This window comes from Geodermatophilus sp. URMC 62, from assembly GCF_052931475.1.
This window is the reverse complement of record NZ_JBRFHY010000001.1, coordinates 1,885,728-2,116,413: the sequence shown is the minus strand read 5'-3', so window position 1 is coordinate 2,116,413 and position 230,686 is coordinate 1,885,728. Positions and strand designations below refer to the sequence as shown.

General features: G+C 74.5%; 207 protein-coding genes, 1 tRNA gene, 3 rRNA genes and 7 pseudogenes. 116 read left to right on the top strand and 102 right to left on the bottom strand.

Annotated elements, in window-relative coordinates:
- The first annotated feature begins 209 nt into the window (after window positions 1–209).
- The 6 genes from ACU616_RS10145 to ACU616_RS10120 all read left to right on the top strand — a co-directional run bounded on the left by ACU616_RS10145 (window position 210) and on the right by ACU616_RS10120 (window position 7,786).
- Window positions 210–959 (top strand): SDR family oxidoreductase, encoded by a 750-nt coding sequence (locus tag ACU616_RS10145; protein ID WP_446758337.1) that lies wholly within the window; start codon window positions 210–212, stop codon window positions 957–959.
- Between the two features lie 1,445 nt (window positions 960–2,404).
- Window positions 2,405–3,355 carry a glycosyltransferase family 2 protein gene (locus ACU616_RS10140; RefSeq protein WP_446758336.1) on the top strand — a complete coding sequence of 317 codons (951 nt, stop codon included), beginning with the start codon at window positions 2,405–2,407 and terminating at the stop codon, window positions 3,353–3,355.
- 206 nt (window positions 3,356–3,561) lie between these two features.
- The gene (locus ACU616_RS10135) at window positions 3,562–4,779 is read left to right on the top strand and encodes a hypothetical protein (protein ID WP_446758335.1); all 1,218 of its coding nucleotides are present in this window, start codon (window positions 3,562–3,564) and stop codon (window positions 4,777–4,779) included.
- Window positions 4,780–5,260: 481 nt separating this feature from the next.
- A complete protein-coding gene (locus ACU616_RS10130) occupies window positions 5,261–6,067 on the top strand; it encodes a sugar phosphate nucleotidyltransferase (protein ID WP_446758334.1) in 807 nt (268 codons plus the stop codon).
- A gap of 1 nt (window position 6,068) precedes the next feature.
- A complete protein-coding gene (locus ACU616_RS10125; protein ID WP_446758333.1) occupies window positions 6,069–6,776 on the top strand; it encodes a PIG-L deacetylase family protein in 708 nt (235 codons plus the stop codon).
- A complete protein-coding gene (locus ACU616_RS10120) occupies window positions 6,764–7,786 on the top strand; it encodes an NAD-dependent epimerase/dehydratase family protein (protein ID WP_446758332.1) in 1,023 nt (340 codons plus the stop codon). The genes ACU616_RS10125 and ACU616_RS10120 overlap by 13 nt, the downstream gene beginning before the upstream one ends.
- An 11-nt stretch (window positions 7,787–7,797) precedes the next feature.
- Here the strand turns inward: ACU616_RS10120 and ACU616_RS10115 are convergent, their stop codons facing one another.
- Window positions 7,798–8,361 carry a dTDP-4-dehydrorhamnose 3,5-epimerase family protein gene (locus ACU616_RS10115; RefSeq protein ID WP_446758331.1) on the bottom strand — a complete coding sequence of 188 codons (564 nt, stop codon included), beginning with the start codon at window positions 8,359–8,361 and terminating at the stop codon, window positions 7,798–7,800.
- A 38-nt stretch (window positions 8,362–8,399) separates the two neighbouring features.
- Between ACU616_RS10115 and ACU616_RS10110 the strand changes: the two are divergent.
- Both ACU616_RS10110 and ACU616_RS10105 read left to right on the top strand, forming a co-directional pair.
- Window positions 8,400–8,552, top strand: a pseudogene (locus tag ACU616_RS10110) (hypothetical protein); the annotation flags it as partial.
- A gap of 42 nt (window positions 8,553–8,594) precedes the next feature.
- Window positions 8,595–9,497 (top strand): hypothetical protein, encoded by a 903-nt coding sequence (locus tag ACU616_RS10105; protein ID WP_446761470.1) that lies wholly within the window; start codon window positions 8,595–8,597, stop codon window positions 9,495–9,497.
- A 41-nt stretch (window positions 9,498–9,538) separates the two neighbouring features.
- Here ACU616_RS10105 and ACU616_RS10100 read toward each other — a convergent pair whose 3' ends face one another.
- A complete protein-coding gene (locus ACU616_RS10100; RefSeq protein ID WP_446758330.1) occupies window positions 9,539–10,588 on the bottom strand; it encodes a hypothetical protein in 1,050 nt (349 codons plus the stop codon).
- A 17-nt stretch (window positions 10,589–10,605) separates the two neighbouring features.
- Window positions 10,606–11,895, bottom strand: a complete 1,290-nt coding sequence (locus tag ACU616_RS10095) for a methyltransferase domain-containing protein (protein WP_446758329.1) — start codon at window positions 11,893–11,895, stop codon at window positions 10,606–10,608.
- Between the two features lie 885 nt (window positions 11,896–12,780).
- Between ACU616_RS10095 and ACU616_RS10090 the strand changes: the two genes are divergently transcribed.
- Window positions 12,781–13,323: a hypothetical protein gene (locus ACU616_RS10090; protein WP_446758328.1), complete on the top strand. Its 543-nt coding sequence runs from the start codon at window positions 12,781–12,783 to the stop codon at window positions 13,321–13,323.
- Here the strand turns inward: ACU616_RS10090 and ACU616_RS10085 are convergent.
- From ACU616_RS10085 to ACU616_RS10065, 5 genes are all read right to left on the bottom strand, one after another.
- On the bottom strand, window positions 13,262–14,233 hold the full coding sequence (locus ACU616_RS10085) for a hypothetical protein (protein WP_446758327.1): 972 nt from the start codon (window positions 14,231–14,233) through the stop codon (window positions 13,262–13,264). The two genes, ACU616_RS10090 and ACU616_RS10085, sit on opposite strands and share 62 nt — an antisense overlap.
- A gap of 365 nt (window positions 14,234–14,598) precedes the next feature.
- Window positions 14,599–15,858, bottom strand: coding sequence for an aminoglycoside phosphotransferase family protein (locus ACU616_RS10080; RefSeq protein ID WP_446758326.1), 1,260 nt, complete (start codon window positions 15,856–15,858; stop codon window positions 14,599–14,601).
- Between the two features lie 672 nt (window positions 15,859–16,530).
- A complete protein-coding gene (locus ACU616_RS10075) occupies window positions 16,531–18,012 on the bottom strand; it encodes a lipopolysaccharide biosynthesis protein (RefSeq protein ID WP_446758325.1) in 1,482 nt (493 codons plus the stop codon).
- Between the two features lie 234 nt (window positions 18,013–18,246).
- Window positions 18,247–19,749: a polysaccharide biosynthesis tyrosine autokinase gene (locus tag ACU616_RS10070; protein ID WP_446758324.1), complete on the bottom strand. Its 1,503-nt coding sequence runs from the start codon at window positions 19,747–19,749 to the stop codon at window positions 18,247–18,249.
- Between the two features lie 342 nt (window positions 19,750–20,091).
- A complete protein-coding gene (locus ACU616_RS10065) occupies window positions 20,092–21,588 on the bottom strand; it encodes a hypothetical protein (RefSeq protein ID WP_446758323.1) in 1,497 nt (498 codons plus the stop codon).
- Between the two features lie 149 nt (window positions 21,589–21,737).
- On the opposite strand from ACU616_RS10065, the gene ACU616_RS10060 reads away from it, so the two are divergent.
- A complete protein-coding gene (locus ACU616_RS10060) occupies window positions 21,738–23,258 on the top strand; it encodes a hypothetical protein (protein WP_446758322.1) in 1,521 nt (506 codons plus the stop codon).
- Window positions 23,259–23,332: 74 nt separating this feature from the next.
- On the opposite strand, the gene ACU616_RS10055 is transcribed toward ACU616_RS10060, so the two are convergent.
- The 5 genes from ACU616_RS10055 to ACU616_RS10035 all read right to left on the bottom strand — a co-directional run bounded on the left by ACU616_RS10055 (window position 23,333) and on the right by ACU616_RS10035 (window position 30,189).
- Entirely contained in the window at window positions 23,333–24,079 is a 747-nt protein-coding gene (locus ACU616_RS10055) for a WecB/TagA/CpsF family glycosyltransferase (RefSeq protein ID WP_446758321.1), read from the bottom strand.
- A gap of 22 nt (window positions 24,080–24,101) precedes the next feature.
- Window positions 24,102–25,112 (bottom strand): glycosyltransferase family 4 protein, encoded by a 1,011-nt coding sequence (locus ACU616_RS10050; protein WP_446758320.1) that lies wholly within the window; start codon window positions 25,110–25,112, stop codon window positions 24,102–24,104.
- Window positions 25,109–26,050, bottom strand: coding sequence for a glycosyltransferase family 2 protein (locus tag ACU616_RS10045; protein ID WP_446758319.1), 942 nt, complete (start codon window positions 26,048–26,050; stop codon window positions 25,109–25,111). The genes ACU616_RS10050 and ACU616_RS10045 overlap by 4 nt, the downstream gene beginning before the upstream one ends.
- A gap of 1,031 nt (window positions 26,051–27,081) precedes the next feature.
- Window positions 27,082–28,305 carry a glycosyltransferase gene (locus ACU616_RS10040; protein WP_446758318.1) on the bottom strand — a complete coding sequence of 408 codons (1,224 nt, stop codon included), beginning with the start codon at window positions 28,303–28,305 and terminating at the stop codon, window positions 27,082–27,084.
- A 1,041-nt stretch (window positions 28,306–29,346) separates the two neighbouring features.
- The gene (locus ACU616_RS10035) at window positions 29,347–30,189 is read right to left on the bottom strand and encodes an ABC transporter permease (RefSeq protein WP_446758317.1); all 843 of its coding nucleotides are present in this window, start codon (window positions 30,187–30,189) and stop codon (window positions 29,347–29,349) included.
- 305 nt (window positions 30,190–30,494) lie between these two features.
- On the opposite strand from ACU616_RS10035, the gene ACU616_RS10030 reads away from it, so the two are divergent.
- Window positions 30,495–31,688: an ABC transporter ATP-binding protein gene (locus ACU616_RS10030; protein WP_446758316.1), complete on the top strand. Its 1,194-nt coding sequence runs from the start codon at window positions 30,495–30,497 to the stop codon at window positions 31,686–31,688.
- Between the two features lie 2 nt (window positions 31,689–31,690).
- Window positions 31,691–32,602, top strand: coding sequence for a glycosyltransferase family 2 protein (locus ACU616_RS10025; protein WP_446758315.1), 912 nt, complete (start codon window positions 31,691–31,693; stop codon window positions 32,600–32,602).
- On the opposite strand, the gene ACU616_RS10020 is transcribed toward ACU616_RS10025, so the two are convergent.
- The 10 genes and pseudogenes from ACU616_RS10020 to ACU616_RS09975 form a co-directional block, all read right to left on the bottom strand.
- A complete protein-coding gene (locus tag ACU616_RS10020; protein ID WP_446758314.1) occupies window positions 32,561–34,396 on the bottom strand; it encodes a glycosyltransferase in 1,836 nt (611 codons plus the stop codon). The two genes, ACU616_RS10025 and ACU616_RS10020, sit on opposite strands and share 42 nt — an antisense overlap.
- Window positions 34,393–35,085: a class I SAM-dependent methyltransferase gene (locus ACU616_RS10015; RefSeq protein ID WP_446758313.1), complete on the bottom strand. Its 693-nt coding sequence runs from the start codon at window positions 35,083–35,085 to the stop codon at window positions 34,393–34,395. The genes ACU616_RS10020 and ACU616_RS10015 overlap by 4 nt, the downstream gene beginning before the upstream one ends.
- A 51-nt stretch (window positions 35,086–35,136) precedes the next feature.
- Window positions 35,137–35,925 (bottom strand): class I SAM-dependent methyltransferase, encoded by a 789-nt coding sequence (locus ACU616_RS10010; protein ID WP_446758312.1) that lies wholly within the window; start codon window positions 35,923–35,925, stop codon window positions 35,137–35,139.
- Window positions 35,922–36,608, bottom strand: a complete 687-nt coding sequence (locus ACU616_RS10005; RefSeq protein ID WP_446758311.1) for a polysaccharide deacetylase family protein — start codon at window positions 36,606–36,608, stop codon at window positions 35,922–35,924. The genes ACU616_RS10010 and ACU616_RS10005 overlap by 4 nt, the downstream gene beginning before the upstream one ends.
- A gap of 112 nt (window positions 36,609–36,720) precedes the next feature.
- Window positions 36,721–38,391: a glycosyltransferase gene (locus ACU616_RS10000; protein WP_446761469.1), complete on the bottom strand. Its 1,671-nt coding sequence runs from the start codon at window positions 38,389–38,391 to the stop codon at window positions 36,721–36,723.
- Between the two features lie 36 nt (window positions 38,392–38,427).
- Window positions 38,428–38,934: pseudogene (locus tag ACU616_RS09995) on the bottom strand (glycosyltransferase family 4 protein); the annotation flags it as partial.
- Window positions 38,935–39,519: 585 nt separating this feature from the next.
- A complete protein-coding gene (locus tag ACU616_RS09990) occupies window positions 39,520–40,332 on the bottom strand; it encodes an SDR family oxidoreductase (RefSeq protein ID WP_446758310.1) in 813 nt (270 codons plus the stop codon).
- A gap of 327 nt (window positions 40,333–40,659) precedes the next feature.
- Window positions 40,660–41,049 (bottom strand): hypothetical protein, encoded by a 390-nt coding sequence (locus ACU616_RS09985; protein ID WP_446758309.1) that lies wholly within the window; start codon window positions 41,047–41,049, stop codon window positions 40,660–40,662.
- A 63-nt stretch (window positions 41,050–41,112) separates the two neighbouring features.
- A complete protein-coding gene (locus tag ACU616_RS09980) occupies window positions 41,113–41,976 on the bottom strand; it encodes a hypothetical protein (RefSeq protein ID WP_446758308.1) in 864 nt (287 codons plus the stop codon).
- Window positions 41,977–42,074: 98 nt separating this feature from the next.
- Window positions 42,075–42,725: a TVP38/TMEM64 family protein gene (locus ACU616_RS09975; protein WP_446758307.1), complete on the bottom strand. Its 651-nt coding sequence runs from the start codon at window positions 42,723–42,725 to the stop codon at window positions 42,075–42,077.
- Window positions 42,726–43,299: 574 nt separating this feature from the next.
- Here ACU616_RS09975 and ACU616_RS09970 point away from each other — a divergent pair.
- Window positions 43,300–44,019: a glycoside hydrolase family 3 N-terminal domain-containing protein gene (locus ACU616_RS09970; RefSeq protein ID WP_446758306.1), complete on the top strand. Its 720-nt coding sequence runs from the start codon at window positions 43,300–43,302 to the stop codon at window positions 44,017–44,019.
- Here ACU616_RS09970 and ACU616_RS09965 read toward each other — a convergent pair.
- Window positions 43,985–44,230: a hypothetical protein gene (locus tag ACU616_RS09965; protein ID WP_446758305.1), complete on the bottom strand. Its 246-nt coding sequence runs from the start codon at window positions 44,228–44,230 to the stop codon at window positions 43,985–43,987. The genes ACU616_RS09970 and ACU616_RS09965 overlap by 35 nt on opposite strands.
- A 194-nt stretch (window positions 44,231–44,424) precedes the next feature.
- On the opposite strand from ACU616_RS09965, the gene ACU616_RS09960 reads away from it, so the two are divergent.
- The 3 genes from ACU616_RS09960 to ACU616_RS09950 all read left to right on the top strand — a co-directional run bounded on the left by ACU616_RS09960 (window position 44,425) and on the right by ACU616_RS09950 (window position 47,786).
- Window positions 44,425–46,362, top strand: a complete 1,938-nt coding sequence (locus ACU616_RS09960; RefSeq protein ID WP_446758304.1) for a glycosyltransferase — start codon at window positions 44,425–44,427, stop codon at window positions 46,360–46,362.
- Window positions 46,359–47,516, top strand: coding sequence for a glycoside hydrolase family 26 protein (locus tag ACU616_RS09955; RefSeq protein WP_446758303.1), 1,158 nt, complete (start codon window positions 46,359–46,361; stop codon window positions 47,514–47,516). Before ACU616_RS09960 ends, ACU616_RS09955 begins: the two co-directional genes overlap by 4 nt.
- A 69-nt stretch (window positions 47,517–47,585) precedes the next feature.
- A complete protein-coding gene (locus tag ACU616_RS09950; protein WP_446758302.1) occupies window positions 47,586–47,786 on the top strand; it encodes a hypothetical protein in 201 nt (66 codons plus the stop codon).
- On the opposite strand, the gene ACU616_RS09945 is transcribed toward ACU616_RS09950, so the two are convergent.
- Window positions 47,768–47,998, bottom strand: a complete 231-nt coding sequence (locus ACU616_RS09945) for a hypothetical protein (RefSeq protein ID WP_446758301.1) — start codon at window positions 47,996–47,998, stop codon at window positions 47,768–47,770. The genes ACU616_RS09950 and ACU616_RS09945 overlap by 19 nt on opposite strands.
- Window positions 47,999–48,834: 836 nt before the next feature.
- Between ACU616_RS09945 and ACU616_RS09940 the strand changes: the two genes are divergently transcribed.
- Window positions 48,835–49,032 carry a hypothetical protein gene (locus tag ACU616_RS09940; protein WP_446758300.1) on the top strand — a complete coding sequence of 66 codons (198 nt, stop codon included), beginning with the start codon at window positions 48,835–48,837 and terminating at the stop codon, window positions 49,030–49,032.
- A 12-nt stretch (window positions 49,033–49,044) separates the two neighbouring features.
- Here the strand turns inward: ACU616_RS09940 and nrfD are convergent, their stop codons facing one another.
- The 4 genes and pseudogenes from nrfD to ACU616_RS09920 all read right to left on the bottom strand — a co-directional run bounded on the left by nrfD (window position 49,045) and on the right by ACU616_RS09920 (window position 54,930).
- Window positions 49,045–50,085 (bottom strand): NrfD/PsrC family molybdoenzyme membrane anchor subunit, encoded by a 1,041-nt coding sequence (nrfD, locus tag ACU616_RS09935; RefSeq protein ID WP_446758299.1) that lies wholly within the window; start codon window positions 50,083–50,085, stop codon window positions 49,045–49,047.
- Window positions 50,082–51,149 carry a 4Fe-4S dicluster domain-containing protein gene (locus tag ACU616_RS09930; protein WP_446758298.1) on the bottom strand — a complete coding sequence of 356 codons (1,068 nt, stop codon included), beginning with the start codon at window positions 51,147–51,149 and terminating at the stop codon, window positions 50,082–50,084. The genes nrfD and ACU616_RS09930 overlap by 4 nt, the downstream gene beginning before the upstream one ends.
- A gap of 22 nt (window positions 51,150–51,171) precedes the next feature.
- Window positions 51,172–54,462 (bottom strand): annotated as a pseudogene (gene fdh / locus ACU616_RS09925) (formate dehydrogenase).
- Between the two features lie 213 nt (window positions 54,463–54,675).
- Complete coding sequence (locus ACU616_RS09920) at window positions 54,676–54,930, bottom strand: hypothetical protein (protein ID WP_446758297.1); 255 nt, start codon at window positions 54,928–54,930, stop codon at window positions 54,676–54,678.
- 108 nt (window positions 54,931–55,038) lie between these two features.
- Here ACU616_RS09920 and ACU616_RS09915 point away from each other — a divergent pair, with 108 nt between their 5' ends.
- The 6 genes from ACU616_RS09915 (at window position 55,039) to ACU616_RS09890 (ending at window position 62,111) form a co-directional block, all read left to right on the top strand.
- Window positions 55,039–55,863: an MBL fold metallo-hydrolase gene (locus tag ACU616_RS09915; protein ID WP_446758296.1), complete on the top strand. Its 825-nt coding sequence runs from the start codon at window positions 55,039–55,041 to the stop codon at window positions 55,861–55,863.
- Window positions 55,860–56,498, top strand: coding sequence for a DedA family protein (locus ACU616_RS09910; protein WP_446758295.1), 639 nt, complete (start codon window positions 55,860–55,862; stop codon window positions 56,496–56,498). The genes ACU616_RS09915 and ACU616_RS09910 overlap by 4 nt, the downstream gene beginning before the upstream one ends.
- Window positions 56,495–58,657: a phage holin family protein gene (locus ACU616_RS09905; RefSeq protein WP_446758294.1), complete on the top strand. Its 2,163-nt coding sequence runs from the start codon at window positions 56,495–56,497 to the stop codon at window positions 58,655–58,657. Before ACU616_RS09910 ends, ACU616_RS09905 begins: the two co-directional genes overlap by 4 nt.
- Before the next feature lie 88 nt (window positions 58,658–58,745).
- Window positions 58,746–59,720 carry a glucosyl-3-phosphoglycerate synthase gene (locus tag ACU616_RS09900; RefSeq protein WP_446758293.1) on the top strand — a complete coding sequence of 325 codons (975 nt, stop codon included), beginning with the start codon at window positions 58,746–58,748 and terminating at the stop codon, window positions 59,718–59,720.
- 202 nt (window positions 59,721–59,922) lie between these two features.
- A complete protein-coding gene (locus ACU616_RS09895; RefSeq protein ID WP_446758292.1) occupies window positions 59,923–60,885 on the top strand; it encodes a glucosyl-3-phosphoglycerate synthase in 963 nt (320 codons plus the stop codon).
- Window positions 60,882–62,111, top strand: a complete 1,230-nt coding sequence (locus tag ACU616_RS09890) for a glycosyltransferase (protein WP_446758291.1) — start codon at window positions 60,882–60,884, stop codon at window positions 62,109–62,111. The genes ACU616_RS09895 and ACU616_RS09890 overlap by 4 nt, the downstream gene beginning before the upstream one ends.
- On the opposite strand, the gene ACU616_RS09885 is transcribed toward ACU616_RS09890, so the two are convergent.
- Both ACU616_RS09885 and ACU616_RS09880 read right to left on the bottom strand, forming a co-directional pair.
- Entirely contained in the window at window positions 62,030–62,980 is a 951-nt protein-coding gene (locus tag ACU616_RS09885) for a Gfo/Idh/MocA family protein (RefSeq protein WP_446758290.1), read from the bottom strand. The genes ACU616_RS09890 and ACU616_RS09885 overlap by 82 nt on opposite strands.
- Window positions 62,977–63,642, bottom strand: a complete 666-nt coding sequence (locus ACU616_RS09880) for an HAD family hydrolase (RefSeq protein WP_446758289.1) — start codon at window positions 63,640–63,642, stop codon at window positions 62,977–62,979. Before ACU616_RS09880 ends, ACU616_RS09885 begins: the two co-directional genes overlap by 4 nt.
- Window positions 63,643–63,769: 127 nt before the next feature.
- Here ACU616_RS09880 and ACU616_RS09875 point away from each other — a divergent pair, with 127 nt between their 5' ends.
- Window positions 63,770–64,465 (top strand): TetR/AcrR family transcriptional regulator, encoded by a 696-nt coding sequence (locus ACU616_RS09875; protein WP_446758288.1) that lies wholly within the window; start codon window positions 63,770–63,772, stop codon window positions 64,463–64,465.
- 79 nt (window positions 64,466–64,544) lie between these two features.
- On the opposite strand, the gene ACU616_RS09870 is transcribed toward ACU616_RS09875, so the two are convergent.
- The 3 genes from ACU616_RS09870 to ACU616_RS09860 form a co-directional block, all read right to left on the bottom strand.
- Window positions 64,545–65,141 (bottom strand): TetR-like C-terminal domain-containing protein, encoded by a 597-nt coding sequence (locus ACU616_RS09870; protein ID WP_446758287.1) that lies wholly within the window; start codon window positions 65,139–65,141, stop codon window positions 64,545–64,547.
- Between the two features lie 117 nt (window positions 65,142–65,258).
- Entirely contained in the window at window positions 65,259–65,603 is a 345-nt protein-coding gene (locus ACU616_RS09865; protein WP_446758286.1) for a hypothetical protein, read from the bottom strand.
- A gap of 95 nt (window positions 65,604–65,698) precedes the next feature.
- A complete protein-coding gene (locus ACU616_RS09860; protein ID WP_446758285.1) occupies window positions 65,699–66,589 on the bottom strand; it encodes a 1,4-dihydroxy-2-naphthoyl-CoA synthase in 891 nt (296 codons plus the stop codon).
- 247 nt (window positions 66,590–66,836) lie between these two features.
- Here ACU616_RS09860 and ACU616_RS09855 point away from each other — a divergent pair, with 247 nt between their 5' ends.
- Window positions 66,837–67,658 (top strand): endonuclease/exonuclease/phosphatase family protein, encoded by an 822-nt coding sequence (locus tag ACU616_RS09855; protein ID WP_446758284.1) that lies wholly within the window; start codon window positions 66,837–66,839, stop codon window positions 67,656–67,658.
- Here ACU616_RS09855 and ACU616_RS09850 read toward each other — a convergent pair.
- Complete coding sequence (locus ACU616_RS09850; protein WP_446758283.1) at window positions 67,636–68,127, bottom strand: NUDIX domain-containing protein; 492 nt, start codon at window positions 68,125–68,127, stop codon at window positions 67,636–67,638. The genes ACU616_RS09855 and ACU616_RS09850 overlap by 23 nt on opposite strands.
- Window positions 68,128–68,234: 107 nt before the next feature.
- On the opposite strand from ACU616_RS09850, the pseudogene ACU616_RS09845 reads away from it, so the two are divergent.
- The 4 genes and pseudogenes from ACU616_RS09845 to ACU616_RS09830 form a co-directional block, all read left to right on the top strand.
- Window positions 68,235–68,318, top strand: a pseudogene (locus ACU616_RS09845) (dehydratase); the annotation flags it as partial.
- Window positions 68,319–68,341: 23 nt separating this feature from the next.
- On the top strand, window positions 68,342–68,674 hold the full coding sequence (locus tag ACU616_RS09840; protein ID WP_446758282.1) for a MaoC/PaaZ C-terminal domain-containing protein: 333 nt from the start codon (window positions 68,342–68,344) through the stop codon (window positions 68,672–68,674).
- A 53-nt stretch (window positions 68,675–68,727) separates the two neighbouring features.
- Entirely contained in the window at window positions 68,728–69,306 is a 579-nt protein-coding gene (locus ACU616_RS09835) for an LOG family protein (protein WP_446758281.1), read from the top strand.
- A 227-nt stretch (window positions 69,307–69,533) separates the two neighbouring features.
- Window positions 69,534–70,643, top strand: coding sequence for an NAD(P)/FAD-dependent oxidoreductase (locus ACU616_RS09830; protein WP_446758280.1), 1,110 nt, complete (start codon window positions 69,534–69,536; stop codon window positions 70,641–70,643).
- Window positions 70,644–70,696: 53 nt separating this feature from the next.
- Here ACU616_RS09830 and ACU616_RS09825 read toward each other — a convergent pair whose 3' ends face one another.
- Window positions 70,697–72,382, bottom strand: coding sequence for a purine-cytosine permease family protein (locus ACU616_RS09825; protein ID WP_446758279.1), 1,686 nt, complete (start codon window positions 72,380–72,382; stop codon window positions 70,697–70,699).
- Window positions 72,383–72,594: 212 nt separating this feature from the next.
- On the opposite strand from ACU616_RS09825, the gene ACU616_RS09820 reads away from it, so the two are divergent.
- Window positions 72,595–74,550, top strand: a complete 1,956-nt coding sequence (locus tag ACU616_RS09820; protein ID WP_446758278.1) for a methyl-accepting chemotaxis protein — start codon at window positions 72,595–72,597, stop codon at window positions 74,548–74,550.
- A 37-nt stretch (window positions 74,551–74,587) separates the two neighbouring features.
- Here the strand turns inward: ACU616_RS09820 and ACU616_RS09815 are convergent.
- From ACU616_RS09815 to ACU616_RS09795, 5 genes are all read right to left on the bottom strand, one after another.
- Window positions 74,588–74,674, bottom strand: a tRNA-Ser gene (locus tag ACU616_RS09815).
- Window positions 74,675–74,910: 236 nt separating this feature from the next.
- Window positions 74,911–75,324 (bottom strand): DUF6640 family protein, encoded by a 414-nt coding sequence (locus ACU616_RS09810; protein ID WP_446758277.1) that lies wholly within the window; start codon window positions 75,322–75,324, stop codon window positions 74,911–74,913.
- A gap of 474 nt (window positions 75,325–75,798) precedes the next feature.
- Window positions 75,799–76,398, bottom strand: coding sequence for a SixA phosphatase family protein (locus tag ACU616_RS09805; RefSeq protein ID WP_446761468.1), 600 nt, complete (start codon window positions 76,396–76,398; stop codon window positions 75,799–75,801).
- Window positions 76,399–76,553: 155 nt separating this feature from the next.
- A complete protein-coding gene (locus ACU616_RS09800) occupies window positions 76,554–77,429 on the bottom strand; it encodes a transposase (protein WP_446757353.1) in 876 nt (291 codons plus the stop codon).
- Window positions 77,430–77,629: 200 nt separating this feature from the next.
- A protein-coding gene (locus ACU616_RS09795) for an IS3 family transposase (protein ID WP_446761467.1) occupies window positions 77,630–78,789 on the bottom strand; the annotation gives its coding sequence in 2 pieces (ribosomal slippage) (window positions 77,630–78,516 and window positions 78,516–78,789; 1,161 coding nt in all).
- Between the two features lie 37 nt (window positions 78,790–78,826).
- On the opposite strand from ACU616_RS09795, the gene ACU616_RS09790 reads away from it, so the two are divergent.
- Together ACU616_RS09790 and ACU616_RS09785 are read left to right on the top strand one after the other, a co-directional pair.
- Entirely contained in the window at window positions 78,827–79,525 is a 699-nt protein-coding gene (locus tag ACU616_RS09790) for a hypothetical protein (RefSeq protein ID WP_446758276.1), read from the top strand.
- Window positions 79,522–80,043, top strand: a complete 522-nt coding sequence (locus ACU616_RS09785) for a pyridoxamine 5'-phosphate oxidase family protein (protein WP_446758275.1) — start codon at window positions 79,522–79,524, stop codon at window positions 80,041–80,043. Before ACU616_RS09790 ends, ACU616_RS09785 begins: the two co-directional genes overlap by 4 nt.
- A gap of 9 nt (window positions 80,044–80,052) precedes the next feature.
- Here the strand turns inward: ACU616_RS09785 and ACU616_RS09780 are convergent, their stop codons facing one another.
- The 4 genes from ACU616_RS09780 to ACU616_RS09765 all read right to left on the bottom strand — a co-directional run bounded on the left by ACU616_RS09780 (window position 80,053) and on the right by ACU616_RS09765 (window position 83,520).
- The gene (locus tag ACU616_RS09780) at window positions 80,053–80,646 is read right to left on the bottom strand and encodes an IS630 family transposase (protein WP_446761457.1); all 594 of its coding nucleotides are present in this window, start codon (window positions 80,644–80,646) and stop codon (window positions 80,053–80,055) included.
- Window positions 80,643–81,035 carry a hypothetical protein gene (locus tag ACU616_RS09775; protein ID WP_446761466.1) on the bottom strand — a complete coding sequence of 131 codons (393 nt, stop codon included), beginning with the start codon at window positions 81,033–81,035 and terminating at the stop codon, window positions 80,643–80,645. The genes ACU616_RS09780 and ACU616_RS09775 overlap by 4 nt, the downstream gene beginning before the upstream one ends.
- Window positions 81,036–81,452: 417 nt before the next feature.
- Complete coding sequence (locus ACU616_RS09770; protein WP_446758274.1) at window positions 81,453–82,145, bottom strand: potassium channel family protein; 693 nt, start codon at window positions 82,143–82,145, stop codon at window positions 81,453–81,455.
- Window positions 82,146–82,170: 25 nt separating this feature from the next.
- Window positions 82,171–83,520: a TrkH family potassium uptake protein gene (locus tag ACU616_RS09765; protein ID WP_446758273.1), complete on the bottom strand. Its 1,350-nt coding sequence runs from the start codon at window positions 83,518–83,520 to the stop codon at window positions 82,171–82,173.
- 427 nt (window positions 83,521–83,947) lie between these two features.
- Between ACU616_RS09765 and ACU616_RS09760 the strand changes: the two genes are divergently transcribed.
- The 9 genes and pseudogenes from ACU616_RS09760 to ACU616_RS09720 all read left to right on the top strand — a co-directional run bounded on the left by ACU616_RS09760 (window position 83,948) and on the right by ACU616_RS09720 (window position 93,473).
- A complete protein-coding gene (locus ACU616_RS09760; protein ID WP_446758272.1) occupies window positions 83,948–84,274 on the top strand; it encodes a plasmid mobilization protein in 327 nt (108 codons plus the stop codon).
- 153 nt (window positions 84,275–84,427) lie between these two features.
- On the top strand, window positions 84,428–85,033 hold the full coding sequence (locus ACU616_RS09755) for a dihydrofolate reductase family protein (RefSeq protein ID WP_446758271.1): 606 nt from the start codon (window positions 84,428–84,430) through the stop codon (window positions 85,031–85,033).
- A gap of 718 nt (window positions 85,034–85,751) precedes the next feature.
- Window positions 85,752–86,672 (top strand): ornithine cyclodeaminase family protein, encoded by a 921-nt coding sequence (locus tag ACU616_RS09750; RefSeq protein WP_446758270.1) that lies wholly within the window; start codon window positions 85,752–85,754, stop codon window positions 86,670–86,672.
- 389 nt (window positions 86,673–87,061) lie between these two features.
- Window positions 87,062–87,700, top strand: a complete 639-nt coding sequence (locus ACU616_RS09745; protein WP_446758269.1) for a GntR family transcriptional regulator — start codon at window positions 87,062–87,064, stop codon at window positions 87,698–87,700.
- Window positions 87,701–88,857: 1,157 nt separating this feature from the next.
- On the top strand, window positions 88,858–90,732 hold the full coding sequence (locus ACU616_RS09740; RefSeq protein ID WP_446758268.1) for an APC family permease: 1,875 nt from the start codon (window positions 88,858–88,860) through the stop codon (window positions 90,730–90,732).
- A gap of 203 nt (window positions 90,733–90,935) precedes the next feature.
- Window positions 90,936–91,121: pseudogene (locus tag ACU616_RS09735) on the top strand (hypothetical protein); the annotation flags it as partial.
- Window positions 91,094–91,261 (top strand): annotated as a pseudogene (locus ACU616_RS09730) (hypothetical protein); the annotation flags it as partial. The pseudogenes ACU616_RS09735 and ACU616_RS09730, both read left to right, overlap by 28 nt.
- A 25-nt stretch (window positions 91,262–91,286) precedes the next feature.
- Window positions 91,287–92,045 (top strand): NAD-glutamate dehydrogenase domain-containing protein, encoded by a 759-nt coding sequence (locus tag ACU616_RS09725; RefSeq protein WP_446758267.1) that lies wholly within the window; start codon window positions 91,287–91,289, stop codon window positions 92,043–92,045.
- A gap of 108 nt (window positions 92,046–92,153) precedes the next feature.
- Entirely contained in the window at window positions 92,154–93,473 is a 1,320-nt protein-coding gene (locus ACU616_RS09720; RefSeq protein WP_446758266.1) for an NAD(P)/FAD-dependent oxidoreductase, read from the top strand.
- 492 nt (window positions 93,474–93,965) lie between these two features.
- On the opposite strand, the gene ACU616_RS09715 is transcribed toward ACU616_RS09720, so the two are convergent.
- Together ACU616_RS09715 and ACU616_RS09710 are read right to left on the bottom strand one after the other, a co-directional pair.
- Window positions 93,966–94,505: a putative immunity protein gene (locus ACU616_RS09715; RefSeq protein ID WP_446758265.1), complete on the bottom strand. Its 540-nt coding sequence runs from the start codon at window positions 94,503–94,505 to the stop codon at window positions 93,966–93,968.
- A 56-nt stretch (window positions 94,506–94,561) separates the two neighbouring features.
- Window positions 94,562–95,113: a helix-turn-helix domain-containing protein gene (locus tag ACU616_RS09710; protein WP_446758264.1), complete on the bottom strand. Its 552-nt coding sequence runs from the start codon at window positions 95,111–95,113 to the stop codon at window positions 94,562–94,564.
- 30 nt (window positions 95,114–95,143) lie between these two features.
- On the opposite strand from ACU616_RS09710, the gene ACU616_RS09705 reads away from it, so the two are divergent.
- Window positions 95,144–96,115 carry a DMT family transporter gene (locus tag ACU616_RS09705; RefSeq protein WP_446758263.1) on the top strand — a complete coding sequence of 324 codons (972 nt, stop codon included), beginning with the start codon at window positions 95,144–95,146 and terminating at the stop codon, window positions 96,113–96,115.
- On the opposite strand, the gene ACU616_RS09700 is transcribed toward ACU616_RS09705, so the two are convergent.
- Window positions 96,015–96,734, bottom strand: coding sequence for a hypothetical protein (locus ACU616_RS09700; RefSeq protein WP_446758262.1), 720 nt, complete (start codon window positions 96,732–96,734; stop codon window positions 96,015–96,017). The genes ACU616_RS09705 and ACU616_RS09700 overlap by 101 nt on opposite strands.
- Window positions 96,735–97,162: 428 nt before the next feature.
- Between ACU616_RS09700 and ACU616_RS09695 the strand changes: the two genes are divergently transcribed.
- Window positions 97,163–99,064, top strand: coding sequence for a helicase-related protein (locus ACU616_RS09695; protein WP_446758261.1), 1,902 nt, complete (start codon window positions 97,163–97,165; stop codon window positions 99,062–99,064).
- A 31-nt stretch (window positions 99,065–99,095) separates the two neighbouring features.
- Here the strand turns inward: ACU616_RS09695 and ACU616_RS09690 are convergent, their stop codons facing one another.
- The 7 genes from ACU616_RS09690 to ACU616_RS09660 form a co-directional block, all read right to left on the bottom strand.
- Window positions 99,096–99,848, bottom strand: coding sequence for an MIP/aquaporin family protein (locus ACU616_RS09690; protein WP_446758260.1), 753 nt, complete (start codon window positions 99,846–99,848; stop codon window positions 99,096–99,098).
- Window positions 99,849–99,962: 114 nt separating this feature from the next.
- Window positions 99,963–101,057, bottom strand: a complete 1,095-nt coding sequence (locus ACU616_RS09685) for an ABC transporter ATP-binding protein (protein ID WP_446758259.1) — start codon at window positions 101,055–101,057, stop codon at window positions 99,963–99,965.
- On the bottom strand, window positions 101,054–102,052 hold the full coding sequence (locus tag ACU616_RS09680; RefSeq protein WP_446758258.1) for an ABC transporter ATP-binding protein: 999 nt from the start codon (window positions 102,050–102,052) through the stop codon (window positions 101,054–101,056). Before ACU616_RS09680 ends, ACU616_RS09685 begins: the two co-directional genes overlap by 4 nt.
- Entirely contained in the window at window positions 102,049–103,011 is a 963-nt protein-coding gene (locus ACU616_RS09675; protein WP_446758257.1) for an ABC transporter permease, read from the bottom strand. The genes ACU616_RS09680 and ACU616_RS09675 overlap by 4 nt, the downstream gene beginning before the upstream one ends.
- Window positions 103,008–103,940 carry an ABC transporter permease gene (locus tag ACU616_RS09670; protein ID WP_446761465.1) on the bottom strand — a complete coding sequence of 311 codons (933 nt, stop codon included), beginning with the start codon at window positions 103,938–103,940 and terminating at the stop codon, window positions 103,008–103,010. The genes ACU616_RS09675 and ACU616_RS09670 overlap by 4 nt, the downstream gene beginning before the upstream one ends.
- Before the next feature lie 8 nt (window positions 103,941–103,948).
- Entirely contained in the window at window positions 103,949–105,475 is a 1,527-nt protein-coding gene (locus ACU616_RS09665) for an ABC transporter substrate-binding protein (RefSeq protein WP_446758256.1), read from the bottom strand.
- A 102-nt stretch (window positions 105,476–105,577) separates the two neighbouring features.
- Window positions 105,578–107,335, bottom strand: coding sequence for a glycoside hydrolase family 2 protein (locus ACU616_RS09660; RefSeq protein WP_446758255.1), 1,758 nt, complete (start codon window positions 107,333–107,335; stop codon window positions 105,578–105,580).
- Between the two features lie 648 nt (window positions 107,336–107,983).
- Here ACU616_RS09660 and ACU616_RS09655 point away from each other — a divergent pair.
- Both ACU616_RS09655 and ACU616_RS09650 read left to right on the top strand, forming a co-directional pair.
- On the top strand, window positions 107,984–108,724 hold the full coding sequence (locus ACU616_RS09655) for a trimeric intracellular cation channel family protein (RefSeq protein ID WP_446758254.1): 741 nt from the start codon (window positions 107,984–107,986) through the stop codon (window positions 108,722–108,724).
- A gap of 91 nt (window positions 108,725–108,815) precedes the next feature.
- Window positions 108,816–110,045 carry a saccharopine dehydrogenase family protein gene (locus ACU616_RS09650; protein ID WP_446758253.1) on the top strand — a complete coding sequence of 410 codons (1,230 nt, stop codon included), beginning with the start codon at window positions 108,816–108,818 and terminating at the stop codon, window positions 110,043–110,045.
- A 174-nt stretch (window positions 110,046–110,219) separates the two neighbouring features.
- Here ACU616_RS09650 and ACU616_RS09645 read toward each other — a convergent pair whose 3' ends face one another.
- Entirely contained in the window at window positions 110,220–112,958 is a 2,739-nt protein-coding gene (locus ACU616_RS09645; RefSeq protein WP_446758252.1) for a SpoIIE family protein phosphatase, read from the bottom strand.
- A 163-nt stretch (window positions 112,959–113,121) separates the two neighbouring features.
- Here ACU616_RS09645 and ACU616_RS09640 point away from each other — a divergent pair, with 163 nt between their 5' ends.
- Together ACU616_RS09640 and ACU616_RS09635 are read left to right on the top strand one after the other, a co-directional pair.
- Window positions 113,122–113,508 carry an EAL domain-containing protein gene (locus tag ACU616_RS09640; RefSeq protein ID WP_446758251.1) on the top strand — a complete coding sequence of 129 codons (387 nt, stop codon included), beginning with the start codon at window positions 113,122–113,124 and terminating at the stop codon, window positions 113,506–113,508.
- Window positions 113,496–114,215: an EAL domain-containing protein gene (locus ACU616_RS09635; protein ID WP_446758250.1), complete on the top strand. Its 720-nt coding sequence runs from the start codon at window positions 113,496–113,498 to the stop codon at window positions 114,213–114,215. The genes ACU616_RS09640 and ACU616_RS09635 overlap by 13 nt, the downstream gene beginning before the upstream one ends.
- A gap of 65 nt (window positions 114,216–114,280) precedes the next feature.
- Here ACU616_RS09635 and ACU616_RS09630 read toward each other — a convergent pair whose 3' ends face one another.
- Entirely contained in the window at window positions 114,281–115,204 is a 924-nt protein-coding gene (locus ACU616_RS09630) for an aldo/keto reductase (RefSeq protein WP_446758249.1), read from the bottom strand.
- A gap of 275 nt (window positions 115,205–115,479) precedes the next feature.
- Here ACU616_RS09630 and ACU616_RS09625 point away from each other — a divergent pair, with 275 nt between their 5' ends.
- Both ACU616_RS09625 and ACU616_RS09620 read left to right on the top strand, forming a co-directional pair.
- A complete protein-coding gene (locus ACU616_RS09625; protein ID WP_446758248.1) occupies window positions 115,480–115,764 on the top strand; it encodes an HU family DNA-binding protein in 285 nt (94 codons plus the stop codon).
- A 155-nt stretch (window positions 115,765–115,919) separates the two neighbouring features.
- Window positions 115,920–117,176, top strand: coding sequence for a serine hydrolase domain-containing protein (locus ACU616_RS09620; RefSeq protein WP_446758247.1), 1,257 nt, complete (start codon window positions 115,920–115,922; stop codon window positions 117,174–117,176).
- Between the two features lie 61 nt (window positions 117,177–117,237).
- On the opposite strand, the gene ACU616_RS09615 is transcribed toward ACU616_RS09620, so the two are convergent.
- Window positions 117,238–117,699: a MaoC family dehydratase gene (locus ACU616_RS09615; RefSeq protein WP_446758246.1), complete on the bottom strand. Its 462-nt coding sequence runs from the start codon at window positions 117,697–117,699 to the stop codon at window positions 117,238–117,240.
- Between the two features lie 85 nt (window positions 117,700–117,784).
- Here ACU616_RS09615 and folP point away from each other — a divergent pair, with 85 nt between their 5' ends.
- The 5 genes from folP (at window position 117,785) to ACU616_RS09590 (ending at window position 122,708) form a co-directional block, all read left to right on the top strand.
- A complete protein-coding gene (folP, locus tag ACU616_RS09610; RefSeq protein ID WP_446758245.1) occupies window positions 117,785–118,645 on the top strand; it encodes a dihydropteroate synthase in 861 nt (286 codons plus the stop codon).
- 128 nt (window positions 118,646–118,773) lie between these two features.
- The gene (locus ACU616_RS09605; RefSeq protein WP_446758244.1) at window positions 118,774–119,352 is read left to right on the top strand and encodes a universal stress protein; all 579 of its coding nucleotides are present in this window, start codon (window positions 118,774–118,776) and stop codon (window positions 119,350–119,352) included.
- Window positions 119,353–119,544: 192 nt separating this feature from the next.
- On the top strand, window positions 119,545–119,967 hold the full coding sequence (locus ACU616_RS09600; RefSeq protein ID WP_446758243.1) for a PaaI family thioesterase: 423 nt from the start codon (window positions 119,545–119,547) through the stop codon (window positions 119,965–119,967).
- A gap of 83 nt (window positions 119,968–120,050) precedes the next feature.
- Window positions 120,051–121,646, top strand: a complete 1,596-nt coding sequence (locus ACU616_RS09595; RefSeq protein WP_446758242.1) for an AMP-binding protein — start codon at window positions 120,051–120,053, stop codon at window positions 121,644–121,646.
- A 69-nt stretch (window positions 121,647–121,715) separates the two neighbouring features.
- Complete coding sequence (locus ACU616_RS09590) at window positions 121,716–122,708, top strand: NAD(P)H-quinone oxidoreductase (protein ID WP_446758241.1); 993 nt, start codon at window positions 121,716–121,718, stop codon at window positions 122,706–122,708.
- Here ACU616_RS09590 and ACU616_RS09585 read toward each other — a convergent pair whose 3' ends face one another.
- Window positions 122,709–123,935, bottom strand: coding sequence for a cysteine desulfurase-like protein (locus tag ACU616_RS09585; protein ID WP_446758240.1), 1,227 nt, complete (start codon window positions 123,933–123,935; stop codon window positions 122,709–122,711).
- A 98-nt stretch (window positions 123,936–124,033) separates the two neighbouring features.
- Here ACU616_RS09585 and ACU616_RS09580 point away from each other — a divergent pair, with 98 nt between their 5' ends.
- Entirely contained in the window at window positions 124,034–124,573 is a 540-nt protein-coding gene (locus tag ACU616_RS09580; RefSeq protein ID WP_446758239.1) for a bacterial proteasome activator family protein, read from the top strand.
- A 153-nt stretch (window positions 124,574–124,726) separates the two neighbouring features.
- On the top strand, window positions 124,727–125,728 hold the full coding sequence (locus tag ACU616_RS09575) for a type IV toxin-antitoxin system AbiEi family antitoxin domain-containing protein (RefSeq protein WP_446758238.1): 1,002 nt from the start codon (window positions 124,727–124,729) through the stop codon (window positions 125,726–125,728).
- A gap of 99 nt (window positions 125,729–125,827) precedes the next feature.
- Here the strand turns inward: ACU616_RS09575 and ACU616_RS09570 are convergent, their stop codons facing one another.
- Genes ACU616_RS09570 through serS form a run of 3 tightly spaced genes read right to left on the bottom strand, consistent with a single transcriptional unit; the run spans window position 125,828 to window position 128,839 of the window.
- The gene (locus ACU616_RS09570) at window positions 125,828–126,631 is read right to left on the bottom strand and encodes an HAD family hydrolase (RefSeq protein ID WP_446758237.1); all 804 of its coding nucleotides are present in this window, start codon (window positions 126,629–126,631) and stop codon (window positions 125,828–125,830) included.
- Window positions 126,624–127,550, bottom strand: a complete 927-nt coding sequence (locus ACU616_RS09565) for an HAD family hydrolase (RefSeq protein ID WP_446758236.1) — start codon at window positions 127,548–127,550, stop codon at window positions 126,624–126,626. Before ACU616_RS09565 ends, ACU616_RS09570 begins: the two co-directional genes overlap by 8 nt.
- Window positions 127,547–128,839: a serine--tRNA ligase gene (gene serS, locus ACU616_RS09560; RefSeq protein ID WP_446758235.1), complete on the bottom strand. Its 1,293-nt coding sequence runs from the start codon at window positions 128,837–128,839 to the stop codon at window positions 127,547–127,549. Before serS ends, ACU616_RS09565 begins: the two co-directional genes overlap by 4 nt.
- A 112-nt stretch (window positions 128,840–128,951) precedes the next feature.
- Here serS and ACU616_RS09555 point away from each other — a divergent pair, with 112 nt between their 5' ends.
- The 3 genes from ACU616_RS09555 (at window position 128,952) to ACU616_RS09545 (ending at window position 131,170) form a co-directional block, all read left to right on the top strand.
- Window positions 128,952–130,388, top strand: coding sequence for a GuaB1 family IMP dehydrogenase-related protein (locus ACU616_RS09555; protein WP_446758234.1), 1,437 nt, complete (start codon window positions 128,952–128,954; stop codon window positions 130,386–130,388).
- Entirely contained in the window at window positions 130,385–130,732 is a 348-nt protein-coding gene (locus ACU616_RS09550; RefSeq protein WP_446758233.1) for a metallopeptidase family protein, read from the top strand. Before ACU616_RS09555 ends, ACU616_RS09550 begins: the two co-directional genes overlap by 4 nt.
- Window positions 130,733–130,834: 102 nt before the next feature.
- Window positions 130,835–131,170 carry a GroES family chaperonin gene (locus ACU616_RS09545; protein ID WP_446758232.1) on the top strand — a complete coding sequence of 112 codons (336 nt, stop codon included), beginning with the start codon at window positions 130,835–130,837 and terminating at the stop codon, window positions 131,168–131,170.
- A gap of 18 nt (window positions 131,171–131,188) precedes the next feature.
- Here ACU616_RS09545 and ACU616_RS09540 read toward each other — a convergent pair whose 3' ends face one another.
- Complete coding sequence (locus ACU616_RS09540; RefSeq protein WP_446758231.1) at window positions 131,189–131,650, bottom strand: MarR family winged helix-turn-helix transcriptional regulator; 462 nt, start codon at window positions 131,648–131,650, stop codon at window positions 131,189–131,191.
- A 57-nt stretch (window positions 131,651–131,707) separates the two neighbouring features.
- On the opposite strand from ACU616_RS09540, the gene ACU616_RS09535 reads away from it, so the two are divergent.
- Window positions 131,708–133,804, top strand: a complete 2,097-nt coding sequence (locus ACU616_RS09535) for an MMPL family transporter (protein ID WP_446758230.1) — start codon at window positions 131,708–131,710, stop codon at window positions 133,802–133,804.
- Between the two features lie 109 nt (window positions 133,805–133,913).
- Here ACU616_RS09535 and pheA read toward each other — a convergent pair whose 3' ends face one another.
- On the bottom strand, window positions 133,914–134,849 hold the full coding sequence (pheA, locus tag ACU616_RS09530; protein ID WP_446758229.1) for a prephenate dehydratase: 936 nt from the start codon (window positions 134,847–134,849) through the stop codon (window positions 133,914–133,916).
- A gap of 122 nt (window positions 134,850–134,971) precedes the next feature.
- On the opposite strand from pheA, the gene ACU616_RS09525 reads away from it, so the two are divergent.
- The gene (locus ACU616_RS09525) at window positions 134,972–136,690 is read left to right on the top strand and encodes a diguanylate cyclase (RefSeq protein WP_446758228.1); all 1,719 of its coding nucleotides are present in this window, start codon (window positions 134,972–134,974) and stop codon (window positions 136,688–136,690) included.
- On the top strand, window positions 136,687–139,452 hold the full coding sequence (locus ACU616_RS09520; protein WP_446758227.1) for a diguanylate cyclase domain-containing protein: 2,766 nt from the start codon (window positions 136,687–136,689) through the stop codon (window positions 139,450–139,452). Before ACU616_RS09525 ends, ACU616_RS09520 begins: the two co-directional genes overlap by 4 nt.
- Window positions 139,453–139,574: 122 nt before the next feature.
- On the opposite strand, the gene ACU616_RS09515 is transcribed toward ACU616_RS09520, so the two are convergent.
- On the bottom strand, window positions 139,575–140,672 hold the full coding sequence (locus ACU616_RS09515; protein ID WP_446761464.1) for an MFS transporter: 1,098 nt from the start codon (window positions 140,670–140,672) through the stop codon (window positions 139,575–139,577).
- Window positions 140,673–141,009: 337 nt separating this feature from the next.
- Between ACU616_RS09515 and ACU616_RS09510 the strand changes: the two genes are divergently transcribed.
- Both ACU616_RS09510 and ACU616_RS09505 read left to right on the top strand, forming a co-directional pair.
- Window positions 141,010–141,609: a TMEM165/GDT1 family protein gene (locus ACU616_RS09510; RefSeq protein WP_446758226.1), complete on the top strand. Its 600-nt coding sequence runs from the start codon at window positions 141,010–141,012 to the stop codon at window positions 141,607–141,609.
- 50 nt (window positions 141,610–141,659) lie between these two features.
- Window positions 141,660–141,977: a hypothetical protein gene (locus tag ACU616_RS09505; protein WP_446758225.1), complete on the top strand. Its 318-nt coding sequence runs from the start codon at window positions 141,660–141,662 to the stop codon at window positions 141,975–141,977.
- Here ACU616_RS09505 and ACU616_RS09500 read toward each other — a convergent pair.
- On the bottom strand, window positions 141,958–142,527 hold the full coding sequence (locus ACU616_RS09500; protein ID WP_446758224.1) for a TetR/AcrR family transcriptional regulator: 570 nt from the start codon (window positions 142,525–142,527) through the stop codon (window positions 141,958–141,960). The two genes, ACU616_RS09505 and ACU616_RS09500, sit on opposite strands and share 20 nt — an antisense overlap.
- A gap of 77 nt (window positions 142,528–142,604) precedes the next feature.
- Between ACU616_RS09500 and ACU616_RS09495 the strand changes: the two genes are divergently transcribed.
- Genes ACU616_RS09495 through ACU616_RS09485 form a run of 3 tightly spaced genes read left to right on the top strand, consistent with a single transcriptional unit; the run spans window position 142,605 to window position 144,831 of the window.
- Window positions 142,605–142,997: an antibiotic biosynthesis monooxygenase family protein gene (locus ACU616_RS09495; RefSeq protein WP_446758223.1), complete on the top strand. Its 393-nt coding sequence runs from the start codon at window positions 142,605–142,607 to the stop codon at window positions 142,995–142,997.
- Window positions 142,998–143,038: 41 nt separating this feature from the next.
- Window positions 143,039–144,007, top strand: coding sequence for an ABC transporter ATP-binding protein (locus tag ACU616_RS09490; RefSeq protein ID WP_446758222.1), 969 nt, complete (start codon window positions 143,039–143,041; stop codon window positions 144,005–144,007).
- Window positions 144,004–144,831, top strand: coding sequence for an ABC transporter permease (locus tag ACU616_RS09485; RefSeq protein ID WP_446758221.1), 828 nt, complete (start codon window positions 144,004–144,006; stop codon window positions 144,829–144,831). Before ACU616_RS09490 ends, ACU616_RS09485 begins: the two co-directional genes overlap by 4 nt.
- Window positions 144,832–144,835: 4 nt before the next feature.
- Here the strand turns inward: ACU616_RS09485 and ACU616_RS09480 are convergent, their stop codons facing one another.
- Window positions 144,836–145,312 carry a VOC family protein gene (locus ACU616_RS09480; RefSeq protein WP_446758220.1) on the bottom strand — a complete coding sequence of 159 codons (477 nt, stop codon included), beginning with the start codon at window positions 145,310–145,312 and terminating at the stop codon, window positions 144,836–144,838.
- A gap of 27 nt (window positions 145,313–145,339) precedes the next feature.
- Here ACU616_RS09480 and ACU616_RS09475 point away from each other — a divergent pair, with 27 nt between their 5' ends.
- Window positions 145,340–146,182, top strand: a complete 843-nt coding sequence (locus tag ACU616_RS09475) for a helix-turn-helix domain-containing protein (RefSeq protein ID WP_446758219.1) — start codon at window positions 145,340–145,342, stop codon at window positions 146,180–146,182.
- Between the two features lie 4 nt (window positions 146,183–146,186).
- Here the strand turns inward: ACU616_RS09475 and ACU616_RS09470 are convergent, their stop codons facing one another.
- Window positions 146,187–147,098, bottom strand: coding sequence for a haloalkane dehalogenase (locus tag ACU616_RS09470; RefSeq protein WP_446758218.1), 912 nt, complete (start codon window positions 147,096–147,098; stop codon window positions 146,187–146,189).
- Window positions 147,099–147,205: 107 nt separating this feature from the next.
- On the opposite strand from ACU616_RS09470, the gene ACU616_RS09465 reads away from it, so the two are divergent.
- Both ACU616_RS09465 and ACU616_RS09460 read left to right on the top strand, forming a co-directional pair.
- A complete protein-coding gene (locus tag ACU616_RS09465; protein ID WP_446758217.1) occupies window positions 147,206–147,961 on the top strand; it encodes a MerR family transcriptional regulator in 756 nt (251 codons plus the stop codon).
- A 122-nt stretch (window positions 147,962–148,083) separates the two neighbouring features.
- Window positions 148,084–149,175, top strand: coding sequence for an FUSC family protein (locus ACU616_RS09460; protein ID WP_446758216.1), 1,092 nt, complete (start codon window positions 148,084–148,086; stop codon window positions 149,173–149,175).
- A 31-nt stretch (window positions 149,176–149,206) separates the two neighbouring features.
- Here the strand turns inward: ACU616_RS09460 and ACU616_RS09455 are convergent, their stop codons facing one another.
- Window positions 149,207–150,001 carry a methyltransferase domain-containing protein gene (locus ACU616_RS09455; RefSeq protein WP_446758215.1) on the bottom strand — a complete coding sequence of 265 codons (795 nt, stop codon included), beginning with the start codon at window positions 149,999–150,001 and terminating at the stop codon, window positions 149,207–149,209.
- Window positions 150,002–150,115: 114 nt separating this feature from the next.
- Window positions 150,116–150,799 carry a maleylpyruvate isomerase family mycothiol-dependent enzyme gene (locus ACU616_RS09450; RefSeq protein WP_446758214.1) on the bottom strand — a complete coding sequence of 228 codons (684 nt, stop codon included), beginning with the start codon at window positions 150,797–150,799 and terminating at the stop codon, window positions 150,116–150,118.
- A gap of 130 nt (window positions 150,800–150,929) precedes the next feature.
- Here ACU616_RS09450 and ACU616_RS09445 point away from each other — a divergent pair, with 130 nt between their 5' ends.
- From ACU616_RS09445 to ACU616_RS09430, 4 genes and pseudogenes are all read left to right on the top strand, one after another.
- Window positions 150,930–152,102 carry a DUF222 domain-containing protein gene (locus ACU616_RS09445; RefSeq protein WP_446758213.1) on the top strand — a complete coding sequence of 391 codons (1,173 nt, stop codon included), beginning with the start codon at window positions 150,930–150,932 and terminating at the stop codon, window positions 152,100–152,102.
- 36 nt (window positions 152,103–152,138) lie between these two features.
- A pseudogene (locus tag ACU616_RS09440) lies at window positions 152,139–152,897 on the top strand (FAD-binding oxidoreductase); the annotation flags it as partial.
- On the top strand, window positions 152,837–153,298 hold the full coding sequence (locus tag ACU616_RS09435; RefSeq protein WP_446761463.1) for an FAD-binding oxidoreductase: 462 nt from the start codon (window positions 152,837–152,839) through the stop codon (window positions 153,296–153,298). The pseudogene ACU616_RS09440 and the gene ACU616_RS09435, both read left to right, overlap by 61 nt.
- A gap of 171 nt (window positions 153,299–153,469) precedes the next feature.
- Window positions 153,470–156,829, top strand: coding sequence for a BTAD domain-containing putative transcriptional regulator (locus ACU616_RS09430; protein ID WP_446758212.1), 3,360 nt, complete (start codon window positions 153,470–153,472; stop codon window positions 156,827–156,829).
- Between the two features lie 19 nt (window positions 156,830–156,848).
- On the opposite strand, the gene ACU616_RS09425 is transcribed toward ACU616_RS09430, so the two are convergent.
- Window positions 156,849–157,616, bottom strand: coding sequence for an SDR family oxidoreductase (locus ACU616_RS09425; protein ID WP_446758211.1), 768 nt, complete (start codon window positions 157,614–157,616; stop codon window positions 156,849–156,851).
- Between the two features lie 127 nt (window positions 157,617–157,743).
- On the opposite strand from ACU616_RS09425, the gene ACU616_RS09420 reads away from it, so the two are divergent.
- A complete protein-coding gene (locus tag ACU616_RS09420) occupies window positions 157,744–158,964 on the top strand; it encodes an arginine deiminase (protein WP_446758210.1) in 1,221 nt (406 codons plus the stop codon).
- A gap of 6 nt (window positions 158,965–158,970) precedes the next feature.
- On the opposite strand, the gene ACU616_RS09415 is transcribed toward ACU616_RS09420, so the two are convergent.
- Window positions 158,971–159,618: a hypothetical protein gene (locus tag ACU616_RS09415; protein ID WP_446758209.1), complete on the bottom strand. Its 648-nt coding sequence runs from the start codon at window positions 159,616–159,618 to the stop codon at window positions 158,971–158,973.
- 198 nt (window positions 159,619–159,816) lie between these two features.
- Window positions 159,817–160,749: a DUF5926 family protein gene (locus ACU616_RS09410; protein ID WP_446758208.1), complete on the bottom strand. Its 933-nt coding sequence runs from the start codon at window positions 160,747–160,749 to the stop codon at window positions 159,817–159,819.
- Window positions 160,750–160,883: 134 nt separating this feature from the next.
- Between ACU616_RS09410 and ACU616_RS09405 the strand changes: the two genes are divergently transcribed.
- The 3 genes from ACU616_RS09405 (at window position 160,884) to ACU616_RS09395 (ending at window position 165,080) form a co-directional block, all read left to right on the top strand.
- Window positions 160,884–162,080: a cytochrome P450 gene (locus ACU616_RS09405; RefSeq protein ID WP_446758207.1), complete on the top strand. Its 1,197-nt coding sequence runs from the start codon at window positions 160,884–160,886 to the stop codon at window positions 162,078–162,080.
- Between the two features lie 94 nt (window positions 162,081–162,174).
- A complete protein-coding gene (locus ACU616_RS09400; RefSeq protein ID WP_446758206.1) occupies window positions 162,175–163,791 on the top strand; it encodes a long-chain fatty acid--CoA ligase in 1,617 nt (538 codons plus the stop codon).
- Between the two features lie 233 nt (window positions 163,792–164,024).
- Window positions 164,025–165,080: a glycoside hydrolase family 6 protein gene (locus ACU616_RS09395; protein WP_446758205.1), complete on the top strand. Its 1,056-nt coding sequence runs from the start codon at window positions 164,025–164,027 to the stop codon at window positions 165,078–165,080.
- Window positions 165,081–165,102: 22 nt separating this feature from the next.
- On the opposite strand, the gene ACU616_RS09390 is transcribed toward ACU616_RS09395, so the two are convergent.
- Window positions 165,103–165,432, bottom strand: coding sequence for a rhodanese-like domain-containing protein (locus ACU616_RS09390; RefSeq protein WP_446761462.1), 330 nt, complete (start codon window positions 165,430–165,432; stop codon window positions 165,103–165,105).
- A 69-nt stretch (window positions 165,433–165,501) separates the two neighbouring features.
- On the opposite strand from ACU616_RS09390, the gene ACU616_RS09385 reads away from it, so the two are divergent.
- A complete protein-coding gene (locus ACU616_RS09385; protein ID WP_446758204.1) occupies window positions 165,502–166,017 on the top strand; it encodes a PH domain-containing protein in 516 nt (171 codons plus the stop codon).
- Window positions 166,014–167,549, top strand: a complete 1,536-nt coding sequence (locus ACU616_RS09380; protein ID WP_446758203.1) for a PH domain-containing protein — start codon at window positions 166,014–166,016, stop codon at window positions 167,547–167,549. The genes ACU616_RS09385 and ACU616_RS09380 overlap by 4 nt, the downstream gene beginning before the upstream one ends.
- A gap of 103 nt (window positions 167,550–167,652) precedes the next feature.
- On the opposite strand, the gene ACU616_RS09375 is transcribed toward ACU616_RS09380, so the two are convergent.
- Window positions 167,653–168,306, bottom strand: a complete 654-nt coding sequence (locus tag ACU616_RS09375; RefSeq protein WP_446758202.1) for a response regulator — start codon at window positions 168,304–168,306, stop codon at window positions 167,653–167,655.
- Between the two features lie 117 nt (window positions 168,307–168,423).
- Between ACU616_RS09375 and ACU616_RS09370 the strand changes: the two genes are divergently transcribed.
- From ACU616_RS09370 to ACU616_RS09360, 3 genes are all read left to right on the top strand, one after another.
- Entirely contained in the window at window positions 168,424–169,176 is a 753-nt protein-coding gene (locus tag ACU616_RS09370; RefSeq protein ID WP_446758201.1) for a sensor histidine kinase, read from the top strand.
- A gap of 110 nt (window positions 169,177–169,286) precedes the next feature.
- The gene (locus ACU616_RS09365; protein ID WP_446758200.1) at window positions 169,287–170,147 is read left to right on the top strand and encodes a manganese catalase family protein; all 861 of its coding nucleotides are present in this window, start codon (window positions 169,287–169,289) and stop codon (window positions 170,145–170,147) included.
- Window positions 170,148–170,245: 98 nt separating this feature from the next.
- Window positions 170,246–170,512: a hypothetical protein gene (locus ACU616_RS09360; RefSeq protein WP_446758199.1), complete on the top strand. Its 267-nt coding sequence runs from the start codon at window positions 170,246–170,248 to the stop codon at window positions 170,510–170,512.
- Window positions 170,513–170,744: 232 nt separating this feature from the next.
- Here the strand turns inward: ACU616_RS09360 and ACU616_RS09355 are convergent, their stop codons facing one another.
- The 3 genes from ACU616_RS09355 to ACU616_RS09345 all read right to left on the bottom strand — a co-directional run bounded on the left by ACU616_RS09355 (window position 170,745) and on the right by ACU616_RS09345 (window position 173,758).
- Window positions 170,745–172,400: a solute symporter family protein gene (locus tag ACU616_RS09355; RefSeq protein ID WP_446758198.1), complete on the bottom strand. Its 1,656-nt coding sequence runs from the start codon at window positions 172,398–172,400 to the stop codon at window positions 170,745–170,747.
- Entirely contained in the window at window positions 172,393–172,809 is a 417-nt protein-coding gene (locus ACU616_RS09350; protein ID WP_446758197.1) for a DUF485 domain-containing protein, read from the bottom strand. The genes ACU616_RS09355 and ACU616_RS09350 overlap by 8 nt, the downstream gene beginning before the upstream one ends.
- Window positions 172,810–173,188: 379 nt before the next feature.
- The gene (locus ACU616_RS09345) at window positions 173,189–173,758 is read right to left on the bottom strand and encodes a MarR family transcriptional regulator (protein ID WP_446758196.1); all 570 of its coding nucleotides are present in this window, start codon (window positions 173,756–173,758) and stop codon (window positions 173,189–173,191) included.
- Window positions 173,759–173,857: 99 nt separating this feature from the next.
- Here ACU616_RS09345 and ACU616_RS09340 point away from each other — a divergent pair, with 99 nt between their 5' ends.
- Both ACU616_RS09340 and ACU616_RS09335 read left to right on the top strand, forming a co-directional pair.
- Window positions 173,858–174,418 (top strand): hypothetical protein, encoded by a 561-nt coding sequence (locus tag ACU616_RS09340; protein ID WP_446758195.1) that lies wholly within the window; start codon window positions 173,858–173,860, stop codon window positions 174,416–174,418.
- Between the two features lie 58 nt (window positions 174,419–174,476).
- Window positions 174,477–175,691, top strand: a complete 1,215-nt coding sequence (locus ACU616_RS09335) for an MBL fold metallo-hydrolase (RefSeq protein ID WP_446758194.1) — start codon at window positions 174,477–174,479, stop codon at window positions 175,689–175,691.
- A 10-nt stretch (window positions 175,692–175,701) separates the two neighbouring features.
- Here the strand turns inward: ACU616_RS09335 and ACU616_RS09330 are convergent, their stop codons facing one another.
- Window positions 175,702–176,556, bottom strand: a complete 855-nt coding sequence (locus ACU616_RS09330; protein WP_446758193.1) for an Fpg/Nei family DNA glycosylase — start codon at window positions 176,554–176,556, stop codon at window positions 175,702–175,704.
- 159 nt (window positions 176,557–176,715) lie between these two features.
- Here ACU616_RS09330 and ACU616_RS09325 point away from each other — a divergent pair, with 159 nt between their 5' ends.
- Both ACU616_RS09325 and ACU616_RS09320 read left to right on the top strand, forming a co-directional pair.
- On the top strand, window positions 176,716–176,964 hold the full coding sequence (locus tag ACU616_RS09325) for a type II toxin-antitoxin system Phd/YefM family antitoxin (protein ID WP_446758192.1): 249 nt from the start codon (window positions 176,716–176,718) through the stop codon (window positions 176,962–176,964).
- A 5-nt stretch (window positions 176,965–176,969) separates the two neighbouring features.
- A complete protein-coding gene (locus ACU616_RS09320; protein ID WP_446758191.1) occupies window positions 176,970–177,341 on the top strand; it encodes a PIN domain-containing protein in 372 nt (123 codons plus the stop codon).
- Window positions 177,342–177,389: 48 nt separating this feature from the next.
- Here the strand turns inward: ACU616_RS09320 and ACU616_RS09315 are convergent, their stop codons facing one another.
- The 3 genes from ACU616_RS09315 to ACU616_RS09305 form a co-directional block, all read right to left on the bottom strand.
- Window positions 177,390–178,898, bottom strand: coding sequence for a malic enzyme-like NAD(P)-binding protein (locus ACU616_RS09315; RefSeq protein ID WP_446758190.1), 1,509 nt, complete (start codon window positions 178,896–178,898; stop codon window positions 177,390–177,392).
- Between the two features lie 83 nt (window positions 178,899–178,981).
- The gene (locus tag ACU616_RS09310; RefSeq protein WP_446758189.1) at window positions 178,982–179,422 is read right to left on the bottom strand and encodes an SRPBCC domain-containing protein; all 441 of its coding nucleotides are present in this window, start codon (window positions 179,420–179,422) and stop codon (window positions 178,982–178,984) included.
- A gap of 40 nt (window positions 179,423–179,462) precedes the next feature.
- Window positions 179,463–179,945, bottom strand: a complete 483-nt coding sequence (locus ACU616_RS09305; protein ID WP_446758188.1) for a DUF309 domain-containing protein — start codon at window positions 179,943–179,945, stop codon at window positions 179,463–179,465.
- A 169-nt stretch (window positions 179,946–180,114) separates the two neighbouring features.
- Between ACU616_RS09305 and egtA the strand changes: the two genes are divergently transcribed.
- The 9 genes from egtA (at window position 180,115) to egtE (ending at window position 188,535) form a co-directional block, all read left to right on the top strand.
- Window positions 180,115–181,452, top strand: coding sequence for an ergothioneine biosynthesis glutamate--cysteine ligase EgtA (gene egtA, locus ACU616_RS09300; protein WP_446758187.1), 1,338 nt, complete (start codon window positions 180,115–180,117; stop codon window positions 181,450–181,452).
- Window positions 181,449–182,723: an ergothioneine biosynthesis protein EgtB gene (gene egtB / locus ACU616_RS09295; protein WP_446758186.1), complete on the top strand. Its 1,275-nt coding sequence runs from the start codon at window positions 181,449–181,451 to the stop codon at window positions 182,721–182,723. The genes egtA and egtB overlap by 4 nt, the downstream gene beginning before the upstream one ends.
- A 2-nt stretch (window positions 182,724–182,725) precedes the next feature.
- On the top strand, window positions 182,726–183,415 hold the full coding sequence (gene egtC, locus ACU616_RS09290; protein WP_446758185.1) for an ergothioneine biosynthesis protein EgtC: 690 nt from the start codon (window positions 182,726–182,728) through the stop codon (window positions 183,413–183,415).
- Window positions 183,416–183,434: 19 nt separating this feature from the next.
- The gene (gene egtD / locus ACU616_RS09285; protein WP_446758184.1) at window positions 183,435–184,403 is read left to right on the top strand and encodes an L-histidine N(alpha)-methyltransferase; all 969 of its coding nucleotides are present in this window, start codon (window positions 183,435–183,437) and stop codon (window positions 184,401–184,403) included.
- Between the two features lie 71 nt (window positions 184,404–184,474).
- Window positions 184,475–185,290, top strand: coding sequence for a DUF4397 domain-containing protein (locus ACU616_RS09280; RefSeq protein WP_446758183.1), 816 nt, complete (start codon window positions 184,475–184,477; stop codon window positions 185,288–185,290).
- Window positions 185,291–185,303: 13 nt separating this feature from the next.
- Window positions 185,304–185,933 (top strand): class F sortase, encoded by a 630-nt coding sequence (locus ACU616_RS09275; protein ID WP_446758182.1) that lies wholly within the window; start codon window positions 185,304–185,306, stop codon window positions 185,931–185,933.
- Between the two features lie 59 nt (window positions 185,934–185,992).
- Window positions 185,993–186,592: an RNA polymerase sigma factor gene (locus ACU616_RS09270; RefSeq protein ID WP_446758181.1), complete on the top strand. Its 600-nt coding sequence runs from the start codon at window positions 185,993–185,995 to the stop codon at window positions 186,590–186,592.
- Window positions 186,573–187,382 carry an anti-sigma factor gene (locus ACU616_RS09265; RefSeq protein ID WP_446758180.1) on the top strand — a complete coding sequence of 270 codons (810 nt, stop codon included), beginning with the start codon at window positions 186,573–186,575 and terminating at the stop codon, window positions 187,380–187,382. Before ACU616_RS09270 ends, ACU616_RS09265 begins: the two co-directional genes overlap by 20 nt.
- Before the next feature lie 22 nt (window positions 187,383–187,404).
- A complete protein-coding gene (egtE, locus tag ACU616_RS09260) occupies window positions 187,405–188,535 on the top strand; it encodes an ergothioneine biosynthesis PLP-dependent enzyme EgtE (RefSeq protein WP_446758179.1) in 1,131 nt (376 codons plus the stop codon).
- Here the strand turns inward: egtE and ACU616_RS09255 are convergent.
- Window positions 188,532–189,911 carry an 8-oxoguanine deaminase gene (locus tag ACU616_RS09255; RefSeq protein WP_446758178.1) on the bottom strand — a complete coding sequence of 460 codons (1,380 nt, stop codon included), beginning with the start codon at window positions 189,909–189,911 and terminating at the stop codon, window positions 188,532–188,534. The two genes, egtE and ACU616_RS09255, sit on opposite strands and share 4 nt — an antisense overlap.
- Before the next feature lie 101 nt (window positions 189,912–190,012).
- On the opposite strand from ACU616_RS09255, the gene ACU616_RS09250 reads away from it, so the two are divergent.
- The 3 genes from ACU616_RS09250 to ACU616_RS09240 are packed head-to-tail and all read left to right on the top strand — an operon-like array spanning window position 190,013 to window position 193,748.
- The gene (locus ACU616_RS09250) at window positions 190,013–190,888 is read left to right on the top strand and encodes an FAD binding domain-containing protein (RefSeq protein WP_446758177.1); all 876 of its coding nucleotides are present in this window, start codon (window positions 190,013–190,015) and stop codon (window positions 190,886–190,888) included.
- Window positions 190,879–191,367, top strand: coding sequence for a (2Fe-2S)-binding protein (locus ACU616_RS09245; RefSeq protein ID WP_446758176.1), 489 nt, complete (start codon window positions 190,879–190,881; stop codon window positions 191,365–191,367). The genes ACU616_RS09250 and ACU616_RS09245 overlap by 10 nt, the downstream gene beginning before the upstream one ends.
- Window positions 191,364–193,748, top strand: a complete 2,385-nt coding sequence (locus tag ACU616_RS09240; RefSeq protein ID WP_446758175.1) for a molybdopterin cofactor-binding domain-containing protein — start codon at window positions 191,364–191,366, stop codon at window positions 193,746–193,748. Before ACU616_RS09245 ends, ACU616_RS09240 begins: the two co-directional genes overlap by 4 nt.
- Before the next feature lie 55 nt (window positions 193,749–193,803).
- Here ACU616_RS09240 and ACU616_RS09235 read toward each other — a convergent pair whose 3' ends face one another.
- Complete coding sequence (locus tag ACU616_RS09235) at window positions 193,804–194,547, bottom strand: SDR family NAD(P)-dependent oxidoreductase (RefSeq protein WP_446758174.1); 744 nt, start codon at window positions 194,545–194,547, stop codon at window positions 193,804–193,806.
- A gap of 172 nt (window positions 194,548–194,719) precedes the next feature.
- Between ACU616_RS09235 and ACU616_RS09230 the strand changes: the two genes are divergently transcribed.
- The gene (locus tag ACU616_RS09230; RefSeq protein WP_446758173.1) at window positions 194,720–194,881 is read left to right on the top strand and encodes a hypothetical protein; all 162 of its coding nucleotides are present in this window, start codon (window positions 194,720–194,722) and stop codon (window positions 194,879–194,881) included.
- Between the two features lie 131 nt (window positions 194,882–195,012).
- On the opposite strand, the gene ACU616_RS09225 is transcribed toward ACU616_RS09230, so the two are convergent.
- From ACU616_RS09225 to ACU616_RS09195, 7 genes are read right to left on the bottom strand one after another with little or no spacing between them, the layout of a single operon-like run.
- The gene (locus ACU616_RS09225) at window positions 195,013–195,696 is read right to left on the bottom strand and encodes an urease accessory protein UreD (RefSeq protein WP_446758172.1); all 684 of its coding nucleotides are present in this window, start codon (window positions 195,694–195,696) and stop codon (window positions 195,013–195,015) included.
- Complete coding sequence (gene ureG, locus ACU616_RS09220) at window positions 195,693–196,367, bottom strand: urease accessory protein UreG (protein WP_446758171.1); 675 nt, start codon at window positions 196,365–196,367, stop codon at window positions 195,693–195,695. The genes ACU616_RS09225 and ureG overlap by 4 nt, the downstream gene beginning before the upstream one ends.
- Window positions 196,368–196,385: 18 nt before the next feature.
- Window positions 196,386–197,015, bottom strand: a complete 630-nt coding sequence (locus ACU616_RS09215) for an urease accessory protein UreF (protein WP_446758170.1) — start codon at window positions 197,013–197,015, stop codon at window positions 196,386–196,388.
- On the bottom strand, window positions 197,015–198,736 hold the full coding sequence (locus ACU616_RS09210) for an urease subunit alpha (protein ID WP_446758169.1): 1,722 nt from the start codon (window positions 198,734–198,736) through the stop codon (window positions 197,015–197,017). The genes ACU616_RS09215 and ACU616_RS09210 overlap by 1 nt, the downstream gene beginning before the upstream one ends.
- Complete coding sequence (locus ACU616_RS09205; protein WP_446758168.1) at window positions 198,736–199,047, bottom strand: urease subunit beta; 312 nt, start codon at window positions 199,045–199,047, stop codon at window positions 198,736–198,738. Before ACU616_RS09205 ends, ACU616_RS09210 begins: the two co-directional genes overlap by 1 nt.
- Window positions 199,044–199,346: an urease subunit gamma gene (locus tag ACU616_RS09200; protein WP_091364026.1), complete on the bottom strand. Its 303-nt coding sequence runs from the start codon at window positions 199,344–199,346 to the stop codon at window positions 199,044–199,046. Before ACU616_RS09200 ends, ACU616_RS09205 begins: the two co-directional genes overlap by 4 nt.
- Window positions 199,347–199,401: 55 nt before the next feature.
- Window positions 199,402–200,532, bottom strand: a complete 1,131-nt coding sequence (locus tag ACU616_RS09195; RefSeq protein ID WP_446758167.1) for an epoxide hydrolase family protein — start codon at window positions 200,530–200,532, stop codon at window positions 199,402–199,404.
- Between the two features lie 108 nt (window positions 200,533–200,640).
- On the opposite strand from ACU616_RS09195, the gene ACU616_RS09190 reads away from it, so the two are divergent.
- From ACU616_RS09190 to ACU616_RS09180, 3 genes are read left to right on the top strand one after another with little or no spacing between them, the layout of a single operon-like run.
- A complete protein-coding gene (locus ACU616_RS09190; RefSeq protein WP_446758166.1) occupies window positions 200,641–201,003 on the top strand; it encodes a GntR family transcriptional regulator in 363 nt (120 codons plus the stop codon).
- Window positions 201,000–201,932 (top strand): ABC transporter ATP-binding protein, encoded by a 933-nt coding sequence (locus ACU616_RS09185; protein ID WP_446758165.1) that lies wholly within the window; start codon window positions 201,000–201,002, stop codon window positions 201,930–201,932. Before ACU616_RS09190 ends, ACU616_RS09185 begins: the two co-directional genes overlap by 4 nt.
- Window positions 201,929–202,627 carry a hypothetical protein gene (locus ACU616_RS09180; RefSeq protein ID WP_446758164.1) on the top strand — a complete coding sequence of 233 codons (699 nt, stop codon included), beginning with the start codon at window positions 201,929–201,931 and terminating at the stop codon, window positions 202,625–202,627. Before ACU616_RS09185 ends, ACU616_RS09180 begins: the two co-directional genes overlap by 4 nt.
- Window positions 202,628–202,792: 165 nt before the next feature.
- On the opposite strand, the gene rrf is transcribed toward ACU616_RS09180, so the two are convergent.
- From rrf to ACU616_RS09155, 5 genes are all read right to left on the bottom strand, one after another.
- A 5S ribosomal RNA gene (gene rrf / locus ACU616_RS09175) occupies window positions 202,793–202,909 on the bottom strand.
- 125 nt (window positions 202,910–203,034) lie between these two features.
- Window positions 203,035–206,176 (bottom strand): 23S ribosomal RNA (locus ACU616_RS09170).
- A 530-nt stretch (window positions 206,177–206,706) separates the two neighbouring features.
- Window positions 206,707–208,230: ribosomal RNA gene (locus ACU616_RS09165) — 16S ribosomal RNA — on the bottom strand.
- The 16S, 23S and 5S rRNA genes sit together here, the layout of an rRNA operon.
- A gap of 326 nt (window positions 208,231–208,556) precedes the next feature.
- Window positions 208,557–209,183 carry an alpha-ketoglutarate-dependent dioxygenase AlkB gene (locus tag ACU616_RS09160; protein WP_446758163.1) on the bottom strand — a complete coding sequence of 209 codons (627 nt, stop codon included), beginning with the start codon at window positions 209,181–209,183 and terminating at the stop codon, window positions 208,557–208,559.
- Between the two features lie 38 nt (window positions 209,184–209,221).
- Window positions 209,222–211,489, bottom strand: a complete 2,268-nt coding sequence (locus ACU616_RS09155) for a DEAD/DEAH box helicase (RefSeq protein WP_446758162.1) — start codon at window positions 211,487–211,489, stop codon at window positions 209,222–209,224.
- Between the two features lie 79 nt (window positions 211,490–211,568).
- Here ACU616_RS09155 and ACU616_RS09150 point away from each other — a divergent pair, with 79 nt between their 5' ends.
- From ACU616_RS09150 to ACU616_RS09125, 6 genes are all read left to right on the top strand, one after another.
- The gene (locus ACU616_RS09150) at window positions 211,569–212,387 is read left to right on the top strand and encodes a PHP domain-containing protein (protein ID WP_446758161.1); all 819 of its coding nucleotides are present in this window, start codon (window positions 211,569–211,571) and stop codon (window positions 212,385–212,387) included.
- A gap of 1 nt (window position 212,388) precedes the next feature.
- Entirely contained in the window at window positions 212,389–212,910 is a 522-nt protein-coding gene (locus ACU616_RS09145) for an N-acetyltransferase family protein (RefSeq protein ID WP_446758160.1), read from the top strand.
- 611 nt (window positions 212,911–213,521) lie between these two features.
- Window positions 213,522–213,914, top strand: coding sequence for an amino acid kinase family protein (locus tag ACU616_RS09140; protein ID WP_446758159.1), 393 nt, complete (start codon window positions 213,522–213,524; stop codon window positions 213,912–213,914).
- Between the two features lie 13 nt (window positions 213,915–213,927).
- Window positions 213,928–215,034 (top strand): cyanuric acid amidohydrolase, encoded by a 1,107-nt coding sequence (gene atzD, locus ACU616_RS09135; protein WP_446758158.1) that lies wholly within the window; start codon window positions 213,928–213,930, stop codon window positions 215,032–215,034.
- A 366-nt stretch (window positions 215,035–215,400) separates the two neighbouring features.
- Complete coding sequence (locus tag ACU616_RS09130) at window positions 215,401–216,489, top strand: PP2C family protein-serine/threonine phosphatase (RefSeq protein WP_446758157.1); 1,089 nt, start codon at window positions 215,401–215,403, stop codon at window positions 216,487–216,489.
- A 38-nt stretch (window positions 216,490–216,527) separates the two neighbouring features.
- Window positions 216,528–217,307, top strand: coding sequence for an SDR family NAD(P)-dependent oxidoreductase (locus tag ACU616_RS09125; protein ID WP_446758156.1), 780 nt, complete (start codon window positions 216,528–216,530; stop codon window positions 217,305–217,307).
- On the opposite strand, the gene ACU616_RS09120 is transcribed toward ACU616_RS09125, so the two are convergent.
- Window positions 217,289–217,819 (bottom strand): RNA 2'-phosphotransferase, encoded by a 531-nt coding sequence (locus ACU616_RS09120; protein ID WP_446758155.1) that lies wholly within the window; start codon window positions 217,817–217,819, stop codon window positions 217,289–217,291. The two genes, ACU616_RS09125 and ACU616_RS09120, sit on opposite strands and share 19 nt — an antisense overlap.
- Entirely contained in the window at window positions 217,816–218,424 is a 609-nt protein-coding gene (locus tag ACU616_RS09115; RefSeq protein ID WP_446758154.1) for a hypothetical protein, read from the bottom strand. Before ACU616_RS09115 ends, ACU616_RS09120 begins: the two co-directional genes overlap by 4 nt.
- 83 nt (window positions 218,425–218,507) lie before the next feature.
- Here ACU616_RS09115 and ACU616_RS09110 point away from each other — a divergent pair, with 83 nt between their 5' ends.
- Together ACU616_RS09110 and ACU616_RS09105 are read left to right on the top strand one after the other, a co-directional pair.
- Window positions 218,508–219,176, top strand: coding sequence for a 3-oxoacid CoA-transferase subunit A (locus ACU616_RS09110; RefSeq protein WP_446758153.1), 669 nt, complete (start codon window positions 218,508–218,510; stop codon window positions 219,174–219,176).
- Window positions 219,173–219,832 carry a 3-oxoacid CoA-transferase subunit B gene (locus tag ACU616_RS09105; RefSeq protein WP_446758152.1) on the top strand — a complete coding sequence of 220 codons (660 nt, stop codon included), beginning with the start codon at window positions 219,173–219,175 and terminating at the stop codon, window positions 219,830–219,832. The genes ACU616_RS09110 and ACU616_RS09105 overlap by 4 nt, the downstream gene beginning before the upstream one ends.
- 75 nt (window positions 219,833–219,907) lie before the next feature.
- Here ACU616_RS09105 and ACU616_RS09100 read toward each other — a convergent pair whose 3' ends face one another.
- Window positions 219,908–221,308 (bottom strand): DUF1116 domain-containing protein, encoded by a 1,401-nt coding sequence (locus tag ACU616_RS09100; protein WP_446758151.1) that lies wholly within the window; start codon window positions 221,306–221,308, stop codon window positions 219,908–219,910.
- Window positions 221,305–222,798, bottom strand: a complete 1,494-nt coding sequence (locus tag ACU616_RS09095; RefSeq protein WP_446758150.1) for an FdrA family protein — start codon at window positions 222,796–222,798, stop codon at window positions 221,305–221,307. The genes ACU616_RS09100 and ACU616_RS09095 overlap by 4 nt, the downstream gene beginning before the upstream one ends.
- Window positions 222,799–222,961: 163 nt before the next feature.
- On the opposite strand from ACU616_RS09095, the gene ACU616_RS09090 reads away from it, so the two are divergent.
- Genes ACU616_RS09090 through ACU616_RS09070 form a run of 5 tightly spaced genes read left to right on the top strand, consistent with a single transcriptional unit; the run spans window position 222,962 to window position 228,900 of the window.
- On the top strand, window positions 222,962–224,449 hold the full coding sequence (locus tag ACU616_RS09090; protein ID WP_446758149.1) for a uracil-xanthine permease family protein: 1,488 nt from the start codon (window positions 222,962–222,964) through the stop codon (window positions 224,447–224,449).
- The gene (locus tag ACU616_RS09085; protein ID WP_446758148.1) at window positions 224,446–225,321 is read left to right on the top strand and encodes an FAD binding domain-containing protein; all 876 of its coding nucleotides are present in this window, start codon (window positions 224,446–224,448) and stop codon (window positions 225,319–225,321) included. Before ACU616_RS09090 ends, ACU616_RS09085 begins: the two co-directional genes overlap by 4 nt.
- Window positions 225,318–225,836: a (2Fe-2S)-binding protein gene (locus tag ACU616_RS09080; protein ID WP_446758147.1), complete on the top strand. Its 519-nt coding sequence runs from the start codon at window positions 225,318–225,320 to the stop codon at window positions 225,834–225,836. The genes ACU616_RS09085 and ACU616_RS09080 overlap by 4 nt, the downstream gene beginning before the upstream one ends.
- Window positions 225,833–228,247 (top strand): aerobic carbon-monoxide dehydrogenase large subunit, encoded by a 2,415-nt coding sequence (cutA, locus tag ACU616_RS09075; protein WP_446758146.1) that lies wholly within the window; start codon window positions 225,833–225,835, stop codon window positions 228,245–228,247. The genes ACU616_RS09080 and cutA overlap by 4 nt, the downstream gene beginning before the upstream one ends.
- A complete protein-coding gene (locus ACU616_RS09070; protein ID WP_446758145.1) occupies window positions 228,244–228,900 on the top strand; it encodes an SRPBCC family protein in 657 nt (218 codons plus the stop codon). Before cutA ends, ACU616_RS09070 begins: the two co-directional genes overlap by 4 nt.
- 69 nt (window positions 228,901–228,969) lie before the next feature.
- Here the strand turns inward: ACU616_RS09070 and ACU616_RS09065 are convergent, their stop codons facing one another.
- Both ACU616_RS09065 and ACU616_RS09060 read right to left on the bottom strand, forming a co-directional pair.
- Window positions 228,970–229,731 carry a hypothetical protein gene (locus ACU616_RS09065; protein WP_446758144.1) on the bottom strand — a complete coding sequence of 254 codons (762 nt, stop codon included), beginning with the start codon at window positions 229,729–229,731 and terminating at the stop codon, window positions 228,970–228,972.
- A gap of 35 nt (window positions 229,732–229,766) precedes the next feature.
- A complete protein-coding gene (locus ACU616_RS09060; protein ID WP_446758143.1) occupies window positions 229,767–230,642 on the bottom strand; it encodes an ABC transporter ATP-binding protein in 876 nt (291 codons plus the stop codon).
- Window positions 230,643–230,686 lie beyond the last annotated feature (44 nt).

Genomic DNA, 230,686 nt, shown 5'->3' with positions numbered 1-230,686 from the left:
CAACGACATGGCCACGACAGGACAGGGTGGGGCCTGCTGACTGGGACGTCCCACGGGCGTCGACCCGCGAGCCACCGGCGGTGGCCACGGCCCTTTCGACCCTCCGGGATGTCGGGATCTCCATCTCAGGGTCGGGCCGGTGATCGTCGTAACCGCCGCAGGGGACCCACCGGTACCCCGTCCGGGCGCTGCGGGCACGCGGCGAGCGGGTGCGCGCCGTCGTCGCCACCCCGCGGCCGCGGCCGGAACTCGAGGCGCTGGGCGCGGAGGTCGTCGCCGCCGACCTTGCCGGCGACCCGGCACCCGCACTGGCCGGCGCCGACGCCCTGTACCTGGTCTGGCCGAACTTCGACCCGCGCGAGGCCGACGCCGCACCTGCCGTGCTGCGCGCCGCCGCGTGGGGAGAGGCGGCGCGGCTGGTCTACCACTCGGTGCTCCGGCCGCAGGTGCGGTCGATGCCGCACCACGCCGCCGAGGACCGCGTCGAGGAGGCGCTCGACGACGCCGTCGCCGGCACGGGCGCCCGGTGGCGGGTCCTGCAGCCGTGCGCCTACGCCGACAACCTCGACGGGCAGGTGGCCGCCGCGGCGCAGACCGGCGAGCTGCGCAGCCGCTGGGGCTTGGAGCGGGCGCAGTCCTTCGTCGACCTGCGCGACGTCGCCGAGGCCGCGGCCGTGCTGCTCACCGGGGACGGCCTGGACAGCGGCACCTTCGAGGCGGTCGGCCCCGAGGAGCTCACCGCGCGCGACGTCGCCCGGCTTGTGGGCGAGCACCTCGGCCGGGAGGTCACCGCCGTCGACGTCGCCCCGCCCGAGGACGACGGCTCCTACGCCCGCCGGTGCCTGACGACCATATTCGCCGAGTACCGCGCGCACGGGTTCACCGGCAGTCCGCGGGTGCTCACCGCGCTGCTCGGCCACGCGCCGCGGACCTACACGGACCACCTCGCGGCTCGCTGAAGGACCGGGACGTCCGGGTCAGGGCGAGCTGCTGGTCGGTCGGCTCAGGAGACACCTCGACGGCCATGACGGACCGTGGCCTTCCCCCGGCCGGAGGTGTCGCCGACGACCACAGACCTTCACGTCTCACATCGACCACGGAGCGTGACACAGCGCCGTGGTCACATCGCCTGGTCCGTGGAAGTGTTGACCAGGAGGAGACGGAGTCTCAGGGTCCCGGCCTCAGAGGTGGTCGCCTCGGCGGTCACCGACAGTCACTTCCATCGCATCCGATGGCACGGGGAGGGTGACAGTTGAGCTTCCAGCCGAGCGGGAGAGCTCTCAGTCCCGGTACGTCGCTGGGATCCCCGCCATCTCGTGCTCGCAGGCGGCTCACCCGTTCGGGGACCGCCTCTCCACTCCTCCTCAGTCCGCCGGGCAGTCCGGTCACCGGACACGTGGCTCCTGTCCGTGCTCAGCGGTTCCGGGCCCTCGACTCCCTGCTCGGCTGAGCCGCGACCGCTCGGACGCGTGACCGTGCCCGGCCGTCCGCCGGGCCGGCCCGGTTCTCCATCGACTCCCAGCCCCGGCCTGCAGGCCCCGCATCCAAAGTAGGGAGGTGTCAGATGAGGCGCTCCACCCACCGCCCGCCTGCTCCACCTGACGGCGGGGCCCGCGTCCTGGCCCTGAACCAGGCCGTCCCGGGGCCGAGGGCGGAGCCGTCGAGCCGGGACCGCATCGCTGTCGTCGGCTACGGCTACTGGGGCTCCAAGCACGTCCGCATCCTCTGCAGCACACCGGGCGTCGACCAAGAGGAGGCCCGCCTCGCGCAGGCCGCTACGCGCTACCCGTCCGCCGTCCTCGCCTTCAGGCACGAGGACGTCCTGGTACCTCGAGGGGACCGGCAGCGACGTGCTCACGGCACGGGGACTGCTGGAGGTGGCACCCCACCGACTCCGGATCCGCCCGACGACGAGCGTCCCGCTGATCGAGCTCCGGGAGCGGGAGTTCCGCAGCCGCCGGCGGGTGGACGGGGGGATCCCCGACGAGGTCGCCGCCGCGTCGCTCGTGTTGTGCTCGCCGCTGCTCCTGACGATCGGTGCGGTGGTCCGCTTCTGCAGTCAGGGTCCGGCGCTCCCCCCACAGCACCGGGTGGGAGAGCGCACTGTCTGTCTCGCGAAGCGCGGCACCACGGGTCGCCGGCACGTCAGCGGACGGTCGGACTCGAGCTGGGACGAGGCCGTGGAGCTGGACATCCGGGGTGTCGAGAACTGGCCGCTCGCACTCGACCTGGCGAACCTGCTGCGGACGGTCCGCGCCGTCCTGCGCCTGCTGACCGCGCGACAGCCGTGGTCGACGCCTTGCGGTCACGTTCGCCGCACGGGCATGCGCCGGTTGTGGTCACACTCCCGGTGGTGGATGGTGCTCGGTCGATGGTCCGCGGCTGAGAGAGAGGCCGGCACACGATGCAAGCGGAGCACAGCCAGCGCACCTGCCCGTTCGACGTCGAACTCGTGATCGTTGCCTACCGCAGCCGCGCGCAGGTTACCGAGCTGCTCGCCGGCCTGCCGGCGGACATCCCGTTGGCCGTGGTGGACAACTTCGATGACGGCGACGGCCTCGCCCAGGTCGTCCTCGATCGCCCGAACGGCCGGTACATGAGAGGAGGAGGGATCGGCTACAGCCGCGCGGCCAACCTCGCGGCCCGATACTCAGAGGCGGAGTTCCTCGTCTTCCTCAACCCCGACACCCGGCCAGACATCGAGGTCATCACGACGCTCGTGGAGGACGTGGCGACCGATCCCCTGTGCTCGACGAGCGCTGGGGTCGTGGTCGACTCCCGGGGGCGAGCCGAGTGGGCAGTCGGGGGCTGGGAGCCGACGTTGCCGCGCGCGATCGCGCATGCTGTGGGAGCGCACAGGGCCTTTCCCCGGCTCGGGATCTACTGCCATCCGGAGGTCGGCCAGTCGCTGGACGTCGATTGGGTTTCCGGATCCGTCATGGCGGTGCGTCGTCAGACCTTTCTCGACCTCGGCTGCTTCGACGAGGACTTCTACGTCTACAACGACGACGTGGCCTTCGGCCGGCAGAGCCGCGCCCACGGGCTGTACCAACGTCTGCGCACGGATGTGACCATCCTCTCGGCCGGGGGTTCGGGGGCTCCGTCACTCGAGATGGGCCGGCTCCACGGCAGTTCGATGTCGCGCTATCTGCACAAGCACCAGCGTCCCGTGGCGGCCACAGCGATCGTCACGTCCCTCGGCCTCGGGTACACCGGCCGGGCCCTGGCGCGTCTCCTGCTCGGTCACATCCACCGCGCCCGGGAGGACTGGGCACACGCCGTGGGCCTTGTCACCGCCCGAGCCACCGTGGCCGGACGCCTCGTGGCCGACGGTCGCCGCGGACGGCCGGTGTGATCGCAGCCGAGCGCCGTCGGCACGCGGACCCGGCCCGTCGACGCAGCCCCTCGGCGCCCCCCTGTCAACCAGTTCCTCGACTGACGCTCCGGTGACGGCAGAGCACGGGCCCGTCCTTGACTAGGCGAGGCGAACGGTCGAGCGCTTCGGTACGTCAGAGCCGGGTCCTGGCGGGACGGGCGGGCTGGAACCTCGCCGACCAGATCGTGTCGAGCGGCACCAACTTCGCCCTGTCCGTCCTCGTCGCGAGGATCCTCACGGCTGACGAGTTCGGGGACTTCGCCGTCGCCTTCACTCTGTACACCCTGCTCTTCGGCGCTGGTCGCGCTCTCATCGCTCAGCCCCTCGTCGTCCGCTACACCTCGGTCGGGCCGGGTGCGTTCGCCTCCGCCGCCCGCTCTGCCACCGGAGCGGCGACGCTACTCGGGATCGCCTCGGGCGTCGTCACGGGGATCGTCGGCCTGTCCATCGGTGGACCGCTGGGTCTGTCCCTCGTGTGCATGGGTCTCCTCCTCCCCGGCCTCCTGCTGCAGGACATGTGGAGAGCGGTCTTCGTCACACAGGGCCGCCCCTCAGCTGCGTTCTACAACGACGCCCTCTGGGGAGCTGCCCAGTTCGCCTTCATCGCCGCCGCCCTCTTCGTGGACCAGGACTCATCAACAGCGATGCTGCTCGCGTGGGGCGGCGCCGCGCTCGTGGCAGCACTCGTCGGCATCCTGCAGTTCGGCGCTCCCCCACGGTTCAGGACCAGCCTCCCCTGGCTCGCCCGACAACGCGATCTCCTGGGCTACTACGCCGCGACCTTCGGCCTCGTAGGGGCTAACCAGGTGACCCTCCTCCTCATAGGGGTCCTGGGTGAGCCGTCCGACGTCGGCGCGATCCGAGCGGCACTGGTAGTACTGGGCCCCCTGACCTTGCTGGGGACCAGCATGGCGACGTTCGCCACCCCGGAGGTCTCCCGCCGTCGGCTGAGGGGCAGGAGCGCCATCCGAGTCGCCATGGCCGTCTCCGCCGTGCTAGTGGTGGCCGATCTGGCGTGGGGCGTGACCGTAGTGGCACTCCCCGACAGCGTCGGGACGGCACTGCTCGGGGACAGCTGGGCCAACGGCCGGGCCGTCCTCCCGGCCACCTTGCTCGGAGTCGTGGCCCTCGCGTGTGCATCCGGAGCTCACGTCGTGCTCTGGGCCCACGGATACGCGCGGGAGGCCTTCTGGGCGTCCGCGGTGCAGGCTCCGGCCTACCTGGTCCTCGGTCTGGGCGGGCTGCACCAGTGGGGGGCTCCCGGCGCGGCCCTCGGTCTATCCCTCGCCCAGTGGGTCATCGTCCCCATCGTCTGGTGGCAGGCCGTGACCCTCATGCGCCGGGAACGGCCGCCGGGAGACGTCCCGAGGGGGACCTCGCATCGGCAGGTGCTCGACCGGTAGGTGAGATGCGCCGACCGAGGTCGAGATCGCACCGGTAGTCGACCGGCGGCACTCCTCCTCCGTCATCCAGAGGTCGAGTGCGGTCGGCACCCGGCGAGGCTGGGTGCGCGGGCCAGGACCGAACCGCCCCTCACAGGGGCCGAGCTTCGCACCGCCATCCGCGAAGTGGTTGACCAGTCCCGCCCGTACCTCCAGGGTCTTTCATGCGGTCGACGTCCATCACGACAGACGGTCGTGCGGGGATCGCCCGTCGTGCGGACGAAGGGATCTCTGCCGTGGCCATGTCGGAGTTCGGAGGCGCGCGGGGGTCGGTGGAGCTCCTGGCGACAGCCAGTCGTCCTTCCCCGGACACGCACAGCCGACGCCCACCCTGCCTCTCCGGTCGGGTCGCCAGCGCCCGTCCTCCACGTCGTCGTCGCGCCGGGCCGTACGACTCCCACAGCGCGGCGTTGTACGAGAACAGTGCGATGGGGACGTCGTCATGAAGGTCGTGCTCTTCTGCGGCGGGTACGGCCTGCGGATGCGGGACGGTACGACGGAGGTCCCGAAGCCCATGATCATGGTCGGCCACCGCCCGCTCATCTGGCACGTGATGCGCTACTACGCCCACTTCGGCCATGACGAGTTCATCCTCTGTCTCGGCTACGGGGCCCACCACATCAAGGACTACTTCCTCAACTACCGCGAGACCGCCAGCAACGACTTCGTGCTCAGGGAAGGCGGCCGGCGGATCGACCTGCTCTCCAGCGACATCGCCGACTGGACCATCCACTTCGTCGACACCGGCGTGGATTCGGCGATCGGGGAGCGGCTGCGTCGGGTTCGACACCTCGTGGCCGACGATGACGTGTTCCTGGCGAACTACTCCGACGTCCTTACCGACGCCCCCCTTCCGATCATGATCGACCGGTTCCGGGACAGCGACGCCACGGCGAGCCTCCTCGCCGCCCGTCCCGACCCCTCCTTCCACTGCGTCGACATCGACCTCAGCGGTCGCATCCGGCAGATCCGCGCCGCCAGCGACCTGGACCTGTGGGTCAACGGGGGCTTCTTCGTGCTGCGGCAGGGCGTGTTCGACCACATCCCCAAGGGAGGCGACCTGGTGGGTGACGCCTGCACCGCCCTCGCTGAACGTGGACAGCTGCTCTCCTACCGCTACACCGGCTTCTGGCACCCCACCGACACCATCAAGGAGCGGAACAACCTTGAGACGCTCTTCTCACATGGGGAACGTCCGTGGATGGTGTGGGAGAACGACTCCACCCGCGCGCCCGTACCGGCGACCTGAGGTGGGCGGCCTGACACTGCTCACCCGGGAGGACGGCCGTCCCCCTGTCGTGGTGGCCCTCGGGGCCCACTGCGACGACGTCGAGATCGGAGCGGGTGCCCTCCTCCTGCAGCTCGCCGCGTCCTGCCCCGGTGCCCTGCTCCAGGTCCTCGTGCTGTCCTCGACACCCGACCGGGAAGCCGAGGCCCATGCGTCGCTCAAGGCGTTCAGTGGAGGACTCGAGCTCGAGGTGACCGTGCTCGACCTGCCCGACGGCCGGCTGCCGGCCCACTGGAACGCGGTCAAGGAGGCGCTGGAGGAGGCGGGCGCTCGGGCACGAGCGGCCGGCGGTGCCGACCTCGTCCTGAGCCCCTGTCGACAGGACCTCCACCAGGACCACCGGCTGGTCGCCGAGCTCACGCCGACGGTCTTCCGCGACCACTTGGTACTCGGTTATGAGATCGCGAAGTGGGACGGCGATCTCGGCCGGCCGGCCGTGCACCTGCCCGTGCCCGCAGAGGTGGCCACGCGCAAGATCGAGTTGCTGGCCGAGCACTACCCGTCCCAGCGGGACCGCGACTGGTTCGATCGAGAGGCGTTCCTCGGCCTCATGCGCCTGCGCGGCGTCGAGTGCCATCAGCGGTACGCCGAGGCCTACTGGTGCGACAAGATCGTCGTGGGGCTACCTCCCGCGACCCGCTCCGACCAGGAGGTCCCGTGCGCGTCCTGATCACCGGCAGCGAGGGCTACCTCGGCACCGTGATGGCGGAAGTCGTCACCGGTGCCGGCCACGACGTCGTGGGGCTGGACAGCGGGCTCTTCACGGGCGCCACGCTGGGGCCGGAGCCGACGCGGCCACCGCTGGTCCGGCGGGACCTCCGGGACGTCACCGTCGACGACCTGACCGGGTTCGACGCCGTCTGTCACCTGGCGGCGCTGTCGAACGACCCGCTGGGCAGCCTGGCTCCGGAGGTCACCTTCGACATCAACCACGCCGCGAGCACCCGCCTGGCCCGCCTCGCCCGGGACGCCGGCGTGCGCCGTTTCCTCTACGCCTCCACGTGCAGCGTCTACGGGGCCTCCGGGACCGAGGACCCGCTCGACGAGACGGCACCACTGGCTCCAGTGACGCCGTACGCGGAGAGCAAGGTGCGCGTGGAGTCCGATCTCCACGACCTGGCCGACGACGACTTCGAACCGGTGTCCCTGCGCAACGCGACCGCCTTCGGCTTCTCGCCGCGGCTGCGCGCCGACATCGTCCTCAACGACCTGGTGGCCTCCGCCGTCCTGGACGGAGAGATCGTGGTGAGGTCCGACGGCACCCCGTGGCGGCCGCTCGTCCACGCCCGAGACATCGCCGAGGCCTTCCTCGCCTGCCTGGAGGCACCCCGGGAGGCGGTCCACGACCGGGCCTTCAACGTGGGGATGGACAGCGAGAACCGACGGGTGGCCGAGATCGCCGGGGTCGTCGCCGAGGCCGTTCCCGGCAGCACGGTGCGGATCTCCGGTGAGTTCGGCGGCGACCCGCGTTCCTACCGCGTCGACTTCCGCCGGATCGCCGAGGCGGTGCCGGCGTTCAAGCCGGCCTGGACGACGCTGGAGGGCGCTCGTGAACTCGCCACGGCCTACCGCCGGTACGGGCTGACCCGGTCGATGCTGCGCGAGCGGTTCACCCGGCTGGCGTGGCTGAAGCAGCTGCAGCACCAGGGGCGGCTCACCGAGGACATGCGGTGGCGCTGAGTGCTGTCGCCTCAGTGGCCGGGGGCACCGTCCAGCCGCTGGACCAGGTCCTGCCAGGTACCGGCGGCGGCGTCGCGAGCGGAGATGGCGGTCACCGGCAGTGGCCAGGGGAGCGCCAGGTCCGGGTCGTCGTAGCGGACGGCGAGGTCCTCCGACGGGTCGTGCTCGCGGTCGATGCGGTAGCAGACATCGGCCTCCGGCGTGAGCGCCTGGAACCCGTGGAGGAACCCCGGGGGCACGTAGAGGTGTCGTCCCGTCTCGTCGTCCAGCCGGAACGCCGCGCTGCGCCCGAAGCTCGGCGCGGAGGGCCGGGCATCGACGAGGACGTCGAGCACGGCTCCACGCGCGCAGCGGACCAGCTTGGCCTCGCCGGCACCGGCCCGGCCGTGCATGCCGCGGAGGACGCCCTGACGCGACCGCGACTGGCTGTCCTGCAGGAAGGTCCGGGCGTCCACGCCGGCACGCTCCGCCACCGCCACGTCGAGGGTGCGGACGAACCAGCCCCGCTCGTCCTCGTGCCGGGTCTCGGGGAGGAAGCACACGACGTCGGCAAGCTCCGAGCGCTCGATCAGCACGCGTGCAGTGTGGCGCGGGGGAGGGGCCGGTGACGTCGATGGCGTCGTGCCGATGGTGCGGTTCTCCACACGGGGAGGCCGTCCTCGACCTGGGGCTGCAGCCGGCCTGTGACGACTTCCCGCTGCCGGGTGACCCGCCGGCCCCGGTGCACCCACTCAGGCTGTGGGCCTGCGACGGCTGCGGGCTCGTGCAACTGCCCGACCGCTCGCCCGTGCCGCAGGAGCCTCGTGCGGTGGAGCCGGCCGCGCTGACCGCGCACGCCCGGGACTCCGTTGGGTGGGCGCTGGACCAGAGCCTCCTCGTGCCCGGGACATCGGCGCGGGAGTTCGGCAGTCCGCACGGTGGCAGTTGGGTGCACCTGCTCGACGCCGCGGGCCTGGACGTACGGGATGACGATCGTGCCGGGCCGGTGGACGCGGTGATCGACGTCTTCGGGCTCATGCACGAGGAGGACCAGCGGGCGGGACTACGGCGCCGGGCCGACGCGCTGACCCCGCACGGCGTGCTGGTGCTGGTCTTCCCGCCGCTGGAGACGGTGGTCGAGCACGGACAGTGGAATGCGGTCCGTCACGGGCACCACGCCTACCCGTCGACCGCCGTGGCCGCCCGTCAGCTGGCCGAGTGCGGCCTGACCGTCGTGGCCTCGGTGCTGCACCCGCTCTACGGCGGCACCCGTCTGCTGGCGGCGCGCCGCGACAGCGCACTGCCGCCGGACGCAGCACCGGTCAGCCTCCCCGATGACGTCCCACGAGCGGCGTTGACCGTGCTGGCGGAGTCGGTGTCTGCGGGCGTCACGGCGCTGCGGACCCATCTGCAGCAGGCGGCGGCCGCCGGTCGGCGGGTCATCGGATACGGCGCGGCGTCACGGGCGGTCCCGTTGCTGGTGGCCGCCGGCATCGGCCCGGACCTGCTCCCGGCGGTGGCCGATGCATCGCCCGCCAAGCAGGGCCGAGTGATCCCCGGAGTGGGGATGCCCGTGATCGGGCCGGCCGAGCTCGTGGCGACCTGCCCTGACGAGGTGCTCCTGTTCCTGCCTGATCTGCTGGACGAGGTCCGTTCGGGACTCCCGGAGGTGGAGCGCTCCGGTGCCTGCTGGCTGTCGGTGGAGGCCCTCCTGCCTGCCCGGACAGGATGAGCTCGTCGTCGGAGGAGCACGTCGGAATCCGACCGACCCGTTCAGGTCTGGGCTGCGGTCCTCGACACCGGCGCCCGTGCGGCCGCGGGTGTCTCGCGCTCGAGCCAGACCTCGCGCCAGTAGGACTCGGTCTTGCGCTGGCACAGGCCGTGGTACAGCGCCTGGCAGACGCCACCCTCGAGGACGATGCAGCGACCCGGCAGGTGCAGCATCCGCCCGGTCCACTCGTCGATGATCTGCCGCACCAACCGCTGGACGCGCATGCTCTTGCCGCAGTAGGGCGTCATCTCCACGTCGAACGCGAGCCCGCGGTTGCGAGCGTTGCGGTCGTTGGTCGCCCGGATCTCCTTGCGGCTCCTCACCCGGACCCGATCACCCGGCTGGAGGCCCAGGTCGACCGAGGGCGTCTGCGTCGATGTGCCGTGGATGAAGGGGATGTCCGCGCCCTTCGCCACCCGCAGCCACCGTGGGAGACGCCGCCGGCTCAGACCCTGGTAGGCGAACAGGAGAGACGGCGGGATCCTCCGGAGCACCGTTCCCGGCCGGAGGTTGCCCCGGCGCACGTCTCGGACGTAGTGCCGCAGGTCCCAGGTGCGGATGGGTCTGGTCGCGGCACGGACCTGGGTCGCCTGGCAGGACCAGAGCTCCTCGCCACCGGAGCTCTCCGGAGGGTGCACCGCGCGGAAGACGTCGTCCCGCGTGCAGCCGTCGCGGTGGAGAGGCGGGGCGAGCAGCAGCGGCTGGGACACCTGCGGGTGTCCCGGGGTCGGCTCCACCGGGCGAAGCCACTCCTCCTTCCAGTAGATGAGACAGCCGGCCTGGCATCCGCCGTGTGCCGACCCGTCACAGCGGATCCCGGTCAGGTGGACCGCTGCGTCCATGTCACGCAGGGCCCCGTAGAAGCAGGTCGTGTCCGCTCGGCTGTCCACCGTCAACCGCGAGCCGCACTGCCGCAGCATCTCCGGCATGAAGGGCAGGCCGTCGACGGTCGCGTCGGGCCCGAGGGTGGCCAGGATCTCCTCCTCGGAGCGGACCTCGACGACATCCCCGGCGCGCAGTAGGCGGGGCTTGGGCGTGCGGAGAGCGTCCACGCGGTGGCTCCTGGGGGTCAGTCGATGTCCAGTCGAGGAATGGGGACGATGATGCGGCCGCCCCACTCCCGGACGTAGGCCAACTGTTGCGTGATCTCGGCGCGGAGGTTCCACGGCAGCAGGAGCACGTAGTCCGGCCGGTCCTCGGCGATGGCCTCAGGGTGCAGGATCGGTATGTGCGTGCCGGGCAGGTACATGCCTTGCTTGAACGGGTTGCGGTCCACGGTGTAGCGCACCAGGTCCGAACGGATGCCGCAGTGGTTGAGCAGCGTGTTGCCCTTGCCGGGCGCGCCGTAACCGGCGACCCGCTTGCCCTGCTCGGCCGCCGAGAGCAGGAAACCGAGCAGGTCGCGCTTGATCCGGGCAACCGCGTCGGCGAAGCCGCGGTGGCCCGCCAGGGTGTGCAGACCGCGCCCCTCTTCCTCGGCCAGCACGTCGCGGACGGCGTCCGAGACTTCTCCGTCCGCTGTCCGCTCGTGGCGCGCCCAGAGGCGCAGCGAGCCCCCGTGCGAGGCCAGTTCCTCCACGTCCACGACGGCCAGGCCTGCCGTGGCGAGTACCCGCTGGGCGGTCAGCAGGCTGTAGTACTGGAAGTGCTCGTGGTAGATCGTGTCGTACTGGGCGAACTCGATCAGCCGCATGAGGTGCGGCACCTCGATGCTCAGCCACCCGTCGTCGGCGAGCAGGGCGGCGAGCCCCAGGCTGAAGTCGCGGACGTCGGGAACGTGGGCGAACACGTTGTTCGCCACGACCAGGTCAGCAGGGCCGTGTTCGGCGCGCACCCGCCGTCCCTCCTCTTCCCCCAGGAAGGCCACGTGTGTGGGGATGCCGCGCTCGACCGCGACGGCGGCGATGTTGGCCGCCGGTTCGATGCCCAGCACCGGGACGCCGCGGCCGACGAGGTGCTGCAGCAGATAGCCGTCATTGCTGGCGACCTCGACGACCAGGCTCTCTGCCGTCAGCCCAACTCGCTGGGCGGCGTGCTCGGTGAACACCCGGGCGTGCTCGACCCAGGAGGTCGAGTACGACGAGAAGTAGGCGTAGTCGGAGAAGATCTCCTCCGCCGGCAGGTGTGCAGGCAGCTGGACCAGCAAGCAGTCAGCGCAGATCCACACCCGGAGGGGATAGAAGACCTCCGGCGACTCCAGCCGCTCAGCCGGGAGGTAGCTCTCGCACGGCGGTGACATGCCGAGATCGACGAAGACGTCGGTGAGCTGCTGTCCGCAGAGCCGACAGGAGCCCCCGCCGCGGGCGGCCAGGTCGAGCACCCCGGCCAGATCGGAGGGGCCGGTGACCGTGGCGCTCATGGATGGGTCACCCGTGGACCGACGCCGAGATCGTTGCCGTGGCAGCCATGTCGCGTCCCCTGCTCGTCCGCGGGCGCGGAGCGTCTGACCGACGCCGTGCCCGGATTGCTGGCTCCGGCAGAGTGGCCGGGGCCGGGAGGCGGCGTCAACCCGTTCTCCCACGGCCTGCTGCGGGCAGCCCGAGGTCGGCACCGCCGGACCGGCGTGCTCGTCCTCTGGGACCCGCGGCATCGCAACGGGTTGCTCACGGTGGTCACCACGCAGACACGGCCCGTCGACCCCGACCGGTCTGCTCCTGACGTGCTGGTGGGTGGTCCAGGGCGAGACGGGCGCCCACCGACGCTCCGGCCGGAGCGTCGCGCACGGTCGTCTCCGCGGGCGCTCTGTGGGGCAGCGACGTGGCCGCCGGCCCGGCCCCGGGAGACGTGGCGGGATCCCGAGGACCGTCCACGTGCCGCATCCGTCCGTTGCGCGTCCGCCGGTGCGATCGGGGCGTGCAGTCCCGTCCCCCGGGGGCCCGCGGGCGTGCGTCCCACAGGCAATGTCGCGGTCCGCGTACGGACGACCGTCGACTGCCACGAGGCCGCCGGGACCCGGGGTGGAGATCGTCCGCGGCGGCTCCGGGTGCGGCACGGGGTTCCGCTCGGGCTCACCCTGCGCTGCGCCGTGTACGGTGACCCGACCTGAGAGCCACTGGGTGGAGGTGGGCACATGGTCCGGCGGGGCATGTGCATCGCCCTCCTCGGACCCGACGGCGCCGGCAAGACGACGCTGGCGAGGAGCCTCGTCGGCGCCCTGCCGGTCCCGGTCCGCTACGTGTACAGCGGGCTCTGGCAGCGGAGAGAGCGTCGCACCTGGCTCGATGGGGTCCGCGGAGGACCGCGGGTGCGACGACTGCTGCGGGTCGCCCGGATCGGGATGGCCGCCCGCTGGCATCGCGGGCTCGGCCACCTCGTGGTCCTCGACAGGACCCCACACGAGGTCCGGCTCCGCACCGCCGGCCTGAACGGCCGTCTCAACGCGCTCGCCGTCCGCCTGTTGGCGCCGACCCCCGACCTGGTGATCCTCCTCGACGCCCCACCCGAGGTGCTCTTTGCGCGCAAGGGTGAGCACTCGGTCGAGGTCCTGAACGGGCTGAGGCGGTCCTACCGGACCATGCTGGAGCAGTTCCCCGCGCACGCCACCGTCGACGCCCGGGCGGACGCGCAGACCGTTCGCCGCCAGGCACTCCAGGTCATCCAGGAGCACTGGCCCGCAGGCCATCGCCGGGCGGGGCACGGGACACGGCGACCCGGCGGATCCGGGCGGAAGCCCGAGTGGGCTCGGTCGAGGTCCGCGGGCACCGAGGCGGCTGGGGACGGACGGCTCAGCAATACGGTGCAGCGGCCTCGTACAGGTCTCGCAGAGCGACCGGGTACGGGTGCCTGAGCTCGAACGCCGGAACGTCGGCGAGGGTCCGCTCGAGCACTCGCTCCTCTCGCTCCCGTGCAGTGTCGATCAGCGAACTGGTGCGGTCGGGGAAGGCGAACCGGAACTGCAGGTAGGCCGTCGTCAGGGCCGCGCGCTCGAAGGCCAGTGAGCTGACCATCCGCCTGGCGACCTCCTCACCTGCCATGGGGATGACCTCGATGCTGTCGTCCTGACCCACGACCGGCAGGAAGACCCGGTCCACCGGGACGTTCCTGCGCCGGACCCGGTCGCCGAACAGTGCCGGCGGATCGATCTGGTCTACCCCCTGCCAGTCGGTTCCCCCGTCCATGCTGAGTCGACGGAGGCGTCGACCCGGACGGCCGGGCAGACGGTCGAGGCCGGGGACGAGCCCGTAGAGCCGGCGGTACAGTCGCCAGAGGCGGAGCCGTGCCCGCGCCCGCGGTCGGATGAGAGGCCAGTACTGAGGAAACTGGCGGAGGTGCCAGTCCCAGAGACGTGCGACGCCCGAGACCCCGGACAGGGTCGGCTCGTGTCCCCCGACGATCGTCCACTCATCCGCGACGAAGTCGGCTCCGGCCGCCATGAAGGGCAGCATCGTCTCCGTCTTGCCTCCCTTCTGCCAGCCGGTCACCAGGACGCCGGTCCCGCGGTGGACGAAGGAGGACGCGTGGAGCAGGACGTGGTCCTTGAGGAGCAGGCGGAGCCCCACGATCGGGATCAGGAGCGGGATGTGACTGATGCCGCGCTCGCACAGCACCTCGAACCGGTCACCGAGCCGGGAGAGGTCCAGCCTCGCTCGGTGTCCAGCTCCGTCCAACAGGTAGAAGTGCGCGTCGTCGAACGCAGCCTGACGCAGACCGAGCAGGCGCAGGGGACCCTCGGGTGGAAGCTCGTCGGTGAAGGTCACCGTGATGTCCGGCTCGCCGGAGGGCGCGGGATCCGCTGACCCGAGCTCCCGGGCCACAGCCTCCCTGATGTGTCCTGGTGCGCCACGCAGCCTCACGCGGAGGACACCGTGGACGTCGTGGTCGGTGACGGTGACCTCGGCAGCGCGGTTCCGACGGTGTGGCATCCGATCCCCCGAACGGCAGGCGGCTGCGGCGCACCGTCCGACGGACGACGATGCGGGCGCCGTCGGAGGCTACATCCCGAGGGAACGCGACGCGCTCCAGCGACGCCGAGGCGGGACCGCGGTCACCCACCGGCCACCCGTCCCTGCCGGGCGTCCCCCGGACGACTCAGGCGGCCGGACCGCAGGGCCCGGAGACCCGCTCAATCCCCCAGCTCGCCACGTCCGGCGGACTCCACGGCGAGGCGCCAGAGCCTCGTCTCCCGCTCCGAGCGGACCGCCGCATCCACGGCCGCCGACGGGCGGAGGTCATTGCCGCTCGGGTCCAGCAGCAGCCGATCGACCAGCGTGGCAGCGGTACGGGCCCAGGTCATGAGCACCAGCCGTCCCCACGACCTCGGATCCACTCCTCGGTGCCGCAGGTGCTCGCGGAGGACCGGCACCGCCCAGGCGTCCGGGCCGACGAAGGCGTCCCGGAAGGCCGCCACCTGTGCGGACCAGGTAGAGGCGGACCACCTGGACTCGCTGAGGAACTGGAGGAAGAAGACCAGATCGTGACCGGGCACGCCTTCCGTCGTCGAGCGCTCCCAGTCGACGACCCCGAGGCTGGAGTCCCGGGCCCCGAAGCAGAGGTTTGGGAACGCCAGGTCGCCGTGCTCGAAGACCGTCGGCAACGGCACCGACCGGAGCGGCGCCAGCAGCTCGTGGGTTCGGGCGCAGAGGACAGCTGTCTCCCCGTCCAGTGGTGCGAGCTCGGCCAGCCGCGCGAGAGGTCGCTCGACCGCCGGGACGTACCAGTCGGTGTTGCCCTCAGCGGGACGGACGACGGGGAGCGCGTCGATGAACGAGGTGCCCGCTGCCAGAACGGTCCGGAAGTGGCGGCGGGCCTGTGGGGGGCTCAGGACGGTGCCTCGGACCGCCGACTCCGCCAGCAAGGTCAGCCCGTCGCACGCCACCGTTCCGAGGACCGCAGGAACGCGCAGCCGAGCGGGGCCGAGGTGAGCGGCCAGGCGCAGCAGCATGTCGGCCTCGTGGCGGACGCCCTGGCTGTCCCCAGGCTGGCGCGGCACCTTGACCACCAGTCGAGGCCGACTCTCCCCCTTGGCGTACACCAGGACCACCACGTGCCGCGAGGTCACGAACCGCGGTGTCAGGAACGCCGTCTCCAGCGCTGTCCCCAGCCCCACCGCGCCCAGGTCCAGCCGGTCGAGGTGCTCGACCAGGACCCGCTCGACGAGGTTCGTCCCGCCTCCCGGCAGCACCTCCGCGAGGCGGCCGACCACGCTCCCCTCGGCGATAAGCGCGGGGAGCAGACCCGTCCCCACGACGGCACGGGTCGTCGCGGCCAGGATGCGCCTGAAGCGGTTCCCCTGGTGCTGGTCGAGGGCGTGACGCACCGCACCGCGGGCCTCGACCGGGATGATCCTGGCCGACCTGGCGATCGTGCGGGCATGCCAGTTCACCCTGACATCCACCAGCCCAGCCTCCGCGAAGGCCCGCCGCCACCCCGTCAGCGTCCGCGGGCCCGCCAGTCGGCGCAGGGATCGGCGCACTTCGGCGTACACCGAGGCTCCGGAGCGGCATGCCGCTGCTGCTCGCTTGAGGTCCTCCGGGGTCGGGTCGACGAGCACGACCAGGCTCGCGGTCCCTCGCACGGCCTCCCAGTCCTGATCCGACACCACGTGGTGGACGGGGCGACCGAGCAGCGGCAGTGCTGAGCGCAGCTCCTCGTCCGGGCGGCCGGCGAGGACCACCGGTCCGGCTCCCAGTGCGGGCAGCAGGAGGCGCCAGTCCAGCCTCCGCCAGAGGTGCAGGAGGAGCGGAGGGGACGGCGCTGTGGTCACGGGCGGGCGGAGCCCGACGACCGACAGCAGTCGAGAGCGGGTCCCCGATTCGTCACTCGGGGGCGCAGAGCCCATGGGACTCCGATCGTCTGGTCACCGGTCGGGCGGGAAGGCAACGCTAATGGACTCGTTCCGGACGAGGGACACCATGTGATCCCCCGCAGGACACGAGGAATCCACCTCCTCGTCGTGGAGTGCGGCCGGCGGAGCGGACCGGCGCCCTCCCGCGCCCCTGACCGGATTGCTGGACGACAGGAACCGGAGCCGTGGGACCCGGTTTGCGGCTCGAACTCAGGTGGCGACCGAACGCCGGCGCAGGAGGCCGATGACGTCCTTGACCAGGGCTGGGTAGGCGACCACCAGGACGGCGACTGCCGCGGCGCCTCCGCCGGCCCCCGCCACGACGAGGGTCAGGGCCGGCGGCAACGGCAGGCGGGCGAGGAGTCCCGCCACCACGGCGACGGCAGGAGCCACCGAAGCGGCCGGCGCCAGGGCCAGCAGCAGGCGCCGTGCGTCCAGCTGCAGCACATGGAGGGCCACGGCCTGCATGGCGATGGCGAACACTGCAGCGAGGACCACCTGGGCCCAGGCCACACCGTCGATGCCCCACGTCGTCGCGAAGAGGAGGACCGGCACGAGGACGACCAGGCGGATCACCGAGATCACGAGCGGGATACCGGGACGCCCGAGGGCCTTGTAGACCTCGTTGGCCCCACCGCCGATCGTCCGCAGCGCCGCGTAGAGGGCAAGAGCGGTGAGAGCTCCGGCCGCGGGAGCCCAGGCCTCCCCGAAGAGCACGCGGACGGCCAGGGGAGCCGTCACCGCGAGACCCACACCGGCTACGACCCCGTAGAGCGACTGCAACCTGATGCTGAACAGATAGCCGCGACGCAGTCGTTCCGGATCGGATCGAGCGCGCGTGAACAACGGGAACGTCACGGAGAGGAGGACGAAGAAGACGTTGAGGATGACCAGTTCGGGGAGCTTGAACGCAAACGTGTAGTACGCCAACTGTTCGGCCCCCAGTTGTCTCCCGATGACGAGGTAGTCGGCGTCGAAGACGAGCTTCCCGAGGAGGGACGCACCGGCCACCGGGATGCCGTAGGCCAGGACAGCACGGACGTCTGACCGGGTCGTGCGCCACAGCAGGGCGTCGGGGCGCACGGGGAGGACGATCCACGAGACCACGGTGGCGACCGTGCTGCCGACGACCGCGCCCCATGCGATCGCCCAGGGTCCGGCGCCCGCCGCAGCCAGCCCGATGGAGGTCGCCCCCGTGGCCACCGCACTGACGACCCTCGCCACGGTGATCCGGGAGAACAGCAGGTCACGACGGAGCAACGCATCCGGCACGGAACCGAGCGAGGACGCGAGCAGCGAGACGGCACACAACCGAACCAGGGGTTCGACGTCCGGACGCTGGAAGAACGCGGCGACCAGCGGCGCGGACACCGTCGCGACGGCCACGAGGAGCACTCCGACCAGCAGGGCGCACGACATCGCCGCACGGACGGTCGGAGAACTCCGGGGGAGGTACACCAGCGCCTGGGCCACCCCGGCGTCCGCCACGGTCTGGGCGTAGGCAACGAACACCAGAGCGAGGGCGACCAGGCCGTACTGCTCGGGTGCGAGAAGTCGGGCGAGGACGACGGTCGTGACGAGAACGGCCGCCTTCGACAGCGCGAATGCGAGCCCCTGCCAGAGAGCGCTCCTGGCGCCCGCGCTGCGTAGGTCGTCTCGCGCGGGGACATCCTGGGTAGCCGACGACCTCACCTCCCGGCCGGACGTCCTCGGGGACGCCGGGCCACTATAGGGGCGGCTCGGCGGATCGAGCGTTTGAGCGGCTCACCGAGAGCACGTGGCGGCAACCGGTCCCGCCGTGCGACCGTGGACGAGGGCGGTCCGGTCAGGCCCCTCCGCGTCGTGCGCTCGGGGCTGTTCCGGTCGGTGGTCGACACGATTACGGGATGCCGCACGTCATCCGGGCGCGCTGGTCGGTGCTCGGACTCAGCGGTCCTGTTCCGTGGCGAACAGCCGACGGGGTTGTCCGTGCCGCCTACTCGACTTCGCCCGCCGGAACGTCCGCTGGGGGACGGCCCCGTCCCCGTCCCACGGGTTCCTCGACTGATCCCTCTCGGCGCCGTAGCCGTAGCCGTAGCCGTATGCGGTGGCCACCTCGTCCTGCGGCGGGATGATGTTGAGGATTGCGCCGAGGGTCGTGGCCCCCACTCGCGACAGCATGGCCGCAGCCTGCCGCAGCCGGTCCTTCCGCGTGCTCCCATATCGGACAGACAGCAGGACGCCGTCCACCTTGGGAGCGAGCCCGAGGGCGTCAGCCACCGGGAGGATGGGGGGGACGTCGATGATGACGTAGTCGTTGGTCTCGCGGAGTCTCTCGATGAGCTTCGCCATGTTGCTCGAGGCCAGCATCTCACCGGGGTTCGGCGGTGTGGGACCGGCGGCGATCACCGACAGTCGCTCGACGTACGTCTGCTTCACGCCGTCGACGTCCGCGGTACCCGAGAGGATGTTGGTCAGCCCAACACCTCCGGCCAGACCGAAGTAGGTCGTCACCTCCGGCTGCCGCAGATCGGCGTCGACCGCGGTCACCCGCTGCCCGGCGGCGGCGAGCGCCAGAGCCAGGTTGACGACGGCGGTCGTCTTGCCCTCCGACGGCAGCGCGCTGGACACCATGATCACTCTCGGTGGCGCGTCGACGTTGAGGAACTGGAGATTGGTCCTGAGCTGCCGGTAGTCCTCCGCCGTCCGGCTGTTCCCGCGACGGTCGGCGACGTGCCTCTTCTTGAGGTCGTCGTCACGGACGACTGCGCCGATCACGGGGGCACCCACGAGCTCCGCTGTCTCGTCCGGGTCCCTGACGGTCCGATCCAGACGCGCGCGAGTGATCGCGAGGCCGATCCCGACCAACAGTCCGACGGCCAGCCCCAGGGCGGCGTTGCGACGCGGCCGCGGTGACACCGGGGTGGCCGGCTCGTCGGGACGCTCCGTGACCGTCACCTTCACCGGTGACCGCCCCCCGCCGTCGGGGGTCTCCAACTCGACCACCAGCCGGGGGAACTCCTGTCCGACCCCCTCCGCGAGGCGCTGCGCCTGGTCCGCCGACGGATCCGTGACCGAGACGTCGATCAGCACGGTGTTCGCGGCCGCGGTCGCCGATATCCGCTGCACGAGCTCGTCGGGTTCCATGTCCAGATCAAGGCCGTCGACGATCCGTCCGGCCAGCTCGTCGCCGGTGAGGAGCCGGACGTAGGACGCGACCCTCTCCTGGGAGAACTGGCCGCCCTGGTACGCATCCGACGTCGACGCAGACTCCGTGGTCGAGACGAAGAACTGCGTGGAGGACTCGTACACCGGAGTCTGGAGCAGACTCCCCCCCAGCCCGGCAGCCCCGCCGAAGAGCATCCCGATGACGAGCAACCACCATCCTGAGCGGAGCGCGGCGAGCACTTGTCGGAGGTCCATGTCGCTCCAATACGTCTGCTGCGCCATCCGTCGTCGCAAGGAATCTGAATCGGGGACCCTAGGTCATGGCTGTCCGGCTTGGTGACCCGCGAGCTGCGGCAGGTCACCCATCACGATGGTGCGCCTCCCCGGACGCGGTCACCGTCAGATCCGGATCCTCGCCTGACGGGGCCGCGGCGCTGTCCGCTGCTTGCCAGGTGTGGATCCCGCTGCCGCTGAAGAGCATGCGCACCAGGACCCGCGCTCCGCTCCTCCAGCCTCCCCGTCCGCGTCGTCCGTGCTGCCGGGCGAGCGACGCGTCAGCCGATCGACGGTGTCACTGGTCCGACTGCCCACGTGCGACCCGGCGCCAAGCAGGTGATGAAGCCGTCAGTACTCGATCCCGGCGTTGTCGGCCGAGTGCCGGCGGATCAGCGTGACACCCGCAGCGACGGAGTCGGCACCGGTGAACGTGGCCCCCGTGAAGTCGTTGCTCTCGAAGACCACGAGGTCGCCGTCGCCGCCCCCGCCGTCGCCCCCCGCCCGCAGCTTCTGCGCGAAGGTCCCGCTGACCGACATCTCCCGGACCATCAGTCGACGCACGGTCGAATCCGTTCGGATCAACGCTTGCGAGTGCGCCAGGTCGCCTACCTCGAGGATCGCGTCACCGCGGATCGACATGACGGCAGGAGCGCCGTCCTTGACCCAGTAGAGGTCCTGCGCGACCTGCCCCGCGGCGGGACTGAAGTGATAGCTGTTGTCGGTGAACCTGACGACGGCCCCGGGGTGTGACTGGTAGGTCATGATGCCGATCGTCTGATCGGCCGGGTTGCCGGCGGTCCACTCGACCCGGCAGTCCCTGACGGTGAGGGCTCCCAGCGGCGGCCTGGACCCGTTGTTGTTGTAGACGACGAACGGGATGGCCCGGCCGCTGGAGTTGTTGGCCGTGTAGACGAAGGTGCAGTTGTCCACCGTGACGTTGCGGGCCCCGGTCAGATAGCAGCTGGTGTTGTACAGGACGATGTCCCGGACCGTGACGTTGTCGAAGGGGACGTCCCCGACCGGCTCGATGTCGATGAATCCGTCCGCACTGTGCCCGGGCAGGTCCGCGGTGAACGCGCGGCCATTGGCGACGTGGACGGTGGTGCCCGGAGCTGTCCTCGTGGCGATGGCCGACACGATGGCGCCTGTCCGGCCGGTGAAGCCGGCGTCGTAGTCGAAGTCGGTGAGGGAGAATCGACCGGCATCCGGTACGTACAGCGACCCATCGATGACTGGAGGATCATCTCCCTGGGAGATCCAGCGGATCCGGTGCGCCGAGAAGTCCCTGGGGAGCGCATAGGTCAGCTTGGGAGAGCACGCGTACACCGTCACGTGGTCGAGGCGCAGGTTGGTGCAGTCACGAAAGACGGAGAACAGGTTCGCGTCGGGTGCTGTGATGAAGAGGTCTTGCAACGTGACGTCGTGGAGCCCGCTGATGGCGGAGGAGCTCTCCGACCACGGCCCGGTGTAGGCGAACTTGAGCGTGGCCCCGTTCCCGACGATCCGACCCCTGAACCCCGTCCCGCTGATCGCGTCGCGGGCAGCGATGACGTATGTGGCACCACTCCGGAGGTGGACGTCCCGCCGCCCCACACACAGCGCCGCGAGCGTCGCCGAGTCGTCCTCGCCCGATGGTTCCGGGGCGGTCACCGCCAGGTTCTGGTTCGCAGGCTCCATCGGGCCGGAAACGTCGGTGACCCGGCTGTTCAAGCCGGCAGCGACCGCACCGGCCACGAGCACGCCGCCCGCACCGACGACCCCTCCTCGCACGAACGAGCGGCGGTTGATCGACGAGCGCTGACCAGGGTCGTCCTCGGCCTCCCTCTCCGCACCTGGCTCGGCCATGTGCCCATGATGCCGCCGTCCTCGACCCGCGGTCGTCACGGCCGCTGCGCTGCAGAGGTGACTCCAGCGGGTGCGGCACGGTGTTCCCGCGAGGATCGGTGGAGCTCGGACAGGGCCCGCCCAGCTGTCCCGCCGATACGCTGACCACGATGGGACCCCGGATGGCCATGCGTGGCCGAGGCGCGGCGTGGCCGGTTCTCACTGCGGTGATCGCCACGACGTTCAGTGTGGGGCTCATCCTCCAGCCCTTCCTCGGCGCGGCTGCGGTCGGGCTCCTCGTCGTCGCCAGCTGGCTGCAGCTGTGTCACAGGCGACCGGCGCTCGCCCTCACCTTCATCATCGCCACCATCGTCTTCAGCTCGCACGTGTTCGCCCTGGCGCACGTCGCAGGAGTCCCGAGCTCGCTGATCCGGCCCATGATCGGCGCGAAGGACCTGCTCGCATGGACCCTCTTGGCCGTTCTGGCGCTCAGGGCCATGCAGGAGAGGCGGCAGAACTGGGCGGTCCCGCTCCTCATAGGCGCCTTCCTCACGCTCGGCGCCGTCGTGTACGTGCTGTTCGATTCGCCCGCTCCCCTGGCGGTGCAGCTGGCAGCCATGCGGGGTGCCTCGCTACCCGTCCTGTCGCTGGGCTGCGTGGCCCTGCTCAGCCGGGACGAGCGGCGGCGTGTCGCTGTGGCGTCCGTCTATGTGGTGTTGGTCGGTGCGGGCTACGCCCTCGTGGAGCTGGCCCTCCCGCGGTCCTTCGTCTCCGAGACGGTCGGCGTGGGGCGGTACTGGGTCGAGGTCAAGGACCAGCCCCTGTTCGTCGACCCCGTGACCGACCTACCGGGTAACTTCTTCACATCCGCGGGCTTCCCCCGGCTGACCGGCACGTTCGGCGACCCGCTGTCCGCCGGTGAGATGCTCGGTGGCGCTCTCGTCCTCGCCGTCGCGTACCGGTCGGCGCTGCGGTACCCCGATCTCGTCACCCTGCCCATCACGGCGGCGTTGCTGCTCAGCTTCACCAGGAACGGCTGGCTACTGGCCGCGGCCGGGGTCACTGCGCTGGCCGCTGTCCGGTACGGCGTCGGCCGGGCGCTGCTCAGGGTGGCAGCCATCGTGGTTGCGATCGTGATCGCCAGTGCGGTCGTCCGACCTCTGGGCGACTACCTCGGTGGCATCCTGAGCGGCAACGACGCCTCGACACTGGGACACCACTCGGCACTCGAGTACAGCGTGCAGCTGTTCCAGAACTTCCCGTTCTTCGGGCACGGATGGGGCACAGGGGGATCGGCCGCCCTCAACACCTTTGCCGAGGCGGTCACGGCAGAGAACGCCTACGTCGCCGTCCTGACCCAGACCGGATGGCTCGTCGGCACGACGCTGGGCATCCTGGTCCTCTGGCTGTGCCACCTGGCCGTGCGCGGCCAGCCGCTGGCCGCGGTCGGGGCGACGATCCTCCTGGTACAGGCAGTGACCGCTTTCATCAGTGAGAACGTCCTGACCTTCAACGCGGGTTTCTTCCCCTTCCTGACGGCGGGACTGATCGCCGCGGCAGGTCCGGTCCGCGGACCTGCCGAGCGCACGTTCCCGCGCACTGTCGATGGCCAGGGTGCACCGGAGGGCCGGGTGGCGCCCCGGATGAGTCCGGTCGATCGGTGGACACCCGCCTCCCCGGCCGGCACCTGACGGCCGGACCTATCCCCTGCTCGGTGTCCTGCACCCGCCGATCGGGACACGGAGGCGGGCCCCTTCGATGCCGGTCAGGCCGGCTTGCTCGACAACCCGCCCGCCCGCGCCTGCCCCACCAGGGATCGGGTGAAGGCGCCTGCGGGCAGGACGTATCTCGGCAGCACCCGGCGAGGGTCGAGCGCCATGCGCCACATGCCCTCCAGGCACAACCTGCGCACGATGGCCGGCGCCCGCTTCTGATGACCGCTCAGGAAGTCGACAGCGCCCCCGAGGCAGAGGATCACCCCGTGCGGTAGATGGTGCGCCAGGCGCATCCCGAAGACCTCCTGCCTGGGCGCGCCGTAGGCCAGCACGAGGACGTCGACGCCTTCCTGCTGGGCACGTCCCGCGAGGCGCTCGGCCAGCGACTCGGAGAGCGATTCGTGGTAGGCGTCGTCGATGACCCGCATGTCCACGCCGGGGTGAGCGAGCCGACAACGCCGGATCGCCTCCTCGGGACCCTGACCTCCGATCATGCCGATGCGGACCTGCCCTTCTGCGGCACCGGCTATCAGGTTCTTGAGGAGGTCGCTCCCGGTGACGCGAGGGACCACCCGCCGCGCCGCGATGCTGCCCGCGATCGCAACCGGCCACCCGTCAGCCAGCACGAGGCTGGCACGTGCGCAGGCACGACGGAAGTCCGGATGCCGCTCCCACACGGAGTACATGGACAGGTTGGGCGTCACCACGAGGTGTGTCGACTGCCCTGCCGCGGCCCACCGCAGCACGGTCTCGCACGCGGCGCGCGGGGTGATCAGGGACACGTCGAAGTAGCCCACCCGCTGACGGCGAACCGAGGTGTCAACCCTCATCCCTGGCACCGGCATATGCAGCACCGGCCTGCCGCGCCGTGTCGGCCCAAGTCCTCGTGCGGGCAGCCATGACCGCGGACGTAGGTGGAGATCCACCTGCCGCAGCCGTTCGTAGCCCCTGAGCGATGCTCTCTGGGTCCAGGGGGTCGACGTATATGCCCGCTTCATGCGACACCTCCCGGAAGACCTCGAGGTCCGAACACACAACCGGTGTCCCCTGTGCAAGGGACTCGAGGATGGGCAGCCCGAAGCCCTCGTAGAGGGAGACCAGGGCCGTCGCCGACGCCCCCGCGTAGAGCCCCGCCAGCATGTCGTCGTCGACGTCCGACAGCAATGAGATCCCCGCTGGCATCTGACCCCAGGCCCTTCTTCCGACGAGCACGAGATCGTGGCTCGCCGCCAGGCCGGACATCCCGAAGGCCTCCAGAAGACGATCGATGTTCTTCCGCGGCTCGATCGCTGCCACCGAGAGGAGGTACGGACGGTCCCTCCCTGGCCGCCGGCCGGGCTCGCAGATCGGCAGGTCAGAGGCGAGCGACGCGACGAAGAGGCGGTCGGCCGGGACGTCGAAGCAGGACTGGACCTCTCGCGCCACGGCCTGGCTCACAGTGAGGATGGTGGCGCGTCGCACCGCTGTCTCGGCCCACCCGCGATACACCGCTCTGCCGAGCCGCGAGGCCGTTTCGGGGTATCTCCACCAGGTCAGGTCGTGGAGCGTGTACACCAACCGGCGCCCCAACGCACGGCTCACCGCCGGCGGCGGAGGGAAGGTCGGGTAGTGGACCGGCGTCCCCGCGTGCCCTCGCAGGAGCATCGAGGGCTGGACCACGTTGACTGCCGGCAGGACCACCTCCCCGCGCCATCGCGGACCGATGTAGTCGGCGACCCGGAACTGGTCGTGCAGTGCGCGGCGCAGGCTACGGCTGTAGCGCTCCCATCCGGAGTGCCGGCGGGCCACAGCCGATCTCGCGTCGAAGACCAGGTCGACGACGGCGGTCAAACTGGACCTCCGACCGATGCTCCCGGGTCTCGTTGGAGCCGCCTGACAGCGACGACGCCGGCCACCAGGCCCTGAACCGAACGCTTGCACTTCTTCAGCCGGTAGCGCCGCTCTCTGAGCAGCGGCCTCCCCAACAGCCGCGCGGTCTCGAGCATCCCCGGGCCGATCAGCATGGCCACGAGGCCCCGGTGAGCCGTGGACCAGCTGACCACGAGCCGGTTCCGCTGCACGTAGAAGAAGAACTTATCCGACCGGTCATCGACCGATCCGCCCTGTTCGTGCCACAGCCGGGCACCTCCGACCACCAGCATCGGGATCCCCAGCCGCGCGGCCCGCATGCTGAGGTCCACGTCCTCCCAGTAGAGGAACAGATCCTCCCGGAAGCCGCCGAGGCGTCGGAAGGTGTCCACGCGCGTCATCAACGCCGTACCGGTGAGGAAGCTCGCCGGTCGTGTGACCTCGTCCAGCGTCTCCGTCGGCTCCCGGTACCCGAGGTGCTCCGATCGACCGCGGCGTGCATCCAGGCGACCTCCGCTGAACCAGACCTGTTCGTCGGGCGGTCGGCCGGACGTGATCGCCGGGGAGACGAGGGCATCAGGGTGCTGCTGGAGCACCCTCAGGAGATGTGTCAGGCAGCCATCGCGGACCTCGACGTCCGGGTTGAGGATCCACACGCTGTCGCAACCCAACCGCTGCGCCTCGTGGACTCCCCGGTTCACGCCTGTGCCGAATCCCGCGTTGCACGGGGACTGGAGGACGCTGACGCGCGCGTCGTGGCGTGCGATGTCGGCGAGCTGCGTCCTCTCGTGTTCGCTGTCGAGGTCGTTGTTGACGACCACGATGCGTGCCACCTCCGACGTCGGAGGCACTGTCGCCAGGCACCCGCGGAGGAGGTCCGCCGACCTGTAGTTCACGATCACGATCGCGAGCTGCGACATCACACCCCATCTCCGGCAGCGCGGCCAGTGCTCAGGCCCACCCCACAGTCCCGACCGAGGGCAGTGGACCGGCGGCCCTCCTGCACGGAACCGATCGGTCACTCCCCCGACACGACCTCGCCCGGACCCGCCCACGAGTGACCAGCGGAGCCTGCCACGCTGCAGGTCCCTGCGGGCCACCACGACGGGTCGTCCCATGACTCCGTCCGCCCGGCGACGGAACGGCTGGACTCCGGGACACGGGGCGGTCCACCTGCCACGGTCCGTCCCCGACCGGGCTGCGACGCTGCGGCGACACAGCCGCCCGGCGTCCCGCAGGCTGCGCACGTGCGGACGGCGGCGACCGGCTGCCCGCTCGTGGCGGAGGACTCGGACGGCGCGGCCGCACGACGGCCTGCGTCCCGTTCGGCGTGTGCCTGACCGGAACTCTCAACGCGCCGCCGCTTCCATGCCATCCTTCGACCGTGTCCGGTCGCAGACGGCGACAGATCGGCTTCAGCGGCGCCCGGTGCGACATCTGCGGGACCAGCGGTCTCCCGGTTTTCGAATCGCGACTCCCTCGGCGTGGACTGGCCCTGGTCAATCCCTGGTGGCGCACGCACCGGCGGACCTATGAGCAGTGCCCGTCGTGCGGGATGAAGTACCGGCTCCAAGCGGGACGCCGGATCTGAGTAGGGCCCCTCCGGCCGAGAAGGGCTTCGACTCCTGCTGCGGGTGATGGACGTCGCCGGTATCGAGCCCATGGACGACCCGAGATCGCCGAGCCCCGTCGCCATGCCGACCAGGTAGTAACCATGGCGTCCCTGCCGTCGTCGAGAGGCGACAGGAGGTGCGCCAGCAGCACGAGGCTCCGGAGGTCGACGACGACCTGGCTGCCTGCCCCGCGACCGTCTGCAGTCCACGGCGCACAGCCGATCGGCCGAGGGAGGAGGGATCCGATCGTGTCACGGGACAGGCCCCGCCGATCCGTCGGACACCCCGCCGCGAGCTCCCGTTACCCGACGTCGCCGGGCACGCGGTGACGTCAGGGGTCATCCCCCGTGCTCCCCGTCCGAGGACGGGCGCATCAGGCCGTCATAGAGCTCCTGCAGCCTCCGGACGAACGCGGCTTCCGAGTACCGCTCTTGAACGATGTCAGTGACGTGCGCTCGACGCTCCGCCTCGACACCCCCGCGGAGTCCGCGGATCACCTCCTCGGCGAACACAGCGGGGTCGTCCGCGATGGCCGCGCCCTCCGCCGCCTCCGGGATCCCCTCCGCCCCGACCGTCGTCGTCACCACGGGAAGCCCCCACGACAGGGCAGTGATGGTCTTGAACTTCACCCCGGCCCCCTTGAGGAGGGGGATGACGACGACATCTGCCTGTTGATATGCCTCGTCGAGGTCGTCGCGATAACCCCACAGGACGACGTCGTCCCTGCCCGCCGTGCTCCGGCTGAGGTCGGCACTCGGGCCGGCACCGGAGATGTGGAACCGGGCGCTGCCCTCGGCGCGTCGCACGTGCGGCCAGACCTCCCGCAGGAACCAGTGCACGGCCTCGTCGTTCTCCGGCCGGTACAGCGCCCCGATGAACGCCACGACCGGAGGCGTCCCCACTGGGCGAGCACGAGGTCGTGCGGGAGAAGCCGTTGCCACGGGAGGCGCCAGGACCTCGGTCACGACGCCTGGAGCGAGCTGGCGCACCAAGGAGGCGTCCTTCTCGCTGAACGTGATCACGACATCGAGTCGGGCGAGCACCCGCCGCTCCTGCACACGGATCCAGCGTCGATAGGCCCGTCGTACCGGCTCCGGCAGGGGGAGAGCCGAGACCCGGCGGCCCTGGCGCTGGGAGATGACGTCGTGTGCGATACCCACCAACGGGGCCCCGCCGGCGTACTTCCTCACCACCCCGGCGAGGCCGAAGGTGTCGGTCCACTGGAACTCGACGACCCCTGCTTCGCGCAGGCTCTGCTGGAGCGACACATCGCGCCGGACGTGGTCGGCCAGGGCCCGACTCGCAGTGATGGCCGTTAACTTCCGGCGCACCCGCCAGGCCAGCTGCGGGACCGTCCACCGGTTGTACGGCCGGACCAGCGCCACCCGGACCCGGTCCGGCCGCGGGCGCAAGTCCACCCCCCGGTCGTTCGCGGCCGAGTTCTCCGCCACCATGAGGACGGGCCACCGATCAGCCAGAGCCGACGTGTGTCGCAGCACGTACTCCCCGCCGGCATGGTCGATGCCGGGGTACGGGATCGCCCAGGTGAAGGTCACGATCACCGGCGACGGCCCGTCCGCGTGTCCACTCGGTGAGCGACTGCGCTGATCGCGGATCGGCCCGGAAGGTCCTCCGTCGACCCGGCGATCTCATCCTGCTCGGCGAGGCACGTCGGTCCGGATCTCCTCCGTGCCGCACCGTGACACCATCCCGGCCGATCGGCTGCGCCACTCCACACGCGACCATGATCGCTGCTCGCGCCGACACACCGGCCAGGGGAGCCATGCCCCGTGCCTCGTTCACCACACCGACGACCATCACGGTGAGGTGTCCGGTTCGGCACGGTCGACCTCCGAGCGCGAGTCGTACTGACCGGACAGACGGGTGCGGACGGATGGGTGAGCGGCACCGGGCCAAGACGCCTGTGGACGCAGCCGCCGGCCGGTCGAGATCGTGGGCCGACCCGTCCCGACAGGCGATCGAACAGCAGGTCGCCGCCGTGTGCCAGGGTCCGTGACCAGATGAGTCGTCCAAGTGGCTAGACCGGCGGGCATCCCCGGGCGGTCGGACGCGGAGACCCCGGGCGCAGGCGGTGTCTCATGGCGTCCGGTCGGCGATCAGCGCACGGTCACGCGTGACGGACTCACCACGCCGGCGCCCGGGTCAAGGAGGTGGCGCGGGTGATCACACGCTCATCGGGAGCACTTCAGCGCAGGCCGGCGGGAGTGGTCGTCGACGGCGACACAGCAGATCGCTGGACTGCGCACGCCCCATCCGGCGGCTGTGCCGCCGGCCACGCAGCAATTCGCCCGTGAGCCGGTCGGCGCCTGCCAGCGGCAGTCCGACCCGGGCGAGCACCGCACCCGATGGTGCGGGCCGCGCTCCCGAGGACTGCGGCCGTACCGGCCCGGCATGGTGTCCGGTGGGGGCGGGACGAGCGGTCGGCCCTGCCTCGCGCGGCACAGACGGTGGTGCGGGCGTCAGCGTGGGAGGTCCCTCCGTGATCGAGGCACACGACGACTGTGCCCACGCGGTGGTGACGACGTCCACCACAGTCCTGTATCGACGGCCTCCACGAACCCTGGTGGCCCGAGTGGGCAGTGTCAGATGACGTCGGCGAAGGACCGTTGGGCGCGGTCGAAGTACCGGAGCCCGCCGAGCAGGATGAGCAACGTGCTCGCCGAGGAGACGGCCAGAGACCAACCCGGCCAGGATGCGCCGAGCAGCGCCCAGCGCCCCAGGTCGATCACCCCGACCATCGGGTTGATCGCGTAGACGAGTTCCTGCCAGCCGGTGAAGAGCGTGGACGGATAGGCGACCGGGCTCACGAACAGCCACAACTGCATGGTCGGGCTGACGGCGTGCTGGACGTCCCGGAAGCGGACGTTGAGCGCAGAGAGCCAGAGGCCGATCCCCATGGTCGTCGCTGCCAGAGCCAGCAACCACCCGACCGCCCCGAGCAACTGCAGTCCGGGAAAGACCCGGAAGTAGGCCATGGTGACGACGACGAGAGCCAAGGAGATCGCCAGGTCGACAGCCGGTGACAGCAGCGAGGCGGCCGGCGCGGCGATGCGGGGGAACCGCACCTTCGTCACCAGGCTCACGTTGCTCACCAGCGCGGTGCTGGCGGCCTCCACGGCACTGGAGAAGTACGTCCAGGTCACCATGCCGACGAGCACGAACAGCGGATACGGGACGCCTTCGGCGCTGATGCCGGCGAGGCGGTTGAACACCACGGTGAACACGACCACGCTGGCCACCGGCTGGATGAGGACCCAGAGGACGCCGAGTGCAGCCTGGCGGTACCTGAGCTTCAGGTCACGCAGCGCCAGGTACCCGACCAGTTCCCTTGACCGCCAGAGCACCCGCCACGGTGGGCCCAGGGACAAGCCGCGCGGAGTGTTCTCCTGCCACGGCTCTGGCTCGACGGCTGGGACGTGGGACATCGTGTGCAGGCTAGGAGATCGTTCCGCCATGACCTCCGCGTGCCTGCACGGCTGGGCCTGTCGATGTCGTGGTCGGTGATCGAGGAGCCCGTGCCTGACAGGCCTGTGGTCGGGGAGCCGCTCCCTTCCTCCCGAACCGCCTTCGACCGGATGGAGGCGCCTGGAGCGACGCTGTTCGATGACGGCGAGGAGGCCGGGTCGAGCACCGACGAGGGCCCGGCTCGCCGACCTCACCGGCGAGGCCACGCTGGCGTGCTCCCGTCGAAGGGGACGACGTGACGAACCGGTCCTCGTAGCCTGTGGCGGTGGACCGCGTTCAGCTGAGCGGTGTGAGCAAGCGCTATGTCCTCGGGCAGCACCTGAACGCTCGCGAGAGCCTCATGTCAGCGGCTGGCCGTCTCCTGCGCCGGAACGCCGAGGAGAGGAGGGAACTCTGGTCCCTGAGAGACGTGAGTCTCTCGGTGGCCGACGGTGACTCCCTCGGCATCGTGGGACGGAACGGCGCCGGTAAGAGCACCATCCTGAAGATCCTCGCCGGCATCACATCACCGACCCTGGGCGTGAGCAGGACCCGAGGACGCGTCGCCGCCCTCCTGGAGGTCGGCACCGGCTTCCACCCGGAACTGACCGGCCGGGAGAACGTGTTCCTGAACGGCGCCATCCTCGGCATGACCAGGCGTGACATCCGTGCTCGCTTCGACCAGATCGTCGACTTCGCGGGAGTGCTCCGCTTCCTGGACACACCCATCAAGCGGTACTCGAGCGGGATGCAGTTGCGTCTCGCCTTCGCGGTGGCAGCCCACCTCGAGCCCGACGTGCTGATCGTCGACGAGGTCCTGGCGGTCGGCGACGCCGAGTTCCAGCGCAAGTGCGTCTCGCGGATGGCGGAGGTAGAGCGGGAGGGCCGGACGGTCGTCTTCGTCAGCCACGACCTGCAGACACTGATCCGGATCTGCCGTCGAGGGCTGTGGCTCGACGGGGGGCGGGTCCGCGCCACCGGGGCCACGCGGGAGATCGTCCGCGACTACCTCGCGGCCGGCTTGTTCGGCACCGTTCCGGGAGGTACGTCCGTCACGGCCGGACCGCTGACCGTCAGGGACGTGCGGGTGTTGGGGACGGACGGGGCCCCGGGCACTGCGCTCATGCGCGATGAACCGCTGCGCGTCCAGGTCGAGTTCAGCCTGGACGAAGCCATCCCGGGGCTCGACATCGCCCTGTTCATCACCACGCAGAGCGGCACGAGGCTGCTCGACGAGTCGCTGAGCGACAACGGTGGCTCGGTCCCGGGCCCGGGACTCCACTGTGCCGAGCTGGCGATCCCGCCCATCCTGAACGTCGGCGAGTTCGTCCTGGGCCTGTGGTTCGGCACCTCGACCACGGACCTCGTGCACGAACCGACGGCGCTGACGTTCACGCTGAGTGGCAACGACGCGGATCGACCGGATCGACTCTTCGCCATGAACCTCCCGTTCACCGTGCGGCACGTGAGTGAGGGATGAGGATGTCCGCCCAGCCCGGCCCCCGAGTGCCGCGGACGTCGGTCATCATCATCTTCTTCAACGCCGACGACTTCATCGATGAGGCGATCACCAGCGTCATGGCCCAGACCGTCGACGACTTCGAACTGTTGCTGTGCGACGACGGCTCGGAGGACTCAAGCACGGCGATCGCCGTGGGCTGGGCCGCCAGACACCCGGACAAGGTCCGCCACCTGTCGCACGAACGTCACGCCAACCGCGGGATGAGCGCCACCCGGAACCTGGGGATCCGCGCTGCTCGGGGCGAGTTCATCGCCTTCCTCGATGCCGACGACGTCTGGCGTCCCGGGAAGCTGGCGGAGCAGCTCGCCGTCCTGGACGCGCATCCGGAAGTCGGCATGGTCTGCGGGACGGTCCGCTACTGGCGGTCGTGGGCCGGCGGCGAGGACGAGGTCGTACCCACCGGCCACGTGCGCGGACGCGTCGTCCGCCCCCCGGAGACCTCGCTCGCCGTCTATCCCCTCGGGGAGGCTCCCGCGCCCTGTCCCTCGGACATGCTCCTCCGCAGGGCCGCCGTGGAGTCCGTGGGCGGCTTCGAGGAGCACTTCTCCGGTGTCCGCCAGATGTACGAGGACCAGGGGTTCCTGAGCAAGCTGTACCTGAGGTGGCCCGTGTACTTCGCCGACGACGTGTGGCTGGACTACCGGCAGCACTCGGCGTCCTTCGTGGCCACCGTCCACGGACAGGGAGGCTACGACGAGGCGCGGAGCTACTTCCTCACGTGGTTCGACCGCTACCTGGCCGAACTGCCGGACGCGCCGCCGGCCGTGCGACGAGCCGTGGCCCGCGCCCTGCGGGCCCGTCGGCGGCCGGTCCTCGACAGGGCACTGCGCCTACTCGGCCGCGTGCGCCACCGGACCACGGCCCCGGGGTGAGAGTCCCCGCAGCACCACGCGGATGCGCTGCGCGGCCCGCCGGGCAGGCCCCCTCAGGCGACGTCCCAGGACCAGCAGCACGCCGAGCTCCCGAGCGAAAGCGACCTTAATGACGAAGCGGAGGCCGTCGTCGCCCCTCCGGATCTCGATGCGCGGGACCCGCCAGCGGTCCGTGTGTGCCCCCATCACGCCCATGTCGATCGCGAACGCCGCCGTGACCCCCGCCCCCCGGACGAGGTCCCGGACGCCGGCGTCGTGCTCACCGTACGGGTAGGCGAAGAAGCGCACCGGCCCCAACTGCAGAGTCCTGAGATCGTCCACGCTCCCGCGGATCTCCGCGGCGGCCTCGTCGTGGACCAGAGTCGTGAGGTCGCGGTGTGTCCGGGAGTGAGCGCCGATCTCGAATCCCCGCCTACGCAGACTCCGGAGACCGTCGACGTCGAGCAGACGCTGCGGTGAACCGCCGTGTCGGCGGTCCCAGGTGGCGTCACCGCCCAGCAGAGCGGAGACGGCGAAGGCGAGGGCCTCCATGCCCTGCTCGTGCACCGCCCCGGCGGCGGAGAGCAGGTCCGCGTAGCAGTCGTCGAAGGTCAGCAGGACCGCGCGCCGAGGCAGGCCGCCGTCCCCCCGGAGGAACGCGGCGAACTCGTGGACGCCGATGGGCTGGAAACCCCACCGGCGGAGTGCGCGAAGGTGGCGGCGGAAGGCCTCCGGTGGGACTCCGTACGGCTCCAACTCGCCGCGTCCCCCCAGGTCGGCGATCGCGTGGTAGGCCAGGACGCGCACCGTGGTGTGCGCCGGTACGCCGCCCGCCAGGTGCACCCCTCGCCAGTACTCGAGCGCGCGGATGTCGTAGAAGAGGTCCGTCGCCCGCCCGCCGCGGCGCTGCCCGACTGCGGCGCCGACGGCCCGGACCGGACCGCTGATGACGACGTCCCAGCCGGGCAGGCGGACCAGCGGACGGGCGATCCACCGGGCGAAGCGGGTCTCCGAGGCGTTCAGCCCGAAGAGGTCCCGCCCCTCCGACGGGTGCTTCCGGGCGAAACGCACGTCGGCGCCGCCCGCCTGGCGCCACTGCCGGAGGTGCTGGGCCGGGGTGACGACGTACCTCTGGTGGCTGATGGCCGCCGGGTTGAACCGGATGTCGAACCCGCCGTCGAGCAGCCGATGACCGAGGTCGATGTCCTCGTTCCCGAAAGAACCCCCGTGCGTGAACGAGGAGTCGAATCCGGCGATCTCCCGGAAGGCCCGGGCCGACACCGAGAGTTGGCCGGTCAACAGGTCGTGCAGGGTGAGCTGAGCTCCGGCCCGGGACAGCCTGGCCCGGCGGTCTTCCGACCACCGGCCGACCCCGTCGCTGATCAGGTTCGGCAGCGAGCCCGGGTGCAGCGCCATGTGCCCCAGGACGGCATCGGCGCCCTCGCGGTGGACTCGGTCGTGCTGTGCCAGCAGGTGGGGGTCGGCCTCCATGTCGTCGTCGAGGAACAGGAGGATCTCGCCCTTCGCCTGCCGAGCTCCGAGGTTCCGCGCCGTCGCGGCGCCCTTGTTGGGCTGCTCGAGCACGGTCAGCGGGAAGTCGACCGACAGGTCTCTCAGCGCCTCGGCCGAGCCGTCCGTCGAACCGTCGACCGCGACGATGACCTCGAAAGGCTGGTCGAAGGACTGGTCCTCCAGAGATCTGACGGCGGCAGCCACCAGGTCCCGACGCTGGTAGGTCGGTACGACGACGCTGATCCGCACCGGGGCCGCCGGCCCGGCGATCGTGGCCGCGGTCGCGGCTCCCTCCTCCGTCACCGTGGCGGTACGTCGTCGGTCAGCCCCCCGGTGGCAGGGACCGGCCGGCTGGGGGGCCGGAGGACCTTGATGTTCCAGAGATGATCTCGCTGGGTCGAGACCCTGGTGTGTGCCTCGGTCTCGTACCGGCGGCCGAGTTGCTTCCAGATGCGGCGCGTCCGGGCCGTGTCGACACCGGCGAACGCCGAGACGACGACGCGTCCGTCCGGGGCCAGGAAGGGTTCGTACCGCCGCACGACGTCGAGCGGGTCGTCGAAGTACTCCACCACCTCGTTGAACACGATCAGCTGGTGTGTTCGCTCGGGGACGTAGTCCTCGGCGGACGCGCAGACGAACGTCACCCGGTGGTCCTCCAGCGCGCGGGCACGGTCGATGGCAACGGAGGAGATGTCCACGCCGGTGTAGTGGTCGAAGCGGCTTCGATCGAGGTGTTCCAGGAGGATCCCCTCTCCGCATCCCACCTCCAGGAGGGTGGACGAGCCCGCGAGTCGGTGGCAGTACGCCGCCACCACGCCGAAGCGCGGAGCTTCGGTGATGGACCTCAGGTAGTCCCAGTCCGCGGCTTCGTACTGGGCGTCGAGCAGCGCCCGCCCTTGAGGCATGGCTTCGTACGGCTTGACCAGCGAGAGCAGCTTGGCGGTCCTGTTCCGGACCTCGCTGGTGGCGCGCGCCGTGACCTGCTTGATCATGTCCATCATCCGGTGTCTCGTGCGGCCAGGGCATGCACCATCGGGCAGGACTTAGGTCCGGGGGCCATCGCGGGCGCCCGGCCGGACCGACTCCGCCGGCTTGGCGGCCTGGACCGTGACCAGCAGGGGAAACTGAGGATCGGAACGGGTCAGCACCCGGGAGCGCAGCTCGTGCACGGCGATGCCTTCCAGGAACGCCACGGACGCGGCCACGTTGCCCTGCGAGGACACCTCCACGTTGTCCGGTCCGAAGACGTCACCGAACAGACGCCCTGCGGCGAGCGGCGTCAACGACCAGTACCAGGACTCCTCCCACCCGTCGGATGAGAGCTGGCTGATGCCTGGCACCGTGGCGAGGGCCACGCCGCCAGGGCGCAGGACGCGGTGCACGGTTTGGACTGCGGCCGGCATGTCATAGATCAAATGCAGGGTCTGCGTGAGGACGACGCAGTCGAATGCATCCGAGGGGAGAGCGGGGGCATCGGCCAGGTCGGCGACATACGTCGTCCCCGGGACGCCGGGGTCGACGTTGAGCACCTCGGCCGCGGTGACGCGGTCCCCGCCGAACTGACGGGTGTACGAGTCGTCGCCGATCTCCAGGACGCGCCCACGCACCAGGTGGGCGTTCTGCTCCAGGAACTGCTCGATGTAGTGGCGGTCCACCGGGAGCCCGCGGTCGAAGCCGAACTGGCGGCTGAGCGGTTCAACCCAGTGCAGGAGCGCCAGACCTGCAGGGCCCCGACGGCGGATGCGCTGCGCGGTGCGACGCAGCAGTTCGCGCTGCTGCTCGGTCGTCCGGCGCTCGACCCAGCGAACCACCGAGTCGAAGGAGGGCGTCATGTGCTCAGCGTCGTCAGGGTCAGCCCGCGTGCGCGGATGGCGTCGATCACCGGCGGGAGGGCCTCGATCGTGGCCGATCGGTCCAGCGCCGAGGGCCCCCAGGGATCCTCGACCCAGTCGTGCATCAACACCACGTCGCCGGAGTCGGCAGCGCTCGCGACCGCGGCGATGTGCTGGGCGCTGGCCCCTGGGCGCCAGTCCCCGGGGTCGACGCTCCAGAGCCAGGGCACGAGGTCCTGGCAGCGGAGCATCGCGGCGCTGCGCAGACCGAGATGACCGTGCGGAGGGCGGAAGAGCGTGGTGTCCGCACCGAGTACCTCGGCCAGGGCCTCCCGACCCTGCCGGTACTCCGCGGAGAGTGACGACAGCGGGGTCCGTGCGGGGTGAGGATGGGTGAAGCTGTGCGAGCCCACACTGTGTCCCTCACCCCGGATCCTCGCGACCACCTCCGGATGGGCACGCGCGTTGCGGCCGACGCAGAAGAAGGTGGCCCGGACGCCACGGTCGGCGAGGACGTCGAGCACCCGAGGGGTCGAGGAGGGATGCGGCCCGTCGTCGAAGGTGAGTGCGACGCTCCCCGGCTTGGCGTACCGCTGCGCCCCGGAGACCCGCTCGACGACCGACGTGCGTGCCTCGCGGACTGCCCCCTTCGTCCATCTGGACCGGGCCGGGAGGACAAGCACGCGGCTGAGCATAGGTCGAGGCGTGGCCCTGCGGGCCCGGATGTCCTGCGGGCGGTGGCCGAGACGGTGACGTGCGCAGAGATCACCGCCGCCGCTGCCGTGCGGGCGCCGATCAGGTGCGCCGGGGTACCCGGATGCCCGATCCGATCTCCACCGTGTCACCTGTCCGCCGCAGGCGTCGTCTTCGGGCGAGGCCGGGTGCGACGACGACGAGCAGCGCGCCCAGGCGGGTGCGCAGCCGTTCACCGCGGCCGACGAGCACCGCGAGTGCATGCTTCCTCACGTCCTGTCTGTCCCCGTCCAGGCTGTGCGTGAGCAGTCGCCAGCGGCGTTCGCCCTGCGCGCGGATCCGCGCACGGGCGATGACCTCGTGGTCGTGTCGGTCGAGGTCCGTGCGTCCGGCGGCGCGGTCCAGCACTCGCAGCCGCGCCTCTGTCATCCGGACCGGGTCCGAGCTGAGAGTGCCCTGCGTCAGGCGGTAGCGAGCGAGGGGGACGTCCACCAGCCCCACCCGGGAACCGTCCAGCACCATGCGCTGCCAGAACTCCCAGTCCGCGGTGACCGAGAGAGACTCGTCGAAGCCACCGGCCTCGAGCCAGCGCTCGCGGGGCACCGCACACATCCCGAGGACGAAGTTGTGGTCCAGGATCGCGGCACGTTGATCGTCCGTCGTGAACGACCAGGCGGAGTGGTACGCCCGGCGCACCGGGACGCCGTCAGCCTCCACGATGGCGTCCGTGGTGAGGACGTCGAGGTCCGGCCGCTCCTGCGCCAACCAGGCCAGGGCCTCGAGCCGACGCGGGTGGAAGACGTCGTCGGCGTCGAGCACGACCACGTAGTCGCCCCGGGCAGCGGCGACGGCGGTGTTCTTGGCGGCCGACTCCCCCCCGTTGGGCCGGCGCACCACGCGGACGGCATCCCCGAGGCCCGCCAGGACGTCTGCAGTGCCGTCGGTGGACCCGTCGTCGCAGACCACGACCTCAAGCGGCGGGTGAGTCTGGTCCAGGGCCGATGCGACGGCCGCCGCGAGGGTGGCCTCCGCCTGGTAGGCCGCGATGACGACCGAGAAGCTGGGTGGCTCGGCTGCCCGTTCGACGACGCCCGCCCGGGGCGGTACCAGCACCGGCCACGGACCGCCCACGGAGACGGCCGCGACCTCGTCGTCCGACGGAACGGCGGCCCTATGCCCTCCCCCCGGCCGGCGTCCGCCCCATCGGCGCCACACGGGCCGCTCCGTTCGCCGGGCCAAGAGCTCGTCGTAGAGCGCCTCGTACGACCGCACCATGGCCTCGGCGGTGAAGCGCCGTCCGGCCTCTGCTGCCGCCTCCGCAGCCAGGCGCCGGCGGAGCGCCGGATCGCCCTCCAGCCGGTCCAGCGCCGCAGTGAGATCCCCGACGTCCTCGACCGCGACGAGAAGTCCCGTCTCCTCGTGGCGCACCGCGTCGGAGACTCCGCCCACCGGGGTCGCAACGACTGGGACGCCGCCGAACATGGCCTCCAGGACGACCAGGGGCAGGCCCTCCCACCGGCTGGGCACCGCTAGCACGTCGAAGGAGCGCATGAGCCCGGGGGCGTCGCCGGACCAGCCGACCATCGTGACGCGTTCCTCCAGACCCAGGTCGGCTGCCAGCTTCTCGAGGGCCTCCCGCTCGGGGCCGTCCCCGACGAGCACGACGTGGACGGCCGGCAGGTCTGCGACTGCCCGCAGGAGCACGTCGAAGCCCTTCTGCCGGTCCAGCCGGCCGACGCCCCCGACGACCAGCCGGCCCGGGGGTGCCGCCACGCGGAGCGGCGGCCCCGGCGCGGGTACCCCGTTCCACACGACACGGACCCCGCCCGATGCCAGGCCGAGGATCTGCTCCAACTGGCACGCTGACCTGGCGCTGACCCCCACCACGGCGCTGATCCGCGAAGCGGTGAACCGCACGATCCGGCCTATGCGAGGCCCCGGACTGGGCATCGGTAGGTGCATCACCGCCACAGCGGGGGTGCGCCGGAGTGTCGTTGCGCCGAGGACCGTGTACGGGTCTGCATACGGCGTGGGCAGGTTGAGGTGCACGAGGTCCGCCCCGGCCCGCACCATGGCCCGCCGGTGCGCCCTGGCCGCGGCCAGGTCCCACCGCCCCCGCACAGGGGGCAGGACGGTGTGGGTGGTGCCTGGGCGTCGCGCGGCGAGGCGCTGGAGCACGGCACCGTCCACGCCGAGCAGCCGGACCTCGTATCGGTCGGACAGCGCGGTCAGCAGGTGTCCGAGTACGACCTCGGCGCCACCCCACTCACTCGTCCCGCAGTAGACCAGGATCCGCACCGGGTGCAGATGTCTCATCGAACCGCGGCCCCCCGAGGCTCCTGGTGGCGGCCGACGACTGCTCGAGGCCGGATGGATCACGCTATCGCGAGCGACCGCATCGGTGGTTGTGCATGCTGCTCCCCGCACGGTGCTGCGCCCTCGTCGCCGTGACGAGCCGTGTCGCCATCCCGGGCCAGCGGCAGATGTCCGTCTCGGCAGGGTGGCAGTGGCGATCGCCGACCACGGGGTGCGGTCCGTACACGGCTCCGCCCACCTGGCTTCCACCAACCGCCTCACGGCCTCCAGGTCGTCGAGCGGCCGATGGCTGTCCTCGGTGGTGCGCCGCCGAAGGCTCCGACCCCACCGGAGTTCCTCGGCGGGCAGGGAGACGGCAGCCCAGCCCCGGTGCCACCGGGATCGGCGAGCGACGGTGGCGCATGCCGGAGGCGGAGATTGCCGGGACTGCGACGATCACCGTGGTCTGTAGCGAGCTGGAGAGGCGGTCGGGCCGACCGCGGGCAGGCGTGCTGCCGGACGTCCGCGAGCCGCCGGCCGGAGGTGCTGTCGTGGCAGTCCGGCCGCTGCACCTGGGCAGACGGACCGCGCCGGCCGAGCAGGACGTCACCGTCGGAAGGTGTCCTCGGATCCCCATTCGTGGAGCCGTAGTCGCCGCGCGTCGTCGCCCAGTCCCTCCACGTGCGCCAGGACGTCGACACGGTCGGCAGCGGCGTGCACGAACCGCCCCGACCACTGGTCGAGCTGCCCCTGCGCCATCGCGACGACCCAGTGGACCACGAGCTCGGGGTCGGTCCAGTCCGTCTTCCCCCGCCACATGGCCATCGACCGGGTCATGTCGGTCTCGACCACGCCGGGTGCCAGGTCGAACACCTTCACACCGGTACCGGCCAGGGAACCGGCCAACGCCTCGGTGAACCGCATCAGGCCGGTCTTCGCCACCGAGTACGCCGAGTACTCGGGTTTCGCGCGCAACCCCGAGCCACTGGCCAGGTTGACGATGGTGCCGCTGCGCCGGGCGACCATCGTCGGGACCACCGCACGGCTGACGAGGAATGCACCTCGTACGTTGCTGGCCACCACGTCCCACCACTGGTCCGGATCGGCGTCCCACAACGATGCCTCCGCTGCGTCGATGAGGCCGGCGTTGTTCACGAGCAGGTCGATCGGTCCGCACTCCTCCTGCGCTCGCGCCACGGCCGCGTCCACCGCTGTGCGATCCGTGACGTCAGCCGGGATCGCGAGGGTTCGCTTCCCCGTGGCATCAGCGACCTCGGCCATGGCCCGGGTCAACCGCTCCGCCCCGCGAGCCACTCCGACGACGGTGACGCCTCGGACCGCCAACCCCTCCGTCAGGCGACGTCCGATGCCGGCCGACGCACCGGTGACCAGAGCGACCCGCCCGCCGAGGTCAACCACGCGGCACCACGCCGGGGACGGCCAGCACGCCTGGCCCGCTCGTCCCAGTGGTCGCACACGCGCCGACCACCGCCCGCGGCACGGCTGCGATCATGATTGTCTCCACGTCGTCGGAACACGCTGGATGACACATGCCCTCGGGTACGACGCCCCGGCGAGACGGTCGTCACCCGGACATCAGCCCCCAGATCGACCCGAGGCCCGGGCACACGAGGACCGTGCCGCAGCACGGAGACCCGACCGTGAGACCTCTCGAGGATCGTATGCCCGACTCTCGAGCCCGGGTATCCCAGAATCGTGGGGCCACGAACAGCGGCGCCGCGCGGATCAGCGGGTGACGGTGGGCGCGTGCCCGTTCTGCGCCGCCCGGGTGGCCAGCCGCTCGCGCTGCGGGACGACGGTGTACTTCGGGCCGCGGGCGCTGGCCATGCCAGCCTCGAAGACGCCGAAGCGGGTGAGCAGTGAGCCCGCCGCCAGCAGCGCCCCGGACACCACCGCGACGGCCCGCGAGCGCCCCACCACCAGGGTGAGCCCGGCGCCGGCCGCGGTGCACGCCTTGGCCGCCCGCAGCAGGGTCCCGGCGCGCCCGGTGTGGAAGGGCTCGCTCACGGTGCCGTGCCCGTTCTCCACCCGGTGCACCACCGCGAGCTCGATCGCCGCGCCGGTGACCGCCATCTTCCGCGAGGGGCCGGCCTCGGCTACGGGGGTGGACGCCATGGTGACGGCTCCTCCCCTGCCGGCCGTCGGGCGCGGACGAGGACACCCGTGGCCGGTCCGTGCTCAGGCGTGCGGTGGGGTGAGAGGCCGCGCGACGCAGGTGTTGGCCAGCTGCTCGGCGCTCAGCTGCGGGTAGGCGCCGGCGCACCACGCGTCGACGTCGGCCTCGCCGGCGAAGCCGCCGTCGACGAGCGTCACCCAGTACGGGTCGCCGTCAGGAGCGGTGGAGGTCGTGCCGAAGTCGGTGCTCCACAGCACGTAGAGGTCTGCGGGGTCCTCCACCGTCGACAGCGCGGCGCGGCTCTCCGCCAGGATGTCCACGGCGAAGAACTGGTTGGTGCCGTTGGCGGCCGTCTGCAGGGGGTCGGTGATCCCGACATCCTTACTGGCCACCTGCGCCACCCAGCGGCCGTCGAGGTCCACCCGCGCCAGCGACTCGTGGCGCAGGGCCTGCAGGTCGGCCAGCGCCTGCTCCTCCGGGGACACCGTGGGCGCGGCCGGCGCCGGGGAGCCGGCGTCGGCCAGGTCCTTGCCCTCGTCGGCGGCCGCGGCGGTCGACGTCTGCGGGGGCGCCACCGACCCGCCGGGGCCCTCCCCGAGGGCGAACCAGATCGCCATGCCGCCACCCACCGACACCGCCGCGACCAGCGCGACGACGAGCACGCCGCCCCGCGACCCGCCGCGCGCGGGCGGGGCGGGCACCGGCACCGGACCTGAGACGGGTCCGGGCGGGGGCGCGTCGAACGGCGGGAGCGCGTCGAACGGCGGCGGCGACGTCGGCTCGAGCGTGGTGGCGGCCGCCCGTGGCGACGGCACCGGCCAGCCACCGGGCGGCGGCGGCAGCACCGGCTCACCGGACGGCGACCACACCCGCCTGGTCTCGTCCACGTCGGCGGCGTACCGGCGCCCGAGGTCCTCCTGCGTCACCCTGACCTCCCCGTCCACGGTGGCCGGGACCACACCCGCTGTGACGGCGCGCCTCGGCCGGAGGAGGGTAACCGCCCGCCGTCGTGATCGGTGGCACCTCAGCGGGAGCCCGGCGCCGGGCTCGGCCGGGACCTGCGGCGCCACCACGCCACGCCGCCGGCGACGAGGAGCAGCAGGACCGCGCCCTCGACCAGCAGCCCACCGGGTGAGGTGGCCCAGCCGAGCAGCCGGCCGGCCGAGGCGCCCACCGCCACCTGCAGCACCGACCCCGGCACGACACCGAGAGCCGTGGCGGCCGTGTAGGTCCCCAGCGGGATCCCGGTGAGCCCCGCCGCGTAGCTGGTGAGGCTGAACGGGACCGGCATGACCCGCGCCACCAGCAGCGGGACGAAGCCGCGGCCGGTGAGCACCCGGTCGACCGCCAGCACTCGCGGGCCGGCCAGCCGGGTCACCGCCTCCCGCCCCAGCACCCGGCTGAGGGCGAAGGCGGCCAGCCCGCCGAGCACGGCACCGACGACGGAGGCCACGACACCCGCCCAGAAGCCGACGACGGCGCCCAGCAGCAGCGACAGCGCCGTCCGCGGCACCGGTCCGAGCAGCGCGAGCGCCACCCCCAGGGTCACCAGGACCAGCCCGACCACACCGGTCCCCTCCACCCGGCTGCGCACGGCGTCCGCGCTCGGCAGGTCGACGACGAGGACCACCACGACCGCGGCGGCGAACAGGGCGGCCAGGACGGCTGCCCGCACCCCCGCCCTCCCCACCCGCCCCATGGTGCCCCAGGGGTCCCCGACCCCGGCGGACCGACGGGTCAGACTGGACCGGTCCCGTCCGCCGTCCGAGGAGCTCCATGCGCCCGCCCGCGCCCGCCCGGTCCCTGCCGGCCTTCTGCGCGCTGATCTGCCTCCTCACCGCCTGCTCCGGCACCGAGCCGTCGTCGACCGCGACGAGCGCGTCGAGCACCACCTCCGCCACCCCGACGACCGGGTCGCGGTCCTCTGCGGCCGACCCGGTCGACCAGCAGGTCGACGCGGCGCTAGACGACCTCGACCGCCGCGCCCAGGTGGCCCAACTGTTCGTCGTCGGCGTCCCGCTCACCGGCCTCGACGCCGGCGACGCGCTCGTCGAGGACGGCGTCGGGGGCGTCTTCCTCGCCGGCCGGTCGCAGGCCCCGGCCGAGGACCTCGCCGCGGTGACCGGCCGCTGGGCCGACGCCGCGTCCGGCCCGCGACCGTGGGTGGCCGCCGACCAGGAGGGCGGCGAGGTGCAGGCGCTGCGCGGCCCGGCTTCGAGCGGCTGCCGGCCGCCGCCGAGCAGGGGAAGTTGCCGCCCGACCAGCTCGCCGCGCTGGCCGACGGCCTCGGCGCCTCCCTCGCCGCGGCCGGCGTCACCCTCGACCTCGCGCCGGTGGCCGACGTCGTGCCGGCCGGCACCGAGGCCGACAACGACCCGATCGGTGCCTTCGGCCGCCAGTACGGCAGCACCCCCGCCGACGTCGCCGCCGACGTCGCGGCCGTGGTCGACGGGCTGGCCGCCCACGGCGTCACCTCGACGCTCAAGCACTTCCCCGGCCTCGGCCTGGTCGACGAGAACACCGACGAGGCCGCCGGGGTCGCCGACCCGGTCACCACCGCCGACAGCGAGCAGGTGGCCGTCTTCGGCCAGCTCGCCGCCTCCCCCGCCGAGCCCATGGTCATGCTGTCGTCGGCCACCTACCCGGCCATCGACCCCTCGGCGCCGGCCACCTTCAGCCAGGTCGTCATCACCGACGTCCTCCGCGGGCAGCTCGGCTTCGACGGCCCGGTGGTCACCGACGACGTCGGCGTGGCGACCGCCGTCCAGGACATCCCGCCCGGCGAGCGCGCCACCCGCTTCCTCGAGGCCGGCGGCACGCTGGTGCTCACCGTGGACCCCGACGTCTACCCGGCGATGCTCGACGCCGTCCTCGCCCGCGCCGAGGCCGACCCGGCGTTCTCCGCGACCGTCGACGCCGCGGTGCGCACCGCGCTCACCGCGAAGGCCCGGGCCGGTCTCCTCGGCTGACCGGACGCCGGTGCGACCACGCGAGGGCCCACAGCATCGCCATCGCCACGGCCCAGCCGGTGGCGACGAACAGGTCGCCCAGGTGCACGCCGTGGCCTGCCCACAGCCGCAAGAGGACCGGACCGTCGTTGGCGTAGCGACCGGTCACCAGGAGGAAGGCGAAGCCGGACAGGACCGCACCGGCGACGGCGGCGCACACCCAGCGGAACACCGGGACGACGGTAGCCGGACGGGCGCGCGGAGGGTCGGGTGCCGAGGCGGACGGGATCCGATGGAGTCAGGCAGGTGGCCCGGCCGTCGTGACCACCGGCCGCCCCCGCCGGGGACCGGTCGTGCGCGACCCGATGGGGTGAGCGGCCTCGCCGGCGCCTGCAGCGGCCCGCCCGGCGGGCCGATGCCCCGGGCGTGGACCTCCGCCCGGCGCCCGTCGCGCCGCCACCGGTGCGCCGCCGGCCGCGCCCCGGTGGCGAGCTGCCGGCACCGGAGAGCCCGGCCCGCCGGCGGGTGCTGCACGTGCTCGGCGTCGCCGCGGTTCTCGCGACCGCCGTCTACCTGGTCTGGCGGATCGGCTGGACGATGCCCGACGGCCGGGCACTGTGGGTGGGCGTCCCGTTCCTGCTGCTCGAGCTGCACGGCTTCGTCGCGCTCGTGCTCTTCGTGGTCACCACCTGGGACGTCTCCCCCGCACGCACCCGCCCCGGCCGTGCGGAGGACCCCGACCCCACCGTGACCGTGCTCGTCGCCACGTACAACGAGCCGCTCGAGGTGCTGCTGCCCACCGTGGCCGCGGTCCTGGCCATGGACGAGCCGCACGAGACCTGGGTGCTCGACGACGGCGACCGGCCCGAGGTGGCCGACATGTGCCGGGCCCTGGGCGCCCGCTACGTCACCCGCCCGGTGCACGACCACGCCAAGGCCGGCAACCTCAACGCCGCCCTCGCCCACGTCACCACCGACCTGGTCGCGGTGTTCGACGCCGACCACGTGCCCGAGCCGGACTTCCTCACCCGCACCAAGCCCTACTTCACCGACCCGCGACTGGCCCTGGTGCAGACGCCGCAGGACTTCTACAACGTCGAGTCCTTCGAGCACTTCCGGCACGGGACGGCGCTGCACGAGGAGTCGCTGTTCTACCGGGTCATCCAGGCCGGCAAGCACAACGCCGGTGCCGCCTTCTGGTGCGGTACCAACGCCCTGCTGCGGGTGGCGGCGCTGCGCTCCGTCGGCGGCGTGGCCACCGAGACCCTCACCGAGGACTTCCACACCACCGTGCGGCTGCACCGCGCCGGCTGGCGCACCGCCTACCACAACGAGGTGCTGGCCAGCGGCCTCGCCGCGGGCACACCGGACGCCTTCTACGCCCAGCGCCGCCGCTGGGGCCGCGGAGCCATGCAGGTGGTGAGGCTGCGGGCGGACAACCCGGTCCTCGGCCGCGGGCTCACGCTCGCCCAGCGGCTGAGCTACGCGTACTCGCTATCGGCCTGGTTCGACAGCTGGCGCACCCCGGGGCTGGCCGTGCTGCCGGTCGCCGTGGTCGTCACCGGCCTGTTCCCGGTCGACGCGCCGCCGTGGGTGTTCCTCGGCCTGGCCGGCAGCAGCTTTCTGCTGCAGCAGGTGGCCACCACCCTGCTCGGCCGCGGGTTCGCGCGGCTGCACTGGTCGCTGCTGTTCGACGTCATCCGGCTGCCGTCGAACCTGGCCGCGACGCTGTCGCTGGTCCGGCGCGGCACCGGCACGTTCGCGGTCACCGCCAAGGGCCGCACCGGCGACGCCCGCGCCCGGGCACGGGTCCCCGCCGTGCTCGTCGTGCTGCTGGCGGTGCTGGTCGGCGGCATGGTCTACGCCGGGCTGTCGATGGCCGGGCTGACGCCCACCCGCTACGCCCTCACCGGCACCGCGCTGGTGCCGGTGCTCTGGCTGGGTGTCGCCGCCGGTTTCGTGACCGCCGCGGTCGTGCGCATCCGCGACGACAGCTACGGCACCGAGCGCCGCGAGGGGCACCGCTTCGACGTCACCCTCCTGGTGCTGTTCGACGGCCTGCCGGGCACCGTCGTCGACGTGTCCCTCGGCGGGGCGCGGGCGCGGCTGCCGGAGGGGTCGGCCGTCCTGCCGGTCGGCACGGAGACCTGGCTGGCGATGTGGGTGCCCGACCGCCGGAGCCCGGTCATCACCCCGGTGGTCGTCCGCTCCCGGCAGGGCACGCACCACCGGCTGGAGTTCGTCGGGCGCGACTGGCCGGCACTGGCGGCCGTCGCGACGACGGCCATGGGGGTCGGCGCGCTGAGGTGGCGCGCGGCCCGGGAGGAGCAGCAGTGGGAACCGTCCACCCTGGCGCCGGCGTGACCCGCCGACTGCCCCTGCTGGCCGTCGCGGCGGCCCTGCTGACGGGCTGCGCCGTCGTCCCGCAGGAGGCGGCGCCGCCGGTCACCTGCGACCCGACGCCGGCCGCGGCCGTGGTGCCCGGCGACGGCGTCTACCTCGGCGCCAACCTCGACTGGGGCAGCGAGACGCTGGCCGAGTACGCCGCGGCCGCCGGGCACGCGCCCGCCGTCGCGGTCAGCTTCACCGGCTTCCCGCTCGGCCCGGACGACGGCCGCAACCTCGACGGCGCGGTCGACCAGCTCGTCGCCCAGGGCGGCCTGATGCTGCTCACCCTGGAGCCGCACGACGGCCTGGCCGCGGTGACCGACGACGCCGCCGCCGACCTGGCCGCCCGGCTCGACGGCTACAACCGCCGCGGCGTCCCGGTCGTCGTCCGGTTCGCGCACGAGATGAACGGCTCCTGGTACGCGTGGGGCCAGCAGCCGGCCGAGTACGTGGCCGCCTTCCGCCGCGTCGCCGACGCCGTCCACGCGGGCGCGCCGGGATCGGCGACGATGTGGGCACCCAACTACGGCGGCGGCTACCCCTTCGCCGGTGGCCGGTACGGGGCCGCGGCCGGCAGCGGCGACGCCGCCGCCCTGGACACCGACGGGGACGGCGCGGTCACCGCCGCCGACGACCCGTACGCGCCGTACTGGCCCGGGGACGACGCCGTCGACTGGGTCGGGATGTCGCTGTACCACTGGGGTTCGGCGCACCCGTGGGGCGAGAACGAGGTGCCCGAGCCGGGCAAGTTCGTCGCGCAGCTGACCGGCGAGTACGTCGGGCTGGCCGGCGACGACCGCGGCCTGCCCGACTTCCACGGCACCTACGGCGTGCAGCACGGCAAGCCGGTGGCCGTGCCGGAGACCGCGGCGCTCTACGCGCCCGGCAGCGGTGGCGCCGACGAGCTCACGGTCAAGCAGGCATGGTGGCGGCAGGTCCACGACCCCGCCCTGGCGCAGCGGCTGCCGCGACTGGCGATGGTCAACTGGTTCGAGTGGGACAAGGACGAGCCCGAGATCGGCGGGCGCGTCGACTGGACCGCGGCGTCGGGCGCCGACACCCGGGCGGCCTATCGCGCCGACCTGCCGGCGTGGGGGCGCTGGGCCGACGCCGTCCCCTCCTGCGACTGAGCAGCACCCCGACACACGAGGACGGGCCGGTCTCCCCTCGGGGTGGGGCCGGCCGGTCCTGTCCGGCCGATGCCTTCGACGCCGTGGTTTGTCCGGCTCGCCGCCGGAGTGGCCGCGCTCGGCCACCCGGGGCTGGGTGCGGGGGTGGGCGTCGTCGTTCTCGAGGAGGATCTCGCGGCGCGTGCGGTGCTGCGCCGGGCCACGCTGTACCTGACCACGGCCCGCTCGGCCGGTGCTGGGAGCGTCGTGCGCTACCGCGGCATCCGCTGACCGTCCGTGCCGGTGGGCCCGTCGGACGTCCGGTCGGGCAGGTTCTCGACCAGCCGGACGGCGTTCCGCCGGACCTCCGTCGGCGGGTCCTCGTCGGGCCGGTCGGCACTCAGCTCACGGCGCTCGGCCAGCCGAATCGTCCCGCCGAGGGCCAGCGCCACCACGACGGCGACCACCGGCCAGGTGACGAGCACCCATCCCCACCACGGCACGTCTCCCCCAGCCGTTCCCGACCCCCGTGGCGGCTCCTTGCCACCACCAGGCTACGGAACGTCACCAGGAACCGCACCTGACGCGCCGGGGCGGTGCGCGCAGCCCCGTGGTCCGCGCGCACCGCCCCTGCGTCTGGATACGGAGCGGCCGCGAAAGTGGTTCAGCCACCGGCACCGGCGCCGTCCCGCGGCGGCTCAGCCCAAACGGGGCCCCTGACCGGGCGGCCACCGCCGTGCGAGGTCGACCGTGACGCCCTCGATGTCGTCGGTGAAGCGGTGCGCCAAGTGCTCGTCGTCGAGGTCCACCCGCTCGGCGGCCCGCAGCCGGGCGCCGGACTTCGTAGCCGTTCCACACCGCCCACAGCACCTCGGCCGCCAGCCGCCAGGGTGACGACGACCCGCACCTCCAGCCGCTCCACCTTCTGACGGGCCACCCGGCGCACCTGCGCCGAGGGCACCGGCCGCCAGGTGAAGCCCGTCTCACACTCCAGCGACGCGGTCTCCTCCCCGGGGGACGACGCCCCGCGACGGGTGGCGGTCGTCTCCGCCTCCCCCGGCCGGCGCGTCGCGGTGACCGCCGCGCTGGAGGGCCTGCCCGGCGTCCACCCGGCCGCCTGGGCCGACTCGGCGGAGTCGCTGGCCGTGCTCGACACCCGCGCCGCCGTCTGCCCCTGCGACGCGCCGCGGCCGGCAGGGCGAGTGGCGCGGCCGCTCCAGCGCGGCTGCCGGGTCGTCGTCCTCGCGCCGGGCGAGGACGCCGCCGCCGCGCTGGAGCGTGCCGGCGGGCCCCGGCACCGGCCCGTCCGGAGCTCGCGCACCGGCAGCGGGAGGTGCTGGTGGCCTACGTGTCCACCAACGACGTCCAGTCCGCCGTTGCCTGCATGCTCGGCATGGACCCCGAGACGCTCAAGACCCACCTGCGGCGGATCCGCCTGGAGTACGAGCAGGTGGGCCGGCCCGCGCCGACCCGCAGCGACCTCCACGTCCGGGCCGTCGAGGACGGCCTGCTGCCCCCGCCCACGGCCCGGCTGTGACCCCCGGGATGCCTAGCGGCTGACGGTCGGTGCGTGCCCGTTCTGCCGGGCGGCCAGCCGCTCGCGCTGCGGGACGACGGTGTACTTGGGGTCCCGGGCGCTGACCAGCCCGGCCTCGAACACGCCGAACCGGGTGAGCAGCGAGCCCGCCGCCAGCAGCACCCCGGCCACGACCGCCCCGGCCCGCCGGCGCCCGGCGACCACGGTGAGCGCGGCGCCGGCCGCGGTGCAGGCCTTCGCCGCGCGCAGCAGCGTGCCGGGCCGGCCCTCGAGATAGGGCTCGCTGACGATCCCGTGGTCGTGCTCCACCCGGTGCATGACCGCGAGCTCGATGGCCGCGCCGGCCACCGCAGTCCGCCGCGAGGGCGCCGCCTCGGCCACCGGCGTGAAGACCATCGTCACGCCGCCGCCGGCCGCCATCGCCGAGCCGCCGAAGACGAACGGCAGCTGGTCGTGAGGGGCGTGCCACGAGGGCACCGCGGTGTTGGCCAGCAGCACGCCGGTGTAGGTGGCCAGCGGTCCGCCGAACAGCGCCGACACCACGCCGCCGAAACGCTTGAGCCGCGGGAACCAGCCCAGCAGCTCCACGGCCGCCGTCGCGGCGGCCGCCCCGCTGAACGGCGCGAGGATGTAGGAGCCCACCGACAGCGGCGAGGTCGGCTTGAACACCCGCAGCATGTGCAGGAACCGCTCGGGCCGCCCGAGGTCGTGGATGAGGAAGACCACCGAGGCCAGCGCCCCGCCGCCGGCGGTGTAGCGGCTGACCCGGGTCAGCGTGGGCCGGCCGGTCACGTCGGCGACCGCCGCCAGGATCGACGACGACCCCGCCATCCCGCCGAGGAACAGGTACAGCGGGACGTCGGGCGACTTCCACACCGGCGGCTTGATGATCGGGCGGCCGTAGTAGGAGGTGAAGGTGGCGTCGTCGACCATGGCGACCTCGCCGCCACCGCCGCGCCGCCCGCCCTTGCGCCGCCGCTTGCCGCGGGCCTCCGCGGAGGGGCCGTCGGCCCGCCGCCAGCCCGCGCCCGGCGCGGTCAGTCCCTCGGTCACCGGGGCCTCCGCCCGACGAACGACGAGATCACGACGCCGGCGATCATCGCCGCGCCGGCGGCCGCGGCCCGCCACATCGAGGGCAGGTCGTGGGTGGTGACCACCGGGTCCGGTGGCAGCCCGTAGACCTCCGGCTCGTCGAGCAGCAGGAAGAACGCCCCCGCGCCGCCGACGCCGTCGTCCTCGTCCCGGCCGTAGAGCCGCGCCGTCTCCACGCCCTGCGACTTCAGCGTGGCCAGCCGGGCGTCGGCCCGGGCCTGCAGCTCGTCGAGGTTGCCGAACTGGATCGACTGCGTGGGGCACGCCGTGGCGCAGGCCGGCTGCAGCCCGTCGGTGAGCCGGTCGTAGCACATCGTGCACTTGAAGACCCGGCCGTCGCCCTTGCGCTGGTCGATGACGCCGTAGGGGCAGGAGGGCACGCAGTAGCCGCAGCCGTTGCAGATGTCCCCCTGGACGACGACGGTGCCGAACTCGGTGCGGAACAGCGCCCCGGTGGGGCAGACGTCGAGGCAGCCGGCGTGCGTGCAGTGCTTGCAGACGTCGGAGCTCATCAGCCACCGGATCTGCTTGTCCGTGCCGCTCTGCCCGGTCTGCGGGTCGAACTCCGACAGTGCCTCGGCGTTGAGCACGCTCGACTGCTGCGCCGCGGCGAGGCTGCCGTCGTTGTCGCCCTCGGCCACCGACGGGCCGCTGCCCCGCCGGTCGTCACCGGGGCGGCCGAAGGTCGGCATCGGCAGGTCGACGGTGCGCGCCTGCTCGATGAACGCGACGTGCCGCCAGGAGTTGGCCCCGAGCTGGCCCGTGTTGTCGTAGGACATCCCGGACAGGCCGATGACGTCGCGCACGCCGTGCGAGTCGTCCATCGGCAGGGTGTTCCACTCCTTGCACGCCACCTCGCAGGCCTTGCAGCCGATGCACACCGAGGTGTCGGTGAAGAAGCCCACCCGCGCCGGGTGGTCGGTGTCGTAGCCGGACTGCCCGGTCACGTCCGGGACCGGCCCGAAGAGCCGGTTCTCGGGGTCGTTGCCGGTGAAGGCCGCGCTCGCCGAGCTGATCGTGGTCACGCCGCCCTCCTCCCTCGTGCGGTCACTGCTGCGACCCCTCCCCCGCCTCGGCGGCCACCGGGTCACGTCCGTTGACGCCGACCCGGCCGGACTCCACCCCGGCGCGGCGCCGGTAGCCCTCCACGAACTCGATCAGCTCGGGCCCGCGCGGACGCCGTCCCGGCCGGATGTCGGCGGTGCTGACCTTGTCCTCCTGGATGTGGGTGTTCGGGTCGAGCACGATCCCGAGCAGGTCGTTGGCCCCGTCGCCGGTCGAGAGGCCGCTGTAGGACCAGTGGTAGGGCATCCCGATCTGGTGCACGACCTGGCCGTCGCGGAGCCGGATCGGCCGGATCCGCTCAGTGACCAGCACCTTCGCCTCGATCGCCGTCCGCGAGCTGACCAGCGTGGCGAACTCGCCGTTGGTCAGGCCGCGCAGCTCGGCGAGCTCCGGGCTGACCTCGACGAAGAACTCCGGTTGCAGCTCCGAGAGGTAGGGCAGCGTGCGGCTCATCCCGCCGGCGGTGTGGTGCTCGGTGAGCCGGTAGGTGGTCACCTGGAACGGGAAGACGTCCGACAGCGGCGGGTTCTCCCGGTTCCACGGCCCCTCGATGTGCTCCAGCGTCGGGTTGGCCTGCTGCTTGTACAGGGCGTTCTCGACGACGGACTCGGCCGGCTCGTAGTGCGTCGGCAGCGGGCCGTCGACCACGCCCGCCGGCGCGAACAGCCACGCCTTGCCGTCACCCTGCATGACGAACGGGTCGGCCCCGCCGATCGCGTCCTGCGCCTTGGCGCCCTCCGGCGGGACGTAGTCCGGCCGCTTGGTCGCCTCGAAGTCCGGGTTGTCCGGGCCGGTCCAGCGACCGGCCTCCTCGTCCCAGTACACGTACTTCTTGCGCTCGCTCCACGGCTTGCCGTCGGGGTCGGCCGACGCGCGGTTGTAGAGGATCCGCCGGTTGTACGGCCAGGCCCAGCCCCACTCGGAGGCCACCGGACCCTGCTCGCGGCCGGGCTTGCGGCGCGCGGACTGGTTGACCTCGTCGGCGTAGACGCCGGAGTAGATCCAGCAGCCGCACGTCGTGGAGCCGTCGTCCTTGAGGTCGAGGTAGCCCGACACCGCGCGCCCGTCGGGACCGACGCCGTTGATCTCCCGCAGGACGGCCTCGGCGCTCGGCTCCTGGTCGTGCCCGTGGGTCGGGTAGTCCCAGGTGAGGTCGAGCAGCGGGCGGTCGCGCGGGTCGGTGGAGTCGGCCAGCCGCTCGCGCAGGATGCGACCGAGGTGGAAGTAGAACCACAGGTCGCTCTTGGCGTCGTTCGGCGGCTCGACGGCCTTGTGCCGCCACTGCAGCAGCCGCTGCGTCTGGGTGAAGGTCCCCTCCTTCTCCGCGTGCGTCGCCGCGGGCATGAAGAAGACCTCGGTGCCGATCGTCTCGGGCGCCAGCTCCCCGGTCTCGATCTCCGGTGACTCCTTCCAGAAGGTCGCCGACTCGATCATCTGCAGGTCGCGGACGACCAGCCAGTCGAGGTTGGCCAGCCCGAAGCGGTTCATCCGCCCGTTGGGGTGCCCGACCGTCGGGTTCTCCCCCACCAGGAAGTAGCCGGAGACCTTGCCCTGGATCATGTCGGCGATCGTGCGGTAGGAGCTGTGGTCGCCGTCGATCTTCGGCAGGTGGTCGAAGCAGAAGTCGTTCTCCGGCGTCGCGGCCTCGCCCCACCAGGCCTTGAGCAGGCTGACCGTGTAGGCCCGCTTGTTGCCCCAGAACCCGGCCTTGCCGGCCGCGTCGGCGCAGTACTCGTCGAGGCTCCCGTGCTGCAGCGCGTGCGGCATGGGCAGGTAGCCCGGCAGCAGGTTGTACAGCGTCGGGACGTCGGTCGAGCCCTGGATGCTGGCGTGCCCGCGCAGCGCCAGGATGCCGCCGCCGGGACGGCCGATGTTGCCCAGCAGCGTCTGCAGGATCGAGCAGGTGCGGATGTACTGCGCGCCGACGCTGTGCTGCGTCCAGCCCACCGAGTACACCCACGCCGTCGTCCGGTCGCGGCCGCTGTTCTCGGTCACCCAGCGGGCGACCTGCAGGAACACCTCCGGCTCGACGCCGCAGACCTCGGCCACCATCTCCGGCGTGTAGCGGTCGAAGTGCCGCTTGAGGATCTGGAAGACCGAGCGCGGGTGCTGCAGCGTCTCGTCGCGCTTGGGCTTGGCCGCGATCGGCGGGCCGCCGCTGCCCGACGCCTGGGCGTGGTCGGTCTTCTTGACCTCCGGGTGCTGCTCCCGGCGGTCCTGCTCGGCGGCGCCGGCCGGGTCGTCGGAGCCGGAGTGCGGCGGCTCCTCGAACTCGTACTGCCAGCTGGCCTCGTCGTACTGGTTGTTCTCCGGGTCGAAGCCGGAGAACAGGCCGTCGAGGTCCTCGGAGTCGACGTAGGACTCGCCCACCAGCGCCGCGGCGTTGGTGTAGGCGACGACGTACTCCTTGAAGTACAGGTCGTTGTCGAGCACGTAGCGGATCAGCCCGCCGAGGAAGGCGATGTCGGTGCCGATGCGCAGCGGCACGTGCAGGTCGGCGATCGCGCTGGTGCGGGTGAACCGCGGGTCGACGTGGACGATCTTCGCCCCGCGCGCCTTGGCCTCACTCACCCACTGGAAACCCACCGGGTGGCACTCGGCCATGTTCGAACCCTCGATGACGATGCAGTCGGAGTTCGCGAGGTCTTCCTGGGAGTTCGTGGCGCCGCCACGACCGAACGAGGCACCCAGACCGGGCACCGTGGCGGAGTGCTATATGCGCGCCTGGTTCTCGATCTGGATCGCGCCCATGGCGCTGTAGAGCTTCTTCATGAGGTAGTTCTCCTCGTTGTCGAGGGTCGCCCCTCCGAGGCTCGCCAACCCCATGGTGCGGTTCACGCGCTTGCCGTCGTTCTCGTCCTGCCAGCCCTTGCGGCGGGCCTCGAGGACGCGGTCGGCGATCATGTGCATCGCCGTGTCGAGGTCGAGGTCCTCCCACTCGGTCCCGAACGGACGGCGGTACTTCACCGTCGTCACGCGGGTCGGGCTGGTGACCAGCTGCTTGCTGGCGCTGCCCTTGGGGCACAGCCGGCCGCGGCTGATCGGCGAGTCCGGGTCGCCCTCGATCTGGACGATCTGCTCGTCCTTGACGTAGATCCGCTGGCCGCACCCCACCGCGCAGTACGGGCACACGCTGCGCACGACGCGGTCGGCGGTGGCCGTGCGGCTCACCACGCCCTCCGTCGCCTTGCTGCGCGCGGCCGCGCCGCGGCCGAGGGGGTCGGGGCCGGTCAGCTGCCGGAACACCGGCCAGGCGTCGAGCCAGGTCTTCACGGCGTGAACTGTGCCACTCCCGGCACGATCTTGCGCGCGGACGGCACCGGCCGGTGCCGGACGGGATCGTCCGGTCCCACCCGGCGGACGTCGACCGGGCTCCTCCTGGGGCGCTCCTCGGGCTCCCCGGCGGCTGCAGGACCCCCGGACCGCGCGGAACGCCCCGGGAGCGGACACGCCGACGCCCAGCTACCCCGGAGGTGCCCGGGGCCCCTACGGCGCCGCGGCCCGCGGTGTCCGCGGGGGCAGGGCGACGCCGCACGCGGCCAGCCGCTCGCGCAGCCGCGCCGCCTCCCGGCGGCGCTGCTCGGCGCGTCGTCTGAGCACCGCGCGCTGCCGGGGCTCGGCCCGCGCGGCCTTGAGCTCCAGCACCGCGGCGGTCTCCAGGTGCAGCGCCATGCGGCGCAGCTCCCCCGACAGCTCTGTCCCCGGTCGCGACAACCCCGGGTCTTCTCCCGCTGAGGTCATGGCAGCGATGGTGGGACCCGCCGGGCCGGGCCGCACCCGGAACGCCCCGGCGTCCCGGACGGGGGACGACGGCCCGGGGCCGTCGGTGCCCGGGTCGATACTGGTCCGGTGGGCGGGATCGGACTGCGCTGGCTGGGCCACTCGACGGTCCGCGTCGAGCTGGCGGGCAGCACCGTGCTCACCGACCCCGTGCTCACCCGCGCGGTCGGGCCGCTGCGCCGGGTCGTCCCGCTGCCGCCCCCGGCGTCGTGGGCCGGCGTCGACCTCGTGCTGGTCAGCCACCTGCACGGCGACCACCTGCACCTGCCCTCGCTGCGGCTGCTCGACCCCGGCGCGCGCGTCGTCGTCCCGCGCGGGGCGGCCGGCTGGCTGCGGTCGCGCGGCGTGCGCTGGGTCGACGAGCTGGCGCCGGGTGAGTCGCTGGTGCACGGCGGGCTGCGGGTGACCGCCGTCCCCGCGGTGCACAGCGGGCACCGGTGGGGTCCGCGGCTCCGGCACGGTCCCGACACCGCCGCCGTCGGGCACCTGATCGAGGGTGACGGGCGCACCGTCCACGCCCTCGGCGACACCGACCTCCACGACGGCATGACCGGGATCGGCGAGCGTGGCGTCGACGGCGGCCCCATCGACGTCTCGCTGGTGCCGGTGTGGGGCTGGGGCCCCACGCTCGGTCCGGGCCACCTCGACCCCCGGCGGGCGGCCGAGGCGGTGGCGCGGGTGCGCCCGGCGGTCGCCGTGCCGGTGCACTGGGGCACGCTCACCGTCCCGGGCGGGACGCGGCTGCCCGGGCTGGCCGCGCGGTACCGCCGGCTGCTGACCGACCCGCCGCGCGCCTTCGCCGCCGCGGTCGCCGCCCGGGGCCTGCCCACCTCCGTCCTCGTGCCCGGGCTCGGCGAGCGGATCGCGCTGCCCGCCGCGGCGGGTGCGCCGTGAGCGCCACCCTGGCCTCGGGCTGGACGGACGGCTCCTCGCTCGGCTACCCGGTCGTCTTCGGCGGGGTCCTGCTCGGCTCGGTGGTGCCGGTCGTGCCCACCGGGGCGGTGGTCGGCGCGGCCGCGGCCCTGGCCACCAGCAGCGACCGGCTCGACCTGGTGCTGGTCCTCCTGCTGTCGACGCTCGGCGCGTGGCTGGGCGACGTCGTCACCTTCGCCGTCTGCCGCTCCGGCGGGCCGGCGGCGGTGCGCTGGGTGGCCCGCGGCCAGCACGCCGACCGCATCGAGGAGGTGCGCGAGCAGTTCCGCCGGCACGGCTGGCAGCTCGTCGTCATCGGCCGGCTGCTGCCCGCCGGGCGGATCCCGGTGCTGCTCGCGGCGGGCGCCCTCGCCTACCCGTGGCGGCGGCTGCTGCCGGCGTCCCTGCTGGCCGCCGCGCTGTGGGCGGTCGCCTACGCGCTGCTCGGCGTGGTGAGCGGCGGCGTCTTCGACAACCCGCTGGTGGCCACCCTGGTGGCCACCGTCCTCGTCCTGGTCGTCGGCGCGGTGCTCAACCTGGTGGGTGCGCACCGGCGACGCCGCCCCACGCCGGAGCCGGGCCGGGCGTCCCGCCCGACACCGTGCGGCCCGGCGTGAGCCGGTCCTCCGACGGCGGCTCCGGTGGCCGGGTGCTCGGCCGCGGCCGGGCGACGGCGCGCGTGCTGCTCACCTGGCTGCTGACCACGCTGGCCCTCGTCGTCCTCGACCGCTGGCTCGACGGCTTCGCCATGGGCGGGTGGTGGCAGCCGCCGCTGGCCGCGCTGCTGCTCGGCCTGCTTGCCGGGGTGGTGTGGCCGCTGGTCCTGCGGGTGGTCCTGCCCGTCGCGGTGTTCACCCTGGGCCTGGGCAGCTTCCTGCTGCTGGGGGCGGCGGTGCTGGCCGTCTCCTTCGCCGTCCCCGGCGTGGTCGTGGCCGACCTGCGCACCGGCGTGCTGGTCGTCATCGCCATGGCCGCGGTGACGGCGGTGGTGAGCAGCGCGCTGGCCATCGACGAGGACGAGGTCTTCTTCCGCCGCGCCCGGCGCCGCGCCGGCACCGCCGCGGCCCTGCGGCCGTGCCCGCCCGGGGTGGTCTTCCTGCAGATCGACGGCCTCGGCGCCGACGTCGCCCGCCGTGCCGTGCGCGACGGGTCGATGCCCACGCTCGCCGCCTGGCTGCGCTCGGGCAGCCACGCGCTGACCTGGTGGCACACCGACTGGAGCTCGCAGACCGGCGCCTCGGTGTGCGGCATCCTGCACGGCTCCAACCACGACGTCGTCGGGTTCCGCTGGTACGAGAAGGACCGCGACCACGTCGTCGCGGTGTCGCACCCCGCCGACGCCGCCGAGGTGGAGCGGCGGCACTCCGACGGCCGCGGGCTGCTCGCCGGCGGCGGCGCCAGCCGCGGCAACCTGTTCAGCGGCGACGCGCCCTTCCTCAGCCTGACCATGAGCTCGCTGCCGCTGGTGGCGCCGCGGCGGACCGGACGGCGCCGCGACCGGGTGGGGGCGGGCTACTACGCCTACTTCGCCAACCCGGTGAACGCCGTCCGCACGCTCGGGACCTCGCTCGCCGACGTCGGCCGCGAGCTCGCCGCCGCCGCCCGGCAGCGCCGGGCCGACGTCCGCCCGCGGGTCAGCCGCGGCGGCCTCTACCCGCTGGCCCGGCCGGGGACGACGGTCATCGCCCGCGACGTCGTGGTCGCCGCGATCGTGGAGGACATGCTGGCCGGGCGGCCGGCCGTGTACGCCGACTTCCTCGGCTACGACGAGGTCGCCCACCACAGCGGCGTCGAGCGCTTCGACACCCTCGCGGTGCTGCGCAGCATCGACCAGCAGATCGGCCGGCTGGCCCGCGCCGCCCAGCTCGCGCCCCGCCCGTACCACCTGGTGCTGCTCTCCGACCACGGCCAGACGCAGGGCGAGGCGTTCGCGCAGCGGTTCGGCGAGACCATCGAGGCCTTCGTCGGGCGGCACTGCGGCGGCTCCCCGCTGCCGGGGCAGCGCAGCGGGGAGCCCCGCGACAGCCGCCGCCCGGCCGAGGGCTGGCAGGTGGCCTCCGCGTTGGCCGAGGCCGCGTCCGGGCCCGGTGTGATAGCCCGCCGGCTGCGCGAACGGGTGGAGACCGCCGGCGCCGGCGAGCACCGGCACCGGACGCCGTCGGGGCAGCCCGGCCGCGTCGCCCGGGTGGCACCGGGGGTGGTGGTCACCGTCTCCGGGCACACCGCGAACGTCTCGTTCGCCGACCTGCCGGGCCGGGTGCCGCTGGAGGAGATCGAGCACCACTGGCCCGACCTGCTGCCCGCCCTGGTCGACCACGACGGCGTCGGCTTCCTGCTGGTGCACTCCGAGGAGCAGGGACCGGTCGTGCTCGGCCGCGACGGCGTGCACCGCCTGGCCACCGGCGAGGTGCTCGGCGAGGACCCGCTGGCGCCCTACGGCGAGCACGCCGCGGCGCTGGTGGCCCGCGTGTCGGCCTTCCCGCACTGCCCCGACGTGATGATCAACAGCCGCTACGACCCCGAGACCGACGAGGCCTCGCCCTTCGAGCCGCACGTCGGCTCGCACGGCGGGCTCGGCGGCCCGCAGCAGCGCGGCTTCCTCGCCCATCCGCGGCAGCTGCGCGCCCCCGGCGAGATCGTCGGCGCCGAGCACCTGCACCGGGTGCTGCGCGGCTGGCTGACCGAGCTCGGCCACCCCGAGCCCGACGGCGCGGGCGCGGCCGTCGGGGCCGACAGCCCGGCCGCGCTGCGGGCGGCCGACCCCAGCCACGTGTGACCGCCGGCCGCGAACCCCCGGCCACGGGACCGTGAACACCACCCGCCCACCGTGGCGGGCCCGCCCGGGCGTCCCCGACAGTGGACCGATGCGACCCGACGCCCGCGCCTGGTTCACCGGCCGCACGTCCCGCGCCCGTTCCCTCGCCGACCTCGACCTCGCGGGTCTGCTGCGGGCCAAGCGCCGGACCGGCTCCGTGGTGAGCGTCGTGCTCCCCGCGCGCGACGAGGAGGCCACGGTCGGCCGGCTCGTCGGGGACCTGGTCGAGCGGTGGGTGCGGCAGGTCCCGCTGGTCGACGAGGTGCTCGTCGTGGACTCCGACTCCACCGACCGCACCGCCGGGGTCGCGCGGGCCGCCGGGGCCGGCGTCGTCGCCAGCGCCGACGTCCTGCCCGGCTGGGGGACCCGGCCGGGCAAGGGCGAGGCGCTGTGGAAGTCGCTGGCGGCCACCACCGGCGACCTGCTGGTCTTCCTGGACGCCGACCTGCTCGGCGACGTCGGCCACTACGTGCCCGGCCTGCTGGCACCGCTGCTCACCGATCCGCAGGTCGGCTACGTCAAGGGCTGCTACACCCGGCCGCTGGAACTCGCCGGGCACACCTCCCCCACCGGAGGCGGCCGGGTCACCGAGCTGACCGCCCGGCCGCTGCTCAACGCGCTGTGGCCGGAGCTGGCCGGGTTCGTCCAGCCGCTGGGCGGGGAGTACGCCGGCCGCCGCTCGGCGCTGGAGCGGGTGCCGTTCCTGTCCGGGTACGGCGTCGAGGTCGGCCTGCTGGTCGACCTGCTGGGGCTGCTGGGCCTGTCCGGACTCGCGCAGGTGGACCTCGGCGTCCGCCGGCACACCTCGCAGGACCAGGAGGCGCTCGGCCGGATGGCCGGGCAGGTGGTGTCGGCCGTGCTGTCTCGCACGCCGGCGGGCCCAACGGAGCGCGGCGGGCTGCTCACCCAGTTCCGCAGCGGCGGCGCCGGTCCCGTGCCGGTCAGCACGCCGGTCGCGGTCGACGAGCGGCCGCCGATGGACACCGTCGCCGAGTACCGGGCGAGCCGCGCCGGCGCCGTCTGAGGTCCGGCGGCCGGCCGGCCGCGACCCCGCGCCGGCGGCCGGGCGCGGGAGCGCCGGGGGGCGGCTCGCCGGGCACCCCGCCGTCGACCAGGGCGGACGCGGACGGGCAGGGCACGCGGCGGACGCGGCGCGTGCGGCATGCTGGCGCGACGGGGGTCCCGTGCCGAGCGGTGGTGCCGGCACCCGACCGTGGGAGCGAGCAGTGCACCCTGACGTCCGCCGCTGGCTGCGCCGGCGCACCTTCTCCGCCACCTCGTGGTCCGCCCCCGCCCTGGCCGAGGCCCGGCGCGCGCAGGGCACCACGGTCAGCGTGGTGCTCCCGGCGCTCGACGAGGAGGCCACCGTCGGGGCGATCGTCACCGCCATCCAGGAGACCCTGGTGCTGGGCGCGCCGCTGGTCGACGAGGTGGTCGTCGTCGACAGCGGGTCGGCCGACCGCACCGCCGCGGTCGCCGCGGCGGCCGGGGCCCGGGTCGTCGACGTCGCCACGGTCCTGCCCGCGCACGGCAGGGTGGCGGGCAAGGGCGAGGCGCTGTGGAAGGGGCTGGCGGCCACCACCGGCGACCTCGTGGTCTTCGTCGACGCCGACCTGGTCGGCTTCGACCCGCAGTTCGTCGTCGGCCTGCTCGGGCCGCTGCTCGGCGACCCGGACATCGGCTACGTCAAGGCGCTCTACGACCGCCCGCTGACCACCGCCGAGGGCGTCGTCCCCTCCGGCGGCGGCCGGGTCACCGAGCTGGTGGCCCGGCCGCTGCTCAACGCGTTCTGGCCGGAGCTGGCCGGGTTCGTCCAGCCGCTGTCGGGGGAGTACGCCGGCCGCCGCGAGCTGCTCGAGCAGGTGCCGTTCGTGTCCGGCTACGGCGTCGAGCTGGGCCTGCTGGTCGACCTGGCCGGGCTGGCCGGCGTCGACGCGCTGGCGCAGGTCGACCTCGGCACCCGCCGCCACAGCCACCAGTCCGACGCGGCGCTCGGCCGCATGGCCGGGCAGATCCTGCAGACGGCGCTGGTCCGCCGGCCCGGCGTCGCCGTCCCGGGCGCCCAGCTCGTGCAGTTCCTGCGCACCGCCGACGGCGTGGAGGCGGTGAGCTGGGACGTCGGCGTCACCGAACGACCACCGCTGCGCACCGTGCGGGCGGCCGAGGGCCGGCGCGGGAGCCGGCCGTGAGGCTGCTGATGGACGCCGGCCCCTGGCTGCCCGTCCCGCCGGAGGGCTACGGCGGCGTGGAGAACGTGGTCGCCACGCTGACCACCGAGCTGCGCGCCCGCGGGCACATCGTCGTCCTGGCCGCCTCCGGCGACTCGACGCTGCCCGCCGACGGCCTGGTCAGCGCCTTCCCCACCGGCCGCTTCGACTCCCTCGGCGCGCCCTACCCCCACGTCGTGGGGGTGGCGCACGCCCACGCGCTGGCCGTGGTGGACGCCGTGACCGCGGCCGCGCAGGCCGGGCGGCCCTACGACCTGGTGCACACCCACCTCGAGGTGGCCGGCCCGGCGCTGCTGGGCGCGCTGGGACCGGCCGGCCCGCCGGTGCTGCAGACCCTGCACTGGGACCTGCGCCGCAACGCCGAGTTCTACGAGCGCTTCGACGGGCGGGGCCGCGTCTTCTTCGCGGGCGTCTCCGCGAGCCAGGTGGCCCGCGGCCCGGCCCGGCTGCGCCGGCAGACGCTGGCCGCCGTCCCGCTGGCGGTGCCCGTCGACGGGCCGCCGCCGCTGCCGCGCGAGGACCGCGACGACGCCGTCCTCGTGCTGTCGCGGCTCTGCGAGCTCAAGGGCACCGACACCGCGGTGCGCGTCTGCCGCGCCGCGGGCGTCCCGCTGGTCCTGGCCGGCCCGGTCGGCCCGCTGCCTGACCGGGCCGCGCTGGACGCCGCCCTGGCCGTGCCGGGGCACCCGGCCCTGGCCCACCCCGACGTCGCGTGGTTCCTCGAGTGCGTCGACCCGCTGCTCGACGGGGAGCGGGCGCGCTGGGTGGGCAGCGTCAGCGGCGCGCGCAAGGCCGAGCTGCTGCGGCGCGCGCGGGCGGCGCTGTTCCCGGTCCGCTGGGAGGAGCCCGGCGGGACGGCGGTGTGCGAGGCGCTCGCCGCGGGGACGCCGGTGGTCGCCACGGCCCGCGGCTGCCTGCCCTCGCTGGTCGACGACGGCCGCACCGGGCTGCTGGCCGACGACGAGGCGGGCCTCCTCGCGGCGCTGGCCCGCATCGGCGGGATCGACCCGCGGGAGTGCGCGCGCGAGGCGCGGCGGCGGTTCGCCCCCGCGGTGATGGCCGGGGCCTACGAGGAGGTCTACGCCGAGGTGCTGCGGCGGGCGGGTCAGGGGCGCACGGGCCTGCCGGTGCGGGCGGACTCGGCGACCGCGACGGCCAGCCGGTGGGTGCGCAGCGCCTCGCCGTAGTCGACCAGCCCCTCGGCGCGGGCGCCGGTGACCAGCAGGTCGACGAAGGCCCGGTCCACGGCGGTGCGGGCGTCGACCGCGGGCTCGGAGTGCTCGGTACCGGCCGCCGTGGTCACCGTCAGCGACGTCTCGGTCAGCTCGACGGCCGCGCCGGCGCAGGACAGCTCGATGCCGGCGCGGGTCTTCGCCGGCTGCGGGCAGGCCGCGGTGAGCGTGCCGACCGCGCCGGAGGCGAACCGCAGCAGCGCGGCGGTCGCGTCGTCGACGTCTCGGCCCTCCGCCGATGACGGCGCCGCGACCGCCTGCACCTCCACGACCTCCCCGGCCAGCAGGCGGGCGAGGTCGAGCACGTGGGTGGCCTGCTCGACCACCTGGCCGCCGGACCGGCCGGCGCGCGCCCACCACGCCGGCGGCGGCACCCTGTCGAGCCAGGTGGCCGCGACCAGCCGCGGTGGGCTGGCGGCGCACACCGCGCGGGCGGTGGCGACGGTGTCCAGGTGCCGCCAGTGGTAGCCGGTCGCCGTCGGGACCCCGGCCGCGGCGACGGCGGCGGCGACCTCCTCGGCGACGGCGAGCCCGGCGCCCAGCGGCTTCTCCACGAACAGCGGCAGCCCGGCCCGCAGCACCGCCTGCTCCAGCTCGCCGTGGGCGAACGGCGGCACGCACAGCCAGACGGCGTCCGGGCCCGCGGCGAGCAGCCGGCCGACGTCGCCGACGGCGGGCACCCCGAGCTCGCCGGCCAGTGCGGCCGCGGCGGCGGGGACGGCGTCGGCCACGCCCACGAGCTCGACGCCGGCGAGGGCGCGCAGCGTGCGGCCGTGGCGGGCGCCCACCCCGCCGGCGCCGACGAGGCCGACCCGCAGGGTCACCGCAGCGGCGTGCCGTCGATGCCGGCGAGCAGGTCGCCGGGGGTGTCGAAGAGGGCCACGGCCCCGGCGTCGCGCAGCTCGTCGTCGCCGAAGCCGCCCGAGCGCACGACGACCGCGGGCATGCCGGCGTTCTTCGCCGCCTCCACGTCCCACACCGAGTCGCCCACCAGCACGCTGGCCGCGTCCTCGGGCTCCCCCAGCTTGCGCAGCGCCACCTGCAGCAGGTCCGGCGCCGGCTTGGTCGCCTCGACGTCGCCGCTCGTCGTCCAGGCCTGGGCGACGTCGCGGGCGTCGAGCAGGTCGAGGTAGTGGTCGACGTGGTGGGGCTTGCCCGAGCTGGCCAGCACCACCCGGTGCCCGCGCTCGCGCAGCCCGGCGAGCAGGTCACGGGCGCCGGGCAGGGGCGCGACCTCCCCGATCATCGGGTCGACCTCGGCCACCCAGCGCTCGCGCGCCTCGTCGCCGATCCGCTCCTCCAGCTCGTCCCCGCCGATCGCCGACACCAGCTGGTCACCGCCCATGCCGATGAGCCGGTGGATGCGCCAGACGGGGAAGGTCTCCCCCAGCGACCGGAACGCCCGGTACCAGGCCAGCGCGTGCTGGTAGTTGGTGTCGACGAGCGTGCCGTCGACGTCGAGGACCGCGACGAGGGGTGAGCTCACGCGGGGCCCTCTGCCCCGCGCCGATGCGGGCGAACCGCGCCCCGGACCGGCCGGCCCTCACGGGGCTGCGGCCGACGTCGTTCCGGATCCGTCGGGGCACGTACTCAGCGTTGCTAACCTCCCGACCGTGAGTGAGCAGTCCCGGCGGGCCCAGAAGAAGGCCCTCACCCGCGCACACGTCCGGGAGACGGCGCAGCGCCTGTTCGCCGAACGCGGCTTCGACGGCGTAACGATCGTCGACGTCGCGGCCGCGGCCGACGTGGCGGTGCAGACGGTCTTCAACCACTTCGCCACCAAGGAGGAGCTCTACTGGTCCGAGCGGACGCCGTGGGTGGTCGGCCCGGAGACCGCGGTCCGGGAGCGGCCGGCCGGGGTGCCGGCCCTCCGGGCCCTGCGTGAGCACCTGGTCGCGGCCGTCGCCGACCACGTCGAGGGGCTGGCCACCCCGGAGGGGCGCCGCCTCGTGACCGTGATGGGCTCCTCGCCGGGGCTGCAGTCCGCCGAGCGCGAGCTGGTCCACGAGACCGAGCGGCGGCTGCGGGCCGCGCTGCTGGAGGCCTGGACCGGTCGCGGCGCCGAGGAGCCGCGCCCGGTCCGCCCGGAGGTGACCGCCGGCCTGGTGGCGGCCACCTGGATCGCCACCACGCGGGTGCTGGTCACCGAGCCGCGCGACCCCCTGCCCGCCCCGGAGGACGTCCCGGGGCTGGCCGCGGCGGCCCGGGAGCTGGCCGCGCGGCTGTTCGTGCGCCTCGAGGCCGACGTGACGGAGCAGTTCGTCCGCGGCCGCCCCCCGGTCGCGGCGGAGGTGCTGCGGGCCTGCTGAGGAGTGCCGGGCGGGCCGGCCGCGGGCACGGGACGGGAGCGCACGCCCCTCGGGGCGCGCGCTCGGGGAGCCGGGCCACTCAGCGGCGGGCGGGCTCCGCGGCCGGGGCCACGATCGGCAGCAGGATGTCGTCGACCACCTGCTCGACGTGCTCGGCCACCATCGCGCCGTCGCCCGCGGCGGTCAGCCGCTGCCACCAGAAGGCCTCGAGCACCGAGCGGAGCAGGGCCAGCCGCTCGGCCAGCACCTCCTCGTCGCGGTCGGCCCAGCGCTTGCCGAGCTCGTCGACGGCCTCGGTGAGCGGGTGCACCAGCGCGGCGTCGAGCCCGGCCCGGAGGTCCTCGTCGTGCCGGGCGGCACCGACGATGCTGGCGACGGCGCGCTCCTCACGCGTCAGCGGCCGCCGCCAGGACGCGACCAGGGCGGTCAGGTCACCGCGCACCGACCCCTCGTCCTCGGGCACCCCGACCAGGGTGAAGCGCGCGACGGCCGAGCGCGCCAGTGCCGACATCGACGGCCAGCGCCGGTAGATGCCGGCCTTGCCCGCACGGGCACGGGCGGCGACGCGGTCGCTGTTGAGCCGTCCCCAGCCCTCCTCGGCGAGGATGTCGACGGCGACCGCGACCAGTTGCTCGGACAGCTCGGAGCTCAGCGGACGCCCCGGAGTGCCGCTCACGGGCCGGACCGTTCGTGCGTCATCAGGTTGTGCACACCCACATACTGACGCGTCATTGGAGTCACCACAACGATCCCGGCGCATCGTTCACTCCAGGGCTCACCACGGCCCCCGGTCTCAGGCACCCGCCGCGCTCTCGACGTGCACCTTCAGACCGGCGCCGTCGTCGGCGGTCCAGCCGCGGTCCCGGGCCGTCGCCAGCAGGCCCTCCCAGCGGCGGCCCCAGTCGTCCGCCCCGGCCGGCGACCCGGCCTGGGCCTCGGCGGCGGCCCGCAGCGCCGCGGCGTCCAGGACGCCGGACTCCCCGTCCTCCAGCCGTCCCAGGCCGGCCGCGCGCAGCGCCTCGTCGGCCTCCTCGTCGGTGACCTGCCCCAGGGCCAGGTGCAGCCGCGCGAGGTCGTCGACGTCGACCACCCGGACCTCCGGACGCTCGTCAGCGCCCGTCACCACCTCGACGATCATCGGAAGGACCCCCTTCTCCCCGTCACTCGCGAGCTCGCGCCGGGGCCCGGAAGGGGCCACGACGCCGGTACCGTCGGCGCAGATCGTGCCGGTCGTCAGACGTGCCAGGGGAACCGGGAGAAGTCGGGGTCGCGCTTCTCCAGGAAGGCGTCCCGCCCCTCCACGGCCTCCTCGGCCGCGTAGGCGAGCCGGGTGGTCTCCCCGGCGAACAGCTGCTGACCGACCAGGCCGTCGTCGATCAGGTTGAACGAGTACTTGAGCATCCGCTGCGCCGTCGGGCTCTTGGCCACGATCCGCCGTCCCCAGTCCAGCGCCGTGGCCTCCAGCTCGGTGTGCGGGACGACGCGGTTGACCATGCCCATGCGGTGCGCGTCGGCGGCGGAGTACTCCTCGCCGAGGAAGAAGACCTCGCGGGCGAACTTCTGGCCGACCTGCCGGGCGAGGTAGGCCGAGCCGAAACCGCCGTCGAAGCTGCCCACGTCGGCGTCGGTCTGCTTGAACCGCCCGTGCTCGGCGCTGGCCAGGGTGAGGTCGGAGACGACGTGCAGGCTGTGCCCGCCGCCGGCCGCCCAGCCGGGGACGACGCAGACGACGACCTTGGGCATGAACCGGATGAGCCGCTGCACCTCGAGCACGTGCAGCCGGCCGCTGGTGCGCCCCTTCTCGTGCTCGTAGCCGTGGCGCCCGCGCACGCGCTGGTCGCCGCCGGAGCAGAACGCCCAGCCGCCGTCGCGCGGGCTGGGCCCGTTGCCGGTGAGCAGCACGCAGCCGACGTCGGTGGACAGCCGGGCGTGTTCGAGGGCGGTGATCAGCTCGTCGACCGTCTGCGGGCGGAAGGCGTTGCGGACCTCGGGCCGGTCGAAGGCGATGCGCACGACGCCGGCGTCGACGGCGCGGTGGTAGGTGACGTCGGTGAACTCCAGGCCCTCGACGGGCCGCCACGCCGCGCTGTCGAAGATCTCCGAGACGTCGTCGCGGGCGCTCATGCCAGCAACCTAGCCGCGCCCGCCCCGACCGGCCTGGCCGCGCGGCAGGGGGCGATGGGCGGGTGCAGGGGGGCGGCGATGATCAGGGGACCTGATCGTGGCGCGTCCTCCCCCACGGTGCGCGGTGCGGGAGGACGCGCTGCGGTGAGGGAGGACGACGTCCGGTGCGGGAGGACGCCGGACCGCCGCCGGGCCCCGGGCCGCGGACGGACGGCGGTGGCGCGGGGCCGCCGGTAGCGTCGGGCGGGTGCCCGACGGCGCCGCCCTGCGCGTGGGCACCCTCAACCTGGCCTCCGGCCGCGGCCCCGACGGCCGGGTCCTGACGGCGTCCCGGCTGGCCGACGCGGTCGAGGGCCTCGACGTCGACGTGCTCGCCCTCCAGGAGGTCGACGCCGGCCAGCCCCGGTCCGGCGGCACCGACCAGGCCGCCGTCCTCGCCGGCGCGCTGGGCGGGGCCGACTGGCGCGCCGCCGCCACGCTCACCGGCACCCCGAGCCCCTTCCGCGGCACCTGGACCGCCGCCGACCCCGCCGCGCTGCGCGGGCCGGGCACCCCGGTCACGGCGCCGGCCTACGGCATCGCGCTGGTCAGCCGCCGTCCGGTCCGGGGGTGGGCGTCGCTCGGGCTGGGCACCGGGCGGGCGCGGCTGCCGGTGCGGGCGCCCGACCCGCGCACCGGGCGGCCGCGGCTGTGGTGGGTCCCCGACGAGCCGCGGATCGCCGTCGCCGCCTGCCTCGACGGGCTCACCGTGGTGTCCACCCACCTGTCGTTCTCCCCGCCCACGGCGATCCGGCAGCTGCGGCGGCTGCGACGGTGGGCGGCGTCGCTGCCCGGCCCGGTGGTGCTGGCCGGCGACCTCAATCTGCCCGGCGGGCTGCCGGCGCGGCTGGCGCGGGGCACCCGGCTGGTGAGCGAGGCCAGCTTCCCGGCGGGCGCGCCGCGCACCCAGCTCGACCACCTGCTCGCCCTCGACGACGCGCTGGCCGGGACCGGTGCCGCCGCGCACGACCTGCCGGTGGGCGACCACCGGGCGCTGACGGTGACGGTCAGGCCGCCGGCGACGCGGTGAGCAGGGGCCGGAGCCGGTCCATCGACGCGGCCAGGCCCGGGTGCAGGGTCACCTGGTGCAGCCCGGCCAGCGGCACCCAGGCCACCCCGGTGCTCTCGCCGTCCAGCCGCAGCTTGGCGGGGTCGAGCGGGCCGGCCGGGCGGGCCAGCACGGTGGTGTAGGCCCAGCCGCCGTGGTCGTCGACCGAGCGGGTGCCGAGCAGGAGGGCCGCGGCGGGCAGCCCCAGCTCCTCCTCGACCTCCCGCAGCGCCCCCTGCTCGGGCGACTCCCCGAGGTGCAGTGCGCCGCCCGGGGTCCCCCAGGTGCCGCCGTGGTGCGACCACAGCGCCCGGTGCTGCAGCAGGAGCTCGGGGCCGTCGTCGCCGTCGCGGTGCACCAGCAGGCCGGCGGCGCCCGCGCGGCCCCAGTGCCGGTGACCGAGGTCGCAGGTCGTCCAGCCGTCGGTGGGGGTCAGCCCGCTGGTCAGCACCCGACCAGTGAACCGCAATCGCCCCGCGAGCCGCCGGATCCCGACTGGCAGGGTCGGCCGCGGAGCAGCAGCCGAGGAACGGAGGGTCCGTGACCACCACGACGACGATGGCCGAGGTCTCCGGCCTGGTGGGGCAGGAGCTGGGCACCAGCGACTGGTTCGAGGTGACCCAGGACCGGGTCGACACCTTCGCCGACGCCACGGGCGACCACCAGTGGATCCACGTCGACGTCGAGCGGGCGAAGGCCGAGAGCCCTTCGGCGGGCCGATCGCGCACGGCTACCTCACGCTCTCGCTGCTGGTGCCGCTGTTCGCGCAGGTCCTCGTGGTCTCCGACACCGCGATGGGCGTCAACTACGGCCTGAACAGGGTCCGCTTCCCCTCGCCGGTGCCGGTGGGTTCGCGGGTGCGGCTGACCGCCACGCTGAAGGACGTCGAGCAGGTCACCGGCGGGCTGCAGCTGACCTTCTCCGCCGTCATCGGGCGCGAGGGCAGCGAGAAGCCGGCCTGCATCGCCGAGCCGGTGCACCGCTACCACGGCGGCTGAGGGAGGACCCTCCTGCGGGGGCGGCCGAGCAGCGGGGTGCCTACGGTGCCCGCATGCGGATCGCCGTCTTCACCGGCAGCCGGCCGGGACCCGGCACCCACCGGGAGGCGGCCGCGGCGCTGGCCACCGGGCTGGCCGAGGCCGGGGTCGGGGTCGTCTACGGCGGCGGGCACGTCGGGCTGATGGGCACCGTCGCCGACGCCGCGCTGGCCGCCAAGGGCGAGGTGGTCGGGGTCATCCCGCAGCACCTGTTCGACGACGAGGTCGCTCACCCCGGGCTGTCGCAGCTGGAGGTCGTGGGCTCCATGCACGAGCGCAAGGCCCGGATGGCCGAGCTCGCCGACGCCTTCGTCGCGCTGCCCGGCGCCGCGGGCACCCTCGAGGAGCTGTTCGAGGCCTGGACCTGGGGCATGCTCGGCCTGCACGCCAAGCCGGTGGCGTTGCTCGACGTCGACGGGTTCTGGCAGCCGCTGCTCGGCCAGCTGCGGCGGATGGCCGACGACGGCTACCTCGAGCAGCGCCGGCTCGACGCGCTCGGCGTGGTGACCGACGCCGCGGGCCTGCTCGGCTTCGTCGCCGGCTACCAGCACCCGCCGCGCAAGTGGGCCGACGGAGCCCCGCCCCGCCCCTGACCGCTACGGCGACCCGGCCCCCTGCTCCTCGGTCAGGCCGAGCAGGGCGGTGCGGACGGCGGTGCGCTGGTCGGCGAGCACCCGCAGCAGGACCTCGCGCTCGTCGGTGGACGCGGACACGGGCGGCTCCTCTCGGCTGGTGCCGGCACCCTGCGCCCGGGCACCGACAGGACCGGGCCGGCGGCCCCGGCTGGCCGCCCGCCGGGCGGCTGCCTAGCGTCGCCGTCGTGGAGCGCTGGGACGTCGTGGTCGTCGGCGGCGGCCCGGCGGGGGCGGCCGCGGCGCTGTCCGCCCGCCGCGGCGGGGCCTCCGTGCTCGTGCTCGACCGGGCGGACTTCCCGCGCGACAAGGTCTGCGGCGACGGCATCGCCCCCGAGGCGCTCGACGTGCTGGCCGGCCTCGGCGTCGACGTCGCGGCGCTCACCGTCGGCTACCCGCCCGCACCCAGGCTCTCGCTGCGCTCGCCCGGCGGGGTGACGGTCGAGCGGGCCACCTCCCGGCCGTCGTCGGTGGTGCCGCGGGAGGTGTTCGACGCCCGCCTGCTGGCCGCCGCGCTCGACCGCGGCGTGCGGTTCCGCCGGCACGCCGTCCGCGCGGTGACCGCGGGGCCCGACGGCGTCGACGTCGACGGGGTGCTGCGGGCCGGGGTGCTGGTGGGGGCCGACGGCGCGGAGTCCGTCGTCCGCCGGGCGCTGGGCCTGCCCCGCAACCGCGACGACCGGATGGCCGTGGCGCTGCGCGGCTACTCGCCGGAGCTGCCCGGGCAGGCCGGCACGCAGGTGCTGGTGACCACCGAGCAGCGCTGGCCGGCCTACGCCTGGTCGTTCCCGCTCGGCGACGGGCGGGCCAACGTCGGCTACGGCGAGCTGGTCAGCGGCGGCGCCACCCGCGCGGCGCTGGTCGAGGGGCTGCACCGGCTGCTGCCCGGTGTGGCACCGGAGGGCCTGCGCGCGCACCGGCTGCCGCTGTCGACCGGCCGCCCGCGCCAGCCCGACGGGCGGGTGCTGCTCGCCGGCGACGCCGCGTCGCTGATCAACCCGATGACCGGCGAGGGGATCTTCTACGCCGTCCTGTCGGGGGCGCTGGCCGGGTGGGCCGCGATCGCCGGGGCCGGTGCGGGTGCCGCGCACCGGCGGGCGCTGCGGCGGCGGCTGGGCGCCCACCACCGGTCGGCCTCGGCCGCGTCGTGGGTGAGCCGGTGGCCGCGGGTGATGGACGCCGCCTTCCGTGCCGCCGCGGCCGACCAGGCGGTGTTCGACGACGTCGTCGCCCTCGGCCTGGCCGACGGCCGGCTCACCGCCCGCACCCTCGCCGCGGCGGCCCGCACGCTGCGCTGACGTCAGCGCTGCGCTGAGGTCGACGCTGCGCTGGCGTCAACGCTGCGCTGAGGTCAACGCTGCGCGGGGAGCACGTGGTCGCCGACGCGGTCGGTGGACAGGCACAGCGAGCAGACGTGCGCACCGTGGGTGGGGCAGGTGGCCATGTCGGGCCGCTCGTAGTCCTGCTGGCACACGTGGCAGGTCAGGACGGCGTCCGAGGGGTTGCCGCGCTCGTCGAGCATCGGGAGGTCGATGCCGTCGTCGGTGCGGCGCAGGTACCAGCGGCCCCGGGTGGCCACGGCCAGCAGCGGCGGCAGCACGAACGCCAGGCCGATGGCGACCAGCGGCGAGAACGGCTGCAGCGTGGCGCCCAGCCCGCCGAAGAAGCAGGCGATCGAGACCCCGGCGGCCACCAGCATGGAGACGAAGCCGACCGGGTTGACCGCGTAGAGCATGCCGCGGCGGAACTCCGGCTGCTTCGGCGAGAGGCCGAGCAGGTACTTGTTGACGGCGATGTCGGTGGCCACGACGACGATCCAGGCGATGCCGCAGTTGGCGTAGAAGCCGAGGATCGTGTTGAGGAAGGCGAACATGTCCGCCTCCATCAGCACGAGCGCGACGGCCAGGTTGACCCCGAGGAACACCAGCCGGCCCGGGTAGCGCCCGGTGACCCGCGTGACGCTGTTGGTCCAGGCCAGCGAGCCGGAGTAGGCGTTGGTGACGTTGATCTTCACCTGGCTGATCACCACGAGGACGACGGCCAGGGTCAGCGCCAGCCAGGCCGGCATCAGGTCACGGTAGATCTCCAGGAACTGGTGCACCGGCTGGTTGGCCACCGCGGCGCCGTCGGCGACGGTCGCGATGACCCAGACGGCGAGGAACAGGCCGATGACCTGCTTGACCGCGCCGAACAGCACCCAGCCCGGCCCGGCCAGCAGCACCGCCGTCCACCAGCGGCGACGGTTCTCCGGCGTCTTCGGCGGCATGAAGCGCAGGTAGTCGATCTGCTCGGCGATCTGCGCGATGAGCGACAGGCAGACCCCGGCGGCCAGCAGCACCGAGCCGACGTCGGGCGTGCCGGTGCCGTCCTCGCCCCGGTAGGCGAAGAAGGCCGACACCGACTCCGGGTGGCTGATCAGCAGGTAGGCGAAGGGCACCACCATCAGGACCAGCCACAGCGGCGTCGTCCACACCTGCAGGGTGGACAGCGCCTTCATGCCGTAGACGACCAGCGGGAAGACGACCAGCGTGGAGACGGCGTAGCCGAGCCACAGCGGGACGCCGAGGCCCAGCCGCAGGCCCTGGGCCATGATCGAGCCCTCGAGGGCGAAGAAGATGAAGGTGAACGTCGCGAAGACGACGTTGGTGACCACCGAGCCGTAGTAGCCGAAGCCGCTGCCCCGGGTGATCAGGTCCAGGTCGAGGTTGTAGCGAGCGGCGTAGTAGGCCAGCGGGAAGCCGGTCAGGATCACGACGACGGCGAAGACGGCGATGCCCCACAGCGCGTTCGTCGTCCCGTAGCTGATGCCGATGTTGGCGCCGATGGCGAAGTCGGCGAGGTAGGCGATGCCGCCCAGGGCCGAGACCGCGACGACGCCGGTCGACCAGCGCCGGTAGCTGCGCGGGGCGAACCGGAGCGTGTAGTCCTCGAGGGTCTCGCGGGTCGCGGCGTCGGGTGAGGGTGTCCCGCGCCCGGCCGCCGGCACCGCTGCGGTGGTGGTGGTGGTGGTGCTCTCGTCGAGCTCGCTCTGGGTCACGCGTCTCCCCCGTGGGCCGTCCTGGACGTCCCGGCGAGCCTGACGACGCCGTGTTGCCCCCCGATGACCTCCCTGTTGACTCGGTGTTGTGACCGGTGTGTCGCCCGACGGCGGCCGCGGACACTTCGCGGCCGACTGCGATCAACCTCACCCCCGGGCGGCCGATGTACAGGGTGCACAGCCTCTGTCGCGCGTCCTGCTGGGAGCGTCCTGTGAGCGTCAAGACCCGCCTCGTGGTCAGCATCGTCACCGTCCTCACCGTCACCCTGGCGGGGCTGGTGGCCGTGATCGCCACCCTCGCCACCGGCCAGGCGCAGCGGGACGGCCTGCGCAACGCCACGGCGGTGGCGGTCGAGCAGGCCGACCAGGTCGAGGCCACCCTCGGCCGGCAGCGCCGCACCGCCGAGTCCCTGGCGCAGGCACTGGCCGCCCAGACCGAGGGCCGGCGGGGCGAGCGCCCCTACGCCGACGCCCTGCTCAAGCGGCTGCTCGCCGCCGACCCCGCGCTGGTCGGGGCCTGGACGGCCTTCGAGCCGCAGGCCTTCGACGGGTCCGACCAGGCCTTCGCCGGCACGGCGGGCACCGACGCGAGCGGCCGTTACGTCCCCTACTGGTACCGCGACGGCGGCACGATCGCGGTGACCGCCCTCGTCGACTACGAGACCCCCGGCGCGGGCGACTACTACCTGCTCCCGCGGGACACCGGCCGGTCGGTGGCGATCGAGCCCTACCTCTACGAGGTGGCCGGCGAGCAGGTCCTCATCACCTCGCTGGCCACCCCCGTCACCGTCGGCGGCCGGGCGATCGGCGTCGCCGGCGTCGACGTGCCGCTGGCCGCGATCCAGGAGCAGGTGGGCGCCATCCGCCCGTACGACGTCGGCTCCGCGAGCCTGGTGTCGTCGCAGGGGCTGGTGGTCGGCAGCAACCGGCCGGGGGACGAGGCCGGTTCCGCCGTCGCGGGCCCGGAGGCCGAGATCGCCGCGGCCGCCGTGGAGCGCGGCGAGGTCGTGCAGCGCACCCTCGACGGCGACCAGGGCCGCACCGTCTCCGTGGCCGCGCCGATCGAGGTCGGGAACGGGCAGTACTGGGCGGTGCTGATCGAGATCCCGGAGGACGCGATCCTCACCGACGCCCACCGGCTGCGGACGACGATCCTCGTCGGCGCGCTGATCACCCTCCTGTTCGCCGCCGGCGCCACCCTGCTCGTCGCGCGCCGCACCGTCGCGCCGCTGGACGCGCTGCGCTCGCGGATGGAGGAGATCGCCGACGGCGACGGTGACCTGACCGCCCGGGTGGACGAGACCCGCACGGACGAGATCGGCCGGCTCGGCGCGGCGTTCAACCGCTTCGTGGCCAAGGTGGCCGAGACGGTGACGGGCATCGGCCGGGCATCGGGGTCGCTGGTGGAGCTCTCGGCGGGCATGTCCGGCGTCTCCGGGCGGCTCGCGGGGTCGGTCGAGCAGACCAGCGCGCAGGCCCAGCAGGTGTCGGCCGTCGCCGAGCAGCTCTCGCGCAACGTGCAGACCGTCGCCGCCGGGGCCGAGGAGATGGGCGTGAGCATCCGCGAGATCGCCTCGAACGCCTCCGAGGCGGCCCGGATCGCCGACGAGGCGGTGGGTGTCGCCCAGTCGACCAAGCAGACCGTGGCCCGGCTCGGCGACTCGTCCCGGGCCATCGGCGAGGTGGTGCGGGTGATCACGGGCATCGCCGAGCAGACCAACCTGCTGGCCCTCAACGCCACCATCGAGGCCGCCCGCGCCGGCGAGGCGGGCAAGGGCTTCGCCGTGGTGGCCACCGAGGTGAAGGACCTCGCGCAGGAGACGGCGAAGGCCACCGAGGACATCACCCGCCGGATCCAGGCCATCCAGGGCGACACCGACAGCGCCGTGGCCGCGATCGCCCGCATCGACGAGGTCGTCACCCGGATCAGCGACTACCAGACGACGATCGCCAGCGCCGTCGAGGAGCAGACCGCGACCACCAGCGAGATGTCGCGCGGGGTCACCGAGGCCGCCCAGGGCACCGGGTCGATCGCCGACGCCGTCGTCACCGTCTCGACGGTGAGCACCGAGACCGAACAGGACGCCCTGCAGGCGCGGTCGGCCGCCGACGGGGTGGCCGAGGTGACCGCCGAGCTCTCCCGGCTGGTGTCGCAGTTCAGGGTCTGACGACGCCGCCCGGGGAGCACCGGAGGGCGGGACGGAGCGGAGGGCGTGGGATTCGAACCCACGATGGGTGTGACCCCATAGCGGTTTTCAAGACCGCCGCACTAGGCCGCTATGCGAGCCCTCCCAGCAGGCGATTTGCCGCCTGACCTGCATCTCTGCCGCTTGACCATGCGACCGGCACTACTCGCAGGAGGCCCCTGGAGACCCCTTTGTGCCGCTGCATGTTGCACGGATGTTGCACGCGAGCGCCATGCTACGGATGCTCCCGGACCGGCGGTGAGCCAGTCGCCCGCCACAGCAGTGAGGACACTTCGGGACTGCAGAGCTCCGGCGGTGACGGACCGGCGCGGCGTGGATGGGCTACAGCCCCCGGCGGTGCAGCAGGTAGCCGAGGGCCGCCACGGCCGGCACGAGGGTCGCGGGAACCAGGTTGAGCGGCACGCCGGCCACGCGCGGTAGGTGCCCGGGCTCGTCCTCGACCGCGGTGCCGGGCGTGGCCAGCGCGCCGAAGAAGGGCGCCCACGCGACCGCCGGCAGCAGCGCGGCGGTCCTGGCCGCCAGGTCCTGCTCGGCGGTGGAGGACGCCGGTCGCCACAGCAGCCACAGCGCGAGCAGTTGGGCGCCGGCGACCGTGCCCCAGCCGGCGGCGCCGTGGAAGCGGGCGTGCGGGGGCCAGTCCGGGTTGAACACATGGGTGGCGTTGAGGTCCGCGCGCGCCGTGCCCACGATCGTGCCGACCGCGGCGCCGGTGAGCACCAGCCGACTCGTCCTCATCGCTCCTCCTCGCTCCGCGTCGCCACCTCCGAGTGGGGGCTGCGGGCGCGGCCTTCGGTGCCGCCCTCATCGTGGCCCACCACGGGCGGGCGAGGATGCGGGCAGGCTGCCGATGCCGCGCCCCACCGAGGAGCGACGGCCTGCTGCATCAGCGTCGGGTCTGCCGAACCTGTGACACCAGGGGGCGGACGGCCTCGCACCCAGATGCCGACAGGTGGGACGCTCGCACCTCCTCGGGGGACGGTCATCCAGCATCGGCACGCCGGGGGACGTGGCGGCGCGATCGGTCAGCGTTGGCTGTTCCGCTCGACGGCCACTCCTGGACCGATTGCGGACTCGGCGGCACGGCCGGACGTCACGGCCAAGTGCATGGTGACCGCGGCACGCCGCGCTGGTAACCGGGTCCTCGGCGCATCTCCTCCGCCCGGCGCTTCCTCGTCCCGCATGAGCGGGGGCGGACGTGGGCCTGACCCTTCAGTCGCTGGGCACCCTGAAGTCCCTCAGCGTCGCCGCGCCCGGCCCGACGGCGGCGAAGGACACGGCGAGGTCGAACACCGCCACACCCCCGGCCGGGAACCCGGACTCGACGCCACGTCGGGCCTCCGGATCGCTCCGACCGTCGTCGAGGACGCCCGTCAGCTCACCGATCGAGGGGTTGTGCCCGACGACGGCCACCGACGCCACGTGCTCGGGGGTCTCCCGGATAGCCGCGAGCAGCGCATCGACGGTGTTGTCGCCGATCCGCGCGTCGCCGATCGCCTGCACTCTCGATGAGACTGCAGCGCCGGCCTGCTCCCAGGTCTGCACCGCGCGGCGGGCAGGGGACACCAGCACCCGCTCAGGAACCAGACCGGCGTGCTCCAGCCAGGCCCCGAGCGCCGCAGCCTGCTGGACGCCTTCGGCAGTCAGTGGCCGCTCCAGGTCGACCGGGCCGCCGGCAGCCCTGGCATGGCGGATCAGCAGGAGTCGACGCGGCGGCACCGGCCGAGTCTGGCACCCATCCACGCGTCGCTCAGCCGGTGACGGGGCGCACGTCAGAGCTTCGGCCGCCGGGCGCGGCCGTCCGGCATCCATCGACACGGCGATGCCGGGGATCTACGCGAGCTCCGCCGCCTTCAAGCTCGAGACACCTTCCGAGCTGGCCGTGCCGGTTCGATCCCGGCCACCCGCTCCACGCCCAACCGCAGGTCAGCCGTCTGCGAGGCCTTAGGCGCGTTATGTGGGTTGGGTTACGCCAGCCTGAGGTCGGTGGAATGAACGCGTAGCAGGGTGTGCGCGGCGATGGTGGCGGCGGTGCGGGTCAGCAGGCCCCAGAAGGTGTGGGCGCCGTGGCGGGCCAGCTCCATCCGGTCGGTGAGCTCGCCGAAGGTGACCTCGATGTGGTTGCGCCAGCGGGCGATCACCTGGCGCAGGGCGCTGGGCATGTTCGGGCGCTGGGCCTTGGTGGGCGGGGTGAGCACGGCGGTGCCGCGGGCGGCGCAGGCGGCGGTGAAGGCCCGACCGGTGAAGCCCTTGTCGACCAGCAGGTCACGCGGTGCTGGCCCGGCGGCGAGCAGATCGGTCGCGACGTCGCGTTCGTTGACCGCGGCGGGCACGATGCTCCAGGCGCGCACCAGCCGCGATCCCAGATCGGTGCGGACGGCCAGCCGGAAGCCGTAGAACCACTCTCCGTGCGCGCCGTCGCGGCCGAAGCCGGCGACCAGCTCGTGCGGGCCGACCCAGCCATCGGGGCCGCGGACCCGGGAAGGGTGCTTGACCGGCAGCGCGCTGGTGTCGATCTGGGCGCAGTCATCGAGCGGGCACCGGGCCACCAGCGCGGCGCGCAGCTGCTCGAAGGCCGCCCACAGCCAGCGGATGCGCCGGTTGGCCTCCGACTGGTGGGGCAGCCGGGGAAACAGGTGCGCGAAGTCGCGGGCGACCTCGGCGAGGAACCCGGCTTCGCTGCGCCGGCCCAGCAGATGGCGCACCAGCGCGATGGTGAGCAGTTCGGCGTCGCTGCAGGCCGGCGCCGGACCCGGCCGCACCGGAATGGTCACTTCTGCGGCGGCGATGGCGTCGTCGACGAGCACGTAGACGTGGACGAGGAGGTTCTCGGTGGGCAGCATGAGAGGCGCCTCTGCGGACGAGGGGTCTTCGACAACCGCCACGTTCCGCAGAGGCGCCCTCATGTCAAGCCATCAGTTGCCGCGGGCAACCCACATAACGCGCCTTAGGAGAGGGTCTGGAGGAGCCACCGGAGGGCCCGTTTGAACCCTTTCATGACCCCGGGACCGCTGCAGGTTCGGTTGACGATGGTCGGGACCGATCATGCTGCGGCAGTGGTCGGGCTGGTGAAGGCGAGTTCGTACTCGACCGGGGTGAGCTTGCCGAGTGCGCGCTGCCGGCGGCGCCGGTTGTAGGTGTGTTCGATGCAGAGCACGACTGCGTTGTGGAGCTCGTCGCGGGTGCGCCAGCGTCGCCGGTCGAGGACGTTCTTCTGCAGCAGGGCCCGGAAGGACTCCATCACGGCGTAGTCCCCGGCGGCGGCGACTCGACCCATCGAGCCCTGCAACCCGGCGGCGGCCAGGACCGCGCGGAAGGTCCGGGCACAAGACTGCGACCCGTGGTCGGAGTGCACCACGACGACTCCGGTGGGTCGGCGCCGGGCGACCGCGGTGCGCAGCGCGGTGACGGCCAGCTGCGCGGTCATCCGCTCGTCGAGGGCGTAGCCCACGATCCGGTTGCTGAACAGGTCCTTGATCGCGCAGCAGTAGATCTTTCCCTCGGCGGTCGGGTGCTCGGTGATGTCGGTGACCCACACCTGATGGGTCGTGGCGGCGGTGAAGTCCCGCTGTAGGTGGTCGTCGTGCACGGCCGGGCCGGGCAGCTTTCCGCTGCCTCGGCGGCCCTTGCGCACCGTGGCCGACCACAGCCGCTGCTGCGAGCACAGCCGCCAGACCTGACGCTCCCCAGCGATGAGGCCGGCGCGTTGCAGTTCATCGGCCAGGAACCGGTAGCCGAACTCCGGATCGTCGCCGTGGGCGTCGATGAGGGCGTTGATCAGACGGGCGTCCTCGAGATCGCGCCGGTCGATCGGTGCAGCGCGCCAGGCGTAGCAGGCCTGCGGGCTGGAGCCGAGCACCCCGCAGGTCAGCCGCACCGGGATGCCTTCGGCGGCCAGGTCATGGACCAGCGGGTAGCTCATCGTGGGAGCGAGTCCTGCGCGAAGTAGGCCGCGGCCCGGCGCAGCACCTCGTTCTCCATCTCCAGCCGGCGCAGCGTGCGGCGCAGCTGCACCAGCTCGGAGTGCTCGCTGCTGGTCTGCCCGTCCACCACGCCGTCATCGATGTGGGCCTGGCGGACCCAACGGCGCACCGGCTCCACCGAGATGTCGACGTCGGCAGCGACCTCGGCCTGACTCAGGTCCCCTCGTCGAGCGACCCGCACGACGTCACGCTTGGACTCCGGCGGGAACTTCCGGCACAGCGACATCCTCTCCGCGGGACCTCGTCCCACAGAAGCGGTGTCAACCCGAGCCGCAGCAGTCCCGACCGATCTCCAGCATCCCGGCGGTCGTATCGCGCTGACGGCCTTCGTGCACGGACGTCGCGGCGATGAGTTCTGCCTGGCCCGCGAGTCCAAGCTGCCGCCCACCACAACACCTCCGCCTGAGGGGATCGCCGTGATGATCGAGGGTGATCACACCGAGCAGGGGATCGGGCCCAGCGCTCCGCGGCCTCACCCGCAGCTGCGCGAACTCGACGTGCTGGAAGGCACCTGGCGGATCGAGGGCCACGACCTCGATGGCAGCTCGCCCTTCACGGGCATGGTGACCCGACGCTGGCTTCCGGGCGGCCACTTCCTCGTGCAGGAGACGAGGATCGACGGCGACGAGCACGAAGGCGCCGAGTACATCGGCTACGACCACGCCCAGCAGATGCTGCGCTCCATGTTCTTCAGCCACGAGGGACCGGGCCCGTTCTGCTCGTTCGCGCTCGAGTACTTCTGGCAGATCGAGGGGGACGACCTCACCATCTGGCACGGGTCCAAGGACTCCCCAGCCCGCTTCCGCGGCACGATCGACCGCAACGCCGGCACGATCGAGGGGCGGTGGGAGTGGCCCGGCGGCGGCTACCAGGCCACCGCGACCCGCCTCGACGCGCCAGTGACAGCGCATGGGGACGATGAGTCGCCGTCCCGGACCGAGTCGGATCCAACATGACGACCGGAGTGATCGACCCGAGGTACGGCGATGCATCGGCGGCCCCGCCACCGTGGGCCGCCATCGAGCGCTTGCTGATGGATGCGCAGCTCTACTGGATCATCACCGTCCGTGCCGACGGTCGTCCGCACGCGGTGCCGCTGGTGGGCGTCTGGCAGGACGGCGCGTTCGCGTTCTGCACGGGCCCCGACGAGCAGAAGCAGCGCAACCTGGACGTCAACGCGCACGTTGCGGTGACGACCGGGAGCACGGGGGCGAACGGCTGGAACAGCGGGAAGGACGTCGTGGTCGAGGGCACCGCGGTGCGTGTGACGGATGCGGAGGAGTTGCGGACGCTGGCTACGGCCTGGTTCGCCAAGTACGGCGACGACTGGAAGTTCGACGTCCGCGGCCAGGAATTCGTCGAGCTGAGCGACTCCGGTGGGAGCACGCACGGCGGCGCATGGGTGTACCGGGTCGCCCCGGACAAGGTCATCGCCTTCGGCGACGGGCACGGCCAGACGACCTACCGCTTCTGACAGCGGTCTTCAGGTGGCTTGGTGGGTGGAGTAGCCGGCATGGGCGAACCAGCCAGCGGCGTCGGTGGCGGTGACCGCGGCCAGCGCCACGGCGATGGCCGCGTCCAGGGCCGCGCGGGTGCGCGCGCCGGCGGCTTTCACCAGGGCCTTGATCTTGCTGAAAGCCTCCTCCACCGGAGAGAAGTCCGGCGAGTAGGCCGGCAGGAACACCAGCCGGCATCCCGCGGCCTCGACCAGCGCGCGCATCCGCTCAGGCTTGTGCGCGCCGACGTTGTCGACCACCACCACCTGCCCGGGCCGCAGCGCCGGCAGCAGCACCTGCTGCAGATAGGCGGCGAACACCGCCGCGGTCGTGCCGCCCTCCACCGTCATCGCCGGGCTCATGCCCGACAGCGCCAGCCCGGTGATCAACGTGGTCACCGGCCCGCGGTTGCGCGGCACCGCCCCGACCGCCCGGGTGCCCCGCGGAGCGCGGGCCCGGCGGCGGGTCATCGAAATGTGCGTGCCGCACTCATCGACGAACACCAGCCGGGCCGCGTCGGTGGTAGCCACCTCGCGATGCCACCGGGCGCGCGCGGTCTCGTCGCGCTCGGTGGCGCTCAGGCTTTTGACTTCAGCGGCCGGCCCGGCCGCCGCCGCCGTCCGCGCGGCGTCAGCGCCTGATCGGGATCGTCGGCCGGCAGGGCGGCGATCGCCCGCGACATCGTCGCCGCCGACACCACCACGCCCCGCTGGCTGGCGAAGGCGCTGACATGCTCGGCCAGGGTGGCATCGGCCGCCGCGCCCAGCCTATCCGGCAGCCAGGCCTGCAGCTGCTGCCTCTTCTCCGGCACCGGCCCGTGCCGCTGCGCGGTCGGGGCCAGACTGCCGATGTTCCGCCGCCGGGCCAGGTATCGGCCCACGGTGTTCACCGACACCCGGAAGGTCACTGCCGCCTGCTCCTGGGTCATCCCGCCATCGACTGCGGCAACGACCCGCTCACGCAGATCCATCGAGTACGCCCGCATGCCTCAGGCCTACTCCACCAAGCAACCAGCACACCGCTGTGAGTCACGGCGGAGGGCGCTCCTGTTGACCGCACTGATCGGGAGTCGTACGGAGTGCCTCAGCCTCCGGATCGGCTGGTGCGGCCCCACACGCGCGGGTGTCTCGAAGGAGGCCGCTCAGGGCGACGCGGGGGCAAGTCGGCGGGAACCGAGTTCAGTACGATGCCGCCTCCTGCTGGTGCGCCGGTCCTCGAGGATCCCAAGAAGCAGGAGGACCACGTCGAGGGCGAGAGTCCCGCGTTCCACCACCGAGGATCGGATGGCCAACTGCACGGAGAGCGGCCGGAACAACCCGGGCGTGCGTCCGGGCATCCCGATCGGCGAGCGACTGCCGCCGCTACGGCAATGGCGGCCTCGGTCGACTCAGCCCAGCTCGCTCCACTTCTCCACCGCGCGCGGCAGACCGGACGCGATCACGACGTCGCCGCTCCTGAGAACGGTCTCCCCGGTGCAGTGCGTGAAGGCGCTGCCAGGGCGCTTCACTCCCACGATCGTCACTCCGTGCCCGGAGCGCACTCCGGTCTCCGCCAGCGGCTTGCCGAGCATCGTGGTCGGGGGGGCCGTCTTGACCATCGCGTAGTCGGGCTCGAACTGTATGAAGTCGAGCATGCAACCCATGACCAGGTGTGCCACCCGGCGGCCCATGTCGTTCTCGGGGTAGACGACGTGGTCGACGCCGAGCTGCTCGAGAATGCGCCCGTGCGCCGAGCTGATCGCCTTGGCCCAGACGTTGTCAACGCCCAAGGTCTTGAGCAGGGACGTTGTGAGCAGGTTGGACTCGATGCTGGTCCCGATGCCGACGACCGCCCGTTCGAACTCCTGGATGCCCAGCTGCCGCAGCGCGTCCTCGTGGGTGCTGTCGGCGCGCACGCAGTGCGTCAACTTGGTGCTCATGTCCTGCACTGTCCGCTCGCTGGAGTCCACGCCGAGGACCTGGACGTCGGACGCCATGAGTTCGAGCGCCACCGCGCTGCCGAAGCGACCCAGGCCCAGGACGGCGACGGTCTCGTCGCCGCGTGACCCGTTCTGTCTGCCGAGAGAGAAGCGCTCAGGCATGTTGGTTCCCCTCGTGGTGGTCGTGTCAGCCGATTATCGGGCGCTCCTGCGGGAATTCGTAGAGACGGGGACGTGCCCGCAGGGCCAGCGCCGACGCCAGCGTGATGGGCCCCAGGCGTCCGGTGAACATGAGCACGACGAGCAACAGGGTGCCGGGCGTTCCGAGGTCGCCGGTGATCCCGGTCGACAACCCCACCGTCGCGAACGCCGAGATGACCTCGAACAGCACCTGATCGAGTGAGAACGGCGTGAGCACCATCAGCGCGCCTGTGCCGCCGAAGACGCCCGCTACCGCGAGCAGTGCGACGGTCAGCGCCTGCCGCTGGGCATCGGACGGGATGTGACGGTGAAAGGCGACGACACTGCGGTCCGCGCGGATCTCGGTGAGGATGACGAAGAACAGCACGGTGAAGGTCGTGACTTTGATCCCGCCCGCTGTGCCGGCGCTGCCACCTCCGATGAACATGAGCACGTCGGTCAGCAGCAGGGACTCGGCGTGCAGCTCACCCGTCGGCACGGAGTGCAGTCCCCCGCTGCGCGGCATCACAGCGAGGAAGAAGCCGGCAAGCGCCTTGCCGCCCACGCCGAGCGGGCCGAGCGTGGCGGGATTGCTCCACTCGAGCGCCAGGAACGCGAGCGTTCCGGCGGCGAGGAGGACCGACGTCGCGAGCGCCACGATCTTGGTGTGCATGGTCCACCGGCGCGGGCTCCGCCACAGCCGGTAGAGCTCGAACATCACTGGAAAGCCCAGTCCGCCCGCGATGACGAGCAGGCACACGGTGAGGGTCACCACCGGGTCGGTGACGAAGCGGATAAGGCCGTCGCTGAAGAGTGCGAACCCCCCGTTGTTGAACGCCGAGACGGAGTGGAAGAGCCCGAGCCACAATGCGCGGCCCACCGGCTCGTCGTGGGCAGTGGCGAACCGGACACTGAGCACCACCGCGCCGGCAGCCTCGAAGAGCAGGCTGGTGCGCGCGACGCCGACGAGGACGCGCCGGACGTCGCCGATTCCGAGCATCTTGGTCTCGGCCGCCGTGGTCAGCCGCATCCGCAGCCCCAGCCGGTGCGACACGAGCAGGCCGAGCAACGTCGCCAACGACATGATGCCGAAGCCACCGATCTGGATCAGCAGCAGGACCACGACGTGACCGAACCCGGACCAGTAGGTGGCCGTGTCGACCGTGTTGAGGCCCGTGACCGTGACCGCGGACGTCGCGGTGAACAGCGCGTCGACGACCGGCGCACCGCCGGGGTCGGCCCGGGACACCGGCAGGAGCAACAGCAGGGTGCCTACCGCTACCGCCACCGCGAAGGCGAGGACGACGACCTGCGCAGGGCGCGCGGGTCGAGGCAGGTGAAGCAGGCGGGGCCTCAAGAGGAGCTCCGGCGCGGCACGCGAAGAGTATGCGTGGAGGCCGGCCCCCGCTGACCCCATATGCACAGGTCAGCGGGCGACGGACGAGTCGGCCTGTTCGCCGGGAACTGCGCTGCTCCAGTGTCCCTGGGTGGGCCGCTTGAGGACACAGGCGCGTAGCACTCGCTGCTGCTCGCAGTGCTCACTCCGGTAGGCGACAGCTACCCCTCTCTCGCGTTGTTCGAGCCAGCCCCGGTACGCGACCGACCGACCGAGCGGGCGGGTACCCGGCGCCCCTGTCGTTCGGTGACGGAGGTGCGCCACACCGCCAGCATCCCGACCGCGTCCTGTTCACCGACCGCACCGACGGCGTCAAGCAGGCAACCGTCGTTGCCCGATACGACGCGGGCCGCCGCAGCATCCGACCGATCAATGCATGGGAGGAGCCATGACCGAGCCAGGTCCCGGCGCCACCGACCGCGAGCTCGCCGACCACTACGACGCCCACCACGCCGACGCGCAGTGGGGCGAGCCGACACGGCTGCCCGCCGACCGGACCGCTGACCGCCTCGACGTGACCATCTCGGTGCGCTTCAGTGCAGCCGAGATCGCTGCCGTCCGTGCCCGAGCTGAAGCCGCCGGAGTCAAGCCGACGACCTACATCCGCCGCTGTGCCCTGGCGGACGGAGCGCCTCCCCTGGATCGCGGGCAGGTGTCCCGGCTGGTCGACAACCTCTCCCGCGACCTCGACGACCTCCGCAGAGCGACCGGCTGATCCGCCCGCACGCGCCGCGCCGGCGCTGAACTGGAGAACCTCGCGAGAAGATGTCCGCACGAGGCGATGGGCTTCTCGTCACCCACAGCGCGGCCGATGAGCTCGTGGCTCCCGGCCGGTCAGAGCTCGTGACACCCGAGGAAAGGACCGGCCATGTCGGAGCTTCTCGTCGACTTCATCACCTCCCTCGACGGCTACGCATCGGGAGAGGGATGGCCCGGGTTCTGGGGCCTGGAGGGCCCGGAGTACCTCGCCTGGCTCGGCGAGCAGCCCGAGGCCACCTACCTGATGGGAGCCAACACCTACCGCCTCATGTCGGGCTTCGCCGCCGGCGAGGTCCCGGAGGGCCAAGCCGAGTTCAGGCCCGAGGAAGTGGCGTCCGTCGACGAGCTCACGCAAGCGTCCAAGGTGGTGTTCTCCTCCTCACTCGAGGAGCCGCTGACGTGGGCCAACTGCACGCTCGTCCGCGGCGACGCCGTCGAGGCGGTCCGCGCCATGAAGGAGAACGGCTCGGGGCTCCTCAGCACGATCGGCAGCCTCAGCCTGTGCCGGTCCCTGCTCCGAGCCGGACTCGTCGACCGCTTCCGGGTCGGGATGTTCCCGGTGATCACCGGGGCCACGGGCGAAGAACGCATCTACGACGGCTATCCGGACGTCGCCCTCGAGATGATCGAGCGCCGCACCTTCGACGGCCGCATCCTGCTGGCCGAGTACAGGCCCCGCGTGCTGGAGCACCCGCCGCTCGGCGCCCCTGCGTGACGTCCCCCCGTCCGCCGGTGGGACGACCGGCCAGCCCGTCGACCGTGACCTACCTGCTGAACCTCTGAGCCACACGACGAAGACCGGCCCCAGCACCGCCACGGCTGCTGCGGGACGTGTCGCTGCCGCCGGCCCACGGACATCCCCCAGGAGGGCCTCCCACCGGCCAGCAGTGACGATCCGGAGCCCCCCGCTCCGTCGACGGTCCCGGATCCGATGTTGCACATGTGTTGCACGCCGCCCCGTCGAGCCACTCAAACAAGACTCTGAGCTGCGGTTATGCGCAGCCCCGAGTGGTTTCGAGACCGCCGCGCTAGGCCGCTATGCGCGCCCTCCCAGCAGGCGATTCGCCGCCTGACGTCGTCGCGAGTGCCGGGGCCGCCCGCTCCCCCGCCAGGGCTCCCCTGCCCACCGGCGGGCCCCGTCGGTTGTGAAGCCCCAGGACGAGGTCGCACCCACCATCGGATTGACGAGGTGAGCCACGATGAGCGGCCGCGAGGGGTCACCCATCGTCCGACCCCGCTCGATGGCCGACGCGATCGATCGAGGACCCGCGAGGACACGAGACCGTGCTCCCGATCACTCGCGGATCGACGATCCTGCAGGTTGACCTCGACGCTGCAGTTGCACCTTCCCTCTTGCGCAAGGTGTAATACCTCACAGCAGCCCTTCTTGGCGCCAGGCGGTCGAGGAAGACCCGACAACGAGGCGGAGTGCCATGCAGACCACCACCCTCGACGAGCGTGCGATCCGCGAGGCCGTGACGATGACCGAGGCGATCGACGCCGTCCGGCGCGGCTTCATCGACCTCGCCCGCGGAGAGTTCGAGATGCCCACCCGCACCGCGTTGCGGAACGGGCAGTTCCTGGTCATGTCGGCTCATCACCGGTCCACCGCGTCCGCCATGATCAAGACGCTGAGCGTGAACTTCGAGCGCAAGCCCGCCATCTCGGGCACCGTGGTCTGGAGCGAGATCGGCCGCCTGGACCACCTGGTCGCCGATGCCGGAGCGGTGACGACGCTGCGCACCGGCGCGGCCGTTGGCGTTGCCACCGATCTGCTCGCCGCTCCTGAGGCCGCTCGGCTGACCGTGATCGGTGCGGGCGGACAAGCTCCCGATCAGGTCCGCGCTGTCCACGCGGTCCGACCGCTGCGCCGGCTGACAGTGGTGGACACCGACGAGCGACGCGCTCACGCCCTCGTCGACGGACTCGCACCCGAGTTGGCAGGGGTGGAGCTCCGCGCGGCGACCGACCCGGAGTCAGCCGTCCGAGAGGCCGAGATCGTCTGCTGCGCGACCAACGCGACCAGCCCGCTCTTCCCTGAGTCGGCGCTGCCGGCCCACGTGCACGTCAACGCCATCGGCGCCTACCGCCCCACGATGCGAGAACTCCCTGACGAGCTGCTCGCCACGAGCACCGTTGTCGTCGATGAGATGCAGGCGATCCTCGAGGAGTCCGGCGAGATCATCCATGCCTTGGAGGCCGGTGCCATCACCCAAGACGCTCTCACGGAGCTCGGCGCGGCGCTGACCGCCACCTCCGCCGAATACGGCAAGCGGACCGTGTTCAAGACCGTCGGCGTCGCCGTGCAGGACTGGGCGATCGCCCACCTCCTGGCCGACAAGTTCCTCCCCTGAGTCGGCTGCCAGGATCCACTGCTCGAGGTGCTCGCCGATGGCGCGCTCTGCGCGCGGGCGTGTAGGCCGATCCCACTGGCGCCACGCACGGGGGTGACGGCTCCTGCCGAGGCGCGAGAGGCCGTGCGGCTCGTCCTGTGAGGCCTCGTGGGGGTCACCACGGCGTCGACCGCAGCACGGCTCCGCACGGCGGGCACTGACAGACCAGCGGTGTCTCCAGCTGGACACCAGCACTCGTGTCGCACGTCGACCGGTCAGGCCGCCTGGCCGACCCCCTGCGACAGGCCGGCCGACGACTGCCCGCCGACCTGTTCACCCCGTGCTATGCATGAGGTATGACCGTCTCCCGCCGGGCAGCGCCGTCCGCGCCGAGTCCCCAGCTCAGGTCGGTGAGCCTCCGGGAGCAGGCACGGGAGGCGGTACGAACCCAGATCCTGCTGGGGGAGATCGAACCGGGGCGGGTGGAGAGCGTCATCAACGTGGCCGCAGCACTCGGTGTCTCGATCACCCCGGTCCGAGAAGCCATCATGGATCTCGCCAATCTCGGCATGGTGGAGGTCATCCGCAACCGCGGATTCCGGGTCCCGGTGCTCAGCGACCACGACCTCGACGAGATCTTCCGCCTGCGCACGATGGTGGAGGTGCCGGCCATGGCCGAGGTCGCTCAGGTCGTGGACAAGGCGATCCTGCCGCGGTTCCGGCAGCTCGCCGAGCAGGTCACCGATGCCGCACGCGACGGAGACCTCAGCGCCTTCCTCGAGTTGGACCGGCAGTTCCACCTCGGATTGCTCGAACTGCTGGGCAATCAGCGTCTCGTGGCCCTGGTCGGCCAGTTGCGTGACCAGGCCCGCATGCAGGGCCTGCAGAGACTGGCAGACCGAGGCGAGCTCACCCACTCCGGCGAGGAGCACATCGCCATCGTGGACGCCATCGAGTCGGGGAACGCCGAGCTGACCGCTGAACTCGTGCGCAAGCACCTCACCCACAGCCGTGGCATCTGGGCGGGCCGGACGGAGGAGGCCGGCTGAACCGAGCGACAGCACGTCCTGGTCGCGACCGCCTGGGCCGAGATGCGCGGCTCGAGGCCGGCAGCCGTGGGCGCACCGGACCACGTTGCCAGGCCGGAGCTCTGGGTCGCGCCCCTGGCCGGCTCCCCCGACTCCCCGGCATGGGGCGCTGGTCGTAGCAGGTGAGAACGTCACACCAGGCCCTCAGCTCATCGGAGTCCCCGTTCCACGACGGGTGCGAGGGCGGCAGGCCGCGCGGTCGCAGCTGGTCGGCCGTCCCGCCCGTCCGCCGCGGGAGTGTCGGTGCGCGCCCCGGTCGTCAGGTCTCAGGCACCAGCCGCAGACAGCCGTCCGTCCGTCGAGCAGGGTGTCGATCGCCGAACGGCTCATCCGGCCGACGATGAGGTCACCCTCCCGGTCCTGATCCGGGCACGGTGTTCGACGACGACCGGGCGCTGACCGATCAGCCGCGCCGGAGCACACGACCGAGGCGGGCGCCATGGAGCAGCGCCTGGTGGATCGTCCCGTCAGAGAGACAGCAGTCGGCCGCTCGGGACGGGCTCCCCGCGGTGCGTGGCGATCCGCGCCGAGCTCCACTGCACCTCGAGCTCGTCCTCCACCGTCCGCCGCAGCTCGAGCCGTCGACGCGACAGGGGCCTCTGCGGCCGATGCCGAGCAGCGTGCGAGCGGCGGCCGTCCCGATCCCCGACTGCAGCAGCGTTCGATCAGATCCAGCTGACGCCTGCAGATCCCGCTGGTCGAGTCCGGTGATCGTCGGAACGACCCGGCGATCGGTCTGCCTGGGGCGCGACCACGGTGGGCGCCGAGCCCACTTCCACACAGCCGCGTTCCCGCAGGTCACCACCCGTCACGACTGCGCCTCGGACCTGCCGACACAGCCGGTGGCGGTCCAGCACTCGGTGTGGTCGTCGGTGCAGGCCTGGACGGGCATTGACAGACGCCGACCCCCTCGACACCCTATACGTGACATTTAACACCTCACTGGCCCTCCAACCGATCCGCTCCCCCATCTACCGACCGGACCGGATTCGCCCATCCGATCGTCAGGGCCTGTGTGAGACCAGCCGGAGGACGCCCAGACGGGCCGCGTCCACATCGTCGAACAACGCCAGGCAGCGGAAGCACGGCAGACCCGTGCAGACGACAAGGGAGCCAGCATGTCTCAAGACCCCGTTGTGGAAGGCGCGTTCGAGGAAGCCGATACCCATCTCCACAAAGACATCGGTCTCTTCGGCCTGATCGCGCTCGCCGTCAGCGTCCAGGTGGGCTCTGCCTGGCTGTTGGCCACCCTCGCTGCGGTGAGCATCGCCGGGCCCGCCTCGATCCTCACCTGGGTGCTCGGCGCGGTGTTCTTCGGCATCATCGGGGTCTCGTGGATGGAGCTCGGCGCGATGCTCCCGCGCTCGGGGGCAGGCGTCCGCTACCCCCAGCTGACACACGGCGCGTTCCTCAGCTGGTTCAACGGCTGGGGCTATCTCATCGCGACGCTGACGCTACCGGTGATCGAGGTCCAGGCCGTCCTGACCTACCTCGGCGGCAACTGGCCAGGCCTCGGCTTCCTCGAGGAGCGGGAGGGCGCGACGGTCCTCTCGTGGCCGCGCGGCATCCTCGTCGGCTTCGTCCTGCTGTTCGTCTTCTTCGTCCTCAACTCCTTCGGGGCGAAGCTGCTGAGCGAGTCGAACAAGTACGTCACCATATGGAAGCTCGTCGTCCCCGTCACCACGGCACTTCTCATGTTCACCGCGTTCAACTCGGCGAACTTCACCATCGGCGGCGGGTTCGCCCCCCTGGGCGGCGGCACGATCTTGGGAGCCCTCGCGGGTGGTGGCATCGTCTTCGCCTACGCGGGTCTCCGGCAGATCCTCGACTTCGGCGGCGAGGTCGTGAACCCGCAACGCAACATCCCGATCGCGATCGTCGTCGGCGGCATCATCATCCCGCTGGTCATCTACATCCTGCTCCAGATCAGCTTCATCGGGGCGGTCGACTGGGCTGATGCCGGGGTGGCGCCCGGGAACTGGGCCGGGCTCCTGGAGAGCGGCTGGTCGTCGTCTCCGCTGCTCAACGCCGTCGTCGCGGCCGGCTTCACGTGGTTCTCGGTCGTCCTGCTCTCCGACGCCGCACTCTCACCGGCCGCCACCGGCTGGGTGTTCCTCGGCATCGGCACCCGGACGGTCTTCGGGATGTCGGTGAACGGCGAGCTGCCGAAGGTCTTCCAGCGGATCAACCGCTTCGGCACCCCGATCGTGGCCCTCGCCGCGTGCACCGCGGTCGGTCTGCTCTTCTTCTTCCCCGCGCCGAGCTGGTACCTCTTCGTCGGGATGGTCTCGATCGCCCTCACCCTCAGCTATGTGATGGGCGGACCGGTCTTGGCGGTGCTGCGGCGTACGGCACCGGACTTCCCGCGTCCGGTCAGGATCAGGGCGGCCTTCTTCTGGGCCCTGGCCGGGTACGTGGCGAGCCTGCTGCTCATCTACTTCGCCGGATGGGTGCCCCTGATCAACCTCTTCACCCTCGTGTTCTTCGCACTACCGCTCTACGGCGGCTACACCAGTGTGTTGAGGGGGTGGAGCCGGCCGGTCCCGAGCTGGCTGCTCTGCGCGGCGTTCACGGTCGCCTGGGTCGTCACCGCGGCCGGGGGTGGCTGGCTGTTCAGGATCGACCAGCAGCAGGCCCCGGGTGGTTGGGCGTTCCCGGCGTACTTCACCGCGATCGTGCTCATCGTCGCCGTGTTCATCGCGGTCCTCTATGCCGTGAGCACCGAGGTCGGCCGGCGACAGATCCGTGGCGGGACCTGGCTGGTCGCCACCATCCTCGTGATGCTGTTCATCGCCTACCTCGGCCAGTTCGGGCCGCTGGACAACCCGGTGCTCGACAATCCGGTCGACCTGATCGTCATGCTCGTGGTGGGTGCCGCTTCGTTCTTCTGGTCCGTGCGAGCGGGCGGTCCGACAGAGGAACTCCGGGAGATCCTCGAGGCCGAGGAAGAGTACGGACGCCGGCGCAGCCGCGCCGAGGTGACAGGACGTTGACCCCACGAGCGCGAGCGGTCCCGGAGCCGGGATGAGGGTCCGGGCCGCTCGCGCTCGTGGTCTCCGAGCCGCAGGTCGGCGTGCGTCTCGCGGAGGGCCGAACTGCACGGAGGCAACGACGCGGACAGCGCAGCGTGGTGTCGGCTCGGGTGTGATCGGGTCGGGAACCGCCTACCGGGTGGTGGACCTTCCGCGAGACGCTCGGGCGTGAACCGGCCGAGAGCGCCGTGCACGTGTCCGAGTCGGCGCCGGCCCGTCTGCACGTCGTCGTGCGCCCCCGGCCCGGCGAGTCGCTCCGCGAGCCCGACCAGACCGAGCTGGAGGCCGGGTCGCGGCCACGGTCCGATCCTGGGACGACGACCTGCTCGACGCGGCCCGGCAGGAGCTGACGTGGCGCCAGGTGGCCGTGGTCCGAGCCCTGGTGCGCTCCCTGCGCCGGACCGGCCTGTCCTACGGCCTCGACCACGTCGCGGGCCTCCTCGTGTCCGAGGCCGCGACGACCCGGCTCCTCGCCAGCCTGTTCGAGGCCCGCTTCGACCCCCACCGGCGTCCGGATGAGCGGGAGCGTGCCGTGCTGGCGGTGCAGGAGAGGACCCGGGCGGCGCTGGACAACCGTGCGCGGCCTGGACGCCGACCGGATCCTGCGCGCACTCCTGTCCGCCGTCAGCGCCGTCCTGCGGACGAACGCCTCCCAGCGGGGAGCCGCCGGCGAGCCCCCGGAGCACCTGTCCTCCGAGCTCGCGCCCGCCCAGGTCGCCGGGGTGCCCGAGCCCCGGCCGGGGTACGAGATCCGGGTGCACAACCCCGGATGGAGGCGTGCACCTGCGCTTCGGCGAGGTGGCCCGCGCCCCCGGGAGATCGTCACCACGATCCTGGTCAACCGCGTGATCGCCTCCGCCGGGATCACGTTCGCCTTCCGGGCCGCAGAGGAGACGGGCGCCGACGCCACCGAGGTTGTGCGGGCGCAGGCTGTCTCCACGGAGTGTTCGACCTGGAGGTGCGGCGGGCGGCGGCCGAGGCGATGGACGGACGCGCGCCGGCGGACGTACCGGCCAGGCTGCGGCACCAGCACCAGCGACCACTCGATCGAGCCGTGCGGTGGTTCCTCACGCCCGCCCGGAGGTGATCGACGTCCTCCGCGCGGCAGAGCGGTTCGGCCCGGTCGTCCGCGAGCTGAGCGAGCAGGTTCCCGACCCGCTGCTCGGCCAGGACCTCGACCACGTCCAGGACGTGGCCGGCCGGTTCACCGCGGGGCGCGTCGACGCGCCGACTCCTGCTGCGGACCTCGCAACGCAGTCGGAGCCTGCCCTTGACAGGAGGTTCCCCAGACGAGCATCCCGTGTAAGGTATTACACATTCCACCGACTCCCGGCTCACGAACGGCGTCGGCACCGAGCTCCTGCCTCACGAGGAGTACAGCGATGACAGGGAACACGGTGGTCGTCGGCGCGGGCGTGGTCGGACTGGCCACCGCCTACCGGCTCGCTCGGGACGGCCTCGCAGTCACCGTCGTGGACGCGGCCCACAGCGGGGCCGGAGCCTCGGTCAACAACGCCGGGTGGGTCGTGCCGATCATGTCCACCCCCGTGCCGGCACCGGGGATGCTGGGGCAGGCGCTGCGGTGGATGGTGCGGAAGGACAGTCCCCTGTACGTCCGCCCCTCCCCCCGCCCCGAGCACGTGCGCTTCATGGTCGGCATGCTGCGCCACTCCAATGCCGAGGACTTCCACCGCGGCGTCGAAGCCCTCGTATCCCTCAACGAACGAACTCTCGCCCTGTTCGACGACTACGGACGAGACGGCGTGCGATTCGAGGACCACCGCACAGGCCACCTCCTGGTCTTCCACACCCGGAGGACCCTGGACGCCTACCGGGCGGACACAGCTCTCATGCAGCGCATCGGCCACACCGCCGTCCCCCTCTCCGGCGACGAGCTCAGGGACCTTGAACCCGCGCTCGGTGCACACGTGCAGGCCGGCCTGCGCTGTCCGCAGGAACGGCACGTGGACCCGGCCAGTCTCGTCAGAGGCCTGGAGCAGCGCTGCCGTGAACTCGGAGTCCGGTTCCTGCACCACAGCCCAGTGACCGACATCCGCTTCCGGGGCCCGGTGGCGACCTCGATCCTCGCGGGCGGCGAGGAGGTCCCCGGTGACCTCTTCGTCCTCGCGGCGGGCGTCCACACCGGCCCGTTGTCACGGCTGGCCGGATTCCCTCTCCCCATCCGGCCGGGTAAGGGATACGGGTTCGACGACGCCAGTGGCTCGGTCACGCTGCGGCACTCGGTGTACCTCGGCGAGGCGAAGGTGGCCGTCACACCGCTGTCGGACCGGCTGCGGTTCGCCGGGACGATGGAGTTCGGCAGCTCGGATGCGACCGTCGACCCGTATCGACTGCGGGGGATCGTCCGCTCGGCCCACGAGTACCTGCCCGGCTTCCCGGCGACGGCACAGCCGCAGGGCTGGACCGGATTGCGTCCGATGACCCCCGACGGGCTGCCGGTCATCGGGCGACTCCCGGGTCGGGACAACGTCCTCGTCGCCAGCGGTCACGGCATGCTCGGGGTGACCCTGGCGCCCGTGACCGCGGAGATCATCTCCGCGCAGGTCGCAGGCGGTGAGCAGGCTGCCGGGATCGCCTCCATCGCCCACCCCTTCGCCCCGCAACGCTTCGCATCGCGGCGTCGTCGAGCTGTGGCGGGCGGTCGAGGCGGCCGCCGCGTCCTGCCCGTTCTCGCCAGGTGACCCCGATGTCCACCGCGACACCCGGTCTCCCGCACGAGGCAACGCACCCATCGCCCGGTAGGTCGGAGACCCAGCCGGGCGTTCCTCCCCCGCGCCGGCCAGCCATCCCACCTCCCGCGTGACGCGCGGGGTCGAGGTGCTGCCCGGACGAGCGACAGCGGTCCACGCCACCGCCGGCGGCCGCGACGACCTCAGGGGCCGGCTCTCGACCGAGCCGCGTCGAGACGGCGAGCAGCGCCCGGAGAACCTCGCGAGGAGAGGCCCGCAGCCCGCTCCGCCTCACTGCAGGAACACCGGAGGTCCACCGTCCAGCCTCGGCACATGGCTCGACAGGAACCCCGGCCGGTGGCCGTCACCGCCCGCGCAGCTGCTGAGAGCGTCCCTCACACGCCCGCCGCACCGACGACGTGCACGGGCACGACGGCGGCCGGACCGGGAGCGGCGGGCGCCGGTGCCCGGACACCTCGCCTCCGTCGGGCCGCGCCGAGACCGTCAGGAGCGGCCGCGGAGGGTCCGGTCCAGGTGGCGCAGCAGCTCCCCGATGCGCCCGCCGCCCGGCGGGGCGGCGGGGTAGCGGCCCAGCACGTCGACGACGGACGGCGTCGCGTACCGGCCGGCCCGTTCGACGTGGCGGACGCCGACGTCCGGGGCGTCGCCCGCGGCGAGCTCGGCCGCCCGCGCCGCGTGCGCCGCCGCCCCCAGGACGTGCTTCACCTGGCCGGCGTCGGCCAGCGGGTGCAGGTAGGCCGCCGACGCCGCGACCATCGCGGCCCGCGCCGCGTGTCCCACCGCCGGGTCGCCGGCCTCCCGGGCCGCCCGCTGCGCCGCCCACGCGGTGTCGCGCAGCAGCTTGCCGCGTCGGCCCCCTCGGGCGAACGCCTCCGCGGCCTCGACCGCCTCGCGCGGCCGCGGGTCGTCCGGGTGCGCCGCCGTGAAGACCGCCAGCACCTCCCGCGCGCAGCAGGCGGCGAACGCGGCCACCGCACGCAGGTCCTCCGCGCTCAGCTCGATCTCGCGGTTCCCGTCGGCCACGGGTGCCACCCTCACCCACCACCGGCGCCCCCGGGAGGCCGGTGCCCGCGGCGGCGTCAGGAGACGACGGTGCGGACGAACCGGGTGACGCCGTCGTGCACGTTGACGTAGGCGTAGCGCTGGGCGCTGGAGTAGACGGCGTGGTCGCCGGGGGCGAGCTCGACCGGACCCTCGTCCCGCTCGATCCGCAGCCTGCCCGCGGTGGCGACGACCATCTCGTGCCATCCCGCCGGGTCCGGCTCGGCGTCGTAGCGCTCGCCGGCGCCGAGCACCCAGGACCACAGCTGCGCCTCGCTGCGGGCCGGCACGCTGCCGAGCAGCACCGCCTCGCTCTCCGGCGCCGATCCGCGCCAGGCCACCGCGCCGATGTCACGCGAGGACGCCGCGGGCGGGCGGACCAGGTCGACGAAGGTCGCCCCCAGCGCATCGGCGAGGCGGTCGAGGCCGGAGAGGCTGACGTTGGCCTCGCCGGCCTCGAGGTTGATGATCGTCCGCCGGCTGAGGCCCGACGCCTCGGCCAGCGTCGACTGGCTCAGGCCGGCGGCCTGGCGGAGCCGCCGGAGGTTCTCCCCGACGTGGACGAGCACGTCCCGGCGCGCGGCTTGCACGTGCAGGATCTTACACATACCTTGTGCAACATGCTGCACTCCGCCGACTCCGCCACAGCACCTCGTCGGCCGTCGCTGCGGTTCAGCCGGCAGGAGCTCGCGCTCGTGGGCGTCACCGCGGTCTGGGGTGCCACGTTCCTCGTCGTCCACCTCGCCGTGCAGCACAGCGGGCCACTGCTCTTCGTCGGCGTGCGGTTCCTCACCGCCGGCCTGGTCAGCCTGGTCGTGTTCCGCCGGACCCTGCACGGGCTCACCCGGCGCGAGCTCGCGGCCGGCGCGGCCATCGGCGTGACCATCTTCCTCGGCTACGGCCTGCAGACCGTGGGCCTGCAGACGATCCCCAGCAGCACGTCGGCCTTCCTCACCGCGCTCTACGTCCCGATCGTGCCGCTGCTGCAGTGGGCCGTGTTCCGCCGCCCACCCGCGCCGGCGGCCCTGGCCGGGGTGGCGCTCGCCTTCGGCGGGCTGGTGCTGCTCGCCGGGCCCGGCGCCACGGGGCTCACGCTCAGCGCCGGGGAGGTCGTGACGCTGGTCAGCACCGTGGCGATCGCCGCGGAGATCGTCCTCATCGGCCGGTTCGCGGGCACGGTCGACCTCGGCCGGGTCACGGTCGTGCAGCTGCTCGTCGGCGGCGGCCTCTCGCTGGCGGCGGTGCCCGTGGCCGGGGAGGCGGTGCCGCCGTTCTCGTGGGCGTGGCTGCTGGCCGCGGTCGGGCTCGGGGCCGCGAGCTGCCTCATCCAGGTCACCATGAACTGGGCGCAGCAGTCGGTGTCCCCGACCCGGGCGACGGTGATCTACGCCGGTGAGCCGGTGTGGGGCGGGATCGTCGGCCGCCTGGCCGGTGACCGGCTGCCCGGTCTCGCGGTCGCCGGCGCCGCGCTGATCGTCGCGGGCGTGCTCGTCAGCGAGCTGAAGCCGCGCCCCCGGGAGCGGCGCGGGAGGTGGCGCGGCGACCGGCCGGCGCCCGGCACCGCCGCCCGGCCCGTGGGTGAGCCCTCCTGACGGCTCTCGCCCGCGTCAGTCGGCCCGGCGGACCACGTGGGCGCCGCCGAGCGGGTCGACGGCGAAGCCGCGGACGGCGAGGACGTCGGCCAGGGTCTGGCTTCATCGCCTGCTGCACCAGCGCGTGCGCGATGTCGCCGTGGACCTGCTCGACGCCCATCCGGTCGTGCTGCAGCCAGCTGACGACGATGCCGCCGAGCACGGGCTCGGGGAGCAGGCAGGCCCCGCCGGTCCCGGCGGCGTCGTGCAGGCCCAGCCCGGCCTCGCAGAGGGCCGCGGTCACCTCGACGACGAGGGTGCCCAGGTCGGCGTCGTCGTCGGACAGGACGGCGTCCCACTCCTCGGGCAGCCGGTCGAGCTGCTCCCCGAGGTGCGCCAGCCACGCCCCGTCCTGCGGCGACGGCCGCCGGGTGACGACGCCGTCCGCGCGGCGGGCCCCGTGCACCAGCCGGACCCCCTCCTCGTGCGCGCCGGCCGCCCAGCCGGCCTCGGCCCGGTCGGCGAACGGCCCGGCGACGACCCGCTCCGGGGCGCCCTCACCGCCGGCGACGAGCCACCAGCCCTGCCGGACACCGCCGACGAGCACCTCACCACCGGACCGCGCGCTGACGCCGCTCACCATGACCACCCCCGAGATCGCACCGGCCGGCGGGGAAGTCGCCGGCCCTGCCCCGGTCCGGTTCCCGTCCGCAGGCAGTGACGAAACGGTAGGGCCGCGTGTCCCGCCGGACGCCCGGCCGGGACGGGCCGGGACGCCCACGTGCACGGATCGTTGCCGGAGCCCCGATCGGAGCCGGTGACCCGCCGTCCGGACCCGCCACTTGTCGACCGTCCCGGCCCTGGCCGAGCGTGGCGGGGCGCCGGACCGGGGCGGTGACCCCGTCGCGGCCACGGCGCGACCGGCGTGTCGCCGGGAGCCCGCCCACCGTGTCGTCGAGAGTCCACCCGCCAGGCCGCACGGCCCGCGGCCGGACGGCGGGCATGATCCGGGCCCGGCCGGTGTTGCCTCCGGTGGTCCGCGGGTTCCTCGTGTCGACCTCACCTCCCGTGCCGACCGAAGGACACCCCCTGCCCGAGACCGTCCCCCCGCAGTCCCCCGCCCGCCGTCGCCGGCGGCCGCCCGCCGGCGAGCGCCCGGCGACCGCCCCCGACCGCGCCCCCGACCGCGCCGCTGACCGCGAGGCCGACCGTGCGGCCGCCCGCGAGGAGCGCCGCGCCCAGCAGTCGTGGGTCGAGGGCGCCGCACCGGAGCTGCCGGTCCGCGCCACCCCGCCGGAGCGGGTGGTCTTCCACCTCGGCCCGACCAACTCCGGCAAGACGTACGAGTCGCTGCAGGCGCTGGCCGCCACCGGCTCCGGCGTCTACGCCGCACCACTGCGCCAGCTCGCGCACGAGGCCTACGCCACCCTGGCCGCGCAGCTGCCCGCCGGCACCGTGGGCCTGTCCACCGGCGAGGAGGAGATCGACCCCCAGGCGCCGGTGGTCTGCTGCACCGTGGAGAAGGCCCCGCTGCGCGGCGAGCTGCTGGTGCTCGACGAGTCGCACTGGGTCGCCGACCCCGAGCGCGGCCACTCCTGGGCGCGGCTGCTGCTCACCGGCGAGTACCGCGAGATGCACCTGGTCTCCGCCGCCGAGGCGCACCCGCTGCTGGCGCCGCTGGTGGCCGACGCCGAGCGGGTCGAGGTCGTGCACCACCAGCGGCTGTCGCGGCTCGACGTGCTGCCCGCCCCCGTCCGCCCCACCGGCGTCCGACCGCAGACGCTCGTCGTCGCGTTCTCCCGCAAGACCGTCTACGCCGTCGCCGCCGAGCTCGACCGGCGCCGGCCCGGCCGGGTCGGCGTCCTCTACGGGGCGCTCCCCCCGGCCACCCGGCGCGAGGTCATCGAGCGGTTCGCCACCGGCGAGCTCGACGTCCTGGTGACCACCGACGTCATCGGGCACGGCATCAACGTGCCGGCCCGCACGGTCCTGTTCGCCGAGACGACGAAGTTCGACGGCACCGAGCTGCGCCCGCTGCGCAGCTGGGAGGCCGCCCAGATCGCCGGGCGGGCCGGCCGCTACGGCCTCACGGCGCACGGCACGGTCGGCGTCCTGACCGGCGTCCCGGGCCTCCGGCCGGCCGCCGCGCTCGTGGCCGCCGGTGCCGCCGTGGCCCGCGGCGACCAGCCGAGCGACCTGCCCCGGCGGGCGCCGCGGCTGCGCCCCGAGCTCGAGGACCTCGGCGCCTTCGAGGCGGTCGACCTGCCCGAGGCCCTCGTCCGGTGGCAGGCCTGGGCCCGCGCGGCCACCCGCGACGAGGCGATGACGCCGGACGACGTCACCGGCCTGGTGCTGCGGGTGCAGGCGCTGCTGCCGCTGCTGCGCGGACCGCTCGGCGCCGCCGGCGACCTGCACACCGTCTGGCGGCTGGTCAACCTGGCCATCGACTACAGCCCCCCGCGCCGGACCCGCTGGCTGGTGCTGGCCCGGGCCGCGCTGCGGCACGCGGCCGGCCTGCCCGTCCCCCCGGAGCTCGTGCTGCCCGACGTCCCGGTCGGCGGCTCGGTCGAGGCGTACGAGCAGGCCGCCGCGGCCGCCCGCGACGCCCAGACGCTGCTGCGCCAGTTCCCCGGGGTCGCCGGCCTCTCCGGCGACGACGCCGCCTGGGTCGAGGAGGAGTGCGCCGAGGCGATCAGCGAGCTGCTCCCGGACGCCATCGCGATCAGCCGGTCGGCCCGGTGCGCCGAGTGCGGCACCGCGATCGCGCCCTGGTTCAGCACCTGCCGCCCGTGCAGCGCGCCCCGCGGCCACGGCTCCTCCGCCGGCCACCACGGCGGCCGGGACACGGGCCGGGACACGGGGCGGGACACGGGGCGGGACGGTGGCCGGGGTCACGGCCGGGGCAGCCGTCCCGGCTCCCGGTCGGGCTCCCGGCAGGGGCGGCGCCCCACCCGCAGCGGCCGCGGCTGACCCTCCGCCGGGGTGGCCGATCCCCGAGGGGTCAGGCCTCCGGGGGCTCGCCGTCGGCGAGCAGGCGGTCGTAGACGAGGGCGGCGAGGACGCCCCCGACGGTCGGGGCCAGCAGGTAGACCCACAGCGACGAGAGCTTGCCGGCCAGCAGGTCCGGGCCGAAGGCGCGCGCCGGGTTGACCGCGCCGCCGGTCAGCGGTCCCGCGGCGAAGATGCCGGCGGCCAGCGCGAAGCCCACGGCCACCGGCGCGATCGCGGCCTGGGCGCGGTCGTCGGTGGCCACGGACACCACGACGAGCACCAGGACGAAGGTCACCAGCGCCTCGACCAGGAACGCCCGGCCCGCCGAGACGCCCTCCAGCGGAACGGTGGCGCCCAGCCGGCCCCGGTCGCGGGCCGCGCCGCCGTAGACCAGCCATGTCACCGCCGCGCCGGCGAGACCGCCCGCCAGCTGGGCGACGACGTAGGCGCCGGCGGCCGGCCAGGGGAAGCGCCGGGTCGCGGCCAGGCCCAGCGTCACCGCGGGGTTGAGGTGGCACCCCGAGACGTGCCCGAGGGCGGCGGCCAGCGCGGTCAGCGTGAGGCCGAAGGCGAGGACGACGGCCAGCGAGTCGTACGAGGCCCGTCCGGTGGCGGCGCCGGCCACCGCGGTGCTGGTCCCGACGAACACGAGGATCGCCGTCCCGAGGAACTCGGTGAGCGCCGGGCGCCCGATCCTCGTCCCGATCCTGCTCCCGTACAGACCGGTGGTCGCGGTCGTCCGCGCAGTCGTGCTGGATGACATCTCGTTCCCCGTTCCGGCGGCGCACCCGCGCCGTCCACGGCGAGGCCCGGTAGCCAGTCCCCCTCGGGAGCAAACGGACCGGTCCGTCCCGATCCGGCGGCGGGAACGGGCCGGTCAGCGCTCCGGCGCGGCGGGCGCCCGGGACGCGGCGGGGTCGCCGGCGTCGACCGGCGCGGCGGGCTCGGCACGCTGCACCGGCGTCCCGACGACGCCGTGCAGGTGGCAGGCGGCGGCGTGGCCCGGCGCGGAGCCCACCGGCTGCAGCGCCGGGTCGACGTCGGGGCAGGGCGCGAAGACGTCGGGGCAGCGGGTGCGGAAGCGGCAGCCGCTCGGCACCCGGGACGGCGAGGGGACGTCGCCGCGCAGGACGATCCGCTGCCGCGAGCGCTCCAGCGCCGGGTGCGGCAGCGGCACCGCCGACAGCAGCGCCCGCGTGTAGGGCATCTGCGGGTCGGCGGCGACGGCGGCGGCCGGCCCGACCTCGACGACCCGCCCGAGGTACATGACCGCGATCCGGTCGGACACGTGCCGCACCGCCGACAGGTCGTGGGAGATGAACAGCAGCGTGAGCCCCAGCTGCCGCTGCAGCCGGCGCAGCAGGTTGAGCACCTGCGCCTGCACGCTGACGTCGAGCGAGGCGATCGCCTCGTCGCAGACCAGGAAGTCCGGCTCGCCGGCCAGCGCGCGGGCGATGCCGACCCGCTGCCGCTGCCCGCCGGAGAACTCGTGCGGGTAGCGGTCGGCCACCGCCGGGTCCAGGCCGACCAGCTCCAGCAGCTCGCGCACCCGCGCGGCCCGCGCCTGCCGGCCGGGGTGCAGGCCGTGCACCTCCAGGGGCTCGCCCACCGTCTGGGCCACGGTGCGCCGCGGGTCGAGCGAGGCGAACGGGTCCTGGAACACCATCCCGGCCCGCCGGCGCAGGTCGCGCAGCTCCCTCCGGGACATCCGGCTGACGTCGGCGCCGCCGAAGGTGACCGTCCCGCCGGTCGGCGGCACCAGCCGCAGCAGCGCGTTGCCCAGCGTGGACTTCCCGCAGCCGGACTCCCCGACCAGCCCCAGCGTCTCGCCGCGGTGCACGTCGAGGTCGACGCCGTCGACGGCGCGCAGCACGCCGGTGGTGCGGCGCAGCAGCCCGCCGGCCCGGATCGGGAAGTGCACCTCCAGCCCGCGGGCCGAGACGAGCACCTCCGGTTCCGACCGCGACGTCACGACGCCTCCTCCTCCGCGCACCACGTGGCCGCCCGGTGCGGCAGCCTCCGCCCGCCGGTGCCGACGACGGCCAGCGGCGGCTGCTCGGTCTCGCAGCGGGCGTCCCCCCGCACCGGGCAGCGGGGCCAGAACACGCAGCCGGCGGGCAGGTCGGTGGGCGGCGGCGGGGTCCCGGGGATGGTCGCCAGGTCCTGGTCGGCGCCGGTGGCCAGGTCGGGCAGCGCGCCGAGCAGGCCACGGGTGTAGGGGTGCACCGGCCGCTCGAGGACGTCGTCGACCGTGCCGTCCTCCACGCACCGGCCGCCGTACACGACCAGCACCCGGTCGGCGATGCCGGCCACGACGCCGAGGTCGTGGGTGATCCAGATGACGCCGGTGCCGTGCTCGGTCCGCAGCCGCTCGACCAGGTCGAGGATCTGCGCCTGCACGGTGACGTCCAGGGCGGTGGTGGCCTCGTCGGCCACCAGCAGCCCCGGCGAGTTCGACAGCGCGATGGCGATGACCACCCGCTGCCGCATGCCGCCGGAGAGCTCGTGGGGGTAGCGGTCCACCGCCCGCACGGGGTCGGGCAGGCCCACCTCGCCGAGCAGCTCGACGGCGCGCCGCCGGGCGGCGGCCCTGGACGGCGAGCCGTGCGCGCGCAGGCCCTCGGTGAGCTGCCGGCCCACGGTGAGCACGGGGTTCAGCGAGGTCATCGGGTCCTGGAACACCATGCCGACGCCGGGGCCGCGCACCTGGCGCAACCGCTCGGGCGCCATGGTCAGCAGGTCCTCGCCGTGCAGCAGCGCCCGGCCGGTCACCGTCGCCGTCCGCGGGGGCAGCAGCCCCACGAGCGCGAGCACCGAGACGCTCTTGCCGCTGCCGGACTCCCCGACGACGGCGACGGTCTCCCCCGCGCCGACGGTGTAGGAGAGCCCGTTCACCACGTGCGCCGTCCCCCGCGGGGTGCGCAGGTCGACCCGCAGGTCCTCGACCTCCAGCACCGGCGCCGTCACCGGCCGCCCCCGGCCATCAGCGTGCGCTGCCGCGGGTCCAGGACGTCGCGCAGCCCGTCGCCGAGCAGGTTGAAGCACAGCACCGTCACCACGATCGCCAGGCCGGGGAAGACCGTGTACCACCACGCCTGGTCGATGAAGCCGCGGCCGTCGGCGAGCATCAGCCCCCACGACGGGCTGGGCCGGCGCGGGCCCAGGCCGAGGAAGGACAGCGCCGCCTCGGCCAGCACCGCGAAGGCCAGGCTGATCGAGGTCTGCACGATGATCGGCGGCGCCGCGTTGGGCAGCACGTGCCGGGTGATCAGCCGCCAGTCCGAGGCCCCCACCGACCGCGAGGCCCGCACGTAGACCTCCTCGCGGACGCCGAGCACGCTGGCGCGCGTCACCCGGGCGAAGATCGGCACGTAGACGATCCCGATGGCGAGGATCGCGTTGCCCGGCCCGGCGCCGCGGATGGCCACGATGGCGATGGCCAGCAGCACGGCGGGGAAGGCGAAGACCACGTCCATGACCCGCATGAGGACGTCGTCGACCCACCGGCCGTAGAAGCCGGCGAGCAGGCCGATCAGCGTGCCCACCACCAGCGCGAACGCGACGGAGGCGAACCCGACCCGCAGTGACGTCGCCGCGCCCAGGACGACCCGGCTGAGCACGTCGCGGCCGAACTCGTCGGTGCCGAACGGGTGCGCCCAGCTGGGCGGCTGCAGCTGCAGCGACGGGTCCTGGTCGTTGGGTCCGTCGGGCGCCAGCGTCTCGTCGAAGACCGCCATCAGCACGATCAGCACGAGGACGACGGCCGAGACCGCGGCGGTGGGGTTGCGGGCCAGCAGGCCCAGCGTCTCCCGCCAGCGCGGCCGGGGCGGGGCCACGGTGGGCAGCGGCCCGGACGGCGGCCCGGACGGCGGCTCGGACGGCGGCGGTGCGGCCGGGGTGGCGCCCGGCGTCGGCAGCTGCGTCATCGGCGGGCGATCCTCGGGTCGATGCGGCTGTAGAGCAGGTCCACCAGCAGGTTGATGACCAGGAAGACGAGGGCGAAGAGCAGCACCGCGCCCTGCAGCACCGGGAAGTCGCGGTCGCGCACCGCCTGGTAGGCCAGCTGCCCGAGCCCCGGCCAGGAGAAGACGATCTCGACGACGACGACGCCCGAGAGCAGGTAGGCCAGCTGCACGCCGGTCACCGTGACCAGCGGCAGCAGCGCGTTGCGCAGCACGTGCCAGGTGAGCACCTGCCGGGTGGGCACGCCCTTGGCCTGCGCCGTCCGCACGTGGTCCGAGCCCAGCGCCTCGAGCATGCTCGACCGGACGAACCGGGTGATCACCGAGCCGGAGACGACGCCGGTGGCCACCGCGGGCAGCACCAGGCGCTGCAGCCAGCCCAGCGGGTCCTCGGTGATCGGGACGTAGCCGCCCGAGGGCAGCACGCCCAGCGTCCCGGCGAAGACCAGGATCAGCATGATCGACAGCCAGAAGTCCGGCACGGAGATGCCGAACTGGCTGACGACGGTGGCCACCCGGTCGACCAGCGAGCGCGGGTGCAGCGCGGAGAGCATGCCCAGCGGCAGCGCGATGACCAGCGCCACCACCAGCGCGGCGAGCGCCAGGGTCAGCGTGGCCGGCAGCCGCTCGGCGATCAGCGAGGTGACCGTCTCGCCGCTGCGGAAGCTGACCCCCAGGTCACCGGTGACCGCCCGCCCGGCCCAGGTGAGGTACTGCTGGAGCAGGGGCAGGTCCAGCCCGCTGCGCTCCCGCAGGGCGTCGTAGGTCTCCTGGGAGAACCGGGTGCCCAGGGCCAGGCGGACCGGGTCGCCGGGCACCAGGTGGATCAGCGAGAAGACCAGGACGCTCACGCCGGCCAGGACGACGAGGGCCTGGCCGGCCCGCCGGAGCAGGTACCCGGTCAGGGCAGCTGCACCGTCTCGAAGTTGATCGCCGCGTCGGCCCGCACCTGGTAGCCGGTCAGCCCCGGCACCCAGGCCTGCACCTCGTCGGGGTTGTAGAGGTACAGGTAGGAGACGTCGTCGACGATGGTCCGCGCCGCCTGGTCGTAGAGGTCCTTGCGGGCGGCCGGGTCGACCTCGGTGGCGGCCCGGGTCAGCAGGTCGTCGACCTGGGGGTTGCTGTACTTCTGGTAGTTGCTGCCCCCGCTGGACAGGTGCTGGTTCTCGTAGAAGTCGGCCGGGTCGATGTTGCCGATCCAGCTGAGCATGAACGCGTCGAAGTCACCCTGGGACTCGCGGTCCAGCCAGGTGGCGAAGTCCTCCTCCTGGATCTCCACCTCGATCCCGATCGGCTCCAGCTGACTGGCGATGACCTGGGCGGCGGCGACGGTCTCGGGGTACTCGTCGGTGACCATCAGGCCCATCGTGATCGGCGTCTGCACGCCGGCCTGCTCCAGCAGCTGGCGGGCGGCGTCCTGGTCGGGCGTGAACGGCGCGTAGTCGAGGTACCAGGGGCTGCCCTCGGGGATCGCCGTCTGGTTGGTCTGCGCCGCGCCGAAGCGGGCGGCCTGGGTGACCTCGTCGCGGTCGACCGCGGTGGCGATCGCCCGGCGCACGTCCCGGTTGTCGAACGGCGGGACCTGGTAGTTCATCGACATGTAGAAGTACTCGACGCTGGTGACCGAGCCGAGCTCGACCTCCTCGTCGCTCGACAGGTCCTCGACGTTCTGCGGCGGGACGTTGTCGGTCCACTGCACCTCGCCGTTGCGCAGCGCGGTGAGCGCGGAGCTGGCCTCGGGGACGTAGCGGAACTCGACGCCGTCGATGCTTGGCGCGCCGCCCCAGTAGTCCGCGAAGGCGGTCAGCACGGTGCCGTTGGCGTCGGAGCTCTCCAACCGGAAGGGCCCGGTGCCGTTGGCCTCGGTCTTCAGGTCGAACTCGTCGGCGGCGTTCTCCGACAGGATCGCCATGCCCTTGAACGACCCGATGAGCTCGAGCAGGTTCGGCGTCGGCCGGGTGACGGTGAGGACGACGGTGCGCGGGTCGGGCGCGGTGACGTCGGCGACCGTGGCGAACCGGTAGGCGTTGGCCAGGTCCTCGTCGATGATGCGCCGGTAGCTGTAGACGACGTCGGCGGAGTCGAACTCGCTGCCGTCGTGGAAGGTGACGCCGTCGCGCAGGGTGAACGTCCAGGTCAGACCGTCGGGACTCGTCGTCCACGACTCGGCCAGGCTCGGCTGCATCGTGAGGTCCTCGGCGCTGGGGACGACGAGGGTGTCGTAGACGTTCTCCAGCACCTGGAAGCTCGCGTAGGCGTTGGTGACGTGCGGGTCGAACTGGTCGGGCTGGGCGCTGACCGCCGCGACCAGCGTGTTCTCGCCCCCGCCGCCGCCCCCGCCGGTGTCGACGCTCTCGCCGCCCCCACCGCAGGCGGAGAGGAACAGCGCCGCGGCAGCGGCCAGGGGCAGGAACCGGTTGGCGCGCACGGGACCTCCACAGGTCGGCGGTGTCGTCCGTCCCGACCCTGGCCCGGCCGGACGGGTCCCGCAGGTCGGGGCGGTGATCGTGACGCGCCCGTGACCGGCCCGTCACGCCTCCCCGAGCGTCGCCCGCCGCAGCTGCTCGAGGTCGCACTTGGGCACCCGCTCGGCGCTCAGCAGCCCGTTGACCTCCTGGTAGGTGTCGGTCAGCTGCGTCCAGCACGCCCCGGCCAGCGCGCTGCTCGCGTGCACCGCCGCCCACTGGTCGCGGTAGCGAGCCAGCAGGTCCTCCGGGGAGCGGGCGTCGGCGTAGCCCCAGCCTCCGTCCTCCGCCGAGCGCAGCGCCACGCCGCCGAACTCCGAGAGGACGACGGTGCGCCCGGCGATCCCCGCCCGGTCGAGGTCGGTGAGGCGGCCGTCGGGCCGCCGTCCGGTCGCGGCGCGCTCGACGTCCTCGCGGGTGGCGTAGCGGGCGGCGAGCGCGGCGGGGTCCTGCGCGTAGTCGTGGACGCCGAGGATCCCGCCGCCGAGGGCCTCCCAGCCGTCGTTGGCCGAGACCGGGCGGGTGCCGTCGAGGGCGTCCGCGGTGGCGGCGAGGGCCCGGATCAGCCCGCGCTGGCGCCGGTCGGTGGCCGCCTCCTGCACGCCCCACGACTCGTTGAGCGGCACCCACGCGACGACGCTCGGGTGGCCGCGGTGCGCGGCGACCACCTCGGGCCACTCGCGCAGCAGGCGGGCGGCCGCCGTCGGCCCCGGGCGGTAGGCCGAGGGCATCTCCGCCCAGACCAGCAGCCCCATCCGGTCGGCGAGGGCGAGCCAGCGCGGGTCCTCGGTCTTCTGGTGCTTGCGGGCGCCGGTGAACCCGAGCGCGCGGGTGAGCTCCAGGTCCCGCCGCAGCGCCGCGACGTCGGGCGGGGTGGCGCCGGTGGCCGGCCAGTAACCCTGGTCGAGGACCAGCCGCTGCGGCACGGGGTGGCCGTTGACCAGCAGGTGCCCGTCCTCGGCGGCCACCGAGCGCAGCGCCGTGTAGCCGGCCACCTCGTCGAGCACCTCGCCGCCGTCGGTCACCAGCGCCAGCTCGGCGTCGAGGAGGACCGGGCGGTGCGGCTCCCAGGTCAGGTGCCAGCGGTCGTCGGTGCCGCCCTCCCCCACCTGCAGGGTCCGCTCGACCACGGCGCCGTCGACCCGCACGACGTCGTCGGCCAGCAGCCGGTCGCCGGCCCGCAGCCGCAGGTGCAGCCGGGCGCCGCGGACCGGGACCGAGAGCTCCACGCGGACGTCGACGCGCAGCGTGTGCGGGTCGCCGTGCCACACGACGTCGGCGACGTGCGCGCGGGACACCTGCTCGAGCCACGGCGTGCGCCAGATGCCGGTCGTGCGCGGGTAGAAGATCTCGTGCGGCTCGTCCCGCCAGTCCTGCTTGCCGCGCGGCGCCTCGAGGTCGCGCGGGTCGTCGTCGGCCCGGACGACGAGGTCCGCGCCGCCCTCCCCCAGGTGCTCGGTGACGTCGACGCGGAAGGGGGTGTAACCGCCCTCGTGGGAGGCGACGTGCGCGCCGCCGACCCAGACGTCGCAGACGCGGTCCACCGCGGAGAAGTTCAGCACGGTGCGGCGGTCGCCGGCGCGGCCCGGCAGCGGGCGGCGGTACCAGGCGCGGTGCAGCGGGCCGGTCCAGTGCACGCCGCTCGCCGGGGTCTCCGGCGCGTAGGGCACCCGGATGCGGCGGTCGAAGGCGACGCTGCCGACCGTGGCGGCCAGGTCGGGGTCGGCGGCGAACTGCCACTCCCCCTCCAGCGACGTCCACGGCCGGCGCAGCAGCGGGCGGGGGTGGGCGGTCGGGTCCATCGGGTCGTCGCGGTGGTCCACCTCCCCACCTCACCGGAGACGGGGACTCCTCGCAGAGCGGCGGCCGTCGGCCCCGGCACGACGGCCGCCGCCGGGCTGCCCCGGCTACCCGGCCGCTCGACGTCGCCGGCCGCCGACGACGAGGGCGGCCGGCGACGCTGAGCGCCACCAGGCCCGCGACGGCGGGCACCGCGACGTCCGCCCCGGTGGAGGCCAGCGCGCTCCCCTCCTGCGGCGCCGCCGTGGTGCCCGGGGTGCCGTCCTCCTGGCGCACCGCCGTGCCGAGGACCCGCCGAGAGAGGGATAGGACCTGCACGCGGACTCCTCGCGCGGGCCCGGGGCGCCGGGCGCGGGGCCCGGGACGTCCGGGCACGCCGGTCCGGAACCAGGGCGTCCGGTGGCGCCACCCGGGCTCCGACGGTGTCGCGGCGGTCCGTGGCCGAGTCGTCATGAGCGTGCGTCCGGCCCGGTCAGGGCGACGTCAGAGGTCACCGACCCGGCACACCGCGGTTCGTGCAGACCTGCCCGGACGGCCGGCCGGACCGGCCCCGGACGGCGGACGGCGCCGTGTCCGCCCTCCCCGCGGTCGCCGGTGGGCAGCTGCGGCCGCGCCCCTGCGGGCAGCCGCGTCCCCGGCCCGCCGGGGTGCGACCGGGATGATGACCGCTCGTGAGCACCCTGGCCGTGAGCACCCTGGCCGCAGCCACCGAGACCCTGCACGTGCCGGCCGCGGTCGACCTCGCCGCGATCGTCGTCGGCGCGCTCACCGGCGGGCTGCTCGCCGCGCGCGAGGGGTTCGCCGTCTCCGGGGTGCTGCTGCTGGCGGTGAGCGGAGGGCTGGGCGGCGGGCTGATCCGCGACGTGCTGCTGGCCGCCGGCCCGCCGGTGGCGCTGACCGACCCGGCGTACCTGCCGGCCGTGGCGATCACCGCGGCGGTGACCTTCTACTTCTCCGGCTGGCTCTCCCGGCTCAACCCGCTGCTCGTGGCGCTCGACGCGGTCACCCTCGGCCTGTTCACCGTCATCGGCGCCCAGAAGGCGCAGCTGGCCGGGCTGCCCAGCGCCTCGGTCGTGTTCATCGGCACGCTGACCGCCGTCGGTGGGGCGGTGATCCGCGACGTCCTGCTGGCGCAGCGGGCCGACATCGTGCAGCCCGGGCCCTACAACGCCGTCGCCGCGCTACTGGGTGCCATGGCGCTGACCGTGCTGGCCGGCCCCGCCGGGCTCGCGCCCATCCCGGTGGCCCTGCTGGTCATCGGGCTGGTGGCCACCCTGCGGGTGCTCGCGGTGTGGCGCGGCTGGGAGGCGCCGGTCGCCGTCGACCTGCCCGGCCGGGCCCGCCAGCGGCTGGCCCGCGACCGCGGCGACCGGCCCGACGGTCGCCGGCGGACCAGGCGCCGCACGCGCTGAGGGCCCCGGCGCCCGGAGCGGCGGGGCCCTCCGGCACGGTGGGCGCGACCGCGGTCGCGCCGACCGGCGGGGGACGGCGAGGATGGCCCGTGTGACCGAGCCCGCGCGCGAGCACGACGTCGTCCTCTTCGGTGCCACCGGCTTCGTCGGCCGGCTGGTGGCCGCCTACCTGGCCGAGGCCGCGCCGCCCGGCCTGCGCGTCGCCCTGGCCGGCCGGTCGCGGGAGAAGCTGGCCGCCGCGGCGGCGGAGCTGCCGGCGGCCGGACGGCACTGGCCGCTCCTGGAGGCCGACACCGGTGACCCGGCGTCGCTGACCCGGCTGGCGGAGAGCACCCGCGTGCTGGTCACCACCGTCGGGCCCTACGCTCGCTACGGGCTGCCCGTCGTCGAGGTCTGCGCCCGGGCCGGCACGCACTACGCCGACCTCACCGGCGAGGTGCTCTTCGTCCGCGAGGCCATCGACCGGTGCGACGCCGTGGCGCGGGAGACCGGCGCCCGGCTCGTGCACGCCGCGGGCTACGACTCCATCCCCTCCGACCTGTCGGTGTACCTGCTCGCCGGGCGGGCCCGCGCCGACGGCGCCGGCGGGCTCACCGACGTCCGCCTGGTGGCCAGCGTCCGCGGCGGGGTCAGCGGCGGCACGATCGCCTCGATGCGCGCCCAGATCGAGGCCATGGCCACCGACCGGGACCGGCGCCGGGTCATCGCCGACCCCTACGCCCTCTCCCCCGACCGCGCCACCGAACCCGGCACCCGCCAGCCACCGGACGCCGCCCCGCCGGCCCTGGCCGCCGACGGCCGGTGGACCGCGCCGTTCGTCATGGCGCCGTTCAACACCCGGATCGTGCGGCGCAGCAACGCGCTGCAGCAGTGGGCCTACGGCCGCGGCATGCGCTACGGGGAGGCGATGAGCGCCGGGCGCGGCCTCACCGGGGCGCTCACCGCAGCCGGCGTCACCACGGGCCTGGCCGCGGGGCTGGGCGCGCTGGCCTTCGCCCCCACCCGCGCGCTGCTCGACCGGGTGCTGCCTGCGCCCGGCAGCGGCCCGTCGGAGGCGGCCCGCGACAAGGGCTTCTTCCGCATGGTGGTCGACGCCGACACCGAGAGCGGCCGGCACTACCGGGCCACCGCGTCCGGCCCCGGCGACCCCGGGTACAAGGCGACGTCGGTGATGCTGGGCGAGGTCGCGCTGGGGCTGGCCCTCGACGGCGACCGGCTGCCCGACCGGGCCGGCTCGCTGACCCCCGCGACGGCGCTGGGCGACGTGCTGGTCGAGCGGCTGCGCGCCGCCGGGCACACCTACGAGGTCACCCCGACCTGAGGCCGGGGGCCGCGCCATGATCAGGGAACCTGATCATCGCGCGTCCTCCCTCACCGCCCACCGTGAGGGAGGACGCGCTGCGGTGAGGGAGGACGGCGGATCGGGCGGTCCGACCCGACCCCCCACGTCACAGCACCCGCACGTCACGGCACCCGGACGGCCAGCACCCGCACGTCACAGCACCCGGACGGCCAGCAGCGCGACGTCGTCCTCGGCGTCGGGCAGGAACAGCCGCCGCAGCACCCGGTCGCACACCTGCTCCAGCGGCACGCCCGCGCACCCGCGCAGGACGGCGAGCAGCTCGTCGGTGCCGGCGTCGAGGTCGCGGTCGCGGCGCTCGACCAGCCCGTCGGTGTAGAGCAGGACGGTGCTGCCCACCGGCAGGACGGCGTCGTGGTCGGTGCGCGCGCGGCCCGGGTCGACGCCGAGCAGCAGGTCGGCCGGGCCGGGGTCGAGCAGGCGCACCCCGCCGTCGGGGTCGACCACCACCGGCGGCGGGTGCCCGGCGCTCGACCAGCGCAGCCGGGCCGCCTCCCCCGGCAGCCGCTCCAGCCGGGCCACCAGCGCCGTCGCCATCGCGCCGAGGGCCAGCCCCGACGCGGCCCGGTCCAGCTGCGCCAGCACCCCGGCCGGCGATGCACCGCCGACGTAGCCGATGCCGCGCAGCAGGCCGCGCAGCTGCCCCATCGCCGCGGCGGCGTGCCGGTCGTGCCCGACGACGTCGCCGATGACGAGCACCGTGTCGCCCCCGGCCTCGACGAACGCGTCGTACCAGTCGCCGCCGATCTCGGCGCCCTCGGACGCCGGCAGGTACCGGACGACGATGTCGCAGCCCTCGGGCCGGGGCGGGGCGGTGAGCATGCTGCGCTGCAGGGCGTCGGCGAGATCGCGCTGCTGCGCGAACAGCCGCGCCGACTGCAGCGCCAGGCCCGCCCGGCGGCCGATCTCGACGGCGGTCTCCACCTCGGCCGGCGCGTGCGGGCCCCGGTCGGCGCCGTTGGCCAGGCCGAGCGCGCCGATGACCTGTCCCCGCGCGACCAGCGGCACCACCAGCGCCGAGCGGGGCGCCAGCCGGGTGAGGGCCTCCTGCCCCGCCGGTTCGGGCAGCGCCCGGGCGATCCGGGCGGCGTCGATCTCGGGCACCACCAGGGGCCGGCCGGTGCGGACGACCACGCGGGCGGCGTGCTCGTCGCCCATCCCCGCGACCATGGTCCGGACGTAGTCGGCCACGTCGTCCCGCCGGGTGGGGTCCCGGTGCGCCGCGGCCACCTCGTGCAGCCGGCCCTGCTCGTCGGTGACGAGGATCCAGCACCAGTCGCCCAGCGCCGGGACGACCAGGCCGGCGAGGCGGTCGAGCTGGTCGGTGATGTCGAGGCTGCCGGAGAGCACCCGGCCCGCGTCGGCCAGCAGCTGCAGCCGCCGGTTGGCCGCGGCCATCGCCGTGACGGCGGCGGCCCGCTCGGCCTGCGAGCGCAGCCGCGAGACGCTCAGCGCGATCTGCGCGGTGAGCGCCTCGAGCAGCTCGACGTCGGTGTCGGGGAAGACGTGGTCGGTGTCCCAGACGACGACGAAGCTGCCGAGCAGCCGGCCCTCCACCCGCAGGGGCAGCGCGGCGAGCGCGCGCAGGCCCAGCAGCGGCCCGACCTCGGCCATCCGCGGGAACCGCGCGACCGCCTCCTGCAGGTGGGTGAAGAGGAAGCGCTCGCCGTGGCGGGCGGCGTACTGGGTGGGCAGGTCGTCGTCGAGATCGACGGCCACGCCCCGGTCGCCCAGGTCCACCTCGACGTCGGACTCCGCGGCCGCCGTGGCCACGGAGTCGGCCAGCCGCCGCGCCAGGTGCAGCCGCAGCGTCCCGTCGGCGTCGTCGAAGGCGGCCAGCGCGCTGGAGGCCGCGCCCAGCACCCGGGCGCCCCGCAGCGCGATCTCGGCCAGCTGGGACAGGGCCGTCGCGTTCGCGAGCTCCGCGGCGACCTCCGCCACCGCGGCGGCCCGCTGCACCGCCGCCATCCGCCGGTCGGCCTGCTCGCGGGCGTCGGTGACGTCGACGACGGTGCCCAGGACCCGCACCGGCTCACCGCGCGCGTCGCGCACCACCCGCCCGCGGGAGACCGTCCAGCGGACCGAGCCGTCGGTGTGCAGGGCCCGGCACTCGACGACGTACTCACCCGAGCCGGCGAGGGCCTCGGCCATGGCCTCCCGGACGGCGGCGTGGTCGTCGGGGTGGATGCGGTCGGCCAGCACCCGGTCGACGTCGGTGAACTCCCGTGCGCCCTCGAGGCCGTGCACCGCCGCGCACCGCTCGTCCCAGGAGAGGACGCCGGCGCGCAGGTCGTTCTCCCAGATGCCCACCTCGCTCGCCTCGAGGGCGACGTCGAGCCGGGCCAGCGAGGCGCCGATCGCCGAGCGCGCCGCCGACAGCTCCAGCTCGGCCACGACCGAGGCGGCCAGGTGCTCCAGCAGCGCGGCATCGTCGTCCTGCCACGCGCGCGGCGCCTCGTCGTACACGGCGAGGACGCCGACGACCCGTCCGGACGCCGACACCAGCGGCGAGCCGAGGTAGGACGCCACCGCGCCGGAGGTGACGGCGGGCAGGTCGGCCACGCGGGCGTCGGCCCGGGCGTCGGGCACCGCCAGCGCGCGCTCCTCCTGCACCACCCGCGCGGAGAGCGCGCCGGTCAGCAGCGCCGGGCCGCCGACGACGCCCGGCGGCAGGCCGTGGCCGCCGACCACGGTGTCCTCGTCGGTGAACAGGGTGACCTTGGCGTGGCCCGCGCCGAGCAGGCGGGCGGCCAGCGCGGAGAGCCGGTCGTAGGCCGCCGGTCCGGGCACCTCGACGAGCAGCCGGCGGGCGGCGGCGACCCGGTGGGCGTCGCGGAGCAGGTCAGGGCCCTGCAGCGGCACGGGGACGGCCACGACGCCTCCTCGTGCGCGCGCGACCCCAGCGGCCGCAGCGGACCATCGTGCCACGCGCGGGCCCCGGTGCAGACGAACGCGTCCGGTCGGCAGGTCCCCCGGTCGGGTGAGATCCGCGGCCGCGCCGGTCGAGCGCGCGCGGGGGCGGGTCGATGCCTCCTGCATGCCCGGGACCCTGACCACGCGCCCGCCGGACTGCCGGCCACTGCTGGCCGACCCCGGCGACCTCACCCTCGTCTTCCAGCCCGTCGTCGACCTCGCCCGCGCCCGCGTCGCCGGGTACGAGGCGCTGGCCCGCTTCCCCGGCACCGCAGCCCCCGAGGCCTGGTTCGCCGCGGCCGCCGACGCCGGCGTCGCCGCCGAGCTGCAGGCCCTGGCGCTGCACCGGGCCCTGGCCGCCGTCCCGCACCTGCCCGCGGGCACCTTCCTGTCGGTCAACGTCGGGCCGCACCTGCTCGGCACCCGCCCGGTGCAGGCCGCGCTGGCCGGCCGGCCGGACCTCCGGGGCGTCGTCCTCGGGCTGACCGGCACGCCCCGGTGGCCGACCTGACCGCGGTGCGCGGCCACGTGGCCGCGCTGCGCGCCCGCGGTGCCCTGGTGGCCCTCGACGACACCGGTGCGGGGTGGTCGGGTCTGCAGCAGGTCGCCGCGCTGCGGCCGAACCTCGTCACCCTCGACCGCTCCCTGGTCGCCGGCGTCGACACCGACCCGGTGCGCCAGGCCATCGCCGAGGTGCTGGGCGCGCTGACCGGTCGCACCGACGCCTGGCTGCTCGCCCAGGGCGTCGAGACCCGCGGCGAGCTGGCCGCCGTCGCGCGCCTGGGCGTCCCGCTCGCGCAGGGCTGGCTGCTGGGCCGGCCGGCGCCGGGCTTCGCACCGCTGTCGGCCGACGTGGCCGACCTGGTCCGGAGCCAGGTCGCACGCGCCCGGCGGGCCGGCGGCCTGGCGGGGCTGCTGCGCCCGGTGCGGCAGTGCGACGCCACCGAGCCCTCCCCCGGCCTGCCGCCGCTGGTGCTGGTCGGTCCCCGGGGCGAGCCGCTGGCCCTGCGGCTGGCCGACCCGCGCACCGGCGAGGTGCACACCGCCCCGGTCTCGCTGTGCGCGCAGCCGGCCGACGAGGTGTCCGAGACCCTGCACCGGGCGCTGGCCCGGCCGCCGGCGCACCGGTTCGACCCGGTGGTCTGCACCGACGCCGACGGCGGCGTCCTCGGCCTGCTGCGGGTCGAGGACCTCGCCTCGGCCGCCTCCGCCCGTTGAAGGACCCTCCTGCCCGCCACCCCTCGCTCCGCTCGGGGCGGGCCCCTGCAGGAGGGCCGTTCCAGCTACTCGGTGGCGGCGGTCAGGGCGGCGCGCTCGTCGTCGGCGAGCACCAGGTCCTGCACCGGCAGCAGGTCGGCGAGCTGGTCGACGTCGCGGCCGCTGGCGATGGGGGCGACGACGGTGGGCTGGTCGGCCAGCCAGCGCAGGGCCACCGCGGCCGGCGTCACCCCGTGGGCGTCGGCCACCTCCTGCAGCGCCGCCAGCACGCGGTCGCCGCGCTCGCCGGCGTAGGCCATGGCGCCCTTCGCCCGCGGCGAGTCGACCCGCTCCCCGGCCCGGTACTTGCCGGTGAGGAAGCCCTTGGCCAGCGAGAAGTAGGGCAGGCAGCCCAGGCCGTGCTCCGCGACGACGTCGCGCAGCCCGTCCTCGTAGGCCGGCCGCTCGAGCAGGTTGTAGTGCGGCTGCAGCGCGACGTAGCGCGCCAGGCCCAGCCGCTCGGAGGTCTCCAGCGCCTCGGTGAGCCGGGCCGGGGAGTAGTTCGACGCCGCGACGTGCAGCACCTTGCCCGAGCGCACGAGCTCGTCGAAGGCGGTGAGCGTCTCCTCCAGCGGCGTCGTCTCGTCGTCGTAGTGCGCGTAGTAGAGGTCGATGCGGTCGGTCCGCAGGTTGCGCAGCGAACGCTCGGCCGCCTCCCGGATCTCGCCGGCCGCCAGCGGGTGCGCCTTCTGCTGCGGTGAGGCCTTGGTGGCCACGACCACGCGGTCGCGCAGGCCGCGCTCGGCCATCCAGCCGCCCAGGATCTGCTCGGAGCGGCCGTCGCCGTACATCTCGGCGGTGTCGACGAACGGGCGCAGCGCGCCGGGCACCGCGTCGACGAAGCGGTCGAGGACGGCGTGCGACGTCGGCTCGTCGGCCGTCCAGCCGAAGACGTTGCCGCCCAGGCACAGGTCGCTGACGGTCAGGTCGGTCCCGGGGAGCTGCGGCATGCGCCCCACGCTATGTCGCCGCCGACGGATCTGCTCCGGAGCGCCGGCGCCCCGTCCTGGAGCGGCTGGGACCGGCGGGGCGGCCGGGTGCCGCAGGCCTCCCGGACTGGCCATATGCCCGTCGGCGTGACACGGTGCCCCGGGCCGGGCCGCCTCGACGGGGACCGGCCCGTCCTCCGGGCTCCCGCCCGGGACGCCCGGCCGCGCACCGCGGCCGGCGACACCACGGCGGCCCGCCGAGACCGCGCGGCCGCGACACCTCCGAGAGGATCCCCGTGAACAAGGCCGAACTCGTCTCCGCCATCGCCAAGCGCGCCGACGTGCCCAGCGGCACCGTCGACGCCGTCCTGGCCGGCCTGCAGGAGGAGCTCGTCGAGGCGATCACCCGCGGCGAGAAGGTCGCCGTCTCCGGGCTGATCACCGTCGAGCGGACCCAGCGCTCGGCCCGCACCGGCCGCAACCCGCAGACCGGCGAGTCGATCGACATCCCCGCGGCCAACACCGTCAAGGTGACCGCCGGCTCCAACCTGAAGAAGGCCGCGAGCAACGTCCCGGTCTGACCGGCGGCCGCCCACGGACGTCCCGTTCCGACCGGCCGCCCGTGCCGCCGGGCCGGGGCGGCGCCTGCACCCTGTGACCGGGTCCACCTCCGCGTGGGTGAGGATGCGAGGGCAGGCGCCGCCCGGCGGGCGGACGGCGCGGGACGGAGGAGCGCGTGAGCGGCGGACTGACCCTGGACACCGACCCGGCAGAGGTGGGGCTCGACCCCGCCCGGCTGCAGCGCCTCGACCGGCGGCTGACCCGCTGGGTCGACGACGGGCAGCTGCCCGGCTTCCTCGTCACCGTGTCGCGGCGCGGCCGGCTGGCCCACGTCGGCCGCTACGGCGCCCGCAACGTGGAGGAGGGCCTCCCGGTCGAGGAGGACACCCGCTGGCGCATCTTCTCGATGACCAAGCCGGTGACCTCGGTGGCGGCGATGATGCTCTACGAGGAGGGCCTCCTCGAGCTCACCGACCCGATCACCAGGTGGCTGCCCGAGTTCGCCGACACCCGTGTCTACGTGGCCGGGTCGGCGCAGAAGCCGGTCACCCAGCCACAGATCGAGCCGATCCGGGTGGCGCACCTGCTCACCCACACCTCCGGGCTCACCTACGGCTTCCACCACGCCCACCCGGTCGACGCGATGTACCGCGCGATGGGCCACGAGTGGGGCACCCCGCCCGGCGCCGACTCCGCCGAGGTCTGCCGCCAGTGGGCCTCGGTGCCGCTGGTGTTCCAGCCCGGCTCCGAGTGGAACTACGGCGTCTCCACCGACGTCCTCGGCCGGCTGGTCGAGGTCGTCTCCGGGCAGACCCTCGACGTCTTCTTCCAGGAGCGGGTCTTCGGCCCGCTGGGGATGACCGACACCTCCTTCGGGCTGCGCGAGGACGACGACGTCACCTCGCTGGCCCGCCTCTACGCCGCCGTCCCCGGCACGCCGGGCGGGCCGGCCACCGGGTTCGCGCCGCTGGACGCGATGGGCGCCGCGGCGCACAGCAAGCCCGCGTTCCTCTCCGGCGGCGGCGGGCTGGTGTCCACCGCCGCGGACTACGTGCGCTTCGCCGAGATGCTCCGCCGCGGCGGCTCGTTCGACGGCGGGCGGCTGCTGGGCCCGCGGACGCTGGCGCACATGACCCGCAACCACCTGCCCGGCGGCGCGGACCTGGAGACCTTCGGCCGGCCGCTGTTCGCCGAGACGCCGCTGCGCGGGGTCGGCTTCGGCCTGGGCTTCTCGATGGTCATCGACCCGGTCCGCTACGGCGGCGTGGCCAGCGTCGGCGACTACAGCTGGGGCGGGGCGGCGTCGACGGCGTTCTACGTCGACCCGGTCGAGGACGTCGTCGTCACCTTCTTCACGCAGCTGCTGCCCTCGTCGACCCTGCCGATCCGGGCCCACCTGCGCGCCCTGGTCAACCAGGCGATCGTCCAGTAGGCACAGGAGGCTCTCCCCACGCCCGAGGCGCCCGGGACGTGGGGAGAGCCTCTGCCTGGCTCTACAGGTAGCGGCGGTAGACGACGGTGGCGACCATCGCCGGCTTCGACGCGCCCTCGACCTCGACGGTGACGTCCATGTTCATGGCGATCCCGCCCTCGAACGGCGTGGCCGAGGCCAGCGTCGCGCCGGCCCGGACGCGGCTGCCCACCGGCACCGGCGAGGGGAAGCGCACCTTCTCGGTGCCGTAGTTGACGCCCATGCGGAAGCCGGTGATCTCCACGATCTGCGGCAGCAGCGACGGGACGAGCGACAGCGTCAGGTAGCCGTGCGCCACGGGACCGCCGAAGGGGCTCTCCCGCTGCGCGCGCTCCACGTCGACGTGGATCCACTGGTGGTCCCCGGTCGCGTCGGCGAACTGCTGCACCTGTTCCTGGGTCACGGTCACCCAGTCGCTGTGGCCGAGGTGCTGGCCGACGAGCCCCTGCACCCCCGCGACGCCGTCCACGGTGGTCTGCGCCATCGCCGTCCTCCTGTGTCCTCGGTCCGTGTCGCTGTGGTCTGGTTGGCTGACTCCACCACACCGACGGCGGGGACGGGGGACACGGGTGCTGCGACTGGGCCGGCTCGACGTGCCCGACGGCGGACTGCTCGTCATGGCGATCGTCAACCGCACGCCGGACTCGTTCTACGACCGCGGCGCCACCTACGAGCTGGCCGCCGCCGTCGAGCGCGTGGACCGGGTCGTGGCCGAGGGCGCGGACGTGGTGGACGTCGGCGGGGTCAAGGCCGCGCCCGGCGAGGAGGTCGACGCCGCCGAGGAGATCCGCCGCACCGTCGACCTGGTGGCCGCCATCCGCGCCGCCCACCCGGAGCTGCCGATCTCGATCGACACCTGGCGCGCCGAGGTCGCCCGCGAGGCGCTGGCCGCCGGGGCCGACGTCGTCAACGACGCGTGGGGCGGCGTGGAGCCGGAGCTGGCGCACGTCGCCGCCGCGGCGGGCGCGGGCATCGTGTGCACGCACGCCGGCGGCCTGCCGCCGCGGACCCGGCCGCACCGGGTGCAGTACGACGACGTCGTCGCCGACGTGGTGCGCCGGACGACGGCGCTGGCCGAGGCGGCCGTGGCCGCGGGCGTCGACCGCGAGCGGGTGCTGGTCGACCCGGGTCACGACTTCGGCAAGAACACCCGGCACTCGCTGGAGGCGACGCGGCGGCTCGACGAGCTGGTCGCGACCGGCTGGCCGGTGCTGGTGGCGCTGTCGAACAAGGACTTCGTCGGGGAGACCCTCGACGTCGTCCTGGAGGAGCGGCTCACCGGGACGCTCGCGGCGACGGCGGTCAGCGCCTGGCTGGGTGCCCGGGTGTTCCGCGCCCACGACGTCGCCGCGACCCGGCAGACGCTCGACATGGTGGCCGCCATCCGCGGCGACCGTCCCCCGGCCCGCACCGTCCGCGGCCTGGCCTGAAGAAGGACCCCCTCGCCGGGCGCCGAGGGGACGACGGAGGTCCCTGGTGGCGGGGGACCGGCCGGACGATGATCGGGTCGCCCGTGGCGGCAGCGGGCCCCACGGCGGGCGGCGCTGAGGAGGCCGTCATGCCCGAGCAGACCACAGGGATCGACGCACCCCAGGCACGGGGACGGCGCGTGGTGGTGGGCGTCGACGGGTCGGCAGGAGCGCAGGCGGCGCTGCGGTTCGCCGTCGAGGACGCCGTCCGCCGGGGCGTGCCCGTCGAGGCGGTCACCTCCCACCGCCCACCCGAGGCGTGGATGGACTTCGACGCGGTCGGCGGCTTCGACTACGACCAGGCCGAGGCCGAGGCGGTGGAGCGGGCCGAGGGGTTCATCGCCGAAGTGCTCCGCGAGGTCCCGGAGCCGCACCCGGAGATCCACGTGACGGCCGTCCTCGGCTCGGCGGCGGACGCGCTCATCCGCGAGTCGGCCGGCGCGGACCTGCTCGTGGTCGGCAGCCGGGGGCACGGCGGGTTCTCCAGCATGCTGCTGGGGTCGACGAGCATGCACTGCGTCCTGCACGCGTCGTGCCCGGTCACCGTCGTCCACTCGTCCGAGTCGCACCACGAGCGGCTGCACCTGCGCCGCCGCAACAGCGGGGAGCGGGTGCGCGCCCGGCGCCGGCGCTTCCGGGGGGCCACGGCCGACTTCACCGGCCCCTGACCGCTCCGCTGCGCCCGGCCGACCACCGCCGGCACGGGCCCCGACGCGGGCGCCGCGATGATCAGGTGACCTGATCGTGGCGCGTCCTCCCTCACCGCGACGCGTCCTCCCTCACCGTGGGACGTCGGGGAGGACACTCGACGATCAGGTGACCTGATCGTGGCGCGCACCCACCGGAGCTAGGTTGCCCGCATGGCCGCCACCGGGTTCCTCACCGCCGACGAGCTCAACGGGCTCCTGCCGGGCACGCTGCCGGGGTTGCTCGGCCTCACCGTCACCGCGCACGAGCCCGGCCGGCTGGCGGCCGCGCTCGACGTCCGCCCGGACCTGCTCGCGCCCAACGGCTACCTGCACGCGGCCACCGTCGTCGCCCTGGCCGACACCGCCTGCGGGCTGGCCACCCGCGCGCTGCTGCCGGAGGGCTCGGCCGGGTTCACCACCATCGAGCTGAAGAGCAACTTCCTGGGCACGGTGCGCGAGGGCCGGGTGAGCACCGTGGCCACCAACACGCACGCCGGCCGCAGCACCCAGGTGTGGGACGCCGTCGTCTCCTCCGACGCCGGGAAGACCCTCGCGCTGTTCCGCTGCACCCAGTCGGTGCTGTGGCCACGATGAGGTGACTCGCCAGTAACCCCCGTGTCCCGCACCACATGTCGGGTGTGAGACTGGCGCCACCACGTCCCCGAGGAGGAGCACCAGTGGCACTGGCGAGTCGTTACGCCGACATCGAGATCCCCGATCTGTCGGTCCCCGAGTTCGTGCTCGCCGGTGGTGCGTCGCGCCCCGACGCCCCGGCGCTCGTCGACGGCCTGACCGGTGACTCGATCAGCCACGGTCAGCTGGCCACCTACGTCGACCGCGTCGCCGCCGCGCTCGCCGCCCGCGGGCTGCGCAAGGGCGACGTCGTCGCCGTCCTGTGCCCCAACACGATGTGGTACCCGGTCGTCTTCCACGGCATCGCCCGGGCCGGGTGCGTGATGAGCCCGATCAACTCCCTCTACACCGCCCACGAGGTCGCCTTCCAGCTGAAGGACTCCGGCGCCAAGGTGCTCATCACCGTCTCGCCGTTCCTCGACCGGGCCCTCGAGGCCGTCGAGCAGTCGCCGGTCGACGAGGTGGTCGTCATGGACGGCGCCGAGGGCCACGCCTCGCTGCTCGACCTGATCTCCAGCGACGCGCCGTCGGTGCAGGTCGACGTCGACCCGGCGGACGACCTGGTCACGCTGCCCTACTCCAGCGGCACCACCGGCCTGCCCAAGGGCGTCATGCTCACCCACCGCAACCTGGTGGCCAACGTCAGCCAGTCCCGCCCGCTGGTGGAGCTGCACGAGGGCGACGAGCGGATCATCGCCGTCCTGCCGTTCTTCCACATCTACGGCCTGACCGTGCTGATGAACCAGGGCCTGCAGTGGGGCGGCACCGTGGTGACCCTGCCGCGGTTCGACCTCGAGCAGTTCCTGCGCACCATCCAGGACCAGAAGATCACCCGGGCCTTCGTGGCGCCGCCCATCGTGCTCGCGCTGGCCAAGCACCCGATGGTCGACCAGTTCGACCTGTCCTCGCTGCGCAGCATCACCTCCGGCGCCGCCCCGCTGGACGAGGCGCTGGCCCAGGCCGCCCAGGACCGGCTGCGCAAGGGCGCGGACGACGGCGTCGTGGTCGCCCAGGGCTACGGGATGACCGAGCTGTCGCCGGTCTCGCACACCACGCCCGACGCCACCCGGCTGCCCGAGGGCGTTCCCGAGGTCCCCAAGGGCTCGGTCGGGCTGGCGCTGCCCAACACCGAGTGCCGCCTGGTCGACCCCGCCACCGGCGAGGACGCCGCCGCGGGCGAGCGCGGTGAGCTGTGGGTCCGCGGCCCGCAGGTCATGAAGGGTTACCTCAACAACGAGCAGGCCACCCGCGAGACGCTGGACGCCGAGGGCTGGCTGCACACTGGCGACGTCGCGATCGTCGACGAGCACGGCTGCTTCACCGTCGTCGACCGGGTCAAGGAGCTGATCAAGTACAAGGGCTACCAGGTGGCCCCGGCCGAGCTCGAGGCCGTGCTGCTGGGCAACCCGGCCATCGCCGACGCCGCCGTCATCGGCGTCAAGGACGAGGAGACCGGCGAGGAGCTGCCCAAGGCGTTCGTCGTCCGGGCGCCCGGTGCGGAGATCACCGAGCAGGAGGTCATGGACTACGCCGGCAGCCGGCTCGCGCCGCACAAGAAGATCCGCGCGGTCGCGTTCATCGAGCAGGTGCCCAAGTCCGCGGCCGGCAAGATCCTGCGCAAGGACCTCAGGGCCCGCTAGGAGGACCCCCTCCTCCCCACCCCCCGCGCGCTCGGGCGGTGCCCTGGAGGGGGCCTTAGGGTCGGGGGCATGCGTGCGGTCACCATGGACGGTCCCGGCGGCCCCGAGGTCCTCGGCTGGGGCGAGGCCCCCGACCCGGTGGCCGGCCCCGGCGAGGTCGTCGTCGACGTCGCCGCGACCGCGGTCAACCGGGCCGACCTGCTGCAGCGCGCGGGGAACTACCCGCCGCCGAGGGGCACCAGCGGGGTCCTCGGCCTGGAGTGCAGCGGGGTCGTGAGCGAGGTCGGCGAGGGCGTGACCGGCTGGTCGGTCGGCGACGAGGTGTGCGCGCTGCTCGCCGGTGGCGGCTACGCCGAGCGGGTCGCCGTCCCCGCCGTGCAGCTGCTCCCCCGCCCGGCCGGTGTGGAGCTGGCCACCGCTGCCGCGCTGCCCGAGGTCACCTGCACCGTGTGGTCCAACGTCTTCCAGCTGGCCGGCCTGCGCCGTGGCGAGGCGTTCCTGGTGCACGGCGGGTCCAGCGGCATCGGCACGATGGCGATCCAGCTCGCCGTCCGGGCCGGGGCACGGGTGTTCACCACCGCGGGGACGGCGGCCAAGCTCGAGTTCTGCCGGGAGCTGGGCGCCGAGGTCACGATCAACTACCGCGACGAGGACTTCGTCGAGCGGGTGCGCGAGGAGACCGACGGCGCGGGGGTCGACGTCGTCCTGGACAACATGGGGGCGAAGTACCTGTCCCGCAACGTCGACGCCCTCGCCGTGGGCGGCCGGCTGGTCGTCATCGGCATGCAGGGTGGCACCCGGGCCGAGCTCGACCTCGGCAAGCTCCTCGCCAAGCGGGCGTCGGTGCACGCCACCGCGCTGCGCTCGCGGCCGGCCACGGGCCCGGGCGGCAAGGCCGACATCGTCGCGGCGGTGCGCGCCGAGGTGTGGCCCGACGTCGAGCGCGGCGTGGTGCGGCCGATCGTCGACCGGCGGCTGCCCATGTCGCGGGCGGCCGAGGCACACCGCGTCGTCGAGGCCAGCGAGCACGTCGGGAAGGTGCTGCTGCTCCCCGACGCCTGACTAGAGAGCGCCGCGCAGGGCCGCCACCGAGTCGATCACGTAGCCGACCTCCTCGGCGGTGTGGTAGTGCGCCAGCCCCAGCCGGATGGCGCCGCCGGCCTCGTTGACCCCGAGGGCGTCGAACAGCTCGCGGGCGTAGAAGTCGCCGTCCCAGGCGCAGACACCGCGGCGGGCGAGCTCGGCGGCGACCTGCCGGGGGCGCATGCCCGAGACGGTGAACGACAGGGTCGGCGTCGTGTGCTCGGGGAAGCCGACCACCTGCACGTGCCGCATCGCCCGCAGCGCCTGGTCCAGCCAGTCGAACAGCCCGCCCTCGTAGGCGGCGACGGCGGTCATCGAGGTGCGCAGCCGGTCGCGCCGGCTGCCGGTGGCGTCCTCGCACAGGCCGGCGAGGTGGTCGACGGCGGCGGTGACGCCGGCGTAGAGCTCGAACGGCGGGGTGCCGGTCTCGAAGCGGTCGGGCACGCGGTCCGGCGCGGGCAGCAGCCGGTCGGGGACGAGCTCGGCCAGCAGCGCCGGGTCGGCGACCACCGCGCCCACGTGCGGACCGCAGAAGGTGTAGGCCGACACCGCCAGGAAGTCCGCGCCCAGGGCGGCCCGGTCGAGGAACACGTGCGGGGCGGCCTGGACGGCGTCGACGAACACCAGCGCCCCGACGGCGTGGGCGCGGGCGGCGATCGCGGCGACGTCGGGACGCGTGCCGATCGCGTTGCTGGCCGCCGTCACCGCCACCAGGCGGGTGCGCGCGGTGATCAGCTCGTCGTACTGCCAGGCCGGCAGCTCGCCGGTCTCGATGTCCACCTCGGCCCACCGGACGACGGCGCCGGCCTGCTCGGCCAGCTGCAGCCACGGGCGGATGTTGGCGTCGTGGTCCAGGCGGCTGACCACGACCTCGTCGCCGTAGCGCCACGTGCGCGCCAGCGCCCGGGCGAGGGCGTAGGTCAGCGTCGTGGTGTTGGCGCCCAGGACCACCCCGGTGGAGACGCCGCCCGCCAGGTCGGCCACCGCCGCGCGGGCGCTGGCGAGCAGGCCCTCCGTGCGCGCCGAGGACGGGAAGACCCCGCCGCGGTTGGCCACCGGCACCCGCATCGCCGAGGAGACCGCGTGCACGACGCTCTCGGGCACCAGGGTTCCGGCGGGCGCGTCGGTGTGCACGAACCCGTCGGACAGGCCGGGGAAGAGGCCGCGGACGCGCGCGACGTCCAGCCGTGGCTCCCCCGGTCCCATGCGGGCGACCCTAGACGGAGCGGTCCGGCCGGCCACGTCCTGGCGGCACCCGGGCGCCGCGCGTTCGACCCCGCCGGACGAGGGGCAGGATGGAGGGCATGACGGCACCGCAGAACGGCAGCGAGCGTCCGCAGCAGGTCGTCGTCGTCGGTCCTGACGGCCGGCCGGTCGGCGCGATGCCCGTGCCCGCCGGCGGCGCGGAGGACGGCGACGGCACGCACGGCTTGAGCGAGATGGTCGAGCAGCCGGCGAAGGTCATGCGGATCGGCACGATGATCAAGCAGCTGCTCGAGGAGGTGCGCGCGGCGCCCCTCGACGAGCCCAGCCGCGCGCGGCTGCGCGACATCCACGCCTCGTCGATCCGCGAGCTGGAGCAGGGGCTCGCGCCCGAGCTGAGCGACGAGCTGCGGCGGATCACCTCACCCTTCAGCCAGGAGGAGACCCCGTCGGACGCGGAGCTGCGGATCGCCCAGGCCCAGCTGGTCGGCTGGCTGGAGGGCGTGTTCCAGGGCATCCAGACGGCGCTGTTCGCGCAGCAGATGGCCGCCCGGGCGCAGCTGGAGGAGATCCGGCGTCGCGCCCTGCCCAGCGGCGCCGTGCCCGCCGAGCCCCGTCCCGGCGGCGGCCAGTACCTGTGAGGTGGCGGCGCCACGATCAGGGAACCTGATCATGGCGCGTCCTCCCTCACGGTGGGCGGTGAGGGAGGACGCGCGACGGTGAGGGAGGACGGCGTCGTCCACAGATCCGGCTGACCGGGTTCCCCTCGGACGCCGCGCTCGCAGACTGCTCGCGTGCACCCGCTCCTGGAGTCCGCCACCCGGCGCCGCCTCGGCGTCTTCACCGTCGCCGACGCCCGCCGCGCCGGCTGCCGGCCCGACGAGATCCGCTCCGCCGTGGGCACCGGCCGCTGGCACCGGCTGCGCCGCGGCGTCTACGTCGAGACGGCGACCTGGCTCGCCCTCGCCGACGACCCCCGGGCCCGGCACCTCGTCGAGTGCGCAGCCGCCCTCACCGTGCTGGGCGCCGGACCCGTCGTCAGCCACGACTCCGCCGCCCGGTTCCACCGGCTGGTCCTGCCCCGCTCCCCCGACGGCGCCGTCCGCCTGACCCATCCCGACGCGTGGCGCCGCGGACGCGGCTACCGGATCGCGGCGGCCGAGCTGCCGCCCGGGGACGTCGTCCACGACGCCCCGCTCGCCGTGACCTCCGCGGCCCGCACGCTGGTGGACTGCGCCCGGGAGTGGGCCCTCGCCGACGCCGTCGTCGCCCTCGACGAGGCGCTGCACAGCGAGCGGGTCCGGCGCGACGACCTCCGCGCGGCCGTGCTCGCCCAGTCGCACTGGCTGGGCATCGGGGAGGCGGCGCGGGCCGTGGACCTCGCCGACGGACGCGCCGAGTCGCCCCTGGAGACGCGGGGCCGGCTGGCGTTCCTGGCGGCGGGGCTGCCCCGGCCCGATCTGCAGGTGGAACTGCACGGGCCGCGCGGGTTCGTCGCGCGGGTGGACGCCTGGTTCGACGACGCCGCCGTCGCCGTGGAGTTCGACGGGCGGGTGAAGTACCTCGATCCCCGGTCGGGTCGCACCGCCGGTGACGTGCTCTGGGAGGAGAAGCGCCGCGAGGACCGGATCCGCGAGCTCGACGTCCGGGTGGTGCGCGTCGCCCAGGAGGACCTCGGCGCGGTGCACGCGGTGGCCGCCCGCCTCGCCGGCCTGCTCGCCACGCCGCTGCCGGGCCCGCGGCGCTTCACCGTCGTCCGCCGCCCGGAGCCCGGTTCCGCCGACGCGGCCGCCTGAGACCGTCCTCCCTCACCGCAGCGCGTCCTCCCTCACGGTGGGCGGTGAGGGAGGACGCGCCACGATCAGGTCACCTGATCGTCGCTCCGGTCAGAGACGTCAGAGGGTGGCGAGGAACGCGGCGACGCCGTCGTCGTCGTTGGTGCCGGTGACGTCGGTGGCCGCGGCCAGCACCTCCGGGTGCGCCTGTGCCATCGCCACGGCCCGGCCGCCGCCCTCGCGGACCCAGTCGAAGGCCGCGACGTCGTTGGGCATGTCCCCGAACACGACGACGTCCTCCGGGCCCAGCCCGTGCCGCGCCGCGACCCGCGCCAGGCCCGTGGCCTTGGTGACGCCCGGCGCGGAGATCTCGGCCAGCGCGTTCTCCGACGACGTCGTCACCGTGGCGCGGTCGCCCACCACGCGCTGCACCAGCGCGACGAAGGGGTCGCGGTCCATGGTCTCGTGGCGGGCCAGCAGCTTGGCCGCGGGCGCGGCGACGATCTCCTCGAGGGTGGCGGCGGCCACGCCGGGCCCGCCGACGTCCCACCGCGGCTGGTACACCGGCTCGTGCCGGAACTCCAGGCCGTACTCGACGGCGAACCCGGTGTCGGGCTGCTCGGCGCGCAGGGCCGCGGTGACGGTCCGCAGGAGCTCGGGCGGCAGCGCGTCCTCCTCGAGCACCTCGAAGCGCTCGAGGTCGAGCAGCACCGCGCCGTTGCAGCAGACCGCGGTGCCCGAGCCGAGCACCCGCCTGATCTTGCTCATCCACCGGGGCGGCCGGCCGGTGGCCAGGACGACGGGCACGCCGGCGGCCCGCCACCGTTCCAGCTCGGCCACCGTCGCGTCGCTGACGGTGTCGTCGGAGCGCAGCAGCGTGCCGTCCATGTCGCTGGCGATCAGCCGCGGACGCCAGTCAGACACCGGCCAGCACCGCCTCGAGGTAGCGGGCCACGCCGTCGGCGTCGTGCCCTCCGGTCTCGCCGGCGGCGGCCGCCCGCACGGCCGGGTGGGCGTTGGCGACGGCGACCGCGCGGCCGCCGGCCCGGGTGGCCGCGACCATCATGGGCAGGTCGTTGGGCATGTCGCCGAAGACGAGCACGTCGCCGAACCCGACGCCGTACCGCTCGAGCGCGACGGCCAGGCCGGTGGCCTTGGTGACGCCGGGCGGCAGGACCTCGATGAAGCCGAGCCCGGCGTGGGTCACCTCGGCCTCGGCCGGGTCGACCACCCGCAGGGCACGGGCCAGCAGCTCGTCCTGGCCGACCGAGGGCGAGCGCAGGAACACCTTGAGCACGGCGCCCTGCGGCAGGACCTGGTGGCGCGGCAGCAGGGAGGCGGGCTCGGGATAGGGCCAGTCGAACCCGTGCTGCACCCGCAGCGGCGCGTGCGCCCCCTCGCGTGACTCGGCCTGCTCGGCGGCGTCCTCGACCGCGACGACCAGCTCGCCGGCCACGGCCTCGATGCGCTCGATGACCGCCGTGGCCTGCGAGCGGGGCAGCCCGACCGTGCGGAGCACCTCGTCGCGCTCGAGGTCGACGACGTAGCCGCCCTGCGCCAGCACCGCGATGCCGCGCCCGTCGAGGGCGGTCCGGACGCTGTCGAGCAGCCGCGGCCCGCGCCCGGTGACGCCGACGACCGGGATGCCGGCGGCCCAGCACGTCTCCAGGGCCGCCCGCGTGCGCGGGCTGACGACGCCCTGGGAGGTGAGCAGGGTGCCGTCGAGGTCGGTGGCCACGACCTTCGGTCGCCAGCTCCCGAGGTCGCCCTGCTCGACCACCCGGTCGGACTCGGGTGAGGGGACGTGCCCGGAGATGACCGGCCGGGGCGCGGCCCCGGTCACGCGGGCACCGGCGCGGCCAGGGTCATGCCCGGCGTGAGCGCCTCGACCCCACCCAGCCAGGGGCGCAGGGCCACCGGCACGTGCACCGACCCGTCGGCGCGCTGGTGCACCTCGAGCAGGCAGGCGATGGTGCGGGCGATCGCGCACAGGGTGCCGTTGAGGGTGGCCGCCGTCTGCGGCCGGCCGTCCTCGTCGCGGTGGCGGATGGCCAGCCGGCGGGCCTGGAAGGTGGTGCAGTCCGACGTCGACGTCAGCTCGCGGTAGGTGCCCTGCGACGGGAACCACGCCTCGATGTCGTACTTGCGCGCGGCGCTGGTGCCCAGGTCGCCGGCGGCGATGTCGACCACCCGGTAGGGCAGCTCGAGGGCCTGGAGGAACTCCTCCTCCCAGGCCAGCAGCCGCAGGTGCTCGGCGGCGGCCTCCGCAGGAGCGCAGAAGCTGAACATCTCGACCTTGTCGAACCAGTGCACGCGGATGATCCCGCGGGTGTCCTTGCCGTAGCTGCCGGCCTCCCGGCGGAAGCAGGAGGACCAGCCGGCGTAGCGCAACGGGCCGGCCGAGAGGTCGAGCACCTCGTTCATCCGCATCCCGGCGAGGGCGACCTCGGAGGTACCGACGAGGTAGAGGTCGTCGCGCTCGACCTTGTAGACCTCCTCGTCGTGCTCGCCGAGGAAGCCGGTGCCCTCCATGGCCTCGGGCTTGACCAGGGCGGGGGCGACGACGGGGGTGAACCCGGCGGCCACCGCGCGGCTGATCGCCAGCTGGGCGAGGGCGAACTCCAGCAGCGCGCCGGGGCCGGTGAGGAAGTAGAAGCGGGCGCCGGAGACCTTCGCGCCCCGCTCGGTGTCGATCGCGCCGAGCGCCTCGCCGATCTGCAGGTGGTCGCGCACCTCGAAGTCGAAGGAGGGCACCTCGCCCACGGTCCGCAGCGTCACCGCGTCGTCCTCGCCGCCGGGCGGCACGCCGTCGTGCACGACGTTCGGGATCGACAGGTGCACCTCGCGCAGCGCGGCGTCGGCCGCCCGCTGCGCCTCCTCGGCCTCCTTGACCTGCGCGGCCAGCGCGCGGGCCCGCTCGAGCACGGCGGGGCGCTCCTCGGGCGCGGCCTTCTTCACCGCCTGCGAGGCGGCCTTCTGCTCCGCGCGCAGGTCGTCGGCCCGCTTGACGGCCTCGCGGCGCGCGGCGTCGGCGGCCAGCAGCGCGTCGACCCGCGACTCGTCGGCGCCGCGGGCACGCTGGCTGGCACGGACGACGTCGGGGTGCTCGCGCACCAGGCGCAGGTCGATCACCCCCCGATCGTAGAGAGGTGCCGGAGGGGCGCCCGGTCCCCACCGGAGACGCTCACCCCTCCCGACGAGATCGCGCGATCTCGCCCGACGCCGCATGCGGGACACTGGGGGCATGCGGTTCCTCAACGGTCAGCGCCCGGCGACCGACCTGACCTACGCCGACGTCTTCATGGTGCCCGACCACAGCACCGTGGGCTCCCGGCTCGAGGTCGACCTGACCACGCCGGACCGGGTGGGCACGACCATCCCGGTCGTGGTCGCCAACATGACCGCGATCAGCGGCCGGCGGATGGCCGAGACGGTCGCCCGCCGCGGCGGGCTGGCGGTGCTGCCGCAGGACATCCCGGTCGACGTCGTCGGCGAGGTCGTCTCGTGGGTGCACGCGCGCCACCCGGTGTACGACACCGCGATCACGCTGGCGCCGACGTCGACGGTCGGCGAGGCGCTGTCGCTGATGACCAAGCGGGCGCACGGGATCGTCGTGGTGGTCGACGAGGGCGGCGCGCCGCTGGGCGTGGTCACCGACGGCGCCTGCCAGGGCGTGGACCGCTTCAGCCAGCTCTCCCAGGTCATGGCCGCCCACCCGCTGACCATCCCCGCCGGCACCGACCTGCCCAAGGTCTTCGACGTGCTGTCCGAGGAGCGGGTCAGCGCCGCGCCGGTGGTCGAGGGCGACCGGCTCCTGGGTGTGATCACCCGCAAGGGCGCGCTGCGCTCCACGCTCTACACCCCCGCGGTCAACGCCGAGGGCCGGCTGCTCACCGCGGCCGCCGTCGGCATCAACGGCGACGTCGCGGGCAAGGCCTCGGCGCTGCTGGCCGCCGGCGTCGACGTGCTCGTCGTCGACACCGCGCACGGCCACCAGGAGAAGGCGGTCGAGGCGGTGCGCGCCGTGCGGTCGGTGGCCGGGCCGGTGCCGGTGGTGGCCGGCAACGTGGTCACCGCCGAGGGCACCCGCGACCTGGTCGAGGCCGGGGCCGACGTCGTCAAGGTCGGCGTCGGGCCGGGCGCCATGTGCACCACGCGGATGATGACCGGCGTCGGGCGCCCGCAGTTCTCCGCCGTCGAGGAGTGCGCCGCCGAGGCCCGCCGGCTGGGCCGGCACGTGTGGGCCGACGGCGGGGTGCGCCACCCGCGCGACATCGCGCTGGCGCTGGCCGCGGGCGCGGCGAACGTGATGGTCGGCTCCTGGTTCGCCGGCACCTACGAGTCGGCCGGCGACATCCACGACGACGGCAGCGGCCGGCTCTACAAGGAGTCCTTCGGCATGGCCTCCGCCCGCGCGGTCAGGGCGCGGACGGCGGCGCAGAGCGGCTTCGAGCGGGCCCGGGCGGGGCTGTTCGAGGAGGGCATCTCCTCGTCGCGGATGTACCTGGACCCGGCGCGCCCCGGCGTCGAGGACCTCGTCGACCAGATCGTGGCCGGGGTGCGCTCGTCGTTCACCTACGCCGGCGCCCGCACGGTCGACGAGTTCCACGAGCGCGCGGTGCTGGGGGTGCAGAGCGCGGCCGGCTACGAGGAGGGTCGGCCGCTGCCGACCAGCTGGTGAGACCGCTGCCGCGGGAGGTCTTCGAGTCGCTGGTCGCCGACGCGCTCGACGCCGTCCCCGCCGAGCTCATGGCGCTGCTGGACAACGTCGTCGTGCTGGTGGAGGACCGCAACGAGGACGAGCCGGAGCTGCTGGGCCTCTACGAGGGGTACGCGCTGACCGAGCGCGGCTGGCAGTACGGCGGGGCACTGCCCGACCGGATCATGGTCTACCGCGAGGCGATCTGCGACGTCTGCTCGACCGCGGAGGAGGTGGTCGAGGAGGTGACGGTGACCGTGGTCCACGAGATCGCCCACCACTTCGGCATCGGCGAGGAGCGCCTGCACGAGCTCGGCTGGGGCTGAGGAAGGACCTCCCTGCCCCCCGCCGCTCGCAGGCTCGCGGCGGGCCCGTGCAGGGAGGCCACCCAGCCGGAAGGAGTCACCTCTCCGCGTACGGTGACCGCTGTGCCATCCGACGTCACCAGGAGCAGCGGGCTGCCGATCAAGATGCTGCACGACCGGATCCTGGTGGCCCTGCGCCGGGAGGACGGCGAGCGCCGCTCCACCGGCGGCATCCTCATCCCGGCGACGGCGCAGGTGGCCAAGCGGCTGGTGTGGGGCGAGGCGCGCGGCGTCGGGTCGAGCGTGCGGCAGGTGAAGGTCGGCGACCAGGTGCTCTTCTCCCCCGAGGACCAGCACGAGGTCGAGGTGCACGGCGAGGAGCTGGTCATCCTGCGCGAGCGCGACGTGCACGCCGTCGCCGCCGAGCGGATCGAGGAGTCCACCGGCCTCTACCTGTAGCGGCCCGACACGGCCCTCTCACGCCTCGGCGGCGTGGGCGGCGACCACCTCGGTCATCTCGGTGAGGAACCGGCGGACGACGGCGAGGTCGGTGTCGGAGTACCCGTCCATCGCCGCGACCAGGTCGCGCTGCAGCCCGCCGAAGAACGCCGTCCCGGCGGCCATCGCCGTCGGGGTCATCTTCAGCACCACGCGGCGGCGGTCGGCGGGGTCGCGCACCCGGCGCACGTGGCCGGCGCGCTCGAGCCGGTCGACCAGCGCGGTCACCGACGCCGAACTCAGCGACACCGCCGCACCGAGGCCACCGGCGGTGAGGGGCTGACCGCGGCGGGTGGAGTCCATGATGGCCACCAGCGCCCGGACGTCGGTGCGCCCGAGACCGTGCAGGTCGGCGAAGCGCTGCCCGACCGCGTCGAGCTCGACGCTGAGCCGGCGCAGCAGCAGGCCCACCTCGACCCGCTCCGCGTCGTTGCGCGCCACGCCGGCACCCCCTAATCTCTCGATGGTCGAGATGACAGGTCGTCGAGAGGTCCCATCATGGCCCGCCGGGTCCGCTGGCTGCTCCCCCTGCTCGTCGTCCTGGTGTGGATCGGAGCCGCCGGGCCGCTCGGCGTCCTCAGCGGCAAGCTGACCGGGCTGCAGGAGAACGACACCGCCGCCTTCCTCCCCGACAGCGCGGAGTCGACCCGGGTGGCCGACCTGCAGCAGGACTTCTCCCCGGTGCAGGCCATCCCCGCGATCCTCCTGTGGGAGGGCGACGGCCCCCTCGACCAGGCGACGCTCGGGGAGATCCAGCAGCGCGTGCAGGAGGCCACCGCCGTGGCCGAGGACGCCGGGTTCCTGGCCGGTCAGCCCTCCCCGCCGATCCCGTCGCAGGACGGCGCGGCCGTGCAGGCCCTGCTGCCGCTGACGCCCGAGATCGGCGACGAGATCGTGCCCGTGGTCGAGGACCTCCGGTCGACGATCGCCGTCGACGGGACCTCGTCGTTCGTCACCGGCCCCGGCGGCATCTTCGCCGACTTCGCCAACGGGTTCGCCGGCATCGACGGGCTGCTCCTCCTGGCCGCCTTCGGCGTCGTCCTGCTGATCCTGCTGGTCGTCTACCGCAGCCCGCTGCTGCCCTTCCTGGTCATCGGGACCGCGGGCCTGGCGCTCACCGCCGGCAACGCGGTCGCCTACCTGCTCGCCGACGGCGGCCTGATCACCGTCAACGGCCAGAGCCAGGGCATCGCCTCGATCCTCGTCGTCGGCGCGGCCACCGACTACGGCCTGCTGCTGGTCTCCCGCTTCCGCGAGGAGCTGCGCCGGGAGCAGTCCCGGTTCACCGCCATGCGCACGGCGCTGCGCCGGTCGTGGGAGCCGATCGTGGCCTCGGGCGCCACCGTCGTCCTCGGCGTGCTGTGCCTGCTGTTCTCCGACCTGTCGTCCAACCGCGGCCTCGGGCCGATCTCGGCGGTGAGCGTCTCGCTCGCGGTGGTCGCCGCGCTGACCTTCCTGCCCGCGGCGCTCACCCTGCTCGGCCGCGCCGCGTTCTGGCCGTTCCGGCCGAGGTACGGCAGCGAGCCCCCGCGAGGCCGGGGCTGGCAGCGGGTCGCCACCCTCGTCGGCCGGCGTCCCCGCCGGGTGCTGGCCGTCAGCACGCTGGCGCTGCTCGCCGCGGCGGTGTTCGCGCCGACCTACGAGGCCTCGGGCATCACCTTCAGCGACGCCATCCGCGGGGAGTCCAACGGCGTCGACGGGCAGGAGGCGCTGGCCCGGCACTTCGACGCCGGCTCGGGCAGCCCGACCGTCGTCGTCACGCCGGAGGACTCGTGGCAGGCGGTGGCCGAGGCCGCGGCGGCCACCGACGGCGTCGCGTCCGTCGCCCCGTTCACCGGCGGGGCGCCCGGCGGCGACCCGGTCGTGGCCGACGGACTGGTCCGCCTCGACGTCACGCTCGCCGTGGCCGCCGACAGCACCGAGGCCATCGACGTCGTCCAGGACCTGCGCACGCAGCTCGACGACGCCGACCCGCAGGCCCTGGTGGGCGGCGACACCGCGAGCAACCTCGACGCCCGGGAGACCGCCGCGCGCGACCTGCGGGTGATCGTGCCGAGCGTGCTGGTGGTGATCACCGTCGTCCTGGCGCTGCTGCTGCGCGCGCTGGTGGCACCGCTGCTGCTGGTGGCCACGGTGGTGCTCAGCGTCGGCGCCACGGTGGGCGTGGCCGCGCTGCTGTTCGAGAACGTGTTCGGCTTCCCCGGCAGCGACCCCGGCATCCTGCTCATCGGGTTCGTGTTCCTCGTCGCCCTGGGGATCGACTACAACATCTTCCTCATGACCCGGGCCCGCGAGGAGTCCACCCGGCACGGCACGCGCGACGGCGTCCTGCGGGCGCTGGCCGTCACGGGCGGGGTCATCACCAGCGCCGGGATGGTGCTCGCGGCGACGTTCGGCGCGCTGTCGGTGCTGCCGCTGCTGTTCCTCACGCAGCTGTCGTTCCTGGTCGGCTTCGGCGTGCTGCTCGACACCTTCGTCGTCCGGTCGCTGCTGGTGCCCGCCGCCGTCGCGCTGCTCGGCGACCGCACCTGGTGGCCGAGCCACCTGTCCCGCCGGCCGCACCCCGAGCCCGAGCGGGAGCTCGAGCGCGTCTGAGGCCGACGGACCCCTCGGTCGTGACCATCGACGGGTGGCGGTCGGACCCGCCGCCGGCGGCAGCCACCCGCCGATGACCACGGGGACGACGGGATGGGGAGCCGCCCCCTCACACCTGGCCGGCGCGCAGGCGGGCGAGCCAGGCCCCGGCGTCGGCGAACGCGGTGTCGGCGGCGACGTCGGGCACCGGGCGGTTGGTGCGGCCGTCGTCACGCGGGTAGGAGCCGAGGAAGCGGACGTCGTCGCACACCCGGTGCAGCGCGGCCAGCGCCTCCCCCACCCGGGCGTCGGCGACGTGGCCCTCGCAGTCGAGGGAGAACGAGTAGACGCCGAGGCGCTCGCGGGTGGGCCGCGACTCGATGCGGGTGAGGCTGATCCCGCGGGCGGCGAACTCGCCGAGCAGGTCGAGCAGCGCACCGGTGCGGTCGCCGACCACGGCCACCAGGGAGGTCTTGTCGTTGCCGGTGGACGCCGGCAACGAGCCCGGCCGGCTGACCAGCACGAACCGGGTCACCGCGCCGGGGTGGTCGGCGACGTCCTCGGCCAGCGGGACGAGGCCGTAGCGCTCGGCGGCGATGGGCGCGCAGACCGCCGCGTCGTGCTCGCCGTCGGCCACCGCCCGGGCCGCGCCGGCGGTCGAGGAGGCCGGCAGCGTCGGGACGCCGGGCAGCAGCTCGGCCAGCGTGCGGGCCGTCTGCGCCAGGGCGTGGGGGTGGCTGACCACCCCGCGGACGTCGGCGAGCCGCGTGCCGGCGCGGGCGGCGAGGACGAACGCGACGGTGAGGAACACCTCACGGGTGATGACCAGCGGGTCGCCGTCGGCGAGACCGTCCATGGTGGTCGGGACCGAACCCTCCACCGAGTTCTCCAGCGGGACCAGCGCCGCGTCCGCCTCACCGGCACGGACCGCGGCGAGGGCGGCGGGGACGCTCGCCGCGGGCCGGCGCACCCCCTCGCCCGGTGCCACGGCACTGCTGAGCGCCGCCTCGGCGAAGGTACCCTCGGGACCGAGGTAGGTGAACCGTGTCGGAGGCGTCTGGAGCACCCTACGAGGGTAGTGCGGCCGGCAGGGGCGCAGGCCTCGTCGGGGAGAGCCGCCCGACCGCCGGCCACGACCGGACCATCCGCATCGAGTGGGAGGGATGAGTGACCCCCGGCTCGACTCCCGTGACCCACGGTGACCTCGACGCTGCGCTGTGGCGCGTCCTCGCCGCGAGCGGACGGGACGACCTCACCGCCTTCCGTGCCGAGCTCGACGCCGTCGAGCCTGCCCTCGCCGCGGCGAGCGAGCCGCGGTGGGCCGCCTGGCGGCACGCCCTGGACGCCCGCCGCGGGCTGCTCGACGGCGATCGGGACGCCGCGGCCGCGGCCGTCGTCGCCGCCCGGAGGGCCCTGGGCGCCTGCTGCCCGTCGGAGGCGACCGCGCTCGTGCTGGCCTACCTGGCCCACGTGGAGGCCGCCGCCGACCACCTCGACGCGGCGATGCTGCTGGCCGTCGACGGGAGCCTGCTCACCGAGCAGCTGACCCCGCCCACCCCGGCCGACGGCGAGGGCTCGCGCGCGCTGCACCAGGCGCACCTGTGGCTCTCCCTGACCCTGACCGCGCTGGACCTGGAGGAGCTCGCCCTCGCCCAGGCCGAGCAGGGCCAGCGGATCGCCGACGCCCTCCCCGACCTGACCGACCGCTGGCGGCTGCTGCGCCTGTGCGCCCAGCAGTCGACCGAGCTGGCGCAGACCCTGCGCCGCCGCGGGGAGGTCACGCGCTCGCGCGAGCTGGCCGAGAACGCGCTGACCTGCGCCACCGGTGCCCGCCGCCTCGACGTCGAGCCCGACCCCGACGACCTCGACCTGCTCGACGTCGTCCAGGCCTGGGCGCTGGCCTGCCACGACGACCTCGACGACGCCGTCGGCCCGCTGCGCCGGGTGCACCGGCGGGTGCACCGCGCCGGCAGCACCTGGCTGCGCGGCTACACCGACCTGGCGCTGGCCCGGCTGCTCGGCCGGCTCTCCCAGGAGCACAGCGGCGGCGGGCACGCCGAGGAGGCCGCCGACCTGCTCGTCGACGCCGCCGGCGCCTTCGCCGCGACCGCCGACCGGCGCCGCTACCGCCAGTGCCTGCTCGAGCTGGGCCAGACCACCGCCGCCATGGGCCGGCCCGCCGAGGCACTGCACTGGCTGGACGCCTACCGCTCCGACAGCGGCCGGGCACACGCGCGCAGCCGCGCCCTGTGGGCGGAGATGTTCGTCCGCCGCAGCCGGCTGCGCGAGGTCGAGCGGCAGGCCGCCCTCCTGCGCCAGCACGCCCTGGAGGACCCCCTCACCGGCCTGGGCAACCGGCGCAGCGCCGAGCGCCGGCTGAGCACCCTGCGGCTGGGCGGTGAGCCGCTGTCGCTGGCCGTCGTCGACGTCGACCGGTTCAAGGAGGTCAACGACGACGCCTCGCACTCCCACGGCGACGAGGTGCTGCGCCGGGTGGCCGCGCTGCTGCGCGAGCACAGCCGCACCGGCGACGAGGTCTACCGCTGGGCCGGCGACGAGTTCCTCGTGGTGCTGCCGACCGCCACGCAGGGCCAGGCGCTGGCCGCCGTGGAGCGGCTGCGCGCGGCCGTGGCCGATGCCGACTGGCGCGACCTGCCCCTGTCCGAGCCCATCACGGTGAGCATCGGGGTGGCCACCGCCCCCGCGGTCGACGACGACGCCGCCGACCCGCTCGCCTGGCGCTCGCTGTTCGACACCGCCGACCTGCACCTGTTCTCCGCCAAGCGCGGGGGGCGCAACCGGGTCCGGGCGCCCGGCCTGGTCGACGGCGGGGCAGACGACGGTGGCGTCGGTGCCGCCGCCGCGGCCCCGGTGGCCGGTGTCCCGTCCGAGGGGACGCCGGCGTGACCGGACCCGGCGTCTGGGACGCCAGTGACGCGACGGACGGCGGGACGGCCACCGCCCGGCGCGCCCGCCCGGCGGTGCTCGACTCCCCCGGCACCGACGTGCACAGTGCGCTGGTGCCACCCGGAGCCCTGCACCAACGGGTGACCGCCGCCCTCGCCAACTGGCAGCTCGACGACGCCGAGCGGCTGCTGTCGGTCGTCGACAGCTCCTCGCCGTACGAGGCCGGGTCCTCCGAGGGCGACCGTCGCGCCGCGGACGCGCACCCGGAGACGCCGCCCCTGGTCCGCGCCTGGGCCGACACCCTGCGCGCCGAGCTGCTCGTCCGCCGGCTGCGCGTCGCCGGTTTCACCCTCGTCGGCGAGCCGCTCGACGCCCCCGAGGCCACCGAGTCGCTGGACCTGCACGCCGGCGTGGCCGGCCTGCTCGACGGCACCGAGGACGGTCCCGACGACGACCCCCGCTCGGCGTCGGCCTCCAACGCCGCCCTGGCGATCGCCCTGGTCCGCTCGGCCAAGGCCGCCTTCGACGCCTCCGACGACGACCTGCAGCGCGCCGCCGGCCTGGCCCGCCACGCCCGCATCGAGCTGCTGTCCCGCCGGATCGACGCGGCGATGGACGAGGCGGTCGAGGCCGCCAGCCTGCTCGACCCCGCACTGCCGCCGAGCGCCCTGCTGGTCGACACCCTGGGCAGCCTCGCCGGCGTCCTGGCCGACCTCGAGCTGATGCCGCTCGCCCTGGACTACCAGCGCCGCGCCCTGGAGGCGGCCACCGCGGCCGCCGAGCGGGACGCGCTCGAGCCCGAGGACGGCGACCCCGCCGTCCTCGCCGCCCGCGCGGCGACCTCGCTGGGCGAGCTGTGCGCCGAGCTGGGCGAGGCCCTGCTCGACGACGGCGACCCCGAGCCGGCCGGCCCGCACTTCGCCGAGGCGCGCCGGCTGGCCGAGCAGGCCCTGGCCCAGCTGCCCCCCGACGCCGACGGCATCGTCGCCGCCCAGGTCGTGCACGGCTGGGCGCTGGTCGGTCTCGGCGAGCACGCCGCAGCCGCCGGGCCGCTGCGCGCCGCCGTCCGCATCACCAGCGCCACCGGCGACCGCGCCCTGCTGGCCTCCGCGCTGCTGGCCCTCGGCCGGGCGCTGCGCCGCCAGGGGGACGGCCGCGGCGCCGACGAGCAGCTGGCCAAGGCCCTGGCCCTGGGCACCGAGCACGGCCTGCCCCGGCTGCGCCGGGCCGCTCTGCGCGAGCTGTGCACGCTGCACGCCGAACTCGACGACGCCGGCCGCGCGCTGCCCTACCTGCAGGCCTACCTGGCCGACGAGCTGGACCGGGTCGACGAGCGGCGCACCCGCTGGGTGGAGCTGTTCGGCCGGCGCAAGAGCCTGCTGGAGAACGAGCGGGCCGCCGGCCAGCTGCGCCGCCAGGCCTACGAGGACCCGCTCACCCACCTGCCCAACCGCCGCTACGCCGAGGCCCGCCTCGACGGCCTGCTCAGCGCGGGGACGACGCCGGCGCTGGCCGTCGTCGACGTCGACCGCTTCAAGTCGATCAACGACGCCGTCGGGCACCCCGGCGGCGACGCGGTGCTGCGGGCGGTCGCCGAGCTGCTGCTGGCCGGCTGCCGCGACACCGACGAGGTCTGCCGCTGGGCCGGCGACGAGTTCGTCGTCCTGCTGCCCGACACCACCGCCGAGCAGGCCGAGCGGGCGCTGGAGCGCATCCGCCGGGCCGTCGCCGGCCACGACTGGGCCGCCCTGGGGGTCTCCGTCCCGGTGACCATCAGCGTCGGCATCGCCTCGGCGACCCGCGGCGACGACCGCCGCACGCTGTTCGCCGCGGCCGACGGCGTGCTCTACGACGCCAAGCGCAGCGGCCGCGACCGCGTCGTCCGGCTGTCCGCGGTGACCCAGACCCGCGCGCCCGACGCCCCGCCCGGGGAGCAGCCCGGCGCACCGGCGCGACCGGCGTCCGCGGTCGGCGTCGCCCCGCCGCAGCCGGCCCTCGACCCCGTCGGCGGCTTCGCCGCGCTGCTCGCCGAGCCGACGCGCCCGCTGGACCCGCCGCTGTCGACCGGCGGCCCGGCCGACCCGACGCTGGCCCCGCTGCCGCCCGCCGCCGAGCGCGCACCCGTCCCCCCGGCCCGCCGCGTGCCGGCCGAGCCCGACGTCATCTGGGGCGTGGGCCGCAGCACCGCGCAGATCCTGGCGCTGGTCCGCGAGGCCCGCGCCGAGCACCCCGACCGGCCGGCGCTGGTGGTGCGCGCGACCGCCGACGCCCTCGTCGCGCTGGCCGGCGAGCACGAGGCGCACACCACCGTCGACGCCGCGGCGATGTCGGCCGCCGTCGGCCCGATCCCGGAGCCGCGCGGCCGGGTCGGCGTCCTGTGCGCCGGCACCGCCGACGCCTCGGTGGCCGCCGAGGCCGCCTTCGTCGCCCGGGTGACCGGCACCGAGGTGGTGCGCGTCGACGACGTCGGCGGCAGCCGGCTGCGGCCGCTGCTCACCGACCGCACGCTGCTCGACGACGCCGACTGCCTCGTGGTGGTCGCGGGCCTGGACGCCTCGCTGGCGGCCACCGTGAGCGCGATGACCGACGTCCCGATCGTCGCCGTCCCCACCTCGACCGGGCACCCGGGCTCCTTCGGCGGGTTCGGCGCGCTGCTGACGATGCTCACCTCCGCCTCGCCGGGCGTCGTGGTGAGCAACATCGACAACGGCCACGCCGCCGGCCTGTTCGCCGCCCGCATCGCCCGCCGCACCGCGCGATGACATCGCCGTCCTACCGGACGGCACCGCGGCCAGGAGCCTGGAAGGACCCCCTTCTCCCACCCCTCGCCCGCTCGGGGCGGGACCCTCCGGGCCCCGCTCCTCCCGCCGCCCCGCAGGGCGGCTCACCTCCGGCCGGACACCGGCCGGGAGGCCGACAGACCCACCGCGACGACGGGGGCGGTCGCGGCGAACAGCACCGCCACCGCGAGCGCGCCGCCGAGCGACCACGCGGCGAACACCAGCAGCGAGGCGGCCTCCACCCCCAGGCCGGCGACGGAGGTGACGGTGGCCCGGACGGCCGCGGGCACCTGTTCCTGCAGCCGGGCCTCGCCCACGACCAGCACCGCCAGGTAGAGGCCGTACGCCACGGCGACGGCCGCCATCGCAACCGGGCGGGACCCCAGCGCACCGACCGCCAGCAGGGCCGCCGACAGCGCCAGCAGACCGGGCAGCGCCCGCGACGGCAGCCGCCCGACCCGGCCGGCCAGCGCGGCACCGGCCGCCCCGGCGAGCGCCACCCCGAGGACGGCGACCGGCACGACCGCCGTGCTCACCCCGCGGTCGCGGGCCATGACCGGGAAGTACTCCTCGAGGGCGTCGAGCCCGCCGAGCAGCGCGACGGCGGCCACCACGAGCCGCAGTCCCGGGACGCGCAGCGCCGCCCGCACCGCGGTGGCCGGCGGCACCGCCCCGTCGTCCCCGTCCGTGCGGGGCGGCTCGGGGAAGCGGGTGGCCAGCCCGGCCGCGGCCAGGCACACGGCGACGCTGACCCACCCGACCAGCGGGTGGCCGCCCAGCGACACCAGCGCCCCGGCCGCGAGCGCCGTGGGCACCTGGACGAGCAGCTCGGCCGCCGTCGTCGCGCCGTGCACGCGGGCGTAGGACGACTCCGCGCCGACGGCGGCCAGCCCGTCGTAGACCAGCGCCTCGGCCGCGCCGGAGACCAGGGCACCGCCGACGCCCCAGAGCACGAAGCCGGTGGCGAAGCCGGGCAGCCCGGGGGCCGCCGTCCAGACCGCGAAGCCGGCCGCCTCCGCGACGCCGCCCAGGACCAGCGCGCCCCGCCGGGACCAGCGGTCGGCGAGGACCCCCGTCGGCACCTCGGCGAGCAGGGCGGTGACCGACCACAGCGCGAACAGCCCGGAGACCTGCGCCGGCGAGAGACCGGAGTCGAGGAACAGCAGCGCGTAGAGCGGGTACACCGGGACCAGCCCGGACAGGGCGGTCCACCTGACCGCGAGGCGGGCGAGCGGCCGGGCAGCCGCCGGGAGGGGGTCGCGGACCGTGCGTCAACGGAACGGCATGGCGGGACGGTAACGGGGACCACACCCGCACGCACGCGGTTTGCCGCCGCCCGTCGGCTAGGCTCGACGGCCGAGAAGGGGAGTAGCCCCCCGTCCGCTGGTCGACATGCTGGCGCGCCACCCGTGGTGGCCGCCCGGTCAGCGGGCCCGCGCCGCGGCGCGGGTGGGCGAGACCTTCGACCGCAGCAGTGTCCCCACTGCCGGTCGGAGGCGCGCGCCCCCGCCCGGCGGTGCCGAGCAGAAGTGAGTCCCCGTGCTGGTCCTGTCGGTCGTCGCGACCGCGTTCGCCCTCGTCCTGCCGGTGGAGCTGCCGGACAAGACGCTGTTCGCCAGCCTCGTGCTGGCCACCCGCTTCGCACCGCTGCCGGTCTTCGTCGGCGTCGGCACCGCCTTCGGCCTGCAGGTGGCCATCGCGGTCACCGCCGGGAGCCTGCTCAGCCTGCTGCCGCAGGCCGTGGTCACCGGCGTGGTGGCGGTGCTGTTCCTGGTCGGCGCGGTGCTGCTCTGGCGCAGCGCGTCCGAGGGGCCCGAGGACGGCGGGGAGGCCGCCGACACGCGGGAGCGGACGTCGTTCCTGCGGGCCGCGGCCATCTCCTTCGGCGTGCTGTTCGCCGCCGAGTGGGGGGACCTCTCGCAGCTGGCCACCGCCGGCCTGGCCGCCCGCTTCGACGCGCCGCTGTCGGTGTTCGTGGGGGCCTGGGCGGCGCTGCTCACCGTGTCGGGCCTGGCGGTGTTCCTCGGCAAGACGCTGGCCGACCGGCTGCCGGTCGCGCTCATCCGCCGGGTGGCGGCGGTCCTGTTCGTCGTCTTCGCCCTGTTCGCCGTGGTCGAGACGGTGCGCGCCCTCACCTGATCGGGGGAGCGGCGCTGCAGCCGCCGGCGGTGGCGGCCGTTGCTGCTGGCATGACCGTCTCGACCCTCCCGGACGAGCGCACCGCGCTGCGCGCCCGGCAGGCGGAGCTGCTGCGGGACCTCGACGTGCTCGACGCCGGGGAGGACGCCGAGCTCGCCGCCGTCGTCCGGCTGGCCGCCGCCGCCACCGAGACGGCGGCCCGTGCGCTGGCCGCCCGGATCGGGCGGATCCTCGACACCCCCGCCGACGGCGGTCCGGCGCTGCGCTCGAGCACCGGGGTCGCCCTCTCCCGCCGCGGGGACACCGCCGACGACCTGCTGCGGCGCGGCGACGCGGCGATGTACGAGGTCAAGCGCTCGCGCCGCTGACCGCCGGGGACAGCAGCGCCAGGCGGGACACCAGCGCGTCGACCTGCGCGTCGAGGTCGGGCCAGGGCAGGTCCGGTCCGCCGGCCCGCAGGGTGACCACCCCGTGCAGCGCCGTCCACACCAGGGCGGCGTCGGCGCGCGCGTCCCGGCTGGCCGAGCAGCCGGCCGCGACGCAGGCCTGCACGGCGCCGACCAGGACGTCGAAGGCCCCGCCACCGGAGGCGGTCCGGCGCGGACCGAACATGGCGCGGTAGCGCGCGGGTGCGGCCAGGCCGGCCCGCACGTAGGCGCGGCACCCGGCGCGCAGCCGGTCGGCCGGGTCGGCGAGGTCCGCCGTCGCCGACCGGACCGCCGTCACGAGCTCGGCGAAGCCCCGGTCCACCACCGCGTCGAGCAGCGCGGACAGGTCGGCGAAGTGCCCGTAGACGGCCGGGGCCGTGACGCCGGCCGCCCGCGCCACCCCGCGCAGGGTGACGGCGTCGGCCGAGCCGGTCGATTCGACCAGCGCGGTGGCGGCCGCCAGCAGGTCGGCGCGGAGGTCACGGGCCACCCAGACCACTTTACATGCGTTAAGTCCCGGCCTATCGTCGCTATACACCTGTTAAGCAACGATGCGAGGAGGCTCCCGTGCCCCTGATCCCCGACCTGCCCTGGTCCGCCGGGCGCCCCGCCGACGACCCCGGCGTCGTCCTGGTCACCGAGCTGCACCTGCGCCGGCTGGTCGACGTCCCCGCCTTCTTCCGTGCATCGCTGGCCATCCGCCGCCAGGTGGCCGGCTCCCCCGGCGCCCGCTCCCTGCTGCTGCGCGCCCGGCCGCTCGCCCGGACCTTCACCACCGTGTCGTGGTGGGACGACGAGGCCGCGGTGCGGGCGTTCGCCCGGGCCGAGCCGCACCGCGGCGCGATGCGGCACTGGGCGCCCCGCCTGACCGCGTTCTCCAACCGCACCCTGCCCGGGGACGGCACGCCGCCGACCGTGGACGCCGCCCGTGCGGCCGCGGCCGCTGCGCCCTCGGCGTAGCCACGCGGCGGGACCCGCCCGGGGTGGCACCATCGCCGGGGATGGACGCCGCCGTGGAGGTCGCCGACCTCGTCAAGCGCTACCCGGGCCGGCCGGTCGACGCGGTCGCCGGGGTCTCGTTCACGGTCGCGCGCGGCGAGGTGTTCGGCCTGCTCGGCCCCAACGGCGCGGGCAAGACGACGACGATCGGCGTCCTCACCACCCGGGTGCTGCCCACCGGCGGGACCGCCCGGGTGGCCGGCGTCGACGTGGCCGCCGACCCGGTCACCGCGCGCAGCCGGCTGTCGGTGGTGCCGCAGCGGTCCAACCTCGACCGGTCGCTGACCGCCCGGCAGAACCTGGTCTTCCACGCCGCCTACCACGGCCTCGGCCGGGCCGAGCGCAACCGCCGGGCCGACGAGCTGCTCGAGCGGCTGGGCCTGGGCGACCGCGGTGGCGACAAGGTCGACGACTACTCCGGGGGCATGGCGCAGCGGCTGCTCAGCGCCCGGGCGCTGATGCACACGCCGCAGGTGGTCTTCCTCGACGAGCCGAGCACCGGCCTCGACCCGCAGGCGCGGCTGTTCGTGTGGGAGCGGGTGCGCGAGCTGCGGGCCGACGGCGTGACCGTCGTCCTCACCACGCACGACATGGAGGAGGCCGCCGAGCTGGCCGACCGGGTCGGGATCATGGACCACGGCCGCCTGCTGGCCCTGGACAGCCCGGCCGCCCTGACCCGCTCGCTGCCCGGCAGCGCGACGCTCGACGTCGACGTCGAGCGCGCCGACGACGACACCGACGAGGCCGTGCTCGCCGCGCTGGACGTCCTGCCCCAGACCGAGCGGGTGGAGCCGGTCACCGACGCGGCGGGCCTGCGCGCCCGGCTGTACCTGTCCGCGGACGCGGCGAGCACGGTCGGCCCGGTGTCGGAGGCGCTGGTGGCCCGCGGCGCCCGGCTGACCGGCGTGCGGATCGGCGAGCCGAGCCTCGAGGACGTCTTCCTCAGCCTGACCGGACGGGAGCTGCGATGACCGCCGTCGAGACACCGCGCACGCCGGCCGCCGCCCCGTCACGGGTCGCGCGGCCCGCCGTGGGGAGGGCGTTCACCGCGCTGCTGTGGCGCGACGTGTTCGTCACCGGCCGCGAGTTCGTGCCCTTCCTGCTGCAGGTCGTGCTCCAGCCGGTGTTCCTGCTGTTCGTCTTCGGCAAGGTGCTCACCGAGCTCGGCTTCACCTCGAGCGGCTACGCCGACGTCCTGCTGCCCGGCGTGGTCGCGCTGGCCGCCTTCCTCACCGCCCTGCAGAACACCGCGCTCCCGCTGGTCATCGAGTTCTCCTTCACCAAGGAGATCGAGGACCGGCTGCTCGCGCCGCTGCCGACCGCGCTGGTCGCCGTCGAGAAGATCGTGTTCGCGGCGCTGCGGGCGCTGGTGGCGGCCGCGGTCATGTTCCCGATCGGCCGGTGGGTGCTCGGCTCGCTGCCGGTGACCTGGTCCGACGTCCCGCTGCTGACCGCGTTCCTGGTGCTCGGCTCCCTGGTGGGCGCCGCCATGGGCATGGTGCTGGGCACCTTCGTGAAGCCGAACCGGATCAACGTCGTCTTCGCCGTCGTCCTGACGCCGCTGCTGTTCACCGGCTCCACCCAGTTCCCCTGGCCGGCCCTGGAGCAGCTGCGCTGGTTCCAGGTGGTGTGCGCGGTCAACCCGCTCACCTACGTCAGCGAGGCGCTGCGGGCGGAGATGGCGCCGCAGGTGCCGCACCTGCCGCTGGGCCTGTGCGCCCTGGCGCTGGCGGGCTTCCTCGTCGTCTTCGGCTGGCTCGGGCTGGTCGGCTTCCGCCGCCGGGCGCTCGACTAGCGGTTCAGAGGCCCCCCGACGAGGCCCACTCAGCGAGGCGGCGCTCGGCCTCCTCGGGACTGACGTCCTCGACGCGGGTCATGACCGCCCAGCGGTGGCCGAACGGGTCGTAGAGCGAGGCGAACCGGTCGCCGGTGACGAAGGTGGCCGGCTGCTCGCGCACGGTCGCGCCGCGCTCGACCGCCCGCGCGACGACGGCGTCGACGTCGGCGACGTAGACGCAGGTGGAGCTGCTGACCAGGTCGCCCTCGCGCGAAGGCGCGGTCAGGCCGAACCGCGGGTCCGGGTCCCCCAGCTGCAGGCGGCCGAGGCCGAGGTCGAGCTCGGCGTGCGGAACGGTGCCGCCGGGACCGTCCATGCGGCTGACCGTGGTCGCGCCGAACACCTCCTCGTAGAAGCGGATCGCCTCGGCCGCCGGGGAGCAGACGAGGAAGGGAGTCAGGGTCGTGTAGCCGTCGGGCCGGCCGTCGGTGATCGCCATGTCGGCGAGCCTGCCTACGCTCCGGCCGTGGCGTCTTGGACGAACGCGACAGCCCCGACGACCCGCGGCGTCCTGCGGCCCGCGGCGACCGCGCGGGTCGCCGACCTGCGCCGCGACGCCCCGGTGCACCCGGCGCTCGAGCCCTTCGTGGAGCGCTACTGGTCGGTGCGCTGGGACCGCACCGGGCAGCCGGCGTTCCGCTCGGAGGTGCTCAGCCACCCCAGCGTCAACCTCTCGGTCGAGACCGGCACCGAGCCGCGCTTCGGGACGGCGCTGCCGACGGTCCTGCTGCACGGCGTGGTCACCCGGCGGTTCTGCGTGGACCTCACCGGCGCTGGCCGGGTGACCGCGGCGAAGTTCCGGCCCGGCGGCTGGGTGGCGTTCGGCGGGCGGCAGCCGGCCCGCGACCGCGTCGTCCCGCCGGCCGACCCCCGCCTCGACACCGCCGGACTGCTCGCCGCCGTCCTGGCCGAGGAGGACGACGACGCGCGAGCCGCCGTCCTCGACGCCGCGCTCGCGCCGCTGGCCCCGGAGCCGACGCCGGCCTACACCGAGCTGCGGGCGCTGCTCGAGCGGATGGCCGCCGACCGCTCGCTCGTGCGGGTCGACCAGGTCGCGGTGCTGGCCGGCACGAGCACCCGGTCGCTGCAGCGGCTGTTCGCCGGCCACGTGGGTGTCAGCCCGAAGGCCGTGCTCGCGCGCTACCGCCTGCAGGACGCCGCGGCCGCGATCGACGCCGGCGAGGGCGACCTGGCCGGGCTGGCGGCGTCGCTGGGCTGGTTCGACCAGGCGCACTTCAGCCGTGACTTCCGGGCCGTCGTCGGCGTGCCGCCCTCGGCCTACCTGGCCCGCGCCCGCGCCGACGGCTGACGGCTCAGGGCAGGGTCGGGATCCAGTCGGCCAGCGCCCGGCCGATCGCGTGCGGGCTGTCCTCGGGGACGAAGTGCGACCCGGGCACCGTCACCTCGGTGACCGACGGCCACTTGCGGACCAGCGCCCGCGGCCGGCCGACCAGGATCGACCCTGGCTGCGCGTCGAGGAACAGCTTCGGGACGGCGCTGGTGCGCAGCCAGTACCCGTACTGGGCGACGACGTCGCGGACCAGCGGCGGGACGTTCTCGATGGGCAGCTGCCGGGGCCACTCCAGCGTCGGCCAGCGGTCCTCGCGCTCGCGGAAGGGCTGCCGGTAGCGCTCGTGGGCCTCCGGGCTCAGCCCGCGCAGCACCGAGGCCGGGAGGATCCGCTCGACGAACACGTTCCTGTCGAGCACGGCCGCCTCGCCGTCGTCCCCGCGCATGGTCCGGAAGATCTTCCGCGCGTCGGCCGGCCAGTCGGCCCAGGTCAGCGGGCTGACGATCGCCTCGGTGAACGCCAGGCCGCGCACCGCCTCGGGGTGGTGGTGCGCCCAGTCGAAGCCCAGCGCGGAGCCCCAGTCGTGCAGGACGAAGGTGACCCGGCGCTCGACGCCGACGGCCTCGAGGAAGTCGGCCAGGTGGGCGGCGTGGGCGAAGAAGGAGTAGGTGCCGCGCTGCGGGTGCGGGAGCTTGCCCGACTCCCCCATGCCGACCAGGTCCGGCGCGATGCAGCGCCCCAGGTGCTGCACGTGCGGGATGACGTTGCGCCACAGGTAGGACGACGTGGGGTTGCCGTGCAGGAAGACGATCGGATCACCCTCGCCGACGTCGACGTAGGCCATCTGCGTCCCGCGCACGGTCACCCGCTGACGGGGGAAGTGGTCCTCGGGCGAGACCCGGTCGTCGGCGGAGAGGTCGTCCTGGGCGGTCACCCCGGCATCCTCACCCAGGCGCCGTCGCGGCGCCGTCCGGGGATCGCGCTTGACCCTGACGCGACGTCAGGCTGTGCACTCGTCGTCGTCAGGGAGGAGGGACCCGCGTGAACGTGGGAGAGGTGGCCGCGCTGGCCGGCGTCACGGTGCGCACGCTGCACCACTACGACCGCATCGGCCTGCTGTCGCCGTCGGGCCGCACCGCGGCCGGCTACCGCCGCTACTCGGCGGCGGACCTGGACCGGCTGCACCAGGTGCTGCTCTACCGCGAGCTCGGGTTCCCCCTCGAGGAGGTCGCGACCCTGCTGGACGACCCGTCAGCCGATCCCGCCGAGCACCTGCGCCGGCAGCACCGGCTGCTGCGGGACCGGCTGGAGCGGACGCAGGCGATGGTCGCGGCCGTCGAGAAGGAGATGGAGGCGATGACCATGGGGATCTCGCTGACCCCGGAGGAGCGGTTCGAGCTGTTCGGGGACTGGCTCCCCGAGGAGTACGAGCAGGAGGCCGAGGAGCGCTGGGGCGACACGGAGGCGTGGTCGCAGTCGCAGGCGCGGACACGCTCCTACACCAAGGAGGACTGGGTGCGGGTCCAGGCCGAGGGCGAGCAGGTCGAGGCGCGGATGGCCGAGGCCCTGCGGGCCGGCGTCGCGCCCGACTCGCCGCAGGCGATGGACCTCGCCGAGGAGGCGCGGCAGCAGATCAGCCGCAACTTCTACGACTGCTCCCCGCAGATGCACGCCGGCATCGGCCGGATGTACGTCGAGGACGAGCGGTTCACGGCGCACTACGAGCGCCGGGCGCCCGGCCTGGCGCAGTGGGTGAGCACCGCCGTGCAGGCCAACGCCGCCCGTCAGGGCGCCTGAGGTCCTCTCCGGCGCACGTCCGCGGAGGTGCACGGGGCACCTCCGCGGACGTGCCCGGGCGCGTGAGCGGAGCGCCACCCCGGTGTCACGGTCAGTCGTCGAGCCGGTCATCCTGGCTCTCCGTGGAGACCGTGTGGGCGCTGCTGCGCCGTCCGCCCGTGCAGCGGGGGGTGCGGGCCGCGGTCGCCGCCGGGCTGGCCTGGCAGGTCGCCGTCCTGCTCCCGCCGCTGCTGTCCGACTACGCCTACTACGCGCCGCTGGGCGCGGTGATCGCGGTGCACCCGACGATCGCCGACTCCGCGAGCGCGGCCTGGCGCAGCGTGCTCGCCATCCTCACCGGGTTCGCGCTGACCGTCGCCGTCCACGAGGCGGCCCGGGCCGCGCCCAGCGCCCTGACCGTCACGCTCATCGTGGCGCTGGCGGTCGCCGTGGAGCAGTGGCGGCTGTGGCGGGAGCAGGCGAGCTGGGTCAGCTTCGCCGCCGTCCTCATGCTCACCGTCGGCCTCGACGACCCGACCGCCTACGTCCTCCGCTACGCCGGGCTCACTCTGCTCGGCGCGGCGACCGGCGTGCTGGTCACCACCGTCCTGTTCCCGCCGCTGCAGCTGACCCGCGCGGTCGAGCAGATCGCCCGCACCCGCTCGGCGCTCGCCGCGCACCTGCACGACGTCGCCGCGACGCTGCGCGACGGCCGGGTGCCCGACCCCGCCGAGTGGGCCGGCCGCTCCGCGGCGCTCGACCGCGCGCTGGACCGGATGCGCTCCGCCGAGGCCCAGGTCGAGCGCGCCCGCCGGGCCAACCCGCGGGCGCACCGGTGGCAGGGGCAGGCCGCCGGCATCCGCGAGCAGAGCCGCGCGCTCGACCGCGTCGCCGTCCTCGTCGACGACCTCACCTCGCTGGTGGTCGAGTTCGCCCCCCACCGCCACGGGATCGACCGGGTGGACGCCGGCACCGGCTGGGTGCTCGCCGACGCTCTCGAGGGGCTGGCCGGCGTCGTCTGCACGCCGCACCACCGCACCGACGGGACGACGACCGACGAGCGCGACGAGCGCATCGCCACCGCGGTCGCCGCCCTCGACCGGCTGGTCGGCCTGCTGCGCGACAGCACGGTCTCCGACGAGGAGGGGTTCTTCGCCCTCGGCGCCGTCGCGGTGGGTGTCCGGCGCGGGCTGATGGCGCTCGGCGCGCACACCCGGCGGGCACCGGTGGCCTGAGCGAGGCGGGGGGAGGGAGCCCGGGACGCGCTCAGACGCGGACCAGCAGCTCCCCGTGCAGCACGCCCAACCAGCCGTCGTCCGCGGCGGCCCAGCGCAGCCACGCCGCGGCGACCTCCTCCAGCTCCGCCGGCGTGGCCAGGCCGTGGGCGCGCGCCTGCTCGGCGAAGGACGAGGCCGTCGCCCGGCCGGCCCACGAGCGACCCCACCACTGCCGTTCGGCGGGCGTGGCGAAGCACCAGGAGCCGGTCGTCGCGGTGAGGTCGCGCAGCCCCGCGGCGTGCGCCCAGGCGACGAGCCGGCGCCCGGCGTCGGGCTCGGCGCCGTTGGCGCGGGCCACCCGCGAGTAGAGGTCCAGCCAGCGGTCGAGCCCCTCGTCGGCCGGGTACCAGGTGAACGTCGCGTAGTCGGCGTCGCGGACCGCGAGCAGCCCACCGGGCCGGCACACCCGCGCCATCTCGCGGAGGGCGGCCACCGGGTCGGTCAGGTGCTGCAGCACCTGGTGGGCGTGGACGACGTCGAACGCGTCGTCGGGGACGTCGAGGGCGTAGGCGTCGCCGACCGCGAAGGTCGCCGGCACGCCCTCCCGAGCGGCGAGGTCGCGGGCCTCGGCCAGCGGGTCGGCGGAGACGTCGAGTCCCAGCACCCGGCCCGGGGCCACCCGCCGGGCCAGGTCGACGGTGATGGTGCCCGGCCCGCACCCCACGTCCAGCACGTCGAGGCCGGCCCGCAGGTGCGGCAGCAGGTACCCGGCGGAGTTCTCCGCCGTGCGCCACCGGTGCGCCTGCAGGACCGGCTCGGCGTGGCCGTGCGTGTAGGTGTCCACGTCCGGATCCTGCACCGCCATCCCATTCCGCGGAACGGGTTTCTCAGCAGGTGGGACATCCGGGATCGCCCCGCGCTGGCGCCTCCGGCGTGCCGGGGTGGTGCGGATCGCCGGTCAGCCGTGCCGTCGGGACCCGGCCGGTGGGGCCGGTGCGATCCGGGCCCGGAGCACGTCGGCGCCCGGGCCGGTCAGGTCCTCCAGCGCGGCCGGCCGCCCGGAGACCGCCATGGCGAGCGCCTCGCTGGGACCGCGCACCTCGGCCCCGTCACCGTGCCGCCAGTCCTGGTCGGTGGCCGCCAGGCGCAGTCCGGCGATCCGGTGGCGGGGGACGAACCCCCTGCCGGCCGCGCGGGACACCAGGAAGTCGAGGGCGGGGCGCCAGCCGGCCGGCGGTGGGCCGACGTCGAGGCCCAGCGGACGGGCGGCGTCCCGCAGGTGGACGCACGTGTCGGTCATCGGCCCCAGCGGCCCGACCACCGGCGGCGCCAGGCGCGTGGCGGCGCGCTCGCGCAGGCCGGCGACGACCTCGCCGGTGGGCCGGGCCGCGGCCCGGCGGGTCGTGTCGTCGACCATCCGGTCCAGCGAGCCGCGGTGGCGCACCAGGGCGACGAGCAGCCCCAGCGTGCCGACCTGCGTCTCGAGGGGCTCGCACAGGTGGGCTGCGACCTCACGGACCGTCCACCCGGCGCACAGGCTGGGCGTGCGCCACTGCGCGGGCGTGAGGCCGGCGAACACCTCGGCCGCGAGCAGCCGGTTCTCGGTCGCGATCCGGTACACCACCTCGGGGTCCGTGCCCATGTCCCGACCCTAGGGGAGCAGGTCCGACGTCGGCCGGTGGGCGCGGGGACGTGATCCCTGCCGTCCACATCAAGGCGCTGACCTGCGGTTTCGCATGGACGAGAAGCTCCGGTCGCGGTAGTATTCGCACATGTGTTCGGACGGCCAGCTGAGCGGTGACGCGCTGGACGACGTCGCCACGCTGGTCGCCGAGCGCAACCGCCGCGACGCCCGGCTGACCCGGCTGGTGCGCGCCGCGGAGCTGTCCCAGGCGCCCGAGCGCGACGGGCTGCGGTCGATGGCCTCGTGGCTGCGCGGGCACTGCCGGCTGTCGGCGGCCGAGGCCGCCCGGCTGGTGCGCAACGGCCGCACCCTGGCCCACCTGCCGGCGCTGGCCGAGGCGCACGACGCCGGACTGGTCAGCGCCGAGCAGGTGGCCGCCGTGGCCCGCATCGTCACGCCCGAGCGGCTGGCCGCCGCCGCGGCCGCCGGAGTCGACCTGACCGTCCTGGACGCCGTGCTCACCGGGGTCGCCGTCGAGCAGCCCCACGCCGACTTCGTGACCGTGGTGCGGCACTACCTGGCCGACCTCGATCCCGACGGGCCCGAACCCGACCCCACCGAGGGGCGGCGGCTGACCCTGACCCGGCACGCTGACGGGTCGGTGACGATCCGCGCCGAGCTCGACCCGGTGGGCGGGGAGAAGGTGCAGGCCGCGCTGGAGTCGCACGTGCAGGCCGACCGCCCCGCCGGCGACGAGCGCTGCCGCGCCCAGCGGCTGGGGGATGCCTTCGTGCAGTGGGCCGACACGACCCTCGCGTCCGGCGCGCTGCCGGTGCTGCGCACCGTCAAGCCGCACGTGGCGGTCCTGATCGATGTGGAGGACCTGGCTGATCCCGCCACCGGTCCGGCCGCCGGCCGGATGGGGTTCGGCGCGATCATCTCCGCCGCCCGCGCCCGCTGGCTGGCCTGCGACGCCACCGTGTCCCGGGTCGTCATGGGCCCCGATGGGGCACCGCTGGACCTCGGGCGGGAGCAGCGCGTCGCCGACCGGTACCTGCGTCGCGCGGTGGAGCTGCGCGACGGGGGCTGCGTGTTCACCGGCTGCGACGCCCCCACGTGGTGGGCGGAGGTGCACCACCTGGTGCACTGGCTCGACGGCGGCGAGACCAACCTGGAGAACTCGGCGCTGCTGTGCGAGCGGCACCACGCCAAGGTCCACCACGGCTTCCGGGTCGAGCGACAACCGGACGGGCGATGGCGCACCTGGCGCCCCGACGGCACCGAGATCATGACCCGGGCCTCACTGGCTCCTGCTGCCTGACCTGCCCGGCTGCCCGCCGGCCCGGCCACGGCCGGGGTGCAGCACCGGCAGACTGTAGCGGTGTCCGAGCAGCCGGAACTGACCGTCCAGGGGTGGGGGCCGGGCAGCTCCCGCGTGGCCACCGTGACCGGGTCCGCGGGCGCCGAGGACGGCCGGCTGGAGCTCGCGCCCGACCCCGACCTGGCCACCGCACTGCCCGGGGCCGCCCGCCGCCACCTGGCCCGGGAGCTGGGCTGGACGCCGCGGTCCACGCCGCCGGTCGCCGTCGAGGAGATCCGGCTGGCGCCCAGCCGGCTGCCCGCCGACGTCCGCGCGGCGCTGGCCGGCCTGCTCGGCGAGGAGCACGTGCGCACCGACCGCGCGGCTCGGCTGCGCCGCACCGGCGGCAAGAGCTACCTCGACCTGCTCCGCCGCCGGGAGGGCGACGCCTCGGACGCGCCCGACGCGGTGGTGCTGCCCGGCACCACCGAGGAGACCGCCGCGCTGCTGCGGCTGTGCAGCGAGCACGACGTCGTCGTCGTCCCCTTCGGCGGCGGCACCAGCGTGGTCGGCGGGCTGTCCGGGATCGACCCCGACGACCGGCCCTCGGTGGCGGTCGACCTCGGCCGGATGACGGCGGTCGGCGACGTCGACGTCGCCTCCTCGCTGGTCACCGCCGGTCCGGGGCTGCGCGGCCCGGCCCTGGAGGAGGCGCTCGGCGAGCACGGCCTGACGCTGGGCCACCTGCCGCAGAGCTGGGAGTTCGCCACCCTCGGCGGCTACGCGGCCACCCGCTCGGCCGGCCAGGCCTCCACCGGCGTCGGCCGCTTCGCCGACCTGGTGGCCGGGCTGACCCTGGCCACGCCGTCCGGGGTGCTCGAGCTGGGCTCCCCGCCCGCGTCGGCCGCCGGGCCCGACCTGCTCGGGCTCGCGCTGGGCTCGGAGGGCGCGCTGGGCGTGATCACCGAGCTGCGGCTGCACTCGCCGACCGCGACGACGACCTGCCGCTGCAGCAGTGGCTCACCGCCAAGCGGGCGGCCACCGAGGCGCTGCTGGCCGCCGGCGGCACGCTCACCCACCACCACGCCGTCGGGGCCGACCACCGGCCGTGGCTGGAACGCGAGATCGGCCCGCTCGGCGTCGAGGTGCTGCGCGCGGTCAAGGACCGGCTGGACCCGCGCGGCGTCTGCAACCCCGGCGTCCTGCTGCCCGACTGAGCGCCCCGCGATGATCAGGGGACCTGATCGTGGAGCGTCCTCCCTCACCGTGGAACGTGAGGGAGGACGCTCGATGATCAGGGACCCTGATCCCGGCGGCCGGGGAGGGACCCGGTCGGGGCGCCGCCGGAGGGGTCCCGCGACGGCGCCGGGGATGTCAGGATCCGGCCCGTGCGGTACCGCGTCCTCGGACCCCTCGAGGTCACGGGTCTCGACGGCCGGCCCCTCGACGTCGGCGGCGCCAAACCCCGCGCGCTGCTGGCGCTGCTGCTGGCCGAGGCCGGCCGGGTGGTGCCGGTCGACCGCATCGTCAGCGCGCTGTGGGGCGAGGACCCGCCGCCCACGGTCACCGGCACCCTGCAGGCCTACGTCTCGCACCTGCGCCGCGTCCTCGAGCCCGAGCGCGGCCCGCGGCAGGCCGCCCGCGTGCTGCTCACCCGGGCGCCGGGCTACCTGGTGCAGGTCGAGACGACCGACCTCGACAGCCTGCGGTTCGCCGCGCTGGTGGCCGACGGCGAAGGCGCCCTCGACGCCGGTGACCCGGCCCGCGCGCTGCCCGTGCTCGACCGGGCGCTGGAGCTGTGGCGCGGCGAGCCGCTCCCCGAGCTCGGCGACGGGCCCGGTGCCGCCGAGCGCGTGCGGCTGACCGAGCTGCACGTGCTCGCCCGCGAGCGCCGCGCCGAGGCGCTGACCGGGGTGGGCCGCGCCGATGCCGCGGTGCCCGAGCTGCAGCGGCTGGTGGCCGAGCACCCGTTGCGTGAGCGGTTGTGGGCCCGGCTGGTCACCGCGCTCTACGCCGCCGACCGGCAGGCCGACGCCCTCGACGCGCTGCGCCGCTGCACCAGCCTGCTGCGCGACGAGCTCGGCATCGACCCCGGCCCGGAGCTGCGCGAGCTGGAGCGGGCGGTGCTGCGGCAGGACCCGGGCCTGTCCCGCCGCGCGCCGCGACCGGTGGTGGCGTCGCCGCCGTCCCCCGCCCCGCTCGCCGTCCCGGACGACGCGACGCTGGTCGGCCGCGGCGAGGAGCTGGCCCGGCTGCGCGCCCTCGCCGAGCAGGCCGCCGCCGGGCGGCCCGCCGTCGTCGTCCTGGGCGGGGAGGCCGGCATCGGCAAGACCCGGCTGGCCGAGGCGGTGGCCGCGATGGGCCGGGCCGCCGGCTGGTCGGTGGCCGAGGGCCGCTGCGCCGACGACGGCGGCGCCCCGCCGCTGTGGCCGTGGACCCAGGTGCTCGAGCAGCTCGGCCAGGACCCGGCCGCTCCCGCGGACGGCGGGGCCGACGCCGACGCCGCCCGCTTCCGGCTCTTCCAGGACCTGCGCGCCCGCCTGGTCGCCGCCACCGCGGCCCGGCCGGCGCTGGTGGTGCTCGAGGACCTGCAGGGCGCCGACACCACCTCGGTGCAGCTGCTGGGGCTGCTCGCCCGCCACCTGCCGCGGGTGCCCCTGCTGGTCCTCGTCACGGTGCGCAGCGTCGGGGAGGACCTGCCCGCGGCGGTCGCCGACGGCCTGGCCCGGCTGGCCCGCGAGCCCGCCGTCACCACGCTGGTGCTCGACGGGCTGGCCGCCGGCGACGTCGCCCGGCTGCTCACCGCGCAGGGGGCGCCCCCGGCGCTGGCCGACGCCGTGCACGACCGCACCGCCGGCAACCCGTTCTTCGTCGTCGAGCTGTCGCGGTGGGTGCGCGGCGGCGGCGACCCGGACCGGGTCGCGGTGCCGCCGTCGGTGGGCGAGGTGCTGCGCACCCGGCTGGCCCGCCTGCCCGAGAGCACCCGCCCGGTGCTGGAGCTGGCCGCCCTCGCCGGACGTGAGGTCACCCTCGACCTGCTCGAGGCGGCCGGGGAGCCGGCCGAGACGGCGCTCGGCGCGCTGGACGCCGCGGTCGCCGCCGGGCTGCTCACCCCGGGCGGCGCGCCGTGGAGCTGGCGGTTCTGCCACGCGCTGGTGCAGGAGGTGCTGACCGGCGACCTGCCGGCGCTGCGGCGGGCGCGGCTGCACGCCCGGCTGGCCGCCGCTCTGGAGCAGCGCGCCCCCGGCGGCCGTGCCGACGACGCCCTGGTCGAGCGGCTGGCCCACCACGCGGTGGCGGCCGCGCCGGTGACCGGGCCGGGGCCCGCGCTGCGGTGGTCGCGGGCGGCGGCCGAGGTGGCCCGCGCGCGACTGGCCGACGGCGAGGCGGCCGCGCACACCCGGCGGGCGCTGCGGCTGGTCGACCCGGCGCTGCCCGGCGCGGCCCGCACGCGGCACGACCTGCTCACCGCGCTGGGCAACGACCTGCTGCGCAGCGGGCAGCGCACCGAGGCCCAGGAGGTGGTGGCCGAGGCGATCGCCGTGGCCCGCGAGCTCGGCGACCGCCGCTGCGTGCTGGAGGCGGCCGCCGTCTGGGGGTCGGAGACGCTGGAGAACTGGCGGCCGCACGGCGTCGTCGACACCGGGATGGTGGCGCTGCTGGAGGACCTGCTCGCCCACGACGACGAGATCGCCCCGGACGACGCCGAGCGGGACCGGCTCACCGCGCGGCTGCTCGGCACCCTGGGGGTGGAGCTGGCGTTCAGCGAGGACCTGCGGCGCGGCGTCCGGTACGCCGAGCGGGCGGTGGCGCTGGCGCGGCGCGTCGGCGACCCGGAGCTGCTGGGCCGGGTGCTGAACAACTACGCGCTGGCGGTGTGGGGCCGCCCGGGTGCGGCGGAGCAGCGGCTGGCCGCCACCGACGAGGCACTCGCCCTGGCCGGCCGGGGGCTGCCCCGGCGCACCGAGTTCTACGCCCGGCTGCACCGGGCGGCGATCCGGCTGCACCTCACCGACCGGGCCGGGTTCGAGGCCGACCTGGAGGCCGGACGGCGGCTGGCGTCCGCGCTGTCGGGGCCGGAGGTGCGCCCGCACGTGCTGTGGCAGCAGGCCGGCGCGGCCTGGCTGACCGGGGACGCCGCGCGCGCCGAGGAGCTGACCACCGAGGCGCACGAGCTCTACCGGCGGGTGACCCCGCACGCGCGGCACGCCTTCGCCGCCCACCTGTTCGCGCTGCGGCGCGCCGACGGCCGGCTGCCCGAGGCGGTCGACCTGCTCGTCGAGACCGGCGACGAGGGCAACCCGCTGCTGCAGCTCATGGCCGTGCTCGCCGCGGCGGAGTCCGGCGACCCGGCCGAGGCCCGCCGGCTGCGCGCCCGCTGGGGGCGCACCGTCATCCGCGACTGGGCCAGCGACGTCGCGGTGCTGCTGCAGGCCGAGACCGCGCTGCACCTCGGCGACGAGGCGGAGGTCACCACGGCCACGGTGGGGCTGCTGCCCTTCCGCGGCCGGCAGGCGGTCCTCGGGACGCCGGCGTTCAGCCTGGGTGCCTACGACGAGCTGCTGGGCCGCATCGCCGAGCACACCGGCGACACCGTGGCCGCGCGCGACTGGTGGACGGCGGCCCGCGAGCAGGGCCGCCGGGTCGGTTCACCGCGCCAGGTGGCGCTCGCCGAGGCGCACCTCGCGCGGGTGCCGGCCGGGACGGCGCAGCGCCCGACCCGCCGCCGTCCGGCCCGCACGGCCTGACCGGGCCGCTGCCCCGTCGTCAGAGGGTCGTGGCGCGCCCGCCGTCGACCGGGATGACCGCGCCGGTGACGTAGGCGCCGGCCCGGCTGGCCAGGTAGACGACGACGCCGGCCATGTCGTCGGGGCGGCCGATGCGGCCCAGCGGCGAGCTGGCGGCGATCTCGTCGCCGCGCGCGGCCAGCGTGGCGGCCATCATCTTGGACTCGAACGGCCCCGGGGCGACGGCGTTGACGGTGATCCGCCTGGGCCCGAGCTCCTTGGCCAGGTGGCGGGTGAGCTGGTGCACCGCGGCCTTGCTCGAGGAGTAGGAGTAGGTGGGCAGCTGCGGCACGTGCAGGCCGTCGATGCTGCCCACGTTGACCACCCGCGCCGGGTCGTCGTCGCCGGCCGCCGCCTCCAGCAGCGGGAGCATCGCGCGGGTGAGGAAGAAGGGCGCCTTGACGTTGAGGTCGAGCACCTTGTCCCACGCCGAGGCCGGGAAGGTCTCGAACGGCTCCCCCCAGGTGGCGCCGGCGTTGTTGACCAGCACGTGCACCCGCTCCTCGCGCCGGCCCACCTCCTCGGCCAGCCGCACGCACTCGGCCTCGGTGCTGACGTCGGCGGGGATCGACGCCACGCGGCCGAACGACGACAGCTCGGCGGCGGCCTGCTCACCGGCGTCGGCCTTGCGCGAGGAGACGTAGACCGAGGCCCCCGCCTGCAGCAGGCCGCGGGCCATCATCAGGCCGATGCCGCGGGTGCCGCCGGTGACGACGGCGACCTTGCCGGTGAGGTCGAACAGGTCCACGCGGGGCCTCCAGGAGCGTCGTGGGGACGGCGGGCTACTCGGCCGGCCCCGGTCCCGGACGATAGCCAGGCCCGATCGGGTGGTCCCGACCGGCAGCGGACAGCCCGCTGTGCCAGCCTCCGGTGGCATGGACCCCCGGCCCCTCGGCGCGACCAGCGAGGTCGGGCGGCTGCGGACGGTCCTCCTGCACCGCCCGGGTGCGGAGCTGCGCCGGCTCACCCCGCGCAACAACGACCAGCTGCTCTTCGACGGCGTGCCGTGGGTGGCCCGCGCGCAGGAGGAGCACGACGCGTTCGCCGCCGAGCTGACCGGCCGCGGCGTCGAGGTGCTCTACCTCGACGCGCTGCTCACCGAGGTCCTCACCCGGCCCGAGGCGCGCGAGGAGCTGGTGGCCGCCGCCGTCGACGACCCGCGGCTGGGCGCCACCCTGCAGCGCGCCGCGGTGACGCACCTGTCCGGGCTGGCACCGCGCGACCTCGCCACCACGCTCATGGCCGGCCTGGCGCACGACGAGCTGCGCGGCGGGCGCGGGCTGGCCTACCGGCTCATGGGCCGCGGCGACTTCGTCGTCCCGCCGCTGCCCAACCTGCTGTTCACCCGCGACTCCTCGGTGTGGGTGGGCGACCAGGTGGCGATCACGTCGCTGGCCATGCCCGCGCGGCACCGGGAGAGCACGATCACCCGGGCCGTGGCCACCCACCACCCGCGCTTCGCCGGCACCGGCCAGCTCTACGACGCCTCGCTCGAGCACCTGGAGGGTGGCGACGTCCTGCTGCTCGCTCCCGGCGTGCTGGCCGTGGGGGTCGGCGAGCGGACGACGCCGGGTGGCGCCGAGCGGCTGGCCCGCCGGGTGTTCGCCCGGGGCCTGGCGCACACGGTGCTCGTCGTCCCGATCGCGCAGGAGCGGGCGACCATGCACCTGGACACGATCGCCACGATGGTCGACGCCGACGCCATGGTCATGTACCCGGCGGTCGCGGACTCCCTGGTCGCCTGGACGGTCACCGCCGGCGACGAGCTCCCGGACGACGCCGACACCGTCGAGCTCGCCGTCTCCGGGCCGCAGCCGTTCCTCGTCGCCGCAGCCGCCGCGATGGGCATCGACCGGCTGCGGGTGATCGACACCGGCCTGGACCCGGTGACCGCGGAGCGCGAGCAGTGGGACGACGGCAACAACACCCTGGCGCTGGCCCCGCGGCTGGCCGTGGCCTACGAGCGCAACACCGTCACCAACGCCGCGCTCGAGGTGGCCGGCATCGAGGTGGTGCGGATCCCGGGGTCGGAGCTCGGCAGCGGCCGGGGCGGCCCGCGGTGCATGTCCTGCCCGGTGTGGCGCGACCCGCTCTGATCCCGGTCACCGCGCCAGGAGGACCGTCGCGCCGCCCAGCGCGGCGAGGACGGCCAGGCGCAGCAGCCAGCGCGCCGCCGTGAGCCACCCGCCGGGCAGGGGCGGGCGCACGGTCAGCCCGGGCGGCGGCGGGCCGACCACCGGGCCGAGCCGGCGCAGCGTCGTGGCCACGTTCGCGCGCTCGGACTCCAGCTTCTCCGTGTACGCCGCCAGCGCCGCGAACAGGTAGACGGGGAGCAGGACCAGCGCGACCAGCCCGCTGATCGGGTCGTCGCCGGAGGTGGTGACGTCGTTGCTGCCGCCGCCGGTGTCGGCGGTCGACCGCCCGGTGAAGCGGAACAGCCGCTCGCGGTGCCACAGGTGCAGGCCGCGGCCACCCCGGGACGGCGCGAGGCTGTGGAACTCGGCCAGCGGCGCCGCGACCACCAGCCGCTCACCGCCCAGCCGGCCGGTGCGGACGACGGCCAGCCGGCCGCCCGACACCTGCAGGCGCACGCGGCGGCGGCCGATGCCCAGCGGGGTGAACCGCCGGGCCCAGCTCAGCGGCGGCGCGCCCGCCTCCGGACTGTCGTGGGGCGGCCGTCGCTCGCCGCGCCGCCGTCCCCGCCGTCCCTGCCGCTCCTGCGGCGACTTGCTGATCTCCACCGTCGACACGGCCGGGGAAGGTACGGCGCCGGCCGCCCGTGTGGGGACCTCCGGAGCGCCGTCGTGCTCTGCCCACCACCGTGGGCAGAGCACGAGGACCGGCCGGACAGGTGTCCCGTGCTCCTCGAGCTCTGCCCACAGTCGTGGGCAGAGCTCGAGGAGCGACGGGGAGGAGTCCGCCGGCCCGCGGGGCAGGCGGGCCCGGCCTCAGCGCAGCGTGACCTGGCGGGAGAGCAGGCCGGCGCGGGCGCGGCGCTCGTCGGCGCTCAGCGGGCCGGTCACCGCCAGCGCCTGCTCGAGCCTGGCGCCGAACTCGGTGGCCGGGCCGGTCCACTCGGCGGCGGGGGTGTCGGCGGGCAGGTCCCACACGGGCACGACCAGCCCGTGGGCACGGAAGGCCCCGGCGTACCGGGTGCCCTCCCCGAGCAGCAGCTGCTCGGACGCCGCGAGCCGGGCCAGCGCGTCGAGCAGCGGCTCCTCGGCCTCCGGGCGCACCCAGCGCAGGTGCGCCCGCTCGTGGCCGGGCCGCACCCAGTAGGCCGCTCCGAGCCCCTCGAGCCGCTCGGTGGGCAGCACCGCCTCGTTGGCCCGCTCCAGCCCCGCCCGGGCGGCCGCACCGGCGTCGGTGCCCTCCAGCCAGAACCCGAAGTCCTCGTGCACGGTCACCTCGAGCGGCGCCGAGAGGTCGAGCAGCTCCTGCAGCCGCGGCCCGGCCGAGCCGGCGGCGCCGATCGGGCCGGGGTCCACCGGCGCGCCCGCCGGGGACTCCAGCGCCGCGGCCAGCGCGGTGCCGATGTCGCGGCTGACGTCGTCGGACGAGGTCTGCAGCTGGACGCCGAGCAGGATCTCGCCGTTGCTGCGCACGAGGGCAGGAGCGCCCCCGGGCAGCACGCTGGCCAGCGTCACCTCCCGGCCGTCCGCCGTCCGCAGCGGCGCGGTCGCGGCGGGCACCAGCTCGCGCAGCGCCACCCAGTCCGGCTCGCCCGGCAGGCCCTCGAACGGGCGGGTGACCGGAGGCGCGTAGCCCGAGCCGTGGCAGTGCTTGTACCGGCGGCCCGAGCCGCACGGGCAGGGGGCCTTGGGGTTGGTCCCGCCGTCGGCGGCGGACGCAGGGCGGCGGCGGGTCGCGGTTCGGGCCATGGGCCCAAGGCTAAGCGGCCCCGCGCAGCCTCCCGCCGCGAGCACGCAAGGCGCTGGAACGGCCCCCGTGCAGGGGCCCACCGCGAGCCTGCGAGCGGTGGGGGGCACGGGGGTCCTGTAACTAGGATGCCGCCGTGGGACCGCTCGACCTCACCGACCCGGCCGTCGTCGCCGACCCCTACCCGGCCTTCGCCGCCGCGCGCCGGGTCGCCCCGGTGCAGTGGCACGAGGGCCTGGGCCTGTGGCTGGCGTTCACCCACGCGGAGAGCAACGCCGTCCTGCGCGACCGGCGGCTGGGGCGGATCTGGCGGGACCGGGAGCCCGCCGAGCGGTTTGACGCGTTCAACCTGGTCCACCGCAACGCGCTGCTGGAGATGGAGCCGCCCGACCACACCCGGCTGCGCCGGCTGGTGAGCGCCGCCTTCGCCCGCGGGCACGTCGAGCGGCTGCGGCCCTGGGTGGAGGGCTACGCGCGGGAGCTGGCCGACGGCCTGGTCGAGCGCTCCGGCGGCACCGAACAGGTCGACGTCCTGTCCGGGATGGCCGAGCAGCTGCCGGTGGGCGTCATCGCCGAGCTGCTGGGCGTGCCGGAGGCCGACCGGCCACTGCTGCGGCCGTGGTCCAACGCGATCGTGAAGATGTACGAGTACGGCCGGACGGCGGAGGTCGAGGACGCCGCCGAGCGCGCGGCCGCCGAGTTCGTCGCCCACCTGCGCGCGCTGGCCGCCGAGCGCCGGCGGGCCCCCGGCGAGGATCTGCTCTCCCACCTCGTGCAGGTGCGCGACGCCGAGGGCGACCGGCTGACCGAGGACGAGCTGGTCACCACCTGCGTCCTGCTGCTCAACGCCGGGCACGAGGCGACGGTCAACGTCAGCGGCAACGGCCTGCTGGCGCTGCTGGAGCACCCCGACCAGCTGGCCCGCCTCCGCGCGGACCCGGGACTGCTGCCGACCGCGGTCGAGGAGCTGATGCGCTTCGACTCCCCGCTGCAGCTGTTCGAGCGCACGGCCACCGCCGACGTCGAGGTGGGCGGCGTGACCGTGCGCGAGGGGCAGAAGGTGGCCGCCCTGCTCGGCAGCGCCAACCGCGACCCCGCCGTGTTCGCCGACCCCGACACCCTCGACGTCGGCCGGGCCGAGAACCCGCACATCTCGTTCGGGGCGGGCGTGCACTTCTGCATCGGCGCACCGCTGGCCCGCGTCGAGCTGCAGGCCTCCTTCACCGCGCTGCTGCGGTGCGCGTCGTCGATCGAGCTCGCCCGCCCGGCGCGGCGCCGTCCGGAGTTCGTCATCCGCGGCCTGGCCGAGCTGCCCGTCGTCCTGACCCGGTAGCGGCCGTCACCCGACAGCCGGCCGCCGCCTCGCAGGTGCCGGAGCGGCGCGCTCCCCGGTGGAGGGTGACCACGGTCACTGGCACGATGCGGCCATGCGCGGGTTGATGCAGGACGTCCCCCTCACCATCGACACGATCTTCCGGCACGCCGAGCAGCACCACGGCCACGTCCCGATCGTCACCGACGGCCCGGCCGGCCGGAGCAGGTCCACCTACGCCGAGTGGGCCGAGCGGACCCGGCGGCTCGGCGGCGTCTTCGACACCCTCGGGATCTCCGCCGACGGCCGGATCGGCACCTTCGGGTGGAACAGCCAGCGGCACCTGGAGCTGTACTTCGCCGGCCCCTGCACCGGCCGCGTGGTGCACACGCTCAACATCCGGCTGTTCCCCGAGCAGCTGACCTACATCGCCAACCACGCCGAGGACGAGGTCGTCTTCGTCGACCGCACGGTCCTGCACCTGCTGTGGCCGCTGATCGACACGATGAAGACCGTCCAGCACGTCGTCGTGATGGACGACGGTGGCGACACCGAGATCCCCGACGACCCGCGGGTCCTCGACTACGAGACGCTGCTGGCCGACGCGCAGCCGGTCGACTTCCACGTCACCGACGAGGGCTCGGCGGCCTACATGTGCTACACGAGCGGCACGACCGGCAACCCCAAGGGCGTCGTGTACTCCCACCGCTCGACCTACCTGCACACGATGGGCGTGATGTCGCCCAACGCGTTCGGGCTCAGCGTCCGGGACGCCGCGATGCCGGTCGTGCCGATGTTCCACGCCAACGCCTGGGGTCTCGCGCACGCCGGCCCGGCCTCCGGCGCGGCCATGATCATGCCCGCCTCGATGATGCAGCCCAAGGCGCTCGCCGACCTGATCGTCGAGGAGGGCGTCACCTTCACCGCCGGCGTCCCCACCATCTGGCAGGGGGTGCTGCCGCACCTGGCCGGCCGGCCGCACAAGCTGCGCGAGATCGGCTGCGGTGGCTCGGCGGTGCCCAAGGCGCTGTCGGAGGCCTACCGGGAGCAGGTCGGGCTGCCGATCCTGCAGGCCTGGGGCATGACCGAGACCCACCCGGTGGCCTCCTCCGGCGTCCTGTCCCGCGCCTTCGACGACGCCGACGACGAGACCAAGGCCGCCTGGCGGGCCCGGGCCGGCATCCCGTTCCTCGGCGTGGAGGCCCGCATCGTCGACGCCGACACCCTCGAGCCGCAGCCCTGGGACGACAAGGCCACTGGCGAGCTGCAGGTGCGCGGCCCGTGGTGCGCCGCGGCGTACTACAACCCCGACGCGGGGGTGGAGCTGACGACGCCGGACGGCTGGATGAAGACCGGCGATGTCGCCGCGATGTCCCCCGACGGCAACATCCGGATCGCCGACCGCACCAAGGACCTGATCAAGTCCGGCGGTGAGTGGATCTCCTCGGTCGACCTGGAGAACGCGATCATGAGCCACCCGGCGGTGAAGGAGGCCGCCGTCGTGGGCATCCCGCACCCCAAGTGGGACGAGCGCCCGCTCGCGTGCGTCGTGCTCAAGGAGGGCCAGACGGCGACACAGGAGGACATCCTCGAGCACCTGCGCCCGCTGGTGGCCAAGTGGTGGATGCCCGACGCGGTCGAGTTCATCGACGAGGTGCCCAAGACCAGCGTCGGCAAGTTCTCCAAGAAGGACCTGCGCGACCGCTTCGCGGACTACGCGCCGTCGAGCTGAGCACCGGCGGTCGTCCCCGCGGACGGGTCCGGTGCCCGCCCGCGGGGACGACACGCGCGCTCCCCTGAGGGAGCCCTGACCGACTGCACACACTCGGCTACGTTTCGTGCATGGCATCCGCCCTGCCCGGTGAGCGACCCGGCCGACCGGCCGGTCCGCCGTGCGGGCACGGGTCCCGGCGCCGCGCTCCGGTCCGCCACCGGACCGGCCGGCGGTGGCTGTGGACCTCCGGCGTGGCCGCCGCGGTGCTCGGCGCCGGGCTGGTCGCCCCGTCCGTGGCCGCCCCCGACGCGTCCGCCACCGGACCGGGCTCCGCACAGGTCCTGACCGAGGAGGCCGCGGCCAGCGCGGCGCTGCCGGTGCGGTCCCGCCGGCCGGCGCCCACCACACCAGCCACCCCGACGACAGCCACCCCGACGACAGCCACCCCGGCGACGGACAGCCCGCTCGCGGGGGACACCTTCTACGGCGTCAACACCGGCGCCGCGGAGGCCGCGGTGCAGCCGGGCACCAGCCCGGAGGACGCCGCCCTGCTGCAGGAGCTGGCCGGTGTGCCCACCGCCACCTGGCTGGGGTCCTGGAGCGGCGACGTCACCGCGACGGTGCGCCGGGTCGTCGCCGAGGCCCGCGCGGGCGGCCACGTGCCGGTCCTCGTCGCGTACGACATCCCGGACCGTGACTGCGGCTGGTACTCCGCCGGCGGCGCCGGCTCCGCCGCCGAGTACGCCCGGTGGGTGCAGGGCATCGCCGACGGCATCGGCACCGCCGAGGTGGTCGTGGTCGTCGAGCCCGACGCGCTCGCCATGCTCTGCAGCGACCCGGCCGGGCGGACGGCGATGCTGCGCTCCGCCGTCGAGACGCTCGAGCGCAACCCCGGGACGCACACGTACCTCGACGCGGGCAACCCCACCTGGATCGACGCTGCCACGATGGCCGAGCGGCTGCGCGCGGCCGGCGCGACCGGAGCGGACGGGTTCGCGCTCAACGTCTCGAACACCCAGACGACGGCGAGCAACGTGACCTACGGCCAGCAGCTGTCGTCCCTGCTGGGCGGCGTCCACTTCGTCGTCGACACCAGCCGCAACGGCAACGGCCCGGGCAGCGACTGGTGCAACCCGCCCGGCCGCGCCGTCGGGCAGCGCCCCACGGGCTCGACCGGGCAGCCGCGGGTCGACGCCTACCTCTGGGTGAAGCGGCCCGGCGAGTCCGACGGCCCGTGCAACGGCGGCCCGGCGGCCGGGACGTTCTGGCCCGCCCACGCGGTGGAGCTCATGCGCGCGGCGGCGTAGCGGTCACCCCGCCACCGGAGCGTCAGACGACGGTCGGGGGCGCGCCGGTCTCGCTCACCAGCGGCCGGCCGGCCGCCTCCCACTCCCCCATCCCGCCGCCGACGTTCACCGCGTCGTAGCCGTTCTGGTTGAGCCAGGCGGTCACCCGCGCCGAGCGGCCGCCGCTGCGGCAGACGACGTAGACCGGGTCGCCGTCCGGGACGTCGTCGAGGCGGGCCGGCACGTCGCCCATCGGGATGTGAGTGGCGCCGTCGGCGTGGCCGGCGACCCACTCCCCGTCCTCGCGGACGTCGAGGAGCACGGCGTCCTCGGGCACCTCGGCGGCGGGCACGGTCGGGACCTGCTGCGGCATCACGCACCCCATCCTCGCAGCCCCGCACGTCCGCGCCACCCCCTGCACGGCCTGGGAGGATGGGCGGTGATGTCCGCTCCTGCTGCACCTCCGGTCCGCGAGCCGGCCTGGTCGGTGTCCCGCTCGGCCATCTGGCTGTGGGTCACCGAGGGCGTGGTCGGCACGCTGGCCTACGGCGCGCTCGTGGCGGTCGTGGTGCTGGCCGTGCCGGCGTGGGTCGGCGGCCCGGTGCCGGTGCTGCGGTGGCTGCTGCCCGTGCTGCTCACCGTCTACGCGGTGCTGGCCATCGGCGTCCGGCCGTGGGTGCGCTACCGGGTGCACCGCTGGGAGGTCACCGCCGAGACGGTGCACGCCCTCACCGGCTGGCTGACCCGCACGTGGACGCTGGTGCCGGTCGCGCGGATCCAGACCGTCGACGTCACCCGCGGCGTCCTGCAGCAGCTCTACGGCCTGGCCAGCGTCGCGGTGCTCACCGCCTCCTCGCAGGGCACCGTCCGGGTGCCGCACCTGGAGGTCGCCGTCGCCGAGCGGGTGGCCGACGACCTCGCCCGCCGGGCCGAGCAGGTCCGCGACGAGGCCACGTGACCGCCCCCGGAGCCCCGCCGCCGGCCGTCCCGGCGCCGGCGCCCGTGGGCGCGCCGCCGTCCGCGCCCCGCCGCAGCTCCCCCCGCATCGTGCTCGTGCACACCGTGACCTTCCGGCAGGCGCGGCAGGTGGTGCCCGCGGCCATCCCGGTCGTCGCCGCGGTCGGGCCCGACGGTCCCGGGGTGGCCGTGGCCCTCGTCGTCGTGGTGACGGCGCTGTCGCTGCTGTTCGCCGCGCTGTCGTGGTGGCGCACCACCTACGCCGACACCCCGGCGGCGGTCGTGGTCAACCGCGGCCTGCTCGCCCGCTCGGTGCGGACGGTGCCCAACGACCGCATCCGCGGCGTCGAGGTCGAGGCCCCGGCGCTGCACCGGCTCTTCGGCCTGGTCCGCGTGCGCGTCGACGCCGCCGCCGGGTCGATCACCGGCGGCGACGAGGAGGTCGTCGTCGACGGCGTCCCGCGCGCCGAGGGCGACCGGCTGCGGGCCTCCGTCCTCACCCACCGCCGGACGGCGGGCGGCCCGGACCTGCTCGCCCCGCCGCTGCCGCAGGAGACCCCGGCCGAGGTGGAGCTGGCCCGGTTCCGGCCGCGCTGGCTGCTCTACGCGCCCCTGGTGGCCGGCTACCTCGCGGTGCCGCTGGCCGGGGTCGGCGCGCTGTCCCGGCTGCTGCAGGAGCTGCCCCGCGAGCTGCGCCCGGACCTGACCGGCCCCGACCTCAGCGACGCGCGCGTCCTGGCCGTCAGCGTCGTCGTCGCGCTGCTGCTGCTCGCCCTCGGCGCGGTGCTCGGCGCCGCGGTGGTCAACTGGGGCTTCCGGCTGGTGCGCCGCGGCGGCTCGCTGGTCGCCGTCCGCGGGCTGGTCACCCACCGGCACACCGAGCTCGAGGTCGACCGCGTCCGCGGCGGGACGCTGGTGGAGGGCCTGGGCATGCGCCTGGTGCGCGCCGCCCGCGTCAACGCGCTGGTCACCGGCCTGGGGGCGGCGAACCGGCGGGGGCAGCTCCTACCGCTGGGGCCGCGGACGGAGGCCGTCCGGCTGCTGCGCGTGCTGGCCGAGGACCCGGGCCCGCTGGTGGCGCACCCCCCGGCCGCCCGCCGCCGGCAGCTCGTCCGCGCCGTGGGCTCCGGCGTGCTGGTGACGGCGGCCGGGGCGGCGCTCACCGCGGCCACCGGCTGGTGGGGGTTGCTGGCCGCGGGGATCGCCCTCACCGTCCTGGGCGTGCCGGTGGGGCTCGGGCGCTACGCGGCGCTCGGCCACGCCGTCGGCCCGCGGTCGTTCAGCGTGCGCAGCGGGCTGCTGGTGCGCGAGCAGGCGGTGCTGCAGCGGCGCGCCGTCGTCGGCTGGCAGGTCCGGCAGAGCGTCGTCCAGCGGCGGGCGGGGCTGGCCACCGTCGTCGCCTGCGTCGGCGCCGGAACCGGCGGCTACGCGGCGGTGGACGTGGCGGCGGCCGACGTCGGGCCGTTCACCGAGGCGGCGTCGGGTCCGTGGGCCACCGCGCCCGGCGGCGGGGGGCCGGTCCCGGCCGGCTGACCGGCGCTGGCCCCTGGGGGCCAGTTCAGCGGAACCGGGGCGTGTCGATCTCCCGGCCGGGTAGCTGCCCGCGATGACGACCGCTCCGCGGCACGTCCGCCGCTCAGCCGGGTCCGCCGGTGCCCTTCCCCAGACCGGCGCGTCCGGCGAGCGCCGCCGCCTCGACGCGGGTGGCCACCCCGAGCGTGCGCAGCAGCGCGGCCACCAGCCGCTTGGCGGTGCGCTCGGACACGTGCAGCGTCGTGGCGATGTCGACGGTGCTCGTGCCGTCGGCCACGAGCCGCCACAGCCGCCGTTCGTCGCTGGTCAGGCGGTCGGCGAGGCTCTGCTCGCCGGCCGGGGCGGCCTCCTCCAGCAGCTGGCGCAGCAGCGACTCCGGCACCACCGACCAGCCGTCGAGCACCGCCAGCAGGGGCCGGACCAGCGTCTCGGGATCGGCGGTCTTGGGCAGGAAGCCGGCCGCCCCGGCCCGCAGCGCCTCGAGCGCGGCGTCGGCCTCGGCCAGCCCGGAGAGGGCCACGACCCGCACCATCGGGTCGGCCCGGCGGATCGCCGCGATCGCCCGCACGCCGCCCGGCGGCGGCATGTGCAGATCGACGACGGCGACGTCGGCGTGGTGCCGGCGCACCAGCGCGGCCGCCGCCGAGGCGTCGTCGGTGGTGGCGACGACGCGCACCCGGCCCTCGCTCACCCCCGGCAGCAGCAGGGACAGCCCCCGGCTGAACAGGGGGTGGTCGTCGACGACGACCACGTCCACGTGGCTCTGCTGCCCACCAGCCTGGCGCCCAGCTCCGGCGTCGCTCGACCCCACGACCCTCCTCGTCCGTCCCGTCGCACCCGGCGGAGCTGACCGAGCGCACCCCTGGAGGTGCCCGTGACCCTGGCTCCCGACACCCTCGTCCCCGATCGGCCCGGCGGACTGCTCACCGACCTCGCCCGCGTGCTCCGCCTCCACCTGGCCCGCGCCGCCCGCGGCGCGCGGCCCGGGCAGGAGCCCCCACCCACGCCCGAGAGCGCGCTGCTGCGGGCGATGTGCCACGACATGCGCAGCCCGCTGGCCGCGCTCGAGGCCGTGCTGCGCACGCTGGACCGCGCCGCCCCCGACCCCGGCCCGGAGCGCGGTGAGCTGCTGGACCTGGCCCGCGCGCAGACCGCGCACCTGTCCTCGATGCTGCGCACCGCCGACGCCAGCGGCGGCGCCGTCCGGCGCGGCCCGTCCCGGCGGCTGCTCGGCGACGTCCTCCGCGCGTCGGCGGCCGCCGCCGGCCTGCCGGCCGACCGGCTCACGGTCGCGGTGCAGGACTGCGCCTGCGACGTCACCGTCGGCGACGCGCGGGTGCAGCGCATCCTCACGAACCTGCTGGAGAACGCCCACCGGCACGGTGAGGGCGCCCCGGTGCTGCTGATCGTGACCTGTCGCGCCGGGTGGGTCCGCCTGGCCGTCACCCAGGACGTCGGGCAGCCCGACCGGGTCGTGCAGTACCTGCGCGGGGACGCCCCGCCGGTCGACCTGACCGGGCTGGGCCTGTGGTCGGTGCAGCGGCACGCGCACGACCTCGGGGGGCACGTCGCCTGGGACTCCAGCGACGCCGGGCTCACGCTGACCGTGCAGCTGCCCGACCGCTGACGGACTTGGCACGAGGGGGCCAGGGGACGGCACGGGTGGGCCACCGGGCGCGGGCAGACCTCCGGTGTCACCGCAGTGGCGGCGACGCGACGACGCACCGAGGAGAGCCCGTGTTCACGCACACCCACGCCCTGCAGTACGAGGCCAAGCCCGACGGCCCCGACCCGGACTTCGCCCGCAAGATGCAGGAGATCCTCGGCGGCCAGTGGGGTGAGATGACCGTCGCCACCCAGTACCTGCTGCAGGGCTGGAACTGCCGGCTGCCCGGCAAGTACAAGGACATGCTGCTCTCGATCGGGACCGAGGAGCTGGCCCACGTCGAGATGATCATCACGATGATCGACCGGCTGCTCGACCACGTGCCGCTCAAGCCCGACTCGGCCGACCGCACCAAGGAGGCCGCCGCCGGCTACGGGCAGCACAACCCGCAGCACCTCATCCAGAACGGGCAGGCGGCGTCCTACATGGACAGCATGGGCAACCCGTGGACCGGCGCGTACGTCACCGCCAGCGGCAACCTGATGGCCGACTTCTACTACAACGCGACGGCGGAGATGCAGGGCCGGCTGCAGGTGGCCCGGATCTACAACATGACCGACGACCCCGGCGTCAAGGACATGCTGCGGTTCCTCATCACCCGCGACCACATGCACCAGCAGCAGTGGCTGGCCGCCGTCGAGCAGCTCAAGGAGGACGGCCTCGAGGGGCTGCCGGTGCCCGAGGCGTTCCCGCTGGACGAGGAGGTCGGCGACCTGGGCTACACGTTCATCCAGGCCTCCGACGGCCCCGAGGCCGCCAACGGCCGCTGGGCCTCCGGTCCCTCGATCGACGGCAAGGGCACCTTCCGCGCCGCGGCCATCGAGGCGACCGCCGACGCCCCGACGCTGCCCCCGGGCGACCCGCGGCTCTACAGCACCCCGCAGACCGAGGCCCACACCATGCTGCAGAAGGCCAAGGACCTCCTCAAGTGAGGCGCTGACCCGCTCTCCCGCGCCGTCGCCGCGCCGGTGGCCGGGCTCCTCGCAGCCCGGTCGCCGGCCGGCGGGCGCCTCTCCCCCCGGAGGTCCCCGTGCACCTGCCCGCTCCCGCCGTCCTGCTCACGGTCGTCTACGCCGCGGCCCTCGCGGTCGCCGTCGCCACCACCGTCACCGCCCCCGGCCCGCAGACCCTCGCCGGCCTGGTCGTCCTGGCCGCCCTGGTCGGCCGCTGGGCCGTCCGCCGCTCCCACCGCGCCACACCGACGACCGCGGCCGCCGTCCGCACGGTCGACGCCGCCCTGAGCGAGCCGGCGCTCGCCGTCGACCCGGCCCCGGCCCCCGCCGTCCGCACCGCCTGAGTCCCGCTCGCGACGATCAGGGGACCTGATCGTCGCGCGTCCTCCCTCACCGCCCACGGTCAGGGAGGACGCGCTGCGGTGCGGGAGGACGCCGCAGGCCGGCCGTGGACGCGCGAGGCGCGCGCCCCCGGGTGGGGGACGCGCGCCTCGGCTGGCGACGTGCGGGAACCGGCCCCCGTGCGGGGTCCCGCCGCGAGCCTGCGAGGGGCGGGACCCCGCACGGGGTCCTTCCTCAGTGCTGGACGGCCTTCTCCGCTCCGATGCCGGTGAGCGACCGGACCTCGAGCTCGGCGTTCTTGTCGAGGTCGGGCTTCTCCTTGGACAGGATCGTGCCCAGCCAGCCGAGGAAGAACGACAGCGGGATCGACACGATGCCCGGGTTGTTCAGCGGGAACCAGTGGAAGTCCACGTCCTGGAACAGCGACGGGGACAGCCCCGTGGCCGGGTTGACCGGCGCACCCGAGACGACCGGCGAGAAGACGATCAGCACGATGCAGGCGATCAGCCCGCCGTACATCGACCACAGCGCGCCCTGGGTGGTGAACCGCTTCCAGAACAGCGTGTAGAGGATGGTCGGCAGGTTGGCCGACGCGGCGACGGCGAAGGCCAACGCCACCAGGAAGGCGATGTTCAGCCCGGCCTGCAGCGCGAGGATGCCCAGCCCGATCGCGACCGCCCCGATGACCACGGCGGTGATGCGGGCGACCCGCACCTCGCCGTTGGGCGACACCTGCCCCTTCTTGATCACCGACGCGTAGACGTCGTGCGCGAAGGACGCCGACGCGGTGATGGTCAGGCCGGCGACCACCGCGAGGATCGTGGCGAACGCGACGCCGGCGATGATGCCGAGGAGCACCGTGCCGCCCAGCTCGAAGGCCAGCAGCGGGGCGGCGGAGTTCACGGCGCCGGGGGCGGCGAGGATGGTCTCCGGACCGACGAGCGCGCCGGCGCCGTAGCCGATCACCAGGCTGAACAGGTAGAAGATGCCGATCAGCCAGATCGCCCAGACCACCGAGCGACGGGCGTCCTTCGCCGTCGGCACGGTGTAGAAGCGCATCAGCACGTGCGGCAGGCCCGCCGTCCCGAGCACCAGGGCCAGGCCGAGGGAGACGAAGTCCAGCTTCGACGTGCCCGTCGCGCCGTACTGGGCCCCCGGGGCGAGGACGTCGCGGCCCTCCACGGCGTTCTCGACCGAGCCGCCGAGCAGCGCGGAGAGGTTGAACCCGAACTTCCCCAGCACCCACAGCGTCATGACGAGCGCGCCCGCGATGAGCAGGGAGGCCTTGATGATCTGCACGTAGGTGGTGCCGCGCATGCCGCCGACCAGCACGTAGACGATCATCAGCGCGCCGACGAGGACGACGGTCAGCGCCTGGGCCGCCTCACCGGTGACGCCGAGCAGCAGGGTCACCAGGCCGCCGGCGCCGGCCATCTGGGCCAGCAGGTAGAACAGCGACACCGCCAGCGTCGAGATGGCCGCGGCCGTGCGCACCGGCCCCTGCCGCATCCGGAAGGCCAGGACGTCGGCCATCGTGTACCGCGCCGTGTTGCGCATGAGCTCGGCGACCAGCAGCAGCGCCACCAGCCAGGCGACGAGGAAGCCGATCGAGTAGAGGAACCCGTCGTAGCCGTAGACGGCGATGGCCCCGGCGATGCCGAGGAACGACGCCGCCGAGAGGTAGTCACCGGCGATGGCCAGGCCGTTCTGGGTGCCGCTGATGTTGCGGCCGGCGGCGTAGTAGTCCGCCGCGCTGGCGTTGTTCCGGCTGGCCCGGAAGGTGATCACCAGGGTGATCAGGACGAAGACGCCGAAGATCGAGATGTTGATCGCCGGGTTGCCGATCGTCGCGGTGGCCCCGGCGTCGGCGGCGGAGACGGCGTCAGGCACGGGTGGCCCCCTCGCCCAGGTCGGCACCCGTGGTGCCGGCGCCGGGGGCGGAGCGGTGGCGGCCCGCGGCGTACTCGTGGTGCTCGAGCCGCTCACGCATCTCGTCGGCGATCGGGTCGGTGCGCCGGTTGGCGTGCGCCACGTACAGGTGGGTGATCACGAAGGTCGACACGAACTGCGCCAGCCCCAGCAGGATGCCGAGGTTGACGTTGCTGAAGACGCGGGTGGCCATGAAGTCCGGCGCGTAGGTCGAGAGCAGGACGTAGAGGAGGTACCAGGCCAGGAAGGCCACCGTCATCGGGAACGCGAAGCGCCGGAAGCGCCGTCGCAGCTCGATGAACTCCGGTGAGTCCTGCGCCTGCCGGTACTCCTCCGGCGTCAACAACCGCCGCTCGGCGGGTGGTGTCACGGGGTGCTCCCTCGTCGTCGTGGGCCACGGTCGAGATGGCCATGGTGTGAGCCCGCTCACCATAGCGGCCGGTCCGGTCCGATTGTGTACAACGGGATCAGACCGTGACCTGCGGACGGGACCGTGACCTGGGCTTACACCGGCCGTGACGCCCCGGTAGCGCACCGGCGCCGCACCGGGGCACGACCACGACGGGCACGCCCGCGGCACCGAGGGCGGGACGACGCCGGTGCCGGGAGGCGCCACGATCAGGGAACCTGATCGTGGCGCGTCCTCCCGCACCGCCCACGGTCGGGGAGGACGCGCTGCGGTGAGGGAGGACGCGCTGCGGTGAGGGAGGACGCGCTGCGGTGAGGGAGGACGTCGTCCCGGCGCCGGCTCAGGCCCCCTCGAGCTCCGCGCCGCACCCGGCGCAGACCGTCGGCGGCTCCTCGTCGGCGACCCGGCCGCAGACCGGGCACACCCGGTGCAGGAAGCAGGCCGACTCACCGCCCTCGTCGCGCCCGTCGTCCGGAACGACCGCCGGCCGGGCGCCCGGACGCACGGCGCCGGCCGCCGCGGTGAACTCGCCGATCGCCGCCAGCACGGCGTCGCGGCGCCCGGCGGGCAGCTCGCCGAGCGCGGCCCGCAGCTCTGCCAGCCGCAGCCGGTCGTAGCGGGCGAGGACGTCCTCGCCGGCGGGGGTGAGACGCAGGCTGACCGACCGCCGGCTGGTCGGGGACGGCCGCCGGTCGACCAGGCCGGCGGCCACCAGGCGGTCGACCAGCCGGCTGGTCGTCGAGACGCTCCCCCCGACGCCCTGGGCGAGGTCGGCCAGCGGCGCGTCGGGGCGCTCGTGCAGCACGGTGAGGGCGCGCAGCTGCACCAGCGACACCCCGCCGAGCTGCCCGGCCGCCCGGGTGGACACCCCGACGACGGTGCGGGCCAGCTCGACGAGCACCTCGTCCACGGGGACTCCCTGTGCGTTGCATTACGGCAACAGTTGGCGTCGCTCACACGTCGCGGGGTAACCGTACGGCACCGGATCCCGATGCCGAGGAGGACGAGCATGTCCCGCACGCCCCGCCGTCGCCCCGCCTGTCCCGCCGCGCTGGCCCTGGTCCTGGCGCTCGGCCCGTCGCTGGCCGCCTGCAGCACGGAGGAGCCGCTGTCCACGCCCGGACCCGAGGTCTCCGGCGGGGCGATCGGCCCGGACGAGGCGGTGACCGGCGACCTGTCCCTGCTGCAGGTCCAGCTCGAGTACCCGCTCGACGGCGCCTACGAGGAGGGCGAGGACGCCCGGCTGTTCCTCGGCATCGCCAACAGCGGCAGCACCGACGACGTCCTCGTCGACGTCACCGGGCCCTTCGCCGACGCCGTCGACGGGGACGGCGGGGAGTTCGCGATCCCCGTGGCCGCCGACGACAACGTCTACGTGGGCGCGGAGGGCGCCCCCACCATCACGCTGACCGGCCTGCGGGAGCCGCTGCGCTCCTCGCAGTCGATCCCGGTGACGTTCGTCTTCGCACAGGCCGGCGAGGTGACGATCGACGCCATGGTCGCCGCGGAGCGGCAGGACCCGACGCCGACCTACGACTTCCCGGACCCCGCCGAGGACCCGACCCCGTGACCCGCGACTCACCCGCGCCGGCGGCCGCCTCCGGGAGCCGGCTGGGATGCTGGGGGGCGTGCCAGCCGCCGCCCGCCGGACGCCGCTCCGCCGCGCCGTCCTGACCGCCGCCGCCCTCGCCGTCCCCGCGGGGTGGGTCGCCCGCGCCGCCTGGGGACTGCCCACCGCCATCGGCGCCGGCCGGCGGGAGATCCGCCCGACGGTGGCCGGCTCGCCGCAGTGGTCGGAGGGGCGCTTCCACAACACCCTGCCGACCCCGTCGGTGCCGCCGCCCAACGCCCGGCGCGGCCTGCTGCGCCAGTGGCACGACGACCGGCACGTGGGCCTCCCCGCTCAGCCCATCCCGCTGGCCCGCGCGGAGATCCCGGCTCAGGCCGGCGAGCTCGCCGTCACCTGGTTCGGGCACTCCAGCGCACTGCTGGAGGTCGACGGGGCGCGCGTGCTGGTCGACCCCGTGTGGGCGCACCGCGTCTCGCCGTCGCCGGTGTTCGGGCCGACCCGGCTGCACGAGCCGCCGGTGCCGCTGGAGACCCTGCCGCGGGTCGACGCCGTCCTGGTCAGCCACGACCACTACGACCACCTGGACCTGCCCACGGTGCGGGCGCTGGTCGAGCAGCAGGACGCGCCGTTCGTCGTCCCGCTGGGGGTGGGCGTCCACCTGCGGCACTGGGGCGTCCCCGACGACCGCGTCGTCGAGCTGGACTGGGACGGCGCGACGACGGTCGGCGACCTGACGATCACCTGCACCGAGGCGCGGCACTTCTCCGGCCGGTACCTGACCCGCGACACCACGCTGTGGTCGTCGTGGGTGGTGGCCGGCCCGCGGCACCGCGTCTTCTTCGGCGGCGACACCGGCTACACGCCGGCCTTCGCCGGGATCGGCGCGCGGCTCGGACCCTTCGACCTCGCCCTGCTGCCGGTCGGGGCCTACAACGAGGCCTGGCGGACCATCCACATGGACCCCGAGGAGGCGGTGCGCGCGCACGGCGACCTCGGCGGGCAGGTGCTGCTGCCGATCCACTGGGGCACGTTCAACCTGGCCTTCCACCGCTGGGCCGAGCCGGTGCAGCGCCTGCTGGTCGCCGCGGAGCGCTCCGACGTGCAGGTCGTCGTCCCCCGGCCCGGGCAGCGGGTCGACGTCCTGGCCCCGCCGCCGCTGGAGGACTGGTGGAGCGCCGTCGGGTCGGCCGGCCCGGACGCCCACGGCGAGGCCGGCCTCGGCAGCGCGGCGGTCGCCCGGCTGGCGGCCTGGCGGGCCTCGCGCGCGTCCTGACGGCGCCCGGCTACCGCAGCAGCTTCGACATCCGCCGGTCGGCCAGCGGCTTGCCGCCGGTCTGGCAGGTCGGGCAGTACTGCAGCGAGGTGTCGGCGAAGCTGACCTCGCGCACGGTGTCGCCGCAGACCGGGCAGGGCAGGCCGGTGCGGGCGTGCACCTGCAGGCCGGAGCGCTTCTCGGCCTTGAGCGTGGCCGCCGCCTGCCCCACCTGGCGCTCGAGCGCGTCGGTGAGCGTGGCCCGCATCGCGTCGTACAGGCCGACCAGCTCGGCGTCGGTGAGCCGGTCGGCCATCTTGAACGGCGAGAGCCGCGCGGCGTGCAGGATCTCGTCGGAGTAGGCGTTGCCGATCCCGGCGACGAGCGTCTGGTCGGTCAGGGCGCCCTTGAGCTGGCCGGACCGGCCGGCCAGCAGCCGGGCGAGGGCGTCGCGGTCGACGGCGAGGGCGTCGGGGCCGAGCCGGGCGATGCCGGGGACGTCGGCCGGCGTGCGGACGACGTACACGGCCAGCCCCTTGCGGGTGCCCTGCTCGGTGAGGTCGAAGCCGTTCCCGTCGTCCAGGTGCAGGCGCAGCGCCAGCGGCCCCTTCCCCGGCTTCGGCGGCGCGGTCGGCAGCCCGGTGCGCCAGTGCAGCCAGCCGGCGCGGGCCAGGTGGACCACCAGGTGCAGCCCCGAGACGTCGAGGTCGAGGAACTTGCCGTGCCGGGAGGCCCCGGTGACCTCCAGGCCGGACAGCGCCGACAGCGGCGGGTCGAAGGTCTTGAGCGCCTGCAGCGCGGTCAGGTCGGCGCGCGCGACCACCCGGCCGACGGCGTTCGCGCGGAGGAACGCGGCCAGCGCCTCCACCTCGGGCAACTCGGGCACCCGGCCATGATCCCCGCCCGGCCGCGTCCCCGCCGTCCTCCATCGTGTGCACTTCCGCGCGGGCCGCGTAACGGACACCACCCCGAGGGGCACGCCGCCGGCCCCGGATGGCCGCCGCGCGATACCACGAGCGGGTAGCACAAGTGCCACGGTGGTCCCGTGACGATCGTGGGGCTCCGTGAGCTGCGTCAGCAGGCGTCCGACCTCGTGCGCCGGGTCGAGGCCGGTGAGGAGGTCACCATCACCGTCGCCGGCCGCCCCAGCGCGCGGCTGGTCCCGGTCGCACCCCACTCCTGGCGCGAGTGGCGGGAGGTGGCCGAGCTGTTCGACGGCCCGTCCGACGAGGCGTGGGACGAGGACCGCGAGCGGGTCGACGGCGCCCTCACCGACCCGTGGGACCGCCGGTGAGAGCGGTGCTGGACACCAGTGTGGTCATCGCCTCGGACGTGAGCCCGCTCCCCGGCGAGCTGGCCGTCAGTGCCGTCACCGTGGCCGAGCTGCACTTCGGCGTCCTGGTGGCCGCCGAGCCCGCGATCCGCGCCGAGCGCCTGCGCCGCCTCAGCGTCGTCCAGCGCCGCTTCCAGGCCCTGCCCGTCGACGACTCCGTCGCCGCGAGCCACGGCCGGCTGGCCGCGGCCGTCGTGGCCGCCGGGCGGCGTCCGCGACCCCGGGCGATGGACCTGCTCATCGCCGCCACCGCACACGCCCACGGCGCCCGGCTCTACACCCGCAACGCCGCAGACCTCGTCGGTGCAGACGACCTGGTGGAGATCGTTCCCGTCTGACGACGGCGCCATCCGAGGACGGGAGCCGGCGGGGACGCGCGGAGCGGCTCAGCCGGTGAAGCTCGTCCGGTCGGTGACCTCGACGGTGGCGCCGGGCTCGGTCCGGGCCTGCTCGGCCACCGCCGCGGCCACGGCGGGCGTGACGGCGGGGTCGAACACGCTCGGGATGATGTAGTTGGCGTTGAGCTGGTCGTCGCGGACCACCGCCGAGAGCGCCTCGGCCGCGGCCAGCAGCATCCCGTCGCTGATCTCGGTGGCCCGGGCGTCGAGCAGGCCGCGGAAGACGCCGGGGAAGGCCAGCACGTTGTTGATCTGGTTGGGCAGGTCCGACCGGCCCGAGGCGACGACGGCGGCGTGCTGCCGGGCCCGCACCGGGTCGACCTCCGGCGTCGGGTTGGCCATCGGGAAGACCACTGCCCGCTCGGCCATGCCGGCCAGCGCCTCGACCGGCAGCACGTTGCCGGCGCTGACCCCGATGAAGACGTCGGCGCCGACCAGCGCGTCGGGCAGCTCGCCGCGGGTGCACGCGGGGTTGGTCTGCTCGGCGAGGGCCCGCTTGGCCGGGGAGAGCCGGTCGTCGTCCGGCGAGAGGACGCCCTCGCGGTCCCAGACCAGCACCTGCCCGGCGCCGGCCTCCAGCAGCAGGTGCACGATCGCCGTCCCCGCCGCGCCGGCCCCGGCGACGACGATCCGCACGTCGGGCAGCTGCTTGTCCACCACCCGCAGGGCGTTGCGCAGCGCGGCCAGCGCGACGATCGCCGTCCCGTGCTGGTCGTCGTGGAAGACCGGGATGTCGAGCTTCTCACGCAGCCGGGCCTCGATCTCGAAGCAGCGCGGGGCGGCGATGTCCTCGAGGTTGATCCCGCCGAAGCCAGGGGCGAGCAGCTCGACGGTGCGCACGATCTCGTCGACGTCCTGGGTGTCCAGGCAGATCGGCCAGGCGTCGATGTCGGCGAACCGCTTGAACAGCGCGGCCTTGCCCTCCATCACCGGGAGCGCCGCGCCCGGGCCGAGGTCGCCGAGGCCGAGCACCGCCGACCCGTCGGTGACGACGGCGACCGTGTTGCCCTTGATCGTCAGCCGGCGCACGTCCTCGGGGTGCTCGGCCAGCGCCAGGCAGACCCGCGCCACCCCGGGCGTGTAGGCCATCGACAGGTCGTCGCGGGTGCGCAGCGGGACCTTCGAGGCCACCTCCAGCTTGCCGCCCAGGTGCAGCAGGAAGGTGCGGTCGCTGACCTTGCGCACGGTCACGCCGGGGACGGCGCGCAGCGCGTCGACCATCTCCTCGGAGTGCGCGGCGTCGGCCGCCGAGCAGGTGACGTCGACGGTCAGCCCGTCGGACCGCGACTCGACGACGTCGATGGCGGTCACCGCGCCGCCGGCCTGGCCCACCGCGGTGGCGATGCGGCCGATCGACGCCGGGTCGCCGTCGGCGGTGAGCCGGACGGTGATCGAGTAGGACGCCGAGGTCACCGGCCCGCGCGGCGCGGCGGCCGGGTCACCTGGCGACGCGTCGCCTCCGGCAGGGGCGGGACCGGTGCTCGTGACGGTGCTCACGAGTCCCCATCCTGCACCCGGGGCGGGACCGGGGCGTGGTTGCGGTCACAGAGTTCGCAGCCGCCGGCCGTCGCAGCGGGTGCTCAGCCCGAGGCGTGCGCGGAGCTCGCCTCGGCGCGGGCCTTGATGCCGGCGCAGAACTGGCGGAAGGAGGGGTTGAGGTCGGGCGTCGCGCGCTCGGTCACCCAGGCCAGCGGCCCGGTCTGGTCCTCGCGGACGGTGAGCACCGTCGAGCCGTCCTCCTGCGCGTCGAGGCCGTACGTGCGCTCGATGACCGCCAGCCCGAACGGCAGCCCACCGCGCCAGCGCATGGCCTCCCGCGGCCGCAGCTCGGTGACGGTGACCGTGAAAGGCCGGCTGCGGATCGTGGTCGCGTAGATCGTGAGCCGCTCGCCGAGCGCCACCCGGCCCTCGACCCGGTCCAGACCGGAGTCCCAGTCCCGCCAGCTGGCGACGTCGACCAGGTGCCGCCAGACCTCCTCCGGGCTCGCGTCGATGCGCGTGACCGCCTCGTAGCTCCTCATCGTTCCCCTCCCGTGGGCCCGCTCCGCAGTCTGCTCCGCGTCAGCGGGCCGGGCCAGGGGCCGCCGGGCCGGCCCCGCGCAGCCGCGGCGGTTCGTCGCCCCGCGCCCGGCCGGGCTCCCGCGCCCAGGCCACCAGCCCGGGGACGTCGAGGCCGTGCGGCGGCGCCTGCGCGTAGGGCGCCACGTTGCCCGCGCCGCGCTCCAGCAGCCGGGCCGCGCCGCGGGCGTTGCCCCGGGCGGCGTGGGTCAGCCCGACGGCCAGCTGCGCCAGCCCCCGCCACAGCTGCCGCTCCGGCTCCGGCGCGGTCTTCCAGGCGTCCTCCAGCACCTCGTGGGCGTGGAAGGGACGGCCGGCGTCGAGCAGCCGCTGGGCCTCGGCCAGCGCCTCGTCCGGAGTCCGCGGCACGCCCTCCGGCGCCCGGTCCACGCCCTCGGCGCCGTGCGGCAGCGGGCGGCCGAGGGCGTCGCGGGGGCGGGCGTTGCGCGCGCGTCCCGCGGCGTCGCGGTCGCGGCGGACATCCACCGGGGCAGTGTCTCCCGAACACCCGGGGGGCGGCGCGGCCCGGTGACCCGCCGGGGGTTGTCACCGGGACCGTGGCGTGCGTGGATGGAGTCGAGGACGGCCGTGCAGGTCGCCCCCGCACCGACCCGCGGTCGACGTCGACCGGTCCGGACCTGGAGGGGGTGGGCACGTGCCGCCTGCCGTGGAGGAGCGCACCGCGCTCGACCTGGACACCGCCCTGGCCACCGTCGCCGACGTGGCGCTGCGCCCCGGGCCCCTCGGCCGGGTGGGTCTGGAGCTCGAGGCGCACCTGGTCGACCTCGACCGCCCGGCCGCGCGGGTGCCCTGGGGGCGGGTGACCGCCGCGCTGGCCGCCCTGCCGCCGCTGCCCGGGGGCAGCCGGGTCACGGTCGAGCCCGGCGGGCAGGTGGAGCTCTCCGGCCCGCCGGCGCCGGGCGCGGGCGCGGCGGTGGCCGCGCTGCGCGCCGACCGCGCCGTCGTCGCCGCGGCGCTGGCCGGCGCCCGGCTGGGCCTGGCGCCGGTGGGCGCCGATCCGCTGCGGCCGCCGGCCCGGGTGTGCCCGGCGCCGCGGTACCGCGCCATGGAGCAGCACTTCGCCGCCGTCGGCTGCGGCGGGCCGGGGACGGCCATGATGACGGCCACCGCGTCGCTGCAGGTCAACCTGGACGCCGGCCCGCCCGGCGGGTGGAGCCGCCGGGTCGCGCTGGCCCACCAGCTCGGGCCGGTGCTGGTGGCCGTGTCGGCGTGCTCCCCGCTGGTCGGCGGGCGCGCCACCGGCTGGCGCTCGTCGCGGCAGCAGGTGTGGGGCGCCCTCGACCAGGCCCGCTGCGGCCCGCTGCTCGGTGGCGCCGACCCGGCCGGCGAGTGGGCGGCCTACGCCCTGGCCGCGCCGGTGATGCTGGTGCGCGACCCGGACACCGGCGACGCCGAGCCGGTGCTCGGCCGCACCCCCTTCGCCGACTGGATCACCGGCACCGCCCCGCTGGCCGGGCGCCGCCCGACGGCGGCCGACCTGGACTACCACCTGTCCACGCTGTTCCCGCCGGTGCGGCCCCGCGGCTACCTGGAGATCCGCTACCTCGACGCCGCGCCCGAGCCGTGGTGGCCGGCGCTGGCCGCGGTCACGGCCGCGCTGCTCGACGACCCGGCCGCCGCCGACACCGCGGCCGACGCCACCACGCCGGTCGCCGGCGCCTGGACCCGCGCCGCCCGCGACGGCCTGGCCGACCCGCAGCTGCACAGCGCCGCGCGGCGCTGCCTGGCCGCGGCGCTGCACGCCGTCGACCCGTCCCTGCGCGACGACGTGGCCGCGCTCGCCGAGCTGGCCGAGCACGGCCGCAGCCCCGGCGACGCCCTGGCCGACGCCGCCCGCGCCGGCGGCCCCGCGGCCGCCCTGGCCGCCGCCACCGAGACCGCCGCCACCGAGACCGCCGCCACCGAGACCGCCGCCACCGAGACCGCCGCCCCCCAGACCCCTGCCACCGAGACCCCGGAGGTGCACCCGTGAGCACGACCGAGCAGCTCGCCCGCGACCTGGCGGCCGCCCGGGCGCGCACCCTGCTGCTCACCGACCACGACGAGCCCGAGCTGCTGCGCCAGCACACCCCCCTGCTCAGCCCGCTGGTCTGGGACCTCGCGCACATCGGCCAGCAGGAGGACCTCTGGCTGCTGCGCCGCGGCGACGCCCGCCGCCCGGGGCTGCTGCCGGCCGACGTCGAGGCGCTCTACGACGCGTTCACCCACCCCCGCGCGGTGCGGGCGCGGCTGCCGCTGCTGCCGCCGGTGGAGGCGCGGTCGTTCTGCGGCGAGGTCCGCGGGCGGGTGCTCGACCGGCTCGAGCGCCTCGGGGCGGACGACGACCCGTTCGACTTCGCGATGGTCGTCAGCCACGAGCAGCAGCACGACGAGACGATGCTGCAGGCGCTCAACCTGCGCGCCGGGCCGCCGCTGCTCGGCGCCGGGGCCCCGCTGCCGCCCGGCCGGCCGGGCGTGGCCGGCACGTCGGTGCTGGTGCCCGGCGGGGAGTTCGTGCTGGGCGTGGACGCCACCGACGAGCCGTTCTCCCTGGACAACGAGCGCCCGGCGCACGTCGTCGACGTCCCCGCCTTCCGCATCGGCCGGGTGCCGGTCACCAACGCCGAGTACGCGGCGTTCGTCGCCGACGGCGGGTACGGCGACCGGCGCTGGTGGTCCGAGCGGGGCTGGGCGCACCGGGTGGAGGCCGGGCTGGAGCGGCCGCAGTTCTGGAGCCCCGAGGGCACCCGCACCCGCTTCGGCGTCCTGGAGGAGATCCCGCCCGACGAGCCGGTCCAGCACGTCACGTTCTTCGAGGCCGAGGCCCACGCCGCGTGGGCCGGGGCGCGGCTGCCCACCGAGACCGAGTGGGAGAAGGCCGCCGTCTGGGACCCCGCCGCCGGGCGACGGCGCCGCTGGCCGTGGGGCTCGTCCGACCCGACTCCGGCGCTGGCGAACCTCGACGGCACCGCGCTGCGGCCGGCGCCGGTGGGCGCCTACCCGGCCGGCGCCTCGGCGTACGGCGCCGAGCAGCTGGTGGGCGACGTCTGGGAGTGGACGTCGTCGGACTTCACCGCCTGGCCGGGCTTCACGCCGATGCTCTACGCCGACTACTCCGCGCCCTTCTTCGGCGGCGACTACAAGGTGTTGCGCGGCGGGGCGTGGTCGGTGGCGTCGTCGATCCTGCGGCCGAGCTTCCGCAACTGGGACCACCCGATCCGCCGGCAGGTCTTCAGCGGCTTCCGGCTGGCCTGGGACGCCTAGGCGTGTGCCGCCACCTGGCCTGGCTGGGCCGGCCGCGCACGCTGGCCGCGCTGGTCCTCGAGCCGCCGTCCTCGCTGCTGGTGCAGTCCTGGGCGCCGCGCCGCCAGCGGTACGGCACGGTCAACGCCGACGGCTGGGGCGTGGGCTTCTTCGCGCCCGGCCGGGCGCAGCCGGCGCGCTGGCGCTCGGCCCGGCCGCTGTGGGGCGACTCGTCCTTCGCCTCGGTCGCGCCGGTGCTCTCCTCCGGGTGCGTGGTCGCCGCCGTCCGCTCGGCCACCGTCGGCATGCCGCTGGAGGAGAGCGCCGTCGCGCCGTTCACCGACGGCCGCTGGCTGCTGTCGCACAACGGCCGGGTCGACCGCGCGGTCCTGCCCGCCGTGCGCGACGCGGAGTCGACCGTCGACAGCGCGCTGCTGGCGGCCCTGGTGTTCGACCGCGGGCCCGAGCGGATCGGCGACGTCGTCCGCGAGGTGGGCGCCGCCGACCCGGGCGCCCGGCTGAACCTGCTCGCCGCCGACGGCACGCGCCTGCTGGCCACCACCTGGGGCGACACGCTCTCGGCCCTGGTCACCGACGACGGGACGGCGCTGGCCAGCGAGCCGTGGGACGACGACCCGTCCTGGACCGACGTCCCCGACCGCTCGCTGGTCGAGGTGACCCCCGACGGGCTGACCGTCACCCCGCTGACCTGACCCCGCACCGAGGAGCTCCGTGACCGACACCCAGGCCCGCCACCTCGCCCCCGACGACACCGCGGCCGCGCTGCGCGCCGACGCGCTGGCCGGGCTGACGTCGACGCCGAAGTCGCTGCCACCGCGCTGGTTCTACGACGCCCGCGGCAGCGCGCTGTTCGACGAGATCACCCGGCTGCCCGAGTACTACCCGACCCGCGCCGAACGGGCCGTGCTGGCAGCGCACGCCGGCGAGATGGCCGCGGCCTCGGGCGCCGACGTGCTGGTCGAGCTCGGCAGCGGCACCTCGGAGAAGACGCGGCTGCTGCTCACCGCGCTGCACGAGGCCGGGACGCTGCGGCGGTTCGTCCCCTTCGACGTCGACCCCTCGGTGCTGGAGGCGGCCGGCGCGGCGATCACCGCCGAGTACCCGGGCGTGGCCGTCGACGCCGTCGTCGGCGACTTCACCCGGCACCTGGGCCTGCTGCCCCGCTCCGGACGCCGGCTGGTGGCCTTCCTCGGCTCCACCATCGGCAACCTCGAGCCCGGCCCGCGGGCGGCGTTCCTGCGCGACCTGGCCGCCAGCCTGCAGTCCGGGGACTCCTTCCTGCTCGGCACCGACCTGGTCAAGGACCCCGCCCGGCTGGTGCGGGCCTACGACGACGCAGCCGGCGTGACCGCGGAGTTCAACCGCAACGTGCTGACCGTGCTGGACCGGGAGCTGGGCGCCGACTTCGACCCCGCCGCGTTCGACCACGTCGCGGTGTGGGACGCCGCGCACGAGTGGATCGAGATGCGGCTGCGCTCGCGGACCGACCAGGTGGTGCGGGTCGCCGCCCTCGACCTCGAGGTCCCCTTCGCCGCCGGTGAGGAGCTGCGCACCGAGGTGTCGGCGAAGTTCCGCCGCGAGCGGGTCGAGGACGAGCTCGCCGCGGCGGGCCTGCGCCTGACGCACTGGTGGACCGACCCCGACGGCGACTTCGGCGTCTCACTCGCCGTGCCCGGCTGAGAGGGGTGCATCCGGATCCGGGGGACCGCCGGAAGAGGAGGTGTCAGCACCCCCACACCCCGGAGGACCCCGTGACCCGGACCCGCACCCTCGGCCTCGCCACCGTCGCCGGCGCCGGCGCGCTGCTCGCCCTCGGCGCGACACCGGCCACCGCGGCCGACACCGCCACCGTCTCCGTCCTGCACGCCGTACCGGACACCCCGGTCGACGTCTACGCCAACGGCGAGCGGCTGATCGACGACTTCCAGCCCGGCACGCTCACCGACCCGCTGCAGCTGCCGGCCGGCTCCTACGACCTGGCGCTCTTCCCCGCCGACGCCGCCGACGGGTCGGGCGCGCCGCTGCTCGCGGCCGACGGCGTCGCGGTGCCCGCCGGCGCGAACGCCACCGTCGTCGCGCACCTCACGGCCGAGGGCCGGCCCGCGCTCACGCCGTTCGTCAACGACACCTCGGCGGTGCCCGCGGGTCAGGGCCGGGTCGTCGTCCGGCACGTCGCGGCCGCCCCCGCGGTCGACGTCCGGGCCGGCGGCCAGGTGGTCGCGCCGGACCTGGCCAACCCGGACGAGGCGACCCTCGAGGTGCCCGCCGGCACGGTCAGCGCCGACGTCGTCCTGGCCGGCACCGACACCGTCGCGATCGGCCCGGCCGACCTGACCGTCGCCGAGGGCGCCACCACGGCCGTCTACGCGTGGGGCTCCGAGGAGGCCGGCTACCAGCTGGCCGTCCAGATGATCGACGGCGCGGGCTCGGCGCCCTCCGGCGTCCCCGCCGGCACCGCCGGCCTCGCCGACGACGACGGCCTGCCGCTGCCCCTGCTCGGCCTGTCCGCGCTGGGCTTGGCCGGTGCCGGGCTGGCCGCCCGCCGGCTCGCCACGACCCGCGCCTGACGGGAGGACGACGGTGCGACCCGCCGCCGCCGGCGTGGCCCTGGGCCTGGCCCTCGCCGTGGGCGCGCCCACCGCGTGGGAGCTGACCCGGCCGCCGGCGACGGCGGGCGAACCGGTCGTCCAGGCACTGGGGACGCCTGCGGCCACGCCGACCCCCGGGGTGGACGTCCACGACGCCGCCCCCGCACCGCCCGCCGAGGTGACCGCGCCGGTGCGGCTGCAGATCCCTGCGCGCGGCGTGGACGCCCCGGTCGACGCGACCGGCGTCACTGCCGACGGGCAGATGGCGCTGCCCGGCGACGTCGGCCGGGCCGGCTGGTACCGCTTCGGCCCGGTGCCCGGTGCGCCCGGTTCGGCGGTGGTGGCCGGGCACGTGGACGACGTCGAGCAGGGCCTCGGCGCCCTCGCCCCGCTGCGGGAGGTGCAGCCCGGCGACGAGGTCCTGGTGACCGACGCCGCCGGCGCGGTGACCCGCTGGGTGGTCGCCGGGCGGGAGCTGCTGGACAAGCAGGCGCTGCCGGTCGACGTCCTCTTCCGCCGCGACGGGCCACCCCGGCTGACCCTGGTCACCTGCGGCGGGCCGTTCCTGCCCGACGTCGGCGGCTACCGCGACAACGTGGTCGTCGTCGCGGAGCCGGCGTGAGGGTCCTCGGTCCGCGGACCGGCGGCCCCGGCGGCCCGCGAACCCCTAGGGTCGAGCGGGTGACCACGGAGGCGACACCGGCCGCGCCGGACGCCGCCGGGCCGGACGACGACGAGGTCGGCCGCCGCTTCGCCGCGGGCGAGGAGCAGGCGCTGGCGTGGGCCTACGAGCGCTTCGCCGGGCAGGTCCACGGCATGGCGGTGCGCGCGTTCGGCCCCGGACCCGACGCCGAGGACGTCACCCAGCAGACCTTCGTCTCCGCCTGGACCGGCCGCGCCGGCTTCCGCCCCGAGCAGGGCCCACTGCCCGCGTGGCTGGTCGGGGTGGCCCGGCACAAGATCGCCGACGCGTGGGCGCGGCGGGACCGCCAGCGTCGCGCCGCCGAGGCCGCCCTGGCCGAGGCGCAGACCGCGCCGGCCACCGGCGCGGTCCCCGTCGACGCCGCCGTCGCCGACCGCGTGCTGCTGCTCGGCGAGCTGGACCGCCTCGGCCAGCCCCAGCGGGGGATCATCGAGCTGGCCTTCTTCGCCGACCTCACGCACTCGCAGATCGCCGAGCGCACCGGCCTGCCGCTGGGGACGGTCAAGAGCCACATCCGGCGCACCCTGGAGCGCCTGCGCGACCGGTTGGAGGTGGACGGTGCCGCACTGCACGCCTGAGGAGCTGGCGCTGGCCGCGCTCGGCGAGCCCCTCGCCGCCGACGACGCCGCGCACCTGGCCGGCTGCGCACGCTGCCGCGAGGAGGTCGCCCGGTTGCGCCGTCCGGTCCTGGCGCTGGCGCTGCCCGAGCTGGCCGACCCGGGACCACCCGTCGCCCCGCCGCCGGGGCTGTGGGCCGGCATCGCCGCGGCCACCGGGGTCGGCGCCGCACCCCGGCCCGACGTCGTCGCCGCGTCGGCCCCGCCCGCCGGCCCGGTGCCCGACGTCCCGCCCGTCCCGGTGCTCGGGCCCGCCGCCGGTGTCCCCGGCCCGACGCCCGCACCCGTGGTCCCGCTGCGCCCGCGCCGGAACCGAGTCGTGCTGGCCGCCGCGGCGTCGCTGGTGACCGGGCTGGTGATCGGCGCCGGCGTGGTGGCCGTTCGCGACCGCGACCCGGCGCAGCCCGCCGACACCGGTGTGCCGGTGGCGGCCGCCACGCTCGACCCGCTGGAGGGCAGCGGTGCCTCCGGCCGGGCCGCGGTGCTGGAGCGGCCCGACGGCACGCGGGTGCTGCGGGTCGAGCTGGACGCCGACGCCCCCCGGGAGGGCTACCTGGAGGCCTGGCTGCTCACCGAGTCGGTGTCCGGGCTCATCCCGCTCGGCGTCGCCCGGCCCGGCATCGAGGAGTTCGAGCTGCCCCCCGAGGTCGACATCGGGGAGTACCCGGTCGTCGACGTCTCGGTCGAGCAGCTCGACGGCGACCCGACCCACTCCGGCGACTCGGTGGCGCGCGGCCAGCTCGACACCTGACCCGCGTCGCTACCGTCGGGGCGTGACCGCGCTCGACGTGCTGCTCCCCCACGAGGACCTCGGCGACGCCTGGTTCGCCGCGCGCCCCCGGCCGGCCGGGCGCCACCTGGACACCGCCGCGTGCAGCCGGCAGAGCACCCGGGTGCTCGAGGCGGTGGCCCAGCACGCCCGGCACGAGGCCGAGCTCGGCGGGTACGTGGCCGAGGCGACCGCCGAGCACCTGCTCCAGCAGGGGCGCAGCGTGCTCGGCGGGCTGGTCGGGATGGCCGCGGCCGACGTCGTCTTCGTCGAGTCGGCGCAGGCCGCGCTCGCGGCGCTGCTGGGCGCGTGGCGGCTGCCCGCCGGGTCCCGGGTGGCCCGCCTGCCCGGCGAGTACGCGCCCAACGCCGCGATGCTGCGCGACGCGGGCCTCGCGGCGGTGCCGCTGGCCGTGGACGGCGACGGCCGGGCCGACGTGGCCGCGCTGGAACGGCTGCTGGCCGGCGACCCCCCGCGTCTCGTGCACCTGACCCACGTGGCCAGCCACCGCGGCGTCGTCCAGCCGGCGGCGGAGGTCGCGGCGCTGTGCCGCGAGCACGGGGTGCCGCTGGTGCTCGACGCCGCGCAGTCACTGGGGCACGTCGACGTCGACCTCGGCGCCGACGTCGTCTACTCGACCTCGCGCAAGTGGCTGGCCGGGCCGCGCGGGGTGGGCGTGCTGTGCGTGCGCCCGGCGGTGGCCGCGGAGCTGACGCCGGTGCTGCCCGCGCCGGCCGACCTGCCGCCGCTGCGCGCGCTGGAGAGCGGCGAGGCCCACGTGGCCGGCCGCGTCGGGCTGGTGCTCGCCGTCGGGGAGCACCTGGCCGCCGGCCCCGACCGGGTGCGCGCGCGGCTGTCCGCGCTGGGCCGGGCCGCGCGGACGGTGCTCGACGGCGCGGCCGGCTGGCGGGTGGTCGAGCCGCTCGACGAGCCGACGGCCACCACCACGCTGCGGCCGCCGGACGGCGTCGACGTCGTCGCCACCCGGGCGCGGCTGATCGGCGAGCACGGCATCGTCACGACCGCGGCGCTGCCCGAGCGGGCGCCGGAGGAGATGACCTCCCCCGTCCTGCGGGTGTCCCCGCACCTCGACGGCACCGTGGACGACCTCGAGGCCCTCGCCGCCGCCCTCTAGTCAGGCTCAGCCGCCTGGATACGCGCTGACGCCCGGCGGTGGACGGCGAGCTGCTCGCCCAGGCCCGGGTGCACCGGGACACCGTCCTCGACGACGAACCGCCCACCGACGACGGTGTGCCGCGCCGCCACCGGCCCGCAGCGCAGCCACGCCTCCACCGGGTCCGACAGGGCCCCGGCGAACGCGACGCCGGTCAGCGGCCACACCGCCAGGTCGCCGCACGCCCCGACCGAGAGCTGCCCGATCTCGCCGGCGCGCCCGAGGCAGGCCGCTCCGCCGCGGGTGGCGATCTCCAGTGCGTCGCGGGCGGTGAACGAGCCCGCGCCGTGCCGCAGCTTGCCCTGCAGCATCGCCGTGCGGGCCTCCAGCCACAGCGACGCGGCGTCCGCCGACGACGAGCCGTCCACGCCCAGCCCCACCGGCGCCCCGGCCGACCGCAGCTCGGCCACCGGCGCCAGCCCGCTGCCCAGCACCATGTTCGACGACGGGCAGTGCGCCGCCCCGACCCGCGCCGCACCGAGCCGGGCCACCTCGTCCGGCGAGGGCCAGACCACGTGCGCCAGCCAGACCCGGTCGCTCATCCAGCCGACGTCGGCGAGGTGGTCGACCGGGCGGCGGCCGAAGCGCTCCAGGCAGTACGCGTCCTCGTCCTGCGTCTCGGCCAGGTGCGTGTGCAGCCGGACGTCGAGCCGCTCGGCCAGCTCGGCGGTGCGGCTCATCAGCGCCGGCGACACGCTGAACGGCGAGCACGGCGCCAGCGCGATCCGGGTCAGCGCGTGCGGGGACCGGTCGTGGTGGGCGGCCACCAGGCGCTCGGAGTCCGCCAGGACCTCGTCGTCGTCCTGGACGACGGAGTCCGGCGGCAGCCCGCCGTCCTTCTCCGACAGCGACATCGACCCGCGGGTGAACTGCGAGCGGACGCCGAGGTCCTGCGCCGCGCGCACCTCGGCGGCGATCAGGTCGCCGGCACCGCGCGGGTGCACGTAGAGGTGGTCGGTCGAGGTGGTGCAGCCGGCCAGCGCGAGCTCGGTGAGCCCGACGTAGGCCGACACGTACGCGGCCTCCTCGTCCAGCCGCGCCCACAGCGGGTAGAGGGTGACCAGCCAGTCGAACAGCCCGCCGGTCAGCGCCGGGGCGTAGGAGCGGGTCAGGTTCTGGTAGAGGTGGTGGTGGGTGTTGACCAGCCCGGGCGTCACCAGGCAGCCGCGCGCGTCGACCGTGCGGACGGCGGCCGGCCGCGGGTCGCCCGGTCCCCCGACCCCGCTCACCACGCCTCCGGTGACGGCGACCCAGCCGCCGGCGAGCTCGCGGCGGTCGTCGTCGACGGTGGCCAGCAGGTCGGCGTCGTGCACGAGCAGGTCGGCAGTCGTCTCCACGGGCGCATCCTGCCCACGGGGGACCGACCGCGACGCGTGACCCCCCTGGAACGCAGCGGCGCTACCGTGGCCCTCCCCCGGTGCACCAGGAGGAGCGGCGCATGGAGTTCCTGCAGCCCACGACGTGGCGGGAGGCGGTCGAGGCGAAGGCCGCCTCCCCCGACGCGGTCCCGATCGCCGGGGGCACCGACGTCATGGTCGCGGTCAACTTCGGCCGGCTGCGCCCGCCGCGGCTGCTGGACCTCACCCGGGTCCCCGAGCTGCGGCAGTGGGACACCGAGGACGGCGTCGTGCGGCTGGGCGCCGGCGTCCCCTACGCCCGCGTCATCACCGAGCTCGGGAACCGGCTGCCCGGCCTGGCGATGGCCGCCCGCACCATCGGCTCGCCGCAGATCCGCAACCGCGGCACCGTCGGCGGCAACCTGGCCACCGCCTCCCCGGCCGGCGACGCCCACCCCGCGCTGCTGGCCGCCGGTGCCGAGGTCGAGGTGGCGAGCGTCCGCGGCACCCGCCGCATCCCGGTCGCCGACTTCTACCGGGGCGTCAAGCGCTCCGCGCTGGCCGGCGACGAGCTGATCGCGGCCGTCCGGATCCGCCCCCCGAGCGGCCCGCAGCAGTACAGCAAGATCGGCACTCGCAACGCGATGGTCATCGCCGTCGCCGCGTTCGGGCTGGCCCTGCACCCCGACCGCCGCGCCGTCGGCACCGGCATCGGCTCGGCCGCGCCCACCCCGCGCCGGGCACCCGAGGCGGAGGAGTTCCTCGCCGGCGAGCTCGACGGGCTCTGGGAGTCCCGCGCCGAGCTGCCGGCGGCCACCGCGGCCCGCTTCGGCGAGCTGGTCGCCGGGGCCGCCGCCCCCATCGACGACGTCCGCGGCACCGCCCGCTACCGCGTCCACGCGCTGTCGGTCATGGCCCGCCGCACGCTGACCTGGGCCTGGGCCGAGTACCGGGAGGGAGACCGCACGTGCGCCTGACCTGCACCGTCAACGGCACCGAGCAGCAGGTGGACGACGTCTGGGAGGGCGAGAGCCTGCTCTACGTGCTGCGCGAGCGGATGGGCCTGCCCGGCTCGAAGAACGCCTGCGAGCAGGGCGAGTGCGGCTCGTGCACCGTCTACCTCGACGGGCTGCCGGTCTGCGCCTGCCTGGTCGCCGCCGGGCAGGCGGAGGGCCGCGAGGTCGGCACCGTCGAGGGGCTGGCGGGGGAGGACGGGCTGCACCCGGTGCAGCAGGCCTTCCTCGACGCCGGCGCCGTCCAGTGCGGCTTCTGCACCCCCGGCCTGCTGGTGGCCACCGACGACCTCCTCGCCCGCGCGCGGGCCGAGGGGCGCAGGCCCGAAGACGCCGAGATCCGCGAGGCGCTGGCCGGGAACCTCTGCCGCTGCACCGGCTACGAGAAGATCCTGGACGCCGTCCGGCTGGCCGCCGACCGCACGGCGGAGGAGGCGCGATGAGCAGCCCCACCCGCACCCCCAGCGGCGCGCCCGCGCACCTCACCGGCCCCGGCGGCGGGCGGGTCGGCGACGACGCCGCCCGGCCCGACGGCGTCCTCAAGGTCCGCGGCGAGTTCGCCTACGGCAGCGACCTGTGGACCGACGACATGCTGTGGGGCGTCACGCTGCGCAGCCCGCACCCCTACGCGCGCATCCGCTCGATCGACGTCGGCCCGGCGCTGGCCGTCCCCGGGGTGTACGCCGTCCTCACCTCCGACGACGTGCCCGGCGAGAAGGTCTACGGCCTCGAGCTGGCCGACCAGCCGGTGCTCGCCCTCGACGTCGTCCGCTACCAGGGCGAGCCGGTGGCGCTGGTCGCCGCCGACCACCCCGAGACCGCCCGCCGGGCCGCGGCGCGGATCGCCGTCGACTACGAGGTCTGGGAGCCGGTCACCGACGCCCGGACGGCGCTGGGGCACCCGACACCCGACCACCCAGACACGTCCCCACCCAGGGACCGGGTGCACGACGCCCCGGCCGAGGTCACCGAGCTGAGCCGGGAGAGCGCCCACCTGCACCCGCACGGCAACCTGGTGCGCCACCTCAAGGTGCGCAGGGGCGACCCGGACGCCACCGCCGACGTCGTCGTGGTCGGCGAGTACGAGGTCGGCATGCAGGACCAGGCGTTCCTCGGCCCCGAGTCGGGGCTGGCGGTGCCGGCCGAGGACGGCGGCGTCGACCTGTACGTGGCCACCCAGTGGCTGCACGTCGACCAGCGGCAGATCTGCGCGGCGCTGGGCCTGCCGCCCGAGCGGGTCCGGCTGACCCTGGCCGGGGTGGGCGGCGCGTTCGGCGGCCGCGAGGACCTCTCGATGCACGTGCACGCCTGCCTGCTGGCGCTGCGCACCGGGCGGCCGGTGAAGATGTCCTACAACCGCGAGGAGTCCTTCCTCGGCCACGTGCACCGGCACCCGGCCACCATGCGCTACGAGCACGGCGCCACCCGCGTCGGCGACCTGGTGTACGTGAAGGCGGCGATCTACTTCGACGGCGGCGCCTACGCCTCCAGCACCCCGGCGGTCGTGGGCAACGGCGGGACGATGGGCGTCGGCCCCTACGTCGTCCCGAACGTGCACGTCGACTGCTACGGCGCCTACACCAACAACCCGCCGTGCGGCGCCATGCGCGGGTTCGGGTCGGTGCAGACCGCCTTCGCCTACGAGGCGCAGATGGACGCGCTCGCCGCCGAGCTCGGCATGGACCCGGTCGAGCTGCGCTGTCGCAACGCGATGGAGGAGGGCTCGCCGACCCCCACCGGCCAGGTGATCGACAGCCCGGCGCCGGTGGCCGAGCTGCTGCGCCGGCTGCAGGCCATGCCGCTGCCCGCGCCGCCCACCACCCTCGACCTGCGCGACCTGCCCGGCGGGGTCTCCAACACCACCCACGGCGAGGGCGTCCGGCGCGGCGTCGGCTACGCCGTGGCGTACAAGAACGTCGCCTTCTCCGAGGGCTACGACGACTCCTCCACTGCCCGCGTGCGGCTCGAGGTGGCCGGCGGGGAGCCGGTCGCCACGGTGCACACCGCGGCCGCCGAGGTCGGCCAGGGCCTGGTCACCGTCGAGCAGCAGATCGTGCGCACCGAGCTCGGCGTCGACGCCGTCGTCGTCCACCCCAAGGACACCGGCGTCGGGTCGGCCGGCTCCACGTCGGCGTCCCGGCAGACCTACGTCACCGGCGGCGCGGTCAAGGCCGCCTGCGAGGCGGTGCGCGCCCGGGTGCTGGAACGGGCCGCGGAGCTGACCGGCCGCCCGGCCGGGGACCTGCGGCTCTTCGACGGCGCCGTGGTGGCCGAGGGCCTGCAGCTGCCGCTGGCCGACGTGCTCGGCGACGAGGCGGTCGAGGAGACCCTGGAGTGGCGGCACCGGCCCACCGAACCGGTCGACCCCGAGACCGGGCAGGGCTTCGCGCACGTCCAGTACGCCTTCTCCGCGCACCGGGCGGTGGTCGACGTCGACACCGAGCTCGGGCTGGTCAAGGTCGTGGAGATGGCCTGCACCCAGGACGTCGGCAAGGCGATCAACCCGCAGGCGGTGATCGGGCAGATCCAGGGCGGCACCGCGCAGGGGCTCGGCCTGGCGGTGATGGAGGAGATCCTGGTCCGCGACGGCCGGGTGCAGAACCCGTCGTTCACCGACTACCTGATCCCGACCGTGCTCGACGTGCCGCCGATGCGCATCGAGGTGCTGGAGTGCGCCGACCCGCACGCCCCGTACGGCCTGCGCGGGGTGGGCGAGGCGCCCAACATCTCCTCGGGGCCGGCGGTGCTGGCCGCGATCCGCGCCGCGACCGGCCTGCCGCTGCGCCGCGTCCCCGTCCGCCCGGAGCACGTCACCAGGACCTGAGCGTGTGCGCCGACGCCGCGCTCCGCGCACGCGAGTGCGGCGTCAGCGCACACGCTCAGCCGGCGATCCCCGCGAGGCGGTCCATCGCGGTGAGCACCCGGTCCTGCAGGTCGCGGTCCTCCAGGGCGCGCGGCGTCCGCGCCGGGCGCCGGCCAGCCGTGTAGCCGCCGCGCCAGTCGCCGGCCGCGGCCAGCGCCACCCGCGCGCCGCCGTCCTCGACGTCGCCCGGTGCGCCCGCCGAGGCGAGCTTGGTGCGCACCCACCCCGGGTCGACGGCGCCCACCCGCAGCCCCGGCAGGCGGCGGGCCCAGCCCAGCGCCAGGACGACGTCGAGCGCCTTGGAGTCGGCGTAGGCTCGTTCGGGCTCCCGCGGGCTGCCGAGGTCGTCGGGGTCGACGCGCCCCGAGCCGACCATCCCGCTGCCGAGGAACACCAGCCGCTCGCGCACCCGGTCGCGCAGCAGGGCGGTGAGCAGGTGCGGCGCCAGCGCGTTCACCGCGAACGCGAGCTCGTGGCCCTGCCGGCTCGGCGGCGCGCCCTCGTCGGGCCAGACGCCGGCGTTGTGGACGAGCACGTCGACGTCCCCCACCTGCCCGGCGAGTGCGCGCACCTCGTCGAGGTCGGCCAGGTCGCCGGTGACCAGCCGGACGTCGCCGAGCCGGCCGAGCTCCTCGGCGACCGGTTCGCCGCGCGCCTCGCTGCGGGCGTGCAGCACGACGGTGTGCCCCTCGCCGAGCAGCCGCCGCGCCGCCGCGCGCCCGATGCCGTCGGTGGAGCCGGTGATCGCGATGGTCGCCATGGTGCGGGCCCTACCCGCGAGCGGTGGCCGCCCACCGGTGCTGCAGGGCCACCACGGGACCGCCCTGGGACCGCACGGCGAGGTCGGGCAGGTCGAACGCGTCGGTCGCGGGGATCACCGAGTCACGGGCGGGGTAGGGCTCCCGCGTACCGCGAGAACCCGAGGAGGACCCGTGTCCGAACCGACCGACGACCTGCGCGAGCGCGCCCGCGAGCACGTCCAGCAGTTGCCCGCCGAGACCGCGCTGGGCAACGCCGACCCCGCCGGCGGCGTGACCGACGACCCGAAGGTCCTCGACGAGGCCGCCCGCGAGGAGGGCGAGCAGCAGAGCTGAGCGGAGCACCCCTCTCCCCGCCCTCCGGCCCCTCCAGGGCCCCGCCCCGAGCGGAGCGAGGGGTGGGGACGAGGAGGTCCTCCCACCCTCGGCCCGGACGAGGAGGCTCACGGCGCCTCCTCGCGGGCTGCTCACGCGACCGCCTGCACCGCGCGCACCACGCGGTGCAGCTCGGTGCCCCACGCGGTGGCCACCCAGCCGCCCTCCAGCGGCAGCCGGACGGCGTCCTCGGCGGTCAGCACCCCCGCGGCCTGCCCGACGTGCACGGTGGACGCGTACGCGCGGGGCGCCACCGGCGGCAGCCAGGCCGGCGCGCCCGGGCCGAGGCCGACGGTCGTGTGCAGCAGCGGCTGCCCGCCGACGACCACCCGCGTCGTGCCGGTCCAGCGGCCGGGCTCCTCACCCGTGCGGCCGAGCAGCACCTGCTCGGTGGCGGTGAGGACGGCGCCGGGCTCGAGCGTGGCCGCCACCGAGGCCCGGTGGTGGGCACGGGCGGCCACCACCGTCGGCTCGGGCCGCAGGTCCAGCTCCCCGGCCACCTCCGCGACGACGCGCTGCACGGAGGGCCGGTCGCCGTCCCGGGCGGGCAGCGCGACGGCGGCGGCCACCGAGCGCACCGCCAGCCGGGCGCCCTCCTCGACCACCAGCCGGACCTCCGCGTCGTCACCGCCGAGCGGGCCGAACGCCGTCGCCACCAGGTGCACCGACGCCGGGCCGGTCCGGCGCACGGCCAGCTGACCGCTCGCGCGCACCACCGGCAGCACCGTGCGCCCGCCGGGGCCGCGCCGCGCGACGACCTCGACCCGGGTCCTCACGCCTGCTGCAGCGCGCGGGCGCGCACCTGCGCGCGCACCCACTCGGCCACCTCGGTGGCGGCCGGGTCCTCCCGCAGCGAGACGAGCAGCGTCGGCCTGTCCCCGCGCACCGCCGCCGAGTCGCGCCGCATGACCTCGAGGTCGGCGCCCACCAGCGGCGCGAGGTCGGTCTTGTTCACCACCAGCAGGTCCGACGCGGTCACCCCCGGCCCGCCCTTGCGCGGCACCTTGTCCCCGCCGGCGACGTCGACGACGAACACCTGCACGTCGACCAGCCCGTAGCTGAAGCTCGCCGTCAGGTTGTCCCCACCGGACTCCACGAGCACCAGCTGCAGACCCGGGTGGCGCGCCTCGAGCAGCTCGACGGCGTCGAGGTTGGCGGTGATGTCGTCGCGGATCGCGGTGTGCGGGCAGCAGCCGGTCTGCACCGCCTCGATCCGGTCGTCGGGGAGGACGGCGTGGCGGCGCAGGAAGTCGGCGTCCTCGGTCGTGTAGATGTCGTTGGTGACGACGGCGAGGTCGTACTCGGCGCCCAGCGTGCGGCACAGCGCCGCGGCCAGGGCGGTCTTGCCCGAGCCGACCGGCCCGCCGAGCCCGATGCGCAGGGGCCCGCCGTGCCGGTGCGGGACCTCCGCGTCGACGTAGTCGGTCAGGTTGTGGTCAGGTGGCATGCGCACTCCCGTTGGTGTTCATGACGCGAAGAAGCGGTCCCCTCTCGTGGCGTGCACCTCGGCGAGCAGGTCGAGGAGCGGGTCGGTGTCGGCGGGGAGTCCCTCCCGGACCGCTGCGTCGGCGACGGCGTCGATCTCCCCGGCCAGCCGGGCGGTGACGGCGGCGACGGTGAGCGGGTCCATCGCGAGCAGCCGCTGCGCCGCCGTCGCCGGGCCGCTGACCGAGAGGTAGGCGGCGGCCGCGGCCGCGTCCCGGGGCGTCAGCCCGCCCGCGGCCGCGGCGACGCCGAGCGCGACCGGGTGGTGCGGCACGGCCGGCAGCGCGTCCCAGACCGGCGACGGCCAGGCGCGGCGGCCCACCCGCACCAGCCCGCGCCCCTGCTGCCGGGACGCCGCCCGCAGCGCCGGCGACGGCGTCCGCGCATCGGCCTCCGCGTCGAGGGCACCGAGGTCTCCCCCGCGGCACCCGGCAGCGGCCAGTCCTGCACCGACCCTGCCGGCGGTCTGCAGCCGGCGGAGCAGGAAGGCGGCCAGTGACGACGGCCCGTGCACCAGGCCGGCCGCGACCGCCTGCTCCACCCCGCCGGAGTGCGCGTGCCCACCGGCCGGCAGCCGCGAGTCGGCCAGCGTGAGGAGAGCTGCCGTCATCAGAAGAGGAAGTACCGCTGGGCCATCGGCAGCTCGCGCACCGGCTCGGGCTCCCACACCTCGCCGTCCACCCGCACGGTGAAGGTGTCGGGGTCGACCCGGATCTCCGGCAGCGCGGTGTTCTCCGGCAGGTCGGCCTTGGTCAGCCGCGTGGTGTCGGTGACGGCCACCAGCCGCCGGTCGACGGCGAGCCGGTCGCCCAGCCCGGCCTCCAGCGCCGCGGGCGCCACGAAGTGCAGCGACGTCCGCGCCGGCACCCGGCCGTACGCGCCGAACATGGGCCGCGGCAGCTGCGGTTGCGGCGTGGGGATCGAGGCGTTGGCGTCGCCCATCTGCGCCCAGGCGATGACGCCGCCCTTGAGCACCGCGTGCGGCCGGACGCCGAAGAACCGTGGGTCCCACAGCACCAGGTCGGCGAGCTTGCCGGGCTCGACCGAGCCGACCTCGCCGTCGATCCCGTGCGCCACCGCCGGGCAGATCGTGTACTTGGCGACGTAGCGGCGGGCGCGGGCGTTGTCCGCCGCGCCGTCCCCGGCCAGCGACCCGCGCTTGCGCTTCATGACGTGCGCGGTCTGCCAGGTGCGCAGCACCACCTCGCCCACGCGGCCCATCGCCTGCGCGTCCGAGCCGATCATCGAGATGGCGCCGAGGTCGTGCAGCAGGTCCTCGGCCGCGATGGTCGTCGGCCGGATGCGGCTCTCGGCGAAGGCCAGGTCCTCGGGCACGGAGCTGTCCAGGTGGTGGCAGACCATGAGCATGTCGAGGTGCTCGTCGAGGGTGTTCACCGTGTGCGGCCGGGTCGGGTTCGTGCTGCTCGGCAGCACGTTCGGGTGCCCGGCGACGGTGATGATGTCGGGCGCGTGCCCGCCCCCGGCACCCTCGGTGTGGTACGCGTGGATGCTCCGCCCGGCGATCGCGGCCAGGGTGTCCTCGACGAACCCGGTCTCGTTGAGCGTGTCCGAGTGCAGCGCCACCGGGACGCCGTGGCGCCCGGCCACGGTGAGGCAGGCGTCGATCGCCGCGGGCGTCGATCCCCAGTCCTCGTGCAGCTTGAAGCCGCTCGCCCCGCCGCGGAGCTGCTCCTCCATCGACTCCTGCGAGACGGTGTTGCCCTTCCCCAGCAGCGCCACGTTCACCGGGAGCGGGTCCATCGCCTCGAGCATCCGGGCCAGGTACCAGTCGCCCGGGGTGATGGTCGTGGCCTTCGACCCCTCCGCCGGGCCGGTGCCGCCGCCGATGAGCGTCGTCACGCCCGAGCCCAGCGCCGTCGGGACGATCTGCGGGCAGATGAAGTGCACGTGGCAGTCGATGCCGCCGGCGGTGAGGATGCGGCCGTTGCCGGCCATGACCTCGGTGCCCGGCCCGATCACCAGGTCCGGGTGGAGGCCGTCCATCGTGTCGGGGTTGCCCGCCTTGCCCAGCGCCACGATCCGGCCGTCCCGGACGCCGACGTCGGCCTTGACGACCCCCCAGTGGTCGAGGACGACGGCGCCGGTGATCACGAGGTCGGGGGCGCCCTCGGCGCGGGTGGCCCGGCCCTGCCCCATCGACTCGCGGATCACCTTGCCGCCGCCGAACACCGCCTCCTCGCCGGCCCGGCCGGGACCGCCGCAGCGGTCCTCCTCCACCTCGACGAGCAGGTCGGTGTCGGCCAGCCGGATGCGGTCGCCGGTGGTGGGGCCGTAGAGCTGGGCGTAGCGCTCGCGGCTGAGCTGGACCACTAGGAGAGGCCCCCCTCGGCGGTCAGGCCGGGGACGACGCGCGCCCCGGCCAGCGGCACGAGGGTCACCGTGCGGGTGATGCCGGGTTCGAAGCGGACGGCGGTGCCGGCGGCGACGTCGAGCCGGTGCCCGCGCGCGGCGTCGCGGTCGAAGGCGAGCGCCCGGTTGGTCTGCGCGAAGTGGACGTGCGAGCCCACCTGCACCGGCCGGTCGCCGGTGTTGGTCACCTCGAGCTCGATCCGCGGCGCCCCGGGCAGCGTCTCGATGACGCCGTCGGCCGGGATCACCTCGCCGGGCACGATGCCGGTCACGGGATGGGCTGGTGGACCGTGACCAGCTTCGTCCCGTCCGGGAAGGTCGCCTCCACCTGCACCTCCTCCAGCAGCTCGGGGACGCCGTCCATGACGTCGTCACGGGTGAGGACCGTCCGGCCGGACTGCATGAGCTCGGCCACCAGGACGCCGTCGCGGGCACCCTCCAGCACGTGGTCGGTGACGATCGCCGTCGCCTCCGGGAGGTTCAGCCGGAGCCCGCGCGCCCGCCGGCGACGGGCCAGCTCGGCGGCGTAGGAGAGCAGCAGCCGTTCCTGCTCGTGCGGGGAGAGGTGCACGCGGGTCCTCCGGGGGTGGGGGTCCGGACGCTAACCGGCGGATGTGTCGCGGCCGTTACCGCAGCGGGCGGAAGAACTCCCGGACGTCGGCCACCAGCTCCGCCGGCCGCTCCATCGCCGCGAAGTGGCCGCCGCTGTCGTGCTCGCGCCAGGCGCGCAGGTCGGTGAGCTGCCGCTCCACCCACGCCCGCGGCGGCTGGAAGATCTCGTGCGGGAAGACCGAGACACCGGTGGGCACGTCCACCTGCGGCGCGCGCTCCTCCGGTGCCCGCGCCATCTCCCAGTACATCCGCGCCGACGACGTCGCCGTCCCGGTGAACCAGTACACGGAGACGTCGTCGAGGAGCCGGTCGATGCCGAGGGCGGCCACCGGGTCGCCGTCGCAGTCGGTCCAGGCGTGGAACTTCTCCAGGATCCAGGCGGCCTGGCCGGCGGGGGAGTCGGTGAGCCCGTAGCCGAGGGTCTGCGGGCGGGTGCGGTGCTGGTGGCTGTAGGCCGAGCCGTCGGTCCGGAACACCCGCAGCCGCTCCAGCGCCCGCTGCTCGCGCTCGTCGAACTCCGTCTGCCCCTCGGGCGGGCCGGTCACCACCATGTTGAGGTGCACCCCGACCACCCGGTCGGGGTGCCGGGCACCCAGGTTGGCCGACACGAACGACCCGATGTCCCCGCCCTGCGCGCCGAAGCGCTCGTACCCGAGCCGGCGCATCACCTCCGCCCAGGCGTCGGCGGTCCGCCCCGGCCCCCAGCCGGGGGCGTCGGGCTTCCCGCTCCACCCGTAGCCGGGCAGCGAGGGGACGACGACGGAGAAGGCGTCCCGCGGGTCCTCGGGCTCGGTCAGCGGACCGATGACCTCCAGGAACTCGAGCACCGAGCCGGGCCAGCCGTGGGTCATCACCAGCGGCAGGGCGCCCTCGTGCGGCGAGCGGACGTGCAGCAGGTGCACCGCCACTCCGTCGACCACCGTCGTGACCTGCGGGAAGGCGTTGAGCCGCGCCTGCGCGGCCGCCCAGTCGTGCTCCTCGGCCCAGTACCGGCAGACCTCGCGGAGCCAGTCCACCGGGACGCCCTGGGACCAGTCCCCGACCGTCGCCTCCTCCGGCCACCGCGTGCCGAGCAGCCGGCGGCGGAGGTCCGCGACGGCCTCGGGCGGCACGTCGACGGCGAAGGGGCTGACGGCGTCGTCCACGGCGTCACCGTAGACCCGTTGACGGCGCGGACCAGGCACCTCTACGGTTCATTACATGAGTAGTGAACCCAGAGACCGGGACGGCCCTGGTAGGACCCAGGACTCCTGGTGAACGAGGACGCCGGCCCGATCTTCCGGCAGGTCGCCGCGCAGATCGAGAACGCGATCGTCGACGGCTCCCTCCCCGAGGAGAGCCAGGCGCCCTCGTCCAACGAGCTCAGCGCCTTCCACCGCATCAACCCCGCCACGGCGGCCAAGGGGCTCAACCAGCTGGTGGCCGACGGGGTCCTCTACAAGAGACGAGGAGTCGGGATGTTCGTCGCCACCGGCGCCCGCGAGCAGCTGCTCAAGCGGCGGCGCAGCGAGTTCGCCGACCAGTACGTCCGCCCCCTGATGGCCGAGGCGCAGAAGCTCGGCATCTCCGTCCACGAGCTCGCCACGATGATCGACCGCTGGGAGGACGAGCGATGACCGCCGCCGCCACGCTCACCGACGTCACCGTGCACTTCCGGGAGCACACGGCCCTCGACGGCGTCACCGCCTCGATCGAGCGGGACGGCATCACCGGCCTGCTCGGCCGCAACGGCGCCGGCAAGACGACGCTCCTGCAACTGCTCACCGGCCACCGGGTACCCACCCGCGGCCAGGTGCGGGTGTTCGGTGCCGCACCCTACGAGAACGACGACGTCCTGCGGCGCGTCTGCTTCGTCAAGGAGGGGCAGCGCTACCCCGACCACTTCCGGGTGCGCGACGCCCTCGCGGCGGCGGCCACGCTGTTCCCCGGGTGGGACGAGGACCTGGCCCGCTCGCTGGTCGCCGACTTCGACCTGCCGCCCCGGCGCCCGGTCAAGAAGCTGTCCCGCGGCATGGTGTCGGCGGTCGGCATCACCATCGGGCTGGCCTCGCGGGCACCGGTCACGCTCTTCGACGAGCCCTACCTGGGCCTGGACGCCGTCGCGCGGCAGCTGTTCTACGACCGGCTGCTCGCCGACTACGCCGAGAACCCACGCACCGTCGTCCTCTCCACGCACCTCATCGAGGAGATCAGCGGCCTGCTCGAGCACGTCCTGCTCCTGGACGCCGGCCGGGTCCTGCTGGACGACGACGCCGACGGCCTGCGTGCCACCGCGCTCACGGTCACCGGGCCGGCGGACCCGGTCGCGGCACTGGCCCAGGAGCACGAGCTCCTCTCCACCGACACCCTCGGCGGCTCCAGCCGGGCGATCGTGCGCCTCCGCCGGCCGGTCGACCCGACCGACCTCCCCGTCGGGCTGACGGCGGAACGCACGCCCCTGCAGCAGCTCGTCGTCGCCCTGACCACGCGCTGCGCACCGGCCGCTGCACCGGCGGCCCGCAGCACCGCCACTCGCTCCGACCACCGACAGGAGGCCACCCGATGAACCGTGTCGTGGCTGCAGCGCGCCTGCACCTGATGAACCCGCTGCAGACGATCGGCATCCCGTGGGGGATCGCCCTGCTCAGCTTCGTCATCAACCTGCCGGTCTGGGCCTTCACCGCCGCCTCGGACCAGCCGCACGGTGGCTTCACCGGGGGCGTCGTCTCGCTCTACGTCACGGTGCTGGTCATCTACGTCCAGTCGGTGACCCAGCTGATGCCCTTCGCGATGGGGATGAGCCTGAGCCGGCGCACGTTCTACCTCGGCACCGCGCTCACCGCCGCGGTGACGGCCCTGGCCTACGGCCTCGCGCTCTCGGTCCTGACCGCCGTCGAGGACGCCACCGGTGGGTGGGGTGTCCGGCTGGCCTTCTGGTCCCCCGGACCGTTCGACGTCGACAACGCCGCCCTGCAGGTCGTCGTCTCCGGAGCCCCGATGCTCGCCGCCGCCTTCATCGGCGTCGCCATCGGCGTGGTCATGAAGCGGTGGGGCGCGCCCGGCCTCTGGAGCCTCGCGGTGGCGACGATCGTCCTCCTCGGCGGCCTGGCGATCCTGATCTCCTGGCGGCACGCCTGGGACGACCTCGGGACCTGGGTGCTGGAGCAGTCGATGGTGACGCTGGCGGTCGCCCTCCCGGCGGTCCTGGCGCTGGCGACGGCGGCGTTGTCCTTCGCCGGCCTCCGCCGGGTCGTCCCCTGACCCGTACGACCGTCGCCATGCGCGACTGGGCCCCAGTTCCGTGGCCACGGAACCGGGGCCCGGTCGTGGTCGTGCTGCCGGCGCGCCGCCGGAAGGACGCCACCGATGCCGCGGAATGCAGGAAGGGCCCCCACCTGCTGGTGGAGGCCCTTCCTGGGAATGGTTGTCCGGCGGTGTCCTACTCTCCCACCCCGTCTCCAGGGCAGTACCATCGGCGCTGAGAGGCTTAGCTTCCGGGTTCGGAATGGGACCGGGCGTTTCCCTCTCGCCATGACCGCCGTAACACTGTGAACATACACCAACCCTCCGACCACACCCCCATGCGGCGGGGGTGGGGCGGGTTGGGTGCGTTCAGAACCGCACAGTGGACGCGAAACACACTTTTGTTACTTGACAGGAGGGGTGTTGTGGTCAAGCCCTCGGCCTGTTAGTACCGGTCAGCTCCACACCTTGCGGTGCTTCCACTTCCGGCCTATCAACCCGCTGGTCTGGGCGGGGGCCTTACCCCATTCACTGGGTGAGAGACCTCATCTCGAAGCGAGCTTCCCGCTTAGATGCTTTCAGCGGTTATCCCTGCCGAACGTAGCCAACCAGCAGTGCACCTGGCGGTACAACTGGCACACCAGAGGTTCGTCCGTCCCGGTCCTCTCGTACTAGGGACAGCTCTTCTCAAGTCTCTTACGCGCACGGCGGATAGGGACCGAACTGTCTCACGACGTTCTAAACCCAGCTCGCGTACCGCTTTAATGGGCGAACAGCCCAACCCTTGGGACCTACTCCAGCCCCAGGATGCGACGAGCCGACATCGAGGTGCCAAACCATCCCGTCGATATGGACTCTTGGGGAAGATCAGCCTGTTATCCCCGGGGTACCTTTTATCCGTTGAGCGACACCGCTTCCACCTGCCGGTGCCGGGTCACTAGTCCCAGCTTTCGCTCCTGCTCGACCCGTCGGTCTCACAGTCAAGCTCCCTTGTGCACTTGCACTCGACACCTGATTGCCAACCAGGCTGAGGGAACCTTTGGGCGCCTCCGTTACCCTTTGGGAGGCAACCGCCCCAGTTAAACTACCCACCTGACACTGTTCCTGATCCGGATCACGGACCCAGGTTAGACATCCAATTCGACCAGAGTGGTATTTCAACGGCGACTCCACGAACACTGGCGTGCCCGCTTCACAGTCTCCCACCTATCCTACACAAGCCGAACCGAACACCAATATCAAGCTGTAGTGAAGGTCCCGGGGTCTTTCCGTCCTGCCGCGCGTAACGAGCATCTTTACTCGTAGTGCAATTTCGCCGAGCCTGTGGTTGAGACAGCTGAGAAGTCGTTACGCCATTCGTGCAGGTCGGAACTTACCCGACAAGGAATTTCGCTACCTTAGGATGGTTATAGTTACCACCGCCGTTTACTGGCGCTTGAGTTCTGAGCTTCGCACACCGAAGCGCACTAACCCGTCCCCTTAACGTTCCAGCACCGGGCAGGCGTCAGTCCGTATACATCGTCTTACGACTTCGCACGGACCTGTGTTTTTAGTAAACAGTCGCTTCTCACTGGTCTCTGCGACCGGCAGCCGCTGCCCCGCGCACGGCGGTTCACGGACACCGGTCCCCCTTCTCCCGAAGTTACGGGGGCATTTTGCCGAGTTCCTTAACCACAGTTCGCTCGATCGCCTCGGTATTCTCTACCTGACCACCTGAGTTGGTTTGGGGTACGGGCCGCTCGGAACTCGCTAGAGGCTTTTCTCGACAGCATAGGATCATCGGATTCGCCTCACTCGGCTATGCGTCAGGCCTCACCCTGCATGTGCCACGGATTTGCCTATGACACGGGCCACACCCTTGCACCGGTACTACCACTCACCGGCCCGACTACCTTCCTGCGTCACCCCATCGCTTGCCTACTACCAGTCCGGGTCCCCAGCTACTCCCAGCGACCCGTCCGAAGACGAGCCACCGGTTTCGGTGGGTCAGCATCGCTGGGTCCAGCATGGGCGTTCCTTCGCGGGTACGGGAATATCAACCCGTTGTCCATCGACTACGCCTGTCGGCCTCGCCTTAGGTCCCGACTCACCCTGGGCGGATTAGCCTGGCCCAGGAACCCTTGGTCTTCCGGCGGGGGAGGTTCTCACTCCCCTCTCGCTACTCATGCCTGCATTCTCACTCGCATGGCGTCCACGGCTGGATCCCTCCGCCGCTTCCCCCGCCACACGACGCTCCCCTACCCACCCCCACACCTGGCCGGCCCCACGAAGGGAACCGGCGGGCATACATGGAAGTGCCACGGCTTCGGCGGTGTGCTTGAGCCCCGCTACATTGTCGGCGCGGAACCACTTGACCAGTGAGCTATTACGCACTCTTTCAAGGATGGCTGCTTCTAAGCCAACCTCCTGGTTGTCACTGCGATCCCACATCCTTTTCCACTTAGCACACGCTTAGGGGCCTTAGCCGATGATCTGGGCTGTTTCCCTCTCGACTACGAACCTTATCGCCCGCAGTCTCACTGCCGCGCTCTCACTTACCGGCATTCGGAGTTTGGTTGACGTCAGTAACCTTGTGGGGCCCATCAGCCATCCAGTGCTCTACCTCCGGCAAGAAACACACGACGCTGCACCTAAATGCATTTCGGGGAGAACCAGCTATCACCGAGTTTGATTGGCCTTTCACCCCTACCCACAGCTCATCCCCCAGGTTTTCAACCCTGGTGGGTTCGGTCCTCCACGCGGTCTTACCCGCGCTTCAACCTGGCCATGGGTAGATCACTCGGCTTCGGGTCTAGGACACGCGACTACAACCGCCCTGTTCGGACTCGCTTTCGCTACGGCTACCCCCCACGGGTTAACCTCGCCACGCACCACTAACTCGCAGGCTCATTCTTCAAAAGGCACGCAATCACCGCCCACACACGACGCGCGGATTCACGGCTCTCACGGCTTGTAGGCACACGGTTTCAGGTACTATTTCACTCCCCTCCCGGGGTACTTTTCACCTTTCCCTCACGGTACTCGTCCGCTATCGGTCACCAGGGAGTATTCAGGCTTAGCGGGTGGTCCCGCCAGATTCACACCGAATTCCACGGGCTCGGTGCTACTTGGGATACAGAAACAAGGAGACGACAGGCTTTCACCTACGGGGCTCTCACCCTCTACGGCGACCCCTTCCAGAGGCCTTCGGCTAACCCGACCGCTTTCTCACTCCCCGCCACCCCGGCAGAGGCGACACGACTGTCCCACGACCCCGACGACACAACGCCTGCCGGCTATCACATGCCCTCGGTTTAGCCTCATCCGCTTTCGCTCGCCACTACTCACGGAATCACGGTTGTTTTCTCTTCCTGTGGGTACTGAGATGTTTCACTTCCCCACGTTCCCTCCACACGCCCTATGTGTTCAGGCGCGGGTCACACCACATGACTGGTGCGGGGTTCCCCCATTCGGACACCCTCGGATCAACGCTCGGTTGGCAGCTCCCCGAGGCATATCGCAGCCTCCCACGTCCTTCATCGGCTCCTGGTGCCCAGGCATCCACCGTGTGCCCTCAACATCTTGACCACACACAACCCACCCCCACACACGACCCCTCCCGAAGAAGACAGCCACGCCGGGGGCGGGACACCTACAAGCAAACACCCTGCAAACAAACACTCTGCAACACAGAGATCTGCAACACAGAGATCAAAAGATGCTCACGTCCACTGTGCAGTTCTCAACGACCAACCCGCGCACCCCCCACACGACCCCACCAGCACCGAGAACACTCGGCCGGTCTGAGACCAGGAAGGCCCGGACAGAGACAACAACCCCCCACCGCCGCGGACTCACACCCACGACAGACGGGCCCGCTCCCTCAGGACCCAACAGCGTGCCTACGACCGGATCCACCCCTGTCACCCCGTTCCCCACGCCACCCCGAAGGATGACGCCGTACTAGGAGCAGCAGCAGCTGCCGGCCGAACTGGTCAGCGTTCCACCCTCGAGCACTGTCACGAGCACCCGCGGCCACCCGGTAGTGGGCAACCGTCACGACCCGCGTACAGCTCTGCACCCGACGGACCGTGTCCGCCGAGCGAGGTGCTCCTTAGAAAGGAGGTGATCCAGCCGCACCTTCCGGTACGGCTACCTTGTTACGACTTCGTCCCAATCGCCGATCCCGCCTTCGACGGCTCCCTCCCACAAGGGGTTGGGCCACCGGCTTCGGGCGTTACCGACTTTCGTGACGTGACGGGCGGTGTGTACAAGGCCCGGGAACGTATTCACCGCAGCGTTGCTGATCTGCGATTACTAGCGACTCCAACTTCATGGGGTCGAGTTGCAGACCCCAATCCGAACTGAGACCGGCTTTTTGGGATTCGCTCCACCTCACGGTATCGCAGCCCTTTGTACCGGCCATTGTAGCATGTTTGCAGCCCTAGACATAAGGGGCATGATGATTTGACGTCATCCCCACCTTCCTCCGAGTTGACCCCGGCAGTCTCCCATGAGTCCCCACCATCACGTGCTGGCAACATGGAACGAGGGTTGCGCTCGTTGCGGGACTTAACCCAACATCTCACGACACGAGCTGACGACAACCATGCACCACCTGTGCACGACGCCAAAGGCACCCCGCATCTCTGCGAGATTTCCGCGCATGTCAAGCCTAGGTAAGGTTCTTCGCGTTGCATCGAATTAAGCAACATGCTCCGCCGCTTGTGCGGGCCCCCGTCAATTCCTTTGAGTTTTAGCCTTGCGGCCGTACTCCCCAGGCGGGGCGCTTAATGCGTTAGCTGCGGCACGGAGACCGTGGAATGGCCCCCACACCTAGCGCCCAACGTTTACGGCGTGGACTACCAGGGTATCTAATCCTGTTCGCTCCCCACGCTTTCGCTCCTCAGCGTCAGTTGTTGCCCAGAGACCCGCCTTCGCCACCGGTGTTCCTCCTGATATCTGCGCATTTCACCGCTACACCAGGAATTCCAGTCTCCCCTGCAACACTCGAGTCTGCCCGTATCGACTGCAGGCCCGGAGTTGAGCTCCGGGTTTTCACAGCCGACGCAACAGACCGCCTACGAGCTCTTTACGCCCAATAATTCCGGACAACGCTTGCACCCTACGTATTACCGCGGCTGCTGGCACGTAGTTGGCCGGTGCTTCTTCTGCTCCTACCGTCACTGTTCGCTTCGTCGGAGCTGAAAGAGGTTTACAACCCGAAGGCCGTCATCCCCCACGCGGCGTCGCTGCGTCAGGCTTCCGCCCATTGCGCAATATTCCCCACTGCTGCCTCCCGTAGGAGTCTGGGCCGTGTCTCAGTCCCAGTGTGGCCGGTCACCCTCTCAGGCCGGCTACCCGTCGTCGCCTTGGTAGGCCACTACCCCACCAACAAGCTGATAGGCCGCGGGCCCATCCCCAGCCGGAAACCCTTTCCACCACCAGACCATGCGGCCAGCAGAGGACATCCGGTATTAGCCCCAATTTCTTGGAGTTATCCCAGAGCCGGGGGCAGGTTGCCCACGTGTTACTCACCCGTTCGCCACTCATCCCCACCCGAAGATGGTTCAGCGTTCGACTTGCATGTGTTAAGCACGCCGCCAGCGTTCGTCCTGAGCCAGGATCAAACTCTCCGTAGATGCTTGACACCAGGCCGAGAACCGAGACCTGACAGATCTCGATCAATCAACCAAAGGAATCCCACCCAGACCACACAAGGCCCAGGACGGGGTTACTACTTGGCACTGACTTTCGGCACGCTGTTGAGTTCTCAAGGAGCGGACGCGCTCGTACCCCGGCCTTTCGGCCTTCGTTCGAGGCGGTGTCCTCACTGTACACCCGCTCCGCAGCAGTCGGGCCTCGAGGACCCTCCCGGCGGTTGACCAGGCTGGCGGCCCGGTCCGTTCTCGCGAGGTGCAGGAACGACCATACACGCCCTCGGAGGGGTCGTGCACGGGGGTCCGTGTCACCTCACGCGACGCCGGCGGGGCGGAACTGGACGCTCACCCGCGCGCCGACCGGCTGCGCCGTCTTGGGGATGCAGTGCTCCCAGGTCCGCTGGCAGGAGCCGCCCATGACGACCAGGTCGCCGTGCCCCAATGGGAAGCGCAGCGTCGCCGCCACCGACCGGCCGGAGCAGCAGCGGTCGCGGGGATCCGAAGGAGACGATGGCGACCATGGTGTCCTGGGTCCGGCTGCGACCCAGGCGGTCGCCGTGCCACGCCACGCTGTCCCGGCCGTCCCGGTAGAGGCACATCCCGGCGGTGACGAAGGGCTCGCCGAGCTCGGGCGCGTAGTGGGCGTCGAGTGCGGCGCGGGCCTCGGTGAGGAGCGGGTGGGGCAGCACCTCGCCGCGTCCGTACCAGCGCAGCAGGCGGGGGACGGCCACCTCCCGGTCGTACATCTGCCGACGGTCGGCCCGCCAGCCGATGTCACCGAGGAGCACCTCGAGGACCTCGTCGGACCCCGCGACCCAGCCGGGCAGGTGGTCGACCCACGCGCCACGGCCGAGCCGGTGACGGGTCGCCGCCAGCGGCGTGAGCGTGGCCTCCTCGGCGACGTCGAACATCGACGGCTGGTGGGCGAGCGACATGGCGGCAGACTACGCGGGGTCGAACAGGTGTACGAGTCCTACGCCGTCAGTGCGAGCGCGAAGGGCAGGACGCGGGAGGCGCCGGCCAGCCGCAACTCCCGGCCGGCCACGGTCATCGTCCAGCGGGAGTCGGCGAGGTCGTCGACCAGCAGCACCGGGACGGAGCCGAGCTCGTCGAGGCGCGCCCGCAGCTCCGGGCCGACGACGATCCGCTGCCACACGCCCGCCAGCCGGAAGGCGCTGTTGCCGCCGGGGCCGCCGGTCGGCCCGCCGTGCGCGAGCGACAGCTCGCCCAGGTAGGGCAGCCGGCCCAGCCGCGCCAGCCCCTGCGCCACGCCGGTCACCAGCCGGGGACGGCGCCGCGACGGCACCGCGACCACGGCGGCCGGTCGCTCGGCCCAGTCCCAGGCCCCGAGCACCCGCCCGCAGGCGCGCAGCAGGTCCTCCTCCGGCGGGACGTCGCGGCCCCGCTGCAGGGGCCCACGGCGAGCCTGCGAGTCGTGGGGGGCAGCGGGGTCCTTGCTGTCGAAGGCGGCGTCCGGGTCCTCCTCGATGCCGGGCGCCTCCAGGTCGAGGGTGACCGTGCCGCCGACGCCGTCGTCGCCGAGCAGGGTGCGCAGCCGCTGGCCCCAGCCGAGGTCGGTGAGCCGGGCGACGGCGCGGCCGGGGTCGAGCTGCTCGGCGGGCGCGATCTTCCCCTTGACCGAGACACCGAGGCGGTCGGCGCCGGTGGGCCACTGGGCGCGGGGCGCGAGCTCCACGCCGGGGCGGTCGAGGGCGGCGGAGGCGGCCTCAGCGGCACCCGCGGGGACCTCGGTCGGGTACCAGGGGCCGGCGCAGACGTCGCAACGGCCGCACGGCGCGGCGGTCGGGTCGTCGAGCGCCTCCTGGAGGAACGCCATGCGGCAGCGCGCCTCGTCGACCGGTCGCGCGTACTCGACCATCGCCCGCTGCTCGGCCTCGCGGGTCCGGGCGACGCGGGCGTAGCGGTCGGCGTCGTAGACCCACGGCCGCCCGGTGGACCGCCAGCCGCCCTGCACCCGCTCCACCGCGCCGTCGACGGCGAGCACCTTGAGCAGCAGCTCCAGCCGGGAGCGGCGGACGTCGGCCACCGTCTCCAGCCGGGCCACCGACCACGCCCTCCCGTCGGCCATCGCGGAGAGGACGGCGGCCGCGTGGTCCTCCCGCGGCATCGAGGAGGTGGCGAACCACTGCCAGATGGCGAGGTCCTCCGGGCCGGGGAGCAGCAGCACGTCGGCGTGCTCGACGGCGCGGCCGGCGCGGCCCACCTGCTGGTAGTAGCTGACCGGCGAGGACGGCGCCCCCAGGTGGACGACGAAGCCGAGGTCGGGCTTGTCGAAGCCCATGCCCAGCGCCGAGGTGGCCACCAGGGCCTTGACCCGGTTCTCCCGCAGCGCCTCCTCGGCGTCCTTGCGGTCGGCGTCGTCGAGGCGGCCGGTGTAGGCGCGCACCTCGTGCCCGGCGTCGCGCAGCAGCGCCGCCGTCTCCTCGGCCGCGGAGACGGTGAGCGTGTAGACGATGCCGCTGCCCGGCAGGTCGCCGAGGTGGGCGGCCAGCCAGGCCAGCCGCGCGCGGTCGGTGGGCAGGCGGAGGACGCCCAGGCGCAGGGAGTCGCGCGCCAGCGGCCCGCGGACGGTGGTCACCTCGACGCCACCGGCCCCCAGCTGCTCGGCGACGTCGGCGACCACGCGCTCGTTGGCGGTGGCCGTCGTCGCCAGGACCGGGGTGCCGGCCGGGAGGGTGCCCAGCAGATCGCGGATGCGGCGGTAGTCGGGGCGGAAGTCGTGGCCCCAGTCGGAGACGCAGTGCGCCTCGTCGACGACGAGCAGCCCGCAGCGGGCGACCAGCCCGGGCAGCTGCTCCTCGCGGAAGCGCGGGTTGGTCAGCCGCTCGGGCGAGACGAGCAGGACGTCGACGTCGTCGGCGGCCAGCCGCGCGGCGACGTCGTCCCACTCGGTGGCGTTGGCGCTGGAGATCTCCACCGCGCGGATGCCGGCGCGGGCGGCGGCGGCCACCTGGTCGCGCATGAGCGCCAGCAGCGGGCTGACCAGCAGCGTGGGGCCGGCGCCCCGCCGGCGCAGCAGCGCGGTGGAGACGAAGTAGACCGCCGACTTGCCCCACCCGGTGCGCTGCACGACCAGCGCGCGCTCGGAGCGCTCGACCAGCGCGGCGACGGCGGCGTCCTGGCCCTCGCGGAACCCCGCGTCGGGCCGGCCGGTCAGCTCGCGCAGGACGGCGAGCGCCTCGACGGTCACGGGCGCGGACGGCGGCGCGGCGGTGCTCATGGGTCCCGACAGTAGGTGCGGCCGCCGACAGCCGGGTCCGTCCGAGCGGGAGCCGGGGACGACGGGCAGACTGGGGACGATGCGGCCGCCGGACAACCACGTGCACACCGGGTGGTCGTGGGACACCCCCAGCTCGGTGACGATGGCCCGCGCGTGCGAGCGGGCCGTCGCCCAGGGGCTGCCGGCGATCGCCTTCACCGAGCACCTCGACTTCACCGTCTGGGGGCCCGACGACCGGGCGACGACGCTGGGCCTGGTCGACCGGCACGCCTCCCGCCACCAGCCGATCGACACCGAGGGGTACTGGGCCGAGCTCGCCGAGGTGCGGGAGCGCTTCCCCGAGCTGCGCATCTGGTCGGGCGTGGAGGCCGGCGAGCCGCACCTGTTCTCCGCCAGCGTCGCCGCGCACCTGCGCGACGCCCCGGTGGACCGGGTCCTCGGCTCGCTGCACTCGCTGTACGAGGACGGCCGGCTCTACGGCGTCGGGCAGCTGCTCTACACCGACGCCGACGGCACGATGCGCCGCTACCTGGCCGAGGTCGTCGACATGGTGGAGAGCAGCGACGTCTTCCAGGTGCTCGCACACGTGGACTTCCCGCGGCGGTACTGGCCCGGCGGCTCGCACCGGTACGTGGAGAAGGACTACGAGGAGGAGTACCGGGCGGTGTTCCGCGCGCTGGCCGGGACCGGCCGGGCCCTCGAGGTGAACACCAGCAGCCCGCTGGCCTCGGCCGACCAGGTGCGCTGGTTCCGCGAGGAGGGCGGCGAGGCGGTCAGCTTCGGCAGCGACGCCCACCAGTCGGCCGCGGTGGGCCAGCGCTTCGACCTCGCCGTCGACGTCGTGGAGGCGGCCGGCTTCCGGCCCGGGCGGGACCGCTTCGACTTCTGGCTCCGCTGACGTGGCGGCGACCGTCCGCGACGCCACGGCCGACGACGCCGGGGCCTGCGCGGCGGTCTACGCGCCCTACGTCACCGGCACCGCGGTCAGCTTCGAGGCCGAGCCGCCTCCGCCCGCGGAGATGGCCCGCCGGATCACCGTCGCGCAGCAGTCGCACGCCTGGCTGGTGCTCGAGGAGGGCGGTGGCGTCGTCGGCTACGCCTACGGCGGCCCGTTCCGGACGCGGACGGCATGGCAGTGGACGTGCGAGGTGAGCGTGTACCTGGAGGCCGGACGGCGGCGCGGCGGCGGCGGGCGAGCGCTGTACGAGGCGCTGCTGGCGCGCCTGGCCGACCGCGGGTACCGGGTGGCGGTCGCCGGGGTGACGCTGCCCAACCCGGCCAGCGAGGCGTTCCACCGCGCCCTGGGGTTCGAGCCGGTCGGGATCTTCCGGGGGGTGGGCTGGAAGGACGGCCGCTGGCACGACGTCGCGTTCGCCCAGCGGCCGCTCGGGAACGACGGCCCACCCGGCCCGCTGCGCTGATCCCGCCGGGTACTTCAGCGCTGAGAGATCTCCTGCTACGGTGCGCCGGGTGACCTCCCGCCGCGCCGTGATCGCCCTGGGCGGCAACGCGATGACCGGCCCCGACGGGTCGGCCACGCCCGGCGCCCAACGTGCGGCCCTCGCCGTCGCCGCCGGTCACGTCGCCGAGGTCGTCGTCGCGGGGGTCGAGGTCGTGCTCACCCACGGCAACGGGCCGCAGGTGGGCAACCTGCTGGTCAAGAACGAGCTCGCCGCGCACGTCGTGCCGCCGGTGCCGTTGGACTGGAACGTCGCCCAGACGCAGGCGACCATCGGCTTCACCCTCGCCGACGAGCTCGACGCCGCCCTGGCCGCCCGGGGGCTGGCGCAGCGCACGGCCGCCCTGGTGACCCGCACCCTCGTCGACGCCGGCGACCCCGGGTTCGCCACCCCGTCCAAGCCGGTGGGTCGCTTCCTCCCGCGCGAGCAGGCCGAACGGTTCGTCTCCCTCGGGCAGGTCTGGGAGGACCGCGGCCCGCGGGGCTGGCGGCGGGTCGTCGCCTCCCCGGAACCGCTGTCGGTGGTCGACTCCCCCGCGATCCACGCCCCTCGCCTCGGCCGGCTTCGTCGTCGTGTGCGCCGGTGGCGGCGGCATCCCGGTGTCCGACGACGGCTGCGACGGCAACGCCCTGCGCGGTGTCGAGGCCGTCGTCGACAAGGACCTCACCGCCGCCGTCCTGGCGCGCGACCTGGACGCCGACACCCTGGTGATCGCCACCGACGTCCCGAACGTGATGGTGGACTTCGGAACGGCCTCCCAGCGCCCGCTCGGCCGCGTCACGGTGGCGGAGCTCCGCGCGCACGCCCACGACGGCCAGTTCGCCCGCGGCAGCATGGGCCCGAAGGTCGACGCCGTCCTCCGCTTCGTCGAGGGAGGCGGCTCGCGCGCCGTCGTCACCTCGCTGGAGAACATCGCCGAGGCCGTCACCGGTGACGCCGTCGGCACCGTGCTCACCGCCCGATAGGAAGAAGGAACACGTGCCCGCACCGATCGAGGTCCGCAAGGTCCCGCTGCACAACGTCAGCGACGCCTCCGAGCTGGTGAAGCTCGTCGACGACGGCGTCATCGAGGCCGACCGGGTCGTCGCCGTCATCGGCAAGACCGAGGGCAACGGCGGGGTCAACGACTACACGCGGATCATCGCCGACCGCGCCTTCCGCGAGGTGCTGCTGGAGAAGGGCACGCGCAGCAAGGAGGAGGTCGGGGAGATCCCGATCGTGTGGTCGGGCGGGACCGACGGCGTGATCAGCCCGCACGCGACGGTCTTCGCGACGCTGCCCGAGGACGCCGTCGAGAAGACCGACGAGCCGCGGCTGACGGTGGGCTACGCGATGAGCGAGGTGCTGCTGCCCGAGGACATCGGCCGCCTGGCGATGGTGGAGAAGGTCGCCGCGGGGGTGCGCCGGGCGATGGCGGCCGCCGGGATCACCGACCCCGCCGACGTCCACTACGTGCAGACCAAGACGCCGCTGCTGACCATCGAGACCATCCGCGACGCCAAGGCCCGCGGCAAGGACACCTACTACGACGAGCCGCACGGCTCGATGGACCTGTCCAACGGGACGACGGCGCTGGGCATCGCGGTCGCGCTGGGCGAGATCGAGATGCCGCGCCAGGAGCAGGTCATGCGCGACCTGTCCCTGTTCAGCGCCGTCGCCTCGTGCTCGTCGGGCGTGGAGCTCGACCGGGCGCAGATCGTCGTCGTCGGCAACGCGCGCGGGCACGGCGGGGTCTACCGGATCGGCCACTCGGTGATGCGCGACGCGCTGGACCAGGACGGCATCTGGAACGCCATCCGCGACGCCGGCCTCGAGCTGCCCGAGCGGCCGCACCCCTCCGACCTCGGCGACCGGCTGGTCAACGTCTTCCTCAAGTGCGAGGCCGACCCGACCGGCTACGTGCGTGGCCGGCGCAACGCGATGCTCGACGACTCCGACGTCTTCTGGCACCGGCAGATCAAGGCGACCGTCGGCGGGGTGGCGGCCTCGGTGACCGGCGACCCGGCGGTGTTCGTGTCGGTGGCCGCGGTGCACCAGGGCCCGTCGGGTGGCGGCCCGGTCGCGGCGATCATCCGGGCCCAGTAGCCGCGGGCCGTCGGCCGAGTGCGCAGTTGCGGTCGGCGACACGCGCCGACACGCCGTCCCCGGCGGCCGCGACTGCTCACTGGGAAGAGGCGCCCCGCCGACCTGCGGTCAGGTCTCGAACTGGACGCGGGCGATCTGCGCGCGGTACGGGTCGAACAGCTCCCGGCGGATGCGGTCGTGCTCCTCGTCGAGGTCGTGGACGCGGTAGGCCTCGGCGTCGGCCCAGTCGTCGGACGGCGCCGTGCCGACGGCACGCCCGGGTGACCGCGTAGCCCTGCGATCCGGGGGTCGGTCGCGGACCCTGGGGTCGGCACGCCCGCACCGGCCGGGCGGCGGCGAGCGGGGGCTGCGGCGGTGGACAGGGCGGTGGACAGGTCGATCCGGGCGCACGTGCTGCCCGCGGGCCTGCTGGTCCTCGTCGTCGTGCTCGACGTCGTCGTGGGCCGCGGCCAGGTGCTGCTGGGCCTCGTGGCCATCGCGCCGCTGGTGGCCGCCAGCCTCACCGGCCGGCGGGCGACCGCCACCTACGGCGCGGTGGCACTGCTGACCGCGGCGCTGCTCGGCGTCTACGACGAGCAGTACACCGCCGCGGCCGTCCCCGCACAGACCGTCCGGCTGGCCGCGGTGGCCGTGGCCGGCCTGCTGGCCGAGGCCGCGTGCGCGCTGCGGGTGCGCCGGGAGGCCGAGCTGGCCCGCACGAGCGCCCAGGCCGCGACGGCCCGCGGGGCCCTCGAGGCCGCCACGGCGCTGCAGCGGCACCTGCTCGGCCCACCGCCGCAGGTGCCGCACTCGCAGACCGTCGCGCGCTACCTCCCGGCGGTCCGCGGGGCGCGGATCGGCGGCGACTGGTACGACGCCTTCCCCGCGGCCGGCGGCGCGACGGCGCTGGTCATCGGGGACGTCGCCGGCCACGACGCCCGGGCCGCGGCCGCGATGGCCGAGGTCCGCGGCATGCTGCGGGCAGTCGCCGTCTCCACCTCCTCGCCGGCCCAGGTGCTCGACGCGCTGGACCGGGCGATGGCGCACCTCGCCGGGCCCACCCTGGTCACCGCGGTCGTGGCCGTCCTCACCCCCGCCGGGGACGGCGCGGACCTGTGCTGGTCGAACGCCGGCCACCCTCCGCCGGCGCTGGTCGGCCGGGACGGGACGGTCCGCCTGCTCGAGCGCACCCCCGAGCGGCTGCTGGGGGTCGAGCCCGGCGTCCGCCGCACCGACGCGACGCTGCGGCTGCGGCCCGGCGACACGCTGCTGCTCTACACCGACGGCCTCGTCGAGCGGCGGGACCGGTCGCTGGACGAGGGCAGCACGTGGCTGGTCGAGGAGCTGCGCCGGCGGGCACCGGCGCCGCTGGACGAGCTGTGCGACGGGCTGCTCGCCGAGCTGTCCGGCACCGGGCACGACGACGTCGCGGTGCTCGCCGTCCGCCTGCCCGGCACGGCGACCGGGGCCCGCTGAGCGCTGCCGGCGCCGCCGGGCCGGTGTTGCATGGCGGCATGGGCGAGGACGGGGCACGGGCCGACGGCGTCCGGGTGCTGGTGACCGGCGGCACGAGCGGACTGGGCGCGGCGATGGCCGCGGCCCTCCTCGACGCCGGGGCGCGGGTGGCGGTGACCGGCCGGGACGGCGACCGGGCACGGGCGGCGGCCGAGCGGCTGGGCCCGGGCGCGGCGGGGATCGGGATGGACGTCCGCGACGAGGGCTCGGTCGCGCGCGGGGTGGAGGAGACGTTCGGCGTCCTCGGCGGGCTCGACGTCCTGGTCAACAACGCCGGGATCGGGATGCGCACGGTCAACCCGCGGTTCCTGTCCGACCCCCAGCCGTTCTGGGCCGTCTCCCCCGACGGGTTCCGCGACCTGGTGGCGACCGACCTGACCGGCTACTTCCTCGTGGCACGCGAGGTGGTGCCCCGGCTGCTCGCCGCCGGCGGCGGCCGCGTCGTGAACGTCTCGATGAACCACTCGACGATGAACCGGAGGGGGTTCGTGCCCTACGGGCCGGCCCGGGCCGGGGCGGAGGCGCTGTCGCGGATCATGGCCGCCGACCTCACCGGCAGCCCGGTCACGGTGAACGTCCTGCTGCCGGGCGGGGCGACGGCGACCGGGATGATCCCCGACGACCTGCCCGCCGAGCACCGCGCGGCGCTGCTCCCGCCCGAGGTGGTGGCCGCGCCGATCCGCTGGCTGTGCTCCCCCGCCGCGGCCGGCGTGCACGACCAGCGGATCGTCGCGACGCAGTTCGCCGACTGGCTGGCCGGTCAGGTCCGGCGCAGGTAGCGCGGCGGGACGGCGTCGACCAGCCACACCCCGTTCGCCGAGCGGGTGAAGACGGCGCCGTCGCGCGCCATGCCCGCGGCGTCCACCCGGAGGACGACCGGCCGGCCCCGCCGCGCGCCCACCCGGCGGGCCGTCTCGGCGTCCGGGCTCAGGTGCACCGCGTGCCGGCGCCCCGGCCGCAGCCCCTCGGCCTCGATCGCCGGCAGGACCCGCTCGACCGTGCCGTGGAAGAGGACCGCCGGCGGGTCCTGCGCGGCGTACCCGAGGTCGACGGCGACGCTGTGCCCCTGGCTGGCCCGGATGCGGGTGCCGGTGTCGTCGAAGGCGAAGCGCCGCTTGTCGTTGCCCGCGACGACGCGGTCGAGCTGCTCCCGCGTCCAGCCCAGCGCGGCCAGCAGGGCCGCGACGTCGGCCCAGCCGGCCGCGTCGAGGGCGAGCCCGACGCTGCCGGGCGCGTGGCGCAGCACGTAGGACAGCCGCTTGCTCCGGCGGACGACGTCGTCGTCCCTCACGCGCCGCGGAACCAGGACCCCGGCGGCAGGTCGAGCGGCGGCGGGGGCTCCTCGCCCCACGGTGCCGGCGGGGTCCACGGCCACAGTTCGACGACGCCCGCGGCGGCCGCCCGGATCGCCGTCCCGTCCAGCCGCGTCGCCGTCTCCTCGATGCCGAGCTCCGGGCAGCGGACGACGACGGTCAGCGGGCCGTGGGGTGGCAGCGGGGACAGCCACCACTCCTGGTCGGCGGTGCGGTCCCCGGCCGACCCCGACCCGGGCTGCCAGACCAGGTCGGGGTCGTTGCCCGGCAGGCCCTCGCCGGCGACCCGGCGGCCGTCGGCCAGCTCCACCCCGATCAGCAGTCCGGCCTGCCCGGGCCCGAAGACGAGCTCCGACAGGCCGCGCGCGGACGCCGGGGCCTCGCGCACCCGGACGGCCAGGGTCATCGCGACGCCGGTGGAGTAGACCTGCAGCCCGGTCAGGGCGACCGCGGCGTCACCGGTGCGCGCGAGCAGGGCGTTGACCGGCAGCGCCACCGGGAGCTCGTTCTCCGGCGCCCCCATCCGCCGGAGGTGTTCCTCGTCGGGACCGTCCTCCCCGCCCACCGCGGTCGTCGTCCACACGGGGCGGCAGCCTGACGGGCGGACCGTTCCCGCGCCACCGGGTTAGCGTGCGGGGCACGGCAACGGCAGCTCGGAGGGTGCGGGTGATCGACAAGCGGGTCGCGTCGCTGGTCGACGCGGTCGCGGGCATCGAGGACGGCGCCACCGTGCTCGTCGGCGGGTTCGGCGCCTCCGGCGTCCCGGTGGAGCTGGTGCACGCGCTGCTCGACCAGGGCACCACCGACCTCACCGTCGTCACGAACAACGCCGGGTCCGGCGAGACCGACGTCGCGGCGCTGCTGCGCGAGCGGCGGGTGCGGAAGATCGTGTGCTCGTACCCGCGCTCGGCCGGGTCGGTCTGGTTCGAGGAGCGCTGGCGGGCCGGTGAGGTGGAGCTGGAGCTGGTGCCGCAGGGCACGCTCAGCGAGCGGATGCGGGCCGCGGCGGCCGGCCTGGGCGGGTTCTTCACGCCCACCGGCGCCGACAGCCTGCTGGCCGAGGGCAAGGAGGTGCGGGTGATCGGCGGACGGCGGCACGTGTTCGAGGAGCCCCTGCCCGGTGACGTGGCGTTCGTCAAGGCCGCCCGCGCCGACCGCTGGGGCAACCTGGTCTACCGGACGGCGGCGCGGAACTTCGGCCCGACGATGGCCGCGGCCGCCGCGCTCACCGTCGTCCAGGTCGACGAGTTCGTGGAACTCGGGGAGCTGGACCCGGAGGCGATCGTGACGCCGGGGATCTTCGTCGACCGCGTCGTCCGGGTGGCGGCGGCGTGAGGCTGGACGCGCGGGACGTCGCCCGGCGGATCGCCCGCGACATCCCCGACGGCGCCTACGTCAACCTCGGCATCGGCCTGCCGACGCTGGTGGCCGACTGCGTCGGCGCTGACAAGGAGGTCGTCTACCACTCGGAGAACGGCATCCTCGGGATGGGCCCGGCCCCCGCACCCGGCCGGGAGGACCCCGAGCTGATCAACGCCGGCAAGCAGCCGGTGACCCTGCTGCCCGGCGGGGCGTTCTTCCACCACACCGACGCGTTCCTGATGATGCGCGGCGGGCACGTCGACGTCACCGTGCTCGGCGCCTTCCAGGTGTCGGAGACCGGCGACCTGGCCAACTGGGCCACCGACGACGCCAGCCACCCGCCGGCGGTCGGCGGCGCGATGGACCTCGCGGTCGGCGCGAAGCGGGTGCTGGTGCTGACGACGCACACCACGCGGTCCGGTCAGCCGAAGCTGCTGCCGCGCTGCACCTACCCGCTGACGGCGGCCGGCGTGGTCGACCGCGTCTACACCGACCTCGCCGTCCTCGACGTCACGCCCGGGGGCTTCTGCGTGCGGGAGATGGTCGCCGGGCTGACCCGGGAGGACCTGCAGGGCGCCACCGCCGCACAGCTGACCTTCGCCGACGACCTGGGCGTGCTGGAGCCCTGAGCCTCCCCGCGAGATCTGCACAGTGGTGGCGATCAGCGCCCCGATGACCACCACTGTGCAGATCTCGCGGGTCGCTCAGGGCGCGGTGCGGGCCTCCTGCGCCAGCGCGGCCAGCGCCTGCTCGAAGCACTCCCGCGGCGGCTGCACCAGGCCCGCGCCGACCTGGCCGGTGCCGGCCACCCGTCCGGCCATCCCGGTGTTGATCTGCGGCAGCCACCCCGTGCGTGCCACCGACAGCACGTCGATGCCGGTCGGTGCGCCGCGGAAGCCGAGCACCGGGATCGCCATCGCCGGGTTCTCGGCCAGGGTGAGCTGGTACATCCGCTCGGTGGTGGCCAGCGCGTCGGGCACGGTGCCCCCGATGAACCGCACGATCGCCGGTGCCGCGGCCATCGCGAACCCGCCGACGCCGTAGGTCTCCATGATCGCCGAGTCGCCGATGTCGGGGTTGGCGTCCTCGGGGCCGTAGTCGCCGAGGAAGAGTCCGACCGGGGTCTGCGCGGGGCCGGTGAACCAGCGGTCGCCGGTGCCGGCGGTCTGCACGCCGAACTCCGTGCCGTTGCGGCTGAGCACCGTGACCATCGTCGAGCCGGGGACGCCGCGGGCGGCGTCCATCGCCAGCTTCGCCGTCGGCATGCCGAGGTTGAGGAAGAAGTGCTCGTTGCCGCCGATGAACCGCAGGACGGCGGCGACGTCGGCCGACGGCGCGTCGACGGCCACGATCGCCGGTGCGAGGTCGCGCAGGGTCATCAGCGAGCCGGCGCGGTTGCGGTTGTGCCCCTCGTCGCCCATCTGCAGCATCTGCGCGAGCACCGCCTTGACGTCCAGCGGCTCCGGCATCGACCGCACGGCGGCCTGCAGCACCGGCCCGAGGACGTCGCGCATCCAGGCCAGCCGGGTGAGCACCTCCTCGCCGAAGGCACCCATGCGCAGCACCTTGCCCAGGCCCTCGTTGAGGTTGCAGTACGCGCGGCCGCCGGAGACCGGGTCCTCCAGGCACCAGGTCCACATCGACGGGCTGGTCACCCCGGCCATCGGGCCCACGGCCGCGTGGTGGTGGCACGGGTCGAGCGTCACGCCGCCGGAGGCCAGCAGCGCCTCGGCGTCCTCGACCGTCGGCGCCCAGCCCTCGAACAGGCAGGCGCCGACCAGCGCGCCGCGCATCGGACCCGACGCGGCCTCCCAGGTCAGCGGCGGCCCCGAGTGCAGCAGGGTCCGGCCGGTCAGCCCCAGCGTCTCCCGGGCGGGCCGGACGTCGACCAGGTGCGACCCGGCGGCCAGCACCCGCTCGACCGCCGTCCGGTTGGCCGCGGCGCGGCGCGGGTCCAGCGCCAGCGCGGCGAGGTCGGCCGGATCGCCGAAGGCCGGCGGCCGCCAGTCGACGTCGGTCACCTGCGCGCCCTGCGCGCGCAGCGCGGCGGAGAAGACGTCGACCCCGGCGGCGACGACGGCCGGCTGGCCTCCCAGCAGGGTCATCGCACGGCTCCCAGCAGGTCGAGCGCGTGCCGGGTGGCCTGCGCGTTGGAGGCGAAGACGGCGGCTCCGGCCGCGGCGAGGGCGTCGGCCTGGCGGCTCCAGCCCTGCGGGTCGGCCTCGGTGCCGACCAGCGCGACGACCGCCGGCAGGCTCGCCGCGGCGATGGCCGGCGCCAGGGCGGCGGCGGGGTCGGGGTCGGCACCGTGGCCGAGGACGACGTCGAGCAGCAGCACCGCCGGCTCGCCCGACGCGGCCAGCCGGCTGATCGCCTCCAGCCGCAGCGTCGGGTCGATCATCGGGTGCGCGCGGCCGACGGTGAGCGCGTCGTCGCCGAAGTCGACGACCACGTGCCCGGGGGCGGACAGGTCCGGGGCGGATGGGTCGACGACGAAGCCGAGGTCGGGCCGCAGCGGGGTGTTGGACCGGACGTCGCCGAGCACCGGCGCGGCCAGCAGCATCGCCTCGTCGGCCAGCGTGCCGCCGGAGTAGAAGCCCTTGAGGACGGCGCCGGGTGCCGCCGTCCCGCTCCCCGGCCGGGCGGGCCACCGCGGGGAGGCCACCCCCAGGTCGGCCAGCAGCGCCTCGACGGCGGCGGTGAGGTCCGGCGTCCCGGCGCCCAGCACCGCCGAGCGGACCGGCGTCGACAGCCGGGCCGCCGCCCCGGCCACCACCTCGGCGACCGACGGCGCCGGCGGCTTGGAGACGACGAGCACGTGCTCGGTGGCGGGGTCGGCGTCCAGCGCCGCCAGCGCGTCGAGCGTGGCCAGCCCGCCGACGGCCTCCGACAGGTCGCGGCCGCCGACGCCGAGGACGTGCGAGACCCCGACGCCGGCCGCGTCGAGCAGGCAGGACACCTGCTGCGCGCCGGTGCCCGAGGCCGCGACCACGCCGACCGGGCCGCGGCGGACGACGTTGGCGAAGCCGAGCGCCACGCCGGAGACGATCGCCGTCCCGCAGTCGGGACCCATGACCAGGACGCCGGCCCGCCGCGCGGCCCGCTTGAGCGCGACCTCCTGCTCGACCGGCACGCCGTCGGAGAAGACCAGCACGCTGCGGCCGGCGGCGACCGCGTCGGCGGCCTCGAGCGCCGCGTAGGGCCCCGGCACGCTGACGACGGCGAGGGCGGCGCCGTCCTGGTCGCCGAGGGCGGCGCCGACGGTGCGGGCCGGCTGCGCGTCGGCCGGAGCGCGGGAGCGCTCCCGCGCGGCGAGCGCGGTGTCGACGGCGGCCACCGCGGCGGCCAGCGCGTCGTCGTCGACGGCGGCGATCCCGACGAGCAGCTGCTCGGGCGAGGCGTCGTCGCCGGGCGCCAGGCCCATGCCCGCGGCCAGCTCCACGTTGAGCGGCGTGGCCATGGCGACGAGGACGGCGGTGACGCCGTCGCGGGTGCCGACGTCGCGGCTGACCTGCATCAGCCGCACCGAGTCGGCGTAGACGCCGCTGCGCAGCGAGACGTGCCGGACGCCCGGTCCGGGGGCGGGTGCGCTCACCCCGCCGACCGTAGCGGGAGATACCTCAGCGCTGAGACGTCGTCCGCTGTCGCAACGACGATTTAGCACTGAGGTACTTCCGCGTGTCGACACGCCGTGACAGATTGGCGGCCTCCGGGGGCGGGCCTCCCGGTACACCGGCTAGCCCCGCCGAGGAGGACCCATGGCGTTCGGTTGGAAGCTGTACGCGGGCGGCAAGACGCCCCCGCTGGGCGAGGCCGTCGCCCCCGACGAACGCCTCTCGTGGCCCCGGACCATCGGCATCGGCGCCCAGCACGTCGTCGCCATGTTCGGGGCGACCTTCGTCTTCCCGCTGATCATGGGGCTGGACGCGAACCTCGCGATCATGATGAGCGGCGTCGCGACGATCGTCTTCCTGCTCGTCGTCCAGGGGAAGGTGCCGAGCTACCTGGGCACCAGCGCCGCCTTCGTCGGCGGGGTGGTGGCCATCCGGGCCAACGGCGGGGACTCCGGGGACGTCGTCGGCTCGATCCTCGTCTCCGGCGTCCTGCTGGCCCTGGTCGGCGTCCTCATCCACGTCGCCGGGGCCCGGGCGATCAACGCCGCGCTGCCGCCGGCGGTGACCGGCGCGGTGGTCATGCTCATCGGCTTCAACCTCGCCCCGGTGGTGGCCGGGGTGTACTGGCCGCAGGACCAGTGGGTCGCGCTGGCGACCATGGTCTTCGTCATCGTCGCCTCGCTGCTGCTGCGCGGCTTCTGGGCCCGGATCTCCATCCTGCTCGGCCTGGTCTTCGGGTACCTGCTGTCGATCCTGCTCGACGTGACCGCCGGGCAGATCACCTCGCCCGACGGCACCGGCGCGATCGTCACCCGCGACCGGATCGACTTCGCCACGGTCGGCCAGGCGGACTGGATCGGCCTGCCGCAGTTCACCGCGCCGAGCTTCTCGCTCAACTTCAGCCTGCTGGTGCTGCCGGCGGTCATCGCGCTCGTGGCCGAGAACGCCGGGCACGTCAAGGCGGTGTCGGCGATGACCAAGCGCGACCTCGACCCGGTGATGGGCCGGGCGATCTTCGCCGACGGCCTCGGCACGGTCATCGCCTCGTCCGTGGGCGGCTCCCCCACCACCACCTACGCCGAGAACATCGGCGTCATGGCCGCCACCCGCGTCTACTCCACCGCGGCCTACTACGTCGCCGCGATCGTGGCGGTCCTGCTCGGCCTGTGCCCCAAGTTCGGCGCGCTGATCAACATCATCCCGGGCGGGGTGCTCGGCGGGATCACCGTCGTCCTGTACGGGATGATCGGCCTGCTCGGCGCCAAGATCTGGAAGGAGAACCGGGTCGACTTCGCCAACCCGATCAACCTGGTGCCGCTGGCCGCGGGCATCGTCATCGCGGTCGGCAACGTGACCCTGCAGATCACCGACACCTTCCCGCTGAGCGGCATCGCGTTCGGCACGATCGTCGTCGTGGTCGGCTGGCACGTCGCCCGGGCGGTCGCCCCGGCGGAGATGAAGGCAGCCCTGCTGCAGGAGCGCGGGTTCGCCGAGGGCACCGGGCCGGCGCTCGGGCACACCGGGGGGCACGAGGTTAGCGCCGACCCGTCGTCGGTCGACCGGGTGGGCCGTCCCGGGGTCGACGGCCGGCCCGCCGGCGTCGACGCCGGCAAGGGGACGCTCGAGCGGTGAAACCGCCGCCCTTCCGCTACGCGGACCCCGGCTCGGTCGACGAGGCGCTCGACGTCCTCGCCACCGAGGGGACGGGCGCGAAGGTGCTCGCCGGCGGGCAGTCGCTGCTGCCGCTGCTGGCCATGCGGCTCGCGGCGCCGACCACGCTGGTCGACGTCAACCGGGTGCACGGCCTCGGCGCGGTCGAGACCACCGGGGACGGCGTGCGGGTGGGCGCGCTGGTGCGGCACGCCGCGCTGCTGCGCGACGGCGCCGCCGCCGGCGTCCAGCCGCTGCTGGCCCGGGCGACGGCGAACGTGGCGCACCCGGCGATCCGCAACCGCGGGACGACGGTCGGCTCGATCACGCACGCCGACCCCTCGGGGGAGATGACGGCGGTGCTCGCGCTGACCGGCGGGTCGGTGACCGTGGCGACGCCGTCGGGACGCTCGGCCGTCGGCTGGCGGGACCTGTTCGTCGGGCCGCTGGAGACCTCGCTGACCGGCCCGGCCCTCGTCGTCGACGCGATCTTCCCGGCCCTGCCGGAGCGGTCGGGCACGGCGTTCGCCGAGATCGCGCGGCGCCGGGGCGACTACGCCGTCTGCGGGGCGGCCGTCGTCGTCACCCTCGACGAGGACCGCCGGGTGGCCGCCGTCCGCGCCGCCTACCTGTCGGTGGGGCCGGTGCCCGAGGTGCACGACCTCACCGACGCGGTCGCGGGCAAGCCGGTCGACAGCGCCGACTGGGCCGCGGCCGGCGCGCTCGCCCGCACGCTCGTCGACCCCGATCCCGACCTGCACGCCACCGCTGACTACCGGCGCCTGCTGGTCGGCGTGCTGACCGAGCGCACGCTCGCCGAGGCCGCGGCCGAGGCGGCGGGGAGGGTCCCGTGACGAGCATCGACACGGAGCGCACCGTCCGGCTGACGGTGAACGGTGTTCCACGTGAAGCACCGGTGCCGGTGCGTCGCGTGCTGTCGGACCTGCTGCGCGACGACCTGGGGCTGACCGGCACGCACGTGGGCTGCGCGCACGGCGTCTGCGGCTCATGCACGGTGCTGCTGGACGGCGAGCCGGTGCGCTCCTGCCTGGTGCTGGCCGTGCAGGCCGACGGCGCCGCGGTGACCACGGTGGAGGGGCTGGCCCGCGACGACCACCGGGGCGGGCAGGTGCTGCACCCGGTGCAGGAAGCCTTCCGCGAGTGCCACGCGCTGCAGTGCGGCTTCTGCACGCCGGGGTTCCTGGTGACCATCGCCGCGGGGCTCGAGGCGCGGGACCCGGCGCAGGAGATCACCGAGGAGGAGGTCGACGAGCTCGTCGGCGGCAACCTGTGCCGGTGCACGGGCTACGCGAACATCAGGAAGGCCGTCCGCTCCGCCGCCGCGACGATGCGGGAGGACGCCCGGTGACCACCAAGCTGTTCGGGGAGCCGGTCCGGCGACGCGAGGACGCCCGGCTGATCACCGGCCGCGGGCGCTACCTCGACGACATCGGTGCCGGCGCGCTGGCCGCGGCCTTCGTGCGCAGCCCGCACGCGCACGCCCGGGTGGTCGACGTCGACGTCGACGGCGCCCTGGACGTCGAGGGCCTGGTCGCCATCTACACCTACGAGGACCTCACCGGCCCCATGGCCGAGCCGCTGCCGGTGCTCATCCCCCACCCGCAGCTGCACGCCCCGCGCACCGGCTACCCCCTGGCGAAGGACGTGGTCAACCACGTCGGCGAGCCGGTCGTGATGGTGGTGGCCACCGACCGCTACGTCGCCGAGGACGCCGCCGAGCGGATCGTCGTCCGCTACGAGGAGCTGCCGGTCGTCGTGGGCATCGACGCCGCCCGCGCTGCCGAGCACGCCGTCCACCCGGACGTCCCCGACAACGTCGCCGCCCGCCACCACCAGGAGACCGGCGACGTCGGGCCGGCGCTGGCCGCCTCGCCGCACACGCTCTCCTTCACCCAGACCATCGAGCGCAGCGCGTGCACGCCGCTGGAGGGCAAGGGCGTGCACGCCCGCTGGGACCCCGACGACGGCAGCCTGCGCGTGTACTCGAGCACCCAGGCCTCGACGTCGGTGCGCGCGGCGATCGCGGCGAAGCTGGAGCTCTCGCTCGACCGGGTCGAGGTGATCGCGCCGGACGTCGGCGGCGGCTTCGGCGTCAAGATCGTGCACCCGTGGCCGGAGGAGCTGCTGGTGCCGATGGCCGCCATCGCGCTGGGCCGCGAGGTCAAGTGGGCCGAGGACCGCCGCGAGCACTTCGTGTCCAGCGCCCACGAGCGCGGCCAGCGGCAGGAGGTCACCGTCGGGTTCGACGACGGCGGCCGGCTCACCGCGCTCGACGTGCACGTCTGGCACGACAACGGCGCCTACACGCCCTACGGGATCATCGTGCCGATCATCACCGCGACGCAGCTGGTCGGGCCGTACGTGGTCCCGGTGTACCGGGTGGTGGTCGAGAGCGTCTACACGAACACCGTCATCGTCACGCCGTACCGCGGCGCCGGGCGGCCGCAGGCCTGCTTCGCGATGGAGCGGACGATGGACCGGATCGCCGACGAGCTCGGGCTCGACCGGGCCGAGGTCCGCCGTCGCAACCTGATCACGCCCGACCAGTTCCCCTACGACCACCACCTGACGTTCCAGGACGGCCGGCCGGTGGTCTACGACTCCGGCGACTACCCGGGGCTGCTCGACAAGCTGACCGACCTGGTGGGCTGGGGGTCCGTCGAGGAACGGCGGGCCGAGGCGGCGTCGCGGGGGAAGCTGCTCGGCGCCGGGATGGCGCTGTACGTGGAGGGCACCGGGCCGGGGCCCTACGAGGGCGGGCACGTGCAGGTGCTCGGCAGCGGCAAGGTGCTGGTCTCCACCGGGCTGACCTCGCAGGGCCAGGGGCACGAGACGGCGTTCGCGCAGATCGTCGCCTCCGAGCTCGGGGTGCCGATCGAGGACGTCGAGGTGACCACCGGCGACACCCGCCGCTTCCCGTACGCGGTCGGCACGTTCGCCTCGCGGGCGGCGGTGATGAGCGGCAACGCGATCGCGCTGGCGGCGCGCGGCGTCCGGGAGAAGGCGCTGCGGATCGCCGCCGACGTCCTGGAGGCCTCGCCGGAGGACCTGGAGATCTCCGACGGTGTGGTGGGGGTGCGCGGCACGCCGGGGGCGTCGATCCCGCTGCGCACGGTCGCCGTCCTGTCCAACCCGCTGCGCTACGCCTTCGACGAGGCGGCCAAGCAGGCGACGCAGTTCGCCACCCACGACGACACGAAGCCGCCGGTGGCCCCGGGCGACGCCCCGGGGCTGGAACACCGCGACTACTACTCGCCGCTGCGCTCGACGTTCGCCTCGGGCGCGCACGCGGCGGTGGTGGAGGTCGACCCGGCGACGTGGGAGATCGACGTCGTCACGTACGCCGTCGTGCACGACTGCGGCAACGTGGTGAACCCGATGATCGTCGAGGGCCAGGTGCTCGGCGGCGTCGCGCAGGGAGTGGGCGGGGCGCTGTACGAGCGGATGGCCTACGACGCCGACGGGCAGCTGCAGAACGCGTCGTTCATGGACTTCCTGATGCCGTACGCGTCCGAGGTGCCCGACGTGGTGATCGACCACCAGCAGACGCCCTCGCCGCTCAACCCGCTGGGCATCAAGGGCGCCGGGGAGGCAGGGGTGATCCCGGGGTCGGCCGCGCTGGCCTCGGCGATCGAGGACGCGGTGGGCCGGCGGGTGACGGCGATGCCGATCTCGCCGTCGGAGCTCTACGACCTGGTGCGGGACCCGGCCACGGAACGGACGGCGGCCTCGGCACGCCGGGGAGGAGCGCTCGCGTGAACCTGGACGGCTCGGCGGTGCTGCACGGGTCCCCGGACCGGGTGTGGACGCTGCTCACCGACCCGGAGGTGCTGGCGCGGACGATCCCGGGCTGCCTGTCGCTGTCGCGCACCGGTGAGGACGCGTACCGCATGGACGTCGCCGTGGGCGTGGGGGCGGTGAAGGGGACGTACGCCGGCGAGGTGCGGCTGACCGACCAGCGGCCGCCGTCGTCGTACGTCATGCACGCCTCGGGCGCGGGGGCGCCGGGCAACGTGCGGGCGACGGTGGCGATCGAGCTGTCGCCGTCCGACGAGGGGACGACGGTGACCTACTCCGCCGATGCCGTGGTGGGCGGGCCGGTGGCCGGCGTGGGCCAGCGGATGATCACCGGCGTCGCCAAGCGGATGGCCGGCCAGTTCTTCACCGCCGTCGACGCCGAGTTGAGCGGTGCCGCCGCGCCCCGCCCGTCGTCCGCCGCGGTGAGCTCGACGGACGCCGTCCCCGCGGCGACGCCCGCAGCGCTGCCTGCAGCACCGCCCGGGGCACCCCGGACGGCGCCCGCGACGCCGTCCGCGGACCTGCGGACCCTCGCCGTGGGCGCGGCCGGCGGCGCCGGGCTCACCCTGCTCGGCGTCGTCGTCGGCTGGCTCCTCGGCCGCCGCACGGGCTGACGGGTACACGCCGAGGGCCCCCTCGATGCCATCGAGAGGGCCCTCGGCGTGTGGTGGTCGTACAGCGGGTCAGGCCACCGAGCGGCGGCGGGTGATGAGCACCCCGGCGATCGTCGAGACGACCACCCAGCCGGTGACCACCGCGATCGGCGTGGTCGCCGCGCCCTGCTGGGCCAGCGTCACGATCGCGCTCGCCGGGTCCAGCTTCGACGCGATCTCCGGCTTGACCGAGTTGAGCACCGGCAGGATGCCCAGCACCGTCAGGTAGGTCCCGGTCATCGCGGCCGCCGAGTTGCCCACCGCCGCACCGATCCCGGCGCCGATGACGGCGAACGCCGCCCCCGAGGCGATCACCGCGACCACGGCCTGGCCGGCCGCGAACCACGTGACGCCGGACGTGAACAGCGCCAGCGCACCGACCGCCCCGCCGACGCCGAGGGACGCCAGCACCAGCCCGAGCAGGGCCATGGCCAGGGCCTTGGCGGCCAGCACCCGTCCCCGCTGGGGGACGAGGAGGTAGGTCGTCTGCACGCTCCTGTGCGTCCACTCCCCCGCGGTCGAGAGCACACCGAGGGCGAGCAGGACCAGGGCGATCAGCATCCCCATGATGCCGAGGGCCATCGCGGCGGCGACCCCGCCACCGCTGGTCATGGTGGCCAGCAGGACGCCGAGCGGGCCGACGAGCACGGCCAGCGCGGCCACCGACCGGCCGGAGCGGGTGGACAGGGACTTGCGGATCTCCAGGCCGGTCAGGGCCGGGAAGGACGGAGCGGTCCGCCGGGCGGTCGACCCGGCGACCGGGACGACGGCGGGGGCGAGGGTGGTGCTCATGTCGGGTGCCTCTCGGGGAGAAGGGAGGGTGGTGGTCATGACGCGTCGGTGAGCTGGAAGAACAGCTCCTCCAGGCCCTGCTGGGAGGGCCGCAGGTCGATCAGGGCGTGGCCGCCGGCCGCCGCCAGCGCGCCGATGCGCTCGGGCCCGGCGCCGGGGACGACGAGGACGCCGCCGTCGCGGTGCTGCACCTCGAGCCCGGCCGCCGCGAGCTCGGCCTCGAAGGACGGCGCGTCGGCCGCGCGCACCGCGGTCCCGTCGCCGCCCAGGAGCTGGCCGATCGGCCCGTCGGCGACGATCCGGCCCGAGCCGATGACCAGCAGCCGGTCGACGGTGTGCTCGACCTCGCCGAGCAGGTGGCTGGACAGCAGCACCGTGCCGCCGCGGGCCGCGTGGCCGCGGAGGAGGTCGCGCATCCAGCGGATGCCCTCCGGGTCCAGGCCGTTGGCCGGCTCGTCGAACATCAGCACCGGCGGGTCGGCCAGCAGGGCCGCCGCGATCCCGAGCCGCTGCCGCATTCCGAGGGAGTAGCCGCCGATCCGGCGCCCTCCGGCCGCCGTCAGGTCGACCATCTCCAGCACCTCGTCGACCCGGGTGGCCGGGACGCCGATCGTCGCGGCCAGCAGCCGCAGGTGCGTCCGGCCGGTGCGACCGGGGTGCACCGCCGCCGCGTCGAGCAGCGTGCCCATGACCGCTCCCGGGTTGGGCAGCGACGTGTAGGGGACGCCGGCGACCGTCGCGGTGCCCGACGACGCGGGCACCAGCCCGGTGATCATCCGCATCGTCGTGCTCTTGCCGGCGCCGTTCGGGCCGAGGAAGCCGGTCACCGTGCCGGGCTCCAGCTCGAACGACACCTGGTCGACGACCCGCCGGCCGCCGTACTCCTTGGTCAGTCCGCTGACCGTGATCATCGGGGCTCCTCCGTGTGGTCCGCCGTGGTGGTGATGCACAGAGA

Excerpts from the sequence above, each read along its gene's own strand:
- ACU616_RS10140 (WP_446758336.1), top strand. The coding sequence starts at position 2,405 with ATGCAAGCGGAGCACAGCCAGCGCACCTGCCCGTTCGACGTCGAACTC.
- ACU616_RS10130 (WP_446758334.1), top strand. The coding sequence starts at position 5,261 with ATGAAGGTCGTGCTCTTCTGCGGCGGGTACGGCCTGCGGATGCGGGAC.
- ACU616_RS10095 (WP_446758329.1), bottom strand. The coding sequence starts at position 11,895 with ATGAGCGCCACGGTCACCGGCCCCTCCGATCTGGCCGGGGTGCTCGAC.
- ACU616_RS10070 (WP_446758324.1), bottom strand. The coding sequence starts at position 19,749 with ATGGCGCAGCAGACGTATTGGAGCGACATGGACCTCCGACAAGTGCTC.
- ACU616_RS10065 (WP_446758323.1), bottom strand. The coding sequence starts at position 21,588 with ATGGCCGAGCCAGGTGCGGAGAGGGAGGCCGAGGACGACCCTGGTCAG.
- ACU616_RS10060 (WP_446758322.1), top strand. The coding sequence starts at position 21,738 with ATGGGACCCCGGATGGCCATGCGTGGCCGAGGCGCGGCGTGGCCGGTT.
- ACU616_RS10045 (WP_446758319.1), bottom strand. The coding sequence starts at position 26,050 with ATGTCGCAGCTCGCGATCGTGATCGTGAACTACAGGTCGGCGGACCTC.
- ACU616_RS10035 (WP_446758317.1), bottom strand. The coding sequence starts at position 30,189 with ATGTCCCACGTCCCAGCCGTCGAGCCAGAGCCGTGGCAGGAGAACACT.
- ACU616_RS10025 (WP_446758315.1), top strand. The coding sequence starts at position 31,691 with ATGTCCGCCCAGCCCGGCCCCCGAGTGCCGCGGACGTCGGTCATCATC.
- ACU616_RS10015 (WP_446758313.1), bottom strand. The coding sequence starts at position 35,085 with ATGATCAAGCAGGTCACGGCGCGCGCCACCAGCGAGGTCCGGAACAGG.
- ACU616_RS10010 (WP_446758312.1), bottom strand. The coding sequence starts at position 35,925 with ATGACGCCCTCCTTCGACTCGGTGGTTCGCTGGGTCGAGCGCCGGACG.
- ACU616_RS09985 (WP_446758309.1), bottom strand. The coding sequence starts at position 41,049 with ATGGCGTCCACCCCCGTAGCCGAGGCCGGCCCCTCGCGGAAGATGGCG.
- ACU616_RS09950 (WP_446758302.1), top strand. The coding sequence starts at position 47,586 with ATGCCTTCGACGCCGTGGTTTGTCCGGCTCGCCGCCGGAGTGGCCGCG.
- ACU616_RS09920 (WP_446758297.1), bottom strand. The coding sequence starts at position 54,930 with ATGACCTCAGCGGGAGAAGACCCGGGGTTGTCGCGACCGGGGACAGAG.
- ACU616_RS09900 (WP_446758293.1), top strand. The coding sequence starts at position 58,746 with ATGCGACCCGACGCCCGCGCCTGGTTCACCGGCCGCACGTCCCGCGCC.
- ACU616_RS09865 (WP_446758286.1), bottom strand. The coding sequence starts at position 65,603 with ATGATCGTCGAGGTGGTGACGGGCGCTGACGAGCGTCCGGAGGTCCGG.
- ACU616_RS09860 (WP_446758285.1), bottom strand. The coding sequence starts at position 66,589 with ATGAGCGCCCGCGACGACGTCTCGGAGATCTTCGACAGCGCGGCGTGG.
- ACU616_RS09835 (WP_446758281.1), top strand. The coding sequence starts at position 68,728 with ATGCGGATCGCCGTCTTCACCGGCAGCCGGCCGGGACCCGGCACCCAC.
- ACU616_RS09810 (WP_446758277.1), bottom strand. The coding sequence starts at position 75,324 with ATGAGGACGAGTCGGCTGGTGCTCACCGGCGCCGCGGTCGGCACGATC.
- ACU616_RS09805 (WP_446761468.1), bottom strand. The coding sequence starts at position 76,398 with ATGGATGCCGGACGGCCGCGCCCGGCGGCCGAAGCTCTGACGTGCGCC.
- ACU616_RS09800 (WP_446757353.1), bottom strand. The coding sequence starts at position 77,429 with ATGCTGCCCACCGAGAACCTCCTCGTCCACGTCTACGTGCTCGTCGAC.
- ACU616_RS09785 (WP_446758275.1), top strand. The coding sequence starts at position 79,522 with ATGACGACCGGAGTGATCGACCCGAGGTACGGCGATGCATCGGCGGCC.
- ACU616_RS09775 (WP_446761466.1), bottom strand. The coding sequence starts at position 81,035 with ATGGATCTGCGTGAGCGGGTCGTTGCCGCAGTCGATGGCGGGATGACC.
- ACU616_RS09770 (WP_446758274.1), bottom strand. The coding sequence starts at position 82,145 with ATGCCTGAGCGCTTCTCTCTCGGCAGACAGAACGGGTCACGCGGCGAC.
- ACU616_RS09760 (WP_446758272.1), top strand. The coding sequence starts at position 83,948 with ATGACCGAGCCAGGTCCCGGCGCCACCGACCGCGAGCTCGCCGACCAC.
- ACU616_RS09755 (WP_446758271.1), top strand. The coding sequence starts at position 84,428 with ATGTCGGAGCTTCTCGTCGACTTCATCACCTCCCTCGACGGCTACGCA.
- ACU616_RS09750 (WP_446758270.1), top strand. The coding sequence starts at position 85,752 with ATGCAGACCACCACCCTCGACGAGCGTGCGATCCGCGAGGCCGTGACG.
- ACU616_RS09740 (WP_446758268.1), top strand. The coding sequence starts at position 88,858 with ATGTCTCAAGACCCCGTTGTGGAAGGCGCGTTCGAGGAAGCCGATACC.
- ACU616_RS09725 (WP_446758267.1), top strand. The coding sequence starts at position 91,287 with ATGAGCGGGAGCGTGCCGTGCTGGCGGTGCAGGAGAGGACCCGGGCGG.
- ACU616_RS09720 (WP_446758266.1), top strand. The coding sequence starts at position 92,154 with ATGACAGGGAACACGGTGGTCGTCGGCGCGGGCGTGGTCGGACTGGCC.
- ACU616_RS09705 (WP_446758263.1), top strand. The coding sequence starts at position 95,144 with ATGCTGCACTCCGCCGACTCCGCCACAGCACCTCGTCGGCCGTCGCTG.
- ACU616_RS09690 (WP_446758260.1), bottom strand. The coding sequence starts at position 99,848 with ATGTCATCCAGCACGACTGCGCGGACGACCGCGACCACCGGTCTGTAC.
- ACU616_RS09675 (WP_446758257.1), bottom strand. The coding sequence starts at position 103,011 with ATGACGCAGCTGCCGACGCCGGGCGCCACCCCGGCCGCACCGCCGCCG.
- ACU616_RS09640 (WP_446758251.1), top strand. The coding sequence starts at position 113,122 with ATGCCCGGGACCCTGACCACGCGCCCGCCGGACTGCCGGCCACTGCTG.
- ACU616_RS09630 (WP_446758249.1), bottom strand. The coding sequence starts at position 115,204 with ATGCCGCAGCTCCCCGGGACCGACCTGACCGTCAGCGACCTGTGCCTG.
- ACU616_RS09615 (WP_446758246.1), bottom strand. The coding sequence starts at position 117,699 with ATGGCGCAGACCACCGTGGACGGCGTCGCGGGGGTGCAGGGGCTCGTC.
- ACU616_RS09605 (WP_446758244.1), top strand. The coding sequence starts at position 118,774 with ATGCCCGAGCAGACCACAGGGATCGACGCACCCCAGGCACGGGGACGG.
- ACU616_RS09600 (WP_446758243.1), top strand. The coding sequence starts at position 119,545 with ATGGCCGCCACCGGGTTCCTCACCGCCGACGAGCTCAACGGGCTCCTG.
- ACU616_RS09590 (WP_446758241.1), top strand. The coding sequence starts at position 121,716 with ATGCGTGCGGTCACCATGGACGGTCCCGGCGGCCCCGAGGTCCTCGGC.
- ACU616_RS09585 (WP_446758240.1), bottom strand. The coding sequence starts at position 123,935 with ATGGGACCGGGGGAGCCACGGCTGGACGTCGCGCGCGTCCGCGGCCTC.
- ACU616_RS09580 (WP_446758239.1), top strand. The coding sequence starts at position 124,034 with ATGACGGCACCGCAGAACGGCAGCGAGCGTCCGCAGCAGGTCGTCGTC.
- ACU616_RS09555 (WP_446758234.1), top strand. The coding sequence starts at position 128,952 with ATGCGGTTCCTCAACGGTCAGCGCCCGGCGACCGACCTGACCTACGCC.
- ACU616_RS09535 (WP_446758230.1), top strand. The coding sequence starts at position 131,708 with ATGGCCCGCCGGGTCCGCTGGCTGCTCCCCCTGCTCGTCGTCCTGGTG.
- ACU616_RS09505 (WP_446758225.1), top strand. The coding sequence starts at position 141,660 with ATGACCGTCTCGACCCTCCCGGACGAGCGCACCGCGCTGCGCGCCCGG.
- ACU616_RS09490 (WP_446758222.1), top strand. The coding sequence starts at position 143,039 with ATGGACGCCGCCGTGGAGGTCGCCGACCTCGTCAAGCGCTACCCGGGC.
- ACU616_RS09485 (WP_446758221.1), top strand. The coding sequence starts at position 144,004 with ATGACCGCCGTCGAGACACCGCGCACGCCGGCCGCCGCCCCGTCACGG.
- ACU616_RS09480 (WP_446758220.1), bottom strand. The coding sequence starts at position 145,312 with ATGGCGATCACCGACGGCCGGCCCGACGGCTACACGACCCTGACTCCC.
- ACU616_RS09450 (WP_446758214.1), bottom strand. The coding sequence starts at position 150,799 with ATGGGCACGGACCCCGAGGTGGTGTACCGGATCGCGACCGAGAACCGG.
- ACU616_RS09445 (WP_446758213.1), top strand. The coding sequence starts at position 150,930 with ATGTGTTCGGACGGCCAGCTGAGCGGTGACGCGCTGGACGACGTCGCC.
- ACU616_RS09420 (WP_446758210.1), top strand. The coding sequence starts at position 157,744 with ATGGACCCCCGGCCCCTCGGCGCGACCAGCGAGGTCGGGCGGCTGCGG.
- ACU616_RS09410 (WP_446758208.1), bottom strand. The coding sequence starts at position 160,749 with ATGGCCCGAACCGCGACCCGCCGCCGCCCTGCGTCCGCCGCCGACGGC.
- ACU616_RS09400 (WP_446758206.1), top strand. The coding sequence starts at position 162,175 with ATGCGCGGGTTGATGCAGGACGTCCCCCTCACCATCGACACGATCTTC.
- ACU616_RS09390 (WP_446761462.1), bottom strand. The coding sequence starts at position 165,432 with ATGCCGCAGCAGGTCCCGACCGTGCCCGCCGCCGAGGTGCCCGAGGAC.
- ACU616_RS09385 (WP_446758204.1), top strand. The coding sequence starts at position 165,502 with ATGTCCGCTCCTGCTGCACCTCCGGTCCGCGAGCCGGCCTGGTCGGTG.
- ACU616_RS09340 (WP_446758195.1), top strand. The coding sequence starts at position 173,858 with ATGTCCCGCACGCCCCGCCGTCGCCCCGCCTGTCCCGCCGCGCTGGCC.
- ACU616_RS09310 (WP_446758189.1), bottom strand. The coding sequence starts at position 179,422 with ATGAGGAGCTACGAGGCGGTCACGCGCATCGACGCGAGCCCGGAGGAG.
- ACU616_RS09250 (WP_446758177.1), top strand. The coding sequence starts at position 190,013 with ATGGAGTTCCTGCAGCCCACGACGTGGCGGGAGGCGGTCGAGGCGAAG.
- ACU616_RS09240 (WP_446758175.1), top strand. The coding sequence starts at position 191,364 with ATGAGCAGCCCCACCCGCACCCCCAGCGGCGCGCCCGCGCACCTCACC.
- ACU616_RS09235 (WP_446758174.1), bottom strand. The coding sequence starts at position 194,547 with ATGGCGACCATCGCGATCACCGGCTCCACCGACGGCATCGGGCGCGCG.
- ureG (WP_446758171.1), bottom strand. The coding sequence starts at position 196,367 with ATGCCACCTGACCACAACCTGACCGACTACGTCGACGCGGAGGTCCCG.
- ACU616_RS09215 (WP_446758170.1), bottom strand. The coding sequence starts at position 197,015 with ATGACGGCAGCTCTCCTCACGCTGGCCGACTCGCGGCTGCCGGCCGGT.
- ACU616_RS09185 (WP_446758165.1), top strand. The coding sequence starts at position 201,000 with ATGACCGCCGCCGCCACGCTCACCGACGTCACCGTGCACTTCCGGGAG.
- ACU616_RS09180 (WP_446758164.1), top strand. The coding sequence starts at position 201,929 with ATGAACCGTGTCGTGGCTGCAGCGCGCCTGCACCTGATGAACCCGCTG.
- ACU616_RS09160 (WP_446758163.1), bottom strand. The coding sequence starts at position 209,183 with ATGTCGCTCGCCCACCAGCCGTCGATGTTCGACGTCGCCGAGGAGGCC.
- ACU616_RS09155 (WP_446758162.1), bottom strand. The coding sequence starts at position 211,489 with ATGAGCACCGCCGCGCCGCCGTCCGCGCCCGTGACCGTCGAGGCGCTC.
- ACU616_RS09150 (WP_446758161.1), top strand. The coding sequence starts at position 211,569 with ATGCGGCCGCCGGACAACCACGTGCACACCGGGTGGTCGTGGGACACC.
- ACU616_RS09125 (WP_446758156.1), top strand. The coding sequence starts at position 216,528 with ATGGGCGAGGACGGGGCACGGGCCGACGGCGTCCGGGTGCTGGTGACC.
- ACU616_RS09100 (WP_446758151.1), bottom strand. The coding sequence starts at position 221,308 with ATGACCCTGCTGGGAGGCCAGCCGGCCGTCGTCGCCGCCGGGGTCGAC.
- ACU616_RS09090 (WP_446758149.1), top strand. The coding sequence starts at position 222,962 with ATGGCGTTCGGTTGGAAGCTGTACGCGGGCGGCAAGACGCCCCCGCTG.
- ACU616_RS09065 (WP_446758144.1), bottom strand. The coding sequence starts at position 229,731 with ATGAGCACCACCCTCGCCCCCGCCGTCGTCCCGGTCGCCGGGTCGACC.
- ACU616_RS09060 (WP_446758143.1), bottom strand. The coding sequence starts at position 230,642 with ATGATCACGGTCAGCGGACTGACCAAGGAGTACGGCGGCCGGCGGGTC.